The sequence below is a fragment of the Pseudomonas sp. B16120 genome, assembly GCF_044218845.1.
Taxonomy (GTDB): domain Bacteria; phylum Pseudomonadota; class Gammaproteobacteria; order Pseudomonadales; family Pseudomonadaceae; genus Aquipseudomonas; species Aquipseudomonas paracarnis.
On the sequence record NZ_CP162588.1, the window covers coordinates 1,310,022 to 1,540,707 of the forward strand.

The following is a 230,686-nucleotide window of genomic DNA, read 5'->3' on the forward strand; positions in this document are numbered from 1 at the left end:
AACTGAACTTCATTGACACCCCTGGTCACGTTGACTTCACCTACGAAGTCAGCCGTTCGCTGGCGGCCTGTGAAGGTGCGTTGCTGGTGGTCGATGCCGGCCAGGGCGTCGAGGCGCAGTCGGTTGCCAACTGCTACACCGCGATCGAGCAGGGCCTGGAAGTCATGCCCGTGCTCAACAAGATCGACCTGCCCCAGGCCGAGCCTGAGCGCGTCAAGGAAGAGATCGAGAAGATCATCGGCATCGATGCCACCGACGCCGTCACCTGCAGCGCCAAGACCGGCCTGGGTGTCGACGAAGTGCTCGAACGCCTGGTGCACACCATTCCCGCGCCGACCGGCAACTACGAAGATCCGCTGCAAGCGTTGATCATCGACTCCTGGTTCGACAACTACCTGGGCGTTGTGTCCCTGGTGCGCGTGCGCCATGGCCGTGTGAAGAAGGGCGACAAGATCCTGGTCAAGTCCACCGGCAAGATCCACTTGGTGGACAGCGTCGGTGTATTCAACCCCAAGCACACCGCTACCGTTGATCTGAAAGCCGGTGAAGTAGGCTTCATTATCGCCGGCATCAAGGACATTCATGGTGCGCCAGTGGGTGACACCCTGACCTTGAGCTCCACGCCAGACGTCGACGTGCTGCCCGGCTTCAAGCGCATCCAGCCACAGGTCTACGCCGGCCTGTTCCCGGTCAGCTCCGATGACTTCGAAGATTTCCGCGAAGCCCTGCAAAAACTGACCCTCAACGACTCGTCGTTGCAGTACACCCCGGAAAGCTCCGACGCCCTGGGCTTCGGCTTCCGTTGCGGGTTCCTGGGCATGCTGCACATGGAGATCATCCAGGAGCGCCTTGAGCGCGAGTACGACCTGGACCTGATCACCACCGCGCCAACCGTTATTTTTGAGTTGCTGCTCAAAACCGGTGAAACGATTTACGTCGACAACCCCTCCAAGCTTCCGGACCTGTCGGCCATCGAAGACATGCGCGAGCCGATCGTGCGGGCCAATATCCTGGTACCGCAGGAACACTTGGGCAACGTCATTACACTGTGTATCGAAAAGCGTGGCGTGCAGCGCGACATGCTGTTCCTCGGTACTCAGGTACAAGTGACCTACGATATGCCGATGAACGAAGTGGTCCTGGACTTCTTCGACCGTCTCAAGTCCACCAGTCGCGGCTATGCTTCGCTGGACTACCATTTCGATCGTTACCAATCGGCTAATCTGGTGAAACTGGATGTGCTGATCAACGGCGACAAGGTAGATGCCCTGGCACTGATCGTGCACAAGGACAACGCGCATTACAAAGGTCGCCAACTGACCGAGAAGATGAAAGAACTGATTCCGCGCCAGATGTTCGACGTCGCGATCCAGGCCGCCATCGGCGGGCAGATCATTGCACGGACCTCCGTCAAGGCTCTCAGAAAGAACGTACTGGCCAAATGCTACGGCGGTGACGTAAGCCGTAAGCGCAAACTGCTTGAGAAGCAAAAGGCCGGTAAAAAACGCATGAAGCAAGTAGGCAACGTGGAAGTTCCACAAGAAGCCTTCCTTGCGGTGCTCAGGTTGGATAGTTAGGTCCTATGTCACTAAATTTCCCGCTGTTGCTGGTCATTGCCGTTGCCGTCTGTGGTCTCCTGGCGTTGCTCGATCTGGTGTTCTTCGCCCCGCGTCGTCGGGCGGCCATTGCTTCCTATCAGGGCAGCGTCAGCCAGCCCGATGCGGTGGTGGTCGAGAAGCTGAACAAAGAGCCCTTGCTGGTTGAGTACGGCAAGTCGTTCTTCCCGGTGTTGTTCATCGTGCTGGTGTTGCGCTCGTTTCTGGTAGAGCCGTTCCAGATCCCTTCGGGGTCGATGAAACCGACCCTGGATGTGGGCGACTTCATCCTGGTGAACAAGTTTTCCTACGGCATTCGCCTACCGGTGATCGACAAAAAAGTCATCCCGGTGGGTGACCCGCAGCGCGGCGATGTGATGGTGTTCCGCTACCCAAGCGACCCGAACGTCAACTACATCAAACGTGTGGTCGGCCTGCCGGGCGACGTGGTGCGCTACACCAGCGACAAGCGCCTGTTCATCAACGGTGAGTCGGTGGCCGAGAAGCTGCTGGGCGCCGAGCCGAATACCCTGGGCAGCGCCGAGCTGTACCAGGAAAAACTCGGCGCGGTGGAGCACCAAATCCGCAAGGAAATGAGCCGCTACCGCGCGATGCCGGATGGCCAGTGGAAAGTGCCTGCCGGGCATTACTTCATGATGGGCGACAACCGCGATAACTCCAACGACAGCCGCTACTGGGATGACCCCAACATTCCCAAGGACCTGCTGGGCATGGTGCCGGACGAGAACATTGTCGGCAAAGCCTTCGCGGTCTGGATGAGTTGGCCGGAACCCAAGCTCAGCCACCTGCCGAACTTCTCGCGGGTCGGGCTGATCAAGTAATACAAGCGGCGCTGTGAACACAGCGCCGAATGCTTTTCTGGGGCTTGGACATTTTCCGATGCCCGGTACCCATCAGGATTTGAATTTGAACACTGCGTCAATCGTCGATGGCCGCCGGTGCCATCAACTAGATATGGATAAACCGTGACCGTTTCTCTAAGTCGTCTCGAGCGTCAGCTCGGCTACACCTTCAAGGACCAGGAATTGATGGTCCTTGCCCTCACACACCGCAGCTTTGCAGGGCGCAATAACGAGCGCCTGGAATTCCTCGGTGACGCTATCCTCAATTTCGCCGCCGGCGAGGCGCTGTTCGAGCGCTTCCCCCAAGCGCGAGAAGGCCAGCTGTCGCGCCTGCGCGCACGCCTTGTGAAAGGCGAGACCCTGGCCGTGCTGGCCCGAGGCTTTGGCCTGGGCGAGTACCTGCGGCTGGGTTCCGGTGAGTTGAAAAGCGGCGGTTTCCGTCGCGAGTCAATCCTGGCTGATGCCCTGGAAGCCTTGATCGGTGCGATCTACCTCGATGCAGGCATGGAGACGGCCAAGGAACGCGTTGTCGCCTGGCTGGCCTCGGAAATCGAAAGCCTGACGCTGGTAGACACCAACAAGGATCCCAAGACCCGCCTGCAAGAGTACCTGCAGTCCCGCGGTTGCGAACTGCCACGCTACGAAGTGGTGGATATCCAGGGCGAGCCCCATTGCCGGGTGTTCTTCGTGGAATGTGAAATCACTTTATTGAACGAAAAAAGCCGAGGTCAGGGTGTGAGCCGTCGTATTGCCGAACAGGTAGCGGCCGCTGCAGCACTGATTGCCCTGGGCGTGGAGAATGGCCATGACTGATTCAACCGCAACACGCTGTGGCTATGTTGCCATCGTCGGCCGCCCGAACGTGGGCAAGTCCACGCTGCTCAACCACATCCTCGGCCAGAAGCTCGCGATCACCTCGCGCAAGCCCCAGACCACCCGCCACAACATGCTGGGCATCAAGACCGAAGGCAACGTGCAAGCGGTGTATGTCGATACCCCTGGCATGCACAAAGGCGGCGAGAAAGCCCTGAACCGCTACATGAACAAGACCGCCTCGGCCGCGTTGAAAGACGTCGACGTGGTGATCTTCGTGGTTGACCGCACCAAGTGGACCGACGAAGACCAGATGGTCCTCGAGCGTGTGCAATACGTGACCGGCCCGTTGATCGTCGCGCTGAACAAGACCGACCGTATCGAAGACAAAGCCGAGCTGATGCCGCACCTGACCTGGTTGCAGGAGCAACTGCCGAACGCCCAGATCATGCCGATCTCAGCCCAGCACGGCCACAACCTCGAAGCCCTGGAGCGCGTGATCGCCGGTTACCTGCCAGAAAACGAGCACTTCTTCCCGGAAGACCAGATCACCGACCGCAGCAGCCGCTTCCTTGCCGCCGAACTGGTCCGCGAGAAAATCATGCGCCAGATGGGCGCCGAGCTGCCGTACCAGATCACCGTCGAAATCGAAGAATTCAAGCAGCAGGGCAAGACCTTGCATATCCATGCGTTGATCCTCGTCGAACGTGACGGCCAGAAGAAAATCATCATTGGCGACAAGGGCGAGCGCATCAAGCGCATCGGCACCGAAGCGCGCAAGGATATGGAGTTGCTGTTCGACTCCAAGATCATGCTCAACCTGTGGGTGAAGGTGAAGGGTGGCTGGTCCGATGATGAGCGTGCGTTGCGCTCCCTGGGCTACGGCGACCTGTAACGGGCCTCGAACACACTGCAAAACTTTGTGGGAGCGGGCTTGCCCGCGATGATGATGTAACATTCGGCAGAGATGTTGACTGTGACGCCGACATCGCGGGCAAGCCCGCTCCCACATTGGATCGGCGCTGTTTCACGTTCTGCGAGAGAGCCTCATGTCCGCCTCCCCCCCCAGCCAACTCGCCTATGTCCTGCACAGCCGCGCCTACCGCGAAACCAGTGCGCTGGTGGACTTCCTCACGCCCCAAGGCCGACTGCGCGCAGTCTTGCGCAGCGCGCGGGGCAAGGCGGGCACCTTGGCGCGGCCGTTCGTGGCGCTGGACGTGGAGTTTCGCGGCAAGGGCGAGCTGAAAAACGTCGGTCGCCTGGAAAGCGTTGGCACCTCGGCCTGGCTGAATGGCGATGCGCTGTTCAGCGGCCTTTACCTCAATGAACTGCTGATTCGCCTGTTGCCCGCCGAAGACCCGCACCCGGCGATCTTCGATCACTACGCCGCCACCTTGCTGGCCCTCGCTGAAGGCCGCCCACTGGAGCCGCTGCTGCGTGCCTTTGAATGGCGCTTGCTCGACGACCTTGGCTATGGCTTTGAATTGCACAACGACCTGCACGGCGATCCCGTGGCCGCCGACGGCATGTACCGCCTGCAAGTGGATGCGGGCCTTGAGCGCGTATATCTATTGCAGCCGGGCCTGTTCCAGGGCAGCGAACTGCTGGCGATGAGCGACGCGGATTGGAGCGCGCCGGGCGCTTTGTCCGCCGCTAAGCGCCTGATGCGCCAGGCACTGGCCGTGCACCTGGGCGGGCGGCCGCTGGTCAGTCGCGAGTTGTTTCGAAAGCCCTGACGTCCCCGTGTATGCTGTGCACCGATTCTTTCCCTTTTCAGGAGCGCTTCCGTGACCACCAGCAATCGCATTCTTCTTGGCGTCAACATCGACCACGTCGCCACCCTGCGCCAGGCCCGGGGCACCCGTTACCCTGACCCGGTCAAGGCCGCGCTGGACGCCGAAGAAGCGGGCGCCGACGGCATCACCGTGCACCTGCGCGAAGACCGCCGCCACATCCAGGAGCGCGATGTACTGCTGCTCAAGGACGTGCTGCAAACCCGCATGAACTTCGAAATGGGTGTGACCGAAGAAATGATGGCGTTCGCCGAGCGCATCCGCCCGGCGCATATCTGCCTGGTACCGGAAACCCGCCAGGAGTTGACCACCGAAGGCGGCCTCGACGTCGCCGGCCAGGAAGCGCGGATCAAGGCTGCGGTGGAGCGCCTGTCGCGGATCGGCAGCGAAGTCTCGCTGTTCATCGACGCCGACGAACGCCAGATCGAAGCCTCTCGCCGCGTGGGCGCCCCGGCGATCGAGCTGCACACTGGCCGTTATGCCGATGCCACCACGCCGACCGAAGTGGCCGACGAGTTGCAACGCATCATCGACGGCGTGAACTGCGGGCTCAACGAGGGCTTGATCGTCAATGCCGGCCATGGCTTGCATTACCACAACGTCGAAGCCGTAGCCGCGATCAAGGGCATCAACGAACTGAATATCGGCCACGCCCTGGTGGCGCACGCGTTGTTCGTCGGTTTCAAAGGCGCAGTGGCCGAGATGAAAGCCCTGATTCTGGCCGCTGCCAAGCACTGATAAACAATGAAGATCATTGTGGGAGCTGGCTTGCCTGCGATAGCGGAGTGTCAGTTGACGCATTCGTAGCTGGCCCACTGCAATCGCAGGCAAGCCAGCTCCCACATGATGAGTCGTCGGCGTTTTTGGCATGCGGCAATGCGAAGCCTTACTGTTTAGCCGACGCAGGTGTATCGTATCAGCCCTTTGCGGGCCCTTGGCCTGCGGCAGATACGCGAGGTTGTTGTGTCCCGATCCTTTTCCCGTCGACAAATCCTGGGTGGTCTTGCTGGCCTGGCCGTAGTAGGCGTCGGTGCCGGCGGTGGCTACCGCTACTGGCTGGGGAAAGTCGCTGAGTCCGAGGCGGGGCACGATTACGAGCTGATCGCCGCGCCCCTGGACGTAGAGTTGGTGCCGGGGCATAAGACCCAGGCCTGGGCGTTCGGCCCATCGGCGCCGGGCACCGAGTTGCGGGTGCGCCAAGGCGAATGGCTGCGGGTGCGCTTTATCAACCATCTGCCAGTCGCCACTACCATCCACTGGCACGGCATCCGCCTGCCGCTGGAAATGGACGGCGTGCCCTACGTCTCGCAATTGCCGGTGCTGCCTGGCGAATACTTCGACTATAAATTCCGCGTACCCGATGCCGGCAGCTACTGGTATCACCCTCACGTGAGCAGCAGCGAAGAACTCGGCCGTGGCCTGGTCGGCCCGTTGATCGTGGAAGAGCGCGAACCCACCGGTTTCAAGTACGAACGCACTTTGAGCCTGAAGAACTGGCACATCGACGAAGAGGGCGGGTTTGTCGAGTTCAGCATCCCCCGTGAAGCGGCGCGTGGCGGCACGGCCGGGCGCCTGTCGACCATCAATGGGGTGCCCCAGGCGGTCATCGACCTGCCGGCTGGGCAAATCACCCGCGTGCGCCTGCTCAACCTCGATAACACTGTGACCTATCGCCTCAATATTCCCGGGGTCGAAGCGCAGATCTACGCGTTGGACGGCAACCCCATCGAGCCGCGCCCGTTGGGCAAGGAATATTGGCTGGGCCCGGGCATGCGTATTTGCCTGGCGATCAAGGCGCCACCGGCGGGCGAAGAACTGTCGTTGCGCAACGGCCCGGTGCGCCTTGGCACCTTCCGCTCGGTGGCCAATACCGACGCGCCTACCCTGTGGCCACCGGCATTGCCGGCCAACCCGGTTGCCGAGCCAGACCTGGCCAATGCCGAGAAACTCAACTTCAATTTCGAATGGGTCGGTTCAGTGTCGGTCAATGTCGAAAACGGCAAGCCGCCGAGCCTGTGGCAGATCAACGGCCAGGCCTGGGACATCACCGACAAGACCTGTGCCGACCGCCCGATTGCCAAGCTGGAGAAGGGCAAGAGCTACATTTTCGAATTGAAGAACATGACCCAATACCAGCACCCGATCCACCTGCACGGGATGAGCTTCAAGGTGCTTGCGTCCAACCGCCACAAGGTGATCCCGTATTTCACCGACACCTATCTGCTGGGCAAGAACGAACGCGCCCGCGTGGCCTTGGTGGCGGATAACCCAGGGGTGTGGATGTTCCATTGCCATGTGATCGACCACATGGAAACCGGCCTGATGGCCGCCATCGAGGTGGCGTGATGCGCCAGATTCGCCCCGCCGCGATTATCGACCGCAGCCGCGACCAGGACTTTATGCGCGAAGCCCTGGCGCTCGCCGCCCAAGGTGCTGCATTGGGCGAAGTGCCGGTGGGTGCGGTGCTGGTGCAGGGCGGTGAAATCATCGGCCGCGGCTTCAACTGCCCCATCAGCGGCAACGACCCCAGCGCCCATGCCGAAATGGTCGCGATCCGCGCCGCTGCTCAGGCGATCAGCAACTATCGGCTGGTGGGCAGCACGCTGTACGTGACGCTGGAACCGTGCAGCATGTGTGCCGGGCTGATCGTGCATTCGCGGGTGGCGCGGGTGGTGTATGGCGCGTTGGAGCCGAAGGCGGGCATCGTGCAAAGCCAGGGTCAGTTTTTTACCCAGGGTTTTCTTAACCATCGGGTGTTGTTTGAGGGCGGGGTATTGGCCGAGGAGTGTGGGGCTGTCCTGAGCGAGTTCTTCAAGGCTCGCCGGGCCAAGCCACCACTCTAAAGAACACTGAAATATCAATGTGGGAGCTGGCTTGCCTGCGATAGCCATCTGTCAGTCAGCCCAATATTGACTGACCCACCGCTATCGCAGGCAAGCCAGCTCCCACCGTTGATCTCCATTTTTTCAGAACGAGCGTGGTGTTATTTGCGCGCGATGATCACCGCCCGCATCGGTGCCGGCAGCCCTTCAATGGTCTTGCTGTGATCCTCAGGGTCCAGGAAATCACTCAGCGACTGATACTTCATCCACTGCGTTCCACGCTGCTCCTCAACCGTGGTCACGCTCACATCCACGCACCGCACGTCACTGAACCCGGCCCGGCGCAGCCACAGCATCAACGCCGGCACCGACGGCAAGAACCACACGTTGCGCATCTGGGCGTAACGGTCTTCTGGCACCAGCACTTGTTGTTGGTCGCCTTCCACCACCAATGTTTCCAATACCAGCTCGCCGCCCTTGACCAGGGTGTCCTTCAACGCCAGTAAATGTTCGATGGGCGAGCGGCGGTGGTAGAACACGCCCATGGAAAATACCGTGTCAAAGCCTTCCAGGTTCGCCGGCAAGTCTTCGAACGGGAACGGCAGGTGCCAGGCCTTGGGCTCGGACAAGTAGCGCTGCACTGCCTGGAACTGGCAGAAGAACAGCCAGTTGGGGTCCACGCCAATCACGCTGTCGGCCCCGGCGCCGAGCATGCGCCACATGTAGTAGCCGTTGCCGCAGCCCACGTCGAGGATGCGCTTGCCTTTGAGGTTCAGGTGCGGCGCGACCCGCGACCACTTCCAGTCCGAACGCCACTCGGTGTCCACATGCACGCCGAACAGATGGAACGGGCCTTTGCGCCAGGGGCTCAGGCCCATCAGCGCGGTGTGCATCTGTTCGCGGGTGGCGTCGTCGCAATCGGTGTCCAGCACCAGGCCGTTGAGCAAATCTACGCTGTTGGGCTGGATCTTCGGCAGTGCATCCAAGGCGCTCTGCCAGCGCTCCAGGTCGCCATGGCCTTTTTCCATCTTGCTATCGAGCTGCGCTTGCAGGCCCTGGGCCCACACGGCCAGGGGAGTGCCGACCAGATGGCGGGCGAGGGGGGACAAATCAATCATGGCAAGGCAATCAACGAGGCAAAGTTAAGACACTGGAACCACGGCACGACTTTCGAGAACCCGGCCGCCAGCAGGCGTTCGCGGTGTTCTTCGAGGCTGTCGGGCTTCATGACGTTTTCGATGGCGCTGCGCTTCTGGGCGATTTCCAGTTCGCTGTAGCCGTTGGCGCGTTTGAAGGCGATATGCAGGTCGGTCAGCAGCGCGTGCTCTTCAACATCGTTAAAGCGCAGCTTTTCCGAGAGGATCAACGCCCCGCCCGGCAGCAGCGCCTGGCGAATGCGCCCCAGCAACGCCAGGCGCTCCTGGGGGGCGATAAATTGCAGGGTGAAGTTCAGGGCCACCACCGAGGCGGGCTTGAATTGCAGGGCGAGGATGTCGCCCTCGATCACCTCCACCGGCAGCAACTCCTGGAACATCGAGTCCTGGCCATTGAGGTATTCGCGGCAGCGCTCGACCATCGCGGCGGAGTTATCCACGGCGATCACCCGGCAACCCTCGGTGCGTACATGGCGACGCAGGGCTTGGGTCACGGCGCCCAGGGAAGAGCCCAGGTCATACAGCACGCTACCCGGTTGGGCAAATTGCGCGGCCAGCACGCCGAGGTTTTCGACGATGGTGGGGTAGCCCGGCACCGAGCGCTTGATCATGTCCGGGAACACCCGCACCACATCCTCGTTAAAGGCGAAGTCCGGCACCTGGGGCAGGGGCTGGGCGAATAGGCGATCGGGTTCTTTGCTCACGGCTGTTCCGGCGACGATGGGGGAAAGGCCGGCATTTTAGCCAAGTTGCTCCTCGGATGCGCGGGTTGTCTGATGGAAAGCCGAGGCGGTGATGCCCCACTGCCCGAGCCAGTAGGTGGTGATCAGCAAATACGGCGCTGCCTCGAACGCCAGCACAAACCGGTTGATGCCGATCAGCGCGTCGGAAACCACAAACGACACCGCACCCACCGCCGCCAGCCACGCTGAACGTTTGGGCACCTCGCTGCCCAGTCGTGCCAACGCACGCCAGAGCATGGCGCTGATCACCAGCGCGTAAACCACCACCGGTATCAGCAGTTCACCGAGGCCGTGGGAGATCAGGATGCTCAGCAAGATTGCGCCCACGCCGAGGGCCAGCACCATCGGCAGCAGCGCCAAGCGCCGACAGTCACTGAAATAAGCTTTGAGATAAGCCAAATGCGCGAACAGAAACGCGCCCAGGCCAAAGATAAACAGGTCGCCTGGCCAGGCAAGTAACACGTCGCCCACCACGGAAAAAATCAACCCCAGGCTGATCCAGCGTCGATACTCGGTGGGCGGCGCGTCATGCAGCCAACCCAGCAGCGCCAGCACCGGCAGTGGCTTGACCAGCAGGCACAGCAGCGTCGCATGGGTCGCCAGGCCATAGACAAAGGTGCCGGCGCCCATCAAGGCAAGGATCAGCCATGGCATATCAGTTCACCGTAATGGCGCAGTCAAAGGTTTCGACAGGTTCGGCCTCTGGCTCCCAGGGTTGCTGGGATGTCAGGCGCAAACGCCCTTGCCCTGGGGCAAACGCCTGGAAGCGCCAGGTGGACTGGCCGCCCCCGCCGATCACGCCGGACTCGGTGCTGCTGTAGACCTCAGGGCTCAAGGCGCGCAACACGCCGCCCGCGGAGTCCTGGATGGCCCAGCGGTAACCGGTGGTGGGGTTGCTGGGCAGGGTGAGGATCAGGTTTTGCCCGTTTTTAAGCTGGAGCGGGCAGGCGCTCTGGTTGTCCACGCTGACGTTTTGCTGGGGGGCACTGGCGCATGCGGCCAGCAGGGCAAGGCTCAAGGGGAGAAACAGGCGGGCAGCGGTCATGAAGGCTCCGTTAATACACGACGAAGGGGGAGCATAACCGAAGATGAGACAAGGTGTGACAAGAGGGCATGCGGTATGGCGGATGGCGCCATCGCGGGCAAGCCCGCTCCCACATTTGACCCGCGTTGTCATCAACAACGCCGATCCCTGTGGGAGCCGGGCTTGCCCGCGATAGGGCCCGTACAGGCACTAAAGCAGTGTCAGAAGAGCACCTTCGCCACATCCGCAAACCGCTTGGCAAAGTGCACCGTCATCCCTTCCTTCAAATAATCCGGCAACTCTTCAAAGCTGCCACGGTTGGGCTCCGGCAAGATCAACTCGTGAATCTTCTGGCGCCGCGCCGCAATCACCTTCTCGCGCACCCCGCCAATCGGCAGTACATGCCCGGTCAAGGTCAGTTCGCCGGTCATCGCCACACCTTTTTTCGGCGGTTGGTTGCGGGCCAGGGACAGCAACGCACTGGCCATGGTCACGCCGGCACTCGGGCCGTCTTTCGGCGTGGCGCCTTCCGGCACGTGCAAGTGCACGAAGGCCTCGTCGAAGAATTTCGCATCGCCGCCAAACGACTTCAGGTTTGAGCTGATGTAGCTGTAGGCGATTTCGGCGGACTCTTTCATCACTTCACCCAACTGCCCGGTGAGCTTGAAGCCGCGATTGAGCGTGTGGATGCGCGTCGCTTCGATCGGCAAGGTGGCGCCGCCCATGCTGGTCCAGGCCAGGCCGGTAATCACGCCGGTGCCGGACAGCACTTGCTCATTACGGAACACGGGCATGCCCAGGGAGCTTTCCAGGTCCTTGTTGCCGATCTTGATCACCGACTCCGGTTCATCCAGCAGCTTGACCACCGCCTTGCGCACCAGCTTGCCCAGTTGCTTCTCCAGTTGGCGCACGCCGGCTTCCCGAGCATAACCATCGATCAATGCGCGCAGGGCGCCGTCGGTGATGGTCAGGCTGTTTTTGGCCACGCCGGCTTTTTCCAACTGCTTGGGCCACAGGTGGCGCTTGGCGATGGCGACTTTTTCTTCGGTGATATAGCCCGACAGGCGAATTACTTCCATGCGGTCCAGCAACGGGCCCGGGATCGAGTCCAGGGTGTTGGCGGTGCACACAAACAGCACTTTGGACAGGTCCAGGCGCAGGTCCAGGTAATGGTCGAGGAATTCGACGTTCTGTTCCGGGTCCAGGGTTTCCAGCAACGCCGACGCCGGGTCGCCCTGGAAGCTCTGGCCCATCTTGTCGATTTCGTCGAGCATGATCACCGGGTTCATCACTTCCACGTCTTTCAACGCCTGCACCAGCTTGCCGGGCAGGGCGCCGATGTAGGTGCGCCGGTGGCCCTTGATCTCGGCCTCGTCGCGCATGCCGCCAACACTGAAGCGATAGAACGGCCGCCCCAGGGATTCGGCGATGGACTTGCCCACACTCGTCTTGCCCACGCCGGGCGGGCCCACCAGCAACACGATGGAACCGGCGACTTCGCCTTTGTAGGCGCCCACGGCGAGGAATTCGAGGATGCGGCTCTTGATGTCATCCAGGCCCGCATGGTGCTTGTCGAGCACTTTGCGCGCGTGCTTGAGGTCGAGTTTGTCTTCACCGTATACGCCCCACGGCACCGAGGTGGCCCAGTCCAGGTAGTTGCGCGTGACGGCGTATTCCGGCGAACCGGTTTCCAGGATCGACAGTTTGTTCAGTTCTTCATCAATGCGTTTTTTCGCTTGCGCCGGCAGCACCTTGCCTTGCAGGCGCTGTTCGAACTGTTCGACATCGGCGCTGCGATCGTCCTTGGTCAGGCCCAGTTCCTGCTGGATGACCTTGAGTTGTTCCTTGAGGAAGAACTCACGCTGGTGCTCGCCGATCTTGCGGTTTACCTCGGCGGAGAGCTCTTTTTGCAGACGCGCGACTTCTACCTCTTTGCGCAGCATCGGCAGCACTTTTTCCATGCGTTTGAGCATGGGCACGCAGTCCAGCACTTCCTGCAGTTCATTACCTGTCGCCGAGGTGAGGGCGGCGGCAAAGTCGGTGAGCGGCGACGGGTCGTTGGGGCTGAAGCGGTTGAGGTAGTTCTTCAACTCTTCGCTGTACAGCGGGTTGAGGGGCAGCAGTTCCTTGATCGCATTGATCAGCGCCATGCCGTAGGCCTTGACCTCATCGGTCGGCTCGCTGGGCTGGTGCGGGTATTCGACTTCCACCAGGTACGGTGGGCGGTGGTGCTTGAGCCAGGTCTTGATGCGCACGCGGGTCAGGCCCTGGGCGACGAACTGCAGCTTGCCGTTCTCGCGGCTGGCGTGGTGCACCTTCACCAGGGTGCCGTACAGCGGCAGGGCGGAGGTGTCGAAGTGGCGTGGGTCTTCGGGCGGCGTGTCCATGAAAAACAGCGCAAGGGAGTGGTGGTCGGATTTGCTCACCAACTCCAGGGTTTCGGCCCAGGGCTCTTCATTGACGATCACCGGCAACACTTGGGCCGGGAAAAACGGCCGGTTGTGGATCGGGATGATGTAAACCTTGTCCGGCAGGTTTTGCCCAGGCAGCGCCAGGCCGGTGTTGGACGAGGAGGTTTCGGCGTTTTCGGGGTCGGCGTAATCGTTGAGGTCGTAATCTGGAAATTCTTGCTGGTCGCTCATGGGGCACCTGCATCAGTAAGTATGCAGGTTAGATGGGGCGGGGTTGCGGTGGTTTCAATGGGGCGGCGTCGTTAGCAACAATTTGCATGAAATAACGGGAGAGGTGGGGTCAACGTACTTTACCCCTCCGCTTCTCGAATTGATCGTCAATAATATGACAGTTAGGCCCAGCTTTTATTGGGTTTACTTATCCTCAGTCCCAGCTAACCTGCCTAAATAAAATAATCCATTAAAAAGGATGTTTTTTTGACGCCGGTTAGCAGTCGGCAGGGACGCGTATGACACAAGGAAAGCACGGCCAAGAGCGACGAGCGCGGCCCGAGGGCGCGGCCATGCATTGGCGCCACACGTTTCAGACCCGCATAGCCGGGGTGCTGGCGCTGTTGTTACTGGTGGTCGTGGCCGCCACCTATTTTGCCGTGAACGCTGCCACCACTCGGGCGGTGGAGAACCAGGCCGACGTACAGCTGAACACGGGGCGGCAGGTGTTCGAGCGCCTGCTGGACCTGCGCGGGCGGCGCTTGCAGTACGGGTTGGACTGGCTCACCGCCGATGGGCCGTTCAAGCAGGCGGTGGCCGGCGGCCGCACGCTGCCGATCCTGGCGGCCCTGGGCACCCATGGCACCGGGGTCAGTTCCAGCGAAGTGATGGTGCTGGGCCTGGATGACAGGGTCATGGTCAGCACCCTGCTGATGCAGACGCGCGGCCAGCTGTTCCCGTATGCCGATGCCTTGCGCAAGGCGCGGCGCAGCGGCCAGCAAATGTTGATCGTCGCCATGGCCGGGCGCCCCTATTTGCTGGTGCAAAAAGATGTGCTCGGGCCTGTGCCGATCGCACGCGTGGTCATGGGCTTTCCCATGGACACGCAATTCGCCCATGAACTGCGCTCCATGAGCAACCTGGAGGTGTCGTTCCTCAGTGTGCAGGACGGCCATCTCGGTCAGTTGTTCACCACCCACCCTGGCAATTGGCGCCCAAGCATCATCAGCCTCTTGCATGGCACGCAGGTCGATCTTGAGGCGAAGATCCAGCTGTTCCACGGCCAGCGTGTGCTCAGCCAAGTGTTGCCCTTGGCCAACAGCGGCGAAGGCGATGAAGTGCGCGTGTTGCTGCAAAGCCCGCTGGACCATGCGCTGGAATCCTTCGCGCCGCTGGACCGGCAGTTCATGGGGATTGCCCTGGCGGTGCTGCTGGTCTCGCTGGCGGTGGCATTATTCCTGGCGCGGCGAGTGTCACGCCCGCTCAATGCGCTGGTGCAAGCCGCTGAACGGATCGGGGCCGGTGACTACCGCACCCCGGTGCGGGTGCGCAGCCACGACGAGTTCGGCCTGCTGGCGCGTGCGTTCAATGCCATGCAAAGCGGCATCGCCCTGCGCGAGCGGCAACTGGCCCACAATGCCTTGCATGACCCGCTCACCGGCCTGCCCAACCGCGCCCTGGCCATGGAGCGCCTGGGCAGCGCGATCAGCGCACGGCGGCCGGTGGTGTTGCTGTACGTGGGGATTGAAAACTACCGGGTCATCAACGAAGGGTTTGGCCCCGAAGGTGTCGAGCACATGTTGTGCGAGGCCAGCCGCTGCTTGTCCAGCAGCCTGTTGGCCAGCGACACCGCAGCACGCATCGCCGGCAGTGAGTTTCTGTTGTTGCTGGAAAACACCGAGATCGACTCAGCCGTGGCCCGCGCCGACCAGTTGCATGGGGCGTTGACCGAACCCCTGCGCATCGGCAATGACGAAGTGCGCCATGAAGTGAGTATCGGCATCGCCGCGTACCCTGCTGATGGGCAACAGGTGGAAGAATTGATCAACCGCGCGGCCATCGCCCGGCACGACGCGGCCAACCTGCCGGGGCATTTGCAGATCTACCAACCGGACCGAGACCTCGCCCACCAACGCCAGATCACCCTGATTCGCGACTTGCGCCGTGCCGTGATCGAAGGCGAGTTGTACCTGTGCTACCAGCCCAAGCTCGATCTGCGGCACGGCCATGTGAGCCAGGCTGAAGCCTTGCTGCGTTGGCAACACCCGACGCTGGGGCAAGTGTCCCCCGGGGAGTTCATTCCCCTGGCCGAACGCACCGGTAGCATGAGCGCGCTAACGCTGTGGGTGATCGAGGAAGCCATCCGCCAGATTGCCGAATGGGCGCAGCGTGGGCTGGTTATCCAGCTGTCGGTGAATATCTCCGTGAACGACTTGGCGGATGATGACTTGGCCATTCGCGTCACTGCGCTATTGGCCCAATACCACGTGGACGCCGAGCATTTGATTTTTGAAATCACCGAGAGCGCCATCATGCACAACCCGCAGCAGGCCCTCAGCGTGCTGGAGCAGCTGCGCAATTGCGGAATCAGCCTGTCGGTGGATGATTTCGGCACCGGCTACTCGTCCCTCGCCCAATTGCAGCGCCTACCGGTGCAAGAGCTGAAGATCGACCAGTCCTTTGTGCGCAACCTCGACAGCACCAGCGGCGACGGCGTGATCGTGCGTTCCACCATCGAGATGAGTCATAGCCTGGGGCTCAAGGTGGTGGCCGAGGGCGTGGAGTTCGAGCACAGCCTCACCTTGCTCAAACGCTGGAACTGCGACACGGCCCAGGGCTACCTGATCAGCCGGCCGCTCAACGCCATGGCGTTCGAGCGGTGGTTGCGGCGTGAGCGGGTGCCTACTTAGACCAGTGTTTGCAACCGCGCCCACAACCTTTGAACATGCTGGCGTTCGGTGCCCAGCGCGCCGATGGACACCCTCACCATCCAGCGCTCATCGAGGAGGGCGGGGGTGACGTAGGCATCGCCTGACTGGTTGAGTTTTTCTGCCCAGGCTCGGGTGTGATGGTCCAGTGCCTGGCCTTGCAAACCCGGCGGCTCATGGCGAATGCACAAGGTTTGCAAGGCGGGCGTGGCCACCAGCGTCCAGTGTTCGCTGGCTTCGATCTGCTCTGCCAGCCAGCGCGCATTGGCCAGGTCTCGCCGCAACCGCGCTTGCAGGCCGCTGACGCCTTGCTCGCGTATCAGGAACCACAACTTCAAAGCGCGGAAACGGCTGCCCAGGGAGATCCGCCAGTCACGGTAGTTTCGCACTTGGCCGTCTGCGCTGGACTGCAGGTAACTCGGGTTGGTGGTCATGATGCGAATCAAATGCTCGGGGTCGCGCACGAAATACACCGAGCAATCGAAGGCCGCGCCCAGCCATTTGTGCGGGTTGAGCACTAGGGAGTCAGCCTTTTCGATGCCATCCCACAAGGCCCGGCATTCTGGCAGGATCATCGCGGCGCCAGCCATGGCCGAGTCTACATGCAGCCACAGGCCGTGGCGTTGGGTCAGGTCGCCAATGGCCGCCAGAGGGTCGATCGCCATGGCGGCCGTGGTGCCGGTGGTGGCAATCACCACGCAGGGCGTGTTGCCGGCGGTCAGGTCCTGTTCGATGGCGTGCGCCAGTGCCTGGGGCGACATTGCATTGTGTGCATCGGTGGCGATGGTGCGGATATGGTTCTGGCCGAATCCGGCCAGGATCGCCGCCTTGTTGACCGAGCTGTGGGCATGGGCTGAGGTGTAGACGATCAGGGGCGCGCCGCTGTTTTGCAGGCCGTTGTGCATCAGCGCGTAATCGGAGCTGCGTTCCCGGGCGCTGATAAGCGCCACCAGCGTGGACGTGGACGCAGAGTCCTGGATCACACCGCTCCACGTGCTGCCCAGGCCGAGCATGTCGCGCAGCCAATCGGTGGTGACTTCCTCGATTTCGGTGAGGGCCGGGCTGGATTGCCAGGACAACCCAATCACACCCAGGCCGGTGCTCAGGCAATCGCCCAGCACTGAGGACAGTTCCACATTGGAAGGGAAGAACCCGAAGAAACTGGGATGCTGCCAATGCAGCAAGCCGGGCATGATCAGTTTTTCGACATCGCCCATGATCTGTTCGAACGGTTCGGCGGTTTCAGGCGGGCTGACCGGCAGGGCGGCTTTGATCTCGCCAGGTTGGGTGGTGGGCTGCACGCCGCGTTGTTCGATGTTCTGTCGGTAGTCTGCAATCAGGTCGATCATGGCATAGCCATGTTGGCGGAATTCTTCGGGGGTCATAGATAAACGTCCATGTGCACGAGCAATAAAAGTATTAGCACCAGAAGTAAAACGGTTCGCCGGCGTTATAGCCGATAAACGACTGCATGCTGACGCGTTTTCCCGAATCGAACCCGCAGATGGCGTGGGGGCGGCGGGTATTGATGAGCACCAGTTCGTTCTGGCGTGGGCGGATGCGCAGCGGTTTTTGTAAACACTGTTCGGGCAGTTGGGCCCCCTCGAAGCGCTTGACCTCCTCATAGCCAAAGGCTTGGGTATCCCAGATGACCAACTCGCCCCCCGAAGGCGGTGTTTGCAGGTAGATATTGGCGCTGAATTGATGCTGCAGTTCAGCGACTGTGCGGGGCAGGCAATCCACATGGGGCACCGTTTCCGAGAGGTGCGCCGTCTCCGGGAACATGACGCGGATGATCCCGCAAAACATCGGTCGGCCCTGGAACGCAGCGGCTGTTGCACCTTGCGGCCAGAGCGCCTGGAACTGTTCCATCAGCTGTTGAATGGGCGGCGTTTGCGGCGCACAGAGGCTGTCGATAAGGCCGCGCATACGGGCCGCGTCTGCATAATATTTTTCTTGGGCGTCACCGCCGGCGGCCTTGCCGTACGTGGAGTTGAACGGCGTGCCCCAGCGATGCACACCGTAGAAGTGCTGAACGACGCGCCCCTCTTCGTAGGTTTCATGGCCGTAGTGTTCCAGGGTGGCGGTATCGTCGATGGCCTGAATCAACCGTGCGCTGGTGGTTGCGTTGGCAAACTCAGGTACCCGAATGGCAAGCACTTCGCCACTGATGAGTTTTTTCAAACTGGCAGTATTGAGGTGTTCAAGCTCCAGGATTTTTGTGGGGGTGGAAAGCATCGGTTTTGTAGCGACATGGTCCGTCATGCGGTGAAGCTCCCTTTAAAGTTTTATCCGTACGCCTTTTGTATTACGCAGGGCGTGCGCACTAAATTAGTTTTAAAGGGCTGAGGGGAAACGCTGGGGCATTTTCGGCAGGCAAAAAAAAGCGGCTGCCCATTCGGGCCGCCGCTTTTTTGTACCGCCAGCGTTGCTTAATCCGGCAGTTTGAACGCCATTACATAGTCACCCTGCTTGGTCCCCAGGGAGCCGTGACCGCCCGCCATGACCAGCACGTATTGCTTGCCGTCCTTGCCGGTGTAGGTCATCGGGGTGGTTTGCGCGCCTGCAGGCAGGCGGCCTTCCCACAGTTGCTTGCCGTTTTTCACGTCATAGGCACGCAGGTACTGGTCCAGGGTGCCGCTGAGGAACGCGACGCCCCCGGCGGTGGTGAACGTACCGCCCAGGCTAGGCACGCCCATGGTCAGTGGGATTGGAACCGGCGAGCTATCACGCACGGTGCCGTTCTTGTGCATCCAGATGGTCTGGTGGGTGGTCAGGTCGACCGCCGCCACGTAGCCCCAGGCCGGTGCCTGGCACGGCAGGCCCATCGGCGACAGCAGCGCTTCAAGGATCACACCATACGGGGCGCCTTTGTTCGGCTGCACGCCTTCGGTTTCGCTGACGCGTGGGCCTTGCTTGGCAATGTCGGCAGCTGGGATCAGCTTCGATTTGAACGCCATGTAGCTTGGGTTCACGAAGGCGATCTGGCGCACCGGGTCAACCGAGATGCCGCCCCAGTCGAACACGCCGAAGTTGCCTGGGTACACGATCGAACCTTGCAGGGACGGCGGTGTGAACGGGCCGTCGTAGCGCATGGATTTGAAGTCGATCCGGCACAGCATCTGGTCGAACGGGGTCACGCCCCACATGTCGCGTTCTTTCAACGGCGGCGGCATGAAGTTCAGGTCGGACTTGGGTTGGGTAGGGGAGGTGCGGTCGCCCGCCACTGCGCCTTGTGGCACCGGGATTTCATTGACGGGCACCACTGGCTGGCCAGTGGCGCGGTCCAGCACGTAGATGCTGCCTTGCTTGGTCGACGCCATCACTGCCTGCTTCACGCCCGCAGCGGTCTTGATGTCGATCAGCGAAGGCTGGCCGCCCACGTCCATGTCCCACAGGTCGTGGTGGGTGAACTGGAAGGTCCACTTCACGTGGCCGGTGTCGATGTCCAGGGCGGTCAGGCCAGCGGCGTACTTCTCGGACTCATCGGTACGGTCGCCGCCGTACTGGTCGGGCATCTGGTTGCCCATCGGCAGGTAGAGCATGCCGAGTTTTTCATCCACGGCGAACATGGACCACATGTTCGGCGAGTTGCGGGTGTAGGTCTTGCCCTCGGCCAACGGGGTGGTGTCGTCCGGGTTGCCGCTGTCCCAGTTCCACACCAGCTTGCCGGTGTGCACGTCGAACGCGCGGATCACGCCGCTTGGCTCGTCGATGGAAACGTTGTCGGTCACGTGACCGCCGATCACGACCAGGTTCTTGGTCACGGCCGGTGGCGACGTGGAGTAGTAACCGCCTGGGGCGAAGCTGCCGATGTTGGCACGCAGGTCGACCTGACCTTTGTCACCGAAGTCTTCGCACATCTTGCCGGTGTCGGCGTTCAGGGCGATCAGACGGGTGTCGGCGGTCGGCACGAAGATACGTTTCGGGCAGGCATTCGGAGCGGCGGCCGGGCTGGCAGTGCCCGTCGGGCTCTGCTCGGAAGCGTAGGCGGCGTCATCGTGGTACGACACGCCACGGCAGGTCATGTGCGCCCAACCTTTGAAGCTCTCAGCACCCTGGGTGGTGATCTTCGGGTCAAAACGCCAGATTTCCTTGCCGGTATCCGGGTCCAGGGCAATCACTTGGCTGTGCGGTGTGCACACGTAGAGCATGCCATTGACTTTCAGCGGGGTATTTTCCGCGGTGGTTTCACCGGGATCGCCTGGGCCAGGGATGTCGCCCGTGCGATAAGTCCACGCCGGCACCAGCTTATGGGCGTTCTCCGGGGTGATCTGTGCCAGTGGCGAGTAACGGTCACCGAAGGCCGAGCGGCCATAGGAGTTCCAGTCGCCATCGGCCTGGGTTGGCGCAGCGCTGGCCATACCCGGCACCGCGTCGCGGTCCAGTTGGCCGGTCTTGACCATTTCACCTGGGTTGGTGAATTGGCTGGCCAGGGCGGTCGCGCCCGCCAGCACCACGGCAACGCTCAGCGCACCGGTACCCAGCGGGGCCGCTTGGCCACGCAGCAACGGACGACGAAACCACGGCAACAGCATGACGATGCCCAAGGCGAACAGCAGGGCCAGGCGCGGCACCAACTGCCACCAGTCCAGGCCGACTTCCCACAAGGCCCACACGGTGCTGGCGAACAACACCAGTGCGTACAAGCCCAGCGCGGCGCGGCGGGTGGCCAGCAGCAACACGCCGGTCAGGGTGATGCCGATACCGGCGAGCAGGTAGTACAGCGACCCGCCGAGCATGCTCAGCTTGACGCCGCCAGCCAGCAAGGCCAGCCCCATGATCAGCAGCAAGACGCCTAGCAGCCTGGGCAACAGGCGGCTTGGGCTTGAGGCACCATCAGTGCTCATAGTGTGTTTCTCCGTTACGTTGGAATTATGTAACCCCGTGCTTCACTCACTGTAGATGACGATTCGGCTCGGGCTTGGTTCATCGTTATTTTTGGTTTTTTCTGTAGGTAACCGGGTTATCCACAGGCAGGCAATAAACTCCCGAGCGCAGGTCGGATTAAGACAGCGCTGTCTTTGAGCAAAAAGAGATTCGGCAAAAGGAGTCGACCGGGAGCTGAAGCGTTTCAGATTGTTGCGAAGGATAATGCGGCGGGGCGTTTTGAGAAAGGGTGAATCGCAAGATGCATCATTTCAGTTTTGGTAACAGTGACAGATAGTCGCCCCGATCCCGATCAGTCAAGCGAACGCAATGCTCAACGCAACGACCTTCAAATGTGGGAGCTGGCTTGCCTGCGAAGACGTCGGCCCAGCAAACATTGATGTTGACTGACCCAACGCTTTCGCGGGCAAGCCCGCTCCCACAGGGGATTTTCGGTGATGATTAGAAGGTAGTGCGAACCCCGAACTGCACGCTTCTACCTGGCGCCGGCGCGATATCGCGCAGGATCGAGCTGGCATAGCGCACGGTCTGGTTGGTCAGGTTTTCTCCGTTGACGAAGGCCAGCCACTGGCTGCCGCCCACATTGAAGCGATACCCCGCGCTGGCGCCGAGGGTGGTGTAGCCATCGGTGCCGCTTTCGTTATCCGGCACGCGTCCTTGGCCTGCGGCATGTTCCACATCGATACGTGCCTGCCAGCGATCCAGTTCCCACAGCAAGCCGCTGTTCAAACGCAGGGGCGCAATGCGCGGCAAGGCTTCGCCGGTGTCCAGGTTGGTGGCTCGGGTGTAATCGCCCGACAGTTCCAGCGCGAACTTGCCGTAGGCACCTTCGCCGAGCTTCCAGTGATCCTGGGCTTCGAAGCCGGCGAAGCGTGCTCGTACGCCAGAATATTCGTACTCGGGAATACCGCCCGCGTCCTCTTCACCTTCGTCGTTTAGCGTACGGCCAGTGCCGAGCAAACCGATGTAATTGGAGAAGCGGCTATAGAACACGCCAAAGCTGCCCTTGTGGGTGCCGTTGTCAAAGCGCAGCGCCAGGTCGCTGGACACGGCTTTTTCTTTCTTCAGGTTGGCATCGCCCAACTCGTAGGTGCCGGTGGCGACGTGGGCGCCGTTGGCATACAGCTCGTAGAAGGTCGGTGCGCGTTCGGTGTAGCCCAGGGTGGCGGCCAGGGACCAGACCGGCGTAAGGGTGTAGACAGCGCCAGACGACAAGCTGCCGGCGGTGAAGTTATTGCTCTTGTCGGCATTGGCAAAACGCTCGTTGCCTTTGGCGTTCGGGTCGACGCTGGTGTGTTCCACGCGTGCGCCGAGGCTGAGTTTCAGGCGTTCAGTGGCTTGCATTTCTTCGAGGATAAACAGCGCGCCGGCGTTGGTGTCGCTCTGTGGCACGAAAGCTTCTTCGCCCAGGGCCGAGAATTCGTTGCGCGTCACTTGGGCGCCGACCACGCCATCGAACGGGCCAATCGGCTGGTGTCGGGCTTCAACGCGGGCTTCATAGCCTTTGTTCTTGAAGGTGGTGCCGGTTTCGCCGCCTTCGATTTCCCGGTGTTCGTAGTCGGTGTAACCGGCGTCTATTTTCACCGAGGTAAACGGCCCTTGCAGGTTGCGGATCTCGGACGCAAAGGCGTAGTGGTCCTGTTTCATGCGGATGCGCACATCCTGCTCGGCGGGTGAGCCGTAGTTACTGTCGTAATTGCTGTAGGACAGCCCGGCATAACCATCGTCCCAAGTGTAGGAACCGCCCACCGCACCGCCGTCCTGGCGCCCATTGCTGTTACCCAGGCGCCCGTTTTTGCCGGGGCCGTTCTCGCTCTCCGGTGCATGCCGGCTGCGGGCATAGCCTGGGATTTTAAGGTCGTTGAATTCGCGCCCATTGGCATCCAGGTGCAGGGCGAAGGTACCGTTGCCGGCCTCCAACTTGCCCGCGCTGCTGCGGGTGGTGTCGGCACCGCCGTAGCGCAACTCGCCAGCGCCATGGATGCCTTCGATGGCCTCGGTGGGGATGCGATTGTCGAAGGTGTTGACCACCCCGCCGATGGCGCTGCCGCCGTACAGCAGGGCGGCCGGGCCCCGCACGATTTCGATGCGGTCAACGTTGATCGGGTCCAGCGGTACCGCGTGGTCGTAGGACAGCGACGAGGCATCCAGCGCCCCCACACCGTTGCGCAGAATACGAATGCGGTCGCCGTCCTGGCCGCGAATGATCGGGCGGCTGGCCCCCGGGCCAAAGTACGAAGACGACACACCCGGCTGCTTGTTCAGGGTTTCACCGAGGCTGCCTTTTTGTTGCAGGGTCAGGTCATCGCCTGTCAGCACAGTGGTGGGCGAGGCCAGCTGTTCGCTGCCCAGCGGGTTGCCAGTGACCACTTGGGGTGGCAGTTCCAGGGCATGGGCCTGGGAGCCAATCAACAGGGCGGCGGCGAGGGGCGACAAGCGCCAGAGAGAAGGCAGCGACATCGGAGATTCCTGGGCAAAATGACTGATAATTTAAGTTACAATATAACATCTCTTTTTTGTGTAGAAGGGGAACTTTTCCTGGCGGGCTATATTCAATGCGATGCTTCCACCTGCACGCCCCGTCGGCTAAGGTGCGCGGCTGTGTTTCCTCTTTTTGCAAAAGGCCTGGCATGACTGCGACAAGCAACGACCCGCTCCACGGTGTGACCCTGCAACACGTGCTCACCACCCTGGTGGAGCATTACGAGTGGAGCGGCTTGGCCGAGCGCATTGATATCCGCTGCTTCAAGAGTGACCCGAGCATCAAGTCGAGCCTGACTTTCCTGCGCAAAACCCCGTGGGCGCGGGAAAAGGTCGAAGGTTTGTACGTCAAGCTGATGCGTACCAAGCGCCCCCTGGATTGAAAGCATGAAGCGCTTTGTCGCGACGGCAGCCTTGGCCGGTTGGGTGGGGTTGGCGATCCAGCAATACCTGATTCTCTATTCGCGCTGGACCAGTGGCGCGAGCTTGCTGGGCGGCCTGATCAGTTTCTTCAGCTTCTTCACCGTGCTGACCAATACCCTGGTGGTCGTGGTGCTCAGCTACGCGCTGGTCAGGCGCGACTCTGGCGCCAAGCGGTTTTTCCTCGCGCCTCGCATCAGTAGCGCGATTGCCGCGAGCATCGTGGTGGTAAGCCTGGCCTACAACCTGCTGCTGCGGCATCTGTGGAGCCCGCAAGGCTTTCAATTTATCGCCGATGAGTTGCTGCACGACGTCATGCCGTTGTTGTTTGTGGTGTATTGGTGGCGGTGTGTGCCCAAGGGTACGTTGCGGCTCAAACACATTGCCGGCTGGGTGATCTACCCATTGGTGTACTTCGGTTATGTGCTGCTGCGGGGGCATATGCTCGGGCAGTATCAGTACCCGTTCATGGATGTGGACAGCCTCGGTTATCCACAGGTGTTTGTGAATGCCGCAGGGATTTTGGCAGGGTTCATCGTCATCGCGTTGGCGATCATTGGCCTGGACAAGCGCCTCAAATCCCCCTCGATTTAAAGTGAGCACCATTAATGTGGGAGCTGGCTTGCCTGCGATAGCATCACCTCGGTGTACCTGATAAACCGAGGTGCTTGCATCGCAGGCAAGCCCGCTCCCACCTTAATCATTCTTCTTCGCTGCCCTCAGCACGCCAGTAACCCACGGCCTTGAGGTATTCCTCGTTGACCTTGTGCGTGTCCAGCAGTACCCGCCGTACCTGGCGCGACAGCTTGGTTTCGGTGGCGACGAAGCTGTACAACGCCCCGCTGGGCAGCGTCAGGTTGCGCACTACATCGAGCAGGTCATCGTGGCCGCGCAGAACCCAGATCACCTCGACTTCGGCTGCGCTGCCGAGCACCTGTTGTTCCGCCGCATCGGCGATTTCAATCACCGCCAGCACCTTGCGCCCGGCCGGTAATTCTTCCAGGCGTCGACCGATGGCGGGCAGGGCGGTTTCATCACCGATCAGCAGGTAGCTGTCGAAGATGTCCGGCACGATCATCGAACCCCTTGGCCCACCGATATAAAGATGCTGGCCGACCTGTACCTGCTCGGCCCAGGTGGAGGCAGGGCCATCGCCGTGCAGCACGAAGTCGATGTCCAGCTCGCCGATGTCCAGGTCGTAACGCCGTGGCGTGTAGTCTCGCATGGCGGGTTGCGGGCCGTCGCCCTTGATGGCGAACGTCGGGCTTTCCAGCGCCGCTTGTTCGGCGGCGTTCTGCGGGAACAGCAGTTTGATGTGATCGTCGCTGCCCAGGCTGATGAAACCTGCCAGTTCCGGCCCACCCAAGGTGATACGGCGCATACGCGGGGTGATATCCACCACCCGCAGTACTTGCAGGCGGCGGCGTTTGATGTCGTGGGTCACGCGATGGATGGCTTGTGTGTTCATTGATCTCTCCCGTCGGCAATAGCTTGGGCGGTGCCGTTGAGCAGCGCCGCGACACGAACGATTTCTTCCGGGCTCCAGTGCCCGTGGTGTGAGTGCAAGGCATGGCGCAGGTTGTGCACCGCCTCGTGGATCTCGGGTGGGCGGTCGTGCCCGCGCAGCGAGCGCTTGCTGACATCGATACGCATGCGCACGCCGTCCAGGGCAACGGCTTGCTCGCTTAAGAAGAGACGACCGGCGTCGGTGATTGTGTAGCGCTTTTTTCCGCCATCGGCGTCGCCGCTGATCAACTCGCTCTCTTCAAGAAAGGTCAGGGTGGGGTAGATCACGCCGGGGCTGGGGCTGTAGGCGCCGTCGAACAAGCCTTCGATGCGGCGGATCAGGTCGTAGCCGTGGCAGGGCTGTTCAGCGATGAGGGCTAATAGCAGCAGCTTGAGGTCGCCTGGGGCGAACACCCGGGGGCCACGGCCACCCCGTTTTTCAAATTCGCCGCGATGATCATGCTTCATGTAGGGCTTCTCTGTTCAGGTTTAGATATAACGTAAGATATATCTTATGTCGTTGGTAGCCTATGGCGACCAACGGTCGTGGCAGCGTGAGACGCAGCCGGAAATCGGAATATGTGAATAGACGAATAGCGTCTTTAGAGTTATAACTTTAATTAGAGTTGGCGCTCCAATTCAAGCTAAGTGTCGTGAGTTTTTTGTCGAGTGTATGTATGGTGTAGTCCAGTTCTTACAGTGGTTTTCAGGTTATGCTTTTACTGCCGTGTAGCCTGTTTCTTACAGCGGATTTTAAAGTTTGGTCAAAGTGCCATGTTTTTCCCGCGCGCCCTGATTACAAGGGCTACGAGCGTGTGAGAAGAAGCCTGCATACCTGTTTTTAATTTTATTGAATGATTGTTTGGCGTTGTGTGGTTCAACTAACCAGCGGCGTAATTCGTTGTTGAGGTGGTACTTGGCAACGAACCAATCAATGTTAATAAATGCAGGTACTGATCATGTTCAAGAAGTTTGCTGTTGCTGTTCCCCTGGCTGTTTTGGCTTTGTCTTCCTCGGTAACAGCTATCGCTGCAGGTGAAGCCAGTCACACCGTCAACCTCAAGGCAAACATCCCGACCACCGTGTTCCACGCACAACCGCGTGACCCGAACTGGGGCCGTGACGAAACCATGAGCTACAACCTGGTCAGCGGCGAGTTGGCTCCGTTGAGCGCCATCTACGATCTCAAGAACACCAACGGTTCGGTACACGCTTACATCGAAGGTGGCCCGGCTGTGTTGTTCAATGGTGACGTGTCGCAGAACATCCCGCTCACCACCAGCCTCAATGGCGTCACGCTGACCGGCACCCCCCAGGAAGTAGTCAATGAAGCCGACTCCACCCCTGGCGTGGGTGCTGAAATGCGCATCGTCGCGGCCAAACCGTCGGCCACCCAGCGTGGTTCCTACACCGCGGTGATGCCGGTGGTGTTCGACGCGGTATTGCCAACGCCTTGAAACCCATAAGTGCCCGCGACGTACGGGCACCCCTTGTATGACTTGCAGGTCGGCTGATTTTTCCTCCTCGGTCTGCCGACCTGATTTTCATTTTTGGCCCTGGCATTCCGAGTATTCCGTTCATGTTTCCGATGACGCCTATCGCGGCAGCGCTTGCGCTGTTGGTGTGTACGAGTGCCCTGGCAGCGCCCGCCACTTCTGGCGCTGCCACCCCCGGCACCCTGATTTCTCAGGCCCAAGGCTTGCCCGCAGGGTTTGCCGACCATTTTTTTGATGTGCCGCTGGCGGTGCGTGTGGACCTGGACCAACAACTGCTCGGCGAAGCCTTGATCGTGTTGTCTCAAGACGACCGCGTGACCCTTCTGGAATTTACCGATACCGGTGACAGTAAAGTCCCGGCGGCCACCCGCGACACCTGGCAGGCCGTGCTGGAACAAGGCGTGGCGCTGGGCGCCTGCACCCAGTCCTGCCCGCAAAAAATGATCTCGGCGTACTACAACCTCGAAAGCTCGCAGTTGTCGATCCTGACGCAAAACGTCGAATTGGCAGACGACACCCCGCGTTTCTATGACCAACCGGAAGGCGGCAGCCTGGGGTTGATCATCAATAACCAGCTCAATCTCAATGGCAGCCAGCAAGACAGCCTGGGTGGCCGCTATGGCCTGCAAGCCAGCTCCAGCGTGGGTAACTGGAGCCAGGTGTTCAACCTGCAGTTGGCCCGCCAGAGTGGCGATGAGGCGCAAATGCGTCATGCGATCCACGAGCTGTACACCCAGCGCGAACTGCAAGGGCAGTTTTTCCGCCTGGGCCACTTCACGCCGAATTCCGATGGCCTCACCCGTCAACTGCGCAGCTTCGGCGCCAGCCCCGATACGGCGCTGGGTGTGATGTATGGCAGTTCCGACACGTTGGCGATCAATGACGCCAAGCCCAGCGTGTATCCGATCTACGTCACCGCCAGTCGGCAGGCGGCGGTAGAGATTTATCGCAATGGCTTGTTGATCAACACCCAGTCGGTGACGGCCGGCCTGCAAACCCTGGACACCCGGCCACTGCCGGGCGGCATCTATGAGGTCGAAGTGCGCCTGGTGGAAGATGGTCTCACCACCAGCACCAGCCAGGAACTGGTGTACAAGCCCAGCAACTGGCGCAACGCCGACGACCCCTGGCGCTACAACCTGTTTGCCGGGCGCGAGACCAAGCTGTTCAGCAACTGGGATGAGCAGGCCTCCGGCGCGATCACCGCCGGTGCGTCACTCAACTACCTGGTGCATCCGCGCGTGATCCTCGGCCTGTCCGCTCGCCAGGTGCGCGAGCAACTGCAGTACGGCGGCTCGGTGGATTGGACCGTGGCCGGCAATACCAGCCTCTACGCCAACCTGTATCAAACCCAGGAACATGGCACTGGCATGGACCTGCAAGGGCTTTACAGTTTCGGTGCGACCAACCTGGTGTTCAGCCATAACCGCAGTTGGCTCGACACTCGCGACACTTACGAAACCCTGCCCGACGGTACACGCCTGCGGCGCAACACCTTCGTCGGCCAGGCGAGCAATTCTGCCCTGTCGGTCAACCACCGCCTCGACGCACAGAACACCTTGAACCTGCGGGTTTCCCACAGCCAGGGCAATGTGGAAGGGGCAGGCGTGGACTTGGGCTGGAGCCGCCACGACAAACTGTTCGGCAGTGATGCCAACTGGCGTTTCTCGGTATTCGACCGACCGGGCAGCAGCGGCACCAACGACCAACGCAACCGTGGCGTCGACGTGACCCTGAGCATGAACCTGGGCACAGACGGCCGGCAGATTTCCGGCAGCGTCGGCACCCGCACCGCCCGCGATGGTGGGCGTGACAACAACGCCTCGCTGACGATTCGCCAGGACCTCACCGACCACGTGCTGCAAAGCGTTTCGGCCACGGCCATCACCGACACCTACGGCGTCGGCTTGTCGAGTATGGCCAGCTTCAGTACCGATGCGCTCAGTGGTGACGGCTTTGTGCAGCGCAGCTCCTTCAACGGCGACCTCAGTGGTGGCTTGAACCTCAACAGCACGTTCGTCGCGGGCGCCGGCAAGATGTTGCTGAGCAGCCAGTACCAGGGCAATGGGGCAGGCATGATCATCGATGTGGAAACCGACCTCGATGAAATTGCCCTGCGCGCCGACGACCTGGGCGGCGGCAGCGCCGTGTTGCGGCCAGGACGCAACTATGTGCCGGTCTCGGCCTACAAGAGCAGCAGCGTCAGCTTCGACTTCGAAGGCAATCACCCGCCGGCGGCCAATATCCAGCCCACCCGTTCCAGTTACCACTTGAACAAGGGCGGTGTGGACTACCGCAAGGTCACCGTGATGAAAACCGTCACCGTACTCGGTCGCTTGCTGGACGGGCGAGGCGCGCCGCTCAAGGGGCATCACGTGATCAACCACGCCAGCCGCGGCGTCAGCGAAGTGGACGGGTTTTTCTCCATGGAGATGAGTTCCAGTTCACCGACCCTGCAAGTGCGCTACCAGAACCAGTTGCTCTGCCAGTTCCGCCTCGACCCGAGGCATACGACCAATGAAAACGATGTGTTGATGATCGGTGATCTGCGTTGCACGCCGGACACGCTGGCTGAAGCTAACCACAAGGCCGACACCGCCGGTTAACGGCGGCTTGGATGGGATTCGATGACTTTTATCACTGCAATAAAAACACTGTTGAGGCCGATGCCCCTGGCACTCGCACTCGGCTGTACGAGCTTGACGGCGCAGGCGTTCGTTGAAGACATCACCGCCGTGTTTCGCCCTGATCCGACGAACCCGATGAGTAACAAGTTCAAGAACACCACGGTGCACAGTGGCGTATGTGCTTGGCATATACCGGCGCGATGCGAGGCATTGAATATTTTCAGCATCCGCAACATGGAATTTCGGGCTCAATCGAATGCGCTGATTTCCGCGGGGCATACCGACCCACGACAAGGCGCCTACTTCAAACTGCCATCTGCCTGGCGCGATGTTCAGGTCACCCATACCGCAACCGGCGAAATGGCAACGGTACAAATGCGCATCGCCGGTATGGGGACCCGCTGGAATATTGCCTATCCCCCCGGCGTCAGCGCCTGGACCTATGGGGGTGTTAACTGGGATTACTATTGGGTAAGTGGCCCGCCGCCTTGTGTAGGGCTGGGCTATCAAGCGGCTGGGGTTAATTTTGGCTTGTTTTTCTGGAGTGTTCCCGAAAACGCAGGGGCCTGCAGCATCACGCCGGGATACGATATTCCGTGGTTGACTTACAACTATCTGGAGTATGGCTACGAACTCAGGACGCCGAACCCGTTGACGATGGCCGCCGGCGAATACAAGGGGACGGCGACATACAGCATGGGGCCGGGGGGGGACTTTGACTTCGGTGACGTGATGATTCCCAGCGACAACATCGCCACCTTCAATTTCACCCTGCAAGTCGAGCACATCCTCAAGGTCACCCTACCTCCGGGCGGCAACCGTGTCGAACTGCTCCCCGAAGGCGGCTGGCAAGCCTGGCTCAACCGCGGGCGGCAACCCTCGCGATTGTCCCGTGATCAGACCTTCAGCATTTTCTCCAGTGGGCGTTTCAAGATGACCCTTGAATGCGGCCTGGCGATCGGCAACACCTGCGGCCTGCGCAACGGCGCGGGCGATGAGGTGCCGTTGCAGGTCGCGGTCAGTTTGCCGTTTGGCCTGCACAACCAGCGCGACGAGCCCGTAAACCGGCAGCCGTTACGCCGGGATGGGGTAGGCACCGAGTTGATCCAGTCCGTGCACTACGTCAACAACCGCCCCGGCACGCTGCACTTTCAAGTCGACAAAGAAGACGTGAGCGACATGCTCAAGGCGCCCGGCAGCACTTATTCAGGCGTGGTCACCGTGGTCTGGGATTCTGAGGTCTAGGCGGGTTTTGCCCGCACATCGGCCCGCTGTCGTGGCGGGCCGCGTTCAATCAACAAGGCGTAATCAACTATGAAACATGCAGTGCTATGGGCCGGGCTTTTCCTGATGTCGTTGACGGCGCAGGCGGGGCCGGCAATCAACGTCGGCGTCGTGTACGACTACCTGGAAGGCGACCGCAGCTCCTACCTCAAGCGGGTATTCAACGGCGGCACCAGTACCGCGTTCATCAAGGTCAATGTGCTGGAGATTATCTATAACGCCGACGGTACCTCCCGGGAAGTGCCGGTCGCCTCGATGACCGACGCCAAGGGCAGCACCACCAATCGTGACGGCCTGATGGCCAGCCCGGCGCGCCTGATCGTGCCGGCCGGCGGACGCCAGGGCACTCGTCTGTTGTACATGGGCCAGCGTGACAAGGAGCGTTACTTTCGTGTGCGCTTTATCCCCGTCGTGCCGGAAAAGGAAGATGACTTTGCGGTCACCGACGCAGAGCGCAGCGAATACAAAAAAGACCTGGCAGCCGGGGTCAACGTCATGGCGGGCTATGGCACGGTGTTCTTCGTGCGCCCCAAGGATACCCGCTTCGATACGCAGATCAGCGAGACCGCCAGCCAGTACACCCTGCGCAATGCCGGCAACAGTACGGTCGTGCTCGATGAGTTCCGGGACTGTTCAGTGGCAAAGAAAACCGACTGTGAACCCACCACCAAGCACCACATCCTGCCTGGCCGCCAGCTGGTATTCGAGAAGAAAGTCGAACGCCAATTCAGCTTCCAGTTGGTTGAAGGCCGGGACAAAAAACCGATGAAGGTCACCCGATGATATTTAGACAATTGACGCGACTGGCGGCGCTGATGGTGCCGTTTACCCTGGGCGGGCAAGCGATGGCGTTTCAGGAACGCCAGAGCTTTGATGTGTCGGTGACCATCCCGATCCACGAAGCCTATGTATTGCCTTCCGAACCCGACTGGATGGGGCAGGATCAGTTGCTGGCCTGGGACTTGACGACCTCCCGGCTTGGCCGCCTGCGCAAGCATTTCGACGTCAAGAATCTCAATGGCGGCGTTGCGGCACGCCTGGGAGACGTGCCCTATCTGTTGAGCGGCAATGACCGTATCGATTTGCGCGTGCTGTTCAACCGGGTGCCCCTGACCCTGGACTCGACCCAGGTACTCAGCGCTGACGAAGCGGGCATGGGCCGGCGCGTCGAGCTGGATATTTCGGCGATCGAGCCGCAGGGGGGTTACCAGGGCGGGGCCTACTACGGCACGGTGCATCTGATGTTTGATTTTCTTGCGCCTTGAACGCCAGGGCCGCATCAAGCCCGGTTTTTACGTGCTCCGGCCCGGTTCAGCGCAACACGCGTCAGATCTCGCAGCCACTGATTGTGCCGGTACCCCAGCTCATTGAGTGCTGTGTCGTACTGTGTTGAACTCATAGGGTTGCCGGATAACACGCTGTCTTCGTCCAATCCCAGGGCTTGCGCCAGGCCGCGCAGTTTTACCCGCTGGGTTTGCCGATCAATCTCCGGCAGCGTCTGTGACTGGGCGTATTGCGCTTGCAGTGCCTGTAATTCATCGAGTTGGAGGTACTTCAAGTCGAAGGCTGTGTCATTGTTCCATTTGGCGGTGGGGTTGTGCTGCTCAAGGTAACGCTCCCAACCTTTGTCCAACAGCATCTGGTTCACCAGCCCGTCACCTTCTTCCAACCTGGCTACTGCGGCGGCCACCTTTTCGATCTGCGCGGGGGTTACATCGGCGAGAGTGCGGTAAGTCATATGGGTCGATAGCCACGGCAGGTCCAGCCGGTCTGCCAGGGTGCTGCGATAGGCTAAGTGAATGCCGGCCTCGTCGACCTCGCCATGCTCGCCGTCGATGACCTGCGACCATAGCCGTTGCCCCAGCCCGCCCTGATCTTTGGGTTTGAGGCGGTGGGCGATGTCTTCACCAATGGCTTTGCCCATATAGGCATCGCGCGCGGCTCCGCGGGCCAGCACCACCAGCCTGGCCTCGAGTTCTGCCGGTGTGGTGCTGGTTCGATAGGCTTCGCTGGCGAGTACTTCGACGCCCAGTTTCTGGAATATCAGCGCGCCGGCGTCGGGGCACAAGCCGGGGTAGCGAGTATCCTTGAACACGCGCTCGCGCAGGTCGCTGTCGGCTTCGACCGCCCTCAGCAGGCGCCATACCCTCTGGCTCAGCTCAGGCCGGTTGTTCTGATAGGCCAGGCGGTCTTCCTCGGCCTGGAACTCGTCCGGCTCTTCGAGCGATTTGATCACCTCAAACAGACCTTGAGAGCCGGATTCCTTTTCAATCGCGTCCCACAGCTGCCGGTGCTGCTCATGCTCCTCAGGCTTGATGTCACTCAGCCAGGGTGCGCTTTCACCTCTAGGCGCGTAGAAGCGCAGCGGGTCCAGCCCCACAGACTCGCGGTATTCAGCGAGCAAGTCCTGAAAGTCCGAGGTGAGCCTGCTCTGGTCCAGGCGGGTACGGGCAATGATGTCGGCATCATCCGAACCTGAGGCGACATGGGGTAACTGGGTGATCGGGTTCTCGCTCAGGTCCAGTTGGAACCCGCGCGCGCGTGAGCGACCGACGAGCCCGACGGGCCAGTCCTTTATTTGCGTATTGCGCAGGTTCAGCAAGGTCAAGGCCGGCATTTGGCTGATATCCGGTGTTTGCCCCAGTGGGTTGCCGGCCATCTCAAGCTGTTTGAGACGCTTGAGCCGTCCAAGTGTTGCAACGGCGGCATCGTCCAGAACCAGGGCATTTGCTTCCAGATGCAAGCGTCGAAGACGTTTGAGCTTGCCCAGGGTCGCAGGTAACTGGGTGAGCTGGTTGTGACTCAGATCGAGGTCGCGCAGATGCGGGAAATTGTCTAGAAAGGCGGCGTGGCGATCGGAAAAATCACAACCACGCAGGTCCAGGTCGCTGATGTGGTTCAGTGGCACGTTAAGGGTGGGCAGTTCGTCGGGCATGGGCGTATTGAACAAGTCCAGAGCGATACCGCCGCGGTGTTCGAAGCTTTCGTCCAGATGCACCGTCAGGCCATTGCTCCAGCCATCATAGAGGCGGGTTGCGACTTCTGCCCGGCGTTTGCGGACTTCCGGCTCCAACAGCGTGCCCGCCCTGGGCGTCGGACCCTTTATGTAGGCGTCGAGCTGATTGAACAACTGCTGTTTTTGCGACTCCATCTGCATCAGCGTTTGCTCGCCTTCGGCTGTGCTCATCGTGATTGATAAGCGTCGAACGCTGTCGTTGCTCATCGCGGGCAGTAACTGTTTGATGCGTTCTTCAATGGTTTTGGGTTGCATGTCATAGCTGTCGACCCGGGACATTTTGCAGGATGCGCCTCCGCCCAGCAGCACCTCGGTCTCGGGAGCGGGCCGCATGCGTAAGGGCGGCTCAGCCAATGCCAGGCGTCGCTCGGCCGGTGCCTGGTTATGTTCGATCACCCACTGCCTGAGCTGTTCACCTTCGCCGACGGTGTAGGGCGGGGCGCGCTGCGGATCCTGCGCCAGGGTCCAGAGCAGGGACTCGTACAGCGTGGTGGCTGGATTGAGTGGGTTGGCATCGGCGTCGAATACGGTGTAGGTCCCGTCTGCGCTGCGTACCAGTGTGCGGGCCTGCGGCGCGTCGGTTTCACCGACGCTGCAGCGCAACGGGCCGGTGGGGCTGTTGTCCCGGATGTCGATGTTCAGATGGCTGAACACGTCGCTGTGCAGGCGCAGGGTATTGAGCACCAACCGTTCGCTGTGCGCCGAGGGTTGCCGGGGAGGGTAAAGCCCTTCGACAGCGCGGCTGGCCTGATGGTCGAAGTCCAACTCCCGTGCCAGGCTTTTGAGGCGCAGGGGCAGGCGCTGTGTGTCGTTCATCACCGTTGTTTCTTCAGGCCAGGCCTGCTTGAGCAACGCGTTCGCACTGCTCAGCGCCAGCTCGGGAAAGTCCTGGCGCAACAGGGCCACGTGTGGGTCGCTGCTGGCTTGGCCCAATTGGTAATGACTTTTGGCGACATGCCCGCCATAGCCCTCTACGTAGTTCGCCAGTTTATTGCGCAGTGCCTGGGCCTGTTGAGCCTGGGGCAAGGTTTCACCCAACAACGTATTGACCTGATGTTCGTCCAGAAAACCCAGCACGCGCTCGGGCAGCCTGGCAGCCATCACGTCAGCCAGGCTGATGCGCAGGGTATCGACGGGCGCGGCGTGGGTATCGCCGTATTTGCGCGACTCGCCGCTCAGATCGCTGTTGTGAAACACCTCCAGGGCTTTGCTCGGCGGCCAGCCGGGGAGGTCGGTAACGGCTTGTTCGAACCAGTAGGAATAGGGGGCGAGTGTCTGGCCCGTACGTATTTTCTGGACAGACGCCTGGGCGAAACGGTCTGCGCTAAAGCGTTCGATGCTGTCGGTCAGCAGCGGCGGGGACGGCTGGTTGCGCACATACATGTGGCGCAAATGGTCTGGCTCGCTGCCGCTGATGATACGGATCTGTTCAAGCTGCTCGTTGGTGAGCGCCTGGGTGGCGGGGCTGATGCGGCGCATCAGCGTGTGATCGTCCCAGCTGCGCGGTTGTTCGCCTTCATGTACCCAGGCGCCGTGACCATTGAAGCGCACTTTCGGTTGATAGGCGTGTGGCCGGCGGGGGTGCACGATTCGGTGATGAGGCAACTGCGGGTCCGGTTCTACCTGGTAGTGATGGTCGGCATGGGCCAGCCAGTGTTTCTGGGCATGCTGATACAAACCCTGTGTATCAGCGGCGATGCCTTGGGGCAGGCTGATGGTCTGCTGGTAAGGCGAAAGATCGGGGTTCCACAAGCGCTTTTCACCGCCATCCAGCGTCACCGGGTGCAGGCCCTCGACGAAGGGCGACAGCTTGAGGGTGACAGCCTGGCCGACGGTGCCGGCCCCCGCCCAAATGCCTAGTTGCACCACCGTTTCCACCACGTCCATGACATGCCCGATGGCTTCCAGTCCGTTGCCTTGCGCCCAGTCAACAATACCTTCGAACACATCGCTGGCCACCTGGTAGGCGGTGTAGGCGAGCATCAACTCCCCCAGGAACGGCACGAAGGGGGTGACCACCAGGAGCGCCGCATTGAAAATATCCGAGAGAATCTTGCCCAGGTTATCCCACCAGGCCCAGCGCGCCATCAAGTCGGCGTAAGCGGTGCTGATCGCCACGTCCCGGGTATCGTTGACAATTTTATTGACGTTGACCCGGTACAGGTAGTGCCACAGCGTGTCAGGCTCCGAATGCCCGGAAGGCGCTCGGTTCTCGTGGTCGTCAAAAATGTTTTGCACGCTGAAGTGCAACCGCGGCGTGTCCACCGCGATGGTTTGCCAACTGGGGCCACTATCGGTGCGCTTCTTTTCGTGCCACTGCACCTTGAACAGGCGGCTTTGCAGCTCGGCAAAAAAATGCCCGCGTTGTTTATGGTCGACAAATCGACTGAAAAACTGCCGGTAGGTGGTCTTTGCAGGCGCTTGGCCGTGGGCATCCAGGGTGGCGGTGCTGTCGCGCAGTTGGCGCGTCAACTCATTCATGAATTCAATCGGCGAGGGGTACTCCTTCAACGGGTGCTCCGGGTCTTCAGGAACATAGGCAATCAGGCGTTCGATGTGTTTGTCGCTGCCCTGTGGCGCGGCAATCAGCACGATACCGCTGAGCCGGGCATCCAGCAGGCTGAGGTTGTAGTACTCCACCGGTATGCCGTCCAACGCTGGGTCGGGCTTGTCCTCGACAATATCGAACAGCAGACGTCGGGCGTCCTCCTGGATATGCTGCTGCGACCAGGCGATGCAGGCGGCGTTTTTCAGCGTGGCCTTGTCGCAGGCAATCACTTTGCGCCGTAGCGTATCGGCCTGGACTTGATTGCCGAAGCCAAGGGTGCGCAATAACCGTGTCTGGTATTGGCGGCCTATATCCAGGGTGCGGCACAGATTTTTGAATACTTGCGCGGTCAGGGGCTGGCCGCTGGTATTGGAGGTGAACGTCAGGATGGGCTGCTGGCCACGGGCGTCGGGCTTGGACAAGAACCCATAGTCGGCAAACTGCTCGCTGGCGGAAAAGTTATGCAGAGCGGCGTCCAGTAACGTTACGGTCCGGCTGGTTACGCCTTTGCGAACGCCAATGACCCACCAGCTTTTTTCGGCCGGGGCATACAGGCGAATGAACGTGTTTTTTACATCAATGTCGCCGTATTCACGCAAGGCCTTTTTGAGCAGAGGCTCTGCGAATGAGTACACGTCCTTGATGTATTTGAAGTGTTCATCCAAGGCATTCCTGGCGGTCCACTGCTCGGCCATGGCCTCTGTGGAAACCGTATCTGCGCGCGTGTCGAGCGAGTTGAGTCGGGTGTAGACAAAAGGGCTTGCGACTTTCAGTGCGCGAGCGCGTGTCAGCGTGGTCGCGCTGAGCCAATCTGGAATGGAGCGCTGGATAACATCAAAGTGCATACCCTTCTGGGCATGGCTCGCAGCGTGTGGGGAGGGGCGTTCGAAGAACATGGTTGTGTTGCCTTGAGATGAGTAGTGGGGGGGGTCAACCCGATCTACACTAATCACCCTCATGAAACGTTCAGGCATACATAAACACCACTTGGCCCCTCCCTGGAAAAATCAAACGCAGGGCTCGAGAAATGGGCGTTTTGGATCAATAAGCCAGGAGCAAGCAACAACGGATTACCACTCTGGCGCGGCGCTCATCGAGGCAGGCATGTGCTCTGACTCTCACCTTGCAGATAAGGCATCAATATCGGGGCCATGCCTTTAAGCACTTGTACCGGCAACGCCGAGGTGAACTTGAAGCCCTGCGCCGAGCTGCCCGGTACGAACGCAGTGAGTGTGCCGAAGTGGCGCTCGCCGATGTAGAACACGAAAGTGGCGGTGCGGTTGATCGCCTTGGAACTGATGATACGTCCGCCCGAACCGATCGCTTCGATGCGGTTATCGCCGGTGCCGGTCTTGCCGCCCATGGCCAGTGGTGTGCCGTCGGCCTGTTTGAAACTGCCGGCGACGCGTTTTGCAGTGCCGGCGTCCACCACTTGGGATAACGCGCCGCGCAAGGCCGTGGCAACTTCGGAGGGCATGACACGATGCGCCCGGTCGGGGTCGTTGATCACGCGGGTGTCGTACGGTGTACCGGCGGCAAAGTGCAGGCTGTCGATGCGCAGTACCGGGATGCGCACGCCATCGTTGAGGATGATGCCCATCAACTCGGCCAGTGCGGCAGGGCGGTCGCCGGAGCTGCCGATGGCGGTCGCCAGGGACGGCACCAGATGGTCGAAGGGGTAGCCTACGTCCTTCCAGCGTTGATGAACCTCCAGGAACGCTTCGATCTCCAGCATGGTGCGGATACGGCTGTCGCGTGCTCTCTGGTGGCGGCTCTTGAACAGCCAGCTGTAGACCTCCTGGCGCTCGAACTGGCTGGCCTTGACGACTTCGCTGAACGTCGCCTCCGGGTGGTTGATCAGGTAGCCCAGCAACCACAGGTCCAGTGGGTGCACCTTGGCGATATAGCCCTGGTCGGGCAGGTCGTAGGCGCCGGGGCCGTAGCTGTCATAGAGTGCATCGAGGCGCTTGTCGGTCAGCGTCTGCTCGCCCTTGGTGCCGGCCAGGCGCGCGCGCACGAAGCTGTTGAAGCTGTCGCGGCTGGCCTCCGGCAGCAGATAACGGTGGACCGCGGCCAGGCGGATCGCCGTGGGATGCAGGCTGTCGAGGAAGGTTTCCAGGCGCGCCTGGGTGTCTTTCTTCTGGTATTTCTTCCAGAACTTGAGCAGGAACGTGGTGCCTTCGCGGTCGGCGAATTGCGCCAGGTATTCCTGACGGCGCGGCTCGTTGTCGTCCTTGAGCAAATGCGCGCTGTTGTTGGCACTGGTGTAGGTGGTGTAGCGCACCAGATCGCGCATCAGGCGGATAAAGGGCAGGTTGATCGATTCACGCAGGGCGTCGCGCAGGGTCGGGTTGCGGCCATTGTCTTCGTTGCGAAAGTTATGGAAGCGGTGCAGGCCACCACCGGTGAAAAAGTTCTCGCCCGGGCTTGCCGAATAGGTGCGGTCAAGCGCAGCGTCGAGCATGTCGGCCAGGGATTTGCGGGGGTTTTGTAGCAGGTAATCGACGGCCCAACGGCTGATGCGGTCCTGCTCCGCAACCTCGATTTTTTTCAGTGCCGCAGGTGTTGCGGCGCCGTAGCGCTCATGCAGTTCGGCGACGATTTGCAGGTAAGTGGTGAGCACCCGCAGCTTGGCGGTGGAGCCCAGTTCCAGTTTGCTGCCGTTGTTGATGTCGAAGGGTTGGTCCGTGTTGTCGGTCTGTACCCGTACCCGTGCGCCATCATCGGTGCGCTCGAACAAGGTGAAGCTGTAGCGTACCTGCGGGGTACTCGCCGGGGTGAGCAAGCGCTCGCCGAGTAACCCGATTTCGGCGGCATAGTCAGGGGCGGCAAGGCGTTTGAGGTAGGCGGTGACTTGCTCTTGCAACTGGCCCTGCAAAGTACTGGTGGCCGACAGGTCCAGGCGGTCCAGGTCGTACAGTGGGCGGTCGAGCAGGGCGGCCAGGCGGCTGCGCGCGACGCTGATACCTTTGTTGGTCTCGACTTTTTGCAGGGTTGGCTGCTGCTGCCAATCACGGTAGCTGACCTTGCTTGCCAGCGCCGCCGTCACCCATTCGGCCGGCACCACACCATTTTGCGCCAGCAACCGCAAGTGGCTGTCGGTCAGTTGCACCAGGTCGTCACGGCCCTTGGTCAAGTAATAGGAGGGGCGGCGCTGGGCGATGATCAGCGAGAGCACTTGGCGCAACGCCAGGCCGCGCGCTGCGAGGCTGGCCGGGGTTTGTGCGGTGTCGTTCAAGGCCCGGTTGACCTGGGCAAACTCGGCGCCGTACCACACCCGCAACCCCTCGGCGATGCCATGCACTTCGCCGTGCCCAGGGACCGCCGACAGGGGCACGCTGTTGAGGTAGTCGCGCACTACGTTTTGCCGTGCGGTGAGGGTGTCGGGCCCGTGCTGGTAGGCGCGTACGCTGGCGGACAGCATCTGGCGGATCTTTTCGCTGCCCGACAGGGTCAAGCCGTCCGGGGAGTGGCGGTACTTCTCCAATTGCGTCGCCAGGGTACTGCCGCCCGCCGATTGCCCTGGCAGGTGCAACTGACGGGCGACTTGCGACCAGGCAGCCTTGGCAAAGCGCGGCCAGTCCACGGCGGGGTTCGCCTGGGGCGGGTCAGGGTCGAGCAATTGGCGGTTTTCAATGAACAGCAGGCTGTGGACCATCAGCGCTGGCACCTCGTTGAAGTGCTTATACAGCTGAGGCGGATAGTTGAATTGATAAAGCGGTGCGGCGCGGCAGTCGGTGATGGTCAATCCGGCTTGCAGCTTTTCGGCATAGGGAATGAACAGGCCATGGCGGCTGTAGTCCATCAGCGCGTCGGAAAAGCGCGCCTGGGATTCGATCAGATAGTTGCGCTTGAGCAGGCGCGGCAGGAACTCACCCAGGGCGCTGTAGCCCAGGCGCCGATCGAACGGACCGTCGCCGGGGTACACCATGGCATCGCTGGCGCCGGGGGCCACCGTGTAGGTCAGTTGGGCCGCCCACTGGCTGAATGTGCGGGCTTGCCAGTGGGCCGTGTGCATTTCACGGGTGGCGGCAAACCCCAGGGCGATCAGGGCCATTAACAGAATCATCCAGTACAGCCGGCGCCACGACTGGGCGGGTTTGAGTTTTTTTGCCAGCGGCGTGGCTGACGGGCTGTCAGCTTGCGCCTGGTGTGAGTCGGTTTGCCACAGTGCGCCCATAGTCGATTGACCATTCTTATAGATTGATCGGACTTGTCTGAAGCGTAGACGCTGATTGACTGCACTACGAAGTTTGTAGGGCGCTAAAGATCGAGTCGTCAGACGGGAGGGTAGATAACTACCGCGTCGCCAGGATGGCAGCGGGTAGCGTTCGTGATTTAAACCATCATAGAGCTCTGCCATGACCCTTTCCGACACCGCTTCAGGCTCGCCGCGCCAAGCCACCATTGAGCAAATCCAAACCTTGTTCGGCGAGCCGCCGAGCCTGCTCACAGTCGCGAACGACAGTGTCCAGGCTTATCTGGACGAGCATTTGGGCGCGGGAAAATGGCAGGTTGGCTTGATTTACATCGCCACCCCGACCGATGACGACGACGCGCTGGCCTACCGGTCTTTGCCCGAGTGGGTGCTGCAACGCTTGGCCAGCAGCAAGCCCTTGCTGTTGGTGGCGGACTATCACGTCGTGGTGCAGCGCGTGCGGGAAGTGTTTGTGGTCGGTGGCCCGACCCTCAGCGAGCTGGAGCCGCTGCTCAATCGCTGCGGCGCGGGGTTGTTGGGGGCGTATGCACAGCGCTTGCAAGCCTGGTGGCGTGAGGCGTTGCCGGTGGAGATGACGCGTTGGGGCTACCTGTCGGATGATCTGCTGACGTTGCTGTACGATGCCGGCAAACCACCTGGTTTCAATGACGAGGGGTTTGCCCGGCTGTTCCCCAAGACCCTGCTGCACCCGACGCGGCCCGACCGCGAGTGGAGCGCCCACGGTGAGGCGTTGCGTGTACAGGCGGTGTTCCTGGCCGGCGCGACGCCGCTGATGTTGCCGTTGCTGATCCTCAGCCACGGGCAACAGACGTTGCTGTTCAGCCCGGCCAGCGGTGTTCATCCATTGGGTAGCATTGACGATGTGGCGGCGCTGTTACCGGCCTGTGTGCCCGAAGACGCCGACACTGAGCAGTGGTTTGCCCAGGACGTGGAAAGCGATCCCTTCGATGCGTTGGCCGCCAGTTACCTGGCGCTGCAGCTGCGGGAAATCGATCGCATCGACCGCAACCTGCCCCTGGCGCCGGGCCAGCACCAAGCGTTGCTTGCGTACATCACCAACCCCCACCGCTGGTTTGTTGCGCACCTGAGTGCAGGCCAGCGCAAGCTGCGTGAGGCCCTGCCGTTGTGGCTGGTCCATGCCAACCGTGACGACAGCATCACCTACGCACGTCTGGTCCAGGCGCTGGTGCTGGCCCATGAGCACAGTGGCGGGCAACATTTTCTGGACGGTATTGATTCAATTCAGGTGTTTGCCGACCGGGCCTTGCGCACTTGCCTGCAAGCCGAACCCGCCACCAAAACAGTACGGCCCGCCGACGTTCAGTTGACCTTCAACCGCGTGATCGCTGCGGCGATTCCAGTCCCAGGGGGCTTTGTCGCCGGTGAAGTCGACCCGGTCACGGTGAGCCTGACCGAGCTGGCCCTGGAAAACCTGGCCGGCTTCCCCCACACCGTCACCGAGATCACCCTCAAGGGTGCCCAAGCCCCCGAGTGGTTGACCTATGGCCTGCTTCAAGGTTGTGTGGAAAAAGCCGATGTGGGCCAGGCCTACCCTGATCTATTGAAGAAAAAACTGCTGGATGACCCGTTGGAACGCAGTCGTCGCTCAGGGTTGTTCACCCGCCAGTTACGGGTGCAACTGCCGATGCTGGCGCTGGAACTGAAACTCAAAGGTGAGCACGGCCTGACTCAGGAAGGTGTCGACCGCGTACAGGCCGCGTTGCAAGCCAGCCTTGCCGAGCGCAAGGTGCAAGGCCAGGCGATGACGTTGTGGCCGCTGGCATTCAAGGCTTCGCCTGAGGCTGCGCAGGATGTGGTCACTAATCACTTCATCATTGGGCCGGCTACCGGGAACGCTGGCGTTCATCTGCTGTACCGGCCCTTGCTCAAGCCGATGTTGCAAGGGTTCGAGTCGATCAAGGCTTTGTTTGACGCCATCAAGGCTAACGGCCCGCTGCAGGATGACGTGCTGACGTGGCTCGCCCCGGCACGCCAGGCGGTGTATGCCAACGGCGGCTTCCTTGAACCGCATATCCGCCGCTTTTTACCCGGTGATGAATTTACGCTGTACGAGAAACCTGCCCCGGTCCAGCTCAGCAAACAATTGAACGACGAGGACGCTTGCAGCCTGGTCTTTGAGGGCACGGCCCAGGCCCTGGTGGCTCTGGCTGATCGGCAATCGGTATCGAATGCCGAGCAGCGCTGGGCCAGGCTTAAAGAGGTGGGGTGGCTGCTGTTTGGCAGCGTGCTGCCGTTTGCCATCGGGCCCTTGCAACTGGGGGGGTGGCTGGTGCAACTGATCGACAGCCTGCAACAAGACATTCAGGACTTGGCCAGCCAGGATGAACAGGTCAGGAACAAAGCGGTCATGGACGTGTTAAGCAATCTGATGGTTGTCCTTGCCCATCAAGCCACGCCCCATGATCCTTTACCGCCATTGCAACTGGAGCATCCGGTGTTCGCCCCCCTGGCCCGAGCCACTGCCACCACCAGGGTGCCCACACGTGGCGCACCGCCCGTGACGTTCAGCTCGCCGACCCGTTGGAGTAACGCCCGCGATACCCTGACCGCCGCGCAACATGCACGGGCCCGTACCTTGAGCCTGGGCGCGTTCTCCGGCGGCTGGGACCACGCCGAGTCAAGCGGCCCGCGCCGTGGCTTGTTGCGTGACACCGCTTATTCGCCGCCGCAATGGCGAGCCTTGGTGCGTGGGCATCTTTATCGGGTGGTGGACGAGTCGGGCGCGTGGCGGGTGATCAGCGCCGATGGTGCCCAGAAAGGGCCGTGGCTCAAGCCGTTGGGGGACGGGCATTGGGATTTCGATGGGCGCTTGCGCTTGGTCGGCGGCAATGCCGATGCGGCGATGGAGGCTCAGTTGCAGGCGCTGGAGCTTTCACTGCCACGCCTTGAAGAACAGTACCGTGAGGCTGGACGTTCGCGTGCCAAAGCGGCTGCCGCCATGCAGGTGGCGCGCAAGCTGGTGGTTGAGTCCAAAGATAAAATCGACGCCCAACAGCTTGCCAGGCTTGAGCAGCGTTACCAGCAGGAACTGCGCAACAAGGTCGAGTTTTCCGAGAAGGAACTGCAACTGCTCATGCGTCTGCGGGCAATCAAGCCCCGTCCCCGTTACGAGGAAAATCTGTGTGAAATACTCGAGTCGCTGATTCTCACCTTGCGATTGATGGACGCTGACACCCGTGAGCGCATGATCCAGATCAATCGGCGGATCAAACCTTTGTTGGATCTGCTGCAAGACGAAACCGATGACGAAGCCGGCTCCGACCTTAACCGTCAGGCCCATGCCAACCTGAAAAAAAACATGCGCGAACAGGTGACGGCCGAGGACGCAGCTATCAGCAATCGCAAGTTGGAAAGCGCCTATATGGAGCAGTTGAACAGCGTACCGCGCCTGGGCCGTGACAAAGCCCGGGCGCTGGACGCACAGCTGCCTTCGCGCCCCTCCATTCTGGATTTGCAGGCGTTGCAGGTCACCACGCTGTGGGGCATCACCATCGACATTGAAGGGCCGCCCCTGGAAGTAGAGTTTTTCGACAGCTTGAACCGGGTGATCAATCGGGCCCGTTGGGCCAGCCGCTCCCTGGCCGAATTGGAGAACCTGACCACCACTGTTGAGGAGCGTATCGAACTGCTTAAAAGCCTCAGTCATGTCTACGCGGTGACCGACGACCATATTCAGTTCTGGCGAGCCATGGCACCGGACACCTTTGACTTGCCCAACCTGGAAAAGCTGCAGGCGCTGTTGGCCGACCTGCACCAGCAAGCCGATGGGCAACTGGCTGATCTGCTGGCACCGTTGCCTGGCGGCAGACAACCCAGGCCGCCCAGCGCAGCAGGGGCGCGGGTCAAAAAGATCATCCGCACCCGTAACCGGGAAGTTTATGTAGCACGCATCAAGACGCCAGCGGGCACGGCAGAGTTGGTGGATGACAAAGGCAGTGTGCTTGCCACCTTCACCGAGGCTGAAGACGGCATATGGGAGCCGGTTGAGCCTGCGCCCCAGCGCACGGCCAACCCACAATTGGGCGCGCTGCTGAACAAGGGCCAGCGATTGTTGGAAGATGTCGATATCGCCATCCTCAAGGTGCAGGCCTTGGCCAGCCAATGCGAGCCTTCATCTCTGCAAGCCTTACTGGCGGCTCAGGCCAACAGCCGGCGGATGGTCGCTGCGGATATCGACAAGAAACTGCTGACCTTGAACCCGTCACGGCTGAAGCCTACCCAGCAAAACACGGCGAGAGTGCGTGCCACCCAGTTGCGTGCCGCCGCGCTGCTGTTGGACGCAGCGGGTGTGGAGGCGCGGGTGCGCGCGAGCAAGCTGAAGTTGAGTCGCGCCGAAGACGTGGACTTTCTGCACGGGCTCAATGAAGTTCGCATCGTTCGCCAAGACGCGCGCGTGCCCATCAAGGACAAAGCCCGGGATTTTATCCAAGTGTATGTCGTGCTGGACGCGGACACTGGGCTGCCCCTGTGTTACGCGCATTTTCACTATGAAAACCGCCAGGGGCCGGACGACCACTACACCGCTGCCCACCTCAAGAGCCCTGAACAGGAACGCCTCGGGCGCCAGGCCCAGGCCCAGGCCGAAGCCCAGGCGTTCGCGCGGATTCGCACCGGCCAGACCGGCCGTGTACAGCAGACCCTGGAGATCGAACGGGCGAGCATTTCCAGGCTGTTGGCGCGGCGTTTGTTCTTCAGTGTTGACTGACTGCCAAGGTGGGCTCGCTCGCGCCTGCGGCGGATGAGCGAGCCCAACCGGTAACAGGTTATGCAATACTCTGCGCCGTTTTACCCTGGGAAGGCCGGTTTAGAGGCCTGGTACTTCCCCCGCCCAAGGACTTTTTTACGGGGCATATCGCCAAATTTGTGTGTTTATAGAGTGAAATATCCTACCGCTTGCTTTTTATACTGACGCCCCGCTGACCTGGCCGCCTACGCCCGCCAGGCGGGTTTGCCCACGAGGCAGACCCGGTCAAGCCGGTGTATCGGCCTACACGCTGCTGCACCACAGGCTCGGTGGCTTAATCCAATAACAAAATGAGGTTGTATCCCTATGCCTGTCGGCAAACCACTGCCCCCTGGCGAGACCGCTCAAGGCGGACCGCTCAAACGCGAACTCGGTGAACGGCATATTCGCCTGATGGCGCTTGGCGCCTGCATCGGTGTGGGCCTGTTCCTGGGTTCGGCCAAGGCGATTGAAATGGCCGGCCCGGCGATCATGCTCTCGTACATCATCGGTGGCCTGGCCATTCTGGTGATCATGCGCGCCCTCGGTGAAATGGCGGTACACAACCCCGTGGCCGGTTCGTTCAGCCGCTATGCCCAGGATTACCTCGGGCCGTTGGCGGGTTTTCTCACCGGCTGGAACTACTGGTTCCTGTGGCTGGTGACCTGCGTCGCGGAAATCACCGCCGTAGCGGTGTACATGGGCGTCTGGTTCCCCGACACGCCGCGTTGGATCTGGGCCCTGGCGGCACTGATCAGCATGGGCACCATCAACCTGATCGCGGTAAAGGCTTTCGGTGAGTTCGAATTCTGGTTTGCACTGATCAAGATCGTCACCATCATTGCCATGGTAATCGGCGGCGTCGGCATCATTGCCTTCGGCTTCGGCAATGACGGCGTTGCACTGGGCATTTCCAACCTGTGGGCCCATGGCGGCTTCATGCCCAATGGCGTGCAGGGCGTGCTGATGTCATTGCAGATGGTGATGTTCGCCTACCTGGGCGTCGAGATGATCGGCCTCACCGCCGGTGAGGCGCGCAACCCGCAGAAGACCATCCCCAGCGCCATTGGCTCGGTGTTCTGGCGCATCCTGTTGTTCTACGTCGGCGCGTTGTTCGTGATCCTGTCGATCTACCCGTGGAATGAAATCGGCACCCAGGGCAGTCCGTTCGTGATGACCTTCGAGCGCCTTGGCATCAAGACTGCTGCCGGCATCATCAACTTCGTGGTGATCACCGCCGCGCTGTCCTCCTGCAACGGCGGTATCTTCAGCACAGGGCGCATGCTCTATAGCCTGGCGCAGAACGGCCAGGCGCCAGCTACCTTTGGCCAGACCTCCAGCAATGGCGTGCCGCGCAAGGCGCTGCTGTTGTCAATCTTTGCCTTGCTGCTCGGCGTATTGCTCAACTATCTGGTACCGGACCAGGTGTTCGTCTGGGTGACCTCCATCGCCACCTTCGGCGCGATCTGGACCTGGCTGATGATCCTGCTGGCTCAGCTCAAGTTCCGCAAAGGTTTGAGCCCTGCCGAGCAGGCAGGCCTGAAGTACCGCATGTGGCTGTACCCGGTCAGCTCCTACCTGGCGCTGGCGTTCCTGGTACTGGTGGTGGGCCTGATGGCGTACTTCCCGGACACCCGCGTGGCCTTGTATGTGGGGCCTGCGTTCCTGGTATTGCTGACTGTGCTTTACCATGTGTTCAAATTGCAGCCAACGGCTACCCATAGCACTGCAACGCGCTCGGTTTAACCTGTTGCAACGGCCTGCCGCAGCAGGCGGGCCGTTTTCTTTCAGGGCCGGGTGATTGACGCCCGTATGGCTTGCGTCAGTTGTCGCAGCAGCGAGGCCAACTCCTCCTTTTCATCGTCGATGATTGCCTGGCGCCGGTCCAGGTAGGCGTCCGAGCGTCTGTCCAATTCCTCCCGATTAAGCCTTTCGATTTTGTGGCGCGTGGTGTCCCGAATGGCCGTGAATGGCTCTGGCAGGTGGCGCGTCATGAACTCGATCCAGAAGGGTTCGGTCATCAGCGCTTCGTACGCGGCGTCGGTGTTCTTGAGCGCTTGCAGCCGCTGGCGAGCGCGGGTGACGTCTGCGGCGCTGACCCAGCTGTCGACCGAGTACAGCATTTCCTCGCGACCTACCGGCAGGCTGAACTCCTGAGCCAGCGCTATGCGCAAGTAAAGCTTGATTTCAACGTCGTCCGGGTTTTTGTCAGCGGCACGCAGTGCCAGAATATGTTCCTCGGCGAATTGGTCCAGTTCACGCAGGAAGAATACGCTGATGCTCAGTTCCATCAGTTCGCGGCTGGCTTGCAGAGTGGCGGGTTGCACCTTGGCCTGGTGACGCCGGTGCGCGATTTCCATATCAATGAAGGTCAACAGCGCACCGTCGCCGCAGGTGCCTGCCAGGTAGGTGTTGAGGAAGATTTCATTGCGCAATTCAGTGGAGTCGCCCATGGCCTCCATCAGTTTCCAGACGCGTTTGGTCAGTGCTGGGCGCAAATGCGTATTGCGATAGGCATAAGCGCTGGTCAAATCCCGGAACACCCGAAAGGCGTCATCGGGCCTGGGCTCTTCGATCTGCAGCAGTTGGTCCCAGAGGGTGCGGCGTTGTGCGTGTTCAGCCTGCGGTATGCCGCTCAACCAATCGGAACAATCTGCCGGGAGCAGTTGATGGACAATTCCGGGTAGTGGCCCACCGGCGGTGTTTCCGGTGCGCAGGCGGTATTCACCTATCAATGCCAGGGACTCGGCATTCAGCGGGTTGTCATGCAAATTGATATTGCGGCTGGAGCGGACCCTTCGATCGGATTGGAACAGGGTCGGCGGCAACGTCGTCAGTTGATTCTCCTGGAGCAGCAGTTGGGTCAGCAGAGGCCTGCTTTCAGCCCCGGCGGGCCATTGATCGAGCTGGGTGTTACGCAGGTTGAGGATTCGTAAACGCTCCATGGCGCTGACGTCCGGAGCCAGGCGCAACGGGTTGTCGTTCAGGTTCAACTCCTGCAACGCCGTCATTTGCCCCAAGCGTTGGCGAGCCTCCTCGGTCAGGGTGATGTTGTTGCCACCCAGGTTCAGAATTTGCAGCTGGCGCATCTGGGTGATTTCGACGGGCAACTCGTTGAGCAGGCAATCGATATTCAGCGTACGCAGATTGGAAAAGCGACTCAGAAAGGCGTTGCCGGTGGGCGGGAAAGCATTGCCCGACATGTTCAGGTATTCAATGTGTTCAAAGCCCCGTGTTCCCAGGATGAAGTCGGCGTCGGGCAGGTTGTTGTCATCCAGACGCAGGATCATACAGTGGGTATCGAACTGGCCGTGGATATGGCCGCGCCAGGTTTCCCGGCGCCAGGCCCGACGAATGTGCTGGGCCAGGTGGCGCCGCCGGCCCATGTTCAGCCCCAAGGGGTCGGTGGCAGAGTCGTCAATGGGCTGCGGGGTTTCTGCCCACCGGGTCAGACCGTAATCCAGGCTGGCGTATTCGACTCTGCGCCGTTCCAGTTCCAGCAGCAGGGCGGGTTGTGACAGGCCCAGTGAGTCGATCAGATCACCGGCGTGCATCGCATTGAGGCTGGGGTAGAGCGCCTGGACTTTGCTGATCAGGTCTGGCGAACGAAGGGGGCGGGCCACAGGTTTTGCAGTGAAAGCGGGTACACCACGAACGAGCTGTTTACCTGCATGGGCGGCTGCAGCCATGGCGGAATATGGGGCAGGTCGAGCAACCGTTTGATCGACACCCGCTGGTTGAGCGCCAGGTCGACGATACGCGCCTGCAGCGCCGTTAGGTCCAGCCGGTCAGCCACGCCCAAGGCCTCGCATTCGCGTGTCGACAGCAGCAGGATAATCGCGCTCAACAAGTCACAGGTACTGTCTGCCGGATCGTTGAGTGAACGGCCTTGTGCGTCGAGCGCACGGTAACGCCCACCCTCCCGGACAAGTGAGCGGCGATCGGTGCCGTTCAGATTACCGCCGCTCTCGAGCAGGCGCCCCGGGTCGCGTTCAGAGTGAACATCCAGGCGCAATTGTGCAGGCCAGCCCGGAAGGGTTTTGAGCAAGTGCAGGATGATGGAGTCGCTGTCGGGGTTCATCAGGGTGGTCAGGTACAGGCCTTCATACGCACGGTTGAGGCGCAGGTCGTTGGCGGTCAGCCGGGCTTGTTCGGCCAGGCGCAGGCCGACCTGATCCTTGTCCTGGAGCTGGCGCTGTTCTTTGAGCGTGGCCTGGCCGAGGATGGCCCTGACGGCACTGACGGGCAGATGGGGATGTTGAGCTTTCAGGCGCGTCTCCAGAAGTGTGCCGGGCTGTTCGCTTTGCGTGTAAAACTGCTCGAACAACTGGGCCCGTTCCTGGTAGGCGTACTCGGCGATTTTCTTTGCCAACTTGAACTGGCGTTCTTGCACGGTGCCTGGCAGTTCCCCCAGCAGCGCCTGGACCAGGGTGTCATTGAGTGCCGCATCGTGCAGCGGCGTCGGCCCTCGGGCGTCGGCTTCTGAAATCAAGATCTTCTCTATGGGGTTTTTGACCCTGGCCGGGTATTGCGCCAGTACTTGGCGTTGTCTGCCCACCACTTGCAACACATGGGTCTCAGGCCAGCCCGGCAGCAGGCTCAGCAACATCAATTGCAGGGTCGGGCGGGCGTTTTGGCGGGCTGACGCCGTGCGCATGGCCTCGATGAAGTGCAGGATTTGCCGCTCGATAGCCACCCGCTTACGGGTATCGGCAAGCAGCGGCGGTGGCGGCAGGCCGGCGCTGTGCACTTCACGCAGGGCCCGAGCCGGGGTATCGGTGATGGCGAGGATGCGTGCCGAGGTTGGCCGGTCGATGTGGAGCTCTTGCGGGCCCAGGCGATAGAGCAATGCATGGTCATCCCAGCTAAGCGGGTCTTCGCTGGCCAAGCGCCAGGCGCCGTGGCCATTGTGTTCGAGCCGTGGTGTATCGACGCCGACTTTCTGCGGATGCTTGAGCCGCCACTTGAGCACTTGTTGATCGAATGTGATCGGATACAGCGAGCCGTAGAGGGCAATCAACTGCTGGTCTCGCCATTGATAGATGCCCTCGGCGTTGGCCTGCACGTGCGCCGGCAGCAGCACATTCTGTTCGTACTGCCCCAGAGAACCGTTGAGCAGGCTGACACCTTCGGGGCCGCGCCGTTCGCTCATCAGGTCGCCCAGGGTTTTGCGCAGGCCCTTGGCATCGGTGTCGGCGGTCATGCCCAATTGGGTGCGTTCGTGAGGTTGCAGCACCGAGGCAATGGCCAGGTAAAAACTGTCGGTGGTGGGCGATACAGGAATGGTGCCGCCGTTGCGCATGTCATACGCTTCGTAGCGGCCTTCGCCGTAATGGCGCAGTTCAACCGTGGTGTCATCGGGCCCCGTCGAGACATAGGGCCGGGTGATAACGCCATCGACGACCTCGGTCACCACGAAAGCGCGGTTGAGCCGCGTGCGTAGCAGGCTGGATGCAAACTCCCGGGCCCACTGGTCGTTGTCTGGATTGAACGGGCGCGAATGGTACAGGCCGTCGATGGCGGCATCGAGACGCAACGCGATGCGGTGTTGTTCCAGCCCTTGATGGACTGTGGGTGGCAGGGTGGCGTCCTGTAAAAAGCGTGCTTGCTGCTCTGAGGTCAGTGGGTGTTGCTCAAGCAATTGTGCCAGGTTGGCTGGCGTGAGCGGGGGATAGCGTTCGTGCAGTTTTCGCAGCAATGGCGTGATCGCTACCAGCGGTTGAGCCACCCTGGTGGGTACAAGCGAACGGGCCGGATGGTCCGCAGGCATTTCGTGGCGGGCGTAACCGGCGAAACGAGTCATGGCGTTGAACAGGTCGGCACGTCGGGCCTGGGCCAGGGCGCTGATTTGCAGGCGCAAGCGGGCGATACGCTGGGTATTGTCGAGCAGCGGGCTGCCGGCCTTGCCCAATACGGAACCGGCGGGTTGCTGGCGCAGGATCAGCTCAAACAGTGCCTGCCTCGTCGTTTCGCTGTCAGCAGGATCATCAAGCCCCGCGTAGCGGCCATCGTCGCGCCGCTTGATATTGATGGCCGTGGTTGTCTGCTCACTGGCGCTGTAGGTTTCGCTCAGATTGCCTTGGCCGTCATACACATTGATTGCCGCGCCCGCCGGCCACTCCGGTAATTGAGTCAGCAGGCACAGCACGGCACCGTCGGCGTGGGGCGGCATGTGGCCGCGTCGATGAAAGGTGTGGATGAGTTGTTCGATCACACGGTCGGCCTGCAGTCGACGCACCCCTTCGGTAAGGTTGACCGGCGTCGGCTGGCCTGCCCAGATACCATCCAGGGTACTGCGGCTGGTGGCCGTGCTGCGCAGCAGGTTTTCCATGGACTCAATGGGCACGGCGGCAGCGCCATTGGGCAGCATGCGTTCGGCCAATTGCACGTTGGACAGGGTGTGTGCGTTTTGCAGGTCCAGCGTCCACGCGTCCAGGTGCGGGGTGAACACAATCGGTGGGGCAAAGCCGCCCTGGTGGTCGTTCTTGAGCACAAAGCGCATCAGGCGGTTGTCGTAGCCCACCTCCACCACGTGTTTTTGCTCGGCCGCTTGAAGCCACACGTACTGTTTGCCCCTGAGCGAATAGATCCCCTGGGCATTGGCTATCTGGCCGTTGAGCAGGTGCTGGTCGAGGATCGCGTAGGGGCTGATGTCGGGTTTCCACAGCGCAGGGCTGCCATCGTTGCGCGTGACTTTGCGTGGGTTGCCCAGTTGCTGGAGCAACTGGTTCATACGGCGACGATGTACCCGGCCGGCGGTAGAGATCAGCAGGCCGCTGATTGCCAGGTCGGCGACGTCACCCATCGCGGCGGCAAAGGTACTGGCCTCGCCCTTGAGCGCTTCGTTGACGCCCTGCGTGACGCTGTGGGCCAGGCTGCCGAATACCGCCACTTGCATGACCCGGTTCAAGCCGGTGACGCCGCCCGGTACAGGCGTCAGCAACAACTCCAGGACTTCGGCGGCAATCGCGGCGGCGCCATCGATGACGGCTTGCACGTCGCGGTCCGTACGGGTATTGGCCAATGTGGCCAGGTTGGACTGCAATTGTTGCACCATCGAGGCGGTCAAAGTGTCGACCACTGAAACGGGACGCGGGCTCTTGGGCACGGGTGTGAAGCGCAGGTCAGCCAGCGTGCGCTCGGGGAACAGGTAGTGCAGGCTGTCGTACAGAAAAGCGGCAGCGGCAGACAAACCCTCGGGGCGCTCTTGCGCGTACAACAGGCGTTTGAACTCGTTGAGTTCGGTGATCGGCAACTGGCGAGAAAACCAGCCCAGGTCGTGTTTGCGATGGCTTTCTTTGAGTTGCGCCAGAAATTGGGCATGGGCGCTGCGTGCATCGGGATGGAAACGCAGCGCGCCACCGGGGCGGAAAGGGAAGTAGGAGACTACTCCAAGGCTGGCGACCGGAATCAGCAGCAGCGGCAATGGAACAGCGCTGGCGGGCGGCGTGAGGGTGACCTGCGGAAACACACCTGACGGTTTGCTCAGCGCCAATTGCTCAATGTGCTGGACCGTTTCATCCTTGTCGATGGCCTCGATCAACGTGTTGTAAAGCCCAAGGGTCAGGCCAGAGCTGCGGCGATTGCGATAGGCTTCTAGGGCCTCGAAGCGCAGGCAGGCGCGTGCACTGGTGCGCAACAGGGCATGCAGGTTGCCGTCCGGGCGCAACTGCGCATTGAGGGTTGCTTGCAGCGCGCCGCCCAGGTCCAGCTCGCGGGTGATCGCGATAAACGACTCCACCGTCAGCGACTTGTCGTGGCTGCCGGACAGGTAGGAAGCGTCGACGAATGTGTGGCCGGAAGCCTGGCGCGTCTGGGTGGCGAAACTGAAGTTCAGGCATGCGGCTTCCCACAATGACATCGTCGACAGGTGCGGCCGGTATTTCCATTCGTCATACGCCCTGCGAAAGCGCTTGGGGTTCAGGCCGTTGACCGTGCTGGCACGGGGCTCCCACGGGAGGGGCGGCGAGACCGGTTCCAGATAGCGTGTGTGCAGGTAGATTTTTTCTGGATCCTGGCCGCCGACCTTCGCCCTCAGGCGTGCCAGGCCCTGCGCCTTGAAGGTGCTGATCAGGGTGTTGTTGGCGGCTTCCACCGCCATGAGTGCGCGATGTGCCTCGCGCTGCAGCTTCACATACTCACGTTGTTGGGTGGGCGTGAGGCTGGCCAGGGTTTGGGCGACGGTGTCGCGGATCATTGCCAGGGCTTGTTGCCGGTTCCAGGACTCGCTGTCTTGCAAGGTCCCGGATAAACCGTTGAGCAGTAACTGGGTGGGCATGGCGCCATTTCCTTTCACGGTGAGGTGGAAGGGCAATGGAACCATCCCGCTGATGGGCGCCGTGACTAACTATGTAGCGATGCGGCGCGGGCGGCGGCGCGTTGGTTCAGTTGCTTGTTCACGTCCAGCCACCCCGCGAGTGCCGCCATCAGCGCCGCCCCTGCCAGGGCCGTGGTCAGCTTGATCGCCAGGGAGTCGCCGGCCATGGCATTGAGCATATCGGCCAACGGTGCCAACACCACCCCCAGGCAAAACACTTCCAGTGAATAACGCCCCATCCGCGCCAGTTGTCGGGCCAGCCACTGTTGCGTCCAGCCGACATCGGGAAGGAGTTTGGCGGTGACGTAGGCCAAGGCCAGGAAGTGCAGCAGGCGCACGGGGGACAGGTCAGTCTTGCTGATGGGGTACAGCCATTCGCCAATCGCCCTCGGCATCCAGGCGTCGTGCACCTCGGGCCAGCGCCACGACAAGGTGATCACGCAGGTCACCAACACGTAGACCGCAGCGGCAACGAATAGCGGTTGGCGCAGCAGCGGGCGTGCATCGACCGGGCCTGGCGAACGCAAGGCCGACGCACCGCCGAGGATAAACAGGCATTGCCAGGTGACAGGGTTGAAGTACCACACGCCGCCGTTGCTGGCCGGCAGGTTCCAGCCTTGCCAAGGCGCCAGCAGATACACCGCTAACGATATCGCCACCATCAGCGTGGGCGCTCGCACCAGCAGCGGCAGGGTAATGGGCAGGCTCATCATCAGCACGATATACAGCGGCAATGGGTCGGTCAGGTTGGGTTTGAAGCGCAGCAACAGCTCATCGAGCAGGGCCTGCTGGGTGTGAGTGAGGAAATACTCGAGGCCCATCTCCTGCACCAGATCGCGGGTTTCGATATGGCTGTTGGCAAAAATCACGATGCCCATCAACAACGCCAACAGGAAAATATGCACCACGTAAAGCGTCCATACCCGGCGCAGGACCTTCACGCAGGCAAACACGTAGCCGTCGCGCAGCAGGATCTTGCCGTAGGCCAGCACCGCCGCGTAGCCGGCCAGGAACACGAAGATTTCGGCGGCGTCACTGAAGCCGAAATTCTGCACGGTGACATTGGCCAGGGGGTTGTGAGGCACGTGATCCCAGAAAATGAAGATCAACGCCAGGCCCCGAAAAAAATCGATGCGCGGGTCGCGTCCGTTCAGCATGGCAGCGGGCTCTTGAACAAGTAGTTGATTGACGATAGGTGAGCGTGGGCGTCGCCGCACGTAGGGCGGGCGCAGGTTGGCGGTATTTGTAAGCAATTGCAAAGGCTGGGTATTACTGAATGTCTCTAGAGATCAATGATCACCAGGGTGCCCTGGCTGCCTATGAGCACACCGTGGGCAGTGCCGGCTTCCACCAGGTACATCTGGCCGGCGTCCACCCTGATGGCTTGATCACCGATGCGCAGGTGCAAGTACCCGCTGATCACCAACAACCCTTCGTTGTAGTCGTGGGTCTCTTCCTCGTACGCCTGTTCATCCATGCGCAGTACTTTGATCCGCGCCGGGCCAACCTGGCCCAGACGTGTGGATGTCCAACTGTCGGGCAGTTGCGCGGCGATAGCGACGAAGTCCAATAACGGCATGTGAATCTCCTTGTTTCAACGATGCCGTCGGTGGTCCGGTTCAGCAGGCGGCGGGTCTTGTCAGAAAGCGTCCATCAACAAGACCCGGCATGGCTTGGCTTGATGCTCATTGATCTGGGGCACCAACCGGGTGAAGTGCTCGGTCTGGCAGTGCGCATCCAGCGCCGCTTGATCCGGCCATTGCTCGATAAAAATGAAGTGCCCGGGGTCTTTTTGATCGACAAACAAGTCGTAGGCAATGCACAGCGGTTCCTGGCGGGTTTTTTCCACCAGTTCGGCGTACCAGGGGCGCACGGTTTCCACATGTTCGGGCTTGATAAAGTCTTCGGCGATGACTTTCAACATGCTAGGTGTCCTTTAGGCTGCAGCAATTTCATGCGGCTCAAAACTGTCCGCCCGCGCCATCTGCCACATCCGCGAATAAAACTCGCCGTTCACTTCCCCGGTGAGCAATTCCCCAGGCTTCAGGAATACATGCAACTGCGAAAACAGTTTGATCTCGGTCGCCGACATGCGTCGCACCAAGTGCTTGGCCGACAACTGCGACGGGTGATCGAGCCCGGCGGCGGCGAGCATTTCGGCCAAAGCGTGCAGCGTGTTGCGGTGGAAGTTGAATACCCGCTGGGCCTTGTCCGGCACCACCAAGGCACGTTGACGCAGTGGGTCTTGCGTCGCCACGCCAGTCGGGCATTTGTTGGTGTGGCATGACTGCGACTGAATGCAGCCAATGGCGAACATGAAACCACGCGCCGAGTTGGCCCAGTCGGCGCCGATGGCCAGGACGCTGGCGATGTCGAACGCACTGACAATCTTGCCGCTGGCACCCAGCTTGATCTTGTCGCGCAGGTTCAGGCCCACCAGGGTGTTGTGCACGAACAGCAAGCCTTCACGCAGTGGCACGCCAATATGGTCGGTGAACTCCACGGGGGCGGCGCCGGTGCCCCCTTCCTTGCCGTCCACCACGATAAAATCCGGAAGGATGCCGGTTTCGAGCATGGCCTTGGCGATGCCCATGAATTCCCACGGGTGGCCCAGGCAGAACTTGAAGCCCACCGGTTTGCCGCCGGACAGTTCGCGCAATTGGGCGATGAATTGCATCAGCTCGATGGGCGTGGAGAACGCACTGTGGCGTGACGGTGATATGCAGTCTTCGCCCATCATGATGCCGCGCGTATCGGCGATTTCCTGGGTGACCTTGTGCTTGGGCAGGATCCCGCCATGGCCGGGCTTGGCACCTTGGCTCATCTTGATTTCGATCATGCGCACTTGCGGGTTCTGGGCCTGTACGGCGAAGCGTTCGGGGTCGAAACGGCCGTCGCTGGTGCGGCAACCGAAGTAACCGCTGCCCAGTTCCCAGGTCAGGTCGCCGCCGTTTTCTCGGTGATAGGGGCTGATGCTGCCTTCGCCGGTGTCATGGGCAAAGTTGCCGAGCTTGGCGCCGTGGTTGAGTGCCCGGATCGCGTTGGCGCTCAATGAGCCGAAACTCATGGCCGAGATGTTGAACACCGACGCCGAGTATGGCTGTGCACACTGCGGGCCGCCGACCATCACGCGAAAGCTGCTGGGGTCGCTCAGTGGCGCAGGGCGCATGGAGTGGCCGATAAATTCAAAGCCTGACTGGTACACGTCAATCAGGGTGCCGAAGGGTTTGTCCGCCGTTTCGTTCTTGGCGCGCGAATACACCAGCGAGCGCTGGGCGCGGGAGAAGGGCAGGGCGTCGCTGTCGGACTCCAGCAGGTACTGGCGGATTTCCGGGCGGATGGTTTCTACCAGGTAACGGATATTGCCCAGGATCGGATAGTTACGGCGCACCGCATGGGGGCTTTGCAGCAGGTCGACAATGCCGATCAGGCTGAGTACGCCGGTGACCAGCGTGATCGGCCACAGCCATTCATGTTCGATAAAGGGGAGGCTGGCGAGGGTGAAAATGACGCACACAGCAAAGAAGGCGTAGCGGCTTAACAAGGACAGGCTCATACGGTTTCCTTGGGTTCGGACTCTTCAGGTCGATCCGCCATTCTGCGCCTGTCAGGAAACCATAGACAACCTGTGGGAATATTCAGTTTGGCAACGCGGGTGGGACAGACTGGCCTGGGATAGACACCTGTCGGCGCTTGATTCGGTTCAACCCTTGTCAGCATTGATAGTTTCGGGCGGCTCTCAGCATCGGCTTACTAGACGCAACAAGCCTAACCTTATTGCAAAAGGTTCTCGTTTGGATGCTTGATGTTGTGTTACTGTATAACAAATCAACCGCACCCAGACGCCCCGGAGGCCTCATGAAAGCTGGTATCCACCCCGACTACCGCACCGTGCTGTTCCACGACACTGCCGCCGACGTGTTCTTCCTCATCGGTTCCACCGCCGACAGTGATCGCACCCATAAGCACAGCGACGGCAACACCTATCCCTACATCCCGCTGGACGTCTCCAGCGCCTCGCACCCGGTCTACACCGGTCAGCAGCGCAAGACCCAGGCCGAAGGCCGGATTGCCGGGTTCAACAAGCGTTTTGCATCGTTTGGGTCGAGCCCGAAAAAAGCTGACGCATGAGCATGATTCGGCGGCGTGCCCTACGCCGCCGTCTGCCGAATCGGCAGTACTACCCGAAACTTCGTACCCTTGCCTACCTCACTGCTGACGCTGATATCGCCACGGTGTTTCTTGACGATCCCGTAGGACAACGACAACCCCAACCCCGTCCCTTCGCCCACCGGCTTGGTGGTGAAGAACGGGTCGAAAATCTTCTGCACGGTCTCGGGGGCAATCCCACAGCCGTTGTCTGCGACTTCCAGCCACACGTTTTCGCCTTCCACTCCGTTGCTGATGGTAATGGTGCCGCGCTCAGGGCCCATGGCTTGTGCGGCGTTGATCACCAGGTTCATCACCACCTGGTTGAGTTGAGAGGCCAGGCATTCGATTTCCGGCAGCGGCGTGTAGTGCTTGACCACATCGGCCTTGTACTTGAGTTCGCTGGCGACGATGTTCAGCGTCGAATCGATGCCTTGCTGCAGGTTGGCGAATTGCCAGGTCTGGTCGTTATCCACCCGTGAGAAGTTCTTCAGGTCCTTGACGATTTGCACCACACGGCCGATGCCGTCCTTAGATTCGCGGATCAGGATCGGAATGTCGTCCTTGAGAAAATCCAGGTCCAGCTCGTTGCGCAATGCCGTGAGCGGTTCGCGATGTTCTGGCGCCCCGATGTGCGCTTCGCTGCGCTGGTAGGCATCGAGCATCTGTTGCAGCTGCTTGAAGTAGCTGTCGAGGGTGCTGAGGTTGGAGGAAATAAAGCCCACCGGGTTGTTGATCTCATGGGCGACACCGGCTGCGAGTTGCCCCAGTGAGGCGAGTTTTTCCGACTGCACCAGTTGGCTTTCCAGGAGCTTGCGCTCTTCAATTTCCAGTTGCAGCGCTTGGGTGCGTTCTTCCACCAACCGCTCCAGCTGCGAGGTTTGCAGGGATGCGCGGCGCGCCATGTCCCATTTGTTGGCCAGGGTGTTGGCCATTTGCTGGACTTCAATGTTGTCGAACGGCTTTTTCAGGATCAGCAGGCGGTCGTGGGCGTGCAGGCGAAACAACAGGTCATCCCAGGAATAGTCCGAGTAGGCGGTACACACCACCACTTGCAGGTCGGGGGCGACTTTCCACAGTTCTTCAATGGTCTTGGCGCCGTCCCAACCCTGGGGCATCCGCATGTCAACGAAGGCCAACGCATAGGGGCGCTCTTGCGCCATGGCGCTGGTCAGCAAGCCCAGGCCTTCTTCGCCGCCATAAGCGCCGTGCAGTTCGAATGCCTGGGTTTGAGGTTTGGCCGCGTCGCCAAACAGTGCCGACTCCATCTCATCCAGCGCTTCGGTTGAGGCTTCGTCGGGCATCAGGATCTTGCGAAAATCCTCATGGATGGACGGTGTGTCATCGATCAGCAGGATGCGCCGGTTGGGAGGTTGGTTCATGAGCTGCTTCCGGCAAGGGTCAGGGGGATGGTCAAGGTGAAGACGGCGCCAAGGCCCGGCCCGTCGCTGTGGGCGCTGAGCTGGCCGTTCATTTCCACTGCGGCCAGGGCGCAGCTGTGCAGGCCGAAGCCGTGGCCTTCCTTGCGGGTGGTAAAACCGTGGGTGAAGATGCGTGCCATGTTCTCGGGCGGTATGCCTTCGCCATCGTCCTTCACACTGATCTTCAGGGTCTCATCGCCTACCGATTCCACCGCCAGGGTGATTTGCCGTGGCCGCTCAGACAGTTTGTCCATGGCGTATTTGGCATTGCTGATCAGGTTGACCATGATCAGCAGTAACCGGTGCTTGTCCGCCAATATCTCCGGCACCGGGGCGTACGCCTTCACAACAGTGACATGGTGACGGCTCAGCGCGCCGGCGTTCATGCGCAGGGCGTCATCCATCAAGGCGCTGATATTGACCGGCTCCAGCAAGGTAGACGCACCCGCATAGGATTGCTGGGTCGAGACGATGTCCTTGATGTGGTCCACGCTTTTGCTCAACTGCGCCAGCTCATCGCTCATGCCTTGCTGTTCGGTGGCAATCGCTTCGACCAACTGGTTCAGATAGCCCGGCAGCAACTTGCCCTTTTCATCCTCGGTAAGGAAGGTACCCAGGTCGCCTTGGTGAGCGTTGATCAGTTGCATGGCCTTGCCCAGGCCGAGCGCCTTGCTGCTGCGCAACTTGCGGCTGACCAGGTCGGCGGAGATGTTCACACTGTTGAGCACGTTACCGACGTTGTGCAGCACGTTGGTGGCGATCTCCGCCATGCCGGCCTGGCGGGCGCTGTCCATCAGCTCGCTCTGGGCATCCTTGAGCTGTTGCGTGCGCCGCTCCACCCGTTGCTCCAGGGTTTCGTTGGCGGCCTGCAACGCGCGGTTGACGCGGTTGATCTCGGCGAAGCTGCGCAGCAGGCGCACCGCCAGATAAAGCAGTAACACCACCAGCAAGGTCGAGAAGATCAGCAGGTAGCGATGGTACTGATGATCGATGAGGTCAGTGGCCTGCTGGTCCTGATTGAGGTGAGTGGTCAGGTCATCGAGGTGTTCGGCCACCGGTACGGCGGCAATCCGCTCGAGCAGGCTGTTGACCAGTGGCTGTTCGCGCAGGATCAGCGAAATATGATTGCTGAGAATCTCCACCGGTGCCTGGAACTCGCTGGGCAGGCTCTGTTGGTTGATGGCCAGCTTGCCCAGGCCCACCAGGATATCGGCGGCACGTTCGTCGCTGGTGACTTGGGCGAACTCCAGGCTGCTGAGCAGCAGGTCGTAAGTGTCGGTGGCCACGCTTTGCAGTTGCAGGCGGCCTTCGTCGGTCATGCTGTTGAATTGGGCCTGGATGTCGTCTTCGGCCGTCGGCAAAAAAGCCAATGAGTTACGCAGCACTGCGTTGTGGGATTTGAACTGGTCGACGAGCCGGGCTTTTTCCTCGATGGCCGTCAGGTACGCCGCATGGCTGGCTTGCCAACCGGGCAGGTCGGCAGCGCTGTGGTAGGTGTCGCGGCTCTCCAGTTCAGCGCCGATGCGGGTCATTTCGGTCAGCGGTGTGACCAGTGGGTCGTAGTTGTGGGTGATCGCGATGCGGGCCTTGAGTACTTCGCTGTCCCACTGGGCATTGAGCTGCTGGAGTTGGCGGATCAAGTCGCGCGACTGGGTATAAGTGGCTGTCTGGTCGCGTGAAGACTTGAGGTACAAAAACACCAGGGTGGAGGCCAGGAGCAGGGTGATGAGGCCTAGCAGGATCTGACTGGTGCGTCGGCGTGACAAGGGTCTCATAACGGCTTGCCCGCCCATTCACCGGTCAGGGTCTTGAGAAACTGGATAATCAGGTCCTTGTCTTCCTGGGACGGGTTGCGCCCCAACTGGTACTTGAACATTACGTCAACCGCCTCTTCAAGGGTCTTGGCCGAGGCGTCGTGGAAGTACGGCGCCGTGACGGCCACATTGCGCAGGCTGGGCACCTTGAACACATGGCGGTCCTCTTCATCCTGGGTTAGCAGGTAGCGCCCCAGGTCTGATTCCAGCGGGTTGCCGCGGGCCTTGAAGTAGTCGCCCATCACGCCGAACTTCTGGAACATATTGCCGCCAATGTTCACGCCCTGGTGACAGGCGATGCAGCCGTAATCCTTGAAGCGTTGGTAGCCGTATTTTTCCTGGCGGGTCAGGATATCGGTGTTGCCCAGCACGTATTGGTCAAACCGCGAGTTGGGTGTCAGCAGCGTGCGCTCGTAGGTGGCCAGGGCATTTTGCACATTGGAAGCGGTGACGCCATCGGGATAGGCCTGTTCGAACGCGTTCTGGTAGGCGGGCAGGGCAGACAGGTTGCGCACCACGGTTTTCCAGTCGCTGCCCATTTCCACCGGGCTGATCACCACCTGCTCGACCTGGGCCTGCAACGTGTCCACCCGACCGTTCCAGAACTGTTTGAAGTTCAGGCTGGCGTTGAACACGGACGGAGTGTTGATCTGCACCGGTTTGCCGTCAAAGCCAATGGAGAATGGCTTGTTGTCGGCGCCGCCGCTGGTCAGTTGGTGACAGCTCGCGCAGGACAAGGTGTTGTTGACCGACAAACGCGGCTCGTTGAACAGTTGGCGACCCAATTCAACCTTGGCCGGGTCCAGTACTGGAACCGCCGGCAAGGGCTTGAGTGCTTCGTCCAGCGGCGCGGCTGACAGCGATGCGGTGCCCAGGCATAACGCGAACATCAGGCCGGAACGGTGGTTTACGACATTGCTCAAGCGAGCACTCCTTGCAGGCCCAGGGCTATTGATTTTATTGATCCGGCATCAGTGTCGCGCTATCCGTTTGCAGCAACTGCACGAAATCTTTCGAAGGCAGCGCCTTGCTGAACAGAAAACCCTGGCCCTCCTCACACTGCTGGGCTTTGAGGAAATTCAGTTGGTCGACGGTTTCCACGCCTTCGGCAATGATGTTCAGTTCCAGGCTCTTGCCCATGCCGATGATAGCGCTGATCAGTTGTTCGTCCTGGCTATTGATGCGCAGGCCGCGCACGAAGGATTGATCGATCTTCAGCACGTCGATGGGAAAGCGCCGCAGGTAGCTGAGGCTGGAGTAGCCAGTGCCGAAATCGTCCAGGGCCAGGCGGATGCCCATGGCCTTGATCTTTTGCAGGGTTTCCACGGTTTCGTCGACGTTCTGCATCAGCACGCTTTCGGTGATTTCCAGTTCCAGTTGGGTGGGCGGCAGGCCGGTGTCCTTGAGGATGGCGGCCAGGTTGTCGACGAAGTCCCGTTGGCGAAAGTCGATCGCCGAGATGTTCACCGACATGCGCAGGGGCGCCAGGCCCATCTCGCGCCAGGCTTGGGCCTGTGTACAGGCTTGGCGCAGTACCCACTGAGTCAGGCGTACGATCAGGCCGCTGTCTTCGGCGACCGGAATGAACTCCGCCGGGCTGACCCAACCCGACTGCGGTCGAAACCAGCGTGTCAGCGCTTCCGCACCGACGATGCGCCCGGTCTCCAGCGCCAGCTTGGGCTGGTAATGCAGCACAAACTCATCGCGGTCCAGCGCCTGGCGGATCGCGCTTTCCAGGTTTTGCTGGTGCTGGGCGCGCAGGTTCATGTCTTCGGTGTAAAAGCTGAGATCCCCCGGGCCGCGTTCTTTGCTGGTGCGCATCGCGGTTTCAGCGTGCTTGAGCAAACCCACGGCATTGTCGCTGTCATCGGGGTAAATACTGATGCCCAGGCTGGCGCTCACACTCAGGTCATGCCCCGCGACATGGCGAGTCGCGCTGACGGCATTGAGTACCTTTTGCGCAATGTGCTGGGTTTGCTGGGGGTGCTGGATATCGTTAAGCAGCACCACGAACTCATCGGAGCCATAACGAAACACCGAATCCGACGCCCGCACCGCCGCCACCAGGCTCAGGCTCACCTGCGCCAGCACCTCGTCGCCGGCCGGATAGCCCAGGGCGTTGTTGATGCGCTTGAAGCGGTCGAGCCCCAGAAACATCACCGCCAGTTGCGTGTCGTGCCTGCGGGCCAAGGCGATCGCCTGGGTCAGGCGGTCGCCCAGCAACGTGCTGTTGGGCAACTCCGTCAGGGCGTCGTATTGCAATAAGTGCGAGACCTTGAGCAGCTCCTGCACGCGTTCCTCGATGGTGCGCTCCAGGCTGATCACCTTGAGGGCCGCGTCCTGGGCCAGTTGCCATTTCCAGGTCAGGGCGCTGGCCATCTGGCGGATTTCCAGGTGGTCGAAGGGCTTTTTCAGGATCAGCAGTTGGTCGTTGTACTTCAGGCGCGCTTCGATGGCCTCGAAGGAATAGTCGGAATAGGCCGTGCAGAGCGCGATTTGCAGGTTGGGGTCCACCTCCCACAACTGTTCGATGGTGTGCAGGCCGTCCCAGCCAGGGGGCATGCGCATGTCGATAAACACCATGGCGTAGGGCGAGTGGGCGTCCAGGGCTTTCTTGACCAGCGCCAAGGCTTCCTGGCCCTGATAGGCCGAGTCCAGGTCAAACGCCTGGCGCACCGGCACCGTGGTGCCGAACAGGGCGGACTCCAGAGTGTCGAGGGAGGGCTCGCCGTACTCGTCGGCACAAAGGATCTTGCGGAAATCCTGGTGGATCGAAGCCGTGTCATCCACGATCAGGATGCGCCGGTTGGCCCGGCCCGATTCCGTCCTCATGGCGTACTCGGCACGTGCAAAAGGCTTGATGGCATGACAATTCCTTCCCTGGTTCTACAACTGAACGGGGCGCGAGCATGCAGTGCAGCATAGTTGAGTTCCCTTGATATCGACGGCCAGTTGGCGTCAAATCAATCGCGCTTTGTATTGCGCGGATTCAATTTAGCCTAACTTCGTTTAATTTGAAGGCAGAGTCGCCATGGATGAACAACTCGCTACGAAGTCCGTTGTTTTGCTGGTCGACGATGAAGAGTCGATCCTTAACAGCCTGCGCCGCCTGCTGCGCGGCCAGCCCTATGACGTGGTATTGGCCACCAGCGGCGCCCAGGCGCTGGAGATCATGGCGACCCGGCCTATCGATCTAGTGATGAGCGATGCGCGCATGCCCGGCATGGACGGCGCCACGCTGCTGGCCGAGGTCCACCGCCTGTATCCCGCCACCAGCCGCATCCTGCTCACCGGCTACGCCGACCTGACCACCATCATCAAGGCGATCAACGACGGGCAGATCCACCGCTACATCAGCAAACCCTGGAACGACGAGGAGTTGCAACTGGTGTTGCAGCAAACCCTCGAGCACCAACGGCTTGAACGCCTGGCCCGAGACCAGACCGAACAGCTCAAGCTGCTCAACGCCACCCTGGAAAAACGTGTGGCGGCGCGTACCGCCGAGTTGCAACAAACCGCCGACATGCTCGACCTGGCCTACGACGAGCTCAAGCGCAGCTACGTGACCGGCACCGAAGTGTTCTCGCTGCTGGCCAACCTGCGCTTGCCCAAGGACAAACAGACCAACCGTGCGTTGATCGAGTTGATCCGCGTGTATTGCGCCGCCCAGTCCATGGACGAATCCAGCACCCGTGACCTGACCATGGCCGCCGCGTTGTACAACATCGGCAAGTTGAGCTGGACCGACAGCATGATGGTTGCACCGTCGGACAAACTGCATAGCACCGACCGCGGTTTGTACCGTGAGTATCCGGGGCAGAGCGAGTCGTTGCTGATGACCCTGGAGCCGATGAAGGACGCGGCGCGGATCATTCGTCATCACCAGGAACGTTGGGACGGCACGGGGTTTCCCGACCACCTCAAGGGCGATACCATCCCGCCCGGTTCACGGCTGCTGAAGCTGGCGGTGGACTTTATCGAATTGCAGAAAGGCCTGATCCTGGAGCGACACCTCAACAGCGACGAAGCGCTGTTGTATATCCGCAAGTACGCCGGGCGCCTGTATGACCCGGCGTTGGTGGAAGATTTTGTGCAAGCCTGCGCCACCTTCCTCAGCGACGTGACCCTGGGCGACCCTACGGTCAAAGTCCTCACCACCCGTGAGCTTGAGGCCGGTATGGTGTTGGCCCGTAACCTCAACGCCGATAACGGCATGCTGTTGCTCAATGCCGGCAAAGTGCTGAACTTGCCGCTGGTGGACAAATTGATCGCGTTCGAAGCGATGGAAGGCGCCAAGTACAGCGTATTTATCAAACAGCCCGAAGAGACCTCGATTCTTTCATGAATGATTCAACCATCCGCATCGCCGCCGCCATCCTCATTGATCAAGCCGGCCAGACCCTGCTGGTGCGCAAGCGCGGCACCCAGGCGTTCATGCAACCTGGCGGCAAGATCGACACGGGCGAACAACCCGTCCAGGCGCTGGCCCGTGAGCTTTATGAAGAGTTGAACCTGCACATCAAGGTAGAGGACGCCACGTACCTGGGCCAATTCTCGGCGCCTGCCGCCAACGAACCGGGCTTCACCGTGCAGGCCGAGCTGTTCCAGGTGCAGATCGACGTTGCGGTGATGCCAGCGGCGGAAATTGAAGAAATCCGCTGGATCGACCCCTCGGGCGATGGCGGCCTGCAATTGGCGCCGTTGACCCGCGATACGATCCTGCCGCTCTACCGCGCGTCGCTGATCGACGCATGATCATTCGCGCGCTGGAGGCTAAAGACGCGCCTGCTTACCGGGCGTTGATGCTACAGGCGTATGGCGCTTATCCCCAGGCGTTCACCTCCAGCGTGGCCGAGCGTGCTCTGATGCCCCTGAACTGGTGGGAAAAACGCCTCGACAGCCCGCTGGACCGTCTGTTTGGCGCCTTCGACGGCGATCAGTTGGCGGGTATTGTCGGCCTTGCGTTCGAGCCACGGGAAAAGGCCCGGCACAAAGTGACCTTGTTCGGCATGTACGTGACCGAGGCTTATCAACAGCAGGGGCTGGGGCGGCAACTGGTGCAAGCGGCACTGGAAGAGGCCCGCCGCCACCCGCGCCTGAAGCTGATCCAACTGACGGTCACCGCCGGCAATGACGCCGCCTTTGCGCTCTACCAGCGCTGCGGTTTCATTCAGTACGGCCTGGAGCCACTGGCGGTGCGGGTAGGCGTCGAATACTTCGACAAGATCCACATGTGGCGTGAATTGCACGTTGACTGAAATTCACTGTGGGAGCTGGCTTGCCTGCATCGCTGGCAAGCCCTGATCCCGGTCAGTTAAGCGAACGCAATACTCAAAGCAACGAAGATCAAAATGTGGGAGCGGGCTTGCTCGCGAAAGCGCGATACCAGTTACTGGATACGTTGACTGACCCACCGCATTCGCGAGCAAGCCCGCTCCCACAGGGGGGGCTGCGTTTAACTGACCGGCATTACTCACACAAGGCCACACACTTGAAGCCCGTTCAACGCGCCGCGCTGACGCCATCCAAGGTGGAAAATGAGGTGTCCTTGGCCGTCAGCAAAAAGTCGCGCATGTAAGGCGCATCGAGCATGTCGGCACGAATGCCCGCATACAAGGTGGCGAACAAACCCTTCTCACCCAAACGCTTGGCCTTCACATACCCGCGCGAGCTGTATTCATGCAGCGCCCAGTGGGGCATGCCGCACACCCCACGGCCGCTGGCCACCAGTTGCATCATCATCACCGTCAGCTCCGAAGTCCGTACCTGGGCCGGTTCAACGTCGGCCGGTTCCAGGAAGCGGGTGAAGATGTCCAGGCGGTCACGTTCCACCGGGTAGGTGATCAGGGTTTCTGTCAGCAGGTCTTCCGGCACGATGTAGGACTTGTTCGCCAACGCGTGCTGGTTGGCCACCGCCAGCATGGCTTCGTAAGTGAACAGCGGCACGTAGGTGATGCCCGGCAGTTCCAGCGGGTCGGAGGTCACCACCAGGTCCAGGTCGCCACGGGCCAGGGCCGGCAGCGGCGCGAAGGCAAAGCCCGAGGCCAGGTCCAGCTCGACTTCCGGCCAGGCATCGCGGAACTGGTCGATGGTCGGCATCAGCCACTGGAAACAACTGTGGCATTCGATCGCCATGTGCAAGCGCCCGGCGGTGCCCCCGGCCAGCCGCGCAATATCGCGCTCGGCGCCGCGCAGCAAGGGCAGGGTGGCGTCGGCCAATTGCAGCAGGCGCAGGCCGGCACTGGTGAAGCGCACAGGCTTGGTCTTGCGCGCGAACAACTGCATGCCCAGGCGCTCTTCCAGCTCCTTGAACTGATGGGACAGGGCGGACTGGGTCAGGTGCAGGCGTTCGGCGGCCTCGACCAGGCTGTCAGCTTCGCGCAAGGCGTGAAGCGTCTTGAGGTGGCGAATTTCGAGCATGGCGGCCTTCATGAGTGCAATTTGCGTTCAATGATAATGCATTGAGCTTTGTTCATGTTGGCCGCAGCGTAACGGCGTCAACCCAATGGCAGGAAGTGGGTTTCGGCGATCGACTTGTCGATGTTGCCGCGCCAGATCCTGGTGTCGGCAAAGGCAGCGCCAGCACCCTCTTTGGCGGCTTGCCATTTCATCCCGAGATATTGCTGATGTTGCAGCTTTAAATGTGCTTTGCGAAAACTGTCGAATGCCGAGTTCGGCGCATCGTAATGAAAATGGGCGTACCAGATCGGTTTGTCGGTTTTCGCCTGCTTGCTCGCCTCGTATATTTCATATTCTTGCAGGTAGTCGTCTTGTCCATCGGGACGCTTTTCGCGCATTTTTTGCCGTGTGCCTTTCTTGCGGATTACCACGCGACCTTTGCCCATCAGGTAATCCAGGTAGCCCTCGGTAGGCGTACTGCTTTGCAGGCTGCGCGTGATACGCAACGCTTCACCGGACTTTTCAAGCGCACTGGCTCGAGTGTTCAGTTGTTCGATGATCGGGTTGTTTGCATCCAGGCTCTGCACTTTGCTGGCGCGGGCACGCAGATCGTTGGCCTCGGTCACCAGCATATGTTCAAGATTGATCGGTTCCATGGTTTTGTAGCTTCGCACCTTATTTTCAAAGGCATCCGCCGCCGCCAAGCGTGCACGGGCGTTGGCGAGCAAGGCGTTTACGTCGGTGGGGAGCTTCGGTGGGGCGGCAACCGTTCGGCTTTGGTTGGTGTTCAAGCGAAAGGTGTTGCTGTCGCCAATCTTGTCCCACACTTCAACAGTCGCCCCATCCGCATCGTTGATGATCAATTGCCTCGGCGACTGCTGGCCGGCCGGCTTCTCGATACCAATCAATAACTGACCCTCTTCAGTTTCAAACACCGTTTGGGTGGTGTTCGATGTTGACTGGGAAGCGGGCTTTTTTATCGTGCGCTGGGCTTTTCGTATCAGGCGGGCAAGATCCTTCTGCAGCAGCCCCAGAAAGCTTTGGTCGAAATGGCTGGGCGATTTTTCGTTCCAGGTTATCAAGTCAAGCGACAAGTCTTCATAGACCTTGATGCAGTTTTGCAGGACCCGGTTGCGTTCGACACGGCTGATGTTGGCATCGGGCAACGTCATGTGGCTGGTGACGGCACGATCGAACTTGCTTCTGGCTCGATGCACTGCGGCCTCCAGAAACAGCCAGTCAATGCTCAAGGTGTCTGGCCGCAGGCTGAGCGCTTGCATGAGATTGCTGCTTCTCGTGCTCGCCATGCGCAGGTCGGTAAACCTGTTTTTCCAGGCATCCAAGTAGGTGGAGACCTCCGTGCGCGTGTGCCTGACGGTGATGCGTTTGACCCACGTGCTCATGTCTTTCATCGAGGCCTCTATCCGGTTCAGCTCATCGAGCAAGTCCAGGCGACACTGTCTGATTTCCTGGGTCAGTGCTTGAAGAGCCCCTGGTGTGTGAGATGAGCGGTTCAGTTGGTGGTTGATCTCGATGATTCGATCGATAAGCACACCGGCCCGGTCTTTTGCATTCTGGATCAGGTGGTTCAGGCGGTCCGCTACGATGTGGGCTGTCCGGTTCAGTTCCTCGGAATAGTCGAGGTCGCGAATATGCACTTGACGCTGTTTAGCCGTTTCGAACGATGCATACAGGTGCTTGGCATCGTCGACGTCTTTGGTCAGCGCGATATCCAGGATTTTGCTGTCCGTTAATTTTTGTGGTGATACGTCTGACGGGGCCGGATAGTCACTGGCAAATTTCTTTAGCTTGCTGGTGGTCTCGCTGACCTGACCGTAACAGGCACGGGCCTGGTTTTGCAGGGATTGGCCGAGTTCGAGGCGCTGCATATTGACCTCAAGCGCGTCTGCAGGCAGTTGCCGAGCAACGGTTGCTGGCACGTTGGCCCGCGCCCGCGATGCGTCACGTCCTGTGCGCCTGCTGCCGCCGCCATAACCCGTGAGGTGGCCGCCATGCAGTGCCGAGTAAGTGTCCCACTGCAACGCGTGGTCCAGGGCAACGGCCGGTGAGTAATACTTGCCCTTGGCGACCAGACGCATCTCGTGAGCCGTTGGGTCAAACTTGACGTTGTAATAGCGCCCCTCACTGAGGATGAAATGCTCGCCAGAGGTGTGGCGCAGGGTATGGCGATAAGGCCCGGTATGTACCGGTTGCAGGCTGTCGATACTGAAGATATGCGGGTGTTCGTAACCGGCAAAACGCTGGCGTGCGGTTGTGCGCTGGTGTGTTTTGACAGAGCGCCAAAAGTTTGGGCGTCGCGGATGCTTGAGCTGGTGGGCGGCGCTCAATCGCCGGGCCGAACTGCCGCGTGAGCCGGGCACGGCCGCCAGCGCCAGGGTATCCATCGCCGCGTATACCAGGCACTCGAACACCGAGGCTAATTGTTCGATGCCATGCCCGCTGTCACCGCGCCTGAAGGCAGCTACGGCTTGGTACAGGCTGGTGGTGGCGTCTGCCAGGGACACTGCAGTGCCGATGAAGGGTACGAACGACAGAGCGATTTTGATGCCGTTGAACACCTTGCCGCTTTTGAGAGAATATTTTTCGTGGGCCAGGTCATCATTGGATCGCGCATCATTACGATGCGCTTCCAGCAAACGGCCCATCTGAGCATTCAACTGATGGGCGGCCAACGAAGTGGTGACTGGCCAGGGGAGTCCGGCCTGTATCATCGCGTCGTAGCCTTTACCGGTGGCATGGTCGATACGACCCAGGTGTGCTCGCACATCACCCTTGATTGCGCGACCCGCCACGTATAGCGCCATGCTGTCGAGACGGCAGAGTTCGAACAGGGCAATGCGCGCCTGCTCAAGATTGGCATAACGGCGCAGGTAGCGTTCGTCAGGCGCGTCCGGAAGGTAAAGCAAGGTGCTGCCCGAGTTTTGTTCCTCGATGAATGTGATGCCCGACAGGGTAATCTGGCTCTCCTGCCGGGTGTCCGCACCACCAACACTCAGATGAGCCGGCAGCAGACGGATGCGCTTCGCGCTGGCGTGCCAGGCGGCCTGGGTATCGGCGTCGATGGCAGTGTTCAACACCTGTACTTCGTCGGCGCTGATGTGGTTCTGCATGTGCGCCAATATGCCCTGCGTTTTGAGCATCAGGCGCAAAGGCTCCACCAGGCATTCGCGGCGGTAGAGTTTTTGATGGATGGATTCGCCCTGGGCGCCCTTGAACGCGTCGAGGATGCGGACTTCGTACTGTTTAGCCAGGTCAAGGCCGGTAACTAGATTCTTCAGGTAGCTTTTTGTGATGCCAGCCTTGAGGGTGTCACGCTCCTCGACATCGTCGGCTGTCACCTGGACAGTCACGAACCCCAGGCGCTGGCTCAGTTCGGCGTCGATGTTGCGTAGCGCCAGGTCGTCCAACGTCATCTGGCTGCGCCTGGCACTGGGTACATCAATGATTTTGACCGGAGTACCCGGTGCGGCGCCGGCAATGATGTCGCGTTTATGCTCCACCGAGTCAGGCAGTTCCAGTTGAAGAGTAAAGCCTTTGCGGATGGAAAAATCCTTGCGTATACGCGCATCGAGCTTGTGCCTGACGAACGCGTCACGCGGTGGCAGGGAGCGCTCCAGCAGCGTCTGGGCATTGTTCAGCGCCGGTATATAGGCGCGTAGCAGGGCCTTGAATGCCTCGCGTTTTTCAACGGGTTGAGTGATCAGCCATGACGGCAGTCGTTCGGCCAGCAGCCGCGCATTATGTTGTTCGACAAGTAGCAGAAACGCCGCCTCACGCGCCGAGTTTTCGGGCACCAACAAGCCAGGCAGCGTTTGCTCCACCCGTTGCTCCAGTTCACCGACGCGCTGTGACGCGTGTTCATCGGCTGACCACGTCTGGCGCACGCGGGCGGCCTGTTCTTCAAAGGCGGCCTGTTGACTGCTCAAGCTGTAGTCGAATGGGTCCTGGGTCAGTGTCGTGAATTGCAGCGCCAGTTGTTGATCCTCGGGCTGAATGCCAAATATCCCATCCTCCAGTGCCTGGCGCGACGAGAAACGCTGCAAACCACCGTCGCTGCCGGGCCAGTAAATGATATGCACGCCTTCACGTGTCCCGGCCGTGGATTCGTCCTGGGGTGGAAGGAAAACCAGTGGCCCGTTGAGTTCGGTGCGGGAAGGCGTTGGATTCCCGGCCTGAGTGACCGACAAGGTCAATGCGACGACATCCGGCGAGGGTGCGGCCAGGGCGTTTTCGATCAGTTGCAGTTCGTCCTCACTTAGTTGATCGAGGGTTCTCTGGATACGCGCTTCGGTCTTGACCCCCTGCAAACGTGCCTGGTACAGCGCGGTGTAGTGGGTGTTGAGCGTGTCGAAATCCAGGGGCGCTCGGTTGAGCATGGCCCGCGCCGCCGCTTCGGCAGCGTGTTGTAGCGCCTTGAGTGCGTCCAGTTGTTGCTTGAATGACTGCCAGCGCTCACTCGTTGGTGTGTCGTTGCCCAACAGGTTTTCCAGGGCGCGCCGTTGGTGCTCGATCAAAGCTTTGCGTTGGCGGGTATCGACACCGTTATGCAGCCGGCCGAATTGGGGAACGGGTGGGGTGCTAGTGGTGTCGACGGCCGATTCCGGGTGTTCAGGCTCCGAGGCAAACAGACAGCGGGTTTTACGCATGTCATCAAGCCGGTCGACGTGCTGGAGGGCCAAGTAAGCGTTGTGGATCTGTACGTTCGCAAGAGGACTCAGCGCGTCCTGATATTGCGCCTCGGTCAATTGCTTCAGCCAAAGGGTGATGCCCGTTTCCAGCGGGTTGTGGCTGGCCTTATAGTCGATCCTTGCCAAAGGATCGACCTCGGTGATGCCGAACAGCGCTTGCTGTCGGTCGAGCAGCCAGCGTTCCAGGTCTTCGCGTCTGCTCAATACCTTCCATGTCGGAACCTGAGTGGGCAGGTACAGCAGTTGACTGGCCGGCGTTTCCGTATCGAGGCTCAATACCCAGGCACCAGGCAGGGCGATGGCTGGGGCGTCGTGGGGCTTGAGAAATAGGTGTTCGGTGTAGCGGCGAGGTGTCTGCGCTGTAGCAGACTGCGAATGGAGCAGTGAAAACACGGGATCGAGGACTTCGGCATGCACCTTCCCCGAGGCGAGTGACCGCTCAGCGCTGGCTTCAATGTGAATCCGGTACAGCTCCAGCACCCGCTTGTAGCAAGTTACCGGCGAGCGGGGCGCTCGCTCTGTACGCCAGTAGCGCAGCCAGTGGTCATCCAGGCTTTGTTCCAGGTCCAGGCCCTTGAGCTCGTCGAGCAGCATCGCCGCGGTGTAGCGCGACAACGCGTGGGCCTGCGGCAGGTTGAGCACACGTGCGTCTGGCACCTGCGCTGTATCAAGGGCCGGATGCTGTTGCATATAGAGGCAGGCATCTGTCAGGACAATGCGGCTGCGCCCACGTCGCTCGGTGGCGGGAAACTCCAGTGCCACGCGCTCGCCGTCCAATTGAAGCTGCGCTTGGAGCATCCGATTGATGGTGTCGCGCACCGTCGGGATACCCTCCATTAGCACGAGCAGCTCGGCGCGGCAGTTCTGCAAGCGTTGCGTGGCATCGGCGAGCAGGTGTTCGTCGATGGCCGGTTGCATCAGTGGGTGTGTCGCAGGAGGTAGGGCAATGGAAGAAGGCATGGGGCGGATTCGCTCTATCTAAAAGGCCAAAGCCCTATTAGAGATCGACATGCCAAGTGGGCTGCGGCACATAGCTATCGACATGACCGCTGGGCACTCTTCATCAAACTGTCATCGAACTGTGGCAGCGCGCTTGAACAAACTTCATCAGACTCGCGCTCTACTGGGGTTCTGCGTTTTGGTGTTTTTCATGCGTGCGTTGTTTTTAGTGGCCGCTCTCCTGTTCGGCCTGCCGTCTTTTGCGGCTTCTCGGTGTGATGTCAATGTCCCGACCCAAACGGTCGACCTGGCTCAGGTGAGCATCGCCTATCAAAGTATCGGCCGTGCGTCCGACCCTGCGTTGCTGCTGGTGATGGGGCTGGGCGGGCAGTTGATTCACTGGCCGGATGAAGTGGTGGTGGCCCTGTGCGAACAAGGCTTTCGGGTGATTCGCTACGACAACCGCGACGTCGGCCTGTCCACCTGGCGGCAGGCGCCGGCGAGCGCCAACCTGACCTTCGAAGTGCTGCGCTACAAGCTCGGTTTGCCGGTGGCGGCACCCTATACGTTGACCGACATGGCCGACGACGCGCTGGGCTTGATGGATGCATTGCAGGTGCAGCAATTCCATGTCCTTGGCGCAAGCATGGGCGGCATGATCGCTCAACACCTGGCGGCCATGGCGCCACAGCGTGTGGAAAGCCTGACCCTGATCATGACCAGCTCCGGCGCCGAGGGCCTGCCCGCACCGAACGCAGCCCTGGTGCAATTGCTGTCGCGGCGCAGCGCGCCCAATCGTGAGGTGGCGCTGGAGCAACAGGCAGACTTGCTCGCGGCGTTGGGCAGCCCGGATATCAAGGACGATCGCCAGGCGTTGCTGCACCAGGCGGCGCTGTCCTATGACCGCGCCTTCAACCCCGAAGGCGTGAAGCGCCAGATCATGGCGATCCTGGCCGAGCCGAGCCGTGTGCCCTTGCTCAACCAGCTGCGGGTGCCGACCCTGGTCGTACACGGCACCGCCGACCCGTTGTTGCCGGTAATGCACGGCGTGCATCTGGCCGCGCATATCCAGGGCAGCCAGTTGAAATTGATTCCCGGCCTGGCCCACCGTTTTCAGGAAGCGTTCAAGGCGCCCTTGCTGGCGGCGGTGTTGCCCTACCTGCAAGCCCATCGCCAGGATGCCGCGCACTGGGCGCAGATCGATTTGAGCGAGCCTTCGAAGGTGCTGTGAAGGTGGTGTATCGTGCAACCTTTATGTATGCGCATGACTGCACGCGAGGTTGCCCACCATGAGTACTCCCCTGAAAATCGATTTCGTCAGCGACGTATCCTGCCCCTGGTGCATCATCGGCCTGCGCGGCCTGACCGCAGCCCTCGACCAGCTCGGCAGCGAAGTGCAGGCCGAGATTCATTTCCAGCCGTTCGAACTGAACCCGAACATGCCCGCCATCGGGCAGAACATCGTCGAGCACATCACCGAAAAGTACGGCTCCACGGCGCAAGAGTCCCAGGCTAATCGTGCGCGTATCCGCGACATGGGCGCCGCATTGGGCTTTGCGTTCCGCACCGACGGCCAGAGCCGTATCTACAACACCTTCGACGCGCACCGCCTGTTGCATTGGGCCGGGTTGGAAGGTTTGCAATACAACCTCAAGGAAGCGCTGTTCAAGGCGTATTTCAGCGACGGCCAGGATCCTTCCGACCACGCGACCCTGGCGATCATCGCCGAGAGCGTAGGGCTGGACATTGCGCGCGCCGCCGAGATTCTTGCCAGCGATGAATACGCCGCCGAAGTCCGCGAGCAGGAACAGCTGTGGGTTTCTCGTGGGGTGAGTTCGGTGCCGACCATTGTCTTCAATGACCAATATGCGGTGAGCGGTGGGCAACCGGCGGAAGCCTTCGTCGGCGCGATTCGCCAGATTATCAACGAATCGAAATCCTGAGGCCGAGCACGGAGCAAAATGTGGGAGCTGGCTTGCCTGCGATAGCGGACTGTCAGTTGCAAATGGGCTGGCTGACACACCGTTATCGCCGGCAAGCCAGCTCCCACACGTGATACTCATTGTTTGCAAACATGGCGCTCATCCGAGCGCTGGCCCATCCCTTGCATTACACCCCTAAAGCCCAACCGGCCTGCGGTTGGGCGCTGCCATTAGGGGTGAAACTTACCTTGAACATTCTAGACCTTGACCACAGCCTCACCGGCCAGGCACCGATTGCCCGGCGGTTGGCCAGCGGTCGGGCCACGCGCCTGGACCTGCTGGACCTGGGCCCGAAATTGCGTTTGTGGTCCACCGAAAAAACCTGGAAGCGTTTCGTCGAGCGCCTGGCCCAACGGCCACGGCCCCGTGACGCGCGCCCGGAAATCCTGTTTGTCGGTTCCGGCGATTATCACCACCTTACGCCGGCGTTTTTGGCCGATCTCAAAGAGCCCGTCAGCCTGATTCACTTTGACAACCACCCCGACTGGGTGCGCTTTGCGCCCAAGCGGCACTGCGGTTCGTGGGTCAACCGGGCGCTGAAGATGCCGGCGATCCAACGCATCGTCACCCTCGGCCCGTGCAGCGATGACCTGCATAACCCGCAACTGCGCGGCGGCAACCTTGGCGCCCTCAAGCGCGGGCGTTTGCAGTTGTTTCCCTGGCAGCATCCGCCGTCCAAGGTCTGGGGCCGGGTGGGGGACGGCGCCGGCCACCAGCAACAGGAAAACCACCTGCACTGGCGCAACCTGGCGGACCTGGATTGGGGGGCCTTCCTCGACCAGATGATTGTCAGCCTGCCCACCGAGGCGATCTGGATCACCATCGACAAAGATGTGCTGGCCAGTGAAGACGCCGCCACCAACTGGGACCAGGGCGGCATGCGCCTGACCCATTTGCTCCAGGCCCTGCGGGCGTTGGCGGCGGGTAAACGCATCATTGGCATCGACATCTGCGGTGAGTTCGCCACACCGGCGTTCAGCAACGCGTTCAAGCGCTGGGAAGCCAAGTCCGACCAGCCGCCACCGGAGCGCTGGAGCCCGCAAGACTTGCAGCGCAATGCTGCAACCAATGAAGCCTTGATCGACCTGTTTGAGGAGCTGTTCCCGTGACCCTGACCGTGGTGTTGTTACTGGCGTTTTCCATCGTCCTCGATGTGATTGGCCAGCTGTGTTTCAAATTGGGCGTGGACCGTTTGCCCCAACTCGATGGCGTTTTTCGCCTGCGTGCGTTCTGGGGCCAGGTGTTCAATGCGCCGCTGCTGTGGGCCGGCGTCGGCGCCTATGTGATTGAGTTTTTTGTGTGGCTCGAAGCGCTGTCCCGTGCGCCCTTGAGTCTGCTGTTTCCGCTGGCGGCGTTGGCCTATTGCCTGGTGGTGTTGGCGGGCAGGGTGGTGCTCAAGGAAACCGTCAGCGGACGTCGCTGGCTGGGCACATTGGTGATCACTTTGGGTGTGATGTTGGTAGCAATCGCGGGGAACCAGGCATGACAACGCAAACAATCAATACCGGCTGGCTGCATGGGCGGCTTGGCACCCTGGTGCTGTGGGCACTGCTGATCGCCACCGAAAGCGCCGGGCAGTTGTTCACCAAGGTGGCCGGCGATCAATTGGGGCAGATGGACTTCAGTTGGCAATGGCTGGCGGACGTGGCGCGCAACCCGGGGATTCTGGCGGCGATTGCCAGCTATCTGGGTGCGTTTTTTGTGTGGATGCTGATCCTGCGGCGTAGCAGTTTGTCCCTGGCGTTTCCGCTGAGTTCGCTGGTGTTTGTGGCCGTATTGCTGGGGTCTTGGCTGGGGCTGGGCGAGCACATCAGCGTGCTGCATTGGGTGGGCGTGGTGGTGATTATCGGTGGTATCGCGCTGTTGGCTGAAGGCGAAGAACACTGAAGTTAGTGCTATGAAACACAGGCTCAATGTGGGAGCGGGCTTGCTCGCGAATGCGGTGGGTCAGTTAAGTAGCGGGTGACGGACACACTGCTTTCACGAGCAAGCCCGCTCCCACAATTTTGCTCCCGTGTAATTCAGTCGAAGGTGTAGCTGATCGCCGTCTGCACCTGGCCCTGATTCACATGGCCAGCCTCCTTGACGATGCTGCTCTTGGCCGCCGACCCCACCAGGTGTACCCAGCTGGCGCTGGTCAGCAGCGACCAATGGGGCGCCAGGGGGAAGGCGAAGCTTTGGCTCAGCGTCACATTCTGGAAGCCCCCGCTCGCGTTATAGGGCCGCAAGCCTGAAGCGACGGCTTCGTTGTTGTCCACGCCGAAGAAGGTATTGGTCTGGCGCGCATCGGCAAAGTGCGCAACCAGGCTATTGCTGCCGATAATCCCGCCACCCACGGGGTAACCCAGTTCGCCGCCGATTTTGCCCAGGGCGCCGCTCTGGGAATGCCCGCCGCCCACGGCCTGGCCCAATTGCGCATAGACCCGCCAGAAATTGGCCGGGGCGTATTGGACGAAGCCGCCCACCTCGGCCATGTCCGACACGTTGCGCAGGCCCTGCAATTCGCCGTTGGAAGTACGCCCCGGAAGGTAGTTGATATAGGGGCCAGCGGTCAGGCCGTGGGTATCCAGGGCGCTCCAGGTGAGGCCGTCATCGGTACTCAGGCTGACGTCGCCCCAATCCAGGTCCAGGTAAGGCACAGGCCGGGTTTCGTAGCGGCTGGCGCTGGGGTCGTGGGGCTGATAGCTGAGGCCCGCGCCCACGTCGCCTGTGATGCCTTCTGCCCACGCGGCACTGCAAAGGCCCCACCCTCCAAGTAAACCGGTGAATACAGCAGCAGCGAGCTTGGACATGGAGACGTTTCCTGAAGGTGGGCAGGCGCGCATGAACGCGCAAACCGACGCGCCTGCGCAAGCACTCATGTTGTTTGTAGCAAGCTACAAAAATTGTAGCTCCTGCGACATATATCGCTGCGCATTTCGCGCTCACCCCCAGCCCTGCGGGGTTTTGGCCAGTTGGCACAGTCCCTGCTCTATCCCTTGGCAAGCGCAGACAGCGCGCTCCTCCAAGGCCCTTTACCTAAAGGAAAGGCAGATGATCAACTGGCATATCGTGTGTGACTTCGACGGGACCATTACTCCCACGGATGTCATCGACAACGTCCTCCAACGCTTCGCCGGCCCCGAGTGGGAAACCATTGAGCAGGAATGGCTGGATGGGCATATCGGTTCACGCGAATGCCTGAGCCGCCAACTAGCGCTGATCAAGGCCACCCCAGCTGAACTGCTGGCGTACTTTGACAGCGTCGAGATCGACCCGGACTTCCCGGATTTTGTCGATCACGTCATGGGCCTGGGTGCTTCCATCGAAGTGGTCAGCGATGGCATCGAGCAGGGCATTGCCCGCATCCTTTCGCGCAACTACGTGACCTTGTTGCCGATCCTCGCCAACCGCCTGCGCCAGGTCGACCAGGACAGCTGGCGCATCGACTTCCCGTATGCCAGCGATGCCTGTCGCGCCGCTGCCGGCAACTGCAAGTGCAAATCCACGCCGCGCAACAAGCGCGTGCTGGTGATCGGCGACGGCAAGTCCGACATGTGCGTGGCCTCCACCGCCGACTTCGTGTTCGCCAAGGGCAGCCTCGCCGACTACTGCGTCGCCCACCAGATTCTTCATGCGCGCTTCGACAGCTTTGCGCAAGTGCCGGCGTTGCTGGCCAAGCTGCCACAAGGCCTCGCCGCCAACGCCACCACCTTCAACACCTCTTCTGACAATCAGGAACTCTTCCATCATGTCTGATATCCGTATCGCTACCGCTGAAGACCAGGTGCTTCTGGATAAAGAAGCCAAGTATTGCTCCTACGGCGACACCGTTCACTACATCGAGCCGCCGCGTATTTTCAGCCGCTGCGAAGGCTCCTATGTGTGGGACACCGAAGACCAGGCCTACCTCGATCTGCAGATGTGGTACTCGGCCGTCAACTTCGGCTATGCCAACCCGCGCCTGAACAACGCGCTGAAAAAGCAGATCGACACCCTGCCGCAAATCGCCAGCCAGTACCTGCACAAAGGCAAGATCGAGCTGTCGGAAATGATCGCGGTCGATGCCAAGAACAAGTTCGGCCTCGACGGCCGTGTGCACTTCAACGTCGGCGGTTCGCAGTCCATCGAAGATTCCCTGAAGGTGGTGCGCAACGCCAGCAACGGCAAAAGCTTGATGTTCGCCTTCGAAGGCGGCTACCACGGGCGCACCCTCGGCGCCTCGTCGATCACCTCTAGCTTCCGCTATCGTCGTCGCTACGGCCACTTTGGCGAACGCGCCAATTTCATCCCATTCCCTTACCACTTCCGTGGCCCGAAGGGCATGACCAAGGAAGAGTACGGCAGCCATTGCGTGCAGCAGTTCGCCCGCTTGTTCGAGACCGAATACAACGGCGTGTGGGACCCTAAGACCAACCAGTGCGAATACGCAGCTTTCTATGTCGAGCCGATCCAGGGCACCGGCGGCTACGTGATCCCGCCGATGAATTTCTACCGCGAGCTCAAGCACGTCCTGGACCAGCACGGCATCCTGATGGTGTCCGACGAAATCCAGATGGGCTTCTATCGCACCGGCAAACTCTGGTCGATCGAGCACTTCGATGTACAGCCGGACGTGATCGTGTTCGGCAAGGCGTTGACCAATGGTCTCAACCCATTGGGCGGTATCTGGGCCCGTGAAGAGTTGATCAACCCGAAGGTGTTCCCGCCAGGTTCGACTCACTCCACCTTCGCCTCCAACCCGTTGGGCACCGCGGTGGGCCTGGAAATGTTCAAGATGACCAGCGAAGTCGACTACGGCGCCATGGTCATGGCCAAGGGCAAATACTTCCTGGAAGGCCTGCAAGACTTGCAAAAACGCTTCCCCATCATCGGCGATGTGGACGGCCTGGGCCTGGCGCTGCGCTGCGAAATCTGCGGCCCGGATGGCTTCACCCCGGACAAGGCGACCCTGGACTACATGGTCGAAGAAGGCATGAAAGGCGACATGCTGGTAGACGGCCAGAAGCTCGGGTTGATCCTCGATGTGGGTGGTTACTACAAAAACGTGATCACCCTGGCGCCGTCCCTGGAAATCAGCTACCCGGAAATCGACCTGGGCCTGAAGTTGCTCGAGCAACTGCTGGTGCGAGCGACCACGCGGTGAATGCTCAAGGGATCGACCTCGGTGAAGGCACTGCCGGTTTCGTTCTCGGTGATGGTCCGGTCGGGATCCTGTTGATCCACGGCCTGACCGGCACACCGACCGAGTTGCGCCAGGTCGCCAAGGGCCTGGCCAAGGCGGGCAACTGCACGGTGTATGTGCCCACGCTGGCCGGGCACTGCGGCGACAACAGCGACTTGCAGGCCACCGGCTGGCAGGACTGGTACGAAGGCGTGCGCAAGACCTTCGTACAGGTCAAGCAACGCCACGGGCAGGTGTTTGTCGGTGGCTTGTCCATGGGCGCGGTGATGTCGATGTATGTGGCGTCCGAACACCCAGGGCAAGTCGCCGGGTTGCTGATGTATTCCACCACCTTGAAGTACGACGGCTGGAGCATCAACAAACTGGCGTTTCTCACGCCCTTGCTGATGAAGATTCCGTTCGGCGTGCACATTTGCAGCTTCGAAGAGAAGCCGCCCTATGGCATTAAGAACGAGCGCCTGCGGGCCATCGTCGAGCGGCAGATGAAGGAAGGCGAGAGCAGTGAGGCGGGGTTGCTGACCATGGAAGGCATCACCGTGCGCGAGCTGCACCGCATGAACGCGGTGGTCAAGAAACGCATGCCCCAGATCAAGGTGCCGGCGCTGGTGCTGCATTCCATCGAGGACGACATCACCAGCCGCTGGAACGCCGATTACGTGGAGCGCCACCTCGGCGGGCCGGTGACCAAGATCCTGCTGGACAACTGCTACCACATGATCACGGTCGATTTGCAGTACCGCCGGGTGATCGAGTTGAGTGCCAGGTTTGTCGAGCAGCACGCAGTCTTCAAGCCAACGCAGGCACCTGTGGGAGCTGGCTTGCCGGCGATGGCATCACTGCAATCTGCCTGATACACCGCGGCGCCTGCATCGCAGCGATGCGGCGACCCGACAAGCCAGCTCCCACATTGGATCGGCGTTCGCCATTGAAATAAGGGCAATCTGTGATAACCACCCAAGCCTTCCCGACCATCCGGGCTATCCAGCGCGATGCCTGGAACGACTGTTTTCCCGGTGCCCTGGAGGATTGGGACTATTACCTGGCCGTGGAAAACGCCGCGATCGATGACTTTCAGTGGCGTTACCTGGCGGTCTTCGAGGATCAAACGCTGGTGGCCGTGGCTGCCGCGTTCATCACCCATTATCGCCTCGACACTACGCTGTCGGGGGCCGGCAAACGCTTGACCGAGCGCCTGGAGCGGCTGTGGCCGGGCGTTTTGCAACTGGCGTTGTACGCCATCGGTTCGCCGGTGGCTGAGCGCTGTGATGCCGGTGTCGCCAGCCATGTGGCCGAATCCCGGCGCCCGTTGCTGTTGCAGCAGTTACTGGCGGCTGCGCGCAGCGATGCCAACGCGCTCGGTATCGGCTTGCTAGCGGTCAAGGATGCGCCCACCAACGACCCGCATTGGGCCCAGAGCTGCCTTGCCGCAGGCTTTCAAAGCATGCCCAGTTTGCCCACGGGGGTGTTGCCCCTGCCTTATGGCTCGGTGGATGCCTACCTGGGGTCGCTGGGCAAATCCACGCGCAAGGACCTGCGCCGCAAACTGCGCGCACCAGGGCCGCGGGTCGAGTGGCGGCGCAATATCGATGACGTGCTGCCCGAGGTCATGCGCCTGTACGAGGCCACGCTCGCGCGCGCAGACTTGCAGTTCGAGCGCCTGCCCGCCGGTTACTTCACGGGGGTGCTCGAACACCTGCACGAGCGGGCGGTCTGTGTTCTGTACTGGGTGGACGAGCGCCTGGTGGCGTTCAACCTGATCCTGCTGGATGAGCATCGGCTGGTGGACAAGTTCTTTGGCCATGACCTTGCGTTCAGCCGCGAGTACAACCTGTACTTCCGTAGCTGGTTGACCAATGTCGACTACTGTATTGAACACCGTATTGCGCTGTACGAGTGCGGCCAGGCCGGGTATGCCAGTAAACTGCGCCTGGGGTGCGAGTTCGAGGGCAACAGCCTGTTCTTCCGCCACCGTAACTGGCTGGTCAACGGCCTGCTCAAGCTTGTAAAACTGTTTATTCGACCGGATCGTTCCGACCCTGCCATGGCTGCTGCGATAAGCGAAACCTGATGATTACCAAGACCCGCCAGAAAGCCCGCCCCTTTGCCATTTCGCGTTGGAGCGTCCAGCGCAAGCTGGTGCTGGCGTTCTGGCTGGTCAGCGTGATTCCTACGATGATCGCGGCTGAGCTGGCTGCCACCACGCTGTCGCAGATTTTCGACAGCAACGTGCGTATCTGGCTGCAAGAGTCGACCAAGATCGTCAAGGACGAAATCGGCGACATCCTTCACGACAACGCGCGCATGGCCAAGCTGTTCCTGCGCTATACCAGCCCGCCGTCGTCCAAAAATGCCGAAAAGCATGACCGGCTCACCGCCGACATTGCCGATGCCACCGATATCGACGTGGTCGCACTGATTCGCACCAGCGACCGCAAAGTAATGTTCAGCACGGCCGCCGATGACATCGTCAGGCAGATCAACCTCACCAGCAACGCGGTGCTGCAAACCGTGCAAGTCGCCGGCGTGAGCACGGGCCTGGTGGTGTCCACCTTCGAAACCAGCCGTGACGGCGTTGATTACCTGTTGCTGGTCGCCACTTACCTGGACAGCAGTTTCCTCACCAGCGTGGCCGATGTGCATTCCCTCGACCTGCGTCTGTATTTGGCCAACCCTGCCGGGTTTTCCGAAATATTTTCCACCCAGCGCTTCGCCAATCATCCCTCGCGCATCCCCAAGAATGTCGAGGCCTACCTGCGCAGCACCAAGCAGCCCAGCGAGCAGTTCACTAACCAGTACAGCGGTTTGTATTGGCCGATTTTCAATGACGCCGGTGAGTTGCAAGGCGTGATCTTCAGCGGCCTGCTACGCCATACCAGCCTGGTGGGGTTGGTGAACCAGAGCAACCTGTTCGTGCTGATCTTCCTGGTCAGCTCGGCGCTGTCATTGGCGGCTGGGTTGTTGGTGTCGCGGCGCCTGACCAAGCCTCTGCGCGATTTGTCCCAGGGCGTGGATGCGGTGATCTCGGGCAGTTATGCACACCGTGTGGTGGTCAGTGGCGGTGACGAACTGGCGCAATTGAGCAGCACCTTCAACCACATGACCGAACGCCTGGGCGAGTTGCATCATCTGGAAGCCCAACTGCGCCGGCGTGACCGCTTGCATGCCCTGGGTGAAGTCGCCATGGGCCTGGCTCACGAAATTCGCAACCCATTGGGCATCATCAAGACCGCCACCCAACTGTTGCATCGGCGCGCTGACCTGGCGGAAACCGACAAGCGTCACCTGGAATATGTCATCAGCGAAGTCAGCCGCATCAACGAGCTGATTACCGAGTTCCTCGATTTCGCCAAGCCCAACCCGCCGATACGCGTGCAGCAACCGGCACGCGCCCTGGTGGAAGAAATCCTCGGTTTCTGCGGCCCGGAGCTGAGCAGCCATCGCATTGACGCGCAGATCGACGACCAGGCGCCTGGCGCAACGATCTACGCCGATGCCAAGCAGCTCAAGCAGGCCTGTCTCAACCTGATTCTCAACGCCATCGACGCGATGCCCGACGGCGGGCGCCTGACCCTGGGCATTCGCAGCGTGGGCGACAACACCGTGATCAGCATCGCCGATACCGGCGAGGGCATCCCTGCGGACATGGTGGAGCGTATCTTCACGCCATTCGTCACCACCAAGGCCTCGGGCACAGGCCTGGGCCTGGCCAAAGTCTATTCGATCATGGAAAGTCACGACGGCAGCATCGAATGCGCCAGTGAGAAAGATGCCGGCGCGACCTTCAGCCTGTACATTCCGGCTGACGGTGAAGACGACGGTGAAGATGAGGAAGGGCATGACGCATAACGTATTGGTGGTCGACGACGAGCCCAAGCTCTGTGATCTGCTGACCCAGGCCTTGAGCCAGAACGGCATCCAGGTGTTCAGCGCGGGCAATGGCCTGCATGCGCTCAAGGTGCTGGGGGAGGAGGACATCGACCTGGTCATCAGCGACTGGCGCATGCCGGGCATGGACGGGCCGGCGTTGCTGGCCGAAATCAAGGTGCGTTATCCGACCTTGCCGGTGATCGTGATGACGGCCTACAGCACGGTGAAAAACGCCGTGCAGTCGATGCGTAACGGTGCCTATGACTACATTGCCAAGCCGTTCGACATCGACGAGCTGGACATCACCGTGGCCAAGGCCCTGCAGTTTCGCGACATCATGCGCGACAACGCGCGCATGCGCGCCGAGCTGGACGAGCATGCGCAGTTCGACAGCCTGGTGGGCGATAGCCCGGCGTTTCGCCAAGTGCTCCAGGCGGTCGATTCGGTGCGCGACAGCAACGCTACTATCCTGCTGACCGGCGAAAGCGGCACTGGCAAGGAAATGGTCGCCCGCGCCATCCACAAGCATGGCAGCCGTGCCGACCAACCCTTCGTGGCGGTCAATTGCGCGGCCATCCCTGAAGGCTTGCTGGAAAGCGAGATGTTTGGCCATCGCAAAGGCGCGTTCACCGGCGCCGTGGCTGACCGGGTAGGGCGCTTCATGCAGGCCGACAAGGGCACGCTGTTTCTGGATGAGGTGGGTGATATGCCCTTGGCGTTGCAGGCCAAGATTCTGCGCGCCTTGCAGGAGCGGGTTATCGAACCTGTGGGCGACCCCCGCGAGCGCAAGGTGGATGTACGGGTAATTGCCGCCACCAACAAGAACCTGCTGGATGCGGTGGCAGCCAAGGAGTTTCGCGAAGACTTGTATTACCGCCTGAATGTCTTCCCGATTCCGTTGCCGTCGTTGCGCGAACGTGTGGAAGACATTGCGCCCCTGGCGCGCCACTTCGCCCACACCCTGAGCGCCACCACGGGCAAGCGCATCACCGGTTTCAGCCCCGAGGCCTTGCAGGCCATGGCGGCGTATCACTGGCCGGGCAATATCCGCGAGCTGCAAAACTGCGTGGAGCGCGCGACCATCGTGGCGGCTTCATCGGTGATCGAAGATATTGATTTGCCGGGGTATCTGTTTGCTTCCAAACCAAGCGAGGGCGATGTGACCGCGATCCTCAGCGACGGCCCAGGCGTGCCGCGGGACCTGGATGCGGCGCTGGCCGAAGTGGAGAAAGCCTACATTCTTGCGGCGTTGCAGGAGAGCAATGGGGTCCAGGCTGCCGCGGCACAACGGATCGGCATTTCCGAGCGCAGCTTCTGGTATCGCCTGAAGAAGCTGGGGATTCAGGTAGACAAGATCGTGCGCTGATCTGAGTGTGGGAGCTGGCTTGCCTGCGATGATCGCTCCCACGCTTCGCGTGGGAGTGCCGCTGGTGACGCTCTGCGTCACGCGCGTGGACGCGGAGCGTCGTTGGCTGCATTCCCACGCGGGAGCGTGGGAACGATCTGCCGCGTTGTGTCAGGTGTGCAGGCGTACCCACACGCTGACCAACACCGTCGCGGCCATCAACCAGGCCACGGCGGCGACTGCCAGCGATGCCTCCAACCGCAGCCGATCGACCATTACATACAGCGTCGCCAAATACACAAAGTAAGGAATGATCGACCACATCCCGAACAAGATGGTGGTCTTCAAATCCGCAACTGTTCGGCCTTTGCCGACGATGTAATGGGCGATCAGCGCAAAAGTGGGAAACAGCGGCACCAAGCCCGCGATGTAATAGTTTCTGGTCTTGGCCAGCGCCGCCAGGATCAGCACCACTGCGGCGCCAAGTGCAGCCTTCAAGAACAGATCCATCAGTGACTCAACCCGTATTTCTTGACCTTGTCGAACAGGGTGGTCTTGGCCATCCCCAGTTCCTGGCTGGCCTGGGTCAGGTTGCCGCCGCTGCGTTGCAGGGCATCGTTGAGCAGGTTGCGCTCAAAGGCTTCCACCGCCTCGGTAAAGGCAACCCCTTGGTTGCCGCTGCCGGCGCCGCTTTTCTTGAAGGCGGGCAAGCCCAGGGCGAAGCGTTCGGCGACGTTGCGCAGCTCACGTACGTTGCCCGGCCAGTCGTGGCTCATCAGGCTGGACAGGGTCTGGTTGTCCAGCTCCGGCACGGCGCGGTCGAAGCGTAGCGACGATTGCTGCAGGAAGTGTTCGAACAGTTGCAGGATGTCTTCGCGCCGCTCGCGCAAAGGCGGCAGTTCCAGGGTGACGACATTGAGGCGGTAGTACAGGTCGCTGCGGAACTGGCTGGCGCGGCTCAACTCGTCGAGGTCGGACTTGGTGGCAGCGATTACCCGACAATCCACTGCCACGCTCTGGTTCGAACCCAGGCGTTCCAACGTACGTTCTTGCAGCACCCGCAGCAATTTGATCTGCAGGTTGATCGGCATGCTCTCTACTTCATCGAGGAACAGCGTGCCTTGATGGGCATGCTCGATCTTGCCGATGCGACGTTTACCGGCGCCGGTGAAGGCGTTGGCCTCGTGGCCGAAAATCTCGCTTTCGAAGAGGTTCTCCGGCAGGCCACCGCAGTTGAGCGCAACGAACTGGTGGGTATGGCGTCGACTGAAATCATGCAGGCAGCGCGCGACCAGTTCCTTGCCGGTGCCGGTTTCGCCTTCGATCAACACGTTGGCCGAGGTGTCGGCGACGTTGGCGATCAGTTCACGCAGGTTTTGCATCGCCGGCGAGCGGCCGATGATGCGGCCTTCCAGCGAGTCGCGCTCGGCCAGTTGCCGGCGTAACGACCAGACTTCCCGCGCCAGGCCGCGCTGTTCCAGGGCGCGGCGTGCCACGTCCACCAGGCGTTCGGGCGAGAAGGGTTTCTCCATGAAGTCGTAGGCGCCGTTACGCATGGCGCCCACCGCCATGGAGATATCGCCATGCCCAGTGATCAACACCACCGGCAGGCTTTTATCCATGGCCTTGAGGCGGGTCAGCAGTTCCAGGCCATCGATGCCCGGCAGGCGGATATCGCTGATGACGATGCCAGCGAAGTTCTCGCCGATGCGCTTGAGCGCTTCTTCGGCGCTGCCCACGCCGACGCTGGTGATGTCTTCGAGCGCCAGTGCTTGCTGGCAACCGAGCAGTACGTGGGGGTCGTCTTCGACGATCAGGACGGTAAGGTCTTGGGCTTGTGTATTCATGTCGACTCAGCTCGTTGAGCGCCCACCAATGGCAGGTTAAGGACAAAGGCGGTACCACCATTGGCCGGATGTTCCACGGCAAGGCTACCGCCGGTAGCGGCCGCGAGGCTTGCGGAAAGGGTCAGGCCCAGGCCCAGGCCTTGTTCGCCGGGCTTGGTGGTAAAAAAGGGTTCGAACAAATGCTTGCGCGCCTCGGGGTCGATGCCGTGGCCATTATCACGCACCAACAGGCGGTATTTGCCGTCGCCGCTCTGGCCTTCCAGCCATAGCTGCGGCGCTGCTTGGGCCTGCATCGCATCGAGGGCGTTGCCGATCAGGTTGAGCAGGATCTGCTCCAGGCGGGTCTGGTCGATCTGCAATTGGGCGTTGGCAAAGTCACGGTGCACGGTCAACGGCAGGCTGTCCAGGCGCGCGCCGAGCACCTGGAACGCGGCGTCCACGGCCTTGCCGAGGCTGGCTTCGCCCTGGTCGTCGCCGCGCCGAGCAAAGGAGCGCAGGCTGGCGGTGATGCGGCCCATGCGGTCGATCAGTTCGTTGATGGTCTTGAGGTTGGTGCTGGCGGTGTCCAGGGCGCCGCGCTCAAGGAAGCGTACGGTGTTGCCCGACAGCGTGCGCAAGGCCGCCAGCGGCTGGTTCAGTTCGTGGGCGATGCTGGTGGACATCTGGCCGATGGCCGCGAGTTTGCCGGCCTGTACCAGTTCGTCCTGGGCGCGGCGCAAGGTTTCTTCGGCCTGGCGTCGTTCGCGAATCTGGCCCTTGAGCCGTTCGTTGCTGGCGCGCAGGTCGGCGGTGCGTTCGGCAATCCGACGCTCAAGCTGGCTGTTGGCTTCCTGCAAGGCTTCCCGTGCGGCGAGGCGGGTGGCGATGACCTTGCGTCGCTCGTTCCAGGCAATCAGCAGGAAGGCGACCAGGCCGAAGGCGACGGCCACCAGGATGCCCTGGTTGATCGCGGCGCGGCGCAGGTCGTTGAGCGGGGTGAGCAGGGTGAAGTTCCACGGCGTGTCGTTCAGCGGGCGGGTCTGCGCCAGGTAGCTGACCGCGTGCTGGTCGTTGACCACTTCGGTGTTGGCCGGGAAGGTCAGTTTCTCGGTGCCTTCGTTCAGGCGCTCACGGGCCAGGGGTTGCAGTTCATTGAGCGTCGCCCAGTAATATTGCAGGCTGTGGGCCAGGCGGTCCTTGGTGTCATCGCTCAGCGGGCGTACGGCCTTGAGGCGACGCGCCGGGTCGCTGGAAAGAATAATGATGCCGTTCTCATCGCTCACGAAAGCTTCGAGGCGCGCACGTTGCCAGCGCTCTTCAAGGGCTTCGAGGCGTACCTTGACCACGGCGACGCCGATGATCTTGCCGTGCTCTTCCAGGCCATGGGCCAGGTAATAGCCGGGTTCGCCGTTGGTGCTGCCGATGCCGTAGAAACGACCGGGCTGGCCGCGTACGGCGTTCTGGAAATAGGCGCGAAAGGACAGGTCCTCACCTTGGTAACTGTCGGCATCGCGCCAGTTACTGGTGGCCAGCACGCGGCCGGTGGTGTCCATCACATAGATGGCGCGGCTGCGACTGCGGCGGTTCAGGCCTTCGAGGTAGTCGTTGACCGTCTTGCGGGTTTCCTGGTTCGGGTCGGCGAGCAGTTGGGAAACACTGGACTCCAGTTCCAGCAGGCTGGGCAGGTAGGTGTACTTGCTCAGTTCGCTTTCGACGGTGCGGGCGTGCAGCTCCAACTGGCGTTCGCCGTTGTCGCTGAGGGTGCGGATGCCGTAGTAGTCACTGACCCAGAAGCCGATATAACCCAGGCCGACCATCAGGGCGATGATCAACGGCGGCAGGAACAGTTGGCGTATCAGACGAGGCTTCACGGCAAGTGATGGCGGCGCGGCGCGATATTGATTGGGGTCGCATTTCATCACAGATGCCTTGGGTCAGCTACTTCTCGCCAGTGTAAGAGCGGGCTTGTGTGGGAGTCGGGCTTGCCCGCGATGCAGGCGCCTCGGTGTAACAGTTGCACCGAGGCGATGCCATCGCAGGCAAGCCAGCTCCCACACAAGCCCGGCTCCTACAGGACGAACGGTGTTGCTTTTAGTGCTGCAGGATTTTCTCGAGGAAGTGCTGCGCACGCTCGGAGCGTGCGCTGATGTCGCCGAAGAACTCTTCCTTCGGGCAGTCTTCGATGATCTTGCCGGCGTCCATGAAGATCACGCGGTCGGCCACTTTGCGCGCAAAGCCCATTTCGTGGGTCACACACATCATGGTCATGCCTTCGTGGGCCAGTTGCACCATCACGTCGAGCACTTCGTTGACCATTTCCGGGTCCAGCGCCGAGGTTGGTTCGTCGAACAGCATGACGATCGGGTCCATGGCCAGGGCGCGGGCAATCGCCACACGTTGTTGCTGGCCGCCGGAGAGCTGGCCAGGATGCTTGTGGGCGTGAGCCGACAAGCCCACGCGGTCGAGCAGTTGCAGGCCCTTCTTGGTGGCTTCTTCCTTGCTGCGGCCCAATACCTTGATCTGCGCGATGGTCAGGTTTTCGGTGATGGTCAGGTGCGGGAACAGCTCGAAGTGCTGAAACACCATGCCCACGCGCGAACGCAGTTTTGGCAGGTTGGTCTTCGGGTCGGCGATGGAGGTGCCGTCGACGACAATGTCGCCTTTCTGGAACGGTTCCAGCGCGTTCACGCATTTGATCAGGGTGGATTTGCCCGAGCCGGACGGCCCGCACACCACGATCACTTCGCCTTTTTTAACCTCAGTGCTGCAATCGGTCAGCACCTGGAAGTCGCCATACCACTTGTTGATGTTCTTGATAGAGATCATACGGCAAACCTTTTTTGCAGACGCTTGACCAGCAGCGAGGCGGAAAAGCTGATGATGAAGTAGACGACACCGGCAAAGATCAGGAACTCGTTGGAGCGGCCGATGATGTCGCCGTTGGAGCGGGCGGAGTTGAGGAAGTCCACCAGGCCCACGGTGTAGACCAGGGAGGTGTCCTGGAACAGGATGATCGACTGTTGCAGCAGCAACGGCGTCATCTTGCGGAACGCCTGGGGCAGGATGATCAGGCGCATGGTCTGGCCGTAGGTCATGCCCATGGCTTGTGCTGCCGCCATCTGGCCCTTGGGAATCGACTGCACGCCGGCTCGTACGATTTCGCAGAAGTATGCGGCCTCGAACATCATGAACGCCACGACGCAGGAGGTGAACGCGCCGATCGGGGTGTCTTCGCCGGTGATCCAGCGCAGCACGAACGGCACCGCCAGGTAGAACCAGGTGATCACCAGCAGCAGCGGGATCGAGCGGAAGTAGTTCACATAGGCGCCGGCCACGCGGGACAGCAGTTTATTGGACGACAAGCGCATCAGGGCCAGAATGGTCCCGATGATGATGCCGCCGACCACACCCATGACCATCAGCTTCAAGGTCATGACCATGCCGTTCCACAGGCCCGGGATGGCGGGGATGATGCCGCTGAAATCGAAGTCCATTATTTGCCCCCCACGGAGATCAGGCCGGGCACTGCGACTTTCTTCTCGACCACGCGCATCAGCAGCATCAGGCTCATGTTCAGGGTGAAGTAGATCAGCGTGGCCAGGGTGAAGGCTTCAAACAGGTTGGCCGAGAATTCGGCGGTCTGTTTGGTTTGCGCCAGCAGTTCCATCAAGCCGATCAAGGACGCCACGGAGGAGTTCTTGAACACGTTGAGGAATTCCGAGGTAAGCGGCGGAATGATGATGCGGTAAGCCTGGGGCAGCAGCACGTTCCAGTAGATCTGCGGCAGCTTGAAGCCCATGGCGCGCGCCGCGGATTCCTGGCCCCGTGGCAGCGCCTGGATACCGGTACGCACTTGCTCGCACACACGGGCGGCAGTGAACAGGCCCAGGCACACTACGACACTCAGGTAGGCCGAAGTGGTCGGGTTCAGGTCTTGTTTGTACCAGTCCTGCAGGTTCTGCGGCAGCATGTCCGGTACCAGGAAGTACCAGATGAACAGCTGAACCAGCAGCGGCACGTTACGAAACAGTTCCACGTAGCAGGTCGCGATGCCCGATACGAGGCGGTTTGGCACCGTGCGCATGACCCCCAGAATGGAGCCCAGCAGCAAGGCGATAATCCATGCCACGACAGCAATGGCGATGGTCCAGCCCAGCCCGGAGAGGTACCAGTCGAGATAAGTCTCGCTGCCCACGCCGGTGGACTTGAAGAACACGCCCCAGTCCCAGTTGTAATTCATTAGGGTCTCCCCTCGAGATCGATCGATGTACAAGCACCCGCTTGGGGAAGATCCGTTCCCGCCTGACGTTGAACGCCAGGCACACACGATCGGCTCGAAAACCGCCAGGTCGAGTGTTCCAAGTTAAAACCAGCAGGTAATTACAGACGCCTGAGGGAGGGTTGGCTCCCTCAGGACATAAGCTTAGTCAGGTATCAGATTTTTACTTCTGGCGCTGGTTTGTCGCTAGGGTTAGCGATCAGCTCCTTGACCTTGTCGCTCATCGGGAAGTTCAGGTTCAGGCCTTTCGGTGGGATCGGGCTTTCGAACCATTTGGCGTAGATCTTGTTGATCTCGCCGGACTTGTACAGGGCGACAATGGCGTCATCCACGGCTTTCTTGAAGTCCGGGTCGCCTTTGCGAACCATGCATGCATAGGCTTCGAATGACTGCGGAGTGCCGGTGATAACCCAGTCATCGGGCTTCTTGGCCTTGGCTTCTTCACCGGCCAGCAGGGCGTCGTCCATCATGAATGCAACGGCACGGCCGCTTTCGAGCATCTGGAAGGATTCGCCGTGGTCTTTGGCGGAGATAACGTTCATGCCCATCTGCTTGTCGGCGTTCATCGCCTTGATGATGCGCTCGGACGTGGTGCCGGCGGTGGTCACGACGTTTTTGCCTTTCAGGTCGGCAAAGTCAGCGTAGGACGGCTTGCCTTCCTTGTCTTTCTTGACCAGCAGGCGGGTGCCGATTTCGAAGATGTTGACGGTGAAGTCAACTTGCTGGGCGCGTTCGGCGTTATTGGTGGTGGAGCCGCACTCCAGATCCGCGGTGCCGTTCTGGATCAACGGGATACGGGTTTGCGAGGTCACCAGGTTGTACTTGGCTTTGAGGTCGGGTTTGTTCAGGTCTTTTTTCAGTTGCTCGACAACGGCCAACTGGATGTCGTGGGAGTAGCCCACGGGTTTGCCCGAACCATCCGCGATGTAGGAAAACGGAATGGAGCTGTCGCGGTGAGCGAGAGTGATGGTGCCGGAGTCGTTGATTTTCTTCAGTGTGCCGGTGAGTTCGGCGGCAAAAACTGGAGTGCTGATCAGAGCAGCAGCGATAGCTGCGCCCAGGATATGGGGAACGATGCGCATCAATACTTCCTCGACATTTGTTTTTTTTATGAAGCCAGCTGAACGGCTCTCTTGTACAGCAACTGCCCGTGACGGCTCCTAAGGCGCCTCAGGCAATCGTTGAAGAGTGTAGAGCATGAGTCGTGCCATACCGAAAATAAAAGGATAAATGCATGATTTATATGGAAATTAACTTTTTGTTTCGGTGATATTTTCGGTCTTTGATCCGGCAAACCGAATAGAGTTGAGGGGCACGTTCGGAAAACCGAATAGTCTGTAGGAGCGAGCTTGCTCGCGAAAAACGCAAAAACGCCGCGTTTATGCTGAATAAACGCGGCGCTCTCTAGTTTTTCGCGAGCAAGCTCGCTCCTACAGTCAGGCGGTCAGGCCGCTTCGATCTTGCTGCGGTTCTGCTCGACCTTGGACAAATAGCGTTGCAGGTTTTCCTGCTCCTGCTCGGTGGTGAACAGGCCAAGCTTGGTACGGCGCCACAGCACGTCCTGCGGTTGCGTCACCCACTCTTCGGCGCACAGATAGTCGACTTCGCGGCTATACAGGCCGCCACCCAGGTGGTCACCCAGATCGGCGAGCGTTTGCACGCCCTCCAGCAAGCGCCAGGTGCGGCTGCCGTAAGTGGTGGACCAGCGGCGGGCGATCTCGCTCGGTACCCAGTCGAACTTGGCGCGGATGGCGTCGGCCAGGGCTTCAGGGGTGGTCATGTCTTCACCGCCGGGCAGGCTGGCCGTGGCGGTCCAGCTAGGGCGCATCTGGGTGAAGTACGGCGCCAGTTGGGCCATGGCCGACTCGGCCAGTTTGCGATAGGTGGTCAGCTTGCCGCCGAATACCGACAGGATCGGCGCTTCGCCGGTGCCGCCGGACAAGGCCAGGGTGTAATCGCGCGTGATGGCCGATGGGTTGTCGGACTCGTCGTTGCACAGCGGGCGCACGCCGGAGTAAGTGTGGACGATATCGTCACGGCTCAGTTGTTTCTTGAAGTGCGCGTTGACCACTTTGAGCATGTAGTCGGTTTCGCCTTCGGTGATCGCCACTGCAGCCGGGTCGCCGGTGTATTCGCGGTCGGTGGTGCCGATGATCGTCAAGTGGTTCAGGTACGGAATGGTGAAGACGATGCGCTGGTCTTCGTTCTGCAGGATGTGCGCGTGGGCGCCTTCGTACAGGCGCGGCACGATCAGGTGGCTGCCTTGAATCAGGCGGATGCCGTAGGGCGAATCCAGCTTCAGGTCGTCCTTGATGAATTTGGCTACCCAAGGGCCGGCAGCATTCACCAGGGCGCGGGCGCGGATCGAGAACAGGCTGCCGTCGGCACGCTCCATGTTCATTTCCCACAGGCCGTTACTGCGATGGGCGCTGACGCAACGGGTCTGCGTATGGATGTGCGCGCCTTTCTCGCGGGCCGCCATGGCGTTGAGCACGACCAGGCGAGCGTCATCGACCCAGCAGTCGGAGTATTCGAAGCCTCGGGTAATTTCACTTTTCAGCGGGCTGTCGGCACCGAACTTGAGGCTTTTGGAGCCTGCCAGTTTTTCGCGCTTGCCCAAGTGGTCATACAGGAACAAGCCAGCGCGAATCATCCACGCCGGGCGCAAGTGCGGGCGGTGCGGCAGCACAAAGCGCATTTGCTTGACGATGTGTGGGGCTTTGCCTAGCAGCACCTCACGTTCGGCCAGGGCTTCGCGCACCAGGCGGAATTCGTAGTGTTCCAGGTAACGCAGGCCGCCGTGGATCAGCTTACTGCTGGCCGAGGAGGTGTGGCTGGCCAAGTCATCCTTTTCGCAAAGGAATACCGACAAACCGCGACCGGCTGCGTCTGCCGCAATCCCGACGCCATTGATCCCGCCACCAATTACGGCAACGTCATAGACTTCGGCAAGCGGTGGAGCAGGCAAGGTGGAAGGGTTCATCGGCTGGCCTCGCGATCTTTTCGTCTTTGAATTCGAACATTAATGTTCATTTGCGAAAATGGTAGCTGATAATTGCGGGCACAGCCACCCGACTTCGATTGAAAAAACTCATCGAAGGGCGGAGAAAGGAAGAATTATGAACAAAGGTGAATGTATGGGTGTGAGTGAGGCCGTCATCGCGGGCAAGCCCGGCTCCCACATTTAATCGCATTTCAAACTGTGGGAGTCGGGCTTGCCCGCGATGACGCCTGAACAGGCGCTAAACGACTTCCAGCCGCACCTTGTGCTCATTCAGCACTTGCACCAAGGCCGGCACCGGCTGCTGGTCAGTCACCAGGCAGTCCACCAGGCTGATCGGCCCCAGGCGAATCATGGCATTGCGCCCGAATTTGCTGGAGTCTGCCGCCAGAATCACTTGCCGCGCATTGGCGATGATGGCCTGGGAAACCCGCACTTCTTGGTAATCGAAGTCCAGCAGGCTGCCGTCCTCGTCGATCCCGCTGATGCCCACCAGGGCAAAGTCGACCTTGAACTGGTTGATGAAGTCGACACTGGCTTGGCCCACCACGCCACCGTCACGGCGCACATTGCCGCCGGTGAGCAACACATCGAAGTCGTCCTTGGCGCTGAGCATGGTGGCAACGTTGAGGTTGTTGGTGATGATTTTCAGATGGTTGTGATTGAGCAGCGCACGGGCGATGGATTCGGTGGTGGTGCCAATGTTGATGAACAGCGAGGCATGATCGGGAATCTGCGCGGCGATGGCTTCACCGATGCGTTGCTTCTCGTCGCGCATCTGGTCGGCACGCATGGCGTACGCGGTGTTCTCGACACTGGAGTCATAGGCTGCGCCGCCGTGGTAGCGGCGCAACAGGTTGGCGTCCGCCAGTTGGTTGATATCGCGGCGGATGGTTTGCGGGGTGACAACGAATAGCTGCGCCATTTCCTCGATACTGACGTAGCCGCGTTCGCGGACCAGTTCGAGGATTTGTTGTTGGCGGGGAGGCAGATTCATGGGGCGTCCTTTGGGCTGCCATACAAAAGTGGCCCATGATGACGCAGGAATCCGCTCCCTGCCAGTTACAACCTGCCGTAAGCCAGCACTTGGCTTATTCGGCGCCTTCGTGCGGCTCCCAGTCACGGGTGCGGCTCACAGCTTTTTGCCAGCCGGCGTAGAGTTTCTCTTTGGCCGCCTCGTCCAGCTGTGGCTCGAACTCGCGCTCGATTACCGCCTTGCCGCGCAACTCGTCCAGGCTGCCCCAGAAGCCACACGCCAGGCCCGCCAGGTAGGCCGCGCCGAGGGCTGTGGTCTCGCGCATTTGCGGGCGTTCTACCTGGGTGCCGAGGATGTCGGCCTGGAATTGCATCAGGAAGTTGTTGGCAACCGCGCCGCCGTCCACGCGCAGGGCCTTGAGGCGTTCGCCCGAGTCCTGTTGCATGGCGTCGAGGACGTCGCGGGTCTGGTAGGCAATCGACTCCAGGGCTGCGCGAATAATGTGGTCTACGCGTACGCCACGGGTCAGGCCGAACAGTGCGCCACGGGCATACGGGTCCCAGTAGGGCGCGCCGAGGCCGGTGAAGGCGGGTACCAGGTACACGCCGTTGCTGTCTTTGACCTTGCCGGCAAAGTATTCGGTGTCGTGGGCATCGTTGATGATCTTCAGCTCGTCACGCAGCCATTGCACGGTGGAGCCGCCGTTGAAGACCGCGCCTTCCAGGGCATAGGCAACCTCACCGCGCGGGCCGCAGGCAATGGTGGTGAGCATGCCGTGTTTGGATTTCACCGCCTTGTCGCCGGTGTTCATCAGCAGGAAGCAGCCGGTGCCGTAGGTGTTCTTGGCCTGGCCCGCTTCCACGCACATCTGGCCAAACAGGGCCGCTTGCTGGTCGCCGGCAATGCCACCGATAGCGATGCCGCTCTTGGTACGGCCATAGATTTGCGACGATGACTTCACTTCAGGGAGCATTTCTCGCGGGATGTCGAGAGTCTCCAGCATCTTCGCATCCCACTCCAGTGTGTGGATGTTGAAGAGCATGGTGCGCGACGCATTGGTGTAGTCGGTGACGTGGGTCTTGCCGCCGGTAAATTTCCAGATCAGCCAGCTGTCGACAGTGCCGAACAGCAGTTCGCCATTGCGCGCACGTTGGCGGCTGCCTTCGACGTTGTCGAGGATCCACTTGAGCTTGGTGCCGGAGAAGTACGGGTCGGTCACAAGGCCCGTGGTGTCGCTGATGTATTGCTCATGGCCGTCGCGCTTGAGCTGCTGGCAGATCTCGGTGCTGCGACGGCACTGCCAGACGATGGCGTTGTAGATCGGGCGGCCGGTGATCTTGTCCCAGACCACCGTGGTTTCACGCTGGTTGGTGATACCGATGGCGGCCACCTGGTCATGGTGCAGGCCGGCCTGGGCCAGCGCCTCAACCATCACCGCGCTCTGGGTGGCGAAGATTTCCATCGGGTCATGTTCAACCCAGCCCGCCTGCGGGTAGTGCTGGACGAATTCACGCTGGGCGGTACACACCACGTTGGCGTCACGATCGAAGATGATCGCCCGGGAACTGGTGGTGCCCTGATCAAGGGCAATGATGTAGTTCTTATTCTGAAGGTCGGTCATGTCAATTGCCTTGGACGAAATAAGGAAGTCAGAAATCAGCCTGGGCCGCGAAGGGCAGGGGACCAGGCTGGCGCTTTCAGGAAATACGAGTCTTGCCGTTGACAGCCGTGTCAGGTGTTTCTTCAGCGATAGCCGGTGCTGCGCTCGGCAGATGGCGGGCAATCAGCCCGCGATAGGCCGCAGCACCCAGGCATGCGCCGACAATCGGGGCGAAAATCGGCACCAGGAAGTAAGGAATATCTCGACCGCCAGTAAAGGCCATTTCACCCCAGCCGGCGAAAAAGGTCATCAGCTTGGGGCCGAAATCCCGTGCCGGGTTCATCGCAAAGCCGGTCAGGGGGCCCATGGCGCTACCAATCACCGCGATCAGCAAACCGATCAGCAGGGGGGCCAGGGGGCCGCGTGGCAGGCCATTGTTATCGTCGGTGAGGGCCATGATCACGCCCATCAGGATGGCGGTGATGACCATCTCCACCAGGAATGCCTGGGCCGTGCTCAGCAGCGCATGGGGATAGGTGGAGAACACCGAGGCCAATTCCAGGCTGGCTTGGGAGCCGCGGACCATGTGGTGGGTTTGTTCGTAATCGAAAAACAGATTGCTGTAGAGCGTGTACACCAGGGCGGCGGAGCAAAAGGCGCCGGCGACCTGGGCAAGAATATAGAAGGGCAGTTTGCGCTTTTCAAAATCGGCAAAGATGCACAGGGCGATACTGACCGCTGGGTTGAGGTGAGCCCCGGAAATACCGGCACTCAGGTAGATCGCCATGCTCACGCCGACCCCCCAGATGATACTGATTTCCCACAAGCCAAAGCTCGCACCCGCGACCTTGAGCGCGGCGACGCATCCTGTGCCGAAGAAGATCAGCAGCGCGGTGCCCAGGAATTCGGCCATGCATTGGCTCGAAAGTGAAGGCTGTTGAAGAGCAGTTGTCATGGAAAACCTCAATTGTTGTTCTTGTCTTGCGCACGGCCTCAACGGGCAGTTGCGCGATATTCACCACGAGAAGGATCCCCATCCTGGATCGCGGCTTACTGCGGAGTACCGCAGGATTATTCCTACGGTATTCGGAAACGAAAAAATATAGACAAGAATGACCGCTGTCAAAGGTCGAAAGTGAACCATTGGTCATTTCCGAACTATTGGTGTGATGAATGATCATGGCCAAGGCGCGTTGCTTAAGCGGTAATAGGTCTGTGCTAGAGCGTTTTAGGTAGGCTTGGCCTAGAATTGGCCATCAGTTTGCCCGCCCGGAGCCGCTATGACCCCTGCATTGGACCTGTTGAAAAAAGTTCGCGCCGAACATCGTGTGCATAGTTATGAACATGATCCCAAGGCAGCCTCGTATGGGCTGGAGGCCGCGGAGAAATTGAGCCTGGACCCGGCCCAGGTGTTCAAGACGCTGCTGGCGAGCAGTGAGAAGGGTGAATTGTTGGTGGCGGTGGTGCCGGTCGTCGGAAGTCTGGACTTGAAAGCCCTGGCTCACGCTGCGGGTGTGAAGAAAGTCGAAATGGCTGACCCGGCAGCGGCGCAGCGCTCCACGGGTTATCTGTTGGGCGGCATCAGTCCGTTGGGGCAGAAAAAGCGCCTGCGCACGTTTATCGATGAAACGGCGCAACCCTTTGCAACGATTTTTGTCAGCGCGGGCAGAAGAGGCCTGGAAGTTGAATTGCCAGCGGCGGTGCTGGCAGAACACACCCAGGCCAAATTCGCACCGATCGGGCGGGCCTGATAATCATCTTTGAAGTCTATGAGGATCAAATGTGGAAGCTGGCTTGCCTGCGATAGCATCAACGCGGTGTAACAGATAACCCGAGTTGTCTGTATCGCAGGCAAGCCAGCTCCCACAGTTTGATCCGGTTTCGTCAGTGAGCGACGCTGTGGCGGCGCACGCCTGACTCAACAGCGGGAATCTGCGCCGCTGTGCTGCCGGATGCCTGGAACACCACCAAATGTTCAGCCGCCACACGGATCCCCACCTCTGCGCCCACTTGGTGATCGGCATGGCTGGGGAAAATCGACTCTAATTGCGCGCCGGTCGGCAGCTGTAACCGGTACAGCGTTGAGGCGCCGAGGAAGGTCTTGCCGACGATCCGGGCTTTCAACGCGCTGTCCGGCGCATACACGATGTCGTCCGGGCGCAGCAGCACATCCACTGCTGCACCGGTCGGCAAGGTATAGGCTCGGTTTCCGCGCAAGTCGCCCAGTTCAGTGCTGACCGATTCCGGTGAGTTCAGCCGCCCACGGATGAAATACCCCTGGCCGATGAAACTGGCAACGTAAGGCGTCTGCGGTTCGTGATAGAGGTTGTAGGGTGTGTCCCACTGCTCCAGTCGGCCTTCCTTGAAGACCCCGACGTGATCGCTGACGGCGAAGGCCTCTTCCTGATCATGGGTCACCAGGATCGCGCTAGTGCCGCGTGCCTTGAGGATGTCGCGCACTTCATGGCTGAGCTTGCGGCGCAGTTCGCCATCGAGGTTGGAAAAGGGTTCATCCAGCAACAGCAGCTGCGGCTCCGGCGCCAGGGCGCGGGCGAGGGCGACGCGTTGTTGCTGGCCACCGGAAAGCTCATGGGGGAAGCGCTTGCCCAGGTTCTTCAAGTTGACCAGTTCCAGCAACTCGGCGACCACGCGCTCTTTTTGCGGGTGTTTGCGAATGCCAAAGGCGATGTTGTCAGCCACGCTCAGGTGCGGGAACAATGCGTAGTCCTGGAACACCATGCCGATGCGACGCTTCTCCGGCGCGAGGGTGAAACCGGCGCGGGAGATGACGTCGCCCGCCAGGCTGATTTCGCCTTCATGCACCGGCTCAAAGCCTGCGATCGCGCGCAGGGTAGTGGTCTTGCCGCAGCCCGAAGAGCCGAGCAGGCAACCGATATCACCGGCGTTGAGGTGCAGGTTGAGGTTCTGCACCACCCGCTGGTCTTGATAGCCGCATGCCAGATTGCGCAGGTTCAGCAGTAATGGCTGGCTCATGCGTGGTGGTACGACGGCGGGACGAGGAATTCGAGCAAGGCTTTTTGCGCATGCAGGCGGTTCTCGGCCTGATCCCACGCGACTGAGCGCGGATCGTCGAGCAGGTCCTGGCTGATTTCTTCGCCCCGGTGGGCGGGTAGGCAGTGCATGAACAGCACGTCCGGCGCGGCCAGGTCGAGCAACGCGCGAGTCACCTGGAACGGCGCGAACCGGGCCAGGCGCTTGGCGGTTTCGTCTTCCTGGCCCATGGAGGTCCAGACGTCTGTGCTGACCAGGTGCGCGCCGACCACTGCGTCTTTTGGATCGCGCAGCAGTTGCACACGGCCATCGGCCTTGGCCATGAACTCGGCGCTGGGCTCGTAGCCTTCAGGGCAGGCGATACGCAGGTGGAAGTCGAACTGGATCGCCGCTTCTATATAGCTGTTGCACATATTGTTGCCGTCGCCGATCCAGGCCACGGTCTTGCCTTGGATCGAGCCACGGTGTTCGAGGAAGGTTTGCATGTCGGCCAGCAACTGGCAGGGATGCAGGTCATCGGACAGGCCGTTGATCACGGGCACACGGGAGTTGGCGGCAAATTCGGTCAAGGTGCTGTGGGCGAAGGTACGGATCATCACGGCATCGAGCATGCGCGACATCACGATGGCGCAATCGCTGATCGGCTCACCACGGCCCAACTGGGTGTCGCGCGGTGACAGGAAGATGGCCTGGCCACCCAGCTGGATCATGCCGGCTTCGAACGACAGGCGTGTGCGCGTCGAGGACTTTTCGAAAATCATCCCGAGCACCCGGTTTTTCAACGGCTCAAACAGTACACCGCGGTTACGCAGGTCTTTAAGCTCAATGCCGCGACGGATCACGCTGACCAGCTCTTCGGGCGTGCAATCCATCAGGGAGAGAAAGTGCCTTGCGCTCATCATTAACTACCTTTTGCAACAGACCGCAGATACTCAAAGCCTTGTTTATTGCGACAACGGGCGAGACCTGCGGCGAAAGCCGCACGGGGCGACGAAATAGGGGAAGACGCGATATTGACATTAAATGTCGCGTTTTACCAATAGGGCTACGGCTTTAGGGATGTTCAAGCAGGGCGCTGGCGCGCGTTTGAAGACGATTTCCTGACAGCAGCGAGCCATTTGTACACTGGCGTCCAGGCCTTTTGCAATGCGCGGGGGCGGGCTTGGGCCAGGCCGCGTCGGTTTCAGCGCCTGCTGGCAAGGTTTCTGAAACATTTGCTCATGCTTAGCCATGCCCTGGCCTATGCCTGTCGATTCACAACGCGAAGGTTGCTGGCGCCCCAAGTGGTCGCGGCCCATAGTTGAGCCAAAGCCCCTATAAAAGAGACTGGCCATGACCAAGACTCTCCACCACCGTGCCTGCCACCTGTGCGAAGCCATCTGCGGCCTCACCCTGGAAACCACCCAAGGCGAAGACGGTCGCCTGGCGATCACCTCGATCAAGGGCGACCCTCTGGACAGTTTCAGTCGCGGCCACATCTGCCCCAAAGCCGTGGCCCTGCAGGACATCCAGAATGACCCGGACCGCCTGCACCAACCCATGCGGCGGGTGGGCAGCGAATGGCAGCCGATTGGCTGGGATGAAGCCTTTGCCCTGGTGGCCGAGCGGCTTGCGGGTATCCAGGCGCGGCATGGGCAGAACGCGGTGGCGGTGTATCAGGGCAACCCAAGCGTGCATAACTATGGGTTGATGACCCACAGCAACTACTTTCTAGGGCTGTTGAAGACGCGCAATCGCTTTTCCGCGACCTCGGTAGACCAGTTGCCTCATCACCTCACCAGCCACCTGATGTACGGCCACGGCCTGTTGTTGCCCATCCCCGACATCGACCAGACCGACTTCATGTTGATCCTCGGCGGCAACCCGCTGGCCTCCAATGGCAGCATCATGACCGTGCCCGATGTGGAAAAACGCCTCAAGGCCATCCAGGCGCGGGGCGGAAAAGTGGTGGTGGTCGACCCGCGGCGCAGCGAGACGGCAGCCATCGCCGACCAGCACGTATTCGTACGCCCCGGCGGCGATGCGGCGTTGTTGTTTGGGGTGCTCAACACGTTGTTCACAGAAGGGCTGACACGCGACAGCCATTTGCCGGTGGAAGGCCTGGATGATGTACGCAAGGCGATTGCCAGCTTCGATGCCGAGGCCATGAGCCGCCAGTGTGCGGTGCCTGCCGAGCAGATCCGCCAGTTGGCCAGGGACTTCGCCGGCGCTGACAAGGCCGTTTGTTATGGCCGCATGGGGGTCTCGACCCAGGCGTTTGGCACGCTGTGCCATTGGCTGGTGCAACTGATCAACCTGGTGACCGGCAATCTGGACCGCGTCGGCGGCGCGCTCTGCACCAGCCCCGCGGTGGACCTGGTGGCCTCCACCAGCGGCGGCCATTTCAACCGCTGGCAGAGCCGCGTGTCCGGACGCCCGGAGTACGGTGGAGAACTGCCGGTGTCGGCGCTGGCCGAAGAAATGCTGACCGAGGGTGAAGGGCAGATCCGCGCCCTCGTGACGGTGGCCGGCAACCCGGTGCTGTCCACACCTAACGGTCGCCAATTGGAGCAAGCACTGGACGGGTTGGAATTCATGGTCAGCATCGACCTGTATATCAACGAGACCACGCGTTATGCCGACCTGATCTTGCCCTCCACCTCGGCGCTGGAAAACGATCACTACGACACCACCTTCAATCTGTTTGCGGTGCGCAATGTCACGCGCTTCAATCGTGCCATCCTGCCCAAGCCTGAGGGGGCGTTGCATGACTGGGAGATTTTTGTCGGCTTGGCCAAGGCGTTTGCGGCGCACACTGGCGCGGTGCTCAAGCCCACCCTGCCACCGGCACAGATGATCGACTTCGGCCTGCGTGCGGGTGCCTATGGTGACGCATCCAGTCATAAACTGTCGGTGGCCATGCTGGCGGATCATCCCCATGGCGTGGACCTGGGGCCGCTCAAGCCCAACCTCGGGGCACGTTTGAAAACCGCGGATGGCAAGGTGCAAGCGGCACCGGCCGTGATCCTGGCAGACCTGGCGCGTTTCACCGCGCAGCCGTTGCCGGTGGCCGACGAACTGCTATTGATTGGCAGGCGGCATGTGCGCAGCAATAATTCCTGGATGCATAACTATCACCGGCTGGTGAAGGGTAAGCCACGCCATCAACTGCTGATGCACCCCGATGATCTGGCTAGCCGTCAGTTGAGCGATGGCCAGCGGGTGCGGGTGAGTTCGCGTATCGGTATGGTCGAAGTGGAAGTAGCGGCCAGCACGGACATGATGCCGGGTGTGGTCAGCTTGCCTCACGGCTGGGGCCACGGTCGTCCGGGCGTGCAGATGAGCATCGCGAGCGGCCAGCCGGGGGCGAGTGCCAATGACTTGACCGACGAGCGGCAATTGGACGAGTTGTCGGGTAATGCGGCGCTCAACGGCGTACCGGTGAAGGTGGCGGCGGCCTGAGCATCCTGCTGGATTTTTGCGTTACAATGCGCCACCGTGCCGACCCGTGAGTCGCAAAGTTCCTGCAGAGGTGTTCCATGGATATCATCGAAACGATCAAAGAGCAGATTGCCAACAACACCATTCTGCTTTACATGAAGGGCGCACCTAACGCGCCTCAGTGCGGTTTCTCCGCAAAAGCGTCCCAGGCCGTCATGCAATGCGGCGAGAAGTTCGCTTACGTGGATATCCTGCAAAACCCTGAAATCCGTGCCAACCTGCCAAAGTACGCCAACTGGCCGACTTTCCCGCAGTTGTGGGTAGCCGGTGAGCTGGTTGGCGGTAGCGACATCATCACTGAAATGGCAGCTGATGGTTCGCTGCAAGCGCTGATCAAAGACGCAGCGCAAAAAGCAGCAGTCAAGACTGACGCCTAATTGGCGAGCAATAAAAAGCCCCGCTTCTCTGGTGAGAGCGGGGCTTTTTTGTGCCTGAACGCTACGGGTTATTCACCCATCTGCGATTGCAGGTAATTCTCCAGGCTGACCTTGTCGATCAGGCCCAACTGGGTTTCAAGCCAGTCGATATGCTCTTCCTGATCTTCCAGGATATCTTCCAGCAGTTCACGGCTGCCGAAATCGCCCTTGGTTTCGCAGTGAGCGATAGCGGCTTTCAGATCGCTGTGGCTCTTGCGCTCGAAGCCCAGGTCGCTGCTGATCATTTCCTGGGTGTGCTCGCCGATGTTCAGCTTGCCCAAGTCCTGTACGTTCGGCAGGCCTTCCAGGAACAGGATGCGCTTGATCAGCGCGTCGGCGTCCTTCATGGCCTTGATCGACTCTTTGTATTCACGCTTGCCGAGCTTTTCCAGGCCCCAATCGTCGTACATGCGCGCATGCAGAAAGTACTGATTGATCGCGACCAGTTCATTGGCAAGGATTTTGTTGAGTTGCTGGATGACTGAGATGTCGCCTTTCATGACTGGGGTCCTGCCCTGTAATAGCTGTGTATAGGGCGGAGTCTGAGCGGTGAAAATCTTAGTGTCAAACCTAAGTTATTGAATAATAAATGAAAATTAATCGGAATAAGAATGTTTGTGTTCCGCGTCTTGGCGCTAACTATTTGAATTGATGGCATAAAAAAACCGGACACTAGGTCCGGTTCTTCAAAACATGCCTATTCAGGCGTGTTTAAATTCTGCTGGGTAGGGGAGCGCGGCCTGGGCTGTTTGCAGCTGCGTCAGGGTTTCCCGTACCACTTGCTTGGCCAGGCAAGCACATTTGCCACACTGGCTGGCAACGCCGGTGGTTTCACGTACTTCCTTATAGCTGCAGCAACCTTCGTAGATTGCTTCGCGGATTTGTCCGTCGGTGACGCCAGTGCAGAGGCAGACATACATAAGTGAGAACCGTCGCGGGTTTATGGCTTAAGTGCGATGGATCTTAATGTTAACGAGAATGATTGTCAAAATAGTTTCAGCAGCAATCCGGGGGGAATTGCCCGTGCGCTGACGAACGGTTTTTTCGGTGTATGATGGTCGGTCTTCACGAAGCGTGATTGCGTCATATTTCTGTCTGTTTCCACAGGCAGATTCGACCGGTCCTTTTACTTCAATCGTCACCCCTATATCAGGAGATATCCAATGAGCGTACTCGTCGGTAAACAAGCCCCGGATTTCGACGTACCAGCCGTCCTCGGCAATGGCGAAATCGTAGACAGCTTCAAGCTGTCTGAAGCCATCAAAGGCAAATACGGCCTGGTGTTCTTCTACCCGCTGGACTTCACCTTCGTCTGCCCTTCGGAGCTGATCGCCCTGGACCACCGCATGGACGATTTCAAGGCGCGCAACGTTGAAGTGGTCGCGGTTTCCATCGACTCCCATTTCACCCACAACGCCTGGCGCAACACCGCCATCAATGACGGCGGTATCGGTAAAGTCAAATACACCATGGCTGCCGACATGAAGCACGACATCGCCAAGGCCTACGACGTTGAGTCCGAAGGCGGCGTGGCGTTCCGTGGCGCGTTCCTCATCGATGACAAGGGCGTTGTGCGCTCGCAGATCATCAACGACCTGCCGCTGGGCCGTAACATGGAAGAGCTGATCCGCCTGGTCGACGCGCTGCAATTCCACGAAGAGCACGGCGAAGTCTGCCCTGCCAACTGGAAAAAAGGCGACAAAGGCATGAACGCTTCGCCAGAAGGCGTTGCGGCTTACCTGACCGAGAACGCTGGCAAGCTGTAAGCCAACGTCACGGTAAAAAAAACCGGCCTGAAAAGGCCGGTTTTTTTATGCGCGGGATTTGACTTCAGTCGTTGAAGTCTTCCCAGCCGCCCATCTGCTTCCAGCGGTTGACGATGCCGCAGAACAGCTCGGCGGTCTTCTCGGTGTCGTAGCGGGCCGAGTGGGCTTCACGCCCGTCAAAGTCGATACCGGCCGCCTGGCAGGCTTTGGCCAGAACGGTCTGACCGTAGGCCAGGCCTGCAAGCGTTGCGGTGTCGAAACTGGAGAACGGATGAAACGGGTTGCGCTTCATGTCCAACCGCGCCACGGCGGCGTTCAGGAAGCCCAGGTCGAAACTGCTGTTGTGACCGACCAGGATCGCACGTTTGCAGCCATTGGCCTTCAATGCCTTGCGCACGCCACGGAAGATGTCGGTCAGCGCCGCTTCTTCACTTACCGCCATGCGCAGTGGGTGGTCGAGCTTGATCCCGGTGAATTCCAGGGCAGCGGCTTCGATATTGGCGCCTTCAAACGGCTCGACGCGAAAGAAATGGGTGTGTTCCGGGTACACAAAGCCCTGTTCGTCCATGCCGATGGTGGTTGCGGCAATTTCCAGCAAGGCATCGGTGGCGCAGTTGAAACCACCGGTTTCTACGTCGATGACGACCGGCAGATAGCCGCGAAAACGCTCGGCCATCGGATGGCGCGAGCCACCACCGCCGTGCTCTTGTTCGTCGTCGTAATGGTCTTCACTCACTTGCTTTCCTCCAGCAGGCGCCAGCGCAGTGTTTCACCGGCGCGCAGCGGGATAACGGTCAGCTCGCCAAACGGCAGGCTGGCAGGGGCGGTCCAGTCTTCACGAACCAGGGTAATGCGGTCGGTATTCGCCGGCAGGCCGTAGAAACGCGGGCCGTTGAGGCTGGCGAAACCTTCGAGCTTGTCCAGAGCATTACGTTGTTCAAACGCTTCGGCGTACAACTCGATGGCGGCAAACGCGGTGTAGCAGCCGGCGCAGCCGCATGCGGCTTCCTTGGCGTGCTGGGCGTGGGGGGCCGAGTCGGTGCCGAGGAAGAACTTCGGGTTGCCGCTGGTGGCGGCATCCAGCAGGGCTACCTGATGGGTGTTGCGTTTGAGGATCGGCAGGCAGTAGAAGTGCGGCCGAATCCCGCCCACCAGCATGTGGTTGCGGTTGTAGAGCAGGTGATGGGCCGTGATGGTCGCGCCAACGTTGGCCGACGCCTCGCTGACGAACTGCACCGCATCGGCGGTGGTGATGTGTTCAAACACCACCTTGAGCGTGGGGAACAGCTCGACCACACGACGCATGTGTTCATCGATGAAGATTTTTTCGCGATCGAACACGTCCACATCGCCACGGGTGACTTCCCCGTGGATCAGCAATGGCATGCCGACCTCCGCCATGGCTTCGATTGCCGGCAGGATCTTATCGATGCTGGTCACGCCGGAATCGGAGTTGGTGGTCGCGCCTGCCGGGTACAGCTTGGCGGCGTGCACGTAACCGCTGGCCTTGGCTTCACGGATTTCTTCAGGCTGGGTGCGGTCGGTGAGGTAGAGCACCATCAACGGTTCGAAGCGGCTGCCGGCCGGTCGCGCAGCGAGGATGCGCTGGCGATAGGCGTCGGCTTCTGCGGCATTGCGCACCGGAGGTACGAGGTTAGGCATGATGATGGCGCGGCCAAACGTGCGCGCGACATCGGCCACGGTTTGAGGTAACGCAGCACCATCGCGAAGATGAATATGCCAGTCGTCGGGACGCAGCAGGGTCAGGCGGTCGGACATTGGGGATTCCAGGCGGGTCAATCTGGTGGGAATGCTACCGGAAAAGACTCTTGCAGGCACTCGCTATCAAGTTTTGCCGGATGCTACCGATATCTCCGGGTATGCCTTAACGATGTATGACGCTTTGAAGTGTTGTAGAAACCAGTGGAGCCTCCCGTGCGCCAGTATTATCTAGCCCTGCTCAGTGTGTTCGCCAGCCTGCCTGCGGCGGCCCTCACGTTCCAGACACGTCTGGAGAATATTGAGTGGAAGGTAGAGGGCGATCAGTTCGAGTGCCGCCTGACCCAGCCGATCAGCGATTTCGGTTCCGGTGAATTCGTACGCCGGGCCGGCGAACAGGCGACGTTTCGTCTGAAAACCTATGGCAGCAGCCTCGGCGCCGGCTCCGCAACCCTGTTGGCCGCTGCCGCGCCTTGGCAGCCGGGCCGAGGTGATATCAACCTGGGGGCCGTGCGTGTCGGCAGCGGCGACGTCCTGTTCAATAGCTCCCAGGCCCAGGCCGGCCGCCTGTTCACGGGTTTGCTTGAAGGGCGCAGCCCGACCGTGCGGCATTACGGGCGTCAAGGCGGCTACTCGGAAATTCGCCTGCTGCCTGTGAAGTTCAACAAGGCGTACAACGATTATCAGGTGTGCACCACCAAGCTGCTGCCCATGAATTACGACCAGGTCAAACAGACTGAAGTGGGCTTCCCCGGTGGTGGTATTGAGCTGGACGCGGCGGCCAAGAAGAAGTTGTCGGTGATCCTGGCATTCATGAAAGCCGATCCCACGGTCAATCATGTCGAGTTGAACGGTCATTCCGATAACAGTGGCAATCGCCTGACCAACCGTGACGTCTCACGGCGCCGCGCCCTGGCGGTGATGGACTACTTCAAGGCCAACGGCATTCAGGAATCGCAAATCACGATGCGCTTCCATGGCGAAAGCTACCCCTTGGCGCCCAACACCAATGCCGCCAACCGTGCGCGTAACCGCCGTGTGAATATTCAGCTGGAGCGCGTGGCTGCCCCCGAGAAACCGGCGCCCCAGACCATTGCGCCAAGCAACCCGGCGGCTACCTCATAAGGGCGACCATCGGTCGCCCACTCGACATAATCTGTCGCTTTATCTTCATTTGCTGTCGCGCCCCTGTAATTTCACGGTTTTGATCGGTAGAATCGTCGCCTTTCCGTACAACCCCGTGGAGTGATGGCATGGCCGACGTAAACAAGGTCGTTCTCGCGTATTCCGGCGGCCTGGACACTTCGGTGATCCTCAAGTGGCTGCAGGATACTTATAACTGTGAAGTGGTGACCTTCACCGCTGACCTGGGTCAGGGTGAAGAGGTCGAGCCTGCACGTGCCAAGGCGCAAGCCATGGGCGTGAAAGAGATCTACATTGACGACCTGCGCGAAGAATTCGTCCGCGATTTCGTTTTCCCGATGTTTCGCGCCAACACTGTCTACGAAGGTGAGTACCTGCTGGGTACCTCCATCGCACGTCCGCTGATCGCCAAGCGCCTGATCGAGATCGCCAACGAAACGGGCGCCGACGCCATTTCTCACGGCGCCACCGGCAAGGGCAACGACCAGGTCCGTTTCGAACTGGGTGCGTACGCACTCAAGCCAGGGGTGAAAGTCATTGCGCCGTGGCGGGAATGGGACCTGCTGTCCCGTGAAAAGCTGATGGATTACGCTGAAAAGCACGCCATCCCGATCGAGCGCCACGGCAAGAAGAAGTCGCCGTACTCAATGGACGCCAACCTGTTGCACATCTCCTATGAAGGCGGCGTGCTGGAAGACACCTGGACCGAGCACGAAGAAGATATGTGGAAATGGACGGTCTCCCCGGAGAACGCTCCAGACAAGGCGCAGTACCTGGAACTGACTTACCGTAACGGCGATATCGTTGCGCTGGACGGCGTTGAAATGACCCCGGCCACCGTACTGGCGACCCTGAACCGGATCGGTGGCCAGCATGGTATCGGCCGTCTCGACATCGTCGAGAACCGTTACGTGGGCATGAAGTCCCGTGGCTGCTACGAAACCCCAGGTGGCACCATCATGCTGCGCGCCCACCGCGCCATCGAATCCATCACCCTGGACCGCGAAGTCGCTCACCTCAAAGACGAGCTGATGCCCAAGTACGCCAGCCTGATCTACACCGGTTACTGGTGGAGCCCTGAGCGTCTGATGCTGCAACAGATGATCGACGCCTCCCAGGCTCATGTGAACGGTGTTGTGCGCCTGAAGCTGTACAAGGGCAACGTGATCGTCACCGGCCGCAAGTCCGATGAGTCGCTGTTCGACTCCAACATCGCCACCTTCGAAGAAGACGGCGGGGCCTACAATCAGGCGGACGCGGCAGGCTTCATCAAGTTGAACGCACTGCGCATGCGCATTGCTGCCAACAAGGGCCGCTCGTTGTTCTGAACCGTGCGCCTGTCGTGAAAAATGGCCCCTTATGCAAGGGGCCATTTTTTTTGCCTGGATTTTAGATGTCGCACTGTTTATTAGCGTTTAGCGTGTGTTTAAGGTTTTTTCGTAACTTACGCAATTATTTACCGGTTTATCTTTTTTTAAGGCTGAATCATTTTTTACATCTGGGGAGGAACTATGTCTGACAGAAAATTCACTCATGTAGTTGCAATGGAGATGTGAGTTGTTGAATTTTCTGTAGGAATTGCGGAAGTGTTGAAATATGTTAAATGGAACTAATGCGGACGGTTTTTCCGGGTCGGTTTGCGGGCGTCATTGCGACAAGCAAGGGGCATTTCCTGAAAGTCTTGTGCGGCACGTTTACCTTCAGGGGCTCATGCCCCAGACATTTCACTCAAAATATGTGCGCGCCGGGAAAGGTCTGAAAGCAACCATAAAGCTACATGCATCTAAGTTGGCGAATTTTTGTAGGTTAATTCCTATCTTCTTGTGGGTTGGGTCTCTGCCTGCTCTTGCTCGGGGTGGAATGCTATGCCAACTAGTAATCGACTAGGCTATTGTGTTTGCTCTAAATAATTCGAACAGCGAAATTGGACTTTCTCATGAATAAAGTGCTGATCGTGGATGATCATCCCGTCATTCGTCTTGCTGTGCGCATGCTAATGGAGCGTCATGGTTATGAGGTCGTTGCCGAGACTGATAACGGTGTCGATGCGTTGCAACTTGCACGGGAACATATGCCGGATATTGTGATACTGGATATCGGAATCCCCAAGCTCGACGGCTTGGAAGTTATTTGTCGGCTGGCTTCGACCAAGCAAGCCGTCTCGTTCAAGGTGCTGGTGCTGACGTCCCAGGCGCCTGGCCATTTTTCCATGCGCTGCATGCAGGCGGGTGCCGCCGGCTATGTGTGCAAGCAGCAGGATCTGACAGAGTTGCTCAGTGCCATCAAGGCGGTGCTTTCCGGCTATAGCTATTTCCCGAACCAGGCGCTCAACTCAGTGCGGTCAACCATGGGCAATGCCAGTGAAGCCGACATGGTCGAACGCTTATCGGGGCGGGAGATGATGGTGCTGCAGCAACTGGCCCGTGGCAAAACCAACAAGGAGATTGCCGATGGCATGTTCCTCAGCAACAAAACCGTCAGTACCTACAAGACGCGCTTGCTGCTCAAGCTCAATGCCAGGTCCCTCGTGGACTTGATCGAACTGGCCCAGCGCAACGGCCTGGTCTAGGAGGATATTGCATCTCTTGAATACCCGTGTAACCGGCAGAAAAAAGCCTCCGTCAGGGAGGCTTCCGGCCGCCAACGGCTCGATCAGAGATCGAAGTCGTAATCGGCCAGCTGTTTTTGCAAGCGTCGCTCTTCCAGAAGATTGTCGATAGTGCGGCGTTTGCTTAAATTGGTCTTGGCCACCTCTGCCACAGGTGCCTCTACCACATCGTCATCCGACTCAACGAGGTCGTCTTCCACTTCCAGTTGTTCGTTGCCAGCGCTCATAAGGTCAACTCCAGGCTAAGACTGCCGTTGGGGCTCCTTATAGCGATAATCCGCGAACGGGTAAAAAAGATTTTTTCAATCGCCTGATCACAAAAAGCAATGATCGCTCAATCGTCGGAGGTCTTGTCCTTGTATTCGCACAAGTCTTCGATACGGCAGCTGCCGCAGCGCGGCTTGCGGGCCTGGCAAACGTAGCGTCCGTGCAGGATCAGCCAATGGTGGGAGTCGAGCAAATAGGGCTTGGGCACGAACTTCATCAATTGCTTTTCCACCTCAACCACATTCTTGCCCCGTGCAATGCCGGTTCGGTTGCTGACGCGGAAAATGTGCGTGTCCACCGCCATGGTCAACTGCCGAAACGCCGTATTGAGCACCACGTTCGCCGTTTTGCGGCCCACGCCTGGCAAGGCTTCGAGGGCTTCGCGGGTTTGTGGCACCTCACCCCCATGCAGCTCCAACAACAGGCGGCACGTTTCGATCACATTCTTGGCCTTGCTGTTATACAGGCCGATGGTTTTGATGTATTCGGACAAGCCTTCCACACCCAGGGCGTAAATCGCGGCGGGTGTATTGGCCACGGGGTACAACTTCGCCGTGGCCTTGTTAACGCCTACGTCTGTGGATTGAGCCGATAGGATCACCGCAATCAGTAATTCGAACGGTGAGGAGTAGGCCAGTTCGGTTTTCGGTTCCGGATTGTCTTCGTGAAACCTGCGGAAGATTTCCAGGCGTTTTGCGGCATTCATAGGGACAGGCGTTTCCTTGCAGGCGGTCGGCGTGATGTTAGCAATACACAGCGCACTGGGTCAGCCGTTGGCCTCGGCATCTTGCAGCGTTTGCTCGGCGGCATTCAATGCGGCTTTCAAGGTTGCCAATTGATGCTCGTCGGCATGGTGATCCTGAGCCTTTTTCAACGCTGCACGGCGCATGGCCAGCTGGATTTTTGCGCGCTTGAACTCGGCGCTTTTAGTGGTCGTCTTTGGTGGCTGCGGTGAGCTGTTGGCCTCCAGTGCGGCAAGCGCCTGCTCGGATGCCTCGAACTGCCGCTGCAGCATAATCAATTGCGACTGTTGCTCAAAGGTCGGCGGATGCCCAAACGCTTTCAAGGATTTGTGCAACTGAGCGCGACTCATGGCGACGCTGCTTTTGGCCTGCTTGATCGCAGCGTCCTGAGCGGCCTGAGTGTTATCAACCGGTGCCACCTCCATCGGCGCTGTGCGCTTGGCTCGTGCCAGGCGTTCGGCGAGCTTGTAGGCTTCTTCACGTTGCAGGCGGGCGTTACGTTGCTCGAAGCGCCGCCGCGCCCGGTTGCGTTTGCGGTCGCGTACACGCCGTTCATCATCGTTGCTGGCCAAGTCACCGACGATAGGCAGAACGTCAGCAAGTGGGCGCATCTCGATACAGTCGACAGGGCAAGGCGCAACGCACAGGTCGCAACCGGTGCACTCGTCGACAATCACGGTGTGCATCAACTTGGCGGCACCCACAATGGCGTCCACCGGGCAGGCCTGGATGCATTTGGTACAGCCGATGCATTCGGCCTCGCGGATATAGGCGACTTGCGCAGGCGCATCTCCACGGCTGGTGTCCAGCTCCAGTACCGGCAGGCGCAGCAGTTGCGCGAGCCCGGCAATGGTTTCCTGCCCACCGGGCGGGCACTTGTTGATGGCTTCGCCTTTAGCGATGCCTTCTGCGTAGGGCTTGCAGCCCGGGTGCCCGCACTTGCCGCATTGAGTCTGCGGCAGCAGCGCGTCGATACGTTGAATGAGGTTCATGCTGTGATCATAGCGTTGATGCCCGGTCCAGGGAGGAGGGCAAGCTGAGAAGCCCCGCTGTAGCAACAGCGGGGCATTTTGCAGAGGTTACTTGATGCGTTGACCCGGCTTGGCACCGCTGTCCGGGCTCAGCAGGTAGATTTCTTCGCCGCCAGGGCCCGCAGCCATCACCATGCCTTCGGAAATGCCAAACTTCATTTTTCGTGGCTTGAGGTTGGCGATCATCATGGTCAGGCGACCATCGAGCTTGGACGGGTCCGGGTAAGCGCTCTTGATGCCGGAGAACACGTTGCGCTGTTCGTCACCGATATCCAGCGTCAGGCGCAGCAGCTTGTCGGCGCCTTCCACGGCCTCGGCCTTGATGATCAGCGCCACGCGCAGGTCCACGGCGGCAAAGGCGTCGAAATCGATTTCCGGGGAAATCGGGTCCTTGACCAGCTCGCCATTGCCCGCCGGCGCGGATTGGCCGGTATCGGTCTGGCTGGCCACCAGGTCTTCTTTCGAAGCATCGGTCATGGCCTGGACTTTCACCGGGTCAATCCGGGTCATCAAGGGCTTGAACGCGTTCAACTGATGATTACCGAGCAAGGTGGTGTGATCGTTCCAGCTCAACGGCGCCACGTTGAGGAACGCCTCGGCATCGGCGGCCAGCAATGGCAGCACCGGCTTGAGGAAGATCACCAACTGACGGAACAGGTTGACCCCGGTGGCGCAGATCGCCTGAACCTCCGCTTCCTTGCCTTCCTGCTTGTTCAGCGACCATGGCGCCTTGTCGGCGATCCAGGCGTTGGCGCGGTCGGCCAGGCCCATGATCTCGCGCATGGCGCGGGCAAAGTCGCGGGCTTCATAAGCGTCGGCGATGCTCGGCGCGGCGGCCAGGAACGCGTCGGTCAGTTCCGGTGCGGCGTTCTCGGCTACCAGTACACCGGCGTTGCCCTTGTGGATGAACCCGGCGCAACGGCTGGCGATGTTGACGACTTTACCCACCAGGTCCGAGTTGACCTTCTGTACGAAGTCTTCCAGGTTCAGGTCCAGGTCGTCGACGCCACGGCCCAGCTTGGATGCGTAGTAATAGCGCAGGTATTCCGGCGACAGATGGTCCAGGTAGGTGCGCGCCTTGATAAAGGTGCCACGGGACTTGGACATTTTCTGGCCGTTGACCGTCAGGTAGCCGTGCACGGCGATGCCGGTCGGCTTGCGGTAGCCCGAGCCTTCAAGCATTGCCGGCCAGAACAGCGCGTGGAAGTTGACGATGTCCTTGCCGATGAAGTGGTATAGCTCGGCGGTGGAGTCCTTGCCCCAGAACGCGTCGAAGTCCAACTGCGGGGTGCGATCGCACAGGTTCTTGAAGCTGGCCATGTAGCCGATCGGCGCGTCCAGCCATACATAGAAATACTTGCCTGGCTCGCCCGGAATCTCGAAGCCGAAGTACGGCGCGTCGCGGGAGATGTCCCACTGCTGCAGGCCACTGTCGAGCCATTCGGAGAGTTTGTTGGCCACGGCGTCCTGCAAGGTGCCGCTGCGCGTCCAGGTTTGCAGCATTTGCTGGAAATCCGGGAGCTTGAAGAAGAAGTGCTGCGAGTCCTTGAGCACCGGCGTGGCGCCGGAGATCGCTGACTTGGGATCCTTCAAGTCGGTCGGTGCGTAGGTCGCACCACATTTTTCGCAGTTGTCGCCGTACTGGTCTTCGGTGCCGCATTTCGGGCAGGTGCCCTTGATGAAACGGTCGGCCAGGAACATTTTCTTTTCCGGGTCGAAATACTGGGTCACCGAACGTTGGTCGATGTGCCCGGCTTCCTTCAACCGCAGGTAGATCTGGCTCGACAGCTCGCGGTTTTCGTCGGAGTGGGTCGAGTGAAAATTGTCGAAGTCCACCAGGAACTCGGCAAAGTCGGCGCTGTGTTCAGCCTGCACATTGGCGATCAGCTGTTCCGGGGTGATGCCTTCCTTTTCAGCGCGCAACATGATGGCCGAACCGTGGGCGTCGTCCGCGCAGACATAAATGCATTGATTGCCGCGATGCTTCTGGAAGCGCACCCACATATCGGTCTGGATGTACTCAAGCATATGGCCAAGATGGATCGAACCATTGGCATAGGGCAGGGCGCTGGTGACGAGGATCTTGCGTGGCTCGGACATGGGGCTCGGCTACTTGATGAAACGGAGGTCGGCCACTATAAAGCGCCGGGAAATTTATTTCACCCCGTGACGCTGTTTCAGAATCTTCCGTACCTTCGAAAGCATGCCGTTCGGCGGCTGGAACGGTTAGGATAGCCGCCTGTTTCAGTCAGTCTTTTTTTCGGGAGTAGCCCATGAGCGCCGTCAATCGCGCAGCGGTGGAAGCCGTTCTTCGCCAGTACACCGACCCCTATTTGAACCAGGACCCGGTCAGTGCCGGCTGTGTACGTGCCATCGAGGTCCAGGGCGACCAGGTGGCGGTGCAGTTGCAACTGGGTTATGCCGCGGGATTGTTCAAAAGCGGTTGGGCGCAGATGCTGCAAATGGCTATCGAGGGCCTCGACGGTGTGGGTTCGGCCAAGGTCGACATCCAATGCGTGATCACGCCGCACAAGGCCCAGGCGCAGATCCCGGGTCTGGCCAACGTCAAGAATGTGGTGGCGGTGGCTTCCGGCAAGGGTGGCGTGGGTAAATCCACCACCGCGGCCAACCTGGCCCTGGCCTTGGCCCGGGAAGGGGCGCGCGTGGGCATTCTCGATGCCGATATCTACGGGCCGAGCCAGGGCGTGATGTTCGGCATCGCCGAAGGCACACGGCCGAAGGTCAAGGATCAGAAATGGTTTGTACCGATCGAGTCGCTGGGTGTGGAAGTGATGTCCATGGCGTTTCTCACCGATGACAACACGCCGATGGTCTGGCGCGGGCCAATGGTCTCCGGTGCGTTGCTGCAACTGGTCACACAAACAGCTTGGGGCGACCTCGACTACCTGGTGATCGACATGCCGCCAGGCACCGGCGACATTCAACTGACCCTGGCGCAGAAAGTGCCGGTGGCCGGTGCGGTGATTGTCACCACGCCTCAGGACCTGGCGCTGCTGGACGCCAGGAAAGGTGTGGAGATGTTCCGCAAGGTCAACATTCCGGTGCTGGGCGTCGTGGAAAACATGGCGGTGCACATCTGTTCCAACTGCGGGCATGCCGAGCATCTGTTCGGTGAGGGCGGGGGGGCGAAGCTCGCTACCCAGTATGGCGTTGAACTGCTGGCATCGCTGCCATTGGCGATGGAGATTCGCGAGCAGGCCGATGGTGGCAAACCTACCGTCGCGGCAGAGGCCGATGGGCAGATCGCGATGATCTATCAGGAATTGGCCCGTCACGTCGGTGCGCGGATTGTTTTGCAGGAAGCGACGGCGCCGGCAATGCCGACCATTACCGTGAGCGACGATTGATTAGGCTTTAACGGTTACGCGAAAAGCCTGACGATCCGTGGTGCTCTCAGGTTTTTCGCGAGCGAGCTCGCTCCTACAGGTGGGGCGCCAAAAGGGCTTGTTGCTACTTTGCGCAATGCACGTGTAAGCATTCGCTTACTTTTTCGTAAGTGTTTGGTTTTTTTAGCGGTTGCGTACGTCTTGAATCGACGAAGCTATTATCTATCTTTTTGAAAAATAACGATTATTTTCATGCTGGCGAGCGGCAACTTTTGTCAGCCCGCCGTGGGGATCGCGTTGAACTTCCCTTGGAACGCTCTAACATCAGCCCTGTGTCCACGGATTGGCACAGCCATCAAGGAACGATGGTTTGAAGGAACGTCGCAGGATGCGATTCATCAGGATGATGAAAAGGAATACAGGGACTAGGGAAAAAATGTGGGCGGGTCATACCGCCCCTTTTTTTGCCTGTAGAAAAGTGAACCCAGGCACCCGAACGCAAAAAAGGCCCTCAAGGGCCTTTTTTTGTTGGGCAGTGGCGCTTTAGCGCTCTAGTTGCTCAATCTTGTTGGGCTTGCCATCCCATTCGGCGGCGTCCGGCATCGGATCTTTGCGCTCAGTGATGTTTGGCCAGATGTCTGCCAACTCGACGTTCAACTGAATGAATTGCTCCATGCCCGCAGGCACTTCGTCCTCGGAGAAAATCGCGACGGCCGGGCATTCTGGTTCACACAGGGCGCAGTCGATGCACTCATCCGGGTGGATAACCAGGAAATTCGGGCCTTCGTAGAAGCAGTCCACCGGACAGACTTCTACGCAGTCGGTGTACTTGCACTTGATGCAGTTGTCGGTGACGACGAAGGTCATTTCTAATTTTCTCCTCAGGCGGCGGCAGCGAAACCCCTTGTGGTGGGGTTCGCGAGGTTTGAGAGCGATAGTCTGCGGACCAGGCTAAAAGCCCGCAGCATCCCAAACCGCGCGAGATTCTATCAGCTTGCAAGCGTCTGCGTTATATCCGAGTCTTCAGTGCATATAACATTTCGAGCGCTTTACGCGGCGTCAAGTCATCCAGGTCAAGCTTTGCCAACTCATCCAGCACCGGATGGGGCAGGCTGGCGAACATATCGCTCTGATGCGGCGCGGCAGGTTTCTTGCCGGCCTTGGCCGGGCTGGCGACCACGGTTTCATGGGGCAGGGCCGTGGTTTCCAGGCGGCTGAGGTGTTCGCGGGCACGGGTGATCACCTCGTTCGGCACACCGGCCAACTGCGCCACGGCCAGGCCGTAGCTCTGGCTCGCAGGCCCTGGCAGCACATGGTGCAGGAACACGATGCGCTCGTTGTGCTCGGTGGCATTGAGATGCACGTTGGCCACCAGCGGCTCGCTTTCCGGCAACACCGTCAGCTCGAAGTAGTGCGTGGCGAACAGCGTGTACGCACGCAAATGCGCCAAGCGTTCGGCCGCGGCCCAAGCCAGGGACAGGCCGTCGAAGGTGCTGGTACCACGACCTACTTCGTCCATCAGCACCAGGCTGCGCTCGGTGGCGTTGTGCAAAATGTTGGCGGTCTCGCTCATTTCCACCATAAAGGTCGAACGGCCACCGGCCAGGTCATCGCTGGAGCCGATCCGCGTGAAAATGCGGTCCACCAGCGACAACTCGCAACTGGCTGCGGGTACAAAGCTGCCGATATGCGCCAACAGCACGATCAACGCGGTCTGGCGCATGTAGGTGGATTTACCACCCATGTTCGGACCGGTGATCACCAACATGCGGGTATCGTCGTCCAGCGACAGGTCATTGGCGACGAACGGCGTGGTCAGCACCTGCTCTACCACCGGGTGACGGCCTTGCACGATGCGCATGCACGGTTCGCTGACAAACCGTGGGCAGTTGAGGTCCAGGTTCAGCGCCCGTTCGGCGAGGTTGCTCAACACATCCAGCTCCGCCAGGGCGGCGGCGGTGTCTTGCAACGGCGCCAGGCGGCTGATCAGGTCCTCGAGCAAGGCTTCGTAGAGCATCTTTTCCCGCGCCAGGGCGCGGCTTTTGGCCGACAGCGCCTTGTCTTCGAACTCTTTGAGCTCTGGGGTGATAAAACGCTCGGCGCCTTTGAGGGTCTGGCGACGTTGATAGTCGATAGGCGCAGACTCCGCCTGCTTGCTCGGCAACTCGATAAAGTAGCCATGCACGCGGTTGTAGCCGACTTTCAGGTTAGCCAGGCCGGTACGGGCTTTTTCGCGGGCTTCCAGGTCGATCAGGAACTGCCCGGCGTTTTCGCTCAGGGATTGCAGCTCATCCAGCTCGCTGTCGTAGCCGGTTTTCAACACGCCGCCGTCACGAATGATCGCGGGCGGGTTGTCGATGATGGCTTTTTCCAGCAGTGCCGCGAGGTCCGGGTACGTGCCGGCAGTCACTGCCAGCTGTTGCAGGTGCGGCGTGTCCAGCTCGGTCATCGCCACTTGCAACTGCGGCAGGGCGCTCAAGGCATCACGCAGGCGCGCCAGGTCACGGGGCCGTGCATTGCGCAAACCGATCCGTGCCAGGATACGTTCGATATCGCCGATTTCTTTCAGTTGCGGCTGCAGCTTTTCAAAGCGATAGCCGTCGAGCAGGCAAGTAATAGAAGACTGGCGTGCTTGCAGCACGGTCAAGTCCCGCAGCGGACGGTTCAGCCAACGGGTCAGCAAACGGCTGCCCATGGCGGTCTGGCAACGGTCTACCACCGATTGCAGGGTGTTATCGCGGCCACCGGCCAGGTTGGTGTCCAGTTCCAGGTTGCGACGGCTGGCGCCATCAAGCACCACGGTATCGTCCAGACGCTCATGGCGCAGGCTGCGCAAGTGCGGCAGGGCGGTACGCTGGGTTTCCTTGGCGTAGCTGAGCAGGCAGCCGGCAGCGCCGATAGCCAGGGTCAGGGTTTCGCAACCAAAGCCTTTAAGGTCCTGCACCGAGAACTGCTGGCACAGACTTTTCAGTGCCGAATCACGTTCAAAATCCCACGGTGCACGACGTTTGGTTCCCCGACGCTTCTCGGCGGGCAAGTCCTTGGGCCAATCATCCGGGATCAACAACTCCACCGGATTGATACGCTCCAGCTCCGCCAGCAGGTTTTCCCAACCCTTGATCTCCAGCACGCTGAAGTTGCCACTGGTGATATCCAGCACCGACAGGCCGAACAGACGCTCATCGCCCAATACCGCAGCGATCAGGTTGTCGCGACGCTCATCCAGCAACGCCTCATCACTCACCGTGCCTGGGGTGATGATGCGCACCACCTGGCGTTCCACCGGCCCTTTGCTGGTGGCCGGGTCACCGATCTGCTCACAGATCACCACCGACTCGCCCAGCTTGACCAGCTTGACCAAGTAGCCTTCCAACGAGTGATAAGGAATCCCACACATCGGAATCGACTGCCCCGCCGACTGCCCACGCGCGGTCAGGGTAATGTCCAGCAGCTTGGCGGCCTTCTTCGCGTCTTCGTAGAAGATCTCGTAGAAGTCGCCCATGCGATAGAACATCAACTGATCAGGGTGCTGGTTTTTCAGGCGCCAGTACTGCTGCATCATTGGGGTGTGGGAGGACAGGTCTGAAGTGTTTTTACTCATTGGGTAGTAGGCAAATTCGTTGAAAGTGATGGGGCAAAGGGGGCGCTTGGCCCAGCATTTTTTGCGATGGCGGCAAGGTTAACACGCGAGGTCGGGGGTTCGCAGGTCGCAAACGGATAGGTAAAAAAGCAAAAGCGGTGCCGCCCCGATATCCACCACTAAAGGAGCGGCGCCGCCACAGGTTAGCGGTTACCCGCCTTTTCTATTTTCGCGGCTTACTGGGTATTAACCGGCGAATCCAACACCTTCACCCCATCATCAACCACCGCCTCGACCATTTCCTGCAAATCATGCGAAGCCCAGGCGTAACGGTCCGTCTCCATGGTCATCGCCGCATCTTCTGCGAGCAGCTTGGCGACGTGGAGAAGATTGGAGGTGGGGTGCAAGGCGTTTTGCAAGGAAACACCGCTGTTAATGCGTGAACCTGCTCTGGCTTTTCATAAAGTCGTGTTTATGAAGAATTGTTTAAGTTGCGCTCGCAGGTCGTGCCTTCGCGAGATTCTTTCCGGGGCGAGCGTTTTCGAGCGGGTGAATATAATTTCGAATAATCAGGGTTTTAGAAAAAACATCCGCACTAAAAAGAATCGTTGATGTGATTTTTATTAGCTTCCTATCATTTTTTTCTGACTCTCTATTCCAAAAAGGTCTTTTGTCGAAAAATTCGGAGCATGTTTTATTGCTCACAGATGTAACAAATTGTTTCATTTTTTTGCCGTTTTTCGGTATCGACAAGGGGGCTTTCTGTCGGCGAACAGGTGAGTTCCGTTCGTTGCGACGCAGTGGGTTAAGCCTGGGACATTGATGATTTTGCGTGTGTCTGTTCGGCGCACTGCAAACAAGGGATTTGACAATTATCGAGGCTTGAACCCATGAATCATGTGATCAACTCCATACTGGAAAATGCATCAACTCGCCCCTCAATCGGCCATACCAACCCCGCGCTACTGCATGACGTCCTATGGCGAGCCCTGGAGCACGCACTCAAGGCCAACACGGATGATGCTTCCCACACCCCGCATGCCCGTGCCTGTCTCAGGATCTATGCTGAAATCGATACGCTGTCGTATCTGGACAAGGGTGATTCGAAATTGGCCGCAGCTCTGGGCAAGGCGTTCTTCGAATCGCGCTCCAGCAAAGACGTCGAGGCATTCTGGAAGTTGTTACTGATCAAGCAACTGCTGTTCGAATTGTCGGTCAGGGGTGTGGCGACTCAGATTGCTTCGCAAGCCAGTCTGCCTCGTCAGTTGCTCACGCTCGATCCGCAGTTGATTGCAGCGCCTGCGGGCGTGAATATCAGCCTGGGAGTGCTGTGCAAAGAAACCGACCAGCTCAAGCACTCCGTTGTGCTGGTCTTGCAGAAACTGGCACAGCACGTCGAGGATCGTGGCCTGAAAAAGCCTCAAGTCACTGCGCAGCTTCTGCTGGAGTTGTACAACGCCGTGTGGTCGGGCAGTAATGGCACCGATATCGAGTCACAGATTTTTTACGCCGACAGTGTGTATGACGCGTTGCCCGACGTGCATCACGCCCTGGGCCTGGCGCCGCAGGAAAAATGGCTGACGTTGTTCACCTGGTTATACGGCGACAAGGATGGCCGCCCCTATGACACCAACCAGCACACCGAAACCCTGGTGGTGGCGCTGGAAACGGCGCTGCGCAATCGCTACATCGCTGATATCGACAGTCTGATCAAAGACGGCGGCGCACGGCATCGCCTTGAAGAGATTCGTGCTCGCGTGGGCAAGGATCATCCCGAGCATTTCAAGCGTCCCGCCGAACTGATCGACGCACTGAGCAGCATCCGTTTTACCCAGCCCGCCGCCATCGACCGTCTGCTGCTGCGGATGCATGCGTTTGGCTTTCACTATCTGGATATCGAGTTTCGTGAAAACGCCGAGATGTTCAGCTGCGTGGTCGATGAGATCCTTTCCAGTCAGTGGCTGGAAACCATCGGCCTGGGCCAGGGCCGGCACTATCACGAGCTGGATGAGCGTGCGCGTCAGGCCGCCCTTGAGGTCGCGCTGGAGGGCGGGACGGCCCGGACGCCCGCTGCCCTGTGGCAGGAGTATTTGCAACGCACCACGCCGATTTACACGCGGAAAGTCGAGCAATATGCCGGCCAGGATTACATTGCGCTGATGGAGCAGGATGCGAGCTATATCCGCATGCACGATGCGCGCAACGCGGTGGAACGGTTTGAAATGATTGACCGTTATCGCGACCGGATGAAAATCCACGGGATCGCCGAGTACACCTCGGCCCTCAGCGCGCTGGAGGTGCTGTTCCTGATGAAAGCGGCCCAGGTACGGGACGGGATTGACATCGCTCTGCAACCTGAAGACCTGGCAGGTGCCGAGCGCACGGTGGCCACGGTGCATGAGGTGTACGAAAACCCGGTGTACCGCCAGCACCTGGCAACGCGCGGCAACCGCCAATACATCACGTTTGGCCCCAGCGACACGGGCAAGCAAGGCGGCAAGGCCATGCACAAGCTGAACATGGCGATTGCCAACCAGCACAAGTTGATCGCGGCCCGTTATGGCATCGAGGTGGTCGTCCACGTCATCATGGGCGGGGAACACGCACGGTGTAATGGGGTGATCGCCGAGACCTTGCAGGAGTTCGGCGCGCTGGAGGGCCCGGAAACCCGCTTCATGCTGGCCGGCTGCGCGGAGATGCGCGCTCATCTGCTGACCCGCAACCAGTCCGTCAACTTTCTCAGCCAGTTGTACCGTATGCACGCCGAGCCCAAGCCGCAGCCGTCCGAGGAGGTCATTGCCGGCAGGGTTCAACGTTGGGGGGGCGTGGTGCGCCGCTACCAGGCGACGTTCTTCGAGCATCCGGCGCTGCCTTCCCTGCTGCGGGACCTGGCACGATTCGATGTGGTCAGGGCCACCGCCAAAGGCACCCGGCCGCCTTCTCGTATCTTCAACATCAAGGTGTTCGAGTCGCGTCCCGATGCCATTCGTGCGATTCCCTGGACCCGCGCCTTGCTGGCCGGTGGACTGCACAGCGAACTGATCGGCGTCGGGCAGTTTGCGCAAGAGCCGGCAACTTGCTTGTCCAAGGCCTTCAACGAGGATGAGAGCTTTCACACCTACGTCAAAGGCATGGCCTACGCCATTGCGCGAACCGACCTCAAATGCGCCTGGCTGACCCTGACCGGCAGCATCCCGGAAAAGGCCCACATCCAGAGGCTGGCGCAAGCCTTGAAGGCCGAAGCCGTCGGTACCGCCGAACAGCTGCTGGCCAGCCTGCACCTGGAAGTGATTGAAGGTAAGCGCTTCGTGTACAAAGCCACCAACGGCACCGAGCCGGCGGATCCATGGAAAATCAAGGAAGGCAGCTTGCTCAACCTATGGCCCAGCCTCAGGGCCGAGGTCTATCTCAAGGAAAAGAACTTGCGAATCTATCGCTTGTTTCTGCTCTACGCCAAAAGCAATCCCGCGTTCATCCAGTCGTCATCGCTGAATGATTTCTACAGCGGGTTCCTCGCGGCCGTGAGTACCGATGCAGGTTTGGTCGATCCCGCAAGCGCCCACCATTTCACCTGGTGATTAACCCCGATGCCCAGGGCAACCTGGGTATCGGCAGGCGCTACCCTCCAAGAGGATCAACTGTATGGCATTTACCACCTTGATACTGGATGCCCCCGGGCCGCCGTTACTGTTTGAGGAAGTCGATCGCTTTCTTGAACTGGGCCTGGGCGTCACCCTCAACCTGCATTATTTCGCGGACAAAGAGCGCATCCGGCAGCACTACGGCACGCGCATTCACTATGCCGAGATCAACTGCCATGACGAGCCTGGCTTTATTGCCGCCGTGAGTCAGGCCGGGGGTTACAGCGTGTTCAAGACGCGCCTGAACATCCCGTTGGGCGCTGGCCTGATCCGCGCTGCCACCTCGCCGGCGTTGGCCACGCCACTGCGCGCCATTGCCCAGGCTGGCACAGGGATCAATCATATTGATCGGCTGGCGTGCGAGCAGTGTGGCGTGGCGATCCTCAACACACCGGGCTCCAACGCGACCGCTGTTGCCGAATACGTCGTGGCCCAGGCGCTGTTTCTGTCGCGCGACCTGGATGACTACAACGCTGAAACGCACAACGGCCATTGGGCAAAAGGCTCCTTGGCACCTGCCTGCGAATACGCCGAACTGACGCTTGGGCTGGTGGGCACCGGCAGCATTGCCCGGCAGGTGGCGCGCAAGGCTGCGGCGCTGGGCATCAGGGTGATCGCCACCGGGTCCGAACGTTTTACCGAACCGGTGGCGCACAGCCTTGGGCTTGAACGGCGGGCAGGTCTTGGACAGTTACTGGCCGAGGCGAACATCGTCTCGATCCACGTACCGCTCACCCCGCAGACCCGAGGCTTGTTCGGCACCGCCGAGTTCCAGCAGATGCGCCAGGGATCAATCCTCATCAATACCGCGCGCGGCGGGATCGTCGACGAACACCGGTTGGCCGCTTTCATGCGCCAGTTTCCCAGGCATATCAAAGCCGTCGCCATCGATACCTTTGCCCTTGAAAAAGACCGCTTCGACTCGCCATTGACCACTATTGCCAATGCGCAATTGACGCCGCACATCGCTGGCAATACCACCACGGCAATCCGGACGGCGTCACGCCAGATCGTCGACAAGATCCACGCATTCAGTGCCGACGCCACCGCGCGTTAACCCACAGGACACAAGGAAGGCCACATCATGCAAACCTCTATTGTTACCCGCCTCGACGCCCTGAGTTGCACCGACCTCAGCGATGCGATGGACCGCCTGAAAATCGTTTGCCAGTGCACCGACATCATGCCTCTGGACCGGTCGTTCAACCTCACAGGCAAAGCCTGGACCCTGCGCTACGGCCCTACTGGCCTGGACGGCGGCTCTGTTGGTGACTACATCGACGACCTTGAGGCTGGCCAGGTGGTAGTGATCGACAACCAGGCGCGGCTCGACACCACCGTGTGGGGCGATTTACTGACCTCTACCGCCGCCCGTAAGCAGTTGGCCGGGACGGTGATTGACGGTATCTGCCGCGATGTCGACCGTGCGTTGGAGCTTAACTACCCGATCTTTTCCCGGGGGAACTGGATGCGCACCGGCAAGGATCGCGTGCGTGTCGAAGCGATCCAGGCGCCCGTTACGCTGGGTGGCGTGCGGGTACAACCCGATGATTGGTTGCGCGGCGACGGTGACGGCCTGGTGGTGATTCCGGCCGGCTCACTGAGCGAAGTGCTGGAGGTGGCCGAAGAAATCCACCAGGCCGAAGAACATATTCGTACGGCTATCGAGGAGGGCGTTCCTTTACGCAAAGCTCGCGCCGATTACGGCTACCACGCCTTGCAGACTCCGCGCCGCTGACTGGCCGACGACAGAAGCCGCCGCGGGTGCGGCTTCAGTTGATGCTGGTCGGGGTGGTCAATAGCACCGACCCGGTTAAGCGGGACCAGGTCTTGCGCAATACGGACGTGGCGGAAATCCGAGGTGTTGGCCGCAAGATGAAACTCCACCTCGGTGCGATTTTTGCAGCCGGTCGCTGCTGGATAAGGTCGGCAAAAACTAAAAAACCGATCAGTGCCTTGAAGATGATTAACTGACTTTTGCGTGCTCACACCTCAATGCCGGATAGAGAGAAGTCAGGGTATGAGTACGACCAGACTATTTGGATTTACGCCCACTAGCCGGAAACAACCCTCTGATCACCCCAAGAAACGCCGCAAACAAGTTGATTGAAGTCGCCGTAGTGATGGCAATCAACACATTGTCCGAGAACGGCGCTTTACCCGAGTAATACGTCGACCAGCCATTCCACACCAGCAGGACCCCCCAGAAGATCACCCCGCACGCAGCGAACCAAAACGCACGCCCCGCATATTTCTTGCGCAGTTGCCTTTCAGCCTTCTGGTCTTTGAGGTTCTGGCTTCTTTCATCGTCGGTGCCTATGGCTTGCTCGCCACCGGCTTGGGTGTCCTGGTCAGGCCCTGCCACGGGGGGCAAGGTGAGTTCCAGGTTGTCGAGTTCTTCACTCACGGATGCGGCTCTTTGGGTGAATGAGTGTGGCCATGTCTTCCCAGTCGATGGCCGAACCGTCGGCGCCCTTGAGGGCCCAGGCTGTGCCGTCCTCGTGGGAGAGGTTGGACAGTTGGGTGCCAGACCACTTGCCGTATTTGTTGATGATCCGGTCAATCAAACGATGGGTGTAGGTATCGCTCTCAGGAACCCTCGGTGTCACGAAGACAATGTCTTCGGCGTCGGGCTTCAGGTTGCTGAGCAACGCGGTCACCGGGCGATTACCGTAGGATTTTAACTCATGGTAAAGCGACGGAATGACCGGGCCATATTGCCAGCGGGCGAAGTGATCATCCATGAGGGGCTGATCCCGTTCGCGCAAATGCCAGGACTGCGTATAAAACAGCAGTTTTTGCAGCTTCATGGGCGTCAGGCCCGAAAGCTTGCCTTCCTTCGCACGTTCAATGAAGGCGTTAGCGACAGCTAGCGCTGAATAAGCCATGAGCACCTCCGTCGTTGCTGGCTACGTTGTCAAAGAGTTTTATACATAGGCCTTGAGTTGTCGACATGCAAGGTGTTGATCGGCAGCAATACCAAGCTGTCGGAATAATAGAGTGTCAATAACTGGTTGTATATACAGTGTTCTGATTCGAATTAAGTGAGGTCCGGATGTTTAGTGCATAAATATGCAAATTAGCATTTGCCAACCCCCCAAACTCCCGTCACTATCCGCGCTATGCAAAAACGCAACGTTTCTATCGTCTTAAGAGAGCTGCTGGACCGCGACCGGATCTCCCCCACGGAGCTTCACCGACGCACTGGCGTGCCTCAATCCACACTGTCCCGGATCCTCAGCGGCAAGATCGTTGATCCGTCGGATAAACACATCTCCCGTATCGCCGAGTATTTTCGCGTGAGCACTGATTACCTGCGCGGGCGCTCAGCAGTGGGCGCTTTGCGCGATGACGGGCGCGACCCGATGCATTCGGAACTCAAGGACATAAGCCTGTGGGACGACGACACCCCCGTCAATGATGACGAGGTGTCGATCCCCTTTCTGCGCGAGGTTGAATTGGCTGCTGGATCAGGAAGATTCGTCATCGAGGAAAGCGAAAAGGCCAGCCTGCGGTTCGGCAAGCGCAGCCTGCGGCATAACGGTGTGCAGTTCGACCAGGCCAAGTGCGTGACGGTGCGCGGCAACAGCATGTTGCCGGTGTTGCGCGACGGCGCCACGGTGGGGGTCAATGCCGGCAAGAGCGGCATTGGCGATATCGTCGATGGTGACCTGTATGCCATCAATCACAACGGCCAGTTGCGGGTTAAACAGCTCTACCGCCTGCCTTCCGGTATCCGCCTGCGCAGCTTCAATCGTGATGAACACCCCGATGAGGACTACAGCTTCCAGGATATCCAGGACGAGCAGATCAGCATCCTCGGTCATGTTTTCTGGTGGGGTATGTACGCCCGCTAACTCCCACTCGTAAGAAGAAACCCGCCCATGTGCGGGTTTTTTTTCGCCCGCAGAAAACCGGCAAACCCCAAGCCAGTAGGCCTTCTAATGCATATGCGCATTTGCGCAGCAAAAATAAATGCATTTGTGCATTGACTGTATATGCATACATGCATATTCTTCGTCTCAAGCCAGCCAACAAGGCCTGGTGGAGGCGGCAAGGATGCTGCCAAGGAAGACAAGGAAGGCACGCAACATCGGCAAGGACGCCATCGAAGCGATGGCAGGGATGCCAGGCAACACCGGCAAGGATGCCGACGCTCTTTAGTTTCACCGCTTCAACAACAGGCAGCGATGAACCGGCCTTAACGGTTCAGAGGGTTGGCAACTGACCCGGGTGTGCAGCGTAAAGCACCAGAAGCAGTTATCCGGCAGACAGGGATCGTGGTCGGAAAAACATCGAGGAAAGGACCGTACCGCGCCAGTAGCGCCGAAAGTCCGAGGACATCATTACTGAAAAGCCCGGGCGACCGGGCTTTTTGGAATGCCTACCTACTCAAGCATTTGTAAATGAAATACGGACTATCTATTGCTCAGCCAGGAGGCGTGACATGACAAATGAACAGCAAGCGTTAGCGGAAATGCCTATCTGGCTGGTGATCGTATTGGCAGTGATCGGCGGCGTATCCGGCGAGATGTGGCGGGCCGACAAGGAGGGCGCCCGCGGTTGGTCACTGATCCGCCGTCTGGCCCTGCGTTCCGGGGCGTGCATGGTTTGCGGGGTTTCCGCCCTGATGCTGTGCTACGCCGCCGGAATGTCGATCTGGACCGCCGGCGCCATTGGTTGCCTGACCGCCATGGCCGGTGCCGACGTGGCCATCGGTCTTTATGAACGGTGGGCAGCCAAGCGCATCGGGATCAACCAAGGCTCCCGCCAGGACCCGCAGTAATTGTTGCAAGGACGCTACTTAAAATGACGCTTATCGAAAAGCCATCCCAACTGCCCCAGGCCATCGGCGCGGTGCTGCACGCGGCCTTCCCGGACATCAAGGTCGGTAGCCACCAGGACTTTAAGGGCGACGCCGAAAAAACCGGTGTGCAGGTCACGGTCGAAGGCAATGGCCCGGGCATTCGCTCTCGCGAAGGGCGCAAGGCTCACGTGCTGAGCATTTCACTGAGGGCCATGGTCGCCCCCGGTGCATTGCCGTTCGATGCCTGCGACCTGGCCAGCCAACTCATGGACCTGGTGTTGGATAACCGTTGGAACCTGCCCCAGACGCAGTGCGATTTGCCGGCGAATATCGTCGCCGCTCCCGCTGCGCGCACTTCCGTGGAAACGGACTACGACACCTGGACGGTTTCCTTCACGCAAACCCTCTATCTGGGGCCGGTGTTACTCGACGATCCCACAGGCCAACCGCTATTTGCCTGCACTTGGGACGTCTCCAACATCGACGACCCAACCCAATACCAGCCCCTGGCGGAGTAGCCCATGTTCGACGCGCTGTTACGCATGCAATTGGGACCGATCGTCGAACGCCTGGCTGAGATGGAGTCCCAGCTTGAGGACCTCTACCGCCGCGCCGAGAGCTTCTGCCGGATCGGCATCTGCCAGCACGTCGATGCGGCCAGCAACACCTGCAAGGTCAGCCACGGTGACCTGCTCACCCCGGCGATCCGCTTTTTCAACCCCAGTGCCGGTGCACAAACCGAAACCCGCATCCCCACGGTGGGTGAACAATGCCTGCTGCTCAACTACGGCGGGGGGGAGGGCGGGGTGCAGTCTGTGGCGCTGTTTGGTCTCAACAGTGATCGCTTCCCGCCGGTCTCCAGCGTGGCAACGCTGACCCGGCGGCGCCATCAAGACGGCACCCAAAGCGACTACGACGACGCCAGCCACACCTTCAACTGGGTCAACGGCCCGACCAGCTTCAGCGGTTCCCGTGAACAGGTTGACGTCAAAGTCGGCGCCGCCAGCCTGACCCTCAACGCCCAGGGCATCACCCTGCAAATCGGCGGTACCAGCCTGTTGCTGGATGCCGGCGGCGCGCACTTCAGCGGCCCGGTGGTGGACCATCAAGGACGCGTCATCAGCCCCCGATAAGGACACCCCATGCTCGGAATCGATAGGAACACCGGGGCGGCCGTCGACGACTGGCTGCAATTTGTGCAGCGCGCCACCCGAGCGCTGACCACCCCCATCGGAACGCGGCAAAAACGCCCGCTGTACGGCTCACTGATCCCGCAATTGCTCGGCCAGAACCTGGGCGATGACTTGCTGATCCTCGCCCAAAGCCACGCCGCCCAAGCGTTCTACAACATTCATAACGGCATTGGCGATTTTGACCCTCAGGTCATTGTCGCTACCCGCCAGGGCGCCGGCCTGCTGCTGCGGTTTGCCGGCACCTGGAAAAACCGCCAACAATCCTTCGAGGTCGTGACATGAGCATGCTGATCCCCGGCCAGAACCAACTGGCGGAACCGGCCATCATTAAGGTCGATGAGTTCGAACCGTTGCTGGCCGAATTCAAAGCGTTTGTCATCGACTACGTCGCCACTCGCGCGCCGCAAAGCGCAGCCAAACTCCAGGTCAGCCTCGACAACGAAAGCGAACTGCTGACCCTGGCCCTGGAAGCGTTTTGCGTGCGCCTGCAAACCCATGAGCGCAAATACAACGCGCGCATCAAGCAGATGCTGGCGTGGTGGGCCACCGGCAGCAACCTGGATGCGCGCCTGGCCGATATGGGCCTGGAACGCCAAGTGCTCGACCCAGGCGACCCGGCGGCTTTCCCGCCGGTGCCGCCCACCTTGGAAAGCGACGACGACGCCCGCCTGCGCTACTACTTGGCACCCCACGCCCCAGCGGCGGGCTCGCGCATGCAGTATCGCCGCGAAGTGTTCACCTTGGGCGAGCGCCCAGCAGTGAAAGTACAAAGCGCGACGCCCGGTGTGGTCACGGTCACCTACACCTTCGACCCCGACGGCTACGCGGCCCAGGTCAAGGACGGCAACGCTCGCCGCACCGCACCGGGGGAAGTCATGGTCACCGTGCTTTCCAGGGAGGGCGACGGCACGCCATCTGTCGACTTGCTTGACGGTGTACGTCGACATTTCGCACGGCCGGATGTACGGCCGGAAACCGATCTTGTCAGCGTCCAAGGCGCGCAGATTCAACCCTATAAAATTCGCGTGGTGGCCAAGATCAACGCCGGCCCGGACTCGGGGCTGACCCAAGTGGCCGCGCAGAAACTGCTGCAAGACTACGCCGAGTCCTGCCACCGTCTGGAAGGGCGGGTGGACCCCAGCTGGATCGACTACGCCATCCACAGTGCCGGGGCCGCGCAACTGCACATCCTCGAACCGCTGGCGCCGATTGTCAGCACGGCGTTCCAGGCCCCGTATTGCACGGGCGTCGAGGTGGAGGTGCGCACACTATGAGTGAACCCAAAGCGAGTTTGCTGCCCGCCAACAGCTCACCGCTGGAAAAGGCGTTGGACCTGGGCTTCGGCACATTGCTTGAGCGTGTCGCCCCGCCGTTTCCGGCGCTGATGAACCCGCTGTATACCCCTAGCGAGTTCCTGCCTTACCTGGCCGCCGACCGTGGCGTCAGCGAATGGGATGCCGAGGCCAGCGAAGCGGAAAAACGCCTGACCGTGGCCTTGTCCTGGCAGATTCAACGCCAGGCCGGCACGCCCAAGGCACTGAGCCATGCGGTGGAGTCATTGGGCTTCACGCCGAATATCAGCGCTTGGTATCAGCAGCGCCCCTTGGGCGTGCCTTACACCTTCGACGTGCAGGCGATCATCGGGCGCAGTTGGTCCAGCGGCGACCACAACCGGCTGATCCGTCGCATCAACGCGGCGAAAAGCGAGCGCGATCAGGCGACGATTACCATCGTGCATGAAACCGAAGGCCAGCTCGCGCTCACGCAAGTGCTCGACGCGCCTTTAAGCGACGGCGAGTTTTACCTGAACGGCGCATTGCCGGACCTGGCGCTGGTGGCTCGCCTAAACAGTGCCGGGGTTGCCCAGCACTACACCATTAACGATTACGACCTCAGGGCGCAGCCATGACAGATGAAATCACGCGCCTGGTGCGCTTCACCTCCAAAGGTTTGGATGAAGTGCTGCAGGCAAAGAACCAGGGCCTCAAAGGCGAAATCACCCACATCGGCGCCGGCACCGGCCGCTACAACCCCGACGGCACGGAAGTGGCCTTGCGTGACGAGCGCCAACGGGTGGCCATCGTCGATTACGAAGACCTGGGCGAGCGCCAACTCAGGATGGCCGCGCTGTTTGATGGCGACGGTGAGTATGAGATTGGCGAGTTCGGGTTTTACCTCGCCAGCGGCACCTTGCTGGCGGTGTATTCCGTGGTGGGGAAGTTGCTGACGTATAAAGCGGCGGCGGCGCGGGTGCTGCAGAAGTTTACGCTGGATGTTTCGCCGTTGCCGGCGGATAGCGTGACGATTGTGGTGGGGAGTGAGAACTTGAATCTGTTGTTGGCGGAGGAGATCGCGATTATGGCCGCGGCTTCGGTTGGCAATATGTCCCGCCACGTTGATTTGATGTTTCGGGTTATGCAGCTCGAAGCGAAGTAGTAGCACTGACAAAAGTGCTGGAAAGATTAACTGACAGGGAGTTGATGATGGGACTTGAAACGACTATCACGAAGGTTGTGGATGCATGTAATAAACTTACGGAGACGGTTACCAACCAAATTGGGAAGATTGATGCGCGGGTAGAGGCCGCTTCGAGTCAGTTTACTGCTTGGCGTAATAGTGTGCAGGCTAAGGATATTAATGGCCGTGCCTCTTATACACAAACAATTGATCTTACGGGACTTTCTACCAATATTTTTTATCCGGTCTGGTGGCGTATGCCAGGTAACGAGAGAGGTATGTCGGAGATCATAATTTCCAGAAACTATGGCTTGGACGCAGGCCTCAATCCATTCAACAACAATTTTGAGCCCCATGTCGCCGGTCTAAATCTGCAAATGGAGGGCTGTGGGATCCCGTGGAATGGGGACGCTAATTTTTTGACTATCAAGCGCATCTCTCAAACCTACCGAGAGACCGTCCGTCGTGCTCAATTCGGGATGTGGTCGTACGTCCGTCCGGTCACTGGCTTGAAGCCCATCTGGCTTAACCAGATACCAGGCACATTGGTCTCGTCCCCGCAGGAATCTGGCTGCTATTTGCGTGGCGGGCTGACGTATATCGTCACCAAGAGCTTTGAGGAGCCTGTGAAGTACAGTCGCTCAGATGCTGAAGTGGAATTGAGCCAAGCAGTGACCCCTGAATATGAAATTTGCTGGAAGGTGAAACCGTTTGCGATAACCGCCACCGAACTTGGAGAAACTTATCCGGAAAGCCGCTTGGCTTATACGTTGGATAACGATCTGCGTTACACAGCAAAAGGGGTATGAAGATGATTGGATATATCAAAACACTACTGCTTCCCTCTGGAGAGACGCTGATCAATGTCCCTGCGGACCGCCCAACATTGATGGCATTGGGATTTGACGAGGTTCGCGCAGATGAACTCGTCATGCAGGCGGAAAGCAATGCCAAGTTGGAGAGCGTTATCTCTGCGCGTCGTACGTTGTACGTAACTGAAGCTGATCCATTATTTCTGGAGTGGCAATACGACGAAACTCCAGAAAAAGAAAAGGCCTGGCGTGACAAAGTCGCCGAAATCAAGGCGCTCTATCCCTTGCCTGATCGCAACTGATCCCCACCGCGAAAGCGGTTTTTTTTCGCCTCCCCAAAGCCCCTCCCCGCAGGGGCTTTTGCATTTCTCACCCGGAGATTTCCACCCATGCCCACCCGCCAAACCTACACCGTCCTCATCCCATTCCCCATCGGCAACGGCCATTGGTCCACCGCCGGCGAGGAACTGGAACTGCTCGACGTCGAAGCATCCGCCCTGCGCACCGCTGGCCGTCTGGAACTGACCAGCGTCCTCAACTCCACCCCCAAGAAGGCTGAATAACCATGGCAGAAGTCCTGAACTTCGAGCACAACGGCATCACTGTGAATGCCACTGAATCCCCCGAGGCCATGGGTGGCCTTGGCGATAACGTCATCGGCCTGGTCGGCACTGCGCCGAATGCCCATGCGTCAATCCCCAAAAACGCGCCGTTTCGCATCAACAGCTTCACCGCCCAGGCGCTGCTGGACCCTACCGGCACTGAGTCGGGCACCTTGTTCCAGGCGGTGTACCAGATCCTCAAGGTGGTCAAGGTGCCGGTCTATGTGGTCATCGTCGAAGAAGGCGCCACCCCGGCCGATACGATCAATAATGTGATCGGCGGCAACGACCCGGTCACCGGTCGCAAGCTGGGCCTGGCGGCCCTGAGCAGCGTGCCTGAAGACCTGACCATCATCGGCGCTCCAGGCTTTACCGGCACCAAGGCCGTGGCTGGTGAGTTCGCCTCCTTCGGCAAGCGCATCAAGGCCCGTGTGGTACTGGATGGCAAGGACGCGTCCGTTGCCGACCAAGTGACCTACAGCGGTGAACTGGGCGGGGCCGACCTCGGCTTCGACCGTTGCCTGCTGGTGCACAACATGCCGTCGGTGTACTCCAAAGCCGCGAAGAAGAACGTGTTCCTGTCGCCATCCTCGCTGGCCATCGCCGCATTGGCCAAGGTCAAGCAGTGGGAGAGTCCAGGTAACCAGGTGACCTTCGCCGAGGACGTTTCCCGCGTGGTCGAGTACAACATCCTCGACACCTCCACCGAAGGCGACCTGCTCAACCGCTATGGCGTGAGCTACTACGCCCGCACCATCCTCGGCGGCTTCTCGCTGTTGGGCAACCGCTCCATCACCGGCAAGTTCATCAGCTACGTCGGCCTGGAAGATGCCATCAGCCGCAAGCTGGTCAAGGCCGGCCAGAAAGCCATGGCCAAGAACCTCACCAAGTCCTTCATGGACCAGGAGGTTAAGCGCATCAACGACTGGCTGCAAACCCTGGTGGCCGACGAAACCATCCCCGGCGGCAGCGTGTACCTGCACCCGGAACTGAACAGCGTCGAGAAATACAAGAACGGCACCTGGTTCATCGTCATCGACTACGGCCGCTACGCGCCGAACGAACACATGGTTTATCAACTCAACGCCCGCGATGAAATCATCGAGCAGTTCCTGGAGGACGTTCTCTAATGTTTACCAACCGAGTCAGACAGGCCATTGCGGCCACCCTTCAAGGCCTGCCGTTGTCCGCAACCGTGGAAGAATTCACCCCGCCGAAGATCGAGTTCGACATGGAGGCCATGTCCGGCGGGCGCTTTATCGCCGAGGAAATGGCCAAGAGCGGCAAGGTGCTCAATGCCAAGCTGGTGCTGCAAGGTGCCGGCCCGCAAATCATGCTGGCCCTGGGCGTGCGCATGGGCGACGACATTTTGCTGAACGTGCGTGAAGCCGGCCAGGATCAAGACGGCAAGACCTATTTCACCTACCACACCGTGGGCGGCAAGCTCAAATCCCTGGAGGAGGCGAAGCTGAAAATGGGCGACAAGGCCACCACCACGCTGGAGCTGTCCTGCCGTACCTACAACCGTCTGGAAAATGGCATTTCGGTGATCGATATCGATGTGCGCACCCAGAAGTTCGTGCTCAACGGCGTCGACATCCTTGGCGATGCCCGCCGCGCCGTGCTGATGCCTTAAGGGCCGGCGCAATCTGAAGCGAGCACGGTCAAGGTGGGAGCTGGCTTGCCTGCGATGCAGGCGACTCGGTATCTCTGGAGCATCGAGTGGATGCCATCGCAGGCAAGCCAGCTCCCGCAGGGGCCGTGCTCAGGTTTAGATTTTTTGCACTTTTCAACACCGCTCAACAAGGAATTCCCCATGGCCTGGATGCCACCGTTGCACATCCTGCTGTCCCCGATCACCGCCGACACCGGTGCAATGATCGAGCAGGTTCAACTCAAACCGTTGTTCTATGCCGCGCAAAAAGACGCGCTGGCCCGGGCCGGTGATGACGAGGACGACCAGTTCTTCGAACTGGCGAAACTCGCCACCGGCCTGTCGGAAAAAGAGCTCGACCAACTCAAGCGCCCGGACTACGTGAGCATTGCGCAGTACGTACACGAAATGTCGACACGCCCGGCCTCGTTCTTCCTGAAAGAACAGGACGTGACGACCCACGACCAGCCTGTCCACCTGCTATTACCCCTGGAAGCCGCCGGCCGAAACCTGTCGGAACTGCCCCTGGAAATGCCCGCCCTGCGCGCTACCAAGGTGATGAAAAAACTCGCCACTAACAAAGAGCGCGCCGAGTTCATCACCGCCCATTGCACGGGCCTGATGATTCCCGATCTTGCCGGCCTGACCGTGCCCGACTGGACCGAGCTGCAGGAGCGCATCGACGATTTTTTAAACAAACCGGCGGACTTCTTTCGGAGCGCGACATCGAAGTGATTCTCGATGTAGTGCCGCTGGTTTACTCGGTGAACGAAGCGGAAATCCTCGATTGGGAAGCCGGCAAAGCATTGCGCCGCTACGACATCGCAATCAGTCGTCTTGGCGTCAAACAGGAGTAGAGCGCAATGGCAGATAGTAATCATGGAGCAGGGTCAGCCATTGCCAAGGACGGCGTGATGACTCAGGGCGCCCTTCAGATGACAGGAATGCAGGCCAGTCTCAAACCTATCACTCAAGCGCTGCCGAGCCCGCTTGAGGTGGCCCCGGGGAGTGCGGCGAGTTTGGCCCTGGCATTGGCCGATGCCAGCTTGCAGATCAAGCATCTGGCGGACGGGCAGGTACGGTTGGTCGATACGCTGGAGCTGTTCAACGTCTCGTTGCTCAAGGTGATGGACGCCCGGCAAGCTCAAACTGCCGGGAACGCAGAGGGCACGAAGACCGTCGCGGCTACAGACAAGCGTACACCCTCGCAGGCGCTGGACGCCGCGATGACTGATATTGATCAACTGTTGATGTTTGCCCGGCATGAGCGCAAGGCATTGCGTGAAGCCAACCTTGCCATGGCGTCCGAGCCGGTGGTAGCTGCCAGTGGTGCCAATGCCGTCGACCTCGCGAAGGTCGAGTATGCCGCCGCCCGTTCCGGTATCGGCAGTGATCGTAAGGACGCTTCGGGCAATATCGACCCCGTTGGGCGCCGGGCAGACCTGCAGCAGTTCGCTCGCGACGCTGCGATCATGGCGACGGCGTTCAAGATCGACGTCAAAAATGCCGGCGAAATCATGGGCGGCTGGCGCGAGTCAATGCACCTTGATCGCGCACAAGCCTTGGACCTTGCCGACGCAACAAACGTGCTGGGCACCCAGGTATCGCTCAAGGCCGAATCGGCGGATATCGGCGCTGTTGTGCAACTCCAGGGCGCTGCCGCGAAGGCTGCGGGCATGAGTCCCGAACAGGCTGCAGCGCTTTCGGCGGCGTTGTTGAGCGCAGGTAACAGCAAGGCTGTTGCTGGTGCCGGGCTGGAAAAAATCAGCACCGTCCTGGCTAAAGGCGACAACGCCTCTGCAGGGCAACGCAGTGCCTGGGCAGAGCTCAAGCTTGATCCAAAAGTACTCGCGGCGGGCATGAAACAGGACGCCCCACAGGCCGTGCTTACGGTGCTGGAGGCGCTCAAGTCGCAACCTGCCGAAAGGCAGGCGGTGCTGGCGACGCAGTTGTTCGACGGCAACCAGACGATTCTGAGCCTGGTACCGGTGATCGACAGCGTGAAACAGGCCTTTTCGCTGGTCGCAGAAAAATCCACCTACGCCACTTCGACGCTGGGCGACCAAGGTTCGGTGCTGCGTTCGGCCGCGGTTCGTGCGGACTCTACTTACGCGCGTCGGCAAGCCTACGAGGCCAGTACCACACGCTTGAGCACCGCCTCTGATACAGCGCTTGCCCCCGTTGTAGATGCCTCGCTGACCGCAATGAACGGCCTGGTCAGTGGCGTGGCTTGGCTCGCGGAAGGCCTGCCCAAGGCTGCCGCTGCCGTCGCCCTGGCGGGGGCGGTGCTGATCCCGGTGGTTTCTGGTGTTTTCGGTGCCGTGAAGGACAAGATTTTCGAAAAGGTCGCAGGGAAAGTGCTCGGAGAGGGGCCGGCAGCAGGGAATAAAACCACACCGCCGGACAGCCAGCGCAAAGCCCCGAGCAATGACGAGCACAGCGGTAATCGCCCGCCTGCTTCCGGCCCTGGCATCTCTGGCAAAGCGGCGAAGGTGAGCAAGCTGGCCAAAGGGGTCCCCCTGGGTTTGGTGGTGGCCCAGGCCGGTGTCGAGATGACGCAAGGCGCGATGACCGGAAACCTGGGTCAAGCGGTTGGCACTAGCGTGGGCTCTATCGGCGGCGGTGTTGCCGGCGGTGTCGTCGGTGATGTGGCTGGGATGGCGATAGGCCGAGCGGTCGGCACGCTGGCGGGAGCTGTTATCGGTTCGGTCGTTCCGGGTGCCGGCACAGTGTTGGGCGGTGTGATGGGCGGCGTCGCCGGGGGCGCAATCGGTAAGGTAGTCGGTGGTGCCGTGGGCACTTTCGTGGGCAGTGACGTCGGTGCGTGGCTGGCTGAAAAAGTGATGGGGGCGGGCGATCGCCTGCCATCCCCCACAGAGGTCAGCAAAAACCTCAACGCCCCTCAAGCCGACAACCGCCAAATCAACTTCGCCCCGCAAATCACCATCACCGCGCCTGAGCAAGCCAGCCATCAACAACTGGCGGCGCTCGTGGTGCAACAGATCGAAGCGCAATTTACCCCGCTGTCGATGGACAACCTGCTGGCGACCCGACGCGGCGCAGCACTCACCGATGGAGCTGTGTGATGCGACAACAGATGGTCTTGGGTACTTTTATTTTCGGGCTGTCCCGTGGGTTCGCCTACGACACGCTTGATCGTGGTAGCAGCGGGGGCTGGGTCAGTCTCGACATCATTGCCGGCAAACCTAAATCCAGCCAGGTCGGCCAGGGGCTCGAAACGCTGGCATTGGGCGGCAAGGCTGCGCGTGCCAATGGCATGGCGCGCCTGGATGAGTTGCGCACCCTGCAGGCCCTGCGTGCGCCGTTGCCTTTGGTGGACGGGTTAGGGCGTAACTGGGGGCTATGGACCATCCAGTCGATCAGTGAAAAACAAGCCAGCGTGATCGACGACGGGACGGCCATGGTGATCAATTGGACATTGTTACTGGAGGAGTTCGTCAATGCGTAGGGTTCGAAGTATTGCCGGCGACTCGGTGAACCTGTTGCTCTACCGCGAACTGGGGCGCAGTGACGACGCCGCAGAAGAAGCGTTGTGGCGCTTGAACCCGGAGTTGGCCGAACAGGGCGCGGTACTGCCGGCGGGCGTCAGCGTGCTGGTGCCCGAATTGGACGCGCAACCAGTTGCGAGCCGGCCGGTTTCCGCCTGGGATTAAGGAGCCATCATGGCACTCGGATTTACACCTGTAGTGGAGCTATACGGAGCCAATGCCGCGTTATTCAACGAGCGGCTCTTGGAGTGGGAACATACCGACGCAGCGGGGTTTGTATCTGATCAACTGAAGCTGACCCTCGATATCGAGGGGCTTGAAGGGCTGCCCGATCTGGGCGGCAAAATTGGCCTGCGTATTGGGTACCTGGAATCGGGCCTGGTGGATAAGGGCGTGTTCAATATCACCCAGCGCACGCCCTCGATGTTCCCATTGCGACTGGTGCTGGTGGCCACGGCGGCACCGTTCGACGAGCACGAATTCAAACAGCGCCGCACCGCCAGCCATGGTCCGATAACCCTGGGTGCGCTGTTTCGCCAACTGACCACCCGATACGGTTTTTCACCGCGTGTGGCGCCTGAACTCGACGGTGAGCCGATCGCGCACATCGATCAGACCAATGAAAGCGACATGGCTTTTCTGACGCGCCTGGCCAAGCGCTTCGATGCGGTGGCCAAGCCTGTCGATGAGCTGTATGTACTGGGGCGCAAAGGCCAGATCAAGACGCTGTCGGGCAAGGCATTGCCGGATGTACGGTTGTCGATCACCCATGATAATCGCCCAGGTGACCGCGCGTTCATCAGCGCCAGTTTCACCGAAACCAGCCGTGCCAAATACAACGGCGCGCAAACGTCATGGTGGGACGCGGCAGCCGGAAAACAGCGTGTCGTCAAGGTGGGCATCGCACCCTTCAAAGTGGTGACACAGCGCTACCAGAGCGAGGACGAAGCACGCTCGGCGGCGCAGGGAGAGATGCGGCGGGTGGGGCGCGAAGGGTTGCAGATTGATGTGGTCTGCCCTGGTAATCCTTCGTTGGCTGCTGAAGGCCTGTTGCTGCTGGATGAGTCGTGGCCGGGGTTCATGCAAGGGCGCTGGTCGATTAAAACGGTGACATCCAGGGGCGAGCGAAAAGGTGGCTATCGGAGTACGGTCCAGGCCAGCGGTTTGTCGGTGTAGATCCTTCCTTAGAGTAAAACCCATGGTAATCACACATGCTCAGCTTCTGGGTGTCATGCCTGGAGCCCGCCTTCGCGCGGGCATTTTTTTAACCTTTCTAAATGCGGCCTTTGCGGGGCATCAGATCAATACGGCCCGTCGCGTCGCCGCCTTCCTCGCCCAAATCGGCCACGAGTCTGCCCAGTTGCAGTACGTGCGCGAATTGGGCAGTGATCAATACTTGAGCAAATATGACACCGGCGTCTTGGGCGCGCGCCTGGGCAACACCCCGGAAGCGGACGGAGATGGACAAAAGTATCGCGGCAGAGGGTTGATCCAGATAACCGGCCGCCGTAATTACCTTGCGTGCAGCCAAGCACTGTTCGGCGATGATCGCCTGCTGCTCCAGCCGCAACTGCTGGAACAACCGCAATGGGCCTGCGAGTCCGCCGCCTGGTTCTGGCAAAGCAACGGCCTTAACGAACTTGCCGACAACGATCAGTTCACCACCATCACCCGTCGGATCAACGGCGGCCTCAATGGCCTGGACGACCGTTTGCAGTTGTGGGCGCGGGCGAAGGCGGTGCTCTGCGTTTCTTAGGTGCGTTTCGCCTGATCGGTGCGCGCCTGCTCATGGCGCATGTGTGGCAGGTGCAGGCCGTCGCGCATTAGCCTCTTGATGCACTCTGTACCTTGCATGGCCGATAGGCTCCTGTAGGGTAGGCGAACCCCCGCCCACTCCTGGAGACGACTGTGAAGGAAATCACTCAACTGGCTGCCGAACTGGGTCGCCGTTTGCAGGTGCTCAGTGCTCACGTGACCACTGCCGAGTCCTGTACCGGCGGCGGCATTGCCGAAGCCATCACGCGAATTCCGGGCAGCTCGGCCTGGTTCGAGGCGGGCTATGTCACCTATTCCAACCGGCAGAAGACCCGACAGTTGAATGTGCCGGAAAAACTGTTCGTCAAGGTCGGGGCTGTCAGCCAGGAAGTGGTGGAGGCGATGGCCCGCGGTGCGCAGGAAAAAAGCCTGGCGCGATTTGCCGTGGCGGTCAGCGGTGTGGCCGGCCCCGATGGCGGTTCGCCGGACAAGCCGGTGGGCACCGTTTGGCTGGCCTTTGCCGTGGGCGACGAGGTGACCGCCGAGCTTGCGCACTTCCCCGGCAACCGCGACGAGGTCCGCCGACAAACGGTAAAAGCCGCGCTGGAGGGCTTGTTGCGACGAGCTGCAGCAGAAATAGACAATCAGGGGTAGGCGATCACCGATCTTTGTGGAACAATACTGTCTACTTATACAGGTGTTGGCCGTCAGGCCTTATTGATTACGTGAGGACTTTAATGGACGACAACAAGAAGAAAGCCTTGGCTGCGGCCCTGGGTCAGATCGAACGTCAATTCGGCAAGGGTGCCGTAATGCGTATGGGCGATCACGACCGTCAGGCGATCCCGGCTATTTCCACTGGCTCTCTGGGTCTGGACATCGCGCTCGGCATTGGTGGCCTGCCAAAAGGCCGTATCGTTGAAATCTACGGTCCTGAATCTTCCGGTAAAACCACCCTGACCCTGTCGGTGATTGCCCAGGCGCAAAAGATGGGCGCTACCTGCGCGTTCGTCGACGCCGAGCACGCCCTGGATCCTGAATACGCCGGCAAGCTGGGCGTCAACGTCGATGACCTGCTGGTTTCCCAGCCGGACACCGGCGAGCAAGCCCTGGAAATCACCGACATGCTGGTGCGCTCCAACGCCATCGACGTGATCGTGGTCGACTCCGTGGCGGCCCTGGTGCCCAAGGCTGAAATCGAAGGCGAAATGGGCGACATGCACGTGGGCCTGCAAGCCCGCCTGATGTCCCAGGCGCTGCGTAAAATTACCGGTAACATCAAGAACGCCAACTGCCTGGTGATCTTCATCAACCAGATCCGTATGAAGATCGGCGTGATGTTCGGCAGCCCGGAAACCACCACCGGTGGTAACGCGCTGAAGTTCTACGCTTCGGTCCGTCTGGATATCCGTCGTACTGGCGCGGTGAAGGAAGGTGACGAGGTTGTCGGTAGCGAAACCCGCGTCAAGGTCGTGAAGAACAAAGTGGCCCCGCCATTCCGTCAGGCTGAGTTCCAGATTCTCTACGGCAAGGGTATCTACCTGAACGGCGAGATGATCGACCTGGGCGTACTGCACGGTTTTGTCGAGAAGTCCGGTGCCTGGTATGCCTACAACGGCAGCAAGATCGGTCAGGGCAAGGCCAACTCGGCCAAGTTCCTGGCAGACAATCCGGATATCGCTGCCACGCTTGAGAAGCAGATCCGCGACAAGCTTCTGACCGCAGCGCCGGACGTGAAAGCGGCTGCCAACCGCGAGCCGGTAGATGAAATGGAAGAAGCCGATACTGACGTCTGAAGCAAACGATGACTGTTGTACTGGATACACTCGTCGCCGTTCGGCGCACTGCGATGGACCTGCTCGCTCGCCGCGAGCATGGTCGAGTCGAGCTGACACGTAAGTTGCGTCAGCGCGGCGCAGAGCCAGAGATGATCGAAACAGCCCTCGACCGGTTAACGGAAGAAGGGCTGTTGTCGGAAGCCCGTTACCTTGAAAGCTTTGTGTCTTACCGCGCACGTTCCGGTTACGGCCCTGCGCGGATTCGCGAGGAGTTAAGCCAACGTGGACTGCAACGTGCCGATATTGACCTTGCGCTACGTGAGTGCGGTATCAATTGGCAGTCGCAGTTGGAAGACACCTGGCGTCGCAAATTTGCGGGGCATCTTCCGATTGATGCCAAAGAACGTGCGAAGCAAGGTCGCTTCTTGAGTTATCGCGGGTTTTCGATGGACATGATCAGCCGCTTGTTGAGCGGCCGGGATATGGACGACTGAACGCCAAAAAACAAAAGGCCCACTATGAAAATAGTGGGCCTTTTTTTTTGCCTGCAAAAAATCACGCTGTCTCTGGCGTCATCCGTTGCTGGGCCTTGCCCTGAGCCTGTGCCCAGTTCTCCGGCAGGTTGATGTAATCCACCAACTCCCGCAATCGCCCCTGATCGCGACCGTTGAAATTGAACACCAGGCGCGTCAAATGGCTGAATCTCGGTTCGTCATGGTCTTCGCCCGTATAGGCGAGTTGCTGGAATTCGCCACTGAGCCGCAGGCTGGCAAACGCTTGCTGCATATGGGCGAGGGCACGCTCACTCAGGGGATGATTCATGCGCACCACAAACTCACGCTTAAGCCAGCGGGTGGAGTGGAAGTTGGCGTAGAACTGGTTGATTTCGTCTACGGCCTCTTCGGCGCTGTAGACCAGGCGGACCAGTTTGAGGTCGGTGGGCAGGATATAGCGATTGGCTTCCAACTGACTGCGGATGAAATCCAGGGCGCCTTGCCAGAACCCACCGCCCGGCGCATCCAGTAGCACTACCGGCACCAGTGGGCTCTTGCCGGTCTGGATCAGGGTCAGCACTTCCAATGCCTCGTCGAGGGTGCCGAAACCGCCAGGGCACAACACCAGTGCGTCGGCTTCCTTGACGAAGAACAGCTTGCGGGTAAAGAAGAAGTGGAATGACAGCAGGTTGTCGGTGCCATCAATGGTTGGGTTGGCATGCTGTTCAAAGGGCAGGGTGATATTGAACCCTAGGCTGTGCTCCAGGCCCGCACCTTCGTGGGCCGCGGCCATGATGCCGCCACCGCCACCGGTGATGACCATCAGGTCGGACCGTGCCAACGCCGCACCTACCTCTCGGGCTAGCGCATACAGGGGGCTTTCCACTGGCGTACGCGCCGAGCCGAATACCGTGACTTTGCGCCGGCCCTTGAATTGTTCGAGCACCCGAAAGGCATGATCCAATTCGCGAATGGCGCGCAGGGTGATCTTGGCGTTCCAGCGATCACGGTCGTCCTGGGCCATGCGCAGGACGGTGAGAATCATGTCTCGATAAAGGGAGATATTCGGGCTGTTGGGGGCGATCAACTGAATTTGTGCGTCGACCTGCTGGGCGAGGTCGGTCCCGTTTTCTTCAAAATGACGAAGCAACAAATCATTCGATTCATAAGGCATTCAATTTCTCCTTCTCTACAGGGCCTGGGTAGTCGACGAGAACGTCGCCTGGGCCACGACACTGCTTGTGTCGCGGCATGCCGCAGGAGGGCAGGCCTTTTTTGCCCTGAAAATGTGACAGAACAGCGTTAAAAACTGTGGTGGGCGGGCATCTGGGATGAGCTGATCATGGGCCGAAAAACCCTTGGCTGGCAACCGCTTATTGATGGCTCATTAGGCAGTTTAGTCGTTGACAGCAAACGCAGCGGGGGCGTGCGCGCCGCTGGGCAGCGGCGCGGGAGGGGCAAGCAAAGGTTACTTTTTCTTCTTCGTCGGAGCCGGGCAATCGGCCTCTGCGAACTTGACCGAGGCCACCGGGCGATTGGTCTTGTTCTCGGTGATTTCATAGCGCATCACTGCGCCCTTGGCCATCAGCTCGCGGTAGCCCGGGTTGGTGCATACACTGCGGCCCAGCTGGAAATACACAGCCTTGGGGTTGGCGCGCATCTGTTCGGCACGGTCAGGCAACACGCTGAGGTGATCGATCAGTTGCATCCCTTCAACGGTGTAGGCGACTTCCAGGGTTTTTTCGTCGATTTCCCGGGGCAGGTCCTTGTTGCTTTCGGCCGCGACGCTTTGCAGCTTCTTGTTCATTTGAGCCTCCAGCAGCGAGGCCGCGTGGGCGCCCATAGGCAAGACCAGCGCAAGGGCGACGGATGGGGCAACAAGGCGCAGCATGGAACGCAGCATGAAACTCTCCTGATTCGGTTACTGGTGCATAGACCAGCCACTGGGCTGTGCGTTCAGTGGCGCGCAATTATAGGTGAGCCCTTGCCACTACAGCCAGGCGTATCGCTGGTAAACTGCGGGACTTCTGTTTTTCACGAGTTTGTTCCGTGTCGATTTCTTCTACTTCGCCGCGTGCCCGATGAGTCACGCCGTCTCCCGTTTGCGTACCCAGCGTCTGGCGCGTGCCGTCAGGCCGTTTCTCAATCGGGGTTCGCGTGCTGAGCGCTGTCCCGGCTGTCGGGTCATTCCTGAGTACTGCCTGTGTGCCTGGCGGCCTCAGGTAGAAGCCAAGTCCGCCATGTGCCTGTTGATGCATGACGTTGAACCGATGAAGCCCAGTAACACGGGCTGGCTGATCGCCGATGTCATACACGACACCACCGCGTTTGCCTGGTCGCGTACCGAAGTCGACCCCGAGTTGCTCAGGTTGCTGGCCGACCCGCAGTGGCAACCCTACATCGTATTTCCCGGTGAATTCGTGGCGCCGCAACGGGTGGTCAGTGAAGTGCGCGTGGAGGAGGGCAAGCGCCCACTGTTCATCCTGTTGGACGGCACCTGGAGCGAAGCGCGCAAGATGTTTCGCAAAAGTCCCTATCTGGAACATTTACCGGTGCTGAGCCTGGCGCCCGAACAGTTGTCACGCTACAAACTACGGCGCTCCAAGCGCGATGACCATTTCTGCACCGCCGAGGTGGCGGCGCTGTGCCTGGAGCTGGCCGATGACCTGGCCGCCAGCGAAGTGCTGGATGCCTACCTTGATGTGTTCAGCACCCATTACCTGGCTGCCAAATTCCAACTGTCATTGGATGCGGAGGACACCGTGCATACCCGCCTTGCACCCTACATCCCGGCGGGATAACCAGACGACGTTTGCATGATGGCACTGTAAGCCCGCAACCCGCTAAAATCCCCACGGGCGTAGTGCTTGACCCTCCAGGCTACGCTGGGCATGCTGTGCGCCGATTGGGCGCAACCGTGAATTATCGACGTCGTTTCATGTGTTTTTGACGTTGAGCGGGCCCTGTGGCGATCGCTGCCTGGCCGTCGCCTCGTGTATTGGTGAACCCTGAACCCATCAGGGCTCCCATAAAAAACAGGATCATTTAACCAATGGCCACATACGAAATCCTGATTGCCGATGACCACCCGCTGTTTCGCAGCGCACTGCATCAGGCCGTAACCCTGGGCCTTGGCCCCGATGTACGTCTGGTCGAAGTGGCCAGCATTGCCGAACTGGAAGCCCGCCTGACTGAAAAATCCGACTGGGATCTGGTGTTGCTCGACCTGAACATGCCGGGCGCGTACGGTTTCTCCGGGCTGGTGCTGCTGCGCGGCCAATACCCGCAGATCCCCGTGGTGATGGTGTCGGCCCAGGAAGAAGCCGACGTGGTGGTGCGCTCCAAAGAGTTTGGCGCCAGCGGCTTCATTCCCAAGTCCAGCGCGATGGAGGATATCCAGAAAGCCGTGCGCACGGTGTTGGACGGCGATGTGTCCTGGCCACCCCAGGCGTTTGAAGAAATCAATGTGTCCGATGAAGCCAAGGCCGCCCGCGATGGCCTGGCCAGCTTGACGCCCCAGCAGTTCCGAGTATTGACCATGGTCTGCGAAGGGTTGTTGAACAAGCAGATTGCTTACGAATTGAGTGTGTCGGAAGCGACCATCAAGGCCCACGTTACGGCGATTTTCCGTAAGTTGGGCGTGCGTACGCGCACTCAGGCGGCGTTGCTTTTGCAGCAACTCGAGTCCATCTCGCAACATTAAGTTACAGCCGCTTCACGCTTTTTTGACTTTGCGTGATCTAGCTTCCCCACTTCTTTGGTTCAGTTGCCTACATCTATGTCGCCTTTCAAGGGTCAAACCGGTATCAAACGTATCTTCAATGCAGGGGGCTATTCCCTGGATGGCCTGCGTGCGGCTTTCACTGGCGAGGCGGCATTCCGCCAACTGGTATTGCTGAATGTCATCCTGATTCCCGTGAGCTTTTTCCTGCAGGTCAGCCGGGTTGAACGGGCGCTGCTGATTGCAGTGTGTTTGTTGGCGCTGATCGTCGAATTGCTCAACTCAGCGGTAGAAGCGGCCATTGACCGTATTTCCCTGGACCGCCACCCGCTGTCGAAAAACGCCAAGGACATGGGCAGCGCCGCGCAATTAGTGGCACTGACCATGATCACCCTGGTATGGGCCGTAATCCTGATCTGACGATCAAGCGATACTCGGCAGCACGATCTCGTCGCTGCGCTGCACCCCGGCGGTGAAAGCGCGGCACAGTTCGAGAAATTCGCGCATCGCCGAGGTCTGGTACTTCTGCTTGTGCCAGATGAAGTAGAACTGCCGGGCCAGGTCCAGGTCCGGGGTTTCTACCGGCACCAGGCTGCCGCGACGGAACGCGTCGCGTAGCGCCAGCCGCGAAATGCAGCCAATCCCCAACCCCGACTCCACAGCCCGCTTGATTGCCTCGGTATGTTCCAGCTCCAGGCGGATATTCAGCGCGCTGCGATGATGGCGCATGGCCTGGTCAAAGGTCAGGCGCGTGCCAGAGCCTTGTTCGCGCAGGATCCACGCTTCGTGGGTCAGCTCATCCATGCTTGCCACGCCACGCTTGGCCAGATGATGCTGGGGCGCGCAAAACACCACCAGCTCGTCTTCTACCCAGGTTTGCACTTCGATATCCGGGTGGCTGCAGTCACCTTCGATTAGACCCAGGTCAATTTCGTAGTGCGCCACCTGATGCACGATATGGGCAGTGTTCTGCACATGCAGCTTTACCTGGCTCTCGGGGTGTTGCTGCATAAAGCTGCCAATCAGCAGTGTCGCCAGGTAATTGCCTATGGTCAGCGTGGCGCCGACCGCCAGGGAACCGAAGCCTGACTTGCCGTTGAGCAGGTCTTCGATCTCCTTGGCCTGGTCCAGCAATGCCACCGCCTGGGGCAACAGCTGGTGACCGAGGGCGTTGAGGCTCAGGCGTTTACCGGCGCGGTCGAATAATTGACAGCTGGATTGACGCTCCAGCTCGGTGATTGAGGTGCTGGCGGCGGATTGAGATAAGGCCAGAAGGCCAGCAGCGCGCGAGACGCTTTCCTGCTGGGCGACGGCGACGAAAACTTGCAGTTGACGGAGAGTAAATCGCATATCGATATAACCGATAACCCTTATCTTAATAATCCAGTTAACAGATATTGTCGCCGCCATTAGAATGCTGTGCAATTGCGCATCCTTACCTTTGGCGCAGACCCATTTCCAGGAGTCCCCCGTACATGAGCAACATGAACCACGAGCGTGTCCTCAGTGTTCATCACTGGAACGACACTCTGTTCAGCTTCAAGTGCACCCGCGATCCGGGCCTGCGCTTCGAGAACGGTCAGTTCGTGATGATCGGCCTGCAACAGCCCAACGGCCGCCCGCTCATGCGCGCTTACTCCATTGCCAGCCCGAACTGGGAAGAGCATCTGGAGTTCTTCAGCATCAAGGTGCCCGATGGCCCGCTGACTTCCCAGTTGCAGCATCTGAAGGAAGGCGACGAGATCATCATCAGCAAAAAACCGACAGGCACCCTGGTGCTTGACGATTTGAAGCCGGGCAAGCATCTGTATCTGCTCAGCACCGGTACTGGCCTCGCCCCGTTCATGAGTGTGATCCAGGACCCGGAGACCTATGAGCGTTTCGAAAAAGTGATCCTGTGCCACGGCGTGCGTTACGTCAACGAAGTTGCCTACCGCGAATTCATCACCGAGCACCTGCCGCAGAACGAGTTCTTCGGTGAGGCCCTGCGTGACAAGTTGATCTACTACCCGACCGTGACCCGCGAGCCGTTCGAAAACGAAGGCCGCCTGACCGACCTGATGCGCAGCGGCAAGCTGTTCAGCGACATTGGCCTGCCGCCAATCAATCCCGAGGACGACCGCGCCATGCTGTGCGGCAGCCCAAGCATGTTGGACGAGACCAGCGAAGTGTTGAACAGCTTCGGCCTGAAAGTTTCGCCACGGATGCGTGAGCCGGGTGACTACCTGATCGAGCGTGCGTTCGTCGAGAAGTAATACGAGAGTCAGTAACACCAGCGATCCCAAAAAATGTGGGAGCTGGCTTGCTTGCGATAGCATCACCTCGGTTCAACTGAACCACTGAGGTGTCTGCATCGCAGGCAAGCCAGCTCCCACATTTGGTTTTCGCCCTATTTAGCCGAAACCACTTCCAGCACACAAATCATCCCCGGCTCCGGGTAGTGCCAGCGCACATCCACATCCCAGAACCGCACACCGTATTCCCGTTCTGAGGTAGGAACCTGATACGCCGGCCGCGGATCCTGTGCCAGACACTGTTCAATCAACTCCACCAACGGTTCACCAAGGCGCTGTGCATGGCCTTGCGCCTGTTGCAGTGCAGCCTTGAGCCATTGCACGCCGATCAGCGCGGGCGCATTGCTGGCGATGCCGTTGGTGGCCGCATCCACGATATCGGCATACGGCACATACGGCTTGATATCCAGCACCGGCGTGCCATCGAGCAAATCTATGCCCGATATCCACAACCGCCCCGGTTCCACCTTGTCCAGCTTCACCACCGACTGGCCGATGCCATTGGGACGATGGGTTGCGCGGGTGGCAAACACACCCATGGACGTATTGCCGCCCAGGCGTGGCGGGCGCACTTTCAGGCGTGGCTTGTCTTCCAGTGCCTGATGAAACAGAAACAGCAGCCACACATGGCTGACCTGCTCCAGCCCCTGCACCGCCTCACCCTGGTCGAACGGCGCCACCAGCTCCAGCACGCCACGGGCAGCCGGTGCCAGTTGCGGTTGGCGCGGGATGGCGAACTTCTCCTTGAAACAGGAGCGTACGAAGCCGACGGGCGAGACCTGGTAACTCATGGGCTTAGGCACGGACCCGCAAGGTCAGGCCCTTGAGGAAGTTACGCAGCAACTGATCGCCACAGGTGCGGTAGTTGGTATGACCAAACTTACGGAACAGCGCGCTCAGCTCTGGCTTGGACACCGGGAACTCCGCCGCCTTGAGGATTGCATGCATGTCGTCTTCCTTCAGTTCGAAGGCCACACGCAGCTTTTTCAGGATGATGTTGTTGGTCACCGGGGTTTCGATTGGTTGCGGCGGGCGGCTTTCGTTCTTGCCGCGCTTGAAGATCACCAGACCATCGAGAAAGTGGGCCATGACTTCATCCGGGCAGAACACAAAGCCTTCTTCCTCATCTTTCTTGAGGTAGGTCAGCAGGTCTTCCTTGGTCACGTCCATGCCGCCGAGCTTGATGATCTCGACCATCTTGTTGTCGCTGATGTCGAGCATGTAGCGCACGCTGCGCAGTACGTCGTTGTGAATCATGGTGGGCAATCCTGGTATTCAACTGATGACACCGACGGAATCAGGCGGTGTCGGGAAAAGGGAACGGCTTAAAACTTTTCTTTGCCGGACAGGTAACGCCATTGGCCCACTGGCACCTTGCCAATGGACACGCCGCCGATGCGGATGCGGCGGATGGCGATGACTTTCAGGCCAACGGCTTCGCAGAACAGCGCGATCACGCCGGGTTGCGGGTTTTTCAGCGCAAAGCGCAGGCGGTTCTCGTTCTGCCAGCTGGCTTTGACGGCAGGCAGCTCTTTGCCTTTGTAGGTCAGGCCGTGGTTCAGGCGGTTAAGGCCGTGGGCAACCATGTCGCCTTCGACTTCCACCACGTATTCCTGCTCGATCTTGGCGGCATCGGCGGTCAACTTGCGCAGAATCTTCCAGTCTTGGGTGAACACTAGCAGGCCACTGGCCTTAGCTTGCAGGTCGGCGCTGGCGCTCAGGCGCAGGAAATGCCCCTTGAGCGGACGCTTGCCGAAGCGGTGTTCTTCAGAGAGGGTTTCGGCGCTGATCGAGGCCATGGCGGTTTCAGCATCCATGCCTGCGGGGGCGTGCATCAGGATGGTCACCGGCTCTGGCGCGGTGGCTTTAGCTTCCGGGTCCAGCTCGACCTTCTCGTCAGTGACCTTGAACTGCGGCTCGTCGATCACTTCGCCGTCCACCGAGACCCAGCCGCCTTCGATAAACAGCTCAGCCTCCCGACGGGAGCAACCGACCAGTTCGATAAGGCGTTTGGAGAGGCGTATGGGGTCAGTCATGACAAGGGCCGTAACAAAAGGGGGCCACTATTGTACCTGCCTGGCGCCGGTTAATCCCGGCCCCATTTCAGCCCATGGGCCATAACAATTACTTAACTGACGCAACACGGGCCAAATGTGGGAGCTGGCTTGCCTGCGAAGGCGGTATACCAGCACCGGATGGGTAGACTGACCCGACGCCTTCGCGGGCAAGCCAGCTCCCACAGTTCATGCATTACGGGCCTGTTGCTGCTGGCGCAGACGCAGGTGCAGCAATGGATAAGGCTGCCCAAGCCCATCATGTTCTGTTCGCCCGATTACCTCGAAGCCTTGCTTGAGGTAAAAACCCAGGGCCTGGGGGTTCTGTTCGTTGACGTCCAGTTCATCGGCGTTCATGTGTTCGATCGCGTAGCCCAGCAATTGCCGGCCCAGCCCCTGGCCACGGTAGCGCGGGTCGATAAACAGCATTTCCACCTTGCCCGCCGACACCCCGGCGAAGCCGGTAATGTGCTGGCGCACGTCCTTGGTGCAGATCAGCATGACCGCATCGAGATAGCGGCTCAGCACCAGGTTTTTCAACATGTCGATATAGCTGTCCGGGAGGAAGTCGTGGGTGGCGCGTACCGAGTCCTCCCAGATCTGCACCAGGCGTGCGTAGTCGCTGGTTTTAGGTGTGTGAATCACCGAATGCTGACGCATACCCGCTGTCCCTTGCTGTATTCGGGGTTGATGGACAATACGATAGACCTAAAAAAGCCCCGCATCTTCTCAGAGGCGAGGCTTTTTTATCACCGTGCGATCAGTCGCGCTTTTCAGCCCACAAGTCGTACTCGTCGGCGTCGGTCACGGTGCACCAGACTTTGTCACCCGGCTTCAGGCCGCTGGCATCGTCGATAAACACGTTACCGTCAATTTCAGGGGCGTCGAAGAAGCAACGACCCACCGCGCCTTGCTCGTCGACTTCATCGATCAGCACTTCGATTTCCTTGCCGATGCGCAGTTGCAGGCGTGCCGAGCTGATCGCCTGCTGGTGCGCCATGAAGCGCTCCCAACGGTCTTGCTTGACGTCGTCCGGCACCACGGCCAGGTCCAGCAGGTTGGCCGGAGCACCTTCCACCGGCGAGTACTGGAAGCAACCGACGCGGTCCAGCTGCGCTTCGGTCAGCCAGTCCAGCAGGTACTGGAAGTCTTCCTCGGTCTCGCCGGGGAAACCGACGATGAAGGTGGAGCGGATGATCAGCTCCGGGCAGATCTCGCGCCAGTTCTTGATGCGTGCCAGGGTCTTGTCTTCAAACGCCGGACGTTTCATCGCCTTGAGCACTTTCGGGCTGGCGTGCTGGAACGGGATGTCTAGGTACGGCAGGATCTTGCCGGCGGCCATCAACGGGATCAACTCGTCCACGTGCGGGTAAGGGTAAACATAGTGCAGGCGCACCCACACGCCCAGGCTGCTGAGGGCTTCGCACAGCTCGGTCATGCGGGTTTTCACCGGCGCGCCGTTCCAGAAACCGGTGCGGTATTTCACATCGACGCCGTAGGCGCTGGTGTCCTGGGAGATCACCAGCAGTTCCTTGACGCCAGACTTGACCAGACGCTGGGCCTCGTCGAGCACATCACCCACCGGGCGGCTTACCAGTTTGCCGCGCATCGACGGGATGATGCAGAAGCTGCAGCTGTGGTTGCAGCCTTCGGAAATCTTCAGATATGCGTAGTGGCGTGGGGTCAGCTTGATGCCTTGAGGCGGCACCAGGTCGATCAGCGGGTTGTGATCCTGGCGTGGCGGCACCACCTCGTGCACAGCGTTGACCACTTGCTCGTACTGCTGCGGGCCGGTCACCGCCAGCACACTCGGGTGCACGTTACGGATATTGCCTTCTTCCACCCCCATGCAGCCGGTCACGATGACCTTGCCGTTTTCCTTGATGGCTTCGCCGATCACTTCCAGGGATTCGGCCTTGGCCGAGTCGATGAAGCCGCAGGTGTTGACCACCACCACATCGGCGTCCTGGTAAGTGGACACGACGTCGTAGCCTTCCATACGCAATTGCGTGAGGATGCGCTCGGAGTCGACAAGCGCCTTCGGGCAACCCAGGGAAACAAAGCCAACCTTGGGGTTGGCTTTTGCGATGGTGGTGGACATGTCTAACCTCGGTATTGAATGACGCTGCCGGTCGTGCACGACAAGGCAACGGATGGGCGCTTGGTGCGCCTCTGATCAAAAAGTGCGCAATTCTATCGGTGGGCAACGCACTTGACCAGCTTTATGCAGGGAAATACGACGAGTGCTGCGCCGGGTCATCCCCATAGCCACTGGCGCGCGCTTAAGCCTGGACGTCTTGTTCTGTTCGGTGCGATACCACTTTAGACATACCCACACCTAACGCCTGGAGGACTTTAAGCAAAGTGGAGAGCTTAGGATCACCGCCGACGCCGATGGACCTGTAGAGGTTTGCTCGATTGAGTCCTGTGTTCTGCGACAAGCTGAGCATCCCACCACGAGCTTCCGCCACTCGACGGATAGCGACAAGGAAAGCGTCCTCGCCACCGGCTTCATCTATTTCCTCAAGCGCGACAGATAAATATTCGAGGGCGAATGCTTCGTCGTTGCGAAGCATTTCCAGAACGCTATCTTCGTGCGGGCGGGTACGAATGGTCATTTTTGCTGCACCTTGTAAGATTTCCAGAGAGCCTTGGCCTGATCGATATCGTTCTGCTGTCTGGCCTTCGAACCACCGCCCAATAGGAAAATGATTTTTCGATCCTGGACTGCGTAATACACGCGAAACCCCGGGCCGAAATCGAGCTTCATTTCAAAGACCCCATCACCCACTGGCTCGGTAACGCCAAAGTGACCAAGGGACGCCCGATCCACTCTGGTGGTGATTCTTGCTTTCGAACGCGTGTCCAGCACTGTATCCAGCCAAGCCTGGTAGATATCCACGCCATTGATTGACAGTACGTGTTTCACTTCGTACATGAGGAATGTACCTTAAAAGAGACAGCTCGATAATTGAGTTTTTATATCGACTGCGTGCCATGCGAATGCACGATTGACTGATCAGGTAACCCGGCCAAGGCGCTCCTGCTCACACCACCCAGGCATCACGACTGAGCCGGGCCAGGAATATACGGTTGGCGGTGCATGTGATCAATGCAGGCAAAAAGGCGCCAAAGTGCTGCTGTGGCCTCTATGACTGATTGCCTAAAACGACATCCCGTTCACTTGAACGGGGAAATGCGACGAGTGCTGCGCTATGCTTCGCGCCGTTGCGCACGGGTAAAGCCCTTGGGTCAATAAAACGTCTGTTACGAGAAGTAAAACAGCGCATGCTAGGGTCAGCTTAGAAGCGCTGTTTATAAAAGACCTCAGGTCAAAGGGCAGGAGTGGTTGATGGGTCAGGCAAGTAGTCAGGCAGCAGGTGCCGAGCATTCAAAAGCCAAGCCGATTGGCATGCTGGTGGCGGCGGTCGGGGTGGTTTATGGCGATATCGGGACCAGCCCGCTCTACACCCTTAAAGAGGTGTTCAACGGCGGTTATGGGGTGCAGGTCAACCATGACGGTGTCTTGGGGATCCTTGCGCTGATCTTCTGGTCGCTGATCTGGGTGGTGTCGATCAAGTACGTGCTGTTCGTGCTGCGTGCCGACAACCAGGGCGAGGGCGGCATCATGGCCCTCACCGCGTTGGCCCGGCGAGCTGCCGGGAAGCACACGAAATTGCGCAGTTTCCTGGTGGTGTGTGGCCTGTGTGGCGCGGCGTTGTTCTACGGCGACAGCATGATCACCCCGGCAATTTCGGTGTTGTCGGCCATCGAAGGCTTGGAACTGGCGTTCGACGGCCTGGAAAAATGGGTGGTGCCCATTGCCCTGGTGGTGCTGGTGGCGCTGTTCCTGATCCAGAAACACGGCACCGACCGCATCGGCAAGCTGTTTGGCCCGGTGATGGTGACCTGGTTCCTGGTGTTGGGCGGCCTGGGGGTGTACGGCATCCTGCAGCAACCCGAAGTGCTCAATGCACTGAACCCGGCATGGGGTGTGCGCTTCTTCATGGTTCACCCCGGTATTGGCGTGGCGATCCTCGGCGCGGTGGTGCTGGCATTGACCGGCGCTGAAGCGTTGTACGCCGACATGGGCCACTTCGGCCGCAAACCCATCGCCCGCGCCTGGTTCCTGCTGGTGCTGCCGGCGCTGGTGCTCAACTATTTTGGCCAGGGCGCGATGCTGCTGGGCGATCCGGAGGCGGCGCGCAACCCGTTCTACCTGCTGGCGCCGAGCTGGGCCCTGGTCCCGTTGGTGGGCTTGTCCACCATGGCCACGGTGATTGCTTCCCAGGCGGTGATTTCCGGCGCGTTTTCGTTGACCCGCCAGGCGATCCAGTTGGGTTACATCCCGCGCATGCATATCCAGCACACCTCCAGTGCCGAACAGGGCCAAATCTACATCGGTGCGGTGAACTGGTCGTTGATGGTCGGTGTGATCCTGCTGGTCCTAGGCTTCGAATCCTCCGGTGCCCTGGCCTCGGCCTACGGCGTAGCTGTGACGGGCACCATGCTGATGACCACCATCCTGGTGTCGGCGGTGATGCTGCTGCTGTGGAAATGGCCACCGGTGCTGGCCGTGCCGCTGTTGCTCTGCTGCCTGTTGGTGGATGGCCTGTTCTTCGCAGCCAACGCGCCGAAGATCCTCCAGGGCGGCGCCTTCCCGGTACTGGCGGGGATCGTGCTGTTTGTGCTGATGACCACCTGGAAGCGCGGCAAGCAATTGCTCGTCGGCCGTCTCGACGAGGGTGGCCTGCCGTTGCCGATCTTCATCAGCAGCATCCGCGTACAGCCGCCCCATCGCGTTCAGGGTACGGCAGTGTTCCTCACCGCGCGGCCCGACGCCGTGCCCCATGCTCTATTGCATAACCTGCTGCATAACCAAGTGCTGCATGAGCAGGTGGTACTGTTGACCGTGGTTTACGAAGACATTCCACGGGTGCCAGCGGCGCGACGCTTCGAGGTGGATGCCTACGGCGAAGGCTTCTTCCGCGTGATCCTGCACTTCGGTTTCACCGATGAGCCGGATGTGCCTGAAGCGCTGAAACTGTGCCATCTGGATGACCTGGACTTCAGCCCGATGCGCACCACTTACTTCCTCAGCCGTGAAACGGTGATTGCCTCGCGCATCAAAGGCATGGCCCGTTGGCGCGAAGTGTTGTTTGCCTTCATGTTGAAAAACGCCAACGGCAACCTGCGGTTCTTCAAACTGCCGGTCAACCGTGTGATCGAGCTGGGTACCCAGGTCGAGATGTAAGGCGCTGCCTACCGGGAGCCGGCAATCGGCTCCCGCTTTCCTTCTGAACCCTGTGCAAACGATGGTTGTCGACTAGGCTGGTAGGAGCGAGCTCGCTCCTACAAAAATGCCTATGAAGCCCAGAAGAGGTGCGCCATGAGTCAGCTGCTCGAACCTTATACCCTGCGCCAATTGACCCTGCTCAACCGCATCGCGGTTTCACCCATGTGCCAATACTCCAGCGACGATGGCCTGGCCAATGACTGGCACCTGGTGCATCTCGGCAGCCGGGCCGTGGGTGGCGCCGGGCTGATTTTTACCGAGGCCACGGCGGTGACCGCCGATGGCCGTATCACCGCCCAGGACCTGGGCCTGTGGAACGACGCCCAGATCGAACCGTTGCGGCGCATCACCCGTTTTATCGCGGCCCAGGGCGCGGTGGCTGGGATCCAGCTGGCCCATGCCGGGCGCAAGGCCAGCACCCATCGGCCATGGATCGGCAAACACGGTAGCGTCAAGCCGGAGGAGGGCGGCTGGGTGCCGGTGGGGCCCTCGCCGATTGCCTTCGACCCCAATCACACCCAGCCCAAGCCACTGGACGAAGGGCAGATCCAGCAAGTGATCGCCGACTTTGTCGCCGCCGCCAAGCGCGCTTTGACCGCAGGCTTTGAAGTGGTGGAAATCCACGCCGCCCACGGGTATCTGCTGCACCAGTTCCTCTCGCCGATCAGCAACCAGCGTCAGGATCACTATGGCGGCTCCTTCGAAAACCGCATTCGCCTGGTGCTGGAAGTGACCAGGGCCGTGCGTGCCGTGTGGCCAGAGGAGCTGCCGCTGTTTGTGCGCGTGTCGGCCACCGACTGGGTGGAAGATGGTTGGAACCCGGATGAAACCGTGGAGTTGGCGCGCCGCCTGAAAGACTTGGGCGTTGACTTGATCGACGTGTCCTCTGGCGGCACCGCTGCCAATGCCGAGATTCCCACCGGCCCCGGCTATCAGACGCGCTTCGCCGAGCGAGTGCGCAAGGAGTCGGGCATCGCCACCGGCACGGTTGGCATGATTACCGAACCGGCCCAGGCCGAGCATATCCTGCGCACTTGCCAGGCCGACATCATCTTCCTGGCCCGGGAACTGCTCCGCGACCCGTACTGGCCTTTGCATGCCGACGATGATCTGGGTGGGCGCAAGGCCATCTGGCCCGCGCAATACCAGCGCGCCACCCACCGCGACCAGCCGATTCATGAGTCGGATCTGCGCGATTGATCCTGCACACGGCCCTACCGGACCCACCCTGACACGGTGGGTTTTTTCTTGCTCGCGTTTATAGGAAGGCTGATCCTTGGCGGTTGTTAAGCAGGAGAAGCTTATGCTGGTGGAACGCGCGTTAACCGAAGACGATATCCCTTTGCTGGCAACCATCGATCGTACGGAGCTGATCCCGGCGTGCTATCGCATGGACTGCGGCGAACTGGTGTTGTATGCCACACATCATGATATGCGCGGCTGGCCCGAAGGCGAGGCTGAACAGGATGCGGTGGCGCTGCATGCCTGCCTCCAGCGCGGCGGGTGGTTGTGGGGCGTATTCGACGGCCCGGTGCTGGTCGCCGCAGTGGTGGTGGACAATCGGTCCTTCCATCACCAGGGCTTGCTGATGCGGCAGTTGAAATTCCTGCATGTGAGCCATAGTGCCCGCGGTACTGGCCTGGGCGGTCGGTTGTTGGCGCTGGCTTGCGAGCACGGCCGGCAAGTGGAGGTCCAAGCGCTCTATATCTCGGCGACGGAGTCGCGTAACACCGTGGACTTTTACCTGCGCCATGGTTGCCATTTGTTGCAGCAACCCCACGCTGAGCTTTATGCGCAAGAACCGCTAGACATCCACCTGTATCGACCCCTGCGTGAGTAATGGCTGTAGGCTTTTATTACCGACGTTATTTTTTTAAGTTAATACTCTAAAAAAATCCCACGAATGGTGAGATAGTTTCTACGCTAAGGGTAAGCCCGCCTCCTGGCCCAGGGAGACAGGCGGTTGGTCCGCGAAGCCGTTGCGCTTCCCGGGAGTTGGGAAATGGGCACCAGGAGTGTTTGACTGATATCAGGAGTAGCGGTCCATGGCCAAGTCCTATGGCGTAGCGGGTGCGGTGGCGTCTTTTCTGAGTCGCCGGATGTCCTTGCGGGGTCGAAGGTTGAGTTCAGATGAGATGGAGTTGCTGGTGCAATACCGGGCGCTGACCGAGAGCGATCAGGTGGCGATGCGCTATCTGATTGGCGCGATGAAAAGCGTGTCGCGATTCTGAGCCAAATCCGATCATTCCCACGTTATTGCGTGGGAATGATCGTGCAGTGTGGCATCAGGTGTATTTGCGTTGCTCTGGGGCAGGTGGGAAGTACTGATACAGCCAGGTTTCACTGAGGGTGCGGTCCTGGGTTCGTATAAACAGGCGCAATTCGACGGGTTCCACGCTGTCGCTGGTGGGGTACCAGTCGAACAGGATGCGGTAGCCCTTGATGTTGTCCAGCACCAGCACACTGAAGTCCTTCACCTCACCATGGGAACAGGTCACCACGGGCTCGATGCCGGTGCCCGCTGGCAGGCGATCCAGGCCGCCGCCCTTGAAGTCCACGGCGAAACGCCGCGCCCATACCTTCGGATAATGCTCGCCGGGTGCCCAGCCTTCGGTAAAGCCGCCCATGCCGGAACGGGTCGCATCGACCTGTGCCAGCGGCGTGCTCACTGGCGGCAGTGCGCTCCAGTACAGCTTGTAGCCGTAGTTGAGCGAATCACCGGCGGCCACAGGCTTTTTCGGGGTCCAGAAGGCCACGATATTGTCCAGGGTTTCGCCAGTGGTGGGGATTTCCAGCAAGTCGATGGAGCCTTCGCCCCAGGCCGTGGTCGGTTCAACCCACAGGCTTGGGCGTTTGCTGTACCAGTCGACGGTGTCCTGGTAGCTGGCGAACTCATGGTCGGTCTGCACCAGGCCGAAGCCTTTGGGGTTGGTGTCGGCGAACGCGTTGAATTGCAACTTGGCCGGGTTGTTCAGGGGGCGGCAGATCCACTCGCCGTTGCCGCGTCACATGGCCAGGCGGTCCGAGTCGTGGATTTGCGGGTGGATGGTGTCGCACATGCGGCGCTCATGGGTGCCGCAGCTGAACATACTGGTCATGGGCGCGATGCCCAGTTGCTCGATGGCGGTGCGCGCATTGATGTGCGCGTCGATCGCCATCACCACTTGGTTGGCCTGGCAGTCGATGTCGAAGCGGTAGGCACCGGTGGCGCTTGGCGAGTCGAGCAGGGCGTAGACCACAAAGCGCGTGGCGTCCTTGTCCGGAGTTTCGAACCAGAACTGCGTGAAATCGGGGAACTCCTCGCGTTTTTTCGCGTAGGTATCAATCGCCAGGCCACGCGCCGAGAGGCCGTACTGGCCGGTGGAATCCACCGCACGGAAGTAGCTGGCGCCCAGAAACGACAGCACGTCATGGCGGTCCAGCTCCGGCGCCTTGAACAGCTTGAAACCGGAGAAACCCAGGTCGCCGGTCAATTGCTGGGTGTCCACCGTGGTTTTTTCATAGTTGAACAACGACGGGCGAAAATGCACTTCGCGGGCTTCACGGGTCTTGGGGTCGACGCTGTGCATGCGCACCGGCGTCTTGAAGCCCATGCCGACGTGGAAGAAATGCACGTCCAGTTGGCCGTTCAACTCTTTCCACAGCGAATGGTTACGGTCATAGCCGATGGCGTTGAAATTCTGCGGGGTCATGGTAGCCAGGGTTGGCGGCAGCACCTGCTTAGTGTCCTGGTAGCCACGGGTGGCCAATTGCTTGGCCTGGGCCTTGAGCGCTTCGAAATCGAACGCCACGGCCTTGCCATCGGCAGCCCGATTCCCGGCCCAGGCCTGCGCGGCCAGCAGGCCACTGGCCGACAAACCGGTGTAAGCCGCAATGGCCATGGATGCTTTGAGCAAATTCCTGCGGTGCATAGAGACAACCTGTCGTGAGCAAATCCCGCGCCGTTCCTGGCACGTAGCGGATCAGAAATAACGGTTCGGACATGCCTTCGGCCAAACGCAACGGACAATAAACAGACGCCGGATAGCTTAAGCGGTTCGATGAACAAGGCAAATTGATTGATGGCGGGATGATGGCGTTGCATATGCAACAAGACATTTCCAGCATCGCAGTAGAACGTTACATCTGGAAGCACTCTAGATCGCGGCTTTTTGGCACTTAGTTTTACGCTGGAGGCCTATTGGTCCTACGAACCCAAGTGTCTGGAGGCTACGAATGAATACCCGTGGATTGCTCGATCAACTGCTTAAGTCTGGCCAGGATATGTTGCAAAACAAGGCGGGTGGGCAGCCTAAGTCGAATGACAAGGGCGCCCTCGGCGGCTTGCTCAGCGGTGGCGGGCTCGGCAGCATGCTCGGCGGTGCAGGCGGCGGGGCCCTGGCGGCGGGAGCCATGGGCTTGCTGCTGGGCAACAAGAAGGCGCGTAAATTCGGTGGCAAAGCGCTCACCTACGGCGGCCTGGCCGCACTGGGTGTGATTGCCTACAAGGCTTACGGCAACTGGCAGTCCCAGCAGGCCAGCGCGCCCCAAGGCGAGCCGCAAACCATCGACCGCCTGCCAGCGGCCCAGGTTGAACAACACAGCCAAGGCATTCTCAAGGCATTGGTGGCCGCGGCCAAGGCTGACGGCCATGTGGATGAGCGCGAGCGTGCCTTGATCGAAGGCGAGTTTACCAAGCTGGATAACGACCAGGAGTTGCAACACTGGCTGCACGCCGAACTCAACAAGCCCCTGGACCCCACCGACGTCGCCCGCGCCGCCAGCACCCCGGAAATGGCCGCCGAAATGTACATCGCCAGCGTGATGCTGGTGGACGAAGAAAACTTCATGGAAAAAGCCTACCTGGACGAACTGGCCCGCCAACTGAAACTTGAGCCCGGCTTGAAGCTTGAGTTGGAAAAACAAGTGCGGCTTAACGCATAAACAAGGCCGCACGCCAATCAAAAATGTGGGAGCGGGCTTGCTCGCGAATGCGGTAGACCAGTCACTCTATTTCTGGCTGACTCACCGCATCCGCGAGCAAGCCCGCTCCCACTTTTGCATTCTGTGCACTGCACATCAAAAGCCTTGATAAAAGCGCGCAGCCGCTCAGCTATACTCCCCTCCATTTGAATGGCCCTGCGAGGAATTACTGTGAAGAACTGGACCCTGCGCCAAAGGATTTTGGCGAGCTTTGCGGTAATTATCGCGATCATGCTGCTGATGGTCGTGGTCTCGTATTCGCGCTTGCTGAAAATCGAAATCAGCGAAAACTCAGTGCGGGACGATGCGGTGCCCGGGGTGTTTTTCAGCTCGATGATTCGCAGCGCCTGGGTCGACAGCTACCTGCAAACCCAGGAGTTGGTCGGAATCCACGAGAACCAGGGCATTTCCGAAACCGACAAACAGGATTACAAGTCTTTCGAAGCTCGGCTTGAGCAGCATATGGCCAGCTACGCGGGGACGATCAATATCACCCAGGATCGCACCGAATTCGATGCCTTCGAAAAACTGCACCAGAGCTACAACCAGATTCTCGCCCAGGTTTTGGCGGCCCATCAGAGCAATAACGCCGCCGAAGCACTGAGGTTGTTCAACGAGCAACTGACCCCCGCCTGGACAGCAGGCCGCATGAAGCTCAATGACATTATCAATGAGAACAAGCAGGTCGCCGACAACGCCACCGCCGCCATCGATGATGCGGTAGCGGCCGCGAAGATCAGCATGGGCGTCTCGCTGTTGCTGGCGATTCTCGCCGCCGCGCTGTGTGGCCTGTTGCTGATGCGCGCGATCATGGCGCCGATGCAGCGCATCGTTCAAATCCTCGAAGTCATGCGCACCGGTGACCTGAGCAAGCGCCTGAACCTGGAGCGCAAGGACGAATTCAACGCGGTTGAAACCGGCTTCAACGACATGATGACCGAGCTGACTGCCCTGGTGTCCCAGGCGCAGCGTTCATCGGTGCAGGTCACCACCTCGGTCACCGAGATTGCCGCGACCTCCAAGCAGCAACAGGCGACCGCGACAGAAACCGCAGCCACCACCACCGAAATCGGCGCCACTTCCCGCGAAATTGCCGCCACGTCCAAGGACTTGGTCCGCACCATGACCGAAGTGTCCACCGCCGCCGACCAGGCCTCGGTGGCTGCCGGTTCCGGCCAGCAGGGCCTGGCCCGCATGGAAGAAACCATGCACTCGGTGATGGGCGCCGCCGACCTGGTCAACGCCAAGCTGGCGATCCTCAATGAGAAGGCCGGCAATATCAACCAGGTGGTGGTGACCATCGTCAAGGTGGCCGACCAGACCAACCTGTTGTCCCTGAATGCGGCCATCGAGGCTGAGAAAGCCGGTGAGTACGGGCGCGGCTTTGCCGTGGTTGCCACCGAAGTGCGCCGCCTGGCCGACCAGACCGCTGTGGCGACCTACGACATCGAGCAGATGGTGCGTGAAATCCAGTCGGCGGTGTCGGCGGGGGTGATGGGCATGGACAAGTTCTCCGAGGAGGTGCGCCGTGGCATGTCGGAGGTGCAGCAAGTGGGCGAGCAACTGTCGCAGATCATCCATCAGGTACAGGCCCTGGCGCCGCGGGTGTTGATGGTCAACGAAGGCATGCAGGCCCAGGCCACCGGCGCCGAGCAGATCAACCATGCGCTGGTGCAATTGGGCGATGCCAGCAGCCAGACCGTCGAATCCCTGCGCCAGGCCAGCTTTGCCATTGATGAACTGAGCCAGGTTGCGGTCGGTCTGCGCAGCGGCGTCTCGCGTTTCAAAGTCTGATGAGTGAGCTCGCGGCTAAACGCGGTGCCGTCCCGGCAGCGAAAAAGGCATTGTTTCTGGTGTTTCGCATCGGCAACGAACGCTTTGCCCTCAAGGCCACAGAAGTGGCCGAGGTGCTGCCGCGCCTGGCGCTTAAACCTATCGCCCAAGCGCCCTTATGGGTGGCGGGTATCTTCGCCCATCGTGGGGCGCTGGTGCCGGTCATCGACTTGAGCGCCCTGACGTTCGGCACTTCGGCCCAGGCGCGTACCAGTACGCGCCTGGTGTTGGTCAATTATCAGCCGCAGCCTTGGAGTGAGGCGCGTTGGCTAGGGCTGATCCTGGAACAGGCCACCGACACCCTGCGTTGCGACCCCGCCGAATTTCAGCCCTATGGCCTGGACAATCAGCAGGCGCCATACCTGGGGCCGGTGCGCGAGGACGCACAGGGCTTGATGCAGTGGATTGGCGTCGCGGATCTGTTGACCGCGCCAGTGCGTGCCTTGCTGTTTTCCGCCGAGTTGAGCCTATGAGCAATGACCCGCGGTTTTTCGCGTTCTTGAAAGAACGCATCGGCCTGGACGTCGCTTCGGTGGGCGAGGCGATCATCGAGCGCGCGGTGCGCCAGCGCTGCCAGTCGTCCCAGTCGCCGTCGGCGGAGGCTTACTGGCAACACCTGCAAACCTCCCATGACGAGCAGCAGGCGCTGATCGAAGCGGTGATCGTCCCCGAGACCTGGTTTTTCCGCTATCCCGAATCCTTTGCAACCCTGGCTCGCCTGGCCCAGGCACGCTTGGCCGAGATCAACCAGATGCGCGCCCTGCGTATTCTCAGCCTGCCGTGTTCGACCGGCGAAGAGCCCTATTCGATTGCCATGGCCTTGCTCGATGCGGGGTTGGCGCCCCACCAGTTCAAAGTGCAAGGCATGGACGTCAGCCCGCTGTCGGTGGAGCGCGCGCGGCGGGGCGTGTATGGCAAGAACTCGTTTCGCGGCGCCGATCTTGAGTTTCGCGACCGCCACTTCACTGAAGACGCAGGCGGTTACCGCATCGCCGACCGGGTGCGTGAACAAGTGCGCCTGCAAGTCGGCAACTTGCTGGACCCGGCACTGCTGGCGAACGAGCCGACCTACGATTTTGTATTCTGCCGCAACTTGCTGATCTACTTCGACCAGCCGACCCAGAAACAGGTCTTTGATGTGCTCAAGGCTTTGACTCACGTGGACGGCGTGCTGTTTATCGGCCCGGCCGAGGGCAGCCTGCTGGGGCGCCACGGCATGCGCTCCATCGGCGTGCCGCAGTCCTTTGCCTTCAGTCGGCATGTAGAACCGGCCGCGCCGGCTGCACCTGTGATCAAACCGACGCCCGCGCCGCTACCGCAGCGCAGGGCGGCGCCGATACCGCTCAAGCCGCGACCGTTCAGCTCGGTCACCCCCCACGTGCCACCGGTCAAAGCTACGCATACCGATGCAGGGGATCTGCTCAGCCAGATCGCAACCCTGGCCAACGAGGGCAAAAGTGCCGAGGCCCGAGCGGCCTGCGAGCGGTATTTGAGCAGTCACCCGCCGGCCGCCCAGGTGTTTTACTGGTTGGGGCTGCTCAGCGATGTGGCTGGCAGTGCCCTGGAGGCCCAGGGGTATTACCGAAAAGCTCTGTATCTGGAACCGCAGCATCCCCAGGCCCTGATGCACCTGGCCGCGTTGCTCGAGTCCCAGGGTGACAGTGTCGGCGCGCGTCGTCTTCAGGCACGCGCCGCCCGTAGCGAGCGAGCTGACAGTGAGACCAAACGATGAGTAGCCCTGACGCGCTCGACACCGCAGGCCTGGACCTGACGCTGACCGATACCCAAGCCATTGACGACTGTTGGAACCGCATCGGTATTCATGGCGACAAGTCCTGCCCGCTGTTGGCCGAGCATATCCACTGCCGCAATTGCTCGGTGTATTCCGCCGCCGCCACACGCCTGCTCGACCGCTACGCACTGCAACAGGACGACCATCACGCGCAGGCAACTGCCGAAGCGGATAACGAGGTGGTCACCCGTTCGCTGTTGATGTTCCGCCTCGGCGAAGAATGGCTCGGTATCGCCACCCGTTGCCTGGTGGAAGTGGCGCCGTTGCAGCCGATCCACTCGCTGCCGCACCAGCGCTCCCGAGCGCTGCTGGGCGTGGCCAACGTACGCGGGGCGCTGGTGGCGTGCCTGTCGTTGGTGGAACTGCTGGGCCTGGACAGCACCAGTGCCGGCGCCAGCGGCGGGCGGATCATGCCGCGCATGCTGATCATCGCTGCCCAGGACGGCCCGGTCGTCGTACCGGTAGATGAAGTAGACGGCATCCACGCCATTGATGAGCGCACCTTGAAGGCTGCGTCGGTGTCCGGCACCCAGGCCAGCGCACGCTACACCCAAGGCGTGTTGCAGTGGAAAGGCCGCAGTCTGCGCTGGCTGGACGAAGTGCAATTGTTGTCCGCCGTGACCCGGAGCCTCGCATGACCCCCGACCAGATGCGCGATGCCTCGCTGTTAGAACTGTTCAGCCTGGAAGCCGATGCGCAGACCCAGGTGTTGAGCGCGGGCCTGCTGGCGCTGGAACGCAACCCGACCCAGGCCGACCAGCTCGAAGCCTGCATGCGCGCCGCGCATTCACTTAAAGGGGCGGCGCGGATTGTCGGCGTGGATGCCGGGGTCAGCGTGGCCCACGTCATGGAAGACTGCCTGGTCAGTGCCCAGGAAGGCCGCCTGTACCTGCAACCTGAACATATCGACGCGTTGCTGCAAGGCACCGACCTGCTGATGCGAATCGCCACGCCGGGCAATGACGTGGGGCCGGCGGATATCGAGGCGTACGTAGCGCTGATGGAGCGCTTGCTCGATCCCTCGCAGCCGATTGCCACGCCCGTGCCAAATCCCGAGCCCATCCCCACGCGGGTTGACGCATTGCTGCTGGAGCCCGAGCTGGAGCCCGCGCCGGTCAGCAGTGAAGCGCCGCGCCAGAGCAAACGCATGACTGAAGGCGGCGAGCGCGTGCTGCGGGTGACGGCCGAGCGCTTGAACAGCCTGTTGGACTTGTCCAGCAAATCCCTGGTGGAAACCCAGCGGCTCAAGCCGTACCTGGCCAGCCTGCAACGCCTCAAGCGCATTCAGAGCAACAGCTTGCGTGCACTGGATGCCCTGGATGGCCAGCTAAAATCCCTGGATCTGAACCTGGAAGCCCAGGAAGCCCTGGCCGATACCCGTCGCCTGCTGAGTGAAGCTCAGGCCCTGCTGGCGGAAAAAAACGCCGAGCTGGATGAGTTCGGCTGGCAGGCCGGCCAGCGCGCCCAGGTGCTCTACGACACCGCGTTGGCCTGCCGCATGCGGCCGTTTGCCGATGTGCTGGCCGGGCAGGTGCGTATGGTGCGTGACCTCGGTCGCAGCCTGGGCAAGCAAGTGCGCCTGGAGATTGAAGGCGAAAAGACCCAGGTCGACCGTGACGTGCTGGAAAAACTCGAAGCGCCGCTCACCCATTTATTGCGCAATGCCGTCGACCACGGCATCGAAACCCCTGAGCAGCGCGTGCTGGCGGGCAAGCCGGCGGAGGGCTTGATTCGCCTGCGCGCGTCCCATCAGGCCGGGTTGCTGGTGCTGGAATTGAGCGATGACGGCAACGGTGTCGACCTCGAGCGCCTGCGCGGCACTATTGTCGACCGGAATTTGTCTCCGGTGGAAACGGCTCTGCGCCTGAGCGAAGAGGAGCTACTGACCTTCCTGTTCCTGCCGGGGTTCAGCCTGCGGGACAAAGTCACCGAAGTGTCCGGGCGCGGTGTGGGCCTGGACGCGGTGCAGCATATGGTTCGCCAGTTGCGCGGCGCAGTGGTGCTGGAACAGACGGCGGGGCAGGGCAGTCGCTTCCATCTTGAGGTGCCGCTGACCCTGTCGGTGGTGCGCAGCCTGGTGGTGGAAGTCGGCGAAGAAGCCTATGCGTTTCCCCTGGCGCATATCGAACGCATGTGCGACCTAGCCCCCGACGACATCGTGCAGTTGGAAGGCCGCCAGCACTTCTGGCATGAAGGCCGACACGTCGGCCTGGTTGCCGCCAGCCAGTTGCTGCAGCGCCCGCCGGGGCAGACCCCTTCAGATACCTTGAAAGTGGTGGTGATCCGCGAACGCGATGCCGTGTACGGGATTGCCGTGGAGCGCTTTATCGGCGAGCGCACGCTGGTGGTGTTGCCGCTGGATGATCGCCTGGGCAAGGTCCAGGACATTTCTGCCGGGGCCTTGCTCGATGACGGCTCGGTGGTGTTGATCGTCGATGTCGAAGACATGCTGCGTTCAGTGGACAAGCTGCTCAATACCGGCCGCCTGGAGCGCATCGCCCGGCGCAACCAGCAGGCCACCGAAGCGCCGCGCAAGCGCGTGCTGGTGGTGGACGACTCACTGACGGTGCGCGAGCTGCAACGCAAATTGTTACTCAACCGGGGTTATGAAGTTGCCGTGGCGGTCGATGGCATGGATGGCTGGAACGCATTGCGCTCCGAGGACTTCGACCTGCTTATCACGGATATTGATATGCCTCGCATGGACGGTATTGAATTGGTCACACTTTTGCGCCGTGACAGTCGCCTGCAATCATTGCCGGTGATGGTGGTTTCCTACAAGGATCGTGAAGAAGACCGCCGCCGTGGCCTCGACGCCGGGGCCGACTATTATCTAGCCAAAGCCAGTTTCCATGACGACGCCTTGCTCGACGCCGTGGTTGAACTGATTGGAGGCGCCCGGGCATGAGGATTGCGATCGTCAATGACATGCCCCTGGCCGTAGAGGCCTTGCGCCGTGCCTTGAGTTACGAGCCCGCCCACGAGGTGGTGTGGGTGGCCAGCAATGGCCTGGAAGCGGTGCAGCGTTGCGCCGAGCTGACCCCGGACCTGATCCTGATGGACTTGATCATGCCGGTGATGGACGGCGTGGAAGCTACCCGCCAGATCATGGCCGACACGCCATGCCCGATCGTGATCGTCACCGTTGACCGCCAGGCCAACGTCAGCCGTGTATTCGAAGCCATGGGCCACGGCGCCCTGGATGTGGTGGACACCCCGGCACTGGGCGTGGGCAACCCCAAGGATGCGGCGGCGCCCCTGTTGCGCAAGATCCTCAATATTGGCTGGCTGATCGGCCAGCGCGGCACGCGGGTGCGTGCCGAAACCCCGCCGCAGCGGGTCACCGGCAAGCGTCTACGGCTGGTGGCGATTGGTTCTTCGGCCGGTGGGCCGGCGGCCCTGGAAGTTCTGCTCAAGGGGTTGCCCCGGGATTTCCCTGCCGCCATCGTGCTAGTGCAGCATGTGGACCAGGTGTTTGCCGCTGGCATGGCCGAGTGGCTGAGCAGCGCTTCCGGCCTGCCGGTGCGCCTGGCCTGTGAAGGCGAGCCGCCTCAACCCGGCGTGGTATTGCTGGCCGGCACCAACCACCATATTCGCTTGTTGAAAAATGGCACGCTAGCCTATACCGCAGAGCCGGTGAACGAGATTTACCGGCCGTCGATCGACGTGTTTTTCGAAAGCGTCGCCAGCCACTGGAACGGTGACGCCGTCGGTGTCTTGCTCACGGGCATGGGGCGCGACGGCGCCCAGGGCCTCAAGCTGATGCGGGAACAAGGATATTTGACCATCGCCCAGGACCAACAGAGTTCGGCGGTGTATGGCATGCCCAAAGCGGCGGCGGCGATTGATGCCGCTGTTGAAATTCGCCCACTGGATAGAATTGCGCCCCGATTGCTGGAGGTCTTTGCAAAATGAACAAAAATCTCCCGCCGTGCTGGCTTGCAGGTAGTAATTCAGGTGACTGCACATGAATGATTTACAGCTCGACGACTTCAAGACCGACGAAAACGCCGCCATGGTGTTGCTGGTCGACGACCAGGCCATGATCGGTGAAGCCGTGCGGCGTGGCCTGGCCCATGAAGAAAACATCGACTTCCACTTTTGTGCCGACCCGCACCAGGCGATTGCCCAGGCGATCCGCATCAAGCCCACGGTGATCTTGCAGGACCTGGTGATGCCGGGCCTGGACGGCCTCACTCTGGTGCGCGAATACCGCAATCACCCGGCCACCGCGAATATTCCGATCATCGTGCTGTCCACCAAAGAAGACCCGCTGATCAAGAGCGCGGCCTTTGCGGCCGGGGCCAACGATTACCTGGTCAAGCTACCGGACAACATCGAGTTGGTGGCGCGCATCCGCTACCACTCGCGCTCCTACATGACCCTGTTGCAGCGCGACGCGGCCTACCGCGCGTTGCGCGTCAGCCAGCAACAGTTGCTGGACACCAACCTGGTGCTGCAACGCCTGATGAACTCCGATGGCCTGACCGGGCTGTCCAACCGCCGCCACTTCGACGAATACCTGGAGTTGGAATGGCGCCGCGCCATGCGCGACCAGACCCAACTGTCGCTGCTGATGATCGACGTGGATTTCTTCAAGACCTTCAACGACAGCTTCGGCCACGTCGAGGGCGACGAAGCCTTGCGCAAAGTCGCCAACACCATCCGTGAAGCCAGCAGCCGCCCTTCGGATTTGCCGGCGCGCTACGGCGGCGAGGAGTTCGCGCTGGTCCTGCCCAACACCTCACCGGGCGGCGCACGCCTGGTCGCGGAAAAGCTGCGCATGGCGGTAGCGGCGTTGAAAATCCCGCACATCGCCCCGGCTGAAGGTGCCAGCCTGACCATCAGTATTGGGCTGTCGACGTTGACGCCGGTCCAGGGTACCGATTGTCGGCAGTTGATCATGGCGGCGGACAAGGGGTTATACACGGCCAAGAATAATGGGCGTAATCAGGTGGGCATCGAATAATCCCAAGCGCCGGGCGCCTCTGTGGGAGCAGGTAAGCCAGCTCCCACATTTGATCGCTATCTGGCTATGGATCCTGTACAAACCGCCGCCTTTTCGGCCAAGCGGACTGCCGTTCGCAGCCGTTTGCCGTTATACTCGCCGGCTTTCAAAAGTTCGCCAACGAGTGCTGCCCGCCATGGAAATCAACCCGATCCTTAACACCATCAAGGACCTGTCCGAGCGCTCCGAAACTATTCGGGGGTATCTTTGACTACGATCAAAAGCATGAGCGTCTGACCGAGGTCAATCGCGAGCTTGAAGATCCGAGTGTCTGGAACAAACCTGAGTACGCCCAGGAACTGGGGCGCGAGCGCGCTGCGCTGGCACAGATCGTCGATACCCTCGACGAACTGAACACCGGCCTGGGTGATTGCCGCGACCTGCTGGACATGGCCGTCGAAGAAAACGACGAAGGCGCAGTGGGCGATGTCGTCGCCGAGCTGGCCCGTCTCGAGGAAAACCTCGCCAAGCTTGAATTCCGCCGCATGTTCAGCCATGAAATGGACCCGAACAACGCCTATCTGGATATCCAGGCCGGTTCCGGTGGCACCGAGGCCCAGGACTGGGCCAACATCCTGCTGCGCATGTACCTGCGCTGGGCCGACAAACGCGGTTTCGACGCGACCATCATGGAACTGTCCGCCGGTGAAGTGGCCGGTATCAAGGGCGCGACCGTGCACATCAAGGGCGAATATGCCTTTGGCTGGCTGCGCACCGAGATCGGCGTGCACCGCCTGGTGCGCAAGAGCCCGTTCGACTCCGGCAACCGTCGCCACACCTCATTCTCTGCGGTGTTCGTCTCGCCAGAGATCGACGACAAAGTGGAAATCGAGATCAACCCGGCCGACCTGCGGATCGACACCTACCGTTCCTCCGGCGCCGGTGGCCAGCACGTAAACACCACCGACTCGGCCGTACGTATTACCCACGTACCGACCAACACCGTGGTCAGCTGCCAGAACGAACGTTCCCAGCACGCCAACAAGGACACCGCCATGAAAATGCTGCGGGCCAAGTTGTACGAGCAGGAAATGCAGAAGCGCAACGCCGCTTCCCAGGCGCTGGAAGACACCAAGTCGGATATCGGCTGGGGCCACCAGATCCGTTCGTACGTGCTCGATGCCTCGCGGATCAAGGATCTGCGCACTAACATCGAACGCAGCGACTGCGACAAGGTACTCGACGGCGATATCGACGAATACCTGGAAGCCAGCCTGAAATCCGGCCTCTAATACCCTCTGTGGGAGCGGGCTTGCCCGCGATCCCCCGCCGAAGGCTGGGGGCAACGAACCTGATGGAATATTTAAAGACATGAGCGACCAACAACTCGACCCGCAAGCCCTGCAACAGGAAGAAAACTCCCTGATCGCCCTGCGCAAGGAAAAGCTTGCTGCCGAGCGCGCCAAGGGTAACGCCTTCCCCAACGACTTCCGTCGCGACAACTACTGCGATGCCTTGCAGAAGCAATACGCGGACAAGACCAAGGAAGAACTGGCAGAGGCTGCGATCCCGGTCAAGGTGGCAGGTCGCATCATGCTCAACCGTGGCTCGTTCATGGTGATCCAGGACATGACCGGTCGCATCCAGGTCTACGTCAACCGCAAGACCCTGTCCGAAGAAACCCTGGCCTCGGTGAAAACCTGGGACATGGGCGACATCATCGCAGCCGAAGGCACCCTGGCCCGTTCCGGCAAGGGCGACCTGTACGTCGAGATGACCAATGTGCGCCTGCTGACCAAGTCCCTGCGCCCGCTGCCAGACAAACACCACGGCCTGACCGACACCGAACAGCGCTATCGCCAGCGCTACGTTGACCTGATCGTCAACGAAGACGTGCGCCAGACCTTCCGCGTACGCTCGCAAGTCATTGCTCACATCCGCAGCTTCCTGATGCAGCGTGACTTCCTGGAAGTGGAAACCCCGATGCTGCAGACCATCCCGGGTGGTGCCGCAGCCAAACCGTTCGAAACCCACCACAACGCGCTGGACATGGAAATGTTCCTGCGTATCGCGCCGGAGCTGTACCTCAAGCGCTTGGTGGTGGGCGGCTTTGAAAAGGTGTTCGAGATCAACCGCAACTTCCGTAACGAAGGCGTCTCGACCCGTCACAACCCTGAATTCACCATGTTGGAGTTCTACCAGGCCTACGCCGACTACGAAGACAACATGGACCTGACCGAAGAACTGTTCCGCGAGCTGGCACAGCTGGTGCTGGGCAGCACTGACGTGCCGTACGGCGACAAGGTGTTCCACTTCGGCGAGCCATTCGTGCGCCTGTCGGTGTTCGACTCGATCCTCAAGTACAACCCCGAGCTGACCGCTGACGACCTCAACGACATCGACAAGGCCCGTGCCATTGCCAAGAAAGCCGGCGCCAAGGTGCTGGGCTTCGAAGGCCTCGGCAAGCTGCAGGTGATGATTTTCGAAGAACTGGTGGAGCACAAGCTGGAGCAGCCGCACTTCATTACCCAGTACCCGTTCGAAGTGTCGCCGCTGGCCCGTCGCAACGACGACAACCCCAACGTCACCGACCGTTTCGAGCTGTTCATCGGTGGCCGCGAAATCGCCAACGCCTACTCCGAGCTTAACGACGCGGAAGACCAGGCCGAGCGTTTCATGGCCCAGGTGGCCGACAAGGACGCCGGTGATGACGAAGCCATGCACTACGATGCCGACTTCGTTCGGGCCCTGGAGTACGGCATGCCGCCCACCGCCGGTGAAGGTATCGGCATTGACCGTCTGGTGATGTTGTTGACCAACTCGCCGTCGATCCGCGACGTGATCCTGTTCCCGCACATGCGGCCGCAAGCGTAACCGTAGCGAAATCCGAAGCCGCCTTTTATAAGGCGGCTTTTTTATGTGGCCTGTTCAAGTGGTGCTCGTCAGTGATCATTCCCACGCTCCGCGTGGGAATGCACCCTGTGACGCTCCGCGTCACCTCTAAAGGAAGAAGTGTGGTGAACCGCGTAATAGCTCAAGAAGGTGCCGCCGGCATTGCTGCTGCCGTGGCTGAAAGCGTTCAGTACCAGGGCCGCAAGGCCAGCCGACGGGGCAGCGAGCAACGCCGGCAAGACATTCTCGATGCGGCCATGCGTATCGTCGTGCGCGATGGCGTGCGGGCCGTACGTCACCGGGCAGTGGCGGCAGAGGCGGGGGTGCCGCTGTCGGCCACCACCTATTACTTCAAAGACATCGACGACCTGCTCACCGATACCTTCGCCCAGTACGTGGAACGCAGCGCCGCTTTCATGGGCAAACTGTGGGTGCGCAACGAAGGCCTGTTGCGCGAGATGGTCGCCTATGGCGATGGCAGTCCGGAGTCGCGCTCGCAACTGGCCGATGATATCGCGCGCCTGACCGCTGACTATGTACTGCGCCAGCTGACCAACCGGCGCGAATACCTGATGGCTGAGCAGGCTTTTCGCCAGGAAGCCCTATTGAACCCGCGGCTGGCCGAACTGGTACGCTCCCATCAACAGATCCTGTTGCAGGGTACCGGGCAGTTTTTCCAGGTATTGGGCTCCCGGGAGCCGCAGCAGGATGCCAAGGTGTTGACGGCTATCATCAGTCGGATGGAATATCAGGGCCTGTTGGGCGGCGCAGAGCCTCTGACCGGTGACGAGATGCTTGAAATTCTCAAGCGTTACATGCACCTGGTATTGGCCTCGGTCTAGCCCTGTGCGCAATCTGCTTTGGGGGAGCTGGGCTTGCTGCTGAAGCCGTGCGCTACCTGCGCGTGGGCCAATAACGTTTAAAGAGGAAGCACCGGGTGGACGATTACCAGCAGACGATACGCACCTTGTCCGATCGCATTGTGCTGGCGCAAACACCGATCCGCGTTCTCGATGCGGTGAAATGGGACGAAAACATTCGCCAGGGATTTCTCAAGGCCAAGGGCAAGGCGATGCCTGCCGTAGACCGTGATTACTACCTGAACCGACCGCTGTCGTTCGACTCCAGCGCGGTGAAGCTGGAATTCCAGAACATCGAGCGCGACATCACCCGTCGCCTTGGACAATTCAGCCCGGTGGGGCAGATCATGCGGCGCATGTGCCGCGAATACCGCATGGTGGTGCGCATGCTTGAAGCGCGCGGCACCGAGGACTTCGGTCTGATTTCCCAAGAGCTGTACGGCGCCGCCTCCGATGCGTTCCACGCTGGCGACCCGACCCTGGCCGACCTTGGTCTGATGCTCTCCGATTACCTCAACAACATTGATGGCCGGGGTGACCTCAAGGACGAAGCCAAGACCCTCACCGCCAAAGATGCGGTCAGCCTGCTGCAAACCCGTCTGAACAAAGTGTTTGGCGAAGCGGAGGAGACCATCCGCGTATTCGAGTCCGATGGCATTGTCGCCGACGCAGCGGCGGGCGCTGACTACATCAAGATCCGCGCCGACGCGATGTTCAACGACCGCGACGTGCGCGCTTTGGAGGTGCATGAAGGCCTGGTGCATGTGGGCACCACCCTCAACGGCCAGAACCAGCCGATCTGCACGTTCCTGTCCAAAGGCCCGCCGTCGTCCACCGTCACCCAGGAAGGCCTGGCGATCCTGATGGAAATCATCACGTTTGCCTCCTACCCCAGCCGCCTGCGCAAACTTACCAACCGGACACGTGCCATCCATATGGTGGAGGAGGGGGCGGACTTCCTGCAGGTGTTTGAGTTCTTCCGCGAGCAAGGCTTTGAAATGGCCGAAAGCTATGGAAATGCCAGCCGGGTATTCCGTGGTTCGGTGCCCACCGGTCTGCCATTTACCAAGGATTTGTCCTACCTCAAGGGCTTTATCATGGTCTACAACTACATCCAGCTCGCTGTACGTAAAGGCAAGCTGGAGCAAGTGCCGCTGCTGTTCTGCGGCAAGACCACCCTTGAAGACATGCGTACCCTGCGCCAGTTGGTCGACGAAGGCCTGGTGGTGCCGCCCAAGTACCTGCCGGAGCAGTTTCGCGACATGAACGCGCTGGCGGCCTGGATGTGCTTCTCCAACTTCCTCAACCACTTGAGCCTGGACCGGATCGAGGCGGATTACTCCAATATCCTTTAACGGACGAAACCGGATCAAAATGTGGGAGCAGGCAAGCCAGCTCCCACATTTGATCTGCACGGGTCTTCAGAACTTTCGCGAGGCTTCAACGGATGAGAATCCTCGGCATTTTATGCCTGCTACTCACACTGAACGGCTGCAGCTCCTTGCTGTTCTACCCCGAGCCCGGCCTGCCCTTCACGCCGGAAAAAGCCCATCTTCCCTACCGCGACGTCACGCTCACCACTGCAGATGGCGTGAAACTGCACGCCTGGTGGCTGCCGGCCAAACCCGGTGTACCGCTCAAGGGCACCGTCCTGCATTTGCACGGCAATGGCGGTAACCTCGCCTGGCACCTGGGGGGCAGTTGGTGGTTGCCGGAACAGGGCTATCAAGTGCTGTTGCTGGACTATCGTGGCTATGGGCTTTCGGAAGGCAAGCCATCGTTGCCGGCGATCTACCAGGATATCGACGCCGCTTTCAGCTGGATCGACAAGGCGCCTGAAACCCAGGGTCAACCGCTGATTATCCTCGGCCAAAGCCTGGGTGGTGCACTGGCAGTGCATTACCTGGCAGCCCACCCGGAGCGCCAATCCCAACTCAAGGCGCTGGTATTGGACGGCGTACCCGCCAGTTATCGTGACGTAGGACAATTCGCCTTGAGCACTTCCTGGTTAACCTGGCCGTTGCAGGTGCCGCTGTCATGGCTGGTGCCTGACGGCGATAGTGCGATCAAGGCCATGCCAGGGCTGACCGGCGTGCCCAAGTTGCTGTTCCACAGCCTGGATGACCCTATCGTGCCGGTGTCCAATGGCATCCGCTTGTATCAGGCCGCCCCCCCGCCCAGGGTGTTGCAACTGACCCGTGGCGGCCATGTGCAGACCTTTGCCGACAAAACCTGGCAAACCGTCATGCTGCGTTATCTGGACGACCCGCAGCACTTCAACGGCTTGCGCCGCCTGGGAGAAATCCCGAATTACCCTGTTCCTAAAGTTGATTCATCAGAGAGCCCGCAATGAGCGAAGAACGCAATATGATCCCGCTGATTCTCACCGGCATCGGCACCATCATCGGCACCGTAGGCTGCCTGTGGTACTACGGCTACCTGCACTTCGCCAAGCCCGAAGATGCGTTGCTGCTCAGCGACTTCACCATGCTCAAGACAGTGCCGGGCGAGGATTACAAGATCTCCCTGACCCCGGCTGCGCAAGTGGCGCAGTGCGTTGACGGCGTGTTGGTGATGTTTGATACCGAACAGAAAGGCTTGAGCGGCGTGCTGGTCAATAACAAGAAGCAGGCCGTGCGTTGCATGGGCCAAGAAACCCCGCAGTTGCAACAGTGAGCCCAAAAACCATCCGGTGTGCAGCTTAGTTGCTCAAGGGCTTTCGAGCCTTTACAGATTGGAACCATCTTCATTCGTACGCCACAGATGAGGTACTGATTGGCCTGGCTGATCAGCGCACTTTATTTCATCAATCTGGAGTACGAGTTTTATGAATGGTATTGGCGCAGCACCTTCAATTGGCGTCGGCAATTCGGGAGGTTCTCAGGGGGCTTCGCAAGGTCTTGATCAGCAAATCCAGCAACTTCAAGAGCAAATCCGCGCTAAGCGCGGTGAAGGTTCGCAAGGTTCTGGTTCCGGTGGTTCCCAGGGGGGTGGAGGCGCTCAAGGTTCCGGAGCAAGCCAAGGCGCTGGTGGGGGAGAAAGCATTGAAGAGCTGCTTGAAATGCTGAAGCAACTGCTGGAAAAAAAAGCGGCTCAAAGTGGCCAAGCCGGTGAAGGTGGCTCAGCTGGCCAAGGCCAGATTCAGGCCGGCGGTGGCGAGAATCAAGGCTCAGTCACCTACTGATAGGCAACCCTTAAAAACCTGTCAGTTATCGACAGGTTTTTCATGTCAGCGGCATTGCACTTATCGGCGTACCGGGGGCGTGTAACGAAATTGTTTGGAACCTAATTGCGTCAGGTACCACAAAGGGCGATGTAACTTACGCACAGTGGGGGCGGGAAGGCAGTGATAAGAATTGATGCGATATGCAATATGCTGGCTATGGCCAGGGCGCATCAGGCGTTGGAGCGGGCGGATGCGCAAGAACAGGCGCGTAATCAGTTGGCAGGTTGCTCATCTGATACCTCCCGTCATAACAAAAAGATAACGCCGCCGGATGAAGATACTGATCGCATGATCAAGTTTCCCTAGTCAAAAAAACCACCGTTTCTGGTGGTTTTTTTGTGGCAATCGCATCACCTTCGGATACCTCAATGACTAAAGCTTGAATACGCTTTCATGAATGGCAACGAAAAAGCCCCGCCTGAAGGCGGGGCTTTTTACCAGACCAATGATCAGTTAGCGACGGAAGACCGTGGCTTGACCGGCTGGTTGTCGTTGGAGATTGTCACTTCAACGCGACGGTTCATGGCGCGGCCGGAAACGCTGCCGTTATCGGCAACCGGATATTCCTTGCCATAACCCTGGGTCACGATGCGCGAGATATCCACGCCTTGTTGAGCCAGTGCACGTTGAACGGAAGCGGCACGACGCTCCGACAGGCTCTGGTTGTACGAGTCAGAACCGGTGCTGTCGGTGTAGCCTTCGACGATCACTTTACGGTCTGGGTTGTCGCGCAGGAACTGAGCCAGCTTGGTGATGTTCACCAGGCCGCTGGATTTCAGGTCGGACTTGTTGGTGGCGAACAGCACGTCACCGAAAGTCACCAGGGTGCCACGATCGGTTTGCTTGGCGTTCAAGCTGTTTTGCAGTTGCTTGATCTGCGCATCACGCGCGTCCAGCAGCGCACGGGCGCGTTCGTCACCGGCGTTTTTCAGCTTGGCTTCGGATTCTCGCAGGACGATGGTGTCCTTGGCCACTTCAACGCGCTGGTTGGTCAGGTATGCGAGTTGGTCGACTTTCTTCTCGTCTTCTTTGTCGCGGTAGGCCTTGTCAGCCTTGTCCAGCCAGTCGCTGGCGTCTTTGGTTTCCAGCGCAGCCAGCTTGGTGGCTTGTGGGTTGGTTTGCAGGGACGAGAAATTGGTCCGCGCATTTTCCAGGTTCGCGTTCGGCGGGGTGGAGCAGGCCGCCAAGGCAACGCTCATCGCCAGCAGGGCAGGGATCATCAATTGTTTACGCATAGTCGTGTCGTCCTTTCAATTCGATATCAGGTGCGATGCAGTCAAGTGGCAGCGGCTTACTTCTGCATGATTGCAGCTGGGCGCATGCCTTCTTTACGCAGTTCGTCAACAGCCTTCTGGGAATCCTTCACAGCCTGTTGAGCCTTGGCAGCCTGGGCTTTACGCTCAGCGACGCGAGCATCCCACTCGGCTTGTTCAGCCAGTTGGCGAGCTTTGTCGTAGTTCTTGTCGTGCATGGCAATCTCAGCTTCTTTGAGCTTGTCCTGGGCCGACTTCATTTCCACCGCCGCATACTCGGTACCGCCGGCGCTGACTGCGCTGTTGACGGCCGATTGGGTTACGGCGTACTGCTCGGTTGGAGGGTTGCCGGCGCAGCCCGCCAGAACGAAGCTGGTGCCGATTGCCAGCGCGGCCAATTTGAGCCCGCGCAGGTGGTTAAACGAGGATTTGGCAGTGCTGGTGTTCATCGTCTTCAACTCCATTGGATAACTCCTGAAAAACATCAAAATCCATCGGGGCGTATCGATTTCGGGCCCGTCGGTAAAGCACATGGCGTCCGTTCAAACGATCGTTCCACAAGTGATGGCTACTGGCTGTGACCGGAGGCTTTTTTCAAAAGTTCAGCGGATATGGCGATTTGCCTAAAAAAATATCTGACTGACTGGTCAATGTTTAAAAAATGGAACTTTCGCGGCGGGCAGCGGTACCTCCGGGCCTGTAAAAGGCCCGGAATACGTGGGTTTAATTGACGTCAATAAATGTTTATCAGTGTTTTTGTTCGTCAGCAACGGCTGATAAATCATGCAAATGGCGACGGGATAACGTGAGAAAACGTGGGGTGGGGCCGACGTCTTCATACAGCGGATCACCCTCTTCGTCGGTGGCAATCACCTGCTGGCCCTGGATGTAGGGAAAGCTGGCTTCCAGCTCTTCCAGTGCGGCGCCGATCAGCTCGCCGAGCAGTTCTTCGACGTGGCGCTTGGGGTACATCTCGGCAATGGCCGCCAGCCGGGCAGCGGCTTCTACATCCAGATGAATGGCGTATTCAGTCTTGGTCAAACGACCCTTGGCGGTTTCTTCCCAATGCTGGGCCAGTTCTCGAATTTTCATGGCTACCTCAATAAAGCCTGCGATGGCAGGCGGTGATGAGTGACCAGCCGCCTGCGTGAAAATAACGCGGCGACTCATCGTTGAGACTAGCTGTAAGCGCCAAGGTTTAAAGTCGTTCGCGTTCGGCCTTGTCAGAAACCGACGTCGGCGGCACTCTGAAGCACCTGCGCGTCCCGGATTTCTGGCTGGAGATTGGCTGATGAGTGATATCGATGCACGCTTGCGTGAGGATGTTCACCTGCTGGGTGAGCTGTTGGGCAACACCATTCGAGAGCAGTACGGCGAGGCTTTCCTCGATAAGATCGAGCAGATCCGCAAAGGCGCCAAGGCCGACCGCCATGGAGCCGTTTCGCAAAATGCCGCTGGTGATGAACTGAGCGCCAGCCTCAATCAGTTGCAGGAGGAGGAGTTGCTGCCCGTGGCGCGGGCCTTCAACCAGTTCCTCAACCTGGCCAACATTGCCGAGCAATATCAGTTGATTCATCGGCGCGATGAATCGCAATCTGCGCCGTTCGAATCCCGCGTCTTGCCAGAATTGCTGGCCCGTCTGCAAAGCGAAGGGCACAGCAATGAATCCTTGGCCCGGCAGCTGGCGCGGCTGGACATCGAGCTGGTGCTCACCGCCCACCCCACCGAAGTGGCCCGCCGCACGCTGATTCAGAAATACGATGCCATTGCCGCGCAACTGGCCTTGCAGGATCACCGCGATCTCACCACCGCCGAGCGCGAGCAGATTCGCGAGCGCTTGCAACGCTTGATCGCCGAAGCCTGGCACACCGAAGAAATCCGGCGCGTGCGCCCCACGCCGGTAGATGAAGCCAAATGGGGCTTTGCGGTGATCGAGCATTCGCTGTGGCACGCCATTCCCAATTACCTGCGCAAGGCCGACCAGGCCCTGCACGCCGCCACCGGCTTGCGCCTGCCCCTGGAGGCTGCGCCGATTCGCTTTGCTTCGTGGATGGGCGGCGACCGTGACGGCAACCCGAACGTCACCGCGCCGGTCACCCGCGAAGTGCTGCTGCTGGCGCGTTGGATGGCGGCGGATTTGTATCTGCGTGACATTGATCAACTGGCTTCCGAGCTGTCGATGCAACAGGCCAGCCCGGCGTTGCAAGCGAAAGTCGGCGACAGCGTCGAACCTTATCGTGCCTTGCTCAAGCAACTGCGTGAACGCCTGCGCGCCACGCGCCAGTGGGCCCACACCTCGTTGACCAGCACCACCCCGGCGCCGGCCGAGGTGTTGCAGGACAACCGCGACCTGCTCGACCCTCTGCAACTGTGCTACCAATCGCTGCACGAATGCGGCATGGGCGTGATCGCCGATGGCCCGCTGCTCGACTGCCTGCGCCGTGCCGTAACGTTCGGCCTGTTCCTGGTGCGCCTGGATGTGCGTCAGGACTCCAGCCGTCACTCGGCGGCCATGACCGAAATCACCGATTACCTGGGCCTGGGGCGTTATGAGGACTGGGATGAGGATGCGCGTATCAGCTTCCTGACCCAGGAACTGACCAATCGGCGGCCCTTGCTGCCGGGTTACTTCAAACCCTCGGCGGACACTGCCGAGGTATTGAATACCTGCAAGGAAATCGCCGCCGCACCGGCGGCGTCATTAGGTTCGTATGTCATCTCTATGGCGGGCGCCGCGTCGGATGTATTGGCGGTGCAACTGCTGTTGAAAGAGTCGGGCGTACAACGGCCGATGCGCGTAGTGCCGTTGTTCGAGACCCTGGCCGACCTGGACAACGCCGGACCGGTGATGGAGCGCCTGCTGCAATTGCCGGGTTACCGCGCACGCTTGCAGGGCCCGCAGGAAGTGATGATTGGCTACTCGGACTCGGCCAAGGACGCGGGCACCACGGCCGCCGCCTGGGCGCAGTACCGGGCGCAGGAACGTCTGGTGGATATCTGCCGCGAGCAACAGGTGGAGCTATTGTTGTTCCATGGTCGCGGCGGCACCGTTGGTCGTGGCGGTGGCCCGGCACACGCGGCTATCCTGTCGCAGCCGCCGGGCTCGGTGGCGGGGCGTTTCCGTACCACTGAGCAGGGCGAGATGATTCGCTTCAAATTCGGTCTGCCGGATATCGCTGAGCAGAACCTCAATCTCTACCTGGCGGCGGTACTGGAAGCGACCCTGTTACCGCCGCCCCCTCCCGAGCCTGCCTGGCGTCATCTGATGGACGAACTGGCGGCAGACGGTGTCAGCGCTTACCGGGCCGTGGTGCGGGAAAATCCGCAGTTCGTCGAGTACTTCCGCCAGTCCACGCCGGAGCAGGAGTTGGGCCGTTTGCCCTTGGGCAGTCGCCCGGCCAAGCGCCGTGCGGGCGGGATAGAAAGCTTGCGCGCCATCCCATGGATCTTTGGCTGGACCCAGACGCGTCTGATGCTACCCGCCTGGCTCGGTTGGGAAGCGGCACTGAGCAAGGCGCTGGAGCGCGGTGAAGGTCAATTGCTGGGGCAGATGCGCGAGCAGTGGCCATTCTTTCGCACGCGCATCGACATGCTGGAAATGGTGCTGGCCAAGGCCGATGCCGATATCGCCCGTCTTTATGATGAGCGTCTGGTGCAGCCGGACCTGCTGGCATTGGGTGCGCACTTACGCGACCTATTGTCGCAGGCGTGTGACGTGGTGCTTGGCCTGACCGGCCAGTCGCAGCTGCTGGCCCATAGCCCCGACACCCTGGAGTTCATCCGCCTGCGCAACACCTACCTGGACCCCTTGCACCTGTTGCAGGCCGAGTTGCTGGCACGTTCCCGTCAGCAGGAGGCTGCCCAAGACAGCCCTCTGGAACAGGCGCTGCTGGTGTCCGTGGCCGGTATCGCGGCCGGTTTGCGCAACACCGGTTGAGGTTTTTTGCGTGTACTCAATGGCTTGCGGATAAACCACGACGACCGCCCGGAAACGGGCGGTCGTCTTTTGAGCAGGCGGGTTGCGCTCAGGCACACCCTGGCGCTGACGCATGTGCGGCGCGGGTTTCTCCTACTTTTGGCGGCTTGTATGGTGAGGGCCCGCTGTGTATCTTGATCAGCCTTTGGCCGTTTGATCGGCCTAGAACCACATTTTTACGAGATTGGCCCCACGCGGCGAATCCGAGCGTCATCTCTATAAAAAATTGAGGAGCACATCGATGCGCGTCATTCTGCTGGGAGCTCCCGGGGCCGGTAAAGGTACTCAGGCAAAGTTCATCACTGAAAAATTCGGCATTCCACAAATCTCCACCGGCGACATGCTGCGTGCGGCCGTCAAGGCTGGCACCGAGCTGGGCCTGATCGCCAAGAGCGTGATGGACAGCGGCGGCCTGGTCTCCGATGACCTGATCATCAACCTGGTCAAGGAACGCATCAGCCAGGAAGACTGCAAGAACGGTTTCCTGTTCGACGGCTTCCCACGCACCATTCCCCAGGCTGAAGCCTTGGTGAAGGCGGGCGTGGAGTTGGACGCCGTGGTCGAGATCGCAGTTGAAGACGAAGAGATCGTCCAGCGTATCGCTGGCCGTCGCGTTCACGAAGGCTCGGGCCGCGTGTACCACATCGTCTACAACCCGCCGAAAGTCGAAGGCAAGGACGATGTCACTGGCGAAGACCTGGTGCAGCGTAAAGACGACACCGAAGAAACTGTGCGTCATCGCCTGTCGGTCTACCATTCCCAGACCAAGCCCCTGGTGGACTTCTACCAGAAGCTGTCCGCAGCCCAGGGCAAGCCGAAATACAGCCACATCCCAGGTGTGGGTTCGGTAGAGGCCATCACCGCCAAGGTGCTGCAAGCACTGAGCTGATCCTGTGATCGGCGGCACAGACAACGGCCCGCTTGCGGGCCGTTGTTGTTTATACTGGCGCACTTTTTTCCGACTTGGACACCCACACCGATGAGCACCCTGCTGGCCCTGGACACCGCGACTGAAGCTTGCTCCGTTGCCTTGCTGCACGATGGCAAGGTTACGAGCCACTACGAGGTGATCCCGCGCCTGCACGCGCAGAAATTGTTGCCGATGATCAAGCAACTGCTTGAAGACGCCGGTACCACCCTGGCTGCCGTGGATGCCATCGCGTTCGGCCGTGGCCCCGGTGCATTCACTGGCGTGCGCATTGCCATTGGCGTGGTGCAGGGCCTGGCCTTTGCGCTGGAGCGCCCGGTGCTGCCGGTGTCCAACCTGGCGGTACTGGCCCAGCGCGCGTTGCGTGAGCACGGGGCGTCGCACGTGGCAGCGGCAATTGATGCGCGCATGGATGAAGTTTACTGGGGTTGCTACCGTGAGACCGCAGGCGAAATGCGCCTGGTCGGCACGGAAGCGGTGCTGGCCCCCGAAGCGGCGCAGTTGCCCGCTGACGCCAGCGGCGATTGGTTCGGTGCCGGTACGGGCTGGGGTTATGGCGAACGCATCAAGGTGACCTGCGCCGAACAGGACGCGGCGATGTTGCCCCACGCCGAAGACCTGCTGGCGTTGGCACGTTTCGCATTCGAGCGCGGCGAGGCGATTGCGGCGGACCAGGCAGCACCGGTGTACCTGCGCGATAAAGTCGCGCAGACCAAGGCCGAACGCGGGATTATTTGACGTCAAAAATGTGGGCGTTACGCGGCAAATTTCGCCAATCGTCAGAATTTGCCTGGGTTTTTAAACCTTTTACAAATTATGTGTTCTAGTTATCACCAGAGCATTTGCGCGCCATGGAAAGTGCCGCTAAATTGCCATCATTGATACCGAGTCTGCATGTATGCGTATAGACGGTTTTTCCTCACAGTCGTACCCCCTCAAGCGTAAGCCGCGCAAGGCGAGCGTGACGGTAGACGAGTCCGTCGAGGATTCACCGGACTTCATCGAAGTACACACCGATACGCCTTCCAAAGCTCAAGGCGCCTCGAGCGCACGTATCAGCGGCGTTCCTGCCCGTCAGCAAGACATGGTCTTTCCCCGTTCCATGAGCAAAAGCGTTGCCACCGCCCTGGCCAGCTACCTGACCACTGCCGGCTTTGTCGAATGGGATATGGAAGTGCTGGGTCTCGATATCCATATCTGATGCGTTTGCCTTATTACATCGGCTGCCCGTCCTGGAGTGAAAACGCCTGGCGCGAGTACCTGTATCCCGTTGAGGCATGTTCCAGCGATTACCTCGGGCTCTATTCCCAGGTCTTCAACGCCGTTGAGGGCAATACCACTTTTTACGCTCGCCCCTCGGCCGCCACTGTGCAGCGCTGGGCCGAAATCATGCCTGATGATTTTCGCTTCACCGCCAAATTCCCCGGCGATATCAGCCATGCTGGCGATTTACGTGAACAGTTGCCGGCGGCAGAAAGTTTTGTCGGCTTGATGAGCCCGTTGGGTGAGCGCGTTTCACCGCTGTGGCTGCAGCTCTCGAAGAGCTTTACGCCGCCACGCCTGGCGGAGCTGGCTGGATTTCTCGATGGCATTGATCGGCCGCTGGCCGTGGAGGTGCGTCATGAACAGTTCTTTGCCAAGGGTGATGCTGAGCGCATGCTCAACCGCCTGTTGCGCGATCGCGGTGTCGAGCGCATCTGCCTCGATCCCCGTGCACTGTTCAGTTGTACTTCTACCTCGGAAGCGGTGCTGCATGCCCAGTCAAAAAAGCCCCGGGTGCCACCGCGCCCGGCGGCCCTGACGCAGTTTCCCCAGGTGCGCTTCATCGGGCATCCGGACCTTGAGGCCAATGACCCGTTCCTGATTCCCTGGGTGGAAAAGATTGCCACTTGGATCGAAGAGGGCCGCACGCCCTATATGTTCCTGCACACGTCGGACAACCGTCTCGCGGCACAGCTGGCGCTGCGCTTCCACGCCAAGCTGATGGTGCGCCTGCCAGGGCTACCGCCGCTGCCTGCCTTGCATCGAGAACCCGTGGCGGAGCAGCTCGGACTACTTTGAGGGTTGAGCCGTGGGTGTGGTCAAGACATTGAGTGTGTTGCTGTTGTTGGTGGGGGCATTTGCGTTGGCTGTCTGGCGCGGTTGGGTGCCGATGCCGCCTGAATGGAACCCCTGGGCGCCCTTGGATGTGCGAGCGAGCCCCAACCTGTTGACGCGCTACAAGCTCAGTCGTTTGCAGGATGATCCAGCGCTGTGTGACCAGGTGTTGAACACCTCTGGTCTGCGCGTGAGCCGCCAGGCTGATACACCGACTGATGCGGCGTGCCCCTTGCGCAGTGTCCTGCGCGTGCAGGGCGCTGACGTGGCCTTGAGCAGCAGCTTTCTTGCCAGTTGCCCGCTGGCGGTGGCGTTCGCCTTGTTCGAGCGACATAGCCTGCAACCGGCGGCCCAGGCCGTGTTTGGCCAAGCGGTGAGCCGCGTCGAGCATTTGGGCAGTTTTGCCTGCCGTAATATCTACAACCGTGCCGACGGTCGACTCAGCCAGCATGCGTCGGCCAATGCCCTGGATATCGCCGGTTTTCGCCTGGCGGATGGGCGCAGCATCAGCGTGCTCAAGGATTGGCCGGGCCAGGGCGACAGTGCGCGTTTCCTGCGCTTGGTACGCGATGGCGCCTGTGATGATTTCAACGTGGTGTTGAGCCCGGACTACAACGCCGCCCATCGCAACCATTTCCATCTGGACATGGGGCGTTGGTGGGTGTGTCGCTAAGGTTCAGGCGGCCAGGCGCAGGTTGTGGGTCACCAGCGGACGCGCCCAGTAGTAATCGAAATCCAGGGCCTTTTGCTGCGCCAGCAGTTCTTCTTCGGGGTACGGCGTGGCGGCCGGTGGCAGCAGGTCCAGCTCGAATTCGGCAATCGGCAGGTGCAGTGGGCGTGGTTGTGGCGCCGGGCCCGGCGCGGGTAGCGGTTGGCCGGCGTTCAGCACGATGGGGCGCACCCACTCGCTCTCAAACGCTTGCTGGCGTTGCTGGGCGACTATTTCTTCTTCCGGGAACGGCGTCGCGGCCGGTGGCAGCAGCTCGGTTTCGAACTCGGCAATTGGCAGGAAGAGCGGTTCCGGCGGGGCGATCTCGGTGTCTTTCACATCGCACTCACGCTGGGTGAGGATCTGCGCCAGCAGGTCGGCGCCTTCGCGGGGTTCAACCGCCGGGTCTGCCGGGGCAGGCGTCTTGGCGGCGAGCGCGTCCGACGTTTCACCGAGCTGCTCGGCCAACGCACGGGCGAAGAAGTCCTGCCACACATGACTCACCCCGGCCAGCGCTTGGGTATTGCGCAGGCCGTAATGGTTGTGGGTCGGCAGTACACCGATGGAAAGGGGAAGAATGTCTGACATTTTTCTCGGTCGACGCTCAGCTCTGGCAAAATACCTGACTGTGATTTTTATCGGCCGTTGTTTGCCGATCCTTAATATTTTTGAGCGTGGCGATTGATGAACGAACAACCAGCGGCCAGCCGCATCCAGGTCCAAGCCTTGGCTGACAGCTTCCAGGCCCGCGCTGAACAGTGGGCTTCGCTGCTGGGGTTGCCTCTGCAGGTGGCCGATGCGGATTTTTCCCTGCAAGTGGGGGAGCACGGCTTGCAGTTGCAACAGCTTGGGCCTGATGCGCCAGGGCCGGTGCGGGTCGACTTTGTCGAAGGCGGCGCGGCGCATCGGCGGTTGTATGGTGGCGGCAGCGGGCAGATGATCGCCAAGGCGGTGGGCATCGCCCAGGGCGTGCGCCCGCGGGTGCTGGATGCCACGGCTGGCTTGGGCAAGGACGCGTTCGTGCTGGCCAGCCTCGGGTGTGAGATGAGCCTGATCGAGCGCCAGCCGCTGATCGGCGCCTTGCTCGAAGATGGTCTGGCCCGCGCTGCCGAGGATTTTGACGTGGCGCCGATTGTGGCGCGCATGAAGCTGCTCAAGGGTAACTCCATCGACGTGATGCTCAACTGGCAGGGCGAGCCGCCTCAGGTGATCTACCTGGACCCGATGTTTCCGCACCGTGAGAAAACCGCCCTGGTGAAGAAGGAAATGCGCCTGTTCCGCCCATTGGTGGGCGATGACCCGGATGCCCCGGCGTTGCTCGCGGCGGCTCTGGCCCTGGCCAGCCATCGTGTGGTGGTCAAGCGTCCGCGCAAGGCACCCTGCATTGAGGGGCCGAAGCCGAGCCATGCGCTGGATGGCAAGTCCAGCCGCTACGACATTTATCCCAAGAAAGCGCTCAAGCCGTAAGCTGCAAACAGCAGCACTTATCTCCCAGGTGCGGCGAGATCCAACTGTGGGAGCTGGCTTGCCTGCGAAGACGGCCTGACAGCCGATGCCTATCTCTCTGGCGCGCCGCAATCCAAATGTGGGAGCTGGCTTGCCTGCGATGACGGCCTGAAAGCCGACACCTGTCTACCTGACGCCCCGCTATCCAAACTGTGGGAGCGGGCTTGCTCGCGAAGGCTGCCTGGCAGTCAACACAGTTGGATTGTGTACATATCCATTCCTGCGGTAACGGCCACCTAGGGTTCCGCTCTGACAGCGGCTCACTTTTGAAAAGCGCAAAAGTAAGCAAAACGCTCTTGCCCCACCACTCGGCACCTCGCCTGGGCTCGGTGTGCCCGTAATCCGCCAGTGAGTTGGGGGGCCGCCGCCACGCGCCATCCATGGCGCGGGGCGGCTAAACCGGCATCCCTGCCGGTTTACCCCCCAAATCCCTGTCGAATTCCGGCCAGCGTGGTTTGACGGGGCGCTTAAGATCAAAATCAAAAGCAGATCAAGAGCAGATCAAGAGCGACTCGCTTCGCATCGTGGTTACCGTCGGTTGCTACCGCCTATGCGGTGCTGTCGAGCCCCGTGCTGCGATAGGCCCGCATAAACAACTGCACCACGTCCTGCACATGCTCTTCGGCCTCTTGCGCGCTCAATTGTCCGCCGCAGCCATACAACAAGCGAAAGTTCGCCGTGCCCTTGAGCAGGCAAAAGAAGTGTTCCGCGGCTTTGAACGGTGTGTCGATGCTCAAGGCACCGCTCTGGTGAATCTTGCCGAGCAAGCGCTCCATGCCTTGCAGCATGCGCATGGGGCCGGCGTTGAAGAAGATCTGGGAGAGTTTCACGTCCTGATTGCCGGTGGTCATCATCAGGCGATGCAGGTTTACCGACTCCTCGCTGTTGATCAGCCGATGAAAGCCGCGTGCGATGTTGAGCAACACCGTCTCGACGGGCATGCCTTCGGGAAGCTCGAAGTACATCACCGGCAATTGCTCTTCACATTTGGCCACTACCGCCGCGGTGAACAGCGTCTCCTTGTCGGTGAAGTGGCTGTAGACCGTGAGTTTCGATACGCCGGCCGCCAGGGCGACGGCGTCCATGCTGGTGTTTGCATAGCCCTTGTCCAGGAACAGCGATTTTGCCGATTCGAGGATTGCCTGGCGTTTTGCCATGTCCTTGGGGCGCCCTGGGCTTGCGGTGTTCAGAGGATTGTCGGACATTTTCACCTTTAATACTGGACTGGTGAGTTTGGTATTAATAACATACCGGCCAGTATAATTATTCCAAGCTCTATTTGCGAAAGGTCCTTCAGCATGCGCAGCGCTTTCCTGCCCCTTGCTTTGCCTGTCAGCCTGATCTTCCTGTTGGCCGCTTGCGGCCATGAAGAAGCGGCCCAGACCACCGTGCGCCCGGCCATGGTGGTGCAACCGCAGCCGTCGGCGCAGGCAATGGACAGCTACCCCGGTGAGGTGCGTGCCCGTTATGAGCCGGACCTGGCCTTTCGCATCGGCGGCAAAGTCAGCAAGCGCCTGGTGGAGGAGGGCGAACGGGTCAAGGCCAACCAGCCGCTGGCCGAACTCGACCCCCAGGACGTGCGCCTGCAACTGGAGGCCACCCGCGCCCAAGTAGCCGCCGCAGAGGCCAATCTGAGCTTGGTACGTGCGGAGCGAGATCGCTACAAGACCTTGATGGACCGTCAGATGGTCAGTCGGTCGCAGTACGACAATTCCGAAAACCTCTACCGAGCCGGTGAAGCACGCCTGAAGCAGATCAAGGCCGAGTTCGATGTGTCCAGCAATCAGGCCGGCTACGCCGTGCTGCGTGCGCCTCAGGATGGGGTAGTCGCCAAGCGTGCCGTCGAGGTGGGGCAAGTGGTTTCCGCTGGCCAGACGGTGTTCACCCTGGCCACCGATGGCGAGCGTGAAGTCTTGATCAGCCTGCCCGAGCAGGGCTTTGGCCGCTTCAAGATCGGCCAGCCGGTGTCGGTGGAGTTGTGGAGCCAGCCAGAGCAACGCTTCGCCGGGCGCATTCGTGAACTGTCGCCTGCCGCCGACCCCAAGTCTCGCACCTTCGCCGCGCGCGTAGCCTTCACCGGCGGCAAAGTGCCCGCCGAACTGGGCCAAAGCGCACGGGTTTTCATCCAGGTCGACGGTGTCATTCCCCTATCGGTACCGCTGTCTGCCCTGAGTGCCGAGAACGGTGCGTCCTACGTTTGGCGTGTAAAACCGGACAACACCCTTGAACGCACCCCTGTACGCATTGGTGCGTTTGGCGAAAACACCGTGCCGGTACTCGAAGGCTTGGCCGCCACCGATTGGGTGGTGGCCGCAGGCGTGCATGTGCTCCATGAGGGCCAGTCAGTGCGCCCGGTGGATCGCTCCAACCGTGTAGTGAATCTGGCGACCAAGGAGTAGTCCCCATGGGTTTCAATCTTTCCGAATGGGCGTTGCGTAATCGCCAGATTGTACTGTTCCTGATGATCCTGCTGGCCGTGGTTGGCACCTTGTCCTACACCAAGTTGGGACAAAGCGAAGACCCGCCCTTTACCTTCAAGGCCATGGTGATCAAGACCAACTGGCCTGGAGCCACGGCCCAGGAGGTCTCGCGCCAGGTCACTGAGCGAATCGAGAAAAAACTCATGGAGACCGGTGAGTATGAACGCATCGTGTCGTTCTCCCGTCCTGGTGAATCCCAGGTCACCTTTATTGCCCGTGATTCGATGCGTTCGGCGCAGATTCCTGAGTTGTGGTACCAAGTGCGCAAGAAAATCAGCGACATCCGCCACACCTTGCCGCCGGATATCCAGGGGCCGTTTTTCAACGACGAGTTCGGCACCACCTTCGGCAATATCTACGCCCTGACCGGCGACGGCTTTGACTATGCGGTGCTCAAGGACTACGCCGACCGCATCCAGATCCAGCTGCAACGCGTCCCGGATGTGGGCAAGGTCGAGCTGCTCGGCCTGCAGGACGAGAAGATCTGGATCGAGCTGTCCAACCTCAAGCTCGCCACCCTCGGCTTGCCTCTGGCTGCGGTACAACAGGCGTTGCAGGAGCAAAATGCGGTGTCCACCGCCGGCTTCTTTGAAACCCCCACCGAGCGCGTGCAACTGCGCGTTTCGGGCAACTTCAAGACAGTAGAGGAGATCCGCAACTTTCCGATACGCGTGGGGGATCGCACCTTCCGCATCGGTGACGTGGCTGACATCCATCGAGGCTTCAACGACCCACCGGCACCGCGCATGCGCTACATGGGCGCAGATGCCATCGGCCTGGCCGTGGCCATGCGCGACGGTGGCGACATCCTCGTACTGGGCAAGGCCCTTGAAGCGCAATTCGCACGCCTGCAAAAGAACCTTCCGGCAGGGATGGAGCTGCGCAAGGTGTCGGACCAGCCGGCAGCTGTGAAGACCAGCGTCGGAGAATTCGTCCAGGTATTGGCTGAAGCGCTGGCGATTGTTTTGCTGGTGAGCTTTTTCTCCCTCGGCGTGCGCACCGGCATGGTCGTCGCCCTGGCGATTCCGCTGGTACTGGCGATGACCTTTGCCGCCATGTATTACCTGGGCATCGGCCTGCACAAGATTTCCCTGGGCGCCTTGGTCTTGGCCCTGGGCTTGCTGGTGGATGACGCGATCATCGCCGTGGAAATGATGGCGATCAAAATGGAACAGGGTTACGACCGCCTCAAAGCCGCGAGTTTCGCCTGGACCAGCACCGCATTCCCCATGCTCACCGGCACCCTGATCACGGCCGCAGGCTTCTTGCCGATTGCCACCGCGCAATCGAGCACTGGTGAATACACCCGTTCGATCTTCCAGGTGGTGACCATTGCACTGCTGGCCTCCTGGGTGGCGGCCGTGGTGTTTGTGCCCTACCTGGGGGAAAAACTCCTGCCCGACCTGGCGAAGATTCATGCGGCCAAACACGGCACCGACGGCCCGGACCCTTACGGCACACCCTTCTATCAGCGTGTAAGGCGTCTGGTGGAGTGGTGCGTGCAGCGGCGTAAAACCGTGATCGTGCTGACCCTGCTGCTGTTTATCGGCTCGGTTGCACTGTTTCGCTTCGTGCCGCAACAGTTCTTCCCGGCTTCCGGTCGCTTGGAGTTGATGGTCGACCTGAAACTGGCCGAAGGCGCTTCCCTGAGCAACACCGCCGAACAGGTCAAGCGCCTGGAGGCGTTGCTCAAGGAGCATGCCGGCATCAATAACTATGTCGCCTACGCGGGCACCGGTTCGCCACGGTTTTACCTGCCACTGGACCAGCAATTGCCCGCTGCCAGCTTCGCCCAGTTTGTGGTGCTGGCTAACACCATCGAGGAGCGAGAAAGCCTGCGCACCTGGCTGATCGAAACCCTCAACGAGCAATTCCCCGCCCTGCGTTCGCGGGTCACGCGCCTGGAGAACGGCCCGCCCGTAGGCTACCCCGTGCAGTTTCGTGTGACTGGCGAGCACATCGAAGAAGTCCGTTCGCTGGCGCGCAAAGTGGCGGCCAAGGTTCGCGAAAATACCCATGTGGTGAATGTGCATCTGGACTGGGAAGAACCGAGCAAAATCGTATACCTGAATATCGACCAAGACCGTGCCCGTGCACTGGGTGTGAGCACTGCCAACCTGTCGAAATTCCTGCAGAGTTCCCTGACCGGCGCCAGCGTCAGCCAGTATCGGGAGGACAACGAATTGATCGAGATCCTCCTGCGCGGCACGGTGCATGAGCGTAGCGAGCTGTCGCGCCTGCCAAGCCTGGCCGTGCCCACCGACAATGGTAAAAGCGTGGCGCTGTCGCAAATTGCCACCCTCGAATATGGATTCGAAGAAGGCATCATCTGGCGTCGCAACCGTCTGCCCACAGTGACCGTACGGGCCGACATCTATGGCAAGGAACAGCCGGCGACCCTCGTGCAGCAGATCTTGCCGACGCTCGCCGATGTGCGAGCCGAGCTGCCGGACGGCTATCTGTTGGAGGTGGGCGGTACGGTTGAAGACTCTGCGCGGGGGCAAAACTCGGTGAAGGCCGGCGTGCCGCTGTTTATCGTGGTGGTGCTGACCTTGCTGATGCTGCAACTGCGCAGCTTTTCGCGCACGGCCATGGTCTTTCTCACCGCACCGTTGGGGCTGATCGGCGTGACCCTGTTCCTGTTGGTGTTCCGCCAACCCTTCGGTTTCGTCGCCATGCTCGGCACCATCGCGCTGTCGGGCATGATCATGCGTAATTCGGTGATTCTGGTGGACCAGATAGAACAAGACATCAAGGCCGGCCTGGCACCCTGGCAGGCAATTATCGAAGCCACCGTCCGACGCTTTCGCCCGATTGTGCTGACGGCGCTGGCAGCGGTGCTGGCGATGATTCCGTTGTCGCGCAGTGTGTTCTTCGGGCCCATGGCTGTGGCGATCATGGGCGGGTTGATCGTGGCGACGGCGTTGACACTGTTGTTCTTGCCGGCGTTGTACGCGGCTTGGTTCAGGATCAGGAAGGACGTGGAGTAAATCTGTGACTGTTTTTGGGTGGGCCCAATGGGAACCTTTTTTTCAGGCTTGCCACAGATAGTTACCTGTTCGCAGGTACTTTATTCGGTGGTTTTTATCACGTGGATAACATTTCCAGAACGTTCATAGAGGCGAAATAGATATGCTCCTACAAGCAGTGGGAAACTTTTACTCGGTGATTGGTATGATACTGGGCGGCGGTCAGATGGGCGGCGCTTGCGCCAAACATTCACATAATGACTCCGTCAGTCGGCGTGAGCTTTCGGACGCGCTCAAATCGTTCAAATACGATCATCCCCAGCCCACCACTAATTTTACGATCAACAACAGCGTTTCCAACGCGAACAGCAATGCGAATACCAACGCTCAAATCGGCCGTTGAATGCGCTGAGTTCTGATATTCAGCCGTTGCAAACACTCTGCACCCGCAGAGTGTTTGCCGCGTTACGTCCCAGTACAAGTCGCTGGCGAAAGCTTAAAGTGCCCCAAACACCTTCTTGGCCAAGCTGGTGGCTGCCGCCGCCGGGTTCTTGCGAATGGTTTCTTCCTGCTGCGCAATCATCTTGAACAAACCATCCAGCGCCTGCTCGGTCACGTAGTTTTCGACGTTGGCGCTCTTGGCATCCACGGCGCCAAAGGCTGCGGCCTTGCCGGCCAGAGCGTTGTACTGCTGAGCCACGCCGACTTTGTCGGTGGCGGCCTTGACGATGGGCAGGAACTTGGCGCGAATTTCTTCACGGCTGCTTTTGTTCAGGTACTGGGTGGCGGAGTCCTGGCCTCCACTGAGAATGCCCTTGGCGTCGGTCACGCTCATGTTCTTCACGGCGTTGACCAGAATTGGCTGGGCCTGGGTCACGGCGGTTTCTGCGGCCTTGTTCATGCTGGTTTCCAGTTGCGTGACCTGGTCACCCATACCAAACATTTTAAGCTTGTCGGCGACTTTGCCGAGTTTGCCCGGCAGGCCGATCTTCACGTCCGGGTTGTTGCTGAAACCACCGGGCGTCCCGAGTTGTTTCACAGCAATCTGTGCACCTTGGGTCAAGGCATCCTTGAGGCCGCCGCTGGCGTCACCCTGGGACAGGCTGCCCAGATCCAGGGCCATGGCGTTGGCGCCGAACAGCAAGCCAGCACACAGGGCGGTGAGGCGAAGAGATTTGCGGAGCATGGGCGCTTCCTTATGAAGTGGGAATGATCAATGTGCGGCCGCATCTACCCGCAGGCGCAGCGGTTGTGGGTCCTGGCCGTTGAGTTGCACGGTGTGCCGCTCGGTGGTGATAAACAGTAGCTTGCCGTCCAGCTCGATGCGAGCGCTGACCGAATAGGTGTGGCCCGGTTTGACCTGAGCCGGGTCATAGCTCAGGTGAAACGGCAGCGGCACCTGGCCTTTGACCGGGCCTTTCTGTTCGGCGAGGGTCACGGCCGGGGCGTCCATCAGGGACACGTCCTGCAGGCTGACACTCAAGGTGGCGGCCGGCGGCAGGGCGATGCGTTGCAGGTAGAACACTTCGCCGTCCAGACTGGCCTTCGGGGTTGGGGTCATCGAGTGGCAGGCTCCGAGCAGGGCGGTCAGGCCCAGAAGGATGAGTTTTTTCACGGTGCAACTCCTTTTCAACGGCGCCGGAATCCGCCCGACGCCTCGTTCAATTTAGCGGTTTTCTTCAGGAGGGGCGGCAACCGGTTCAGGCGCGGTCTCGGTTGCGCCGTCCACGCGGTGCAAGGCCACCTGGCGGATCGACAGGCGAATATCCGCCGGCAACACGCGTTTGGCCGCACCTTCTGCCAGTTCGCCGAGCAGGTCGTGATAGCCCAGCTTGCCGGCTTCATCGCGGCGCAGCACATCTTGCTCCAGCAACGTCTGGATGAAATGTCGGAAAAGGCTCTTGTCGAAGAATTCCGGAGCGTTGAGGCCGTGCAGGATTGACAGGCGCTGGGCCATGATCGTGCACAGGTCTTCCAGCTCTTCTGCGCTGATACTGTTCTGGCCGCTGTTGAGCAGCAACGAGATCGCCATGTAGAAGCGTTGCAGGGTCTGGGCGATGCTCTTGGACAGCAGCGTCAGCAGCACAAAGTGCCGCGAACTCGGCGCCGGGCGCAGGTACACGGCGTTTTCGAAACGCAGCAGGCCTTGTTCGACAAACGCGTCCAGCCATTGATCGACCACCTTGTCCAAGTCGTCCAAGGACCAACGAATAAACAGTTCCGATTGCAGGTACGGGTAAAGCGCGTGGGTGTAGCGCAGGATCTGTTCGCGGCTCATCCGCGAGCTGCTCTGGAAGAAGCTCGCCAGCAACGCCGGCAGGGCGAAGATGTGCAGCACGTTGTTACGGTAGTAGGTCATCAGGACGGCATTCTGCTCATCCAGATAAACGATTTTGCCCAGGGCGTCACTCTGCTCGGACAACAGGTTCATGTCCTTGACGTGCTTGATCAGCGCCAGGCCATCGCCTTCCGGCAGGGTGGTGTGGGGCGAGTAGGGCACACGACGCAACAGCGCCAGGTACAGGTCCAGCTGGCGGGCCATGGCCTGTTCATCCAGGGCCAGGCGGGTGGTGGACAGCAGGGCCAGCGCCACCAGGTTCACCGGGTTCACCGCAGCGGCTTCGTTCAAATGACGCGCCACCTGTTCGCCGAGGCGATTGGTGGTTTCGTTGAGCCAGGCCGGTTTGTAGTTCGGCCCCAGTTCCTGGGCGCGCCAGTCCGGTTGCTCGGCGTCGAGGAACTCTGCCAGCTTGATCGGTTCGCCAAAGTTGACTGCCACTTGGCCGAAGCGCTGCTTGAGCGCGCCGACCACTTTGAAGATATCGAAGATCGACTCTTTCTTCTTGCTGGCGCCACGCAGTTCGCCCAGGTAAGTGCGGCCTTCGAGGACACGCTCATAGCCGATATACACCGGCACGAACACGATAGGCATGCGCGAGGAGCGCAAGAAGCTGCGCAGGGTGATCGCCAACATCCCGGTTTTCGGTTGTAGCATGCGCCCGGTGCGCGAGCGGCCGCCTTCGACGAAGTACTCCACCGGGAAGCCCTTGGTGAACAGGGTGTGCAGGTATTCGTTGAACACCGAGGTGTACAGCGGGTTGCCCTTGAAGGTGCGGCGCATGAAAAACGCACCGCCACGGCGCAGCAGGCTGCCGATCACCGGCATGTTGAGGTTGATGCCGGCGGCGATATGCGGTGGGGTCAGGCCGTTCTTGAACAGCAGGTAGGACAGCAGCAAGTAGTCGATATGGCTGCGGTGGCAAGGCACGTAGATCACCTCGTAGCCCTGGGCCACCTTTTGCACGCCTTCGATGTTATTGACCTTGATGCCGTCGTAGATCTTGTTCCAGAACCAGCTCAAGACCACTTCCAGGAAGCGGATCGCGGTGTAGGTGTAGTCCGAGGCAATTTCGTTGCCATAGCGCAGGGCCAGGGCCTTGGCTTTTTCCGGCGAGATTTTTTCGCGTTCGGCCTCATCAGAAATGGCTTGGCGCACTAGCGGCATATTGACCAGGCCCTTCACCAGATTACGGCGGTGGGACAGGTCGGGGCCGATCACCGCCGTCTTCAGGTTACGAAAGTGCACACGCAAGATGCGCTGGGCCATGCGCACGGTGCGTTCGTGGCCTTTATTGTGCTCGATCAATTCGCGCAGGTTGATAGGCGCGGAGAATTGCACACGGGTCTTGCGCCCCAGGATCAGGATGCTCAACAACCGGCGTAGACGCCCGGTGACCGCCCAGCTGTCGGCGAATAAAAGCTTCCAGGGGCTGGACTCGCTTTCGGGGGATTGGCCCCAGAACACGCTGACCGGAATGATTTGTGCATTCTCTTCGGCGTGTTCGGTGAGGGTATTGACCAGCCGCGTCAGGGTGGGTGGTGCGCCACGCTTGTCCTGGCGCCCAAGCCAATCCGGATCCGGCGTGAGGTAGAAGAACGCCGCAGGCTCCATCAACGGCCCCACTGACACTGGCAGCACCGGGCGTGGCAGGCCGGCCTTGGTGCACTCGGCGTCGACCACTGCCAACTCGGTGAGGGAGGGTGATTGCAGGACGTAGAAAACCGGCCGGCTGCGGTCCAGGTTAAGGGTGAGGGACGACTGGTTGATCGTCTCTGAGCGAACCCAGAGGTACAACAGTCGGCGCAAGGTGCCAAACACCAGACGGCGGAACGGGGAGCGGGTCATAGGCGAACTGCTTCAAGTGGAAAAAACCGAGCAGGCGCTCGGGCGGGTAGTGTGCCGTATTCGCCGAAAATCGGCAAAAAAGCAGCGATGTAAAGTTGAGTTGATGGTTTTTGAGCCTGTCTTATACTCGGCAGTTCAATGCGAGCGACTCAACAATAAAAAAACCAGTGGGAGTGAACAGATGACAACGCGTGAAACCGGCAATGTGAAGTGGTTCAACGATGCAAAGGGCTACGGCTTTATCCAGCGTGAAGATGGCAAGGATGTGTTTGTGCACTACCGCGCCATTCGCGGTGAAGGCCACCGCTCGTTGGCCGAAGGCCAGCAGGTGGAATACGCCGTGGTGACCGGCGAGAAGGGCTTGCAGGCGGAGGATGTGGTCGGCCTGTAACAACTTGGTCTTGATAACCCAATCAACTGTGGGAGCTGGCTTGCCTGCGATAGCATCACTGTGGTCTGACTGACTAGACCAAGGTGTCTGCATCGCAGGCAAGCCAGCTCCCACATTGATTGGGTTGGCAATGGGCTGTCAGGCGGTTTTCCAAGTGATCTGTTCTTCACCGTCTACGCTGATGCGAATCCAGGTGTCGGCACTTTCCTCACCCTCTTCTTCTACCCAGGTGCCCGGCGCGCAGCGCACTTCGACGTTCAGCGCGGCAAACGCGGCGCGGGCGCAGGCGATGTCGTCGTCCCACGGGGTCTGGTCGCTTTCCAGGTACAGGCTGTTCCATTTGCCCACCGCCTTGGGCAGCCAGGTCACCGGCACGCTGCCGGCCTTGCACTTGTAGGTCTGGCCTTTCTGGACCCAGTCGGTGCACGGGCCCAGGGCGGCACCCAGCCAGGCGGCGATGGCCTTGTGATCGACGTCGGCGTCCTTCAGGTAAATCTCAATATCGGGTTGGCGCATGGATGTTCCTCGTTGCGGGATTCGAAAATCCATTCGCGGGTGGGTGAACGTCAGTCATTGAAGCACGAAATAATCGTAACGCATCGACACCGTGACCTGCAGCGGCTCGGCCGCCTCGATCACCTCGTGGCGTCGCTCGGCACTGGCTCGCCAGCCGTGGGGCGTCATCGCCAGCAGGTTGGCGCGGTCCTGGGCTTCGGCCAGGCTCAGGGTGAATTCCAGTGTTTCACTGTGTGCCAGGTGCATGCCATCCGGCACCAGGGCCAGATGTTTGTCGTCGGTATACTCGCGTACCTCGTCGTAAAGACGCTCGCGCAGTTCCATCAAGTGGCCGCTGGTCGGGCCGACCTTCATCAAACCGCCGCCGGGACTGAGCAGGCGCTTGGCCTCTTGCCAGTCCAACGGGCTGAACACGCTGGCGAGGAACTGGCAGCTGGCATCGGCCAATGGCACGCGGGCCATGCTGGCGATCAACCAGGTCAGCGCCGGGTTGCGTTTGCACGCGCGCTTGACCGCTTCCTTGGAGATATCCAGGGCATAGCCATCGGCGTGGGGTAGGGCCTGGGCAATTTGCGCGGTGTAGTAACCCTCGCCACACCCAATGTCGACCCAGCGCTGCGGTGCACGCTCGGCGGCCAGTTCGGCCAGGCGCTTGGCCACCGGGGCGTAGTGCCCGGCGTTGAGAAAGTCGCGGCGCGCCTCGACCATGGCCAGGTTATCGCCTGGGTCGCGGCTGTTCTTGTGCTGCACCGGCAACAGGTTCAGGTAACCCTGGCGCGCGCGATCGAAACGGTGCCCGGCCGGGCACGCCACGCCACTGTCCACCGCATTGAGCGGTGCGCTGCAAATGGGGCAGGCAAGCATCAGGCGAGCAACTTGATCAGGGTCTGGTAGTAGATTTCGGTCAGCACATCGAGGTCGCTGGCCAGGATGCGTTCGTTGACCTGGTGGATCGTCGCGTTGACCGGGCCCAGCTCGACCACCTGGGTGCCCAGCGTGGCGATAAAGCGCCCATCGGAAGTACCGCCGCTGGTGGATGCCTTGGTCTCACGCCCGGTGATCGCCTTGATACTGGCAGACACAGCATCCAGCAGCGCACCCGGCTCGGTGAGGAACGGCAGGCCCGATAGCGCCCAGTCCACATGCCAGTCCAGGCCATGTTTATCCAGGATCGCCGCGACCCGCTGTTGCAGGCCCTCGACGGTGGACTCGGTAGAGAAGCGGAAGTTGAATACCGCCGTCAGGTCGCCGGGGATTACGTTGGTGGCGCCGGTACCCGAATTGAGGTTGGAAATCTGAAAACTGGTCGGCGGGAAGAAGGCGTTGCCGTCATCCCAATGCTCGGCAGCCAATTCAGCCAGGGCCGCCGCAGCCAGGTGGATCGGGTTCTTCGCCAGATGCGGGTAAGCCACATGGCCCTGTACACCGCGCACGGTCAAGGTGGCACCGAGGGAGCCACGACGGCCGTTCTTGACCACATCGCCCACCAGGGTCGTGCTCGACGGTTCGCCGACGATGCACCAGTCCAGGCGTTCCTTGCGCGCGGCCAGACGTTCGATCACCGCCTTGGTGCCATGGTGCGCCGGGCCTTCTTCGTCGCTGGTGATCAGGAAGGCGACCGAACCCTTGTGGTCCGGGTAGTCGGTGACGAAACGTTCCGCTGCCACCAGCATCGCCGCCAGGCTGCCTTTCATGTCAGCCGCGCCACGGCCACAGAGCATGCCGTTTTCATCGATCAACGCGTCGAACGGGTCGTTCTGCCAGGCCTGTACCGGACCGGTCGGCACCACGTCGGTGTGACCGGCAAAGCACAGCACCGGACCTTCATGCTTGCCATGGGTGGCCCAGAAATTGTCCACATCTTCGATGCGCATCGGTTCAAGCGCAAAACCGGCGTCGCCCAGGCGCTGCATCATCAGCTTCTGGCAATCGGCATCGATCGGCGTGACCGACGGGCGACGGATCAGGTCGATGGCCAGTTGAAGGGTCGGCGAAAGGTCGGCATGGGCCGTCATGGGGGGAACTCCGGAAAGCGTGTGATGGGGCGCAGGACGAATGTGGAAATACAGAGCCTGGAGCGACGCAACTCCAATGTGGGAGCTGGCTTGCCTGCGATAGCATCGCTGCGGTGTGCCTGTCAGACCGCGGCGTCTGTATCGCAGGCAAGCCAGCTCCCACATAGAATTGGGCCAGGCCAAGTCTCACAAAAGGGCCGTTATCTTATAGCAAAACGGCGGCCAAGGGCCGCCGTTTAGTGCATTGCGTCACTTTTTACGCCGCCGGTGCGGGCTCGGGCGCCGCCGAAGGTTTGGGCAGCGACGATAAGAACGCCATGATCAGCGCCGCCACATAGGGCAGCGACTGCACCAGCAACATCACCACCCAGAAGCGAATGTCGTTGCTCGGCAGGCCTTGCACCAGGTAGATCCCCAGCGCCGCGCCCCACAGCAGCAGCATGATGAACATTTCTTCGCGGGCTTCGGAAATGGCCACCCAGAAGCCGTGGTTATCGGCGTTTTTCGGCGTGCGAAAGAACGGAATGCTGGTGGTGAAGAAACCATACAGCACCGCCTTGGCGATGGTATGGGACAACGCCAAACCGGCCAGGGCCGCGCAGAACGCATCTTTCAAGTTCACGCCTACCGCACGACGGTAGAGGAAGATGATCTTGCCGACCTTGAACACGAACAACGCCAACGGCGGGATCGCGAAAATCAGCAATGGCGGGTCGACTCGAGTCGGCACGATGATCATCGCCGCAGACCACAACAGGGCGCCGACGGTAAAGAAGATGTTCATACCATCGGCCACCCACGGCAACCAGCCCGCGAGGAAGTGGTAGCGCTGACCGCGGGTCAGCTCGGTGTCCTTGCCACGTATCAGGCTGGCGGTGTGGCGCTTGATGATCTGGATCGCGCCATAGGCCCAGCGGAAACGCTGTTTCTTGAAGTCGATAAAGGTATCCGGCATCAAACCCTTGCCGTAGCTGTCGTGGTAGTACGCCGCCGACAAGCCTTTCTCGAACACACGCAGGCCCAGTTCGGCGTCTTCACAGATGCACCAGTCGGCCCAGCCCAGCTCTTCGAGCACCGAGCGGCGGGTCATGGTCATGGTGCCGTGCTGGATGATCGCGTCGCGGTCGTTACGGGTGACCATACCGATATGGAAGAAGCCCTTGTATTCGGCGTAGCAGAGCTTCTTGAAGGTGCTTTCGTTCTGGTCGCGGTAATCCTGGGGCGACTGCACCACGGCGATTTTCGGGTCGGCGAAGTGCGGCACCATGTGCTTGAGCCAGTTGGGCGATACGCAGTAGTCCGAGTCGATCACCGCGATCACTTCGGCATCCTTGGCGGTGTGCGGGATCAGGTAGTTCAGCGCGCCGCCCTTGAAACCGGCCAGGGGCGCGACGTGGAAGAACTTGAAGCGCGGGCCCAGGGTTTCGCAGTAATCGCGCACCGGCTCCCACACCGCCGGGTCCTTGGTGTTGTTGTCGATGATCAGGACTTCGTAGTCCGGATAGTCGAGGGCGGCCAGCGCGTCGAGGGTCTGTTTGACCATTTCCGGCGGCTCGTTGTAGCACGGCACATGGATCGACACTTTCGGGCGGTAGTCCGAATCGCCTTCCACGGGCAGGAATTCACGCCGACGCTTGTGGGTCCAGACTGCTTCCGCCAGCTCATGGGCTTCGGTCAGCAACACAATGAACACGCCCAGGGCGCCGAGTGCCAGCAACACACCGACCGTCACGCTGAACCAGGTGCTGTATTGCTGGCTGTAGTCGTAGCCGATCCAGACCAGCACCGACCCGCACAGGAACGCAATAAAGGTCAGGAAGGTGCGGCCACGCTGGCGCAGGGCCGAGCCATCGATCATCAACAGGGTCAGGGACAGCAGCGCAAGCACCACTGAACCGATGGCCAGTACCCGCCATTGCGGAATCGCCACCACCGGGCCGTCAAAATTGAATTTCTGCTGGCGCGCGGCGTTGAATACACCCCAATACGCACCCGCCGAACCTTCATCGCTGACCTTCCACGGCTGGTCGAAGGCCTCGATCACGAAGTAGTTGTAACCCTGGCGATTGAGCTTGTTGACCAGTGTACGCAGGTAAATCGCCTGGTCTGCCGGCGACGATTCATTGCCGCCGCGCATACGGCCGTTGCTCGGCCAGCCCACTTCCGACAGCAGCAGTGGCTTTTTCGGGAAGGCTTTCTTCAGGTCCTTGGCGCGGTCCAGGACGTACTGGCCGGCCTTGTCCATTGGGATGTATTCCCAGAACGGCAGGATGTGCGCGGCGATCAGGTCGACGTGCTTGGCCAGTTGCGGGTTCTTTTCCCAGATGTGCCATTGCTCGGAGGTGGTCACCGGGACTTTCACGGCGGCGCGCACGCGGTCGAGCAGCACGATCAGGGCTTCGGGGGTGATTTCTTCCCGGAACAACGCTTCGTTGCCCACCACTACGCGCACGACACTGCGCGAGGTGTTGGCGATCTCGATAGCGCGCTGGATCTCCCGCTCGTTACGCTCAAGGTCCGGGCTGATCCAGATCCCCAGGGTCACGCGCAGGCCGAACTCTTCGGCCAGCTTCGGAATATCGCCCAGGGGGCCGTCCACCGAGTAGGTACGGATGTTGTCCGTCAGCTTGCTCATGATCGCAAGGTCCTGACGCATCTGTTCGTCGGTAGGGTACTGGCCTTTCTGCGGGTACTGGCCTTGCTGGAACGGCGAGTAGGAAAAGCCGGAGATCTGATCGGGCCAGTTGGGAGCGGTGACCGGGCGGTTGATCAGCGCCCAGAAACCGGTGAACAGCGCGGCAATTGCCAGCACCACCACCAGGTTGAGTCCAAATTTACGCGATGCCATGGTTATGTCGGGTTCCAAAGGGTGCGGAACGAAAGAGGTGTCGGCCTGCGCCGAACGGCGCGCATCCTACACCGGCCCTTCCCTGAGCGTACAGCAGACAGAGAAAAGCCGGACGTTAGTCTGCGAAACTCCATCTAAGTTCTTCACTTGTAACTTGTAGCTTAAAACTTGCTGCTGCGTAGCCCTATAATGCGCGCCGGTTTTTGGGGTAATGATGATGAGTACAGAAGATCCGCGGTTTGCAGGCGTTGCCCGCTTGTACGGCCTTGAGGGCCTGGAACGCTTGAAAGCGGCCCATGTGGCGATTGTCGGCGTCGGCGGCGTGGGTTCCTGGGCGGCAGAAGCGATTGCCCGCTGTGGGGTGGGTGAGATTTCGCTGTTTGACCTGGACGATGTCTGCGTCAGCAACAGCAACCGCCAGTTGCATGCCCTGGACAGCACCGTGGGCAAGCCCAAGGTCGAAGTGATGGCTGAGCGCCTGCGCGGCATCAACCCCGATTGCACCGTGCACGCGGTGGCAGACTTCGTCACCCGCGATACCATGGCCGAGTACATCACGCCGACTATCGACTGTGTGATCGACTGCATCGACGCGGTCAACGCCAAGGCGGCGCTGATTGCCTGGTGCAAGCGCCGCAAGATCCAGATCATCACCACCGGCGGCGCCGGTGGGCAGATTGACCCCACGCTGATCCAGGTGTGTGACCTGAACCGCACCTTCAATGACCCGTTGGCCTCGAAAGTGCGCTCTACCTTGCGCCGCGATTATGGTTTTTCGCGCACCGTGACTCGTCATTACAGCGTGCCGTGCGTGTTTTCCACCGAGCAACTGCGCTATCCCAAGCCCGATGGCAGCATTTGCCTGCAGAAGAGTTTTGTCGGTGATGGCGTGAAGCTGGACTGCGCGGGCGGGTTTGGCGCGGTGATGATGGTCACGGCCACGTTCGGCATGGTGGCGGCCACCAAGGCGGTAGACAAGATCGTGGCGGGAGTGCGCAGGCCGTCGGAGCGCATCAAACCCAGCTAAATCTCATTGCCGAACATAGATCCAAATTGTGGGAGCTGGCTTGCCTGCGATAGCGGTGTGTCAGCCACTGAAAATACTGACTGATTCGCCACTATCGCAGGCAAGCCAGCTCCCACATTAGTTTTGTGTATGCGTCAGGTCTCGCATGCGTTGCAGTACGGCATTCAAGCCATTGCTGCGCGACGGCGATAACTGGCGCGACAAGCCCAGTTGATTGAACCAGTCAGGCAGGTCAACCGCTTGCAGTTCATCAGCCGACAGCCCATTGACCCGCGCCAGCAGCAACGCCACCAACCCACGAATCATCCGCGCCTCGCTGCTCGCCGTAAACTGCCAATGGCCGTCCTGCAAGCGCCCCACCAGCCACACCAGGCTTTCGCAACCTTGCACCAGGTTGGCGTCGACCTTTTCATCATCGGCCAGGGCGGGCAAGCGTTCACCCCATTGCATCAGCACCCGGGCGCGCTGCTCCCAACTGCCAATGGCCTGGAAGGCTTGCAGTGCGGCGTGTGCCTCCAGCGGCAAGTTCATCGCAGCATGTCCAGCGCCTGGTCCAACGCTTCAAAAAAGCGCTCCAGGTCATCGGAATCGTTGTAGAGCGCCAGTGAAACGCGGATGGCGCCTGACAGATTCATCGCCTTCAACAGCGGCATTGCGCAGTGGTGACCGGCACGCACAGCAATGCCTTGCTCGGTCAGCAGGTGGGCGAGGTCGGCGTTGTGCACGCCCGCCACCACAAAACTCACCAGCGCCACCTGCGGCGATCCCAGCACGCGTACGCCATTGCGGGCCTTAAGCCCACGCAGCAGGTAGTCATGCAGGGCGGCTTCGTGGGCGATCACCGCCGAGGGATCCAGTGAACTCAGGTAATCCAGGCTCGCGCCCAGGCCGATCACACTGGCAATCGGAGGAGTGCCGGCCTCGAAACCCAGCGGCGCGGGGCGAAAGCTGGCGCTGTGGTAGTCGGCCTGTTGCACCATCTCGCCGCCGAACTGCCAGTGGCGCAGGTGGTGCAGGGCCTCATTACGGCCATACAGCACACCCACGCCGTCCGGGCCGTAGAGTTTGTGGCTGGAAAATACGTAGAAGTCGCAGCCCAGGGCCTGCACGTCGTGACGGCCATGGACGATGCCTTGGGCGCCGTCCACCACCGTGAGGGCGCCGTGTGCCTGGGCCATCGTCAGCAAGGCTGGCAGCGGCTGCCAGGCACCGAGCACGTTGGATAACTGGCTCACCGCCAGCAAGCGTGTGCGTGGGCCAACCAAGCTGGCCGCGGCGTCCAGGTCGATGACGCCGTCATCGTCCAGAGGCAAGACCACCAGTGTGAGTGCGCGGCGTTTGGCCAATTGCTGCCAGGGCAACAGGTTGGCGTGGTGTTCCAGGGCGCTGATGGCAATCTCATCGCCCGCATTGAATAAGTGCTCCAGGCCATAGGCCAGGAGGTTCAGCGCAGAGGTTGCGCCGTGGGTAAACACGACCTGCCCGCTGTCACCTGCGTTCAACCACTGCGCGACCTTGCTGCGGCTGTCTTCGAACGCCTGGGTCGCATGGGCTCCGGGCAAATGCTGAGCACGGTGCACATTGGCTGCGCCATTGGCGTAGTAATGACTGATGGCATCCAGCAGGGCTTGGGGTTTTTGCGTGGTCGCGGCGCTGTCCAGATAGGTCTGGTCTTGCCGTTGCAGGGTGGCGATGGCCGGGAAATCGGCGCGCCAGGGGGAGGGCACAAGCATGGTGATCAAGACTCGTATAAGCGAGCCGCCCCCGAAGGTGCGGCCGCTAGTGGCATCGAGTGGCTGCTTAGTTGTGAGCGTGCAGCGCTTCGTTCAGTTCGATGGCCGATTTGTGGGTTTTGCACTCCACGGCACCGGTCTCGGAGTTACGACGGAACAGCAGGTCTGGCTGGCCAGCCAACTCACGCGCCTTGACCACCTTGACCAGTTGGTTCTGCTCATCCAGCAGGGCAACCTTGGTGCCGGCGGTGATGTACAGGCCCGACTCCACGGTGTTGCGGTCGCCCAATGGGATACCGGTACCGGCGTTGGCGCCGATCAGGCAGCCTTCGCCCACCTTGATCACGATATTGCCGCCGCCCGACAGGGTGCCCATGGTGGAGCAACCGCCGCCCAGGTCCGAGCCCTTGCCGACGAATACGCCCGCCGATACGCGGCCTTCGATCATGCCCGGGCCTTCGGTGCCCGCGTTGAAGTTGACGAAGCCTTCGTGCATCACGGTGGTGCCTTCGCCTACGTACGCGCCCAGGCGGATACGTGCAGCGTCAGCGATACGCACGCCAGCCGGTACGACGTAGTCGGTCATTTTCGGGAACTTGTCCACCGAGAACACTTCCAGCAGGTCGCCACGCAGGCGCGCTTCCAGTTGGCGCTCGGCCAGTTCATTGATGTCGATAGCGCCCTGGCTGGTCCAGGCCACGTTCGGCAACTGCGGGAACACCCCGGCCAGGCTCAGGCCGTGGGGCTTGACCAGGCGATGGGACAGCAGGTGCAGCTTGAGGTAGGCCTCAGGCGTGGAGGTCAGCGCTGCGTCTTCGGCCAGCAAGGTCGCGACCAGCGGCGTGTGGCTTTCGGCCAGGCGGCTGAGCAGGGCGGCCTGGGTAGCATCGACGCCTTTGAGCGCGTCGGCCAGTTGCAGGGCCTGGCTCACGGTGAAGGTGATCGCCTGGTTGCCTTCGGTGTAACCGAGGATCGGTGCGATGGCGGCAACGATTTCAGCCGACGGGTTGAGCAAGGGCTGTGCGTAAAACACTTCCAGCCAAGCACCTTGGCGGTTCTGAGTGCCGACGCCGAAGCCCAGGCTGAACAGGGAATTGGACATGCTGTTACCTCTACAAAAATGGAAGGCTGGCCTACTTGAGGGCCGCCGAATAACTATCTGGCTTGAAGCCAATCAGGGTTCTGTCACCGAGATCGAGCACCGGGCGCTTGATCATCGAGGGTTGTGCGAGCATCAATTCAATGGCTTTCGACTGATCGAGATCGGCTTTGCGTTCGTCTTCGAGTTTGCGAAAGGTGGTGCCCGCACGGTTCAAAACCACCTGCCAACCGTGCTCGTTGCACCATTGGGTCAAGTGTTCGCGGTCGATACCGGCTGTTTTGTAGTCATGGAACTCATAGCTCACCCCGTGCTCATCGAGCCAGGTGCGCGCCTTTTTCATGGTGTCGCAGGCTTTGATGCCGAAAAGGTGCAAGGTTTTGCTTGAAGCACTCAAGGAATTGCCCCCCTTTGGACGTATGAAAATGAAAGATCGCCGATTATGCCACGACCAGCGGGTTTCGGCGCCGCTCGTCAACAGCGTGCGACTTTTGCGCAAAGTGCCAGTGCGCAGCATAGGCGAGTAACATAGCCAGGTAACATAGCCGGGTAATATGGCACTTCAACGGCCAGTTGTTGCCTGATGTGTCGTTGCAAGTCGATTGTCCGGGAAACCCGCGTTATGCAAACCGCCTACACCGTTCTTATCCTGCTGATGCTGGTCAGCCTTTCGCGCCTGGTCGGGCGCATCATCCCACTGCCGTTGCCCCTGGTGCAGATCGCCGCCGGCGCCTTGCTGGCCTGGCCCACGTTGGGGCTGCATGTGGCGCTGGACCCGGAGCTGTTCCTGTTTCTGTTCCTGCCACCGCTGCTGTTTTCCGATGGTTGGCGCATGCCCAAGCGCGAGTTGTGGCGCCTGCGTGGTCCGATCCTGACGTTGGCGGTGGGGCTGGTGCTGTTCACCGTGGTGGGCGCAGGTTACTTTATTCATTGGTTGCTGCCCTCGATCCCCTTGCCGGTGGCCTTTGCCCTGGCAGCGGTTTTATCCCCGACGGACGCCGTGGCAGTGTCGGCCATTTCCCAGAACCGTTTGCCCAAGCCGCTGATGCACATGCTCCAGGGCGAAGCCTTGATGAATGACGCGTCGGGCCTGGTGACCTTCAAATTTGCCCTGGCCGCGGCGTTAACCGGGGTCTTTTCCCTGGCGGATGCCAGCCTGACGTTTGTACTGGTGGCAGTGGGTGGGTTGGCGATCGGCGTGGCGCTGAGCTGGCTGGTCGGCCGCCTGCGCGCCTGGATGATCGCGCGCGGTTGGGATGACCCGGCGACCCATGTGGTGTTCATGTTGCTGCTGCCCTTTGCTGCGTACGTACTGGCTGAACGCCTGGGCGCGTCCGGCATTCTCTCGGCGGTGGCGGCGGGCATGATGCAAAGCTGGCTCGACCTGCTGCCGCGCCAGACCAGCACGCGTTTGCTCAACCGCAGCGTCTGGTCGCTGCTGGAGTTTGCCTTCAATGGCCTGATTTTCCTGCTGCTCGGCCTGCAACTGCCGGACATCATCAAGGCTGTGGTCAGTCATGAAACCACGCTGTGGCCCACCTTGATGTATCGCTGCCTGGATGTGGTGGCGATCTTCCTGGTGCTGGTGGTATTGCGCTTTATCTGGGTGCAGAGCATCTGGCGGCTGTCGGGGTTGCTGCGCAGGCTGCGTGGCAAAAGCGCGCTGACCCTGGTGCCGACGGCCCGCTCCTGCTGGTTACTGACCGTCGGCGGTGTTCGCGGAGCGGTGACCCTGGCGGGCGTCATGTCGGTGCCCTTGTTGCTGGCGCCGGGCCAGGATTTCCCTGAGCGTGACCTGCTGATCTTTATCGCTGCCGGGGTGATCCTGCTGTCGCTGGTCGCTGCCTGCATCGCGCTGCCGTTACTGCTGCGTGGTGTCGAAAAAGGCCCGGATGAGAAGCGCCACAACGAAGTGCGCGAGGCCTGGAAGAAGACCGCCGTGGCGGCGATCCATGCGCTGGAGGCCCAGGAACCCGCCGAAGCCGAAACCCCGGATGCCGCTCAAGCTGCGCTGGCCACCGAGCTCAAGGCGCGGCTGATGGCGGAGTATCGTCATCAGTTGGATGTGTTTAATGATTCGGCTGAAGCCCAGGCGCTGGCGCTGCAGATGGACCAATTGGAGCGCAAGCTGCGGCTCAAGGCCCTACGCGCGCAACGGTTGGAGTTGTACAGCTTGAGCCGTCATCACCAGATTGGTGATGACGTGTTGAGGGAGGTGTTGGCGGAGTTGGATATGAGCGAGGCGAATTTGGGTCACATGAAGTGACCGGTAGGCCCTTAACGGCGACGCTGGATAAAGTCGCGAATCCGCTCAGCCGCTTCCACGCATTCGGCTAACGGCGCAACCAATGCCAGGCGCACACGCCCCGCGCCAGGGTTCAAGCCGTCCACTTCGCGCGACAGGTAAGAGCCCGGCACCACCGTCACATGTTCTTCCACGAACAAATCGCGGCAGAAAGTGGCGTCGTCACCCTCTACATTCGGCCACAGGTAAAAGCCGCCGTCCGGGCTTTGCACGTCCAGCACCGGCTTGAGGATCGCCAGCACCGCGTCGAACTTCTCGCGGTACAGGTCACGGTTGGCCAGTACGTGGGCTTCGTCCTGCCAGGCCGCAATGCTTGCAAGCTGGGTTTGCACGGGCATCGCGCAGCCGTGGTAGGTGCGGTACAGCAAAAAGGCCTTGAGGATCTCGGCGTCGCCGGCCACGAAGCCTGAGCGCAGGCCTGGCAGGTTGGAGCGCTTGGACAGGCTGTGGAACACCACGCAACGCTTGAAGTCCTGGCGCCCCAGCTCGACGCAGGCGCTGAGCAGGCCCGGCGGTGGGGTTTGCTCGTCGAAGTACAATTCGCTGTAGCACTCGTCGGCGGCGATGACGAAGTCATATTCGTCGGCCAGGGCGATGAGTTTTTTCAGGGTGTCGACCGGGATCAGCGCGCCGGTCGGGTTGCCTGGGGAGCACAGGAACAGGATCTGGCAACGTTTCCAGATGTCGGGGGAGACGGCGTCGAAGTCCGGGTTGAAGCCATTGCTGTCCAGGCACGGCAGGTAATGCGGCTTGGCCCCGGCCAGGAACGCGGCGCCTTCGTAGATCTGGTAGAACGGGTTGGGGCTCACCACCAGCGCGTCGTCGCCACGGTTGACCACGGTCTGGGTGAAGGCAAACAGCGCCTCGCGCGTACCGTTGACCGGCAGGATGTTTCGTGCCGGGTCCAGCCAGCCCTTGGGCACGTTGAAGCGACGTTCGCACCAGGCGCCGATGGCTTCGCGCAGGGCCGGAATACCCAAGGTGGTGGGGTACACCGCCATTTGATCGAGGTTATTGCTCAAGGCCTCGGCAACGAAGGCCGGTGAGGTGTGCTTGGGCTCGCCGATGGATAGCGCAATCGGGCGCTTGTCCGGGTTCGGCGTCACGCTGCCGAGCAGAGCGCGCAGTTTCTCGAAGGGGTAGGGCTGCAACTGGTTAAGGGCGTTGTTCATATAAGCCTCTGTCACGGTGAGCGCGGATCCTGTGGGAGCTGGCTTGCCTGCGATGGCCTCACTGCGGTCGACCTGACGCACCGAGGTGTCTGCATCGCAGGCAAGCCAGCTCCCACATGACTCCTGTTCACAAAGTTAAGAATTCAAATGGTCAGGCGTGTCAGCTCGACGCCGGGTTCCTGGCTCACGCTCAATTGCTCCACGATCGCCGCTTGCAAACGCAGGCACAGCTGCGGGTCGGACAGCGGCTGGTTATCGGCATCGGTGATAAAGAACACGTCTTCCACACGCTCGCCCAGGGTCGCAATCTTGGCGTTCTGCAACGACAGGTCGAACTCCAGGAAAATCCCGCCGATGCGTGCCAGCAGGCCCGGGCGATCCGGTGCGCTGAGCTCCAGCACCGTCACCGGTCGCTGTGCGTCGTTGGAGATGGTCACCTGGGGCGCAAAGGCAAAGTGCTTGAGCTGGCGCGGCACCCGGCGCTGGATGATGGTGGGGTAGTCGTCGGGGTTGCGCAGGGCTTCGGTAAGACCTTCGCGGATCTTTTTCACCCGCGCCGGGTTATCGCCAATTGAGTCGCCGTCGGTGTCGAGCACGATGTAGGTGTCGAGGGTGAACTGGCTGCTGGAGGTGATGACCCGGGCGTCGTGGATGTTCAGGTTGAGCTGGTCCATGGCCGCCACGGTCACGGCAAAGAAGTCGTGCTGGTCGGGGGCGTAGATGAAGATCTGCGTGCCGCCTTCGAATTCGCGCTGGGTGGTTTCCTTGATCAGGACCAACGGGCCGCCATCGGCGGGTTGCTGCAGGATCGCGTCGCTGTGCCAGGCCACGTCGCCGGCGGTGTGGCGCAGGAAGTAATCGTCACCCAGTTGCGACCAGAGTTGCTCGACGTCGTCCGGGTCGTTACCGCCGCGCACCAGGATATCCAGGGCTGCGCTTTGGGTGCGGCGGATCTGCTCTTCGCGGTCCACCGGGTTCTCCAGGCCACGGCGCAGGGCGCGCTTGGTCTCGGTGTATAGCTGGCGCAACAGGCTGGCGCGCCAGGAGTTCCACAGCGTCGGGTTGGTGGCGTTGATGTCGGAGACGGTCAGCACATACAGGTAATCCAGGCGGGTCTCATCGCCGACGATGCCGGCAAAGTCGTGAATCACCTGCGGGTCGGACAAGTCCTTGCGCTGGGCCGTGGTCGACATCACCAGGTGGTTCTGCACCAGCCAGACAATCAGGCGGCTGTCCCACACCGGCAACTGGTGGCGCTGGCAGAAGGCTTCGGCATCGACCGCGCCGATCTCCGAGTGGTCGCCATGCCTGCCCTTGCCGATGTCGTGGTACAAGCCGGCCAGGTAAATCAACTCGGGCTTGGGCAGCTTGGCCATCAGCTTACTGGCCAGCGGGAATTTCTCTGACACCTGGGTGTACTGCAACTTACGCAGATGCTTGATCAGGTTCAGGGTGTGGGCATCGACGGTATAGATATGGAACAGGTCGTGTTGCATCTGCCCGACGATAAAGCCGAACTCCGGCAGGTAGCGCCCGAGAATGCCGTAGCGGTTCATGCGCCGCAGGTTGCGATGGATGCCGATGCGGCACTTGAACAGCTCGATAAACAGGCTGGTGTTACGGATATCGTTGCGAAAGTCGTCGTCGATGAGGTGACGGTTTTCCCGCAGCAAGCGGATGGTGTCGGCGCGCACGCCTTTGATCTCCGGCTGCTGGGCCATCAACACAAAGATTTCCAGCATGGCGAACGGTGTGCGGCGGAACACGTTGTCGTTACGCGCTTCGATATAGCCGTCATGCAGTTGGAAACGCGCGTTGATCGGCTGCGGCGGCGCTTCATCTTCGGGAGCCAGGATCACTTCTTCGAAGTGCTGGATGATCAAGTCGCTGAGCTGAGCAATGCTCATGACCACCCGGTAGTACTGCTGCATGAAGCTCTCGATGCTGGTCTTCGCATCTTCGCCTTCAAAGCCCAGAAGGGTAGCGATAGAGCGCTGGTGGTCGAAGAGCAGGCGGTCTTCGGAACGACCAGCCAGCATGTGCAGGGCGTAGCGCACCTTCCACAGGAATTCCTGGGACGAGGCCAGCAGAGTGTTTTCGCTCTCCACCAGAAAGCCTTCGCCAGCCAGGGCGCGCAGGTTCAGCGTGCCGTATTGGCGACGCGCCACCCACAAAATTGTCTGGATGTCCCGTAGCCCACCGGGTGAGCCTTTGACGTTGGGTTCCAGGTTGTATTCGGTGTCGTTGTACTTGTGGTGCCGGGCTTTTTGTTCGGCGCGCTTGGCCAGGAAAAAGTCTTTGCTTGGCCACATGTGTGCGGTGCTGGTGACTTCGAGCATGCGCTGGCGCAGGCGCTCGGGGCCACAGATGGTGCGGCTTTCCATCAGGTTGGTGACCACCGTCAGGTCCGCACGGGCCTCTTCCGCGCATTCGTCCACCGAGCGTACGCTCTGGCCGACTTCCAGGCCGATGTCCCACAGCAACGTCAGAAAGCGCTCGATGGAATCGCGAAAGGTCTCGTGATCGGCTTTGTCCAGCAGGATCAGCAGGTCAATGTCGGAGTAGGGGTGCAGTTCGCCGCGACCGTAGCCGCCGACCGCCACCAGGGCGATATCGGCGTCGAAACTCCAATTGAACTGCTCCCAGGCCTTTTGCAGGATGTTATCGACGAACCAGGCGCGGTCTTCGATCAGGCGGCGAATATCCCGGCCACTGCGAAAGCGCGCATCGAGCACCTCGCGGGCTTGGCGGATGGCCTTCTTGAAGGCGGCGATGGGGCTTGCCTTCAATGCCAGTTCGGCCTGGAACTGGCCACGGTCGAAGAGTTCGGGATCCACCTGGGGCATCGATCGGCTTTCCTTTCTATCTATCAGTCAGTCACAACACGCTGTGGGAAAACCTGGGCAGCCTTCAGGCCGAAACGCGTGGAATGGTGTCGTCGGCGCGCAGGGTGAAGATCTCATAACCGGTGTCGGTGACCAGCAAGGTGTGTTCCCACTGGGCCGAGAGCTTGCGGTCCTTGGTGATGGCGGTCCAGCCGTCGCCCAACACCTTGGTGTCGGCCTTGCCCTGGTTGATCATCGGTTCGATGGTGAAGGTCATGCCGGCCTTGAGTTCCATGCCGGTGCCCGCACGGCCGTAGTGCAGAATCTGCGGCTCTTCGTGGAACACTTTGCCGATACCATGGCCGCAGAATTCGCGCACCACCGAGAAGCCGTTCTTTTCCGCGTGCTTCTGGATCACTTCGCCAATGTCACCCAGGCGGCAGCCGGGTTTGACGATCTCGATGGCCTTGTACATGCATTCCTGGGTGACCTGGGACAGGCGCTCGGCCCACACCGGCACGTTACCGACGTGGAACATGCGGCTGGTATCGCCGTGGTAACCATCCTTGATCACCGTGACGTCGATGTTCAGGGTGTCACCGTCTTTCAGTGGTTTGTCGCCCGGAATGCCGTGGCAGACCACGTGGTTGATCGAGGTGCAGATCGACTTGGGGAAACCTTTGTAATTCAGCGGGGCAGGGATGGCTTTTTGCACGTCGACTATATAGTCGTGGCAGATACGGTCCAGCGCTTCGGTGGTGACGCCGGGCTTGACGTGTTCGGCGATCATTTCCAGCACGTCGGCAGCCAGTTTGCCGGCAACGCGCATGCCTGCGATGTCTTCGGCGGTTTTCAAGGTAACGGTCATACAGGCTCTCTCTAGCGCGACGCGCTGAAATCAATACGGTTCACGGGGGCGCGACAAAGGGTTACAACATTCGCGCAAGTCCCAAAAAACGCGATTCTAACAGACGATGCTGGCAAATCATGCGCGTCTGGTGATCGCTTCTCTCTATGAGGTAGAGGCATGTTGGCTGTATTCAAGGGCTTACGCAAAGGCGGCGACCGGCAAATGTGATTGCGGGTTTCGTTTTTGCCGATGCTGTGGTATAAAATGCGCCGCTTTCCGGGGATACCCCGCAAAGCTTAAATCCACACACGTGTCGACACGATGACCTGGGTGCCGGAGGCCTTGATGCCGCTGGTTGGTCATTGGGATACGTGGAGGCCAAACCCGACTTATTAAGGAACTATCATGTCCCAAGTCAACATGCGCGATATGCTGAAGGCCGGTGTGCACTTCGGTCACCAGACCCGTTACTGGAACCCGAAAATGGGTAAGTACATTTTCGGCGCGCGTAACAAGATTCACATTATCAACCTTGAAAAAACCCTGCCAATGTTCAACGAAGCGCTGACTTTCGTAGAGCGTCTGGCCCAGGGCAAAAACAAGATCCTGTTCGTCGGCACCAAGCGTTCCGCTGGCAAGATCGTTGCTGAAGAAGCAGCACGTTGCGGTTCGCCGTACGTCGATCACCGCTGGTTGGGCGGCATGCTGACCAACTTCAAAACCATCCGTGCTTCCATCAAGCGTCTGCGTGACCTTGAAGTACAAGCCGAAGACGGTACTTTCGCCAAGCTGACCAAGAAAGAAGCGCTGATGCGCTCCCGTGACCTGGAAAAGCTCGATCGTTCCCTGGGTGGTATCAAGGACATGGGCGGTCTGCCTGACGCACTGTTCGTGATCGACGTTGATCACGAGCGCATCGCGATCACCGAAGCCAACAAGCTGGGCATCCCGGTTATCGGCGTAGTCGATACCAACAGCAGCCCGGAAGGCGTTGACTACATCATCCCAGGCAACGATGACGCAATCCGCGCTATCCAGCTGTACATGGGTTCGATGGCTGACGCTGTAATCCGTGGCCGCAACCACGTTGCTGGCGGTACCGAGCAGTTCGTTGAAGAAGCTCCGGTAGCTGCCGCTGAGTAACTGACGCCCTGGCGTTGACTCAGTAAGCAAAAAGGGGGCTTGGCCCCCTTTTTGCCACCTCGAAAACCATTTGTCGGCAGCGCAGCTACATTATTTGTAACGTGCAGCGGCCTACAACGGAGATTCGGGAAGAATTGATCGCCCGTTTGATCGGGTGGAATGGTTGAAAACCTATCCAAGAGGATTTTGAAATGGCAGAGATTACTGCAGCGTTGGTTAAAGAACTGCGTGAGCGTACTGGCGAAGGCATGATGGATTGCAAAAAGGCCTTGACCAAGGCCGGCGGCGACATCGAAAAAGCCATTGATGACATGCGTGCTTCCGGCGCCATCAAGGCTGCCAAGAAAGCAGGCAACGTGGCTGCTGAAGGCGCTATCGCTCTGAAAGAAGACGGCAAGTCCGCCGTTCTGCTGGAAGTGAACTCCCAGACCGACTTCCTGGCTCTGCAGGACGACTTCAAGGCATTCGTGGCTGCCAGCGTTGAAAAAGCGTTCGCCGAGAAAATGACTGACGCCGCTCCGCTGATCGAAGCTCAAGAAGCTGATCGCCTGGTACTGGTCGGCAAGGTTGGCGAAAACGTCAACATCCGTCGCCTGGTTCGCGTTGAGGGTGATGTGGTTGGTGGTTACCTGCACGGTAACAAGATCGGTGTTGCAGTTGTTCTGAAAGGCGGCGACGTTGAGCTGGCTAAAGACATCGCAATGCACGTTGCTGCAAGCAACCCTGAGTTCCTGCTGCCTTCGGAAGTGTCTGCCGACGCAATCGAACGTGAAAAAGCTGTGTTCCTGAGCCTCAACGCCGACAAGATCGCCGGCAAGCCAGAGAACATCGTTGAAAACATGATCAAAGGCCGTATCAGCAAGTTCCTGGCTGAAGCAAGCCTGGTTGAGCAGGCGTTCGTCAAGAACCCTGAAATCAAGGTTGGCGAACTGGCCAAGAAGGCCGGTGCTGAAATCGTTTCCTTCACTTACTTCAAAGTAGGCGAAGGCATCGAGAAGCCGGTCGACAACTTCGCTGAAGAAGTTGCTGCCCAGCTGGCTGCCGCCAAGCAATAAGACAGTTCCAAACTGTCGCCGAAAGAGGCTGCCCGCTCACGCGCGCAGCCTCTTTTCAAATGGGAAGGCCAATTTTATTTGGTTTCCTCTCGGAACTGGCTTACAAAGCCGTGTTCCGATGGCGCTGTGACAGCGTCCAGCTAGAGTGAACGCAAGCCGTAAACGGCTCGCCAAGAATTTTTAAAAAATACGCCGCAGGAGAGATTCGCAATGGCTCAGCAGGGCAGTGGTTATCAGGCTCGCTATAAACGCATTCTACTCAAGCTCAGCGGCGAGGCCCTGATGGGCTCGGAAGAGTTCGGGATCGACCCCAAGGTGCTTGACCGCATGGCGCTGGAAGTCGGCCAATTGGTCGGTATCGGTGTGCAGGTCGGCCTGGTGATTGGTGGTGGCAACCTGTTCCGCGGTGCGGCACTCAGTGCTGCCGGTATGGACCGGGTTACCGGCGACCACATGGGCATGCTGGCCACTGTGATGAACGCCTTGGCCATGCGCGACGCCTTGGAGCGCGCCAATATCTCGGCCATTGTGATGTCGGCTATTTCCATGGTTGGCGTGACCGATCATTATGATCGCCGCAAAGCCATGCGCCACCTGAACTCCAAGGAAGTGGTGATCTTTGCCGCTGGCACAGGTAACCCGTTCTTCACCACCGACTCGGCCGCATGCCTGCGTGCTATCGAAATCGATGCCGACGTGGTGTTGAAAGCGACCAAGGTGGATGGCGTTTACACTGCAGACCCATTCAAAGACCCGCATGCCGAGAAGTTCGATCATCTGACCTACGATGAAGTACTGGATCGCAAGCTGGGTGTCATGGACCTGACCGCTATCTGCCTGTGCCGCGACCACAAGATGCCGCTGCGCGTATTTAACATGAACAAGCCCGGCGCCCTGCTGAATATCGTACACGGCGGCGCAGAAGGGACTCTGATCGAGGAAGGCCAACAATGATCAACGAAATCAAGAAAGACGCCCAGGCGCGTATGCAGAAATCCCTGGAATCCTTGAGCCACGCCTTTGGCCAGATCCGTACTGGCAAGGCGCACCCAAGCATCCTGGGCAGCGTGATGGTGCCTTACTACGGTTCCGACACCCCGCTGAGCGGTGTAGCCAACGTGACCGTGAAGGATTCGCGCACCCTGCAAGTTGTGGCCTTCGAGCGCAACATGCTCGCGGCTGTCGACAAGGCTATCCAGAGTGCCGGCCTGAACCTCAACCCGACCAACCTGGGCGAGTTGCTGCTGATCTCCATGCCAGCCCTGACCGAAGAAACCCGAAAGGGCTTCACCAAGCAGGCGCGCAGTGCTGCTGAAGATGCGCGCGTTGCCGTGCGTAACATCCGCCGCGATGCGCTGGGCGACCTGAAGAAACTGGTCAAGGATAAGGAAATCAGCGAAGACGAAGAGCGCCGTGCCGTCGCTGATATCGACAAGCTGACCAAGGACGCCGAAGCCCAGATTACCAAGGCGACCGAAGAAAAAGAAAAGGACCTGATGGCCGTATAAGGGGTCAGGACGCCTTCATGGAAAAGACCAAGCAGACTGTGCCCTCCGTGGTGCCGCGCCATGTCGCGATCATCATGGATGGGAATAATCGCTGGGCGAAAAAACGCTTTATGCCGGGTGTTGCCGGGCATAAAGCGGGTGTTGACGCGGTAAGGGCGGTGATTGAAGTGTGCGCCGAGGCCAAGGTCGAAGTGCTGACCTTGTTCGCGTTCTCCAGTGAGAACTGGCAGCGGCCCGCCGATGAGGTCAGCGCCTTGATGGACCTGTTCTTCAAGGCCTTGCGTCGTGAGGCCAAGCGCCTCAATGACAACAACATCAGTCTGCGCATCATTGGTGATCGTTCGCGGTTCCATCCGGAGCTGCAAACGGCCATGCGCGAAGCCGAGGCCATCACTGCCGGCAGTAACCGTTTTGTACTGCAGATCGCAGCCAACTACGGTGGCCAGTGGGATATCGCCCAGGCTGCACAGCGGCTGGCCCGCGAAGTGCAGGCCGGCCATCTGCGCCCGGACGACATCACGCCCGAACTGTTGCAAACCTGCCTGGTGACCGGCGACCTACCGTTGCCGGACTTGTGCATTCGTACCGGTGGCGAGCATCGCATCAGCAATTTCCTGCTGTGGCAGCTGGCCTACACCGAGCTGTACTTCTCCGACCTGTTCTGGCCGGACTTCAAACACGATGCCATGCGTAATGCACTGGCCGATTTCGCTTCCCGTCAGCGTCGTTTCGGTAAAACGAGCGAGCAGATCGAAGCTGGAGCCCGGGTTTAAATGCTTAAACAACGAATCATCACGGCGCTGATCCTGCTGCCGATTGCCTTGTGCGGTTTTTTCCTGCTCGACGGTTCCGGCTTTGCGCTGTTCATCGGCCTGGTCGTGACCCTTGGGGCGTGGGAATGGGCGCGCCTGGCAGGTTTCGTCAACCAGTTGCCGCGTGTGGCCTACGCCGCCGTGGTCGCGCTGTTGTTGTTCTTCATGTACATCCTGCCGGACATCGCGCCCTGGGTGCTGGGAGCAGCAGTGTTGTGGTGGGCGTTGGCGACGTTCCTGGTACTCACCTATCCACGCACCAGTGGCCAATGGTCCAGCGTGGCCTGCAAGCTGGTGATCGGCCTGGCGATCCTGTTGCCGGCCTGGCAAGGGCTGGTGGAAATCAAGCGTTACCCGCTGGGCAACGAATTGATCCTGGCTGTAATGGTATTGGTATGGGGTGCTGATATTGGTGCCTACTTCTCGGGTAGAGCCTTTGGCAAACGCAAGCTGGCCCCGGCCGTAAGCCCCGGCAAGAGCTGGGAAGGCGTATACGGCGGCCTGGCCTTGACGCTGCTGATCACCTTGGTGGTCGGTGTGGTGCGTGACTGGCCGGTAAAGGAAGTGCTTCTGGCCTTGCTGGGGACGGCTATTGTCGTCTTCATCTCGGTGGTGGGCGACCTTACCGAGAGCATGTTCAAACGCCAGGCGGGCATCAAGGACAGCAGTAACCTGCTGCCAGGCCATGGCGGTGTGCTTGACCGTATCGACAGCCTCACCGCTGCGCTGCCTATTTTTGCCGTGCTGTTGTGGATGATCGCTTCGTGAGCCGCCTGCAGCAGGTTACGGTGCTGGGCGCGACCGGCTCGGTCGGGCTCAGTACCCTTGATGTCATAGCGCGTCACCCCGATCGCTATCAAGTTTTCGCCCTGACCGGCTTCACGCGTTTGCGCGAGTTGCTGGCCTTGTGCGTGCGTCACTCGCCGCGCTTTGCCGTGGTGCCTGAGGCGGCTGCGGCTCGTAATCTGCAGGAGGATCTGCGGGCTGCCGGGCTGGCTACTCAGGTATTGGTCGGCGAGGCAGGGTTGTGCCAGGTCTCGGCCGATGCGGACGTGGATACCGTCGTGGCGGCGATTGTCGGTGCAGCCGGTTTGCGCCCGACCTTGGCGGCAGTCGATGCTGGCAAGAAAATCCTGCTGGCCAACAAAGAAGCCTTGGTCATGTCCGGCGCACTCTTTATGCAGGCGGTGCGTAAGAGCGGCGCGGTGCTGCTGCCTCTGGACAGCGAGCACAACGCCATCTTCCAGTGCATGCCCGGTGATTTTGCCCGCGGCTTGAGCCAGGTCGGCGTGCGCCGGATTTTGCTGACGGCATCGGGTGGCCCATTCCGCCAGACTCCGTCGGCCGAGCTGGACCATGTGTCTCCCGATCAGGCATGCGCTCACCCGAACTGGTCCATGGGGCGCAAAATCTCCGTGGATTCGGCGAGCATGATGAACAAGGGCCTGGAGTTGATCGAGGCATGCTGGCTGTTCGATGCGCGGCCTGACCAGGTTGAGGTGGTCATTCACCCACAAAGTGTGATCCATTCCCTGGTCGATTACGTGGATGGCTCGGTGTTGGCGCAGTTGGGTAACCCGGACATGCGCACACCGATCGCCAACGCCTTGGCGTGGCCTGAGCGGATTGATTCCGGCGTAGCACCGTTGGACCTGTTTGCAATTGCGCGCCTGGACTTCGAAGCTCCAGACGAGCAGCGTTTCCCTTGTTTGCGCCTGGCGCGGCAAGCGGCCGAGGCGGGTAACAGTGCCCCGGCGATGCTTAACGCGGCCAACGAAGTGGCCGTGGCGGCGTTTCTTGAACGGCGCATCCGCTTTCCGCAGATCGCGAGTATCATCGAGGACGTCCTGGCGCGTGAGCCGGTAGTGGCAGTGAATGACCTGGAGGCGGTGTTCGAGGCTGACACCAAGGCCCGAGCCCTGGCTGGGCAATGGTTGGATCGCAATGCGGGTTAGGCCGCGGGCAGGTTTGAGTCTTCAGGCATTGGATTGAAATGCGGAGAAATTAGATGAGTGCGCTCTACATGATTGTCGGCACCCTGGTTGCTCTGGGTGTGTTGGTGACCTTCCACGAATTCGGCCACTTCTGGGTGGCGCGTCGTTGCGGCGTCAAGGTATTGCGCTTTTCCGTCGGTTTCGGCATGCCGTTGTTGCGCTGGCATGATCGCCGCGGCACTGAGTTTGTCATTGCTGCTATCCCGTTGGGCGGCTACGTCAAGATGCTCGATGAGCGCGAAGGCGAAGTGCCTGCAGACCAACTGGACCAATCCTTCAATCGCAAGACCGTTCGTCAGCGTATCGCGATTGTCGCGGCGGGGCCGATTGCCAACTTCCTGTTGGCGATGGTGTTCTTCTGGGTTTTGGCCATGCTGGGCAGCCAGCAGGTGCGCCCGGTCATTGGCGCGGTCGAAGCCGACAGCATCGCGGCCAAGGCGGGCCTGACGGCAGGGCAGGAAATTGTATCGATTGATGGCGAACCCACCGCAGGGTGGGGCGCGGTCAATTTGCAGTTGGTGCGTCGCCTGGGTGAAAGCGGCACCGTCAATGTGGTGGTGCGTGATCAGGACTCCAGCGCCGAAACCCCGCGGGCATTGGCGCTGGACCATTGGCTCAAGGGCGCCGATGAGCCCGATCCGATCAAATCCCTGGGGATCCGCCCTTGGCGTCCGGCCTTGCCGCCGGTGCTGGCCGAACTCGATCCAAAGGGGCCGGCCCAGGCTGCTGGCCTGAAAACCGGTGATCGCCTGTTGGCCCTTGATGGTCAGGCGCTGGGTGACTGGCAGCAGGTGGTCGACCTGGTGCGTGTGCGCCCTGATACCAAAATTGTGCTGAAGGTTGAGCGCGAGGGTGCTCAAATCGACGTCCCCGTGACCTTGTCGGTGCGAGGGGAAGCCAAGGCGGCCGGCGGATACCTGGGTGCCGGGGTCAAAGGTGTCGAATGGCCGCCATCGATGGTGCGAGAGGTCAGTTTCGGGCCTTTGGCCGCGATTGGCGAGGGTGCGAAACGCACCTGGACCATGAGCGTGCTGACCCTCGAATCCCTCAAGAAAATGTTGTTCGGTGAGCTCTCGGTAAAAAACTTGAGTGGACCGATAACCATTGCTAAAGTGGCGGGCGCTTCTGCCCAGTCGGGTGTCGCGGATTTCCTGAATTTCCTGGCTTATCTGAGTATTAGCCTTGGGGTTCTGAATTTGCTGCCCATTCCAGTATTGGATGGGGGGCATCTGCTGTTTTATCTGGTCGAGTGGGTGCGTGGTCGCCCCTTGTCGGATCGGGTGCAGGGTTGGGGGATACAGATTGGTATCAGTTTGGTGGTCGGGGTGATGTTGTTAGCCTTGGTCAACGATCTGGGACGTCTGTAACGCTTCGCTGAATTGCGAATCTGCCGCATTTTGCGGCAGTTTGTTTATTGCCAGTTGGAATAAGAAAGGACTTCATGAAACGTCTGCTGCTAACTGCGGTTCTCACCGTATTGATGATCGCCGAAGTTCACGCCGAGTCCTTCACCATCTCCGATATTCGCGTCAACGGCCTCCAGCGGGTTTCCGCGGGTAGCGTCTTTGGTGCCTTGCCGTTGAACGTCGGGGAACAGGCGGATGATCGTCGCCTGGTGGAATCCACTCGTGCGCTGTTCAAAACCGGGTTCTTTCAAGATATCCAACTGGGTCGCGAAGGTAACGTCCTGGTCATCACGGTCGTCGAGCGACCTTCCGTCGCGAGTATCGCGATCGAAGGTAACAAGGCCATCTCCACTGAAGACCTGATGAAGGGCCTGAAGCAATCGGGCCTGGCCGAGGGCGAGATCTTCCAGCGCGCAACCCTTGAGGGCGTGCGTAACGAGTTGCAACGCCAGTACGTTGCCCAGGGCCGCTACTCCGCGACCGTGGAAACCGAAGTGATCCCCCAGCCTCGTAACCGTGTGGGCCTGAAGGTCAACATCAACGAAGGCACCGTGGCCGCCATCCAGCACATCAACGTCGTGGGCAACACCAAGTTCCCTGATGAAGACCTGGTCGACCTGTTCGAACTCAAGACCACCAACTGGTTGTCGTTCTTCAAGAACGATGACAAGTACGCCCGTGAAAAACTCTCCGGTGACCTGGAACGCCTGCGCTCCTACTACCTGGACCGTGGCTACATCAACATGGACATCGCTTCGACCCAGGTGTCCATCACCCCGGACAAGAAGCATGTCTACATTACCGTCAACGTCAACGAAGGTGAGAAGTACAAGGTTCGTGACGTCAAGCTCAGCGGTGACCTGAAAGTGCCTGAAGACCAGGTCAAGTCCCTGTTGCTGGTGCAGAAGGACCAGGTGTTCTCGCGCAAGCTGATGACCACTACCTCCGAGCTGATCACCCGCCGCCTGGGTAACGAAGGCTATACCTTCGCCAACGTCAACGGCGTGCCGACCCCGAATGATGAAGACCACACCGTGGACATCACCTTCGTCGTCGATCCGGGCAAGCGTGCCTACGTCAACCGCATCAACTTCCGAGGCAACACCAAGTCTGCGGACGAAGTGCTGCGTCGTGAAATGCGTCAGATGGAAGGTGGCTGGGCTTCGACCTACCTGATCGACCAATCCAAGACCCGTCTTGAGCGCCTGGGCTTCTTCAAGGAAGTCAACGTCGAAACCCCGGCCGTACCGGGTGTGGATGACCAGGTTGACGTGAACTACGCCGTTGAAGAACAAGCCTCGGGTTCGATCACTGCCAGTGTCGGTTTCGCCCAGAGCGCCGGTTTGATCCTGGGTGGTTCCATCACGCAGAACAACTTCCTGGGTACCGGTAACCGTGTGTCCATCGGCCTGACCCGCAGCGAATACCAGAGCCGATACAACTTCGGCTACACCGACCCCTACTGGACTGCAGACGGTGTGAGCCTGGGCTACAACGCCTTCTACCGCACCACCGACTACAAAGACCTCGATGTTGACGTTGCAAGCTATGCGATCGACAGCCTGGGTGCTGGTGTCAACGTGGGTTACCCGATCAGCGAAACCTCGCGCCTGACCTTTGGCCTTACCGCCCAGCAGGATGAGATCAAGACCGGTGTGTACACCGTGGACGAAATTTTCGACTTCACCCGTCGTGAAGGCGACAAGTTCCTGAACTTCAAGGCGTCTGCCGGTTGGTCCGAGTCGACCCTGAACAAAGGCGTACTGGCAACCCGCGGCCACTCCCAGAGCCTGACTGCGGAAGTCACCACGCCGGGCAGCGACCTGTCGTTCTTCAAGCTCGACTACCGTGGCCAGTTGTTCCAGCCGTTGAGCGATAACTACACCATGCGCCTGCACACAGAGCTGGGCTATGGCGACGGCTATGGTTCGACCAATGGCTTGCCGTTCTATGAAAACTACTATGCAGGTGGCTTCAACTCGGTACGTGGCTTCAAGGACAGTACCCTGGGGCCGCGTGGCACGCCGAGCCGTGGCCAGGCCTTTACAGGTAACCAGGGGACGCAAGTGGACTCCGACAACGACCCGCTTCCTTTTGGTGGTAACGTGCTGATCCAGGGTGGTGCCGAAATTCTGTTCCCGCTGCCATTCGTAAAAGATCAGCGTTCCCTGCGTACTTCGGTCTTCTGGGACGTGGGTAACGTGTTCGACTCCAAGTGCGATCAGATCACCAACCCAAGTGGCGTGAAGTCCAACACTCAATGCAACGACGTAAGCCTCAGCAACCTGGCGAGCTCCGTGGGCGTGGGTGTGACCTGGGTGACTGCGCTGGGCCCGTTGAGCTTTGCTCTGGCCATGCCGATCAAGAAACCGGATAACGCTGAAACCCAGATTTTCCAATTCTCCCTCGGCCAGACGTTCTAAGCGTCTGACCTAAGATAACGACAACGGATTCTGTAGGAGTACATCGTGCGTAAGTTGACTCAATTGGTCTTGCTGGCCACTGTGCTGGTCACCACCCCGGCCTTCGCCGAAATGAAAATCGCGGTCCTGAACTATCAGATGGCCCTGCTGGAATCCGATGCGGCCAAGCGATATGCCGTGGATGCCGAGAAGAAATTCGGTCCGCAACTGACCAAACTCAAGACGCTGGAAAGCAGCGCCAAGGGTATCCAGGACCGCCTGGTAGCCGGTGGCGACAAGATGCAGCAAGGCGAGCGCGAGCGTCTGGAGCTTGAATTCAAGCAAAAGGCCCGTGACTACCAGTTCCAATCCAAGGAGCTGAACGAAGCCAAGGCTGTGGCCGACCGCGAAATGCTCAAGCAGCTCAAGCCTAAATTGGACAGCGCTGTGGAAGAAGTCATCAAGAAGGGTGCCTTTGACCTGGTGTTCGAGCGTGGCGCCGTGATCGACGTCAAGCCTCAATACGACATCACCCGCCAGGTGATCGAGCGCATGAACCAGCTGAAGTAAACCATGACAGCGACTATCAAACTCGGCGAGTTGGCCGAGTTCCTGGGGGCCACCTTACGTGGCTCCAAGGAGAAAGAAATCACTGGGCTAGCCACCTTGCAGGAGGCTGGCCCAGCTCAGTTGAGCTTCCTCGCAAATCCTCAATACCGTAAATACCTGGTCGACTGCCAGGCCGCAGCCGTGTTGCTGAAGGCCGCTGACGCCGAAGGGTTTGCCGGGGATGCGCTGGTGGTGGCCGACCCGTACCTATCGTACGCCAAGGCGTCGCACCTGTTCGATCCCAAGCCGAAGGCGGCTGGCGGTATTCACCCGTCTGCCGTGATCGCCGAGGATGCCCAGGTTGACCCTGCCGCCAGCATCGGTGCGTTTGCCGTGATCGAGAGCGGGGCGCGTATTGGTGCTGGTGTCACCGTGGGTGCCCACTGCTTTATCGGTGCACGCTGTGAAATTGGTGCCGATGGTTGGCTAGCCCCCCGCGTGACGCTCTACCACGATGTGCGTATTGGTCAACGTGTGGTCATACAGTCCGGTGCTGTTATCGGCGGCGAAGGCTTTGGCTTTGCCAACTCCAAAGGTGTCTGGCACAAGATTGCCCAGGTCGGTGGCGTACTGATCGGCGACGATGTGGAGATCGGTGTGAACACTGCTGTGGATCGCGGAGCCTTGGCCGATACCGTGATCGGTAACGGTGTGAAGCTCGACAACCAGATCCAGATCGCTCACAACGTACAGATTGGCGATCACACCGCCATGGCCGCCTGCGTGGGTATTTCCGGCAGCACCAAGATCGGCAAGCATTGCATGCTCGCCGGTGGCGTAGGGCTGGTGGGGCATATCGACATTTGCGACAACGTCTTCATCACCGGCATGACCATGGTGACCCACTCGATCACAGAGCCAGGGGCCTATTCATCCGGTACCGCGATGCAACCTGCGGCCGAATGGCGCAAGAGTGCCGCGCGTTTGAGGAAGATCGACGACATGGCACGACGTATCAAACAGCTTGAAAAGCGTGTCGGGGACGTGACCCCTGGCGGTAATGCTTCATCAGAAGGCTGATACCATTTCCATATCAAGTGTGCGCGGCCGCTAGACGGCCTCCTTGATTTGCTAGCGGGGCGTGCGCCTGGTGCGCCCGCCCCCAATCTTTATTACAGGCTTCCCCCCGAAATGATGGACATCAACGAGATTCGCGAATACCTGCCTCACCGTTACCCGTTCCTGCTGGTGGACCGCGTAGTGGACCTCAACGTCGAGGAAAAGCGCATTCGTGCCTACAAGAATGTCAGCATCAACGAACCATTCTTCAATGGTCACTTTCCTGCGCATCCAATCATGCCAGGTGTGTTGATCATCGAAGCCATGGCCCAGGCTGCCGGTATCCTTGGTTTCAAAATGCTCGACCTCAAGCCTGCCGACGGCACGCTTTACTATTTCGTGGGTTCCGACAAGCTGCGTTTTCGCAACCCGGTCACCCCGGGTGACCAGTTGATCCTGGAAGCCAAGTTCATCAGTTGCAAACGCCAGATCTGGAAGTTTGAATGCCAGGCCTCGGTAGATGGCAAGCCGGTGTGCTCTGCCGAGATCATCTGTGCGGAACGCAAACTATGAGTTTGATTGACCCTCGCGCAATCATCGATCCGTCGGCCGTACTGGCCGCCGACGTTGAGGTCGGCCCTTGGTCGATCGTCGGCGCAGGTGTGGAAATCGGCGAGGGGACTGTCATCGGGCCGCACGTGATCCTCAAGGGTCCCACCCGAATTGGCAAACACAATCGTATCTACCAGTTTTCCTCGGTAGGCGAAGACACCCCGGACATGAAGTACAAGGGTGAAGAAACACGCCTGGTCATCGGTGACCACAACATCATTCGTGAAGGCGTCACCATTCACCGCGGCACCGTGCAGGATCGCGCCGAAACCACCTTGGGTGATCACAATCTGGTCATGGCCTATGCGCACATCGGCCATGACAGCGTGATCGGCAACCATTGTATTCTGGTCAACAACACTGCGTTGGCAGGCCATGTGCACGTTGATGACTGGGCGATCCTCTCCGGTTTTACCCTGGTGCATCAATACTGCCACATCGGCGCCCACAGCTTTTCCGGCATGGGCACCGCCATCGGCAAGGATGTCCCGGCGTTCGTGACGGTGTTCGGCAACCCTGCCGAAGCCCGTAGCATGAACTTCGAGGGCATGCGTCGTCGCGGTTTCAGCGAAGACGCCATCCACGCCCTGCGCCGTGCCTACAAGACGGTTTACCGCCAAGGGTTGACCGTGGAACAGGCCTTGGCCGAGTTGGCCGAGCCTGCCACGCAGTTCTCGGAAGTCGCGGTGTTCCGTGACTCCATCCAGACCTCGACTCGCGGCATCACTCGCTGATCATGGCCACTCTGCGTATTGCGCTCGTGGCCGGTGAAGCTTCCGGCGATATCCTGGGTGCCGGCTTGATGCGGGCGCTCAAGGCCCAGCATCCGGCGGTGGAATTTATCGGGGTCGGTGGCCCGTTGATGCAGGCCGAAGGCCTGACCTCCTACTTCCCCATGGAGCGCCTGTCGGTCATGGGGCTGGTGGAAGTCTTGGGGCGCCTGCGTGAGCTGCTGGCTCGCCGCAAGCTGTTGATCAAGACACTGATCGAAGAAAAGCCTGACGTCTTTATCGGCATCGATGCGCCGGATTTCACGCTCAATATCGAACTCAAGTTGCGCCAGGCCGGGATCAAGACCGTGCACTACGTCAGCCCATCCGTGTGGGCGTGGCGCCAGAAGCGTGTGTTGAAAATCCGCGAAGGTTGCGACCTGATGCTGACCTTGCTGCCATTCGAAGCCCGGTTCTACGAAGAGAAGGGCGTGCCGGTGCGGTTTGTCGGCCACACCCTGGCTGACGCCATTCCCTTGCAAGCTGATCGTGCGGCTGCGCGTGCCGAGCTGGGCTTGCCCGATGGCCCCTTGGTTGCGTTGATGCCAGGGAGCCGTGGCGGCGAGGTAGGACGTTTGGGAGCGCTGTTTTTTGATGCCGCCGAACGTCTCCAGGCGCAAAAGCCGGGGATCCGCTTTGTACTGCCCTGTGCCAGCCCACAACGCCGTGCCCAGATCGAAACCCTGCTGGAAGGTCGCAGCCTGCCGTTGACGCTGCTCGATGGCCAGTCCCACCTGGCCCTGGCAGCCTGCGATGCGGTGTTGATCGCCTCGGGCACCGCCACGCTTGAGGCCTTGCTGTACAAGCGGCCGATGGTCGTGGCCTATCGCCTGGCGCCACTGACCTTCTGGATTCTCAAGCGCATGGTCAAGAGCCCTTACATTTCCTTGCCCAACCTGTTGGCCCAGCGCCTGCTGGTGCCGGAGTTGTTGCAGGACGATGCAACGCCCGACGCGCTTGCGCAAACCCTACTACCCTTGATCGACGGCGGCGAAGAGCAGACCCGTGGTTTCGACGATATTCACCGCACGTTACGCCGTGATGCCTCGAACCAGGCGGCCGACGCCGTGTTGACCTTGATCGGCCATAAACAGGAAGCCTTATGACCATGCAAATGGGCCTGGATTTCAGCCTCGTTGCCCAGGCCCACGAACTGGTGGCGGGTGTTGACGAAGTCGGGCGCGGTCCGCTCTGTGGCGCAGTGGTTACGGCGGCGGTGATCCTTGATCCGAACCGCCCGATCCTGGGGCTCAACGATTCGAAGAAGCTCACCGAAGCCCGTCGCGAAAAACTCTATGACGAAATCTGTGAAAAAGCCCTGAGCTGGCATATCGCCCGGGCTGAAGTCGAAGAAATCGACGAGCTGAATATCCTGCACGCCACCATGCTGGCGATGCAGCGTGCTGTGGAAGGGCTGCACATCACCCCGAAAATGGCGATGATCGACGGTAACCGCTGCCCTAAACTGACAATGCCGTCCGAAGCGGTGGTCAAGGGCGATAGCAAGGTTCCGGCCATTGCGGCTGCCTCGATCCTGGCCAAGGTAAGCCGCGACCGTGAAATGGCCGCGTTCGAATTGATCTATCCCGGCTACGGCATTGGTGGCCATAAAGGCTACCCGACCCCCGTTCATCTGGAAGCTCTGGCTCGGCTCGGCCCCACCCCGATCCATCGCCGCTCGTTTGCCCCGGTGCGCCAGGCTTATGAGGCCCGTGAAAGTCTGATCGAGGTTTAGCAGCAAGGCTGATGTTTTTACCCAGGCCCGGTACAATCCGGGCCTTGTTGTTTTCATGTATCAAGACAGGATCACTATGCCGGCTTCATTCGTTCATCTACGCCTGCACACTGAGTACTCCCTGGTCGACGGCCTGGTACGGATCAAACCGCTGGTCAAAACCCTGGTGGGCATGAACATGCCTGCGGTCGCGGTTACCGACCAGAACAACATGTGTTCCCTGGTCAAGTTCTACAAGAACGCCATGGGCGCCGGCATCAAGCCGATCTGCGGCGCCGACCTCTGGCTGTCCAACAAAGACCCGGATAACCCCCTGAGCCGCATCAGCCTGCTGGCGATGAACGGCGTGGGTTATCGCAACCTCACCGAACTGATCTCCCGTGGCTTTATCGATGGCCAGCGTAACGGCTCGATCATCATCGAGCGCGAGTGGGTGGCCGAAGCCAGCGAAGGCCTGATCATGCTCTCGGCGGCCAAAGAGGGCGAAATCGGTATCGCGCTGCTGGGCGGCAACCCTCAGGAAGCCGAAGTGCTGGCGCGTGAGTGGATGCAGGTGTTCCCAGGCCGGTTCTACCTGGAAGTCCAGCGCACCAACCGTCCCAACGATGAAGAGCATCTGCACGCTGCCGTCGCCCTGGCCGATAAGCTGGGTGCGCCGCTGGTGGCGACCAACGATGTGCGCTTTATCAAGAAAGAAGACTTCGAAGCCCACGAAACCCGCGTGTGCATCGGTGAAGGCCGGGCCCTGGATGACCCGCGCCGCTCCAAGAACTACAGCGAAGAGCAGTACCTCAAAAGCGCCGAGGAAATGGCGCAGCTGTTCAGCGACTTGCCCGAGGCCCTGGAAAACTCCGTCGAGATCGCCAAGCGCTGCAACATCGAAGTAAAGCTGGGCAAGCACTTTTTGCCCAACTTCCCGATTCCCGATGGCATGACCATCGACGAATACTTTCGCAAAGTGTCGTTCGATGGCCTGGAGGAACGCCTCAGCGTCCTGCTGCCCAAGGACACCACCGAGGACTACGAAGCCAAGCGCCAGGTGTATGTCGATCGGTTGAATTTCGAGCTGGATATCATCATCCAGATGGGGTTCCCCGGCTACTTCCTGATCGTAATGGATTTTATCCAGTGGGCGAAAAACAACGGCGTGCCGGTAGGTCCGGGCCGGGGGTCAGGTGCTGGCTCGCTGGTGGCCTACGTACAGAAGATCACCGACCTTGACCCGCTTGAATATGACCTGCTGTTCGAACGGTTCCTGAACCCGGAACGGGTATCCATGCCCGACTTCGACGTCGACTTCTGCATGGATGGTCGTGACCGCGTCATTGAATACGTGGCCGAGAAATACGGCCGCAACGCAGTAAGTCAGATCATCACCTTCGGTTCCATGGCCGCCAAAGCGGTAATTCGCGACGTGGCGCGGGTGCAGGGCAAGTCCTACGGTTTGGCCGACCGCCTGTCGAAGATGATCCCGTTCGAAGTCGGCATGACCCTGGAAAAAGCCTACGAGCAGGAAGAAATCCTGCGCGACTTCATCAAGGTCGATGAAGAAGCCGCCGAAATCTGGGACATGGCGCGCAAGCTCGAAGGCGTGGTGCGTAACGTCGGTAAACACGCTGGTGGCGTGGTTATTGCGCCGACCAAGCTCACCGACTTTTCGCCGATCTATTGCGATGAAGAAGGCGACGGCCTGGTCACCCAGTTCGACAAGGACGACGTGGAGGCCGCCGGCCTGGTGAAGTTCGACTTCCTCGGCCTGCGGACCCTGACGATCATCGACTGGGCACTCAAGACCATCAACCGCGACCGTGCCAAGGTCGGCGAAGAACCGCTGGATATCGCGTTTATCCCGCTGGACGACAAACCGACCTATAGCCTGCTGCAAAAAGCCGAAACCACGGCGGTGTTC

At 60.2% G+C, this 230,686-nt stretch carries 199 protein-coding genes and 2 pseudogenes (2 of these 201 only partly in view); 119 read left to right on the forward strand and 82 right to left on the reverse strand.

The window, feature by feature from the left end; translation table 11 throughout:
* The 8 genes from lepA to tadA form a co-directional block, all read left to right on the forward strand.
* Positions 1-1,577 carry the 3' portion of a translation elongation factor 4 gene (gene lepA / locus AB4P90_RS06310; RefSeq protein ID WP_003188853.1) on the forward strand. 223 nt of this gene lie to the left of the window's left edge, so the window shows 1,577 of its 1,800 coding nt (coding positions 224-1,800); its start codon lies beyond the left edge, outside the window; it ends in the stop codon at positions 1,575-1,577.
* Between the two features lie 5 nt (positions 1,578-1,582).
* Positions 1,583-2,437 carry a signal peptidase I gene (gene lepB, locus AB4P90_RS06315; protein ID WP_003188855.1) on the forward strand — a complete coding sequence of 285 codons (855 nt, stop codon included), beginning with the start codon at positions 1,583-1,585 and terminating at the stop codon, positions 2,435-2,437.
* 144 nt (positions 2,438-2,581) lie between these two features.
* Positions 2,582-3,271 carry a ribonuclease III gene (gene rnc, locus AB4P90_RS06320; protein ID WP_003188856.1) on the forward strand — a complete coding sequence of 230 codons (690 nt, stop codon included), beginning with the start codon at positions 2,582-2,584 and terminating at the stop codon, positions 3,269-3,271.
* Entirely contained in the window at positions 3,264-4,166 is a 903-nt protein-coding gene (gene era / locus AB4P90_RS06325; protein ID WP_005785147.1) for a GTPase Era, read from the forward strand. Before rnc ends, era begins: the two co-directional genes overlap by 8 nt.
* Before the next feature lie 154 nt (positions 4,167-4,320).
* On the forward strand, positions 4,321-5,007 hold the full coding sequence (recO, locus tag AB4P90_RS06330) for a DNA repair protein RecO (RefSeq protein WP_395605749.1): 687 nt from the start codon (positions 4,321-4,323) through the stop codon (positions 5,005-5,007).
* 51 nt (positions 5,008-5,058) lie between these two features.
* On the forward strand, positions 5,059-5,802 hold the full coding sequence (gene pdxJ, locus AB4P90_RS06335; protein ID WP_003188860.1) for a pyridoxine 5'-phosphate synthase: 744 nt from the start codon (positions 5,059-5,061) through the stop codon (positions 5,800-5,802).
* A gap of 225 nt (positions 5,803-6,027) precedes the next feature.
* Positions 6,028-7,410, forward strand: coding sequence for a multicopper oxidase family protein (locus AB4P90_RS06340; RefSeq protein ID WP_014717077.1), 1,383 nt, complete (start codon positions 6,028-6,030; stop codon positions 7,408-7,410).
* Complete coding sequence (gene tadA, locus AB4P90_RS06345; RefSeq protein ID WP_019817664.1) at positions 7,410-7,907, forward strand: tRNA adenosine(34) deaminase TadA; 498 nt, start codon at positions 7,410-7,412, stop codon at positions 7,905-7,907. Before AB4P90_RS06340 ends, tadA begins: the two co-directional genes overlap by 1 nt.
* A gap of 140 nt (positions 7,908-8,047) precedes the next feature.
* Here tadA and cmoB read toward each other — a convergent pair whose 3' ends face one another.
* From cmoB to lon, 5 genes are all read right to left on the reverse strand, one after another.
* Positions 8,048-9,004 (reverse strand): tRNA 5-methoxyuridine(34)/uridine 5-oxyacetic acid(34) synthase CmoB, encoded by a 957-nt coding sequence (cmoB, locus tag AB4P90_RS06350; RefSeq protein WP_020301206.1) that lies wholly within the window; start codon positions 9,002-9,004, stop codon positions 8,048-8,050.
* Complete coding sequence (gene cmoA, locus AB4P90_RS06355; protein WP_014717080.1) at positions 9,001-9,744, reverse strand: carboxy-S-adenosyl-L-methionine synthase CmoA; 744 nt, start codon at positions 9,742-9,744, stop codon at positions 9,001-9,003. The genes cmoB and cmoA overlap by 4 nt, the downstream gene beginning before the upstream one ends.
* A gap of 36 nt (positions 9,745-9,780) precedes the next feature.
* Positions 9,781-10,437 carry a lysoplasmalogenase gene (locus AB4P90_RS06360; RefSeq protein ID WP_191949102.1) on the reverse strand — a complete coding sequence of 219 codons (657 nt, stop codon included), beginning with the start codon at positions 10,435-10,437 and terminating at the stop codon, positions 9,781-9,783.
* A 1-nt stretch (position 10,438) separates the two neighbouring features.
* The gene (locus AB4P90_RS06365; protein ID WP_032903312.1) at positions 10,439-10,828 is read right to left on the reverse strand and encodes a protease inhibitor I42 family protein; all 390 of its coding nucleotides are present in this window, start codon (positions 10,826-10,828) and stop codon (positions 10,439-10,441) included.
* Between the two features lie 200 nt (positions 10,829-11,028).
* Positions 11,029-13,449 carry an endopeptidase La gene (gene lon, locus AB4P90_RS06370; protein WP_019817668.1) on the reverse strand — a complete coding sequence of 807 codons (2,421 nt, stop codon included), beginning with the start codon at positions 13,447-13,449 and terminating at the stop codon, positions 11,029-11,031.
* Positions 13,450-13,781: 332 nt separating this feature from the next.
* Between lon and AB4P90_RS06375 the strand changes: the two genes are divergently transcribed.
* Positions 13,782-16,118 (forward strand): putative bifunctional diguanylate cyclase/phosphodiesterase, encoded by a 2,337-nt coding sequence (locus tag AB4P90_RS06375; RefSeq protein ID WP_395606085.1) that lies wholly within the window; start codon positions 13,782-13,784, stop codon positions 16,116-16,118.
* Here AB4P90_RS06375 and AB4P90_RS06380 read toward each other — a convergent pair.
* The 4 genes from AB4P90_RS06380 to AB4P90_RS06395 all read right to left on the reverse strand — a co-directional run bounded on the left by AB4P90_RS06380 (position 16,115) and on the right by AB4P90_RS06395 (position 23,486).
* Positions 16,115-17,521 carry a pyridoxal phosphate-dependent decarboxylase family protein gene (locus AB4P90_RS06380; RefSeq protein WP_395605750.1) on the reverse strand — a complete coding sequence of 469 codons (1,407 nt, stop codon included), beginning with the start codon at positions 17,519-17,521 and terminating at the stop codon, positions 16,115-16,117. The genes AB4P90_RS06375 and AB4P90_RS06380 overlap by 4 nt on opposite strands.
* Before the next feature lie 34 nt (positions 17,522-17,555).
* Positions 17,556-18,401 (reverse strand): 2OG-Fe(II) oxygenase, encoded by an 846-nt coding sequence (locus tag AB4P90_RS06385; protein WP_038449041.1) that lies wholly within the window; start codon positions 18,399-18,401, stop codon positions 17,556-17,558.
* 167 nt (positions 18,402-18,568) lie between these two features.
* Positions 18,569-20,986 carry a glucose/quinate/shikimate family membrane-bound PQQ-dependent dehydrogenase gene (locus AB4P90_RS06390; RefSeq protein ID WP_014717088.1) on the reverse strand — a complete coding sequence of 806 codons (2,418 nt, stop codon included), beginning with the start codon at positions 20,984-20,986 and terminating at the stop codon, positions 18,569-18,571.
* Positions 20,987-21,467: 481 nt separating this feature from the next.
* Positions 21,468-23,486 (reverse strand): TonB-dependent receptor, encoded by a 2,019-nt coding sequence (locus AB4P90_RS06395; RefSeq protein ID WP_103451489.1) that lies wholly within the window; start codon positions 23,484-23,486, stop codon positions 21,468-21,470.
* Positions 23,487-23,656: 170 nt separating this feature from the next.
* On the opposite strand from AB4P90_RS06395, the gene AB4P90_RS06400 reads away from it, so the two are divergent.
* Together AB4P90_RS06400 and AB4P90_RS06405 are read left to right on the forward strand one after the other, a co-directional pair.
* Positions 23,657-23,890 (forward strand): VF530 family DNA-binding protein, encoded by a 234-nt coding sequence (locus AB4P90_RS06400; RefSeq protein ID WP_003188882.1) that lies wholly within the window; start codon positions 23,657-23,659, stop codon positions 23,888-23,890.
* 4 nt (positions 23,891-23,894) lie between these two features.
* Positions 23,895-24,521, forward strand: a complete 627-nt coding sequence (locus tag AB4P90_RS06405) for a Pr6Pr family membrane protein (RefSeq protein WP_020301198.1) — start codon at positions 23,895-23,897, stop codon at positions 24,519-24,521.
* 106 nt (positions 24,522-24,627) lie between these two features.
* Here AB4P90_RS06405 and AB4P90_RS06410 read toward each other — a convergent pair whose 3' ends face one another.
* Together AB4P90_RS06410 and AB4P90_RS06415 are read right to left on the reverse strand one after the other, a co-directional pair.
* A complete protein-coding gene (locus tag AB4P90_RS06410) occupies positions 24,628-25,395 on the reverse strand; it encodes a siderophore-interacting protein (protein ID WP_020301197.1) in 768 nt (255 codons plus the stop codon).
* Positions 25,392-25,901 carry a PadR family transcriptional regulator gene (locus tag AB4P90_RS06415; protein WP_014717092.1) on the reverse strand — a complete coding sequence of 170 codons (510 nt, stop codon included), beginning with the start codon at positions 25,899-25,901 and terminating at the stop codon, positions 25,392-25,394. Before AB4P90_RS06415 ends, AB4P90_RS06410 begins: the two co-directional genes overlap by 4 nt.
* 491 nt (positions 25,902-26,392) lie before the next feature.
* On the opposite strand from AB4P90_RS06415, the gene AB4P90_RS06420 reads away from it, so the two are divergent.
* The 5 genes from AB4P90_RS06420 (at position 26,393) to AB4P90_RS06440 (ending at position 32,105) form a co-directional block, all read left to right on the forward strand.
* Positions 26,393-26,890, forward strand: coding sequence for a CS1 type fimbrial major subunit (locus AB4P90_RS06420; protein WP_172832672.1), 498 nt, complete (start codon positions 26,393-26,395; stop codon positions 26,888-26,890).
* A gap of 122 nt (positions 26,891-27,012) precedes the next feature.
* On the forward strand, positions 27,013-29,535 hold the full coding sequence (locus AB4P90_RS06425) for a CS1-pili formation C-terminal domain-containing protein (RefSeq protein ID WP_395605751.1): 2,523 nt from the start codon (positions 27,013-27,015) through the stop codon (positions 29,533-29,535).
* 21 nt (positions 29,536-29,556) lie between these two features.
* Positions 29,557-30,801, forward strand: coding sequence for a hypothetical protein (locus tag AB4P90_RS06430; protein WP_395605752.1), 1,245 nt, complete (start codon positions 29,557-29,559; stop codon positions 30,799-30,801).
* Positions 30,802-30,870: 69 nt separating this feature from the next.
* Entirely contained in the window at positions 30,871-31,623 is a 753-nt protein-coding gene (locus AB4P90_RS06435) for a hypothetical protein (RefSeq protein WP_014717096.1), read from the forward strand.
* Positions 31,620-32,105, forward strand: coding sequence for a CS1 type fimbrial major subunit (locus tag AB4P90_RS06440; protein ID WP_020301194.1), 486 nt, complete (start codon positions 31,620-31,622; stop codon positions 32,103-32,105). Before AB4P90_RS06435 ends, AB4P90_RS06440 begins: the two co-directional genes overlap by 4 nt.
* 14 nt (positions 32,106-32,119) lie before the next feature.
* Here AB4P90_RS06440 and AB4P90_RS06445 read toward each other — a convergent pair whose 3' ends face one another.
* Positions 32,120-37,300: a dermonecrotic toxin domain-containing protein gene (locus AB4P90_RS06445; protein WP_395605753.1), complete on the reverse strand. Its 5,181-nt coding sequence runs from the start codon at positions 37,298-37,300 to the stop codon at positions 32,120-32,122.
* Positions 37,301-37,494: 194 nt separating this feature from the next.
* On the reverse strand, positions 37,495-40,584 hold the full coding sequence (locus tag AB4P90_RS06450; RefSeq protein ID WP_395605754.1) for a transglycosylase domain-containing protein: 3,090 nt from the start codon (positions 40,582-40,584) through the stop codon (positions 37,495-37,497).
* Positions 40,585-40,765: 181 nt separating this feature from the next.
* Here AB4P90_RS06450 and AB4P90_RS06455 point away from each other — a divergent pair, with 181 nt between their 5' ends.
* Entirely contained in the window at positions 40,766-45,349 is a 4,584-nt protein-coding gene (locus AB4P90_RS06455) for a hypothetical protein (protein ID WP_395605755.1), read from the forward strand.
* A 345-nt stretch (positions 45,350-45,694) separates the two neighbouring features.
* Entirely contained in the window at positions 45,695-47,113 is a 1,419-nt protein-coding gene (locus AB4P90_RS06460) for an amino acid permease (RefSeq protein ID WP_014717102.1), read from the forward strand.
* Between the two features lie 41 nt (positions 47,114-47,154).
* On the opposite strand, the gene AB4P90_RS06465 is transcribed toward AB4P90_RS06460, so the two are convergent.
* The 6 genes from AB4P90_RS06465 to AB4P90_RS06490 form a co-directional block, all read right to left on the reverse strand.
* Positions 47,155-48,990 carry an NEL-type E3 ubiquitin ligase domain-containing protein gene (locus AB4P90_RS06465; protein WP_395605756.1) on the reverse strand — a complete coding sequence of 612 codons (1,836 nt, stop codon included), beginning with the start codon at positions 48,988-48,990 and terminating at the stop codon, positions 47,155-47,157.
* Positions 48,960-53,645: a hypothetical protein gene (locus tag AB4P90_RS06470; protein WP_395605757.1), complete on the reverse strand. Its 4,686-nt coding sequence runs from the start codon at positions 53,643-53,645 to the stop codon at positions 48,960-48,962. Before AB4P90_RS06470 ends, AB4P90_RS06465 begins: the two co-directional genes overlap by 31 nt.
* Before the next feature lie 65 nt (positions 53,646-53,710).
* Positions 53,711-54,841: an OpgC family protein gene (locus tag AB4P90_RS06475; protein ID WP_014717104.1), complete on the reverse strand. Its 1,131-nt coding sequence runs from the start codon at positions 54,839-54,841 to the stop codon at positions 53,711-53,713.
* 125 nt (positions 54,842-54,966) lie between these two features.
* A complete protein-coding gene (locus AB4P90_RS06480) occupies positions 54,967-55,263 on the reverse strand; it encodes a cupin domain-containing protein (protein ID WP_014717105.1) in 297 nt (98 codons plus the stop codon).
* Between the two features lie 60 nt (positions 55,264-55,323).
* Positions 55,324-55,608, reverse strand: coding sequence for a putative quinol monooxygenase (locus tag AB4P90_RS06485; protein WP_014717106.1), 285 nt, complete (start codon positions 55,606-55,608; stop codon positions 55,324-55,326).
* A 12-nt stretch (positions 55,609-55,620) separates the two neighbouring features.
* Entirely contained in the window at positions 55,621-57,240 is a 1,620-nt protein-coding gene (locus AB4P90_RS06490; RefSeq protein ID WP_020301187.1) for an FMN-binding glutamate synthase family protein, read from the reverse strand.
* Positions 57,241-57,542: 302 nt separating this feature from the next.
* Here AB4P90_RS06490 and AB4P90_RS06495 point away from each other — a divergent pair, with 302 nt between their 5' ends.
* Entirely contained in the window at positions 57,543-57,815 is a 273-nt protein-coding gene (locus AB4P90_RS06495; RefSeq protein ID WP_014717108.1) for a type B 50S ribosomal protein L31, read from the forward strand.
* A gap of 20 nt (positions 57,816-57,835) precedes the next feature.
* Here the strand turns inward: AB4P90_RS06495 and AB4P90_RS06500 are convergent, their stop codons facing one another.
* From AB4P90_RS06500 to AB4P90_RS06515, 4 genes are read right to left on the reverse strand one after another with little or no spacing between them, the layout of a single operon-like run.
* On the reverse strand, positions 57,836-59,215 hold the full coding sequence (locus tag AB4P90_RS06500; protein WP_275967744.1) for an ATP-binding protein: 1,380 nt from the start codon (positions 59,213-59,215) through the stop codon (positions 57,836-57,838).
* Positions 59,212-61,029, reverse strand: a complete 1,818-nt coding sequence (locus tag AB4P90_RS06505; RefSeq protein WP_060767101.1) for a DAHL domain-containing protein — start codon at positions 61,027-61,029, stop codon at positions 59,212-59,214. The genes AB4P90_RS06500 and AB4P90_RS06505 overlap by 4 nt, the downstream gene beginning before the upstream one ends.
* Positions 61,026-61,991, reverse strand: coding sequence for a cytochrome-c peroxidase (locus AB4P90_RS06510; protein ID WP_058410464.1), 966 nt, complete (start codon positions 61,989-61,991; stop codon positions 61,026-61,028). The genes AB4P90_RS06505 and AB4P90_RS06510 overlap by 4 nt, the downstream gene beginning before the upstream one ends.
* 34 nt (positions 61,992-62,025) lie before the next feature.
* The gene (locus AB4P90_RS06515) at positions 62,026-63,900 is read right to left on the reverse strand and encodes a bifunctional diguanylate cyclase/phosphodiesterase (RefSeq protein WP_020301183.1); all 1,875 of its coding nucleotides are present in this window, start codon (positions 63,898-63,900) and stop codon (positions 62,026-62,028) included.
* Positions 63,901-64,099: 199 nt separating this feature from the next.
* Between AB4P90_RS06515 and AB4P90_RS06520 the strand changes: the two genes are divergently transcribed.
* Genes AB4P90_RS06520 through AB4P90_RS06530 form a run of 3 tightly spaced genes read left to right on the forward strand, consistent with a single transcriptional unit; the run spans position 64,100 to position 66,326 of the window.
* A complete protein-coding gene (locus AB4P90_RS06520; RefSeq protein ID WP_014717113.1) occupies positions 64,100-65,413 on the forward strand; it encodes an HD domain-containing phosphohydrolase in 1,314 nt (437 codons plus the stop codon).
* Positions 65,410-65,823 (forward strand): NUDIX domain-containing protein, encoded by a 414-nt coding sequence (locus AB4P90_RS06525; RefSeq protein ID WP_103451499.1) that lies wholly within the window; start codon positions 65,410-65,412, stop codon positions 65,821-65,823. The genes AB4P90_RS06520 and AB4P90_RS06525 overlap by 4 nt, the downstream gene beginning before the upstream one ends.
* A complete protein-coding gene (locus AB4P90_RS06530; protein WP_014717115.1) occupies positions 65,820-66,326 on the forward strand; it encodes a GNAT family N-acetyltransferase in 507 nt (168 codons plus the stop codon). Before AB4P90_RS06525 ends, AB4P90_RS06530 begins: the two co-directional genes overlap by 4 nt.
* 244 nt (positions 66,327-66,570) lie before the next feature.
* Here AB4P90_RS06530 and metR read toward each other — a convergent pair whose 3' ends face one another.
* Both metR and AB4P90_RS06540 read right to left on the reverse strand, forming a co-directional pair.
* Positions 66,571-67,488 (reverse strand): transcriptional regulator MetR, encoded by a 918-nt coding sequence (gene metR / locus AB4P90_RS06535; protein WP_014717116.1) that lies wholly within the window; start codon positions 67,486-67,488, stop codon positions 66,571-66,573.
* Between the two features lie 77 nt (positions 67,489-67,565).
* Positions 67,566-73,136 carry a dermonecrotic toxin domain-containing protein gene (locus AB4P90_RS06540; protein WP_395605758.1) on the reverse strand — a complete coding sequence of 1,857 codons (5,571 nt, stop codon included), beginning with the start codon at positions 73,134-73,136 and terminating at the stop codon, positions 67,566-67,568.
* Between the two features lie 190 nt (positions 73,137-73,326).
* On the opposite strand from AB4P90_RS06540, the gene AB4P90_RS06545 reads away from it, so the two are divergent.
* From AB4P90_RS06545 to AB4P90_RS06565, 5 genes are all read left to right on the forward strand, one after another.
* Complete coding sequence (locus AB4P90_RS06545; RefSeq protein WP_019817689.1) at positions 73,327-74,346, forward strand: alpha/beta fold hydrolase; 1,020 nt, start codon at positions 73,327-73,329, stop codon at positions 74,344-74,346.
* Positions 74,347-74,404: 58 nt separating this feature from the next.
* Positions 74,405-75,058, forward strand: coding sequence for a DsbA family oxidoreductase (locus AB4P90_RS06550; protein WP_058410460.1), 654 nt, complete (start codon positions 74,405-74,407; stop codon positions 75,056-75,058).
* A gap of 227 nt (positions 75,059-75,285) precedes the next feature.
* Positions 75,286-76,206, forward strand: coding sequence for an arginase (locus AB4P90_RS06555; protein WP_395606086.1), 921 nt, complete (start codon positions 75,286-75,288; stop codon positions 76,204-76,206).
* On the forward strand, positions 76,203-76,583 hold the full coding sequence (locus AB4P90_RS06560) for an EamA family transporter (protein WP_102666047.1): 381 nt from the start codon (positions 76,203-76,205) through the stop codon (positions 76,581-76,583). Before AB4P90_RS06555 ends, AB4P90_RS06560 begins: the two co-directional genes overlap by 4 nt.
* Positions 76,580-76,984, forward strand: coding sequence for an EamA family transporter (locus AB4P90_RS06565; RefSeq protein WP_395605759.1), 405 nt, complete (start codon positions 76,580-76,582; stop codon positions 76,982-76,984). Before AB4P90_RS06560 ends, AB4P90_RS06565 begins: the two co-directional genes overlap by 4 nt.
* Positions 76,985-77,118: 134 nt before the next feature.
* On the opposite strand, the gene AB4P90_RS06570 is transcribed toward AB4P90_RS06565, so the two are convergent.
* On the reverse strand, positions 77,119-77,889 hold the full coding sequence (locus AB4P90_RS06570) for a MipA/OmpV family protein (protein ID WP_020301179.1): 771 nt from the start codon (positions 77,887-77,889) through the stop codon (positions 77,119-77,121).
* Positions 77,890-78,130: 241 nt separating this feature from the next.
* On the opposite strand from AB4P90_RS06570, the gene AB4P90_RS06575 reads away from it, so the two are divergent.
* From AB4P90_RS06575 to AB4P90_RS06600, 6 genes are all read left to right on the forward strand, one after another.
* Positions 78,131-78,835 (forward strand): MtnX-like HAD-IB family phosphatase, encoded by a 705-nt coding sequence (locus tag AB4P90_RS06575; protein ID WP_395605760.1) that lies wholly within the window; start codon positions 78,131-78,133, stop codon positions 78,833-78,835.
* Positions 78,828-80,222 (forward strand): aspartate aminotransferase family protein, encoded by a 1,395-nt coding sequence (locus tag AB4P90_RS06580; RefSeq protein WP_003188936.1) that lies wholly within the window; start codon positions 78,828-78,830, stop codon positions 80,220-80,222. The genes AB4P90_RS06575 and AB4P90_RS06580 overlap by 8 nt, the downstream gene beginning before the upstream one ends.
* A complete protein-coding gene (locus AB4P90_RS06585) occupies positions 80,219-81,112 on the forward strand; it encodes a carboxylesterase (RefSeq protein ID WP_058410457.1) in 894 nt (297 codons plus the stop codon). Before AB4P90_RS06580 ends, AB4P90_RS06585 begins: the two co-directional genes overlap by 4 nt.
* A 92-nt stretch (positions 81,113-81,204) precedes the next feature.
* Positions 81,205-82,329, forward strand: coding sequence for a GNAT family N-acetyltransferase (locus AB4P90_RS06590; protein ID WP_020301176.1), 1,125 nt, complete (start codon positions 81,205-81,207; stop codon positions 82,327-82,329).
* Complete coding sequence (locus tag AB4P90_RS06595) at positions 82,329-84,107, forward strand: HAMP domain-containing sensor histidine kinase (RefSeq protein ID WP_032903293.1); 1,779 nt, start codon at positions 82,329-82,331, stop codon at positions 84,105-84,107. Before AB4P90_RS06590 ends, AB4P90_RS06595 begins: the two co-directional genes overlap by 1 nt.
* Positions 84,097-85,494, forward strand: coding sequence for a sigma-54 dependent transcriptional regulator (locus tag AB4P90_RS06600; protein ID WP_014717128.1), 1,398 nt, complete (start codon positions 84,097-84,099; stop codon positions 85,492-85,494). The genes AB4P90_RS06595 and AB4P90_RS06600 overlap by 11 nt, the downstream gene beginning before the upstream one ends.
* A 150-nt stretch (positions 85,495-85,644) precedes the next feature.
* On the opposite strand, the gene AB4P90_RS06605 is transcribed toward AB4P90_RS06600, so the two are convergent.
* The 11 genes from AB4P90_RS06605 to AB4P90_RS06655 form a co-directional block, all read right to left on the reverse strand.
* A complete protein-coding gene (locus AB4P90_RS06605) occupies positions 85,645-85,983 on the reverse strand; it encodes a GlpM family protein (protein WP_014717129.1) in 339 nt (112 codons plus the stop codon).
* Positions 85,983-87,263 (reverse strand): sigma-54 dependent transcriptional regulator, encoded by a 1,281-nt coding sequence (locus AB4P90_RS06610; RefSeq protein WP_230957543.1) that lies wholly within the window; start codon positions 87,261-87,263, stop codon positions 85,983-85,985. The genes AB4P90_RS06605 and AB4P90_RS06610 overlap by 1 nt, the downstream gene beginning before the upstream one ends.
* 53 nt (positions 87,264-87,316) lie before the next feature.
* Positions 87,317-89,218 (reverse strand): ATP-binding protein, encoded by a 1,902-nt coding sequence (locus AB4P90_RS06615; RefSeq protein ID WP_395605761.1) that lies wholly within the window; start codon positions 89,216-89,218, stop codon positions 87,317-87,319.
* 172 nt (positions 89,219-89,390) lie between these two features.
* Positions 89,391-90,125, reverse strand: coding sequence for an amino acid ABC transporter ATP-binding protein (locus AB4P90_RS06620; RefSeq protein WP_003188952.1), 735 nt, complete (start codon positions 90,123-90,125; stop codon positions 89,391-89,393).
* The gene (locus AB4P90_RS06625) at positions 90,122-90,793 is read right to left on the reverse strand and encodes an amino acid ABC transporter permease (RefSeq protein ID WP_003188954.1); all 672 of its coding nucleotides are present in this window, start codon (positions 90,791-90,793) and stop codon (positions 90,122-90,124) included. The genes AB4P90_RS06620 and AB4P90_RS06625 overlap by 4 nt, the downstream gene beginning before the upstream one ends.
* Positions 90,793-91,539, reverse strand: coding sequence for an amino acid ABC transporter permease (locus AB4P90_RS06630; RefSeq protein WP_014717132.1), 747 nt, complete (start codon positions 91,537-91,539; stop codon positions 90,793-90,795). Before AB4P90_RS06630 ends, AB4P90_RS06625 begins: the two co-directional genes overlap by 1 nt.
* A 194-nt stretch (positions 91,540-91,733) precedes the next feature.
* Positions 91,734-92,660, reverse strand: coding sequence for a glutamate/aspartate ABC transporter substrate-binding protein (locus tag AB4P90_RS06635; RefSeq protein ID WP_005785249.1), 927 nt, complete (start codon positions 92,658-92,660; stop codon positions 91,734-91,736).
* 362 nt (positions 92,661-93,022) lie between these two features.
* Positions 93,023-94,561, reverse strand: coding sequence for a glycerol-3-phosphate dehydrogenase (gene glpD, locus AB4P90_RS06640; protein ID WP_020301173.1), 1,539 nt, complete (start codon positions 94,559-94,561; stop codon positions 93,023-93,025).
* A gap of 259 nt (positions 94,562-94,820) precedes the next feature.
* Entirely contained in the window at positions 94,821-95,576 is a 756-nt protein-coding gene (locus AB4P90_RS06645; protein ID WP_014717134.1) for a DeoR/GlpR family transcriptional regulator, read from the reverse strand.
* Positions 95,577-95,670: 94 nt separating this feature from the next.
* Entirely contained in the window at positions 95,671-97,176 is a 1,506-nt protein-coding gene (gene glpK / locus AB4P90_RS06650) for a glycerol kinase GlpK (protein WP_395605762.1), read from the reverse strand.
* A gap of 76 nt (positions 97,177-97,252) precedes the next feature.
* On the reverse strand, positions 97,253-98,110 hold the full coding sequence (locus tag AB4P90_RS06655) for an MIP/aquaporin family protein (RefSeq protein ID WP_014717136.1): 858 nt from the start codon (positions 98,108-98,110) through the stop codon (positions 97,253-97,255).
* A 325-nt stretch (positions 98,111-98,435) separates the two neighbouring features.
* On the opposite strand from AB4P90_RS06655, the gene ybaK reads away from it, so the two are divergent.
* On the forward strand, positions 98,436-98,906 hold the full coding sequence (ybaK, locus tag AB4P90_RS06660) for a Cys-tRNA(Pro) deacylase (protein WP_014717137.1): 471 nt from the start codon (positions 98,436-98,438) through the stop codon (positions 98,904-98,906).
* Positions 98,907-99,039: 133 nt separating this feature from the next.
* Here the strand turns inward: ybaK and AB4P90_RS06665 are convergent, their stop codons facing one another.
* Complete coding sequence (locus AB4P90_RS06665; RefSeq protein WP_014717138.1) at positions 99,040-100,149, reverse strand: ABC transporter ATP-binding protein; 1,110 nt, start codon at positions 100,147-100,149, stop codon at positions 99,040-99,042.
* Positions 100,146-101,066 carry an ornithine carbamoyltransferase gene (gene argF, locus AB4P90_RS06670; protein WP_014717139.1) on the reverse strand — a complete coding sequence of 307 codons (921 nt, stop codon included), beginning with the start codon at positions 101,064-101,066 and terminating at the stop codon, positions 100,146-100,148. Before argF ends, AB4P90_RS06665 begins: the two co-directional genes overlap by 4 nt.
* 433 nt (positions 101,067-101,499) lie before the next feature.
* Between argF and AB4P90_RS06675 the strand changes: the two genes are divergently transcribed.
* Both AB4P90_RS06675 and grxD read left to right on the forward strand, forming a co-directional pair.
* Positions 101,500-103,608 (forward strand): molybdopterin oxidoreductase family protein, encoded by a 2,109-nt coding sequence (locus AB4P90_RS06675; protein WP_395605763.1) that lies wholly within the window; start codon positions 101,500-101,502, stop codon positions 103,606-103,608.
* A gap of 77 nt (positions 103,609-103,685) precedes the next feature.
* A complete protein-coding gene (gene grxD / locus AB4P90_RS06680) occupies positions 103,686-104,024 on the forward strand; it encodes a Grx4 family monothiol glutaredoxin (protein WP_014717141.1) in 339 nt (112 codons plus the stop codon).
* Between the two features lie 68 nt (positions 104,025-104,092).
* On the opposite strand, the gene bfr is transcribed toward grxD, so the two are convergent.
* Together bfr and AB4P90_RS06690 are read right to left on the reverse strand one after the other, a co-directional pair.
* A complete protein-coding gene (gene bfr / locus AB4P90_RS06685; RefSeq protein ID WP_012722487.1) occupies positions 104,093-104,563 on the reverse strand; it encodes a bacterioferritin in 471 nt (156 codons plus the stop codon).
* A 201-nt stretch (positions 104,564-104,764) separates the two neighbouring features.
* Positions 104,765-104,983 (reverse strand): bacterioferritin-associated ferredoxin, encoded by a 219-nt coding sequence (locus AB4P90_RS06690; protein ID WP_003188977.1) that lies wholly within the window; start codon positions 104,981-104,983, stop codon positions 104,765-104,767.
* Between the two features lie 243 nt (positions 104,984-105,226).
* Between AB4P90_RS06690 and AB4P90_RS06695 the strand changes: the two genes are divergently transcribed.
* Positions 105,227-105,829: a peroxiredoxin gene (locus AB4P90_RS06695; protein ID WP_003172097.1), complete on the forward strand. Its 603-nt coding sequence runs from the start codon at positions 105,227-105,229 to the stop codon at positions 105,827-105,829.
* Positions 105,830-105,893: 64 nt separating this feature from the next.
* Here the strand turns inward: AB4P90_RS06695 and rnt are convergent, their stop codons facing one another.
* Entirely contained in the window at positions 105,894-106,565 is a 672-nt protein-coding gene (rnt, locus tag AB4P90_RS06700; RefSeq protein WP_003188980.1) for a ribonuclease T, read from the reverse strand.
* Entirely contained in the window at positions 106,562-107,608 is a 1,047-nt protein-coding gene (gene pyrC / locus AB4P90_RS06705) for a dihydroorotase (protein ID WP_014717142.1), read from the reverse strand. Before pyrC ends, rnt begins: the two co-directional genes overlap by 4 nt.
* Positions 107,609-107,764: 156 nt before the next feature.
* Here pyrC and AB4P90_RS06710 point away from each other — a divergent pair, with 156 nt between their 5' ends.
* From AB4P90_RS06710 to AB4P90_RS06720, 3 genes are all read left to right on the forward strand, one after another.
* Positions 107,765-108,673 (forward strand): OmpA family protein, encoded by a 909-nt coding sequence (locus tag AB4P90_RS06710; RefSeq protein WP_032903290.1) that lies wholly within the window; start codon positions 107,765-107,767, stop codon positions 108,671-108,673.
* Positions 108,674-108,801: 128 nt separating this feature from the next.
* A complete protein-coding gene (locus tag AB4P90_RS06715; protein ID WP_003188984.1) occupies positions 108,802-110,019 on the forward strand; it encodes an argininosuccinate synthase in 1,218 nt (405 codons plus the stop codon).
* Between the two features lie 608 nt (positions 110,020-110,627).
* Positions 110,628-111,260, forward strand: a complete 633-nt coding sequence (locus AB4P90_RS06720; RefSeq protein ID WP_003188986.1) for a response regulator transcription factor — start codon at positions 110,628-110,630, stop codon at positions 111,258-111,260.
* An 83-nt stretch (positions 111,261-111,343) separates the two neighbouring features.
* On the opposite strand, the gene AB4P90_RS06725 is transcribed toward AB4P90_RS06720, so the two are convergent.
* From AB4P90_RS06725 to metG, 4 genes are all read right to left on the reverse strand, one after another.
* Positions 111,344-111,526: a PA3496 family putative envelope integrity protein gene (locus tag AB4P90_RS06725; RefSeq protein WP_014717144.1), complete on the reverse strand. Its 183-nt coding sequence runs from the start codon at positions 111,524-111,526 to the stop codon at positions 111,344-111,346.
* 107 nt (positions 111,527-111,633) lie between these two features.
* A complete protein-coding gene (gene nth, locus AB4P90_RS06730; protein ID WP_003188989.1) occupies positions 111,634-112,272 on the reverse strand; it encodes an endonuclease III in 639 nt (212 codons plus the stop codon).
* A gap of 60 nt (positions 112,273-112,332) precedes the next feature.
* Positions 112,333-113,301, reverse strand: coding sequence for an electron transport complex subunit RsxB (gene rsxB / locus AB4P90_RS06735; protein ID WP_069868302.1), 969 nt, complete (start codon positions 113,299-113,301; stop codon positions 112,333-112,335).
* Positions 113,302-113,388: 87 nt separating this feature from the next.
* Positions 113,389-115,440, reverse strand: coding sequence for a methionine--tRNA ligase (metG, locus tag AB4P90_RS06740; protein WP_060767092.1), 2,052 nt, complete (start codon positions 115,438-115,440; stop codon positions 113,389-113,391).
* A gap of 173 nt (positions 115,441-115,613) precedes the next feature.
* On the opposite strand from metG, the gene apbC reads away from it, so the two are divergent.
* Complete coding sequence (apbC, locus tag AB4P90_RS06745) at positions 115,614-116,708, forward strand: iron-sulfur cluster carrier protein ApbC (protein WP_339232895.1); 1,095 nt, start codon at positions 115,614-115,616, stop codon at positions 116,706-116,708.
* Between the two features lie 522 nt (positions 116,709-117,230).
* Here apbC and fdxA read toward each other — a convergent pair.
* From fdxA to AB4P90_RS06760, 3 genes and pseudogenes are all read right to left on the reverse strand, one after another.
* The gene (fdxA, locus tag AB4P90_RS06750) at positions 117,231-117,554 is read right to left on the reverse strand and encodes a ferredoxin FdxA (RefSeq protein WP_014717148.1); all 324 of its coding nucleotides are present in this window, start codon (positions 117,552-117,554) and stop codon (positions 117,231-117,233) included.
* A gap of 142 nt (positions 117,555-117,696) precedes the next feature.
* The gene (mutS, locus tag AB4P90_RS06755; RefSeq protein ID WP_014717149.1) at positions 117,697-120,288 is read right to left on the reverse strand and encodes a DNA mismatch repair protein MutS; all 2,592 of its coding nucleotides are present in this window, start codon (positions 120,286-120,288) and stop codon (positions 117,697-117,699) included.
* Between the two features lie 215 nt (positions 120,289-120,503).
* Positions 120,504-120,707 (reverse strand): annotated as a pseudogene (locus tag AB4P90_RS06760) (DUF3077 domain-containing protein); the annotation flags it as partial.
* Positions 120,708-121,157: 450 nt separating this feature from the next.
* Here AB4P90_RS06760 and AB4P90_RS06765 point away from each other — a divergent pair.
* The 3 genes from AB4P90_RS06765 (at position 121,158) to AB4P90_RS06775 (ending at position 125,646) form a co-directional block, all read left to right on the forward strand.
* The gene (locus AB4P90_RS06765; RefSeq protein WP_395605764.1) at positions 121,158-123,845 is read left to right on the forward strand and encodes a phosphoenolpyruvate carboxylase; all 2,688 of its coding nucleotides are present in this window, start codon (positions 121,158-121,160) and stop codon (positions 123,843-123,845) included.
* Between the two features lie 64 nt (positions 123,846-123,909).
* A complete protein-coding gene (locus AB4P90_RS06770) occupies positions 123,910-124,965 on the forward strand; it encodes a D-isomer specific 2-hydroxyacid dehydrogenase family protein (RefSeq protein WP_019817702.1) in 1,056 nt (351 codons plus the stop codon).
* Between the two features lie 27 nt (positions 124,966-124,992).
* Entirely contained in the window at positions 124,993-125,646 is a 654-nt protein-coding gene (locus AB4P90_RS06775) for an RraA family protein (protein ID WP_019817703.1), read from the forward strand.
* Positions 125,647-125,943: 297 nt separating this feature from the next.
* Here the strand turns inward: AB4P90_RS06775 and AB4P90_RS06780 are convergent, their stop codons facing one another.
* Both AB4P90_RS06780 and AB4P90_RS06785 read right to left on the reverse strand, forming a co-directional pair.
* Positions 125,944-126,315 (reverse strand): hypothetical protein, encoded by a 372-nt coding sequence (locus AB4P90_RS06780; RefSeq protein WP_014717155.1) that lies wholly within the window; start codon positions 126,313-126,315, stop codon positions 125,944-125,946.
* Positions 126,308-126,796, reverse strand: coding sequence for a Panacea domain-containing protein (locus AB4P90_RS06785; protein WP_014717156.1), 489 nt, complete (start codon positions 126,794-126,796; stop codon positions 126,308-126,310). The genes AB4P90_RS06780 and AB4P90_RS06785 overlap by 8 nt, the downstream gene beginning before the upstream one ends.
* Before the next feature lie 225 nt (positions 126,797-127,021).
* Between AB4P90_RS06785 and AB4P90_RS06790 the strand changes: the two genes are divergently transcribed.
* The 23 genes from AB4P90_RS06790 to recX all read left to right on the forward strand — a co-directional run bounded on the left by AB4P90_RS06790 (position 127,022) and on the right by recX (position 142,969).
* Complete coding sequence (locus AB4P90_RS06790) at positions 127,022-127,765, forward strand: helix-turn-helix transcriptional regulator (RefSeq protein WP_395606087.1); 744 nt, start codon at positions 127,022-127,024, stop codon at positions 127,763-127,765.
* 590 nt (positions 127,766-128,355) lie between these two features.
* Entirely contained in the window at positions 128,356-128,694 is a 339-nt protein-coding gene (locus tag AB4P90_RS06795) for a phage holin family protein (RefSeq protein WP_005785384.1), read from the forward strand.
* Between the two features lie 23 nt (positions 128,695-128,717).
* Positions 128,718-129,233, forward strand: a complete 516-nt coding sequence (locus AB4P90_RS06800) for a hypothetical protein (protein ID WP_014717158.1) — start codon at positions 128,718-128,720, stop codon at positions 129,231-129,233.
* 3 nt (positions 129,234-129,236) lie between these two features.
* Positions 129,237-129,848, forward strand: coding sequence for a phage baseplate assembly protein V (locus tag AB4P90_RS06805; RefSeq protein ID WP_014717159.1), 612 nt, complete (start codon positions 129,237-129,239; stop codon positions 129,846-129,848).
* 9 nt (positions 129,849-129,857) lie between these two features.
* Complete coding sequence (locus tag AB4P90_RS06810; RefSeq protein WP_014717160.1) at positions 129,858-130,190, forward strand: phage baseplate protein; 333 nt, start codon at positions 129,858-129,860, stop codon at positions 130,188-130,190.
* Positions 130,187-131,182 carry a baseplate J/gp47 family protein gene (locus AB4P90_RS06815; protein ID WP_014717161.1) on the forward strand — a complete coding sequence of 332 codons (996 nt, stop codon included), beginning with the start codon at positions 130,187-130,189 and terminating at the stop codon, positions 131,180-131,182. The genes AB4P90_RS06810 and AB4P90_RS06815 overlap by 4 nt, the downstream gene beginning before the upstream one ends.
* Positions 131,179-131,817: a phage tail protein I gene (locus AB4P90_RS06820; protein ID WP_014717162.1), complete on the forward strand. Its 639-nt coding sequence runs from the start codon at positions 131,179-131,181 to the stop codon at positions 131,815-131,817. Before AB4P90_RS06815 ends, AB4P90_RS06820 begins: the two co-directional genes overlap by 4 nt.
* On the forward strand, positions 131,814-132,344 hold the full coding sequence (locus AB4P90_RS06825) for a hypothetical protein (protein ID WP_019817709.1): 531 nt from the start codon (positions 131,814-131,816) through the stop codon (positions 132,342-132,344). Before AB4P90_RS06820 ends, AB4P90_RS06825 begins: the two co-directional genes overlap by 4 nt.
* Positions 132,345-132,391: 47 nt before the next feature.
* On the forward strand, positions 132,392-133,174 hold the full coding sequence (locus tag AB4P90_RS06830) for a hypothetical protein (protein ID WP_032872888.1): 783 nt from the start codon (positions 132,392-132,394) through the stop codon (positions 133,172-133,174).
* A 2-nt stretch (positions 133,175-133,176) separates the two neighbouring features.
* Positions 133,177-133,479, forward strand: a complete 303-nt coding sequence (locus AB4P90_RS06835; protein WP_032872916.1) for a hypothetical protein — start codon at positions 133,177-133,179, stop codon at positions 133,477-133,479.
* Positions 133,480-133,566: 87 nt separating this feature from the next.
* Positions 133,567-133,740: a hypothetical protein gene (locus AB4P90_RS06840; RefSeq protein WP_003189022.1), complete on the forward strand. Its 174-nt coding sequence runs from the start codon at positions 133,567-133,569 to the stop codon at positions 133,738-133,740.
* 2 nt (positions 133,741-133,742) lie between these two features.
* Positions 133,743-134,909: a tail protein gene (locus tag AB4P90_RS06845; protein ID WP_014717166.1), complete on the forward strand. Its 1,167-nt coding sequence runs from the start codon at positions 133,743-133,745 to the stop codon at positions 134,907-134,909.
* Positions 134,909-135,415: a phage major tail tube protein gene (locus tag AB4P90_RS06850; protein WP_014717167.1), complete on the forward strand. Its 507-nt coding sequence runs from the start codon at positions 134,909-134,911 to the stop codon at positions 135,413-135,415. Before AB4P90_RS06845 ends, AB4P90_RS06850 begins: the two co-directional genes overlap by 1 nt.
* A 180-nt stretch (positions 135,416-135,595) precedes the next feature.
* Entirely contained in the window at positions 135,596-136,168 is a 573-nt protein-coding gene (locus tag AB4P90_RS06855) for a phage tail assembly protein (RefSeq protein ID WP_014717168.1), read from the forward strand.
* Positions 136,165-136,290 (forward strand): hypothetical protein, encoded by a 126-nt coding sequence (locus tag AB4P90_RS06860; RefSeq protein ID WP_014717169.1) that lies wholly within the window; start codon positions 136,165-136,167, stop codon positions 136,288-136,290. The genes AB4P90_RS06855 and AB4P90_RS06860 overlap by 4 nt, the downstream gene beginning before the upstream one ends.
* A gap of 6 nt (positions 136,291-136,296) precedes the next feature.
* Entirely contained in the window at positions 136,297-138,519 is a 2,223-nt protein-coding gene (locus AB4P90_RS06865) for a phage tail tape measure protein (RefSeq protein WP_014717170.1), read from the forward strand.
* Positions 138,519-138,902, forward strand: coding sequence for a phage tail protein (locus AB4P90_RS06870; protein ID WP_014717171.1), 384 nt, complete (start codon positions 138,519-138,521; stop codon positions 138,900-138,902). Before AB4P90_RS06865 ends, AB4P90_RS06870 begins: the two co-directional genes overlap by 1 nt.
* Positions 138,895-139,107: a tail protein X gene (locus tag AB4P90_RS06875; protein WP_014717172.1), complete on the forward strand. Its 213-nt coding sequence runs from the start codon at positions 138,895-138,897 to the stop codon at positions 139,105-139,107. The genes AB4P90_RS06870 and AB4P90_RS06875 overlap by 8 nt, the downstream gene beginning before the upstream one ends.
* Before the next feature lie 9 nt (positions 139,108-139,116).
* Positions 139,117-140,118 carry a contractile injection system protein, VgrG/Pvc8 family gene (locus tag AB4P90_RS06880; RefSeq protein WP_032872893.1) on the forward strand — a complete coding sequence of 334 codons (1,002 nt, stop codon included), beginning with the start codon at positions 139,117-139,119 and terminating at the stop codon, positions 140,116-140,118.
* 22 nt (positions 140,119-140,140) lie between these two features.
* The gene (locus tag AB4P90_RS06885) at positions 140,141-140,698 is read left to right on the forward strand and encodes a glycoside hydrolase family 19 protein (RefSeq protein WP_014717174.1); all 558 of its coding nucleotides are present in this window, start codon (positions 140,141-140,143) and stop codon (positions 140,696-140,698) included.
* A 152-nt stretch (positions 140,699-140,850) separates the two neighbouring features.
* Positions 140,851-141,351: a CinA family protein gene (locus tag AB4P90_RS06890; protein WP_014717175.1), complete on the forward strand. Its 501-nt coding sequence runs from the start codon at positions 140,851-140,853 to the stop codon at positions 141,349-141,351.
* Positions 141,352-141,434: 83 nt separating this feature from the next.
* Positions 141,435-142,493 carry a recombinase RecA gene (gene recA / locus AB4P90_RS06895; RefSeq protein WP_014717176.1) on the forward strand — a complete coding sequence of 353 codons (1,059 nt, stop codon included), beginning with the start codon at positions 141,435-141,437 and terminating at the stop codon, positions 142,491-142,493.
* 8 nt (positions 142,494-142,501) lie between these two features.
* A complete protein-coding gene (gene recX, locus AB4P90_RS06900) occupies positions 142,502-142,969 on the forward strand; it encodes a recombination regulator RecX (protein WP_014717177.1) in 468 nt (155 codons plus the stop codon).
* Between the two features lie 61 nt (positions 142,970-143,030).
* Here the strand turns inward: recX and AB4P90_RS06905 are convergent, their stop codons facing one another.
* Complete coding sequence (locus AB4P90_RS06905) at positions 143,031-144,143, reverse strand: TIGR00730 family Rossman fold protein (RefSeq protein ID WP_103451335.1); 1,113 nt, start codon at positions 144,141-144,143, stop codon at positions 143,031-143,033.
* A gap of 294 nt (positions 144,144-144,437) precedes the next feature.
* Positions 144,438-144,872: a PA3611 family quorum-sensing-regulated virulence factor gene (locus tag AB4P90_RS06910; protein WP_014717179.1), complete on the reverse strand. Its 435-nt coding sequence runs from the start codon at positions 144,870-144,872 to the stop codon at positions 144,438-144,440.
* Positions 144,873-145,050: 178 nt separating this feature from the next.
* Here AB4P90_RS06910 and AB4P90_RS06915 point away from each other — a divergent pair, with 178 nt between their 5' ends.
* The 3 genes from AB4P90_RS06915 (at position 145,051) to AB4P90_RS06925 (ending at position 147,110) form a co-directional block, all read left to right on the forward strand.
* Positions 145,051-145,770, forward strand: a complete 720-nt coding sequence (locus AB4P90_RS06915; protein ID WP_014717180.1) for a tRNA-uridine aminocarboxypropyltransferase — start codon at positions 145,051-145,053, stop codon at positions 145,768-145,770.
* A gap of 251 nt (positions 145,771-146,021) precedes the next feature.
* Positions 146,022-146,672 (forward strand): response regulator transcription factor ErdR, encoded by a 651-nt coding sequence (gene erdR, locus AB4P90_RS06920; protein WP_003189050.1) that lies wholly within the window; start codon positions 146,022-146,024, stop codon positions 146,670-146,672.
* 75 nt (positions 146,673-146,747) lie between these two features.
* Positions 146,748-147,110: a diacylglycerol kinase gene (locus AB4P90_RS06925; RefSeq protein WP_395605765.1), complete on the forward strand. Its 363-nt coding sequence runs from the start codon at positions 146,748-146,750 to the stop codon at positions 147,108-147,110.
* A gap of 3 nt (positions 147,111-147,113) precedes the next feature.
* Here AB4P90_RS06925 and AB4P90_RS06930 read toward each other — a convergent pair whose 3' ends face one another.
* Positions 147,114-148,040: a LysR family transcriptional regulator gene (locus AB4P90_RS06930; protein ID WP_010212678.1), complete on the reverse strand. Its 927-nt coding sequence runs from the start codon at positions 148,038-148,040 to the stop codon at positions 147,114-147,116.
* A 125-nt stretch (positions 148,041-148,165) separates the two neighbouring features.
* On the opposite strand from AB4P90_RS06930, the gene fpr reads away from it, so the two are divergent.
* Positions 148,166-148,945, forward strand: a complete 780-nt coding sequence (fpr, locus tag AB4P90_RS06935; RefSeq protein ID WP_003189055.1) for a ferredoxin-NADP reductase — start codon at positions 148,166-148,168, stop codon at positions 148,943-148,945.
* A gap of 134 nt (positions 148,946-149,079) precedes the next feature.
* Here the strand turns inward: fpr and tsaA are convergent, their stop codons facing one another.
* The 7 genes from tsaA to AB4P90_RS06970 all read right to left on the reverse strand — a co-directional run bounded on the left by tsaA (position 149,080) and on the right by AB4P90_RS06970 (position 153,976).
* Positions 149,080-149,775, reverse strand: a complete 696-nt coding sequence (gene tsaA, locus AB4P90_RS06940) for a tRNA (N6-threonylcarbamoyladenosine(37)-N6)-methyltransferase TrmO (protein ID WP_038449092.1) — start codon at positions 149,773-149,775, stop codon at positions 149,080-149,082.
* A 4-nt stretch (positions 149,776-149,779) separates the two neighbouring features.
* Entirely contained in the window at positions 149,780-150,241 is a 462-nt protein-coding gene (locus AB4P90_RS06945; protein WP_395605766.1) for a DUF1456 family protein, read from the reverse strand.
* Between the two features lie 68 nt (positions 150,242-150,309).
* Positions 150,310-151,020, reverse strand: coding sequence for an rRNA pseudouridine synthase (locus AB4P90_RS06950; RefSeq protein WP_032903270.1), 711 nt, complete (start codon positions 151,018-151,020; stop codon positions 150,310-150,312).
* Positions 151,021-151,227: 207 nt separating this feature from the next.
* The gene (locus AB4P90_RS06955) at positions 151,228-151,698 is read right to left on the reverse strand and encodes a GNAT family N-acetyltransferase (protein WP_020301153.1); all 471 of its coding nucleotides are present in this window, start codon (positions 151,696-151,698) and stop codon (positions 151,228-151,230) included.
* 100 nt (positions 151,699-151,798) lie between these two features.
* Positions 151,799-153,139 carry a 30S ribosomal protein S12 methylthiotransferase RimO gene (rimO, locus tag AB4P90_RS06960; protein WP_003231334.1) on the reverse strand — a complete coding sequence of 447 codons (1,341 nt, stop codon included), beginning with the start codon at positions 153,137-153,139 and terminating at the stop codon, positions 151,799-151,801.
* Positions 153,140-153,320: 181 nt separating this feature from the next.
* Positions 153,321-153,656: an addiction module antidote protein gene (locus AB4P90_RS06965; RefSeq protein WP_034126496.1), complete on the reverse strand. Its 336-nt coding sequence runs from the start codon at positions 153,654-153,656 to the stop codon at positions 153,321-153,323.
* The gene (locus AB4P90_RS06970; protein WP_019817718.1) at positions 153,653-153,976 is read right to left on the reverse strand and encodes a type II toxin-antitoxin system RelE/ParE family toxin; all 324 of its coding nucleotides are present in this window, start codon (positions 153,974-153,976) and stop codon (positions 153,653-153,655) included. Before AB4P90_RS06970 ends, AB4P90_RS06965 begins: the two co-directional genes overlap by 4 nt.
* A gap of 414 nt (positions 153,977-154,390) precedes the next feature.
* Between AB4P90_RS06970 and AB4P90_RS06975 the strand changes: the two genes are divergently transcribed.
* The 4 genes from AB4P90_RS06975 (at position 154,391) to AB4P90_RS06990 (ending at position 158,565) form a co-directional block, all read left to right on the forward strand.
* Positions 154,391-156,292 (forward strand): potassium transporter Kup, encoded by a 1,902-nt coding sequence (locus tag AB4P90_RS06975; protein WP_014717187.1) that lies wholly within the window; start codon positions 154,391-154,393, stop codon positions 156,290-156,292.
* Positions 156,293-156,427: 135 nt separating this feature from the next.
* Entirely contained in the window at positions 156,428-157,534 is a 1,107-nt protein-coding gene (locus AB4P90_RS06980) for an NADH:flavin oxidoreductase/NADH oxidase (protein ID WP_019817719.1), read from the forward strand.
* Between the two features lie 103 nt (positions 157,535-157,637).
* Positions 157,638-158,174, forward strand: coding sequence for a GNAT family N-acetyltransferase (locus tag AB4P90_RS06985; protein WP_014717189.1), 537 nt, complete (start codon positions 157,638-157,640; stop codon positions 158,172-158,174).
* 205 nt (positions 158,175-158,379) lie between these two features.
* A complete protein-coding gene (locus tag AB4P90_RS06990; RefSeq protein ID WP_014717190.1) occupies positions 158,380-158,565 on the forward strand; it encodes a hypothetical protein in 186 nt (61 codons plus the stop codon).
* Positions 158,566-158,619: 54 nt separating this feature from the next.
* Here AB4P90_RS06990 and AB4P90_RS06995 read toward each other — a convergent pair.
* Positions 158,620-160,245: pseudogene (locus AB4P90_RS06995) on the reverse strand (glucan biosynthesis protein D).
* Between the two features lie 304 nt (positions 160,246-160,549).
* Here AB4P90_RS06995 and AB4P90_RS07000 point away from each other — a divergent pair.
* The 15 genes from AB4P90_RS07000 to AB4P90_RS07070 all read left to right on the forward strand — a co-directional run bounded on the left by AB4P90_RS07000 (position 160,550) and on the right by AB4P90_RS07070 (position 176,805).
* Positions 160,550-161,257, forward strand: coding sequence for a tellurite resistance TerB family protein (locus AB4P90_RS07000; RefSeq protein ID WP_014717192.1), 708 nt, complete (start codon positions 160,550-160,552; stop codon positions 161,255-161,257).
* A 210-nt stretch (positions 161,258-161,467) separates the two neighbouring features.
* The gene (locus tag AB4P90_RS07005; RefSeq protein ID WP_014717193.1) at positions 161,468-163,090 is read left to right on the forward strand and encodes a methyl-accepting chemotaxis protein; all 1,623 of its coding nucleotides are present in this window, start codon (positions 161,468-161,470) and stop codon (positions 163,088-163,090) included.
* A complete protein-coding gene (locus AB4P90_RS07010; RefSeq protein ID WP_014717194.1) occupies positions 163,090-163,602 on the forward strand; it encodes a chemotaxis protein CheW in 513 nt (170 codons plus the stop codon). Before AB4P90_RS07005 ends, AB4P90_RS07010 begins: the two co-directional genes overlap by 1 nt.
* Positions 163,599-164,861, forward strand: coding sequence for a protein-glutamate O-methyltransferase CheR (locus AB4P90_RS07015; RefSeq protein WP_014717195.1), 1,263 nt, complete (start codon positions 163,599-163,601; stop codon positions 164,859-164,861). Before AB4P90_RS07010 ends, AB4P90_RS07015 begins: the two co-directional genes overlap by 4 nt.
* Entirely contained in the window at positions 164,858-165,559 is a 702-nt protein-coding gene (locus AB4P90_RS07020; RefSeq protein WP_014717196.1) for a chemotaxis protein CheW, read from the forward strand. The genes AB4P90_RS07015 and AB4P90_RS07020 overlap by 4 nt, the downstream gene beginning before the upstream one ends.
* A complete protein-coding gene (locus AB4P90_RS07025; protein WP_014717197.1) occupies positions 165,556-167,829 on the forward strand; it encodes a hybrid sensor histidine kinase/response regulator in 2,274 nt (757 codons plus the stop codon). The genes AB4P90_RS07020 and AB4P90_RS07025 overlap by 4 nt, the downstream gene beginning before the upstream one ends.
* A complete protein-coding gene (locus AB4P90_RS07030; protein WP_019817723.1) occupies positions 167,826-168,836 on the forward strand; it encodes a chemotaxis response regulator protein-glutamate methylesterase in 1,011 nt (336 codons plus the stop codon). Before AB4P90_RS07025 ends, AB4P90_RS07030 begins: the two co-directional genes overlap by 4 nt.
* A gap of 52 nt (positions 168,837-168,888) precedes the next feature.
* Complete coding sequence (locus tag AB4P90_RS07035) at positions 168,889-169,890, forward strand: PleD family two-component system response regulator (protein WP_014717198.1); 1,002 nt, start codon at positions 168,889-168,891, stop codon at positions 169,888-169,890.
* Between the two features lie 175 nt (positions 169,891-170,065).
* Positions 170,066-171,161, forward strand: a protein-coding gene (prfB, locus tag AB4P90_RS07040) for a peptide chain release factor 2 (RefSeq protein WP_096001736.1) whose coding sequence is annotated in 2 segments (ribosomal slippage) — positions 170,066-170,137 and positions 170,139-171,161 — 1,095 coding nt in all. Because the reading frame shifts where the segments join, the coding sequence is not laid out codon by codon here.
* A 79-nt stretch (positions 171,162-171,240) separates the two neighbouring features.
* On the forward strand, positions 171,241-172,743 hold the full coding sequence (gene lysS / locus AB4P90_RS07045) for a lysine--tRNA ligase (RefSeq protein WP_003189082.1): 1,503 nt from the start codon (positions 171,241-171,243) through the stop codon (positions 172,741-172,743).
* 143 nt (positions 172,744-172,886) lie between these two features.
* Positions 172,887-173,603, forward strand: coding sequence for a TetR/AcrR family transcriptional regulator (locus tag AB4P90_RS07050; RefSeq protein ID WP_014717200.1), 717 nt, complete (start codon positions 172,887-172,889; stop codon positions 173,601-173,603).
* Positions 173,604-173,698: 95 nt separating this feature from the next.
* Positions 173,699-174,976, forward strand: coding sequence for a flavohemoglobin expression-modulating QEGLA motif protein (locus AB4P90_RS07055; protein WP_014717201.1), 1,278 nt, complete (start codon positions 173,699-173,701; stop codon positions 174,974-174,976).
* Positions 174,977-175,068: 92 nt separating this feature from the next.
* The gene (locus AB4P90_RS07060) at positions 175,069-175,974 is read left to right on the forward strand and encodes an alpha/beta hydrolase (protein ID WP_014717202.1); all 906 of its coding nucleotides are present in this window, start codon (positions 175,069-175,071) and stop codon (positions 175,972-175,974) included.
* On the forward strand, positions 175,971-176,297 hold the full coding sequence (locus AB4P90_RS07065; protein ID WP_003172217.1) for a hypothetical protein: 327 nt from the start codon (positions 175,971-175,973) through the stop codon (positions 176,295-176,297). Before AB4P90_RS07060 ends, AB4P90_RS07065 begins: the two co-directional genes overlap by 4 nt.
* 151 nt (positions 176,298-176,448) lie before the next feature.
* Positions 176,449-176,805, forward strand: coding sequence for a hypothetical protein (locus AB4P90_RS07070; protein ID WP_014717203.1), 357 nt, complete (start codon positions 176,449-176,451; stop codon positions 176,803-176,805).
* Positions 176,806-177,296: 491 nt separating this feature from the next.
* Here the strand turns inward: AB4P90_RS07070 and AB4P90_RS07075 are convergent, their stop codons facing one another.
* From AB4P90_RS07075 to AB4P90_RS07085, 3 genes are all read right to left on the reverse strand, one after another.
* Complete coding sequence (locus AB4P90_RS07075; RefSeq protein ID WP_003189093.1) at positions 177,297-178,082, reverse strand: OmpA family protein; 786 nt, start codon at positions 178,080-178,082, stop codon at positions 177,297-177,299.
* Positions 178,083-178,138: 56 nt separating this feature from the next.
* Positions 178,139-178,564, reverse strand: a complete 426-nt coding sequence (locus AB4P90_RS07080) for a DUF4398 domain-containing protein (RefSeq protein WP_003189094.1) — start codon at positions 178,562-178,564, stop codon at positions 178,139-178,141.
* Between the two features lie 283 nt (positions 178,565-178,847).
* Positions 178,848-179,192, reverse strand: coding sequence for a hypothetical protein (locus AB4P90_RS07085; RefSeq protein WP_014717206.1), 345 nt, complete (start codon positions 179,190-179,192; stop codon positions 178,848-178,850).
* 199 nt (positions 179,193-179,391) lie between these two features.
* Here AB4P90_RS07085 and ppc point away from each other — a divergent pair, with 199 nt between their 5' ends.
* The 6 genes from ppc (at position 179,392) to AB4P90_RS07115 (ending at position 185,774) form a co-directional block, all read left to right on the forward strand.
* Positions 179,392-182,037: a phosphoenolpyruvate carboxylase gene (gene ppc, locus AB4P90_RS07090; RefSeq protein WP_371359725.1), complete on the forward strand. Its 2,646-nt coding sequence runs from the start codon at positions 179,392-179,394 to the stop codon at positions 182,035-182,037.
* Positions 182,038-182,317: 280 nt separating this feature from the next.
* Positions 182,318-182,965 (forward strand): adenylate kinase, encoded by a 648-nt coding sequence (gene adk / locus AB4P90_RS07095; protein ID WP_003189104.1) that lies wholly within the window; start codon positions 182,318-182,320, stop codon positions 182,963-182,965.
* 90 nt (positions 182,966-183,055) lie between these two features.
* Positions 183,056-183,742: a tRNA (adenosine(37)-N6)-threonylcarbamoyltransferase complex dimerization subunit type 1 TsaB gene (gene tsaB / locus AB4P90_RS07100; RefSeq protein WP_014717208.1), complete on the forward strand. Its 687-nt coding sequence runs from the start codon at positions 183,056-183,058 to the stop codon at positions 183,740-183,742.
* 160 nt (positions 183,743-183,902) lie between these two features.
* Positions 183,903-184,205: a hypothetical protein gene (locus tag AB4P90_RS07105; protein ID WP_034126521.1), complete on the forward strand. Its 303-nt coding sequence runs from the start codon at positions 183,903-183,905 to the stop codon at positions 184,203-184,205.
* Positions 184,205-185,065, forward strand: a complete 861-nt coding sequence (locus AB4P90_RS07110; RefSeq protein ID WP_014717210.1) for a DUF72 domain-containing protein — start codon at positions 184,205-184,207, stop codon at positions 185,063-185,065. Before AB4P90_RS07105 ends, AB4P90_RS07110 begins: the two co-directional genes overlap by 1 nt.
* Before the next feature lie 10 nt (positions 185,066-185,075).
* Complete coding sequence (locus tag AB4P90_RS07115) at positions 185,076-185,774, forward strand: extensin family protein (protein ID WP_014717211.1); 699 nt, start codon at positions 185,076-185,078, stop codon at positions 185,772-185,774.
* A gap of 3 nt (positions 185,775-185,777) precedes the next feature.
* On the opposite strand, the gene AB4P90_RS07120 is transcribed toward AB4P90_RS07115, so the two are convergent.
* Positions 185,778-186,398 (reverse strand): hypothetical protein, encoded by a 621-nt coding sequence (locus AB4P90_RS07120; protein WP_014717212.1) that lies wholly within the window; start codon positions 186,396-186,398, stop codon positions 185,778-185,780.
* 96 nt (positions 186,399-186,494) lie between these two features.
* Between AB4P90_RS07120 and AB4P90_RS07125 the strand changes: the two genes are divergently transcribed.
* Entirely contained in the window at positions 186,495-187,277 is a 783-nt protein-coding gene (locus AB4P90_RS07125) for a class I SAM-dependent methyltransferase (RefSeq protein WP_014717213.1), read from the forward strand.
* 587 nt (positions 187,278-187,864) lie between these two features.
* Here the strand turns inward: AB4P90_RS07125 and AB4P90_RS07130 are convergent.
* A complete protein-coding gene (locus tag AB4P90_RS07130; RefSeq protein ID WP_014717214.1) occupies positions 187,865-188,521 on the reverse strand; it encodes a TetR/AcrR family transcriptional regulator in 657 nt (218 codons plus the stop codon).
* A 93-nt stretch (positions 188,522-188,614) separates the two neighbouring features.
* Between AB4P90_RS07130 and AB4P90_RS07135 the strand changes: the two genes are divergently transcribed.
* The 3 genes from AB4P90_RS07135 to AB4P90_RS07145 all read left to right on the forward strand — a co-directional run bounded on the left by AB4P90_RS07135 (position 188,615) and on the right by AB4P90_RS07145 (position 193,168).
* Positions 188,615-189,715, forward strand: a complete 1,101-nt coding sequence (locus tag AB4P90_RS07135; protein ID WP_236465952.1) for an efflux RND transporter periplasmic adaptor subunit — start codon at positions 188,615-188,617, stop codon at positions 189,713-189,715.
* 5 nt (positions 189,716-189,720) lie between these two features.
* On the forward strand, positions 189,721-192,786 hold the full coding sequence (locus AB4P90_RS07140) for an efflux RND transporter permease subunit (RefSeq protein ID WP_020300957.1): 3,066 nt from the start codon (positions 189,721-189,723) through the stop codon (positions 192,784-192,786).
* 142 nt (positions 192,787-192,928) lie between these two features.
* The gene (locus AB4P90_RS07145; protein WP_019817869.1) at positions 192,929-193,168 is read left to right on the forward strand and encodes a hypothetical protein; all 240 of its coding nucleotides are present in this window, start codon (positions 192,929-192,931) and stop codon (positions 193,166-193,168) included.
* 93 nt (positions 193,169-193,261) lie between these two features.
* Here the strand turns inward: AB4P90_RS07145 and AB4P90_RS07150 are convergent, their stop codons facing one another.
* Genes AB4P90_RS07150 through plsB form a run of 3 tightly spaced genes read right to left on the reverse strand, consistent with a single transcriptional unit; the run spans position 193,262 to position 196,951 of the window.
* Complete coding sequence (locus AB4P90_RS07150; RefSeq protein ID WP_003189124.1) at positions 193,262-193,951, reverse strand: DUF4197 domain-containing protein; 690 nt, start codon at positions 193,949-193,951, stop codon at positions 193,262-193,264.
* Between the two features lie 27 nt (positions 193,952-193,978).
* The gene (locus AB4P90_RS07155; protein ID WP_014717218.1) at positions 193,979-194,380 is read right to left on the reverse strand and encodes a YbaY family lipoprotein; all 402 of its coding nucleotides are present in this window, start codon (positions 194,378-194,380) and stop codon (positions 193,979-193,981) included.
* A gap of 51 nt (positions 194,381-194,431) precedes the next feature.
* Complete coding sequence (plsB, locus tag AB4P90_RS07160; RefSeq protein WP_395605767.1) at positions 194,432-196,951, reverse strand: glycerol-3-phosphate 1-O-acyltransferase PlsB; 2,520 nt, start codon at positions 196,949-196,951, stop codon at positions 194,432-194,434.
* Positions 196,952-197,132: 181 nt separating this feature from the next.
* Here plsB and AB4P90_RS07165 point away from each other — a divergent pair, with 181 nt between their 5' ends.
* Positions 197,133-197,342, forward strand: a complete 210-nt coding sequence (locus AB4P90_RS07165; protein ID WP_003189131.1) for a cold-shock protein — start codon at positions 197,133-197,135, stop codon at positions 197,340-197,342.
* A 138-nt stretch (positions 197,343-197,480) separates the two neighbouring features.
* On the opposite strand, the gene AB4P90_RS07170 is transcribed toward AB4P90_RS07165, so the two are convergent.
* The 4 genes from AB4P90_RS07170 to AB4P90_RS07185 form a co-directional block, all read right to left on the reverse strand.
* A complete protein-coding gene (locus tag AB4P90_RS07170; RefSeq protein ID WP_014717220.1) occupies positions 197,481-197,858 on the reverse strand; it encodes a hypothetical protein in 378 nt (125 codons plus the stop codon).
* Between the two features lie 54 nt (positions 197,859-197,912).
* On the reverse strand, positions 197,913-198,722 hold the full coding sequence (locus AB4P90_RS07175) for a putative RNA methyltransferase (protein WP_014717221.1): 810 nt from the start codon (positions 198,720-198,722) through the stop codon (positions 197,913-197,915).
* A complete protein-coding gene (dapE, locus tag AB4P90_RS07180; protein ID WP_005785553.1) occupies positions 198,722-199,873 on the reverse strand; it encodes a succinyl-diaminopimelate desuccinylase in 1,152 nt (383 codons plus the stop codon). Before dapE ends, AB4P90_RS07175 begins: the two co-directional genes overlap by 1 nt.
* 256 nt (positions 199,874-200,129) lie before the next feature.
* A complete protein-coding gene (locus AB4P90_RS07185) occupies positions 200,130-202,721 on the reverse strand; it encodes a glycosyltransferase (protein WP_014717222.1) in 2,592 nt (863 codons plus the stop codon).
* Positions 202,722-202,938: 217 nt separating this feature from the next.
* Here AB4P90_RS07185 and tcdA point away from each other — a divergent pair, with 217 nt between their 5' ends.
* The gene (tcdA, locus tag AB4P90_RS07190) at positions 202,939-203,748 is read left to right on the forward strand and encodes a tRNA cyclic N6-threonylcarbamoyladenosine(37) synthase TcdA (RefSeq protein WP_019817865.1); all 810 of its coding nucleotides are present in this window, start codon (positions 202,939-202,941) and stop codon (positions 203,746-203,748) included.
* Positions 203,749-203,865: 117 nt separating this feature from the next.
* Here tcdA and AB4P90_RS07195 read toward each other — a convergent pair whose 3' ends face one another.
* From AB4P90_RS07195 to AB4P90_RS07210, 4 genes are all read right to left on the reverse strand, one after another.
* Positions 203,866-204,279, reverse strand: coding sequence for a SufE family protein (locus AB4P90_RS07195; protein ID WP_395605768.1), 414 nt, complete (start codon positions 204,277-204,279; stop codon positions 203,866-203,868).
* Entirely contained in the window at positions 204,276-205,481 is a 1,206-nt protein-coding gene (locus AB4P90_RS07200; protein WP_019817863.1) for an aminotransferase class V-fold PLP-dependent enzyme, read from the reverse strand. Before AB4P90_RS07200 ends, AB4P90_RS07195 begins: the two co-directional genes overlap by 4 nt.
* Positions 205,482-205,548: 67 nt before the next feature.
* The gene (dapD, locus tag AB4P90_RS07205; RefSeq protein WP_014717226.1) at positions 205,549-206,583 is read right to left on the reverse strand and encodes a 2,3,4,5-tetrahydropyridine-2,6-dicarboxylate N-succinyltransferase; all 1,035 of its coding nucleotides are present in this window, start codon (positions 206,581-206,583) and stop codon (positions 205,549-205,551) included.
* A gap of 31 nt (positions 206,584-206,614) precedes the next feature.
* Entirely contained in the window at positions 206,615-206,923 is a 309-nt protein-coding gene (locus AB4P90_RS07210; RefSeq protein ID WP_229999207.1) for an arsenate reductase, read from the reverse strand.
* A 279-nt stretch (positions 206,924-207,202) separates the two neighbouring features.
* Here AB4P90_RS07210 and AB4P90_RS07215 point away from each other — a divergent pair, with 279 nt between their 5' ends.
* The gene (locus AB4P90_RS07215; protein WP_014717228.1) at positions 207,203-208,846 is read left to right on the forward strand and encodes a Na+/H+ antiporter; all 1,644 of its coding nucleotides are present in this window, start codon (positions 207,203-207,205) and stop codon (positions 208,844-208,846) included.
* An 11-nt stretch (positions 208,847-208,857) separates the two neighbouring features.
* On the opposite strand, the gene dapC is transcribed toward AB4P90_RS07215, so the two are convergent.
* From dapC to map, 3 genes are all read right to left on the reverse strand, one after another.
* On the reverse strand, positions 208,858-210,057 hold the full coding sequence (gene dapC, locus AB4P90_RS07220) for a succinyldiaminopimelate transaminase (RefSeq protein ID WP_395605769.1): 1,200 nt from the start codon (positions 210,055-210,057) through the stop codon (positions 208,858-208,860).
* A 143-nt stretch (positions 210,058-210,200) separates the two neighbouring features.
* Complete coding sequence (locus AB4P90_RS07225) at positions 210,201-212,903, reverse strand: [protein-PII] uridylyltransferase (protein WP_014717230.1); 2,703 nt, start codon at positions 212,901-212,903, stop codon at positions 210,201-210,203.
* A gap of 64 nt (positions 212,904-212,967) precedes the next feature.
* Entirely contained in the window at positions 212,968-213,750 is a 783-nt protein-coding gene (gene map / locus AB4P90_RS07230; protein ID WP_003189156.1) for a type I methionyl aminopeptidase, read from the reverse strand.
* Positions 213,751-214,137: 387 nt separating this feature from the next.
* Here map and rpsB point away from each other — a divergent pair, with 387 nt between their 5' ends.
* The 16 genes from rpsB to dnaE form a co-directional block, all read left to right on the forward strand.
* Positions 214,138-214,875: a 30S ribosomal protein S2 gene (gene rpsB / locus AB4P90_RS07235; protein ID WP_003189158.1), complete on the forward strand. Its 738-nt coding sequence runs from the start codon at positions 214,138-214,140 to the stop codon at positions 214,873-214,875.
* A gap of 191 nt (positions 214,876-215,066) precedes the next feature.
* Complete coding sequence (tsf, locus tag AB4P90_RS07240; protein ID WP_003189160.1) at positions 215,067-215,930, forward strand: translation elongation factor Ts; 864 nt, start codon at positions 215,067-215,069, stop codon at positions 215,928-215,930.
* Between the two features lie 210 nt (positions 215,931-216,140).
* Positions 216,141-216,884 (forward strand): UMP kinase, encoded by a 744-nt coding sequence (gene pyrH, locus AB4P90_RS07245; RefSeq protein WP_003189161.1) that lies wholly within the window; start codon positions 216,141-216,143, stop codon positions 216,882-216,884.
* Positions 216,881-217,438 (forward strand): ribosome recycling factor, encoded by a 558-nt coding sequence (gene frr / locus AB4P90_RS07250; RefSeq protein WP_003189163.1) that lies wholly within the window; start codon positions 216,881-216,883, stop codon positions 217,436-217,438. Before pyrH ends, frr begins: the two co-directional genes overlap by 4 nt.
* A gap of 17 nt (positions 217,439-217,455) precedes the next feature.
* Complete coding sequence (gene uppS / locus AB4P90_RS07255; RefSeq protein ID WP_003189167.1) at positions 217,456-218,211, forward strand: polyprenyl diphosphate synthase; 756 nt, start codon at positions 217,456-217,458, stop codon at positions 218,209-218,211.
* Positions 218,212-219,018 carry a phosphatidate cytidylyltransferase gene (locus tag AB4P90_RS07260; RefSeq protein WP_014717231.1) on the forward strand — a complete coding sequence of 269 codons (807 nt, stop codon included), beginning with the start codon at positions 218,212-218,214 and terminating at the stop codon, positions 219,016-219,018.
* Positions 219,015-220,205, forward strand: a complete 1,191-nt coding sequence (gene ispC / locus AB4P90_RS07265) for a 1-deoxy-D-xylulose-5-phosphate reductoisomerase (RefSeq protein ID WP_019817859.1) — start codon at positions 219,015-219,017, stop codon at positions 220,203-220,205. Before AB4P90_RS07260 ends, ispC begins: the two co-directional genes overlap by 4 nt.
* 53 nt (positions 220,206-220,258) lie before the next feature.
* Positions 220,259-221,611, forward strand: a complete 1,353-nt coding sequence (gene rseP / locus AB4P90_RS07270; RefSeq protein WP_395605770.1) for a sigma E protease regulator RseP — start codon at positions 220,259-220,261, stop codon at positions 221,609-221,611.
* Positions 221,612-221,685: 74 nt separating this feature from the next.
* Entirely contained in the window at positions 221,686-224,073 is a 2,388-nt protein-coding gene (gene bamA, locus AB4P90_RS07275; protein ID WP_020300966.1) for an outer membrane protein assembly factor BamA, read from the forward strand.
* A gap of 45 nt (positions 224,074-224,118) precedes the next feature.
* Positions 224,119-224,622 carry an OmpH family outer membrane protein gene (locus AB4P90_RS07280; RefSeq protein ID WP_003189173.1) on the forward strand — a complete coding sequence of 168 codons (504 nt, stop codon included), beginning with the start codon at positions 224,119-224,121 and terminating at the stop codon, positions 224,620-224,622.
* Between the two features lie 3 nt (positions 224,623-224,625).
* Complete coding sequence (gene lpxD, locus AB4P90_RS07285) at positions 224,626-225,681, forward strand: UDP-3-O-(3-hydroxymyristoyl)glucosamine N-acyltransferase (RefSeq protein ID WP_236465950.1); 1,056 nt, start codon at positions 224,626-224,628, stop codon at positions 225,679-225,681.
* A gap of 111 nt (positions 225,682-225,792) precedes the next feature.
* On the forward strand, positions 225,793-226,233 hold the full coding sequence (gene fabZ, locus AB4P90_RS07290) for a 3-hydroxyacyl-ACP dehydratase FabZ (protein ID WP_003172281.1): 441 nt from the start codon (positions 225,793-225,795) through the stop codon (positions 226,231-226,233).
* Positions 226,230-227,006, forward strand: coding sequence for an acyl-ACP--UDP-N-acetylglucosamine O-acyltransferase (gene lpxA / locus AB4P90_RS07295; RefSeq protein WP_014717236.1), 777 nt, complete (start codon positions 226,230-226,232; stop codon positions 227,004-227,006). The genes fabZ and lpxA overlap by 4 nt, the downstream gene beginning before the upstream one ends.
* A 2-nt stretch (positions 227,007-227,008) precedes the next feature.
* A complete protein-coding gene (gene lpxB / locus AB4P90_RS07300) occupies positions 227,009-228,148 on the forward strand; it encodes a lipid-A-disaccharide synthase (RefSeq protein ID WP_130174766.1) in 1,140 nt (379 codons plus the stop codon).
* Between the two features lie 2 nt (positions 228,149-228,150).
* On the forward strand, positions 228,151-228,777 hold the full coding sequence (rnhB, locus tag AB4P90_RS07305) for a ribonuclease HII (protein WP_161793220.1): 627 nt from the start codon (positions 228,151-228,153) through the stop codon (positions 228,775-228,777).
* Positions 228,778-228,853: 76 nt separating this feature from the next.
* A protein-coding gene (gene dnaE, locus AB4P90_RS07310; protein ID WP_236465949.1) for a DNA polymerase III subunit alpha crosses the window boundary here: on the forward strand, positions 228,854-230,686 show its 5' portion. 1,689 nt of this gene lie beyond the right edge of the window; the window shows 1,833 of its 3,522 coding nt (coding positions 1-1,833); it begins with the start codon at positions 228,854-228,856; its stop codon lies off the right edge, out of view.

What these genes read in the sequence shown, in the direction of transcription:
- AB4P90_RS06485 (WP_014717106.1), bottom strand. Translation starts at nt 55,608, where the DNA reads ATGTTGAAAGTCATCGCCGAAGACTTTATCAAGCCCGAACATGTGGAA.
- AB4P90_RS06435 (WP_014717096.1), top strand. Translation starts at nt 30,871, where the DNA reads ATGAAACATGCAGTGCTATGGGCCGGGCTTTTCCTGATGTCGTTGACG.
- AB4P90_RS06930 (WP_010212678.1), bottom strand. Translation starts at nt 148,040, where the DNA reads ATGCGATTTACTCTCCGTCAACTGCAAGTTTTCGTCGCCGTCGCCCAG.
- fdxA (WP_014717148.1), bottom strand. Translation starts at nt 117,554, where the DNA reads ATGACCTTCGTCGTCACCGACAACTGCATCAAGTGCAAGTACACCGAC.
- pyrH (WP_003189161.1), top strand. Translation starts at nt 216,141, where the DNA reads ATGGCTCAGCAGGGCAGTGGTTATCAGGCTCGCTATAAACGCATTCTA.
- AB4P90_RS06450 (WP_395605754.1), bottom strand. Translation starts at nt 40,584, where the DNA reads ATGGGCGCACTGTGGCAAACCGACTCACACCAGGCGCAAGCTGACAGC.
- AB4P90_RS07010 (WP_014717194.1), top strand. Translation starts at nt 163,090, where the DNA reads ATGAGTGAGCTCGCGGCTAAACGCGGTGCCGTCCCGGCAGCGAAAAAG.
- AB4P90_RS07185 (WP_014717222.1), bottom strand. Translation starts at nt 202,721, where the DNA reads ATGGCATCGCGTAAATTTGGACTCAACCTGGTGGTGGTGCTGGCAATT.
- AB4P90_RS07135 (WP_236465952.1), top strand. Translation starts at nt 188,615, where the DNA reads ATGCGCAGCGCTTTCCTGCCCCTTGCTTTGCCTGTCAGCCTGATCTTC.
- AB4P90_RS06570 (WP_020301179.1), bottom strand. Translation starts at nt 77,889, where the DNA reads ATGTCCAAGCTCGCTGCTGCTGTATTCACCGGTTTACTTGGAGGGTGG.
- AB4P90_RS06635 (WP_005785249.1), bottom strand. Translation starts at nt 92,660, where the DNA reads ATGCGCATCGTTCCCCATATCCTGGGCGCAGCTATCGCTGCTGCTCTG.
- recO (WP_395605749.1), top strand. Translation starts at nt 4,321, where the DNA reads ATGTCCGCCTCCCCCCCCAGCCAACTCGCCTATGTCCTGCACAGCCGC.
- AB4P90_RS06550 (WP_058410460.1), top strand. Translation starts at nt 74,405, where the DNA reads ATGAGTACTCCCCTGAAAATCGATTTCGTCAGCGACGTATCCTGCCCC.
- AB4P90_RS06855 (WP_014717168.1), top strand. Translation starts at nt 135,596, where the DNA reads ATGGCCTGGATGCCACCGTTGCACATCCTGCTGTCCCCGATCACCGCC.
- mutS (WP_014717149.1), bottom strand. Translation starts at nt 120,288, where the DNA reads ATGAGTAAAAACACTTCAGACCTGTCCTCCCACACCCCAATGATGCAG.
- AB4P90_RS06525 (WP_103451499.1), top strand. Translation starts at nt 65,410, where the DNA reads ATGAATGATTCAACCATCCGCATCGCCGCCGCCATCCTCATTGATCAA.
- AB4P90_RS06375 (WP_395606085.1), top strand. Translation starts at nt 13,782, where the DNA reads ATGCATTGGCGCCACACGTTTCAGACCCGCATAGCCGGGGTGCTGGCG.
- AB4P90_RS06965 (WP_034126496.1), bottom strand. Translation starts at nt 153,656, where the DNA reads ATGACCATTCGTACCCGCCCGCACGAAGATAGCGTTCTGGAAATGCTT.
- dapE (WP_005785553.1), bottom strand. Translation starts at nt 199,873, where the DNA reads ATGACGGCCCATGCCGACCTTTCGCCGACCCTTCAACTGGCCATCGAC.
- AB4P90_RS06530 (WP_014717115.1), top strand. Translation starts at nt 65,820, where the DNA reads ATGATCATTCGCGCGCTGGAGGCTAAAGACGCGCCTGCTTACCGGGCG.
- AB4P90_RS07075 (WP_003189093.1), bottom strand. Translation starts at nt 178,082, where the DNA reads ATGCGTAAACAATTGATGATCCCTGCCCTGCTGGCGATGAGCGTTGCC.
- AB4P90_RS06830 (WP_032872888.1), top strand. Translation starts at nt 132,392, where the DNA reads ATGGGACTTGAAACGACTATCACGAAGGTTGTGGATGCATGTAATAAA.
- AB4P90_RS07140 (WP_020300957.1), top strand. Translation starts at nt 189,721, where the DNA reads ATGGGTTTCAATCTTTCCGAATGGGCGTTGCGTAATCGCCAGATTGTA.
- AB4P90_RS07000 (WP_014717192.1), top strand. Translation starts at nt 160,550, where the DNA reads ATGAATACCCGTGGATTGCTCGATCAACTGCTTAAGTCTGGCCAGGAT.
- AB4P90_RS06795 (WP_005785384.1), top strand. Translation starts at nt 128,356, where the DNA reads ATGACAAATGAACAGCAAGCGTTAGCGGAAATGCCTATCTGGCTGGTG.
- AB4P90_RS06985 (WP_014717189.1), top strand. Translation starts at nt 157,638, where the DNA reads ATGCTGGTGGAACGCGCGTTAACCGAAGACGATATCCCTTTGCTGGCA.
- glpD (WP_020301173.1), bottom strand. Translation starts at nt 94,561, where the DNA reads ATGAACCCTTCCACCTTGCCTGCTCCACCGCTTGCCGAAGTCTATGAC.
- AB4P90_RS07195 (WP_395605768.1), bottom strand. Translation starts at nt 204,279, where the DNA reads ATGAACTTGCCGCTGGAGGCACACGCCGCACTGCAAGCCTTCCAGGCC.
- AB4P90_RS06425 (WP_395605751.1), top strand. Translation starts at nt 27,013, where the DNA reads ATGTTTCCGATGACGCCTATCGCGGCAGCGCTTGCGCTGTTGGTGTGT.
- fpr (WP_003189055.1), top strand. Translation starts at nt 148,166, where the DNA reads ATGAGCAACATGAACCACGAGCGTGTCCTCAGTGTTCATCACTGGAAC.
- frr (WP_003189163.1), top strand. Translation starts at nt 216,881, where the DNA reads ATGATCAACGAAATCAAGAAAGACGCCCAGGCGCGTATGCAGAAATCC.
- AB4P90_RS06470 (WP_395605757.1), bottom strand. Translation starts at nt 53,645, where the DNA reads ATGCCCACCCAGTTACTGCTCAACGGTTTATCCGGGACCTTGCAAGAC.
- AB4P90_RS06675 (WP_395605763.1), top strand. Translation starts at nt 101,500, where the DNA reads ATGACCAAGACTCTCCACCACCGTGCCTGCCACCTGTGCGAAGCCATC.
- AB4P90_RS06455 (WP_395605755.1), top strand. Translation starts at nt 40,766, where the DNA reads ATGACCCTTTCCGACACCGCTTCAGGCTCGCCGCGCCAAGCCACCATT.
- AB4P90_RS06865 (WP_014717170.1), top strand. Translation starts at nt 136,297, where the DNA reads ATGGCAGATAGTAATCATGGAGCAGGGTCAGCCATTGCCAAGGACGGC.
- AB4P90_RS06915 (WP_014717180.1), top strand. Translation starts at nt 145,051, where the DNA reads ATGAGTCACGCCGTCTCCCGTTTGCGTACCCAGCGTCTGGCGCGTGCC.
- AB4P90_RS06410 (WP_020301197.1), bottom strand. Translation starts at nt 25,395, where the DNA reads ATGAACACACAAGCCATCCATCGCGTGACCCACGACATCAAACGCCGC.
- metR (WP_014717116.1), bottom strand. Translation starts at nt 67,488, where the DNA reads ATGCTCGAAATTCGCCACCTCAAGACGCTTCACGCCTTGCGCGAAGCT.
- lpxA (WP_014717236.1), top strand. Translation starts at nt 226,230, where the DNA reads ATGAGTTTGATTGACCCTCGCGCAATCATCGATCCGTCGGCCGTACTG.
- dapD (WP_014717226.1), bottom strand. Translation starts at nt 206,583, where the DNA reads ATGTCCAATTCCCTGTTCAGCCTGGGCTTCGGCGTCGGCACTCAGAAC.
- AB4P90_RS06645 (WP_014717134.1), bottom strand. Translation starts at nt 95,576, where the DNA reads ATGAATCTGCCTCCCCGCCAACAACAAATCCTCGAACTGGTCCGCGAA.
- ppc (WP_371359725.1), top strand. Translation starts at nt 179,392, where the DNA reads ATGAGTGATATCGATGCACGCTTGCGTGAGGATGTTCACCTGCTGGGT.
- AB4P90_RS06615 (WP_395605761.1), bottom strand. Translation starts at nt 89,218, where the DNA reads ATGAAATGCGACCCCAATCAATATCGCGCCGCGCCGCCATCACTTGCC.
- AB4P90_RS06975 (WP_014717187.1), top strand. Translation starts at nt 154,391, where the DNA reads ATGGGTCAGGCAAGTAGTCAGGCAGCAGGTGCCGAGCATTCAAAAGCC.
- AB4P90_RS06925 (WP_395605765.1), top strand. Translation starts at nt 146,748, where the DNA reads ATGTCGCCTTTCAAGGGTCAAACCGGTATCAAACGTATCTTCAATGCA.
- erdR (WP_003189050.1), top strand. Translation starts at nt 146,022, where the DNA reads ATGGCCACATACGAAATCCTGATTGCCGATGACCACCCGCTGTTTCGC.
- AB4P90_RS06600 (WP_014717128.1), top strand. Translation starts at nt 84,097, where the DNA reads ATGACGCATAACGTATTGGTGGTCGACGACGAGCCCAAGCTCTGTGAT.
- AB4P90_RS06870 (WP_014717171.1), top strand. Translation starts at nt 138,519, where the DNA reads ATGCGACAACAGATGGTCTTGGGTACTTTTATTTTCGGGCTGTCCCGT.
- AB4P90_RS07105 (WP_034126521.1), top strand. Translation starts at nt 183,903, where the DNA reads ATGCGTATAGACGGTTTTTCCTCACAGTCGTACCCCCTCAAGCGTAAG.
- AB4P90_RS07070 (WP_014717203.1), top strand. Translation starts at nt 176,449, where the DNA reads ATGAATGGTATTGGCGCAGCACCTTCAATTGGCGTCGGCAATTCGGGA.
- map (WP_003189156.1), bottom strand. Translation starts at nt 213,750, where the DNA reads ATGACCGTTACCTTGAAAACCGCCGAAGACATCGCAGGCATGCGCGTT.
- AB4P90_RS07015 (WP_014717195.1), top strand. Translation starts at nt 163,599, where the DNA reads ATGAGCAATGACCCGCGGTTTTTCGCGTTCTTGAAAGAACGCATCGGC.
- AB4P90_RS06430 (WP_395605752.1), top strand. Translation starts at nt 29,557, where the DNA reads ATGACTTTTATCACTGCAATAAAAACACTGTTGAGGCCGATGCCCCTG.
- AB4P90_RS06850 (WP_014717167.1), top strand. Translation starts at nt 134,909, where the DNA reads ATGTTTACCAACCGAGTCAGACAGGCCATTGCGGCCACCCTTCAAGGC.
- AB4P90_RS07150 (WP_003189124.1), bottom strand. Translation starts at nt 193,951, where the DNA reads ATGCTCCGCAAATCTCTTCGCCTCACCGCCCTGTGTGCTGGCTTGCTG.
- AB4P90_RS06885 (WP_014717174.1), top strand. Translation starts at nt 140,141, where the DNA reads ATGGTAATCACACATGCTCAGCTTCTGGGTGTCATGCCTGGAGCCCGC.
- AB4P90_RS06970 (WP_019817718.1), bottom strand. Translation starts at nt 153,976, where the DNA reads ATGTACGAAGTGAAACACGTACTGTCAATCAATGGCGTGGATATCTAC.
- bfr (WP_012722487.1), bottom strand. Translation starts at nt 104,563, where the DNA reads ATGAAAGGCGACATCTCAGTCATCCAGCAACTCAACAAAATCCTTGCC.
- AB4P90_RS06520 (WP_014717113.1), top strand. Translation starts at nt 64,100, where the DNA reads ATGGATGAACAACTCGCTACGAAGTCCGTTGTTTTGCTGGTCGACGAT.
- AB4P90_RS06365 (WP_032903312.1), bottom strand. Translation starts at nt 10,828, where the DNA reads ATGACCGCTGCCCGCCTGTTTCTCCCCTTGAGCCTTGCCCTGCTGGCC.
- AB4P90_RS06405 (WP_020301198.1), top strand. Translation starts at nt 23,895, where the DNA reads ATGAAGCGCTTTGTCGCGACGGCAGCCTTGGCCGGTTGGGTGGGGTTG.
- AB4P90_RS06840 (WP_003189022.1), top strand. Translation starts at nt 133,567, where the DNA reads ATGCCCACCCGCCAAACCTACACCGTCCTCATCCCATTCCCCATCGGC.
- lpxB (WP_130174766.1), top strand. Translation starts at nt 227,009, where the DNA reads ATGGCCACTCTGCGTATTGCGCTCGTGGCCGGTGAAGCTTCCGGCGAT.
- AB4P90_RS06665 (WP_014717138.1), bottom strand. Translation starts at nt 100,149, where the DNA reads ATGAGCCAGCCATTACTGCTGAACCTGCGCAATCTGGCATGCGGCTAT.
- AB4P90_RS07065 (WP_003172217.1), top strand. Translation starts at nt 175,971, where the DNA reads ATGAGCGAAGAACGCAATATGATCCCGCTGATTCTCACCGGCATCGGC.
- AB4P90_RS07020 (WP_014717196.1), top strand. Translation starts at nt 164,858, where the DNA reads ATGAGTAGCCCTGACGCGCTCGACACCGCAGGCCTGGACCTGACGCTG.
- tsf (WP_003189160.1), top strand. Translation starts at nt 215,067, where the DNA reads ATGGCAGAGATTACTGCAGCGTTGGTTAAAGAACTGCGTGAGCGTACT.
- AB4P90_RS07170 (WP_014717220.1), bottom strand. Translation starts at nt 197,858, where the DNA reads ATGCGCCAACCCGATATTGAGATTTACCTGAAGGACGCCGACGTCGAT.
- AB4P90_RS07110 (WP_014717210.1), top strand. Translation starts at nt 184,205, where the DNA reads ATGCGTTTGCCTTATTACATCGGCTGCCCGTCCTGGAGTGAAAACGCC.
- plsB (WP_395605767.1), bottom strand. Translation starts at nt 196,951, where the DNA reads ATGACCCGCTCCCCGTTCCGCCGTCTGGTGTTTGGCACCTTGCGCCGA.
- AB4P90_RS06420 (WP_172832672.1), top strand. Translation starts at nt 26,393, where the DNA reads ATGTTCAAGAAGTTTGCTGTTGCTGTTCCCCTGGCTGTTTTGGCTTTG.
- AB4P90_RS07165 (WP_003189131.1), top strand. Translation starts at nt 197,133, where the DNA reads ATGACAACGCGTGAAACCGGCAATGTGAAGTGGTTCAACGATGCAAAG.
- AB4P90_RS06810 (WP_014717160.1), top strand. Translation starts at nt 129,858, where the DNA reads ATGCTCGGAATCGATAGGAACACCGGGGCGGCCGTCGACGACTGGCTG.
- AB4P90_RS07175 (WP_014717221.1), bottom strand. Translation starts at nt 198,722, where the DNA reads ATGCTTGCCTGCCCCATTTGCAGCGCACCGCTCAATGCGGTGGACAGT.
- AB4P90_RS06805 (WP_014717159.1), top strand. Translation starts at nt 129,237, where the DNA reads ATGTTCGACGCGCTGTTACGCATGCAATTGGGACCGATCGTCGAACGC.
- tsaA (WP_038449092.1), bottom strand. Translation starts at nt 149,775, where the DNA reads ATGAGTTACCAGGTCTCGCCCGTCGGCTTCGTACGCTCCTGTTTCAAG.
- AB4P90_RS06605 (WP_014717129.1), bottom strand. Translation starts at nt 85,983, where the DNA reads ATGGATCTGTTCTTGAAGGCTGCACTTGGCGCCGCAGTGGTGCTGATC.
- glpK (WP_395605762.1), bottom strand. Translation starts at nt 97,176, where the DNA reads ATGACCGACCTTCAGAATAAGAACTACATCATTGCCCTTGATCAGGGC.
- ybaK (WP_014717137.1), top strand. Translation starts at nt 98,436, where the DNA reads ATGACCCCTGCATTGGACCTGTTGAAAAAAGTTCGCGCCGAACATCGT.
- adk (WP_003189104.1), top strand. Translation starts at nt 182,318, where the DNA reads ATGCGCGTCATTCTGCTGGGAGCTCCCGGGGCCGGTAAAGGTACTCAG.
- AB4P90_RS07030 (WP_019817723.1), top strand. Translation starts at nt 167,826, where the DNA reads ATGAGGATTGCGATCGTCAATGACATGCCCCTGGCCGTAGAGGCCTTG.
- AB4P90_RS06400 (WP_003188882.1), top strand. Translation starts at nt 23,657, where the DNA reads ATGACTGCGACAAGCAACGACCCGCTCCACGGTGTGACCCTGCAACAC.
- uppS (WP_003189167.1), top strand. Translation starts at nt 217,456, where the DNA reads ATGGAAAAGACCAAGCAGACTGTGCCCTCCGTGGTGCCGCGCCATGTC.
- AB4P90_RS06695 (WP_003172097.1), top strand. Translation starts at nt 105,227, where the DNA reads ATGAGCGTACTCGTCGGTAAACAAGCCCCGGATTTCGACGTACCAGCC.
- AB4P90_RS07130 (WP_014717214.1), bottom strand. Translation starts at nt 188,521, where the DNA reads ATGTCCGACAATCCTCTGAACACCGCAAGCCCAGGGCGCCCCAAGGAC.
- AB4P90_RS06545 (WP_019817689.1), top strand. Translation starts at nt 73,327, where the DNA reads ATGCGTGCGTTGTTTTTAGTGGCCGCTCTCCTGTTCGGCCTGCCGTCT.
- AB4P90_RS06690 (WP_003188977.1), bottom strand. Translation starts at nt 104,983, where the DNA reads ATGTATGTCTGCCTCTGCACTGGCGTCACCGACGGACAAATCCGCGAA.
- AB4P90_RS06460 (WP_014717102.1), top strand. Translation starts at nt 45,695, where the DNA reads ATGCCTGTCGGCAAACCACTGCCCCCTGGCGAGACCGCTCAAGGCGGA.
- AB4P90_RS06945 (WP_395605766.1), bottom strand. Translation starts at nt 150,241, where the DNA reads ATGATTCACAACGACGTACTGCGCAGCGTGCGCTACATGCTCGACATC.
- nth (WP_003188989.1), bottom strand. Translation starts at nt 112,272, where the DNA reads ATGAATGCCGCAAAACGCCTGGAAATCTTCCGCAGGTTTCACGAAGAC.
- AB4P90_RS07215 (WP_014717228.1), top strand. Translation starts at nt 207,203, where the DNA reads ATGCAAACCGCCTACACCGTTCTTATCCTGCTGATGCTGGTCAGCCTT.
- AB4P90_RS06565 (WP_395605759.1), top strand. Translation starts at nt 76,580, where the DNA reads ATGACAACGCAAACAATCAATACCGGCTGGCTGCATGGGCGGCTTGGC.
- tadA (WP_019817664.1), top strand. Translation starts at nt 7,410, where the DNA reads ATGCGCCAGATTCGCCCCGCCGCGATTATCGACCGCAGCCGCGACCAG.
- metG (WP_060767092.1), bottom strand. Translation starts at nt 115,440, where the DNA reads ATGTCCGAGCCACGCAAGATCCTCGTCACCAGCGCCCTGCCCTATGCC.
- AB4P90_RS07120 (WP_014717212.1), bottom strand. Translation starts at nt 186,398, where the DNA reads ATGTCAGACATTCTTCCCCTTTCCATCGGTGTACTGCCGACCCACAAC.
- AB4P90_RS06515 (WP_020301183.1), bottom strand. Translation starts at nt 63,900, where the DNA reads ATGAGGACGGAATCGGGCCGGGCCAACCGGCGCATCCTGATCGTGGAT.
- AB4P90_RS07125 (WP_014717213.1), top strand. Translation starts at nt 186,495, where the DNA reads ATGAACGAACAACCAGCGGCCAGCCGCATCCAGGTCCAAGCCTTGGCT.
- apbC (WP_339232895.1), top strand. Translation starts at nt 115,614, where the DNA reads ATGAGCGCCGTCAATCGCGCAGCGGTGGAAGCCGTTCTTCGCCAGTAC.
- bamA (WP_020300966.1), top strand. Translation starts at nt 221,686, where the DNA reads ATGAAACGTCTGCTGCTAACTGCGGTTCTCACCGTATTGATGATCGCC.
- rseP (WP_395605770.1), top strand. Translation starts at nt 220,259, where the DNA reads ATGAGTGCGCTCTACATGATTGTCGGCACCCTGGTTGCTCTGGGTGTG.
- AB4P90_RS06475 (WP_014717104.1), bottom strand. Translation starts at nt 54,841, where the DNA reads ATGCTGAACGGACGCGACCCGCGCATCGATTTTTTTCGGGGCCTGGCG.
- AB4P90_RS06910 (WP_014717179.1), bottom strand. Translation starts at nt 144,872, where the DNA reads ATGCTGCGTTCCATGCTGCGCCTTGTTGCCCCATCCGTCGCCCTTGCG.
- AB4P90_RS06495 (WP_014717108.1), top strand. Translation starts at nt 57,543, where the DNA reads ATGAAAGCTGGTATCCACCCCGACTACCGCACCGTGCTGTTCCACGAC.
- AB4P90_RS07225 (WP_014717230.1), bottom strand. Translation starts at nt 212,903, where the DNA reads ATGCCCCAGGTGGATCCCGAACTCTTCGACCGTGGCCAGTTCCAGGCC.
- AB4P90_RS06990 (WP_014717190.1), top strand. Translation starts at nt 158,380, where the DNA reads ATGGCCAAGTCCTATGGCGTAGCGGGTGCGGTGGCGTCTTTTCTGAGT.
- AB4P90_RS06595 (WP_032903293.1), top strand. Translation starts at nt 82,329, where the DNA reads ATGATTACCAAGACCCGCCAGAAAGCCCGCCCCTTTGCCATTTCGCGT.
- AB4P90_RS06820 (WP_014717162.1), top strand. Translation starts at nt 131,179, where the DNA reads ATGAGTGAACCCAAAGCGAGTTTGCTGCCCGCCAACAGCTCACCGCTG.
- AB4P90_RS06905 (WP_103451335.1), bottom strand. Translation starts at nt 144,143, where the DNA reads ATGCCTTATGAATCGAATGATTTGTTGCTTCGTCATTTTGAAGAAAAC.
- AB4P90_RS06950 (WP_032903270.1), bottom strand. Translation starts at nt 151,020, where the DNA reads ATGACTGACCCCATACGCCTCTCCAAACGCCTTATCGAACTGGTCGGT.
- AB4P90_RS06445 (WP_395605753.1), bottom strand. Translation starts at nt 37,300, where the DNA reads ATGTTCTTCGAACGCCCCTCCCCACACGCTGCGAGCCATGCCCAGAAG.
- AB4P90_RS06575 (WP_395605760.1), top strand. Translation starts at nt 78,131, where the DNA reads ATGATCAACTGGCATATCGTGTGTGACTTCGACGGGACCATTACTCCC.
- AB4P90_RS06630 (WP_014717132.1), bottom strand. Translation starts at nt 91,539, where the DNA reads ATGAATTACAACTGGGACTGGGGCGTGTTCTTCAAGTCCACCGGCGTG.
- AB4P90_RS06720 (WP_003188986.1), top strand. Translation starts at nt 110,628, where the DNA reads ATGAATAAAGTGCTGATCGTGGATGATCATCCCGTCATTCGTCTTGCT.
- cmoB (WP_020301206.1), bottom strand. Translation starts at nt 9,004, where the DNA reads ATGATTGATTTGTCCCCCCTCGCCCGCCATCTGGTCGGCACTCCCCTG.
- AB4P90_RS06980 (WP_019817719.1), top strand. Translation starts at nt 156,428, where the DNA reads ATGAGTCAGCTGCTCGAACCTTATACCCTGCGCCAATTGACCCTGCTC.
- AB4P90_RS06620 (WP_003188952.1), bottom strand. Translation starts at nt 90,125, where the DNA reads ATGATCTCTATCAAGAACATCAACAAGTGGTATGGCGACTTCCAGGTG.
- tcdA (WP_019817865.1), top strand. Translation starts at nt 202,939, where the DNA reads ATGAGTACAGAAGATCCGCGGTTTGCAGGCGTTGCCCGCTTGTACGGC.
- AB4P90_RS06800 (WP_014717158.1), top strand. Translation starts at nt 128,718, where the DNA reads ATGACGCTTATCGAAAAGCCATCCCAACTGCCCCAGGCCATCGGCGCG.
- AB4P90_RS06395 (WP_103451489.1), bottom strand. Translation starts at nt 23,486, where the DNA reads ATGTCGCTGCCTTCTCTCTGGCGCTTGTCGCCCCTCGCCGCCGCCCTG.
- AB4P90_RS06785 (WP_014717156.1), bottom strand. Translation starts at nt 126,796, where the DNA reads ATGGCTTATTCAGCGCTAGCTGTCGCTAACGCCTTCATTGAACGTGCG.
- AB4P90_RS07085 (WP_014717206.1), bottom strand. Translation starts at nt 179,192, where the DNA reads ATGAAAATTCGAGAACTGGCCCAGCATTGGGAAGAAACCGCCAAGGGT.
- lon (WP_019817668.1), bottom strand. Translation starts at nt 13,449, where the DNA reads ATGAGCGACCAGCAAGAATTTCCAGATTACGACCTCAACGATTACGCC.
- AB4P90_RS07060 (WP_014717202.1), top strand. Translation starts at nt 175,069, where the DNA reads ATGAGAATCCTCGGCATTTTATGCCTGCTACTCACACTGAACGGCTGC.
- AB4P90_RS06415 (WP_014717092.1), bottom strand. Translation starts at nt 25,901, where the DNA reads ATGAAGCATGATCATCGCGGCGAATTTGAAAAACGGGGTGGCCGTGGC.
- dapC (WP_395605769.1), bottom strand. Translation starts at nt 210,057, where the DNA reads ATGAACAACGCCCTTAACCAGTTGCAGCCCTACCCCTTCGAGAAACTG.
- AB4P90_RS06390 (WP_014717088.1), bottom strand. Translation starts at nt 20,986, where the DNA reads ATGAGCACTGATGGTGCCTCAAGCCCAAGCCGCCTGTTGCCCAGGCTG.
- AB4P90_RS07080 (WP_003189094.1), bottom strand. Translation starts at nt 178,564, where the DNA reads ATGGAGTTGAAGACGATGAACACCAGCACTGCCAAATCCTCGTTTAAC.
- AB4P90_RS07210 (WP_229999207.1), bottom strand. Translation starts at nt 206,923, where the DNA reads ATGAAAAAGGCGCGCACCTGGCTCGATGAGCACGGGGTGAGCTATGAG.
- argF (WP_014717139.1), bottom strand. Translation starts at nt 101,066, where the DNA reads ATGAGCGCAAGGCACTTTCTCTCCCTGATGGATTGCACGCCCGAAGAG.
- rimO (WP_003231334.1), bottom strand. Translation starts at nt 153,139, where the DNA reads ATGTCCACCACCATCGCAAAAGCCAACCCCAAGGTTGGCTTTGTTTCC.
- rpsB (WP_003189158.1), top strand. Translation starts at nt 214,138, where the DNA reads ATGTCCCAAGTCAACATGCGCGATATGCTGAAGGCCGGTGTGCACTTC.
- AB4P90_RS06540 (WP_395605758.1), bottom strand. Translation starts at nt 73,136, where the DNA reads ATGCCTTCTTCCATTGCCCTACCTCCTGCGACACACCCACTGATGCAA.
- AB4P90_RS07200 (WP_019817863.1), bottom strand. Translation starts at nt 205,481, where the DNA reads ATGCTTGTGCCCTCCCCCTGGCGCGCCGATTTCCCGGCCATCGCCACC.
- AB4P90_RS06360 (WP_191949102.1), bottom strand. Translation starts at nt 10,437, where the DNA reads ATGCCATGGCTGATCCTTGCCTTGATGGGCGCCGGCACCTTTGTCTAT.
- AB4P90_RS06715 (WP_003188984.1), top strand. Translation starts at nt 108,802, where the DNA reads ATGGCCGACGTAAACAAGGTCGTTCTCGCGTATTCCGGCGGCCTGGAC.
- AB4P90_RS06500 (WP_275967744.1), bottom strand. Translation starts at nt 59,215, where the DNA reads ATGAACCAACCTCCCAACCGGCGCATCCTGCTGATCGATGACACACCG.
- AB4P90_RS06845 (WP_014717166.1), top strand. Translation starts at nt 133,743, where the DNA reads ATGGCAGAAGTCCTGAACTTCGAGCACAACGGCATCACTGTGAATGCC.
- lepB (WP_003188855.1), top strand. Translation starts at nt 1,583, where the DNA reads ATGTCACTAAATTTCCCGCTGTTGCTGGTCATTGCCGTTGCCGTCTGT.
- AB4P90_RS06770 (WP_019817702.1), top strand. Translation starts at nt 123,910, where the DNA reads ATGGCATTTACCACCTTGATACTGGATGCCCCCGGGCCGCCGTTACTG.
- AB4P90_RS06505 (WP_060767101.1), bottom strand. Translation starts at nt 61,029, where the DNA reads ATGAGACCCTTGTCACGCCGACGCACCAGTCAGATCCTGCTAGGCCTC.
- AB4P90_RS06725 (WP_014717144.1), bottom strand. Translation starts at nt 111,526, where the DNA reads ATGAGCGCTGGCAACGAACAACTGGAAGTGGAAGACGACCTCGTTGAG.
- AB4P90_RS06480 (WP_014717105.1), bottom strand. Translation starts at nt 55,263, where the DNA reads ATGCCGTTATTGGACTTCGTCGCTATCGCCGCGCAACTGCCCGACAGT.
- recA (WP_014717176.1), top strand. Translation starts at nt 141,435, where the DNA reads ATGGACGACAACAAGAAGAAAGCCTTGGCTGCGGCCCTGGGTCAGATC.
- AB4P90_RS06440 (WP_020301194.1), top strand. Translation starts at nt 31,620, where the DNA reads ATGATATTTAGACAATTGACGCGACTGGCGGCGCTGATGGTGCCGTTT.
- lysS (WP_003189082.1), top strand. Translation starts at nt 171,241, where the DNA reads ATGAGCGACCAACAACTCGACCCGCAAGCCCTGCAACAGGAAGAAAAC.
- pyrC (WP_014717142.1), bottom strand. Translation starts at nt 107,608, where the DNA reads ATGTCCGACCGCCTGACCCTGCTGCGTCCCGACGACTGGCATATTCAT.
- AB4P90_RS06880 (WP_032872893.1), top strand. Translation starts at nt 139,117, where the DNA reads ATGGCACTCGGATTTACACCTGTAGTGGAGCTATACGGAGCCAATGCC.
- AB4P90_RS06580 (WP_003188936.1), top strand. Translation starts at nt 78,828, where the DNA reads ATGTCTGATATCCGTATCGCTACCGCTGAAGACCAGGTGCTTCTGGAT.
- AB4P90_RS07035 (WP_014717198.1), top strand. Translation starts at nt 168,889, where the DNA reads ATGAATGATTTACAGCTCGACGACTTCAAGACCGACGAAAACGCCGCC.
- era (WP_005785147.1), top strand. Translation starts at nt 3,264, where the DNA reads ATGACTGATTCAACCGCAACACGCTGTGGCTATGTTGCCATCGTCGGC.
- rnhB (WP_161793220.1), top strand. Translation starts at nt 228,151, where the DNA reads ATGCAAATGGGCCTGGATTTCAGCCTCGTTGCCCAGGCCCACGAACTG.
- tsaB (WP_014717208.1), top strand. Translation starts at nt 183,056, where the DNA reads ATGAGCACCCTGCTGGCCCTGGACACCGCGACTGAAGCTTGCTCCGTT.
- AB4P90_RS06385 (WP_038449041.1), bottom strand. Translation starts at nt 18,401, where the DNA reads ATGACGGACCATGTCGCTACAAAACCGATGCTTTCCACCCCCACAAAA.
- AB4P90_RS06955 (WP_020301153.1), bottom strand. Translation starts at nt 151,698, where the DNA reads ATGCGTCAGCATTCGGTGATTCACACACCTAAAACCAGCGACTACGCA.
- rsxB (WP_069868302.1), bottom strand. Translation starts at nt 113,301, where the DNA reads ATGAACCTCATTCAACGTATCGACGCGCTGCTGCCGCAGACTCAATGC.
- AB4P90_RS06625 (WP_003188954.1), bottom strand. Translation starts at nt 90,793, where the DNA reads ATGGACTTCGATTTCAGCGGCATCATCCCCGCCATCCCGGGCCTGTGG.
- AB4P90_RS06765 (WP_395605764.1), top strand. Translation starts at nt 121,158, where the DNA reads ATGAATCATGTGATCAACTCCATACTGGAAAATGCATCAACTCGCCCC.
- recX (WP_014717177.1), top strand. Translation starts at nt 142,502, where the DNA reads ATGACTGTTGTACTGGATACACTCGTCGCCGTTCGGCGCACTGCGATG.
- AB4P90_RS06655 (WP_014717136.1), bottom strand. Translation starts at nt 98,110, where the DNA reads ATGACAACTGCTCTTCAACAGCCTTCACTTTCGAGCCAATGCATGGCC.
- AB4P90_RS07260 (WP_014717231.1), top strand. Translation starts at nt 218,212, where the DNA reads ATGCTTAAACAACGAATCATCACGGCGCTGATCCTGCTGCCGATTGCC.
- fabZ (WP_003172281.1), top strand. Translation starts at nt 225,793, where the DNA reads ATGATGGACATCAACGAGATTCGCGAATACCTGCCTCACCGTTACCCG.
- AB4P90_RS06825 (WP_019817709.1), top strand. Translation starts at nt 131,814, where the DNA reads ATGACAGATGAAATCACGCGCCTGGTGCGCTTCACCTCCAAAGGTTTG.
- AB4P90_RS07145 (WP_019817869.1), top strand. Translation starts at nt 192,929, where the DNA reads ATGCTCCTACAAGCAGTGGGAAACTTTTACTCGGTGATTGGTATGATA.
- AB4P90_RS06775 (WP_019817703.1), top strand. Translation starts at nt 124,993, where the DNA reads ATGCAAACCTCTATTGTTACCCGCCTCGACGCCCTGAGTTGCACCGAC.
- grxD (WP_014717141.1), top strand. Translation starts at nt 103,686, where the DNA reads ATGGATATCATCGAAACGATCAAAGAGCAGATTGCCAACAACACCATT.
- AB4P90_RS06380 (WP_395605750.1), bottom strand. Translation starts at nt 17,521, where the DNA reads ATGACCCCCGAAGAATTCCGCCAACATGGCTATGCCATGATCGACCTG.
- AB4P90_RS07025 (WP_014717197.1), top strand. Translation starts at nt 165,556, where the DNA reads ATGACCCCCGACCAGATGCGCGATGCCTCGCTGTTAGAACTGTTCAGC.
- AB4P90_RS06875 (WP_014717172.1), top strand. Translation starts at nt 138,895, where the DNA reads ATGCGTAGGGTTCGAAGTATTGCCGGCGACTCGGTGAACCTGTTGCTC.
- AB4P90_RS06490 (WP_020301187.1), bottom strand. Translation starts at nt 57,240, where the DNA reads ATGAGCCTGTCCTTGTTAAGCCGCTACGCCTTCTTTGCTGTGTGCGTC.
- AB4P90_RS06835 (WP_032872916.1), top strand. Translation starts at nt 133,177, where the DNA reads ATGATTGGATATATCAAAACACTACTGCTTCCCTCTGGAGAGACGCTG.
- lpxD (WP_236465950.1), top strand. Translation starts at nt 224,626, where the DNA reads ATGACAGCGACTATCAAACTCGGCGAGTTGGCCGAGTTCCTGGGGGCC.
- AB4P90_RS06815 (WP_014717161.1), top strand. Translation starts at nt 130,187, where the DNA reads ATGAGCATGCTGATCCCCGGCCAGAACCAACTGGCGGAACCGGCCATC.